Genomic DNA, 230686 nt, shown 5'->3' on the forward strand with positions numbered 1-230686 from the left:
AGTGCTTGTACGACATAATAAAATCCGCTCTCGTAATTACCTGAAAATGTTATTTAGAAATTAAAGAGCGCCATTCAAGGCGCTCTCGGATAAAAAATAATATTGAAAAAGAATACCACATTATATTTTATGCATGTTCTTAATAAATGTGTAGTTTTTAACAAAATCCTTATTTGAAAACAAGAAGCCCTAGATTTAGGGCTTCTTGTTTTGGTATTCTCACATGGTTTTTCAAAAAGAATAGAACATATTGAAGATAACATGTGAATGTTTCATAAATGTATCAAAAAAGTGAACAAAATCGTTATTTTAATTAGTTCAGCCCCTTGAAGGGCGCTCCAAGGGGCGAAGATTCGAGAACTTGTAAACTCTTGTTTAATTACATGAAAACTCCCTAAGGAGAATCTATGATATTTTAACACTAAACTAACTATTTTGACAAATATATATTGATAAAAGAAACCCCGATTGTCCGCGGGGCTTCTAAGGGGAAGTGCCAAGTAATGACGTACTCGACTAATTAACCATATCATGAATTTTTTGGTAAAAATACTAGTAAATCCGTCCAATTGTATGATCGTTAATTTGAACAAAAACTCTATTTTGTAGAGCTTTAATTCCATGGGAAAAGAGCACTTTGTAAAAGTGCTCTTCTGACCAAAATCCATTTTGTAAAAGAGAGGAATAATATCATATGAATTTATTTTTAAATGTGTTTAAAATCGTATAAAAACTTCATTTTGCACAACAAAGCAGCCAGCTTAATTAGCTAACTGCTTGTTGTACAAAAGAAGATTAGGCCCTACAAGTAAATGATATGTAACTTTAAGTTACAACTATATTATAAGCAGAATTAAACATGTTATGCGGTAGTAAAAATAAGCTTAATCAAACTTTCATTTTGTATTAAGTTGGAATATAAAAAGAGCACTTAGTAAAGTGCTCTCGTGACGAGTCTCATTTTATAACGACTATTTTATAAAGAAAGGAACTCAGGATATTATATGTGCGCCAGTCAATTGAGTACCTTGTACAAATAAAGAGCAGCTAGCAAAAGCTAACTGCTTATATAAGGAAATCGGAGAAAGATAACCATGTGTCTACAGTATTGACGGAATATTGGTTTTTATTCGTGAAGAACTACGATTAACTTAATGCATAGCCCACAATCAAAGTTAGTGTTAAAAACACTGATAATAACATTGTTAGTAGAACTGTTACTATGCTTCTAAGCATTGATATCCAATTATCTACTTTAGAGAATCCTTTAATACCAGCAAAAAAAGTTCCTATTGAAAAAATGAGTACGAAAAATAAAGGGTGAAAATAAACGGCGTTTATAAAAGATGCATTTATTTCAGGTGTACATACTTCAAGATATAAAAGAAAACAAGCAATACAAACGAATGAAAAAATAAAGGACCATAGATTTATATTATGTTTCATAGGTTGCTCCTTTGTTATCGGAATATTTCTATTAAATTTTAATGGGAAATATAAGAAAAAGATAGTGTTTATAAGTTAGAATGAATTTTTTAACAAAATAATCCTTTTAAAGTAAAACAAACAGAATATAGTCCGGCTAGAAAACTAGAGGGCACCAATTCATTAAAGCAGCAATTAAAGCTGTTTTAGGAATAGGTGTTCTTTTTATTTTGAAAAGAGGGATGGAGAAATATGAGGGCACTAAAAGAACAATTACGCGAGTGGAAAAAGCAATCCAAGCAAGGAAAGAAGAAAAATAAGAAAAAACAAAAAGAGAAATTAAGTACTCGTGAAATTGGTGATTTAATGGGAATACATAGACCTTGTTATGAACGAAGACACGGAGCATTAAGACAAAAATAATTTAAAAATAAAAAGGAGTGGTCTTACATGACTAAACAATTATTTTTCTTACCAAAAATCGATAGAGTAGCAACGCAGAAAAAATTAGAAGGTGCTCTCGAAAATGTACGTTTATATAGACAGTTTGGAATGATGCGTGAAGAAATGAAAGTTACTCCTTCTTATGAAATTAGATATCACGGATCTACAAATGATGTAGGAAAGCCATTAGAAGATGTAGAGATGGCTAATATTCAACAAAGTAAAAGAGAAGAATGGATTAAGCAAACATCATTTCGTATTGACCAGTTTCTTAGTCGTTTGGGTAATGGGCGTGCAGGAAGGGAGCAAAGAGACATCATCATTAAGCGTTATCTAGAAGATGAAGATGTATGTGATTATATGGTATATAACGAAATCGGCATGAGTGAGCGTACTTATCGACGTGTTAAGGCTAGAGTATTTTATAAACTTGCTTTTGCTCTTAGATTAGAAGTTTATGAGACTGAAGAAACTGGAGGTAATGAATAATGAATTTTGTTCAGCCAATACGTGATCCAGAACAAATACAGTAGCTTAAAGAGTATTTTAAGGAAAAGAGCTTACGCAATTACATCCTCTTCATTATGAAAATCAATACAGGCCTGAGAATCTCGGACATTTTGAAATTGAAGGTAGGAGATGTTAAAGGTAGTCATATATCTATGAGAGAAATGAAAACTGGGAAACAGAAACGAATACAAATTACTGCAGCACTGAAAAGAGAGCTTAAATGGTTTATCGAAGAAAGGGAAGATAATGAGTATTTATTGCAAAGTAGACAAGGTAGGAATCGTCCAATTGGTCGTAGTATGGCATATAAGATATTAAGCGGAGCAGTGGCAGAGTTTGGATTAGATGAAATAGGAACACATACATTGAGAAAAACATACGGGTCTCACATGTACATGCAAACGAAAAACATAGCCCATTGCTCATGGAGATATTTAATCACTCGTCAGAGAAGTTCACGTTACGTTATATAGGTGTAAATCAAGATGCAATGGATAAGGCAATGACTAGGTTTAAAATTTAATCATTGCTTTTTCTTTTGGGATAGTTTAAAACCTTAGCCTGATTGCGATGGGATTGCCACATCAAAAAAATTCGCATGTTATGTTAAGACACATTTTAGGCGGAAAATCAGTAGTTCTCTGAAGAACTACCATTATCAATCCTGTTTTATTGGATAATCTTGAGAAAATATTTATCTGGATAAAAAATTAACATTTTTTCAATTTCCTGTAATTATAATTAAAGGTATTCTGTTAGTGTTATACAAATGTATCTTTCAATCTATTCCATGTATGAATCTAGTCTGGCTATCAACAGAATATTTCACACACAATTGAAAAAGGGGGAATGTTTATGCAAAGAATTTTAAAGTTCCTGTTCATGTTCGTTTTTTCTTTGATTTGTGTTTTGTATGTTCAAACGAACGCTTTTGCCGCACCAGCATACGAGGGAGTTGTCAAAATGAAGCAGCCGTCAGGCGAAACTTTTGAAGGCACGTTACATGGAGATGAATGGTTCCACTGGGTAAGTACAAAGGATGGCGACATACTTTTACAAGATCAGAAGGGATATTGGAATTACGCTGAGCTTACATCAGATGAACTGATATCAACGGGTACAAAATATAAAATCGATAAGAAGCCTTCAATGGCGTTAAATGAGGACAATTTGAATAAATGGATAAAAAAATACAACCCTCAAGCAAAGAAAAAACAGGTGCACATGAATAAATTACAAAAAGAATCACCAAAAAATATTGATGGAACTGTCACTCCAGTTGTAGGAACCAAAAAATTACTTGTTTTGTTAATTGGGTTTACAGATGTTGATATTGCATATAACGATAACGACTGGAGTAACAAATTCTTTTCTACAAATCAAAAGTCAGTTAAGAATTACTATAATGAAGTAAGTAACGGAAAAGTACAGATAACTCCAGCTCCTGAAACATATGGTACTCAAAATGATGGAGTGGTTAAAGTGAAATTAGATTACGCTCATCCGAGTACATCGGGAAAAAGTATGGGTACGGTTATAACAGATGCACTGGCTAAAGCTGATTCTCAAGTGAATTTTGCTAGTCTTGATACTAATAATGATCAAGTCATTGACTCTAAAGATGGCTTCTACATTGTAAGTTTTCTTGCTGGTAATGAACAGGCTGCTCCTGGTGCTCCACTTCCTTATATTTGGGCACATCAGTCGTATGCTCCAAATACAAATCACGATGGTGTTACGGTATCAGGCATGTATACGGCGCAGGGTGAAAAACAATATGGTCATATGGCAACAATTGGTATCCCTGCTCATGAGTTAGGTCATTCCTTTGGCCTGCCAGATCTATATGGTGATAATAATCGTGTGGGTAGCCTAAGTATAATGGGTAATGGATCTTGGAATAGTCTACAAGGAGAAGATTATGGAGCTACACCGGGTCATATGGATGCTTGGTCAAAAGTAAAATTAGGATTTGTAACACCAAATGTAGTAAATACCACTAATAACTTTACTCTAAATGCTATCCCAAATAATTATAATGTGTTAAAGATTCCTTTAAAGGATAATACGTATTTTTTAGTTGAGAATCGCGCAAAGGTTGGGTATGATGCGAGCTTACCAACAAATTCTGGTGGTATTGCAGTTTGGCATATTGATGAATCCATGAATAATAATTCCAGTGATCCTCATCCTTTCATTGATATAGAACAATCAATCAGTGAATACCAAGACCCGTTCTATTACACGAATCAAAATCATGCTGCTACCTTTGGTCCAGACACTAATCCGAATAGTAATACCTACACGGGAGAAAAATCAGGAGTAACGATTACAACGACAAGTACAAGTAATTCTGCTATGAATGTAGCAGTCACAACAAAAGAAGCTAGTTTAATTCCGCAAACAAACTGGACACTAAAATATATAGATAGTTATAATTGGTACAATTTAGGTACGTATGCCTTTGATGGAAACAAAGACACATTTTGGCATACAAACTGGAGCCCCGTAGCTCCAATGCCGCACGAGATTCGAATTGATTTAGGTGCAACTTATAACCTCTCCAAATTCAGCTACTTGCCAAGGCAAGACGGCCAAATAAATGGAACGATTAAGGACTATGAGTTTTACGTCAGTAGTGATGGAGTAAACTGGGGAACAGCGGTATCCATAGGTGCTTTTGCAAACAATATTAACTTGAAAGAGGTCAGCTTTGTAAACAAGACAGGTCGTTATATTAAACTACGTGCATTAAGCGAGGTAAACAACAATCCATGGACAAGTGCCGCTGAAATTAATGTATTTGGGGTGGTTCAATAATATATTTGTGAGGTTATCTAATTAAATTATTGATACGCTAGTTCAAAGGGTTATCATCTGCTGAGAGTTCCCTCGGCATTTGATAACCTTTTGTTCTATACTAGCCAATATGCAAACGAAAAACATGGATTGATAAAATTCATATTCTTAGCTTGGTAGCAATGTGGTGGTATTCCTTACAGTTACTCATAAATTTTGTACTATGTAACTCAAAAAAGAAAGTGTTATAAATTCAATGATACCAAGGGATTCAGCAAAGGGTTCAGTTACACACAATATAAGATATGGGTAAGTCATAGAGAACTTGAAATAATATATTAATTACTTAGTGAAAATAGTATGGATTAAGAAGATAATGATTTCAAATCGTCAAAGTAGAGAAAAAGATACGAATGATTAAATTTAAATGTGGGTTATAAAATTATTAATATAAATATAACGATTTTAAAAATGGTCAATGACATTTTCCTCAAAAATGGAAAAGTTGATATAAAAGCACATAACCGTTTACAGCCCAATACATATAGTGTCAGTGTAGTGATAAGCAAGTACAACATGACTGCAATGAAAAATTATTTTTCTGTTAGCTTGTTTTCATTACGAGTTAAATTAATAGAACTTCTGTTAGTTATTATGAAACGCATCTTTGTTATAGGATCGGGGGGGAATATCTTGGCTGCAGAAAAAGGATATAGAAGTGGTTGTGGTTATGGCGGAGGATTTGCATTACTAGTCGTATTGTTTATCTTGCTTATTATCGTTGGCGCTGCTTGTTTTTGCTAGTTTATGAACTTCATTTTTTTCTAGAGAGGAGGAGTGTATCTTGGCTGCAGAAAAAGGATATGGAAGTGGTTGTGGTAGTTATGGCGGAGGATTTGCATTACTAATCGTATTGTTTATCTTGCTTATTATCGTTGGTGCAAGCTGGTGCGGATATGGTGGTTTTTAAGTAACAACCTTCTTATATCACCAAGAATAAATAAAGGGTTGCTTCACGTAGTGTGAAGTAATCCTTCATTAATATAGTTTAATATATGTTTAGAATATATAATGTGTTCGTTATGAAAGGAGAAAAAAATGGGATCTAGCCCATATTTTAATAAAAATGTTTCGTATCAAACTTCATCTATTCCAATAACCGAAGTAACTCAGAAGAAAAGTCGAATAATAGCGGCCGAAGCTGTTACACTTTCCAAAACGAATAATGAAACAACCAATGAAGCAATCAATGGAACGACTGATGAAACATTAAAAAAACAGAAAAATAATTCATCTGATTATTCGCCATTCCAAATTAATATTCCATATTTTAATATAAAAATAACTTCGACAGAGATATTAGGTGTTGCTAAATCCGTATTTATGCAAGCTCTTATTCAAAAGGTTCAAGATCCGGTATTTTTAATGAATCTTTTGAATAGTGAAGGTGGAAAGAAACTACTTAATTTAGCAGGTGATTTTTTTAAAGATACTGCTACGAAATCAGAAAATGATAAAGATGAAAACTAACATCAGCCTTTATTGATATACATCTCTTTGATAGCTCTAATTTCATAAATACTACAATCACAAAAGATAGGGATTAAAAATAATCCCTTCTTTTGTGAGCATAATTGCATTTTTCATTGTAATTATATGTAAATCAGATAATAAAAAGTGAAAGGGTTATGGCCGTTTTTTGGCAGGAAATGTGCCGGTCGTTTTGGAGTTAACGTGATATATTTGTATTGTGAGAAGTGGCGGAAAACACAACTCATAATATACCTTTATAATCTATAAAATCAATTAATGGATAATATAAGCCGTATGATGGCTACTTCCGCAAGCCAATTAGGAGGATTAAAGACCGTCATGAGTGGTGTATATGGAAGTATGTCAAACAGTAGACAAGCCATGACAAATAGTGTATCAAATCAAGTCATTAATAATTCTTTCGGATCATCTGGCGGTGGAGTTATTCCAATGCTTGGTGGAGATTTATTGAAGTACCCGTAAATTTAGAAGGAAGAGACGTGGCACGCGGTACTTATCGGCTATACAACCGAGTATCAAGAAAGAGAAGAAAAGAGAAACTCAGCCTTTTAGGTTTGGGTTTCTTTTATTTTATAAAAAAACGGAGTGTCAAAATGAGCTCTTTTACATTCAACAATCAACGAAAAGAATATATCCAACTAGAAAGAGGATGGAGCCCGCCAACATGGGAACCTCTAAAACGTAAATTCTTAAACACGCCTGGATATCCAGGCGCAAGATTATTAGGAATGGAAACAGATCCTCGTCGACTTTCTGTCCCTGTGGGAATTATCGTTCCAGATGGAACAGATTTAGAAACGTTAAAAGAAGAAATAGCGACATGGTTAATTACTGAACAAGCAACCGAGCTAACTTTTGATACAAAACTAGATAGAACATATATAGCTGTTATTGATGAAGATTTTAATGTTGATAATTTTATGAGTTTAGGAAAAGGCACCTTAAAATTCATTTGTCCAATGCCTTATAAACTAGGCCCAAGGAGAAAAATAGATTTCAAATTACAAGGAAGTAGATTAATTACAAATATATCGAATAATGAGAGTAAATATTCTGATCCTACGTTCATAGTTAAGGTAGAAACTCCCTCTACTTTTATTGATATTTCACGAAAAAAGGAAGAAGAAATTCAACATTTTCGTATGGGATACCCTGTTTCTGTGGAAGAACGAACAGTCGAGAAAGAACAGCTTGTTATGCACGATGAAATGAAAACAATGGTTGGTTGGAATCAAAATGGTCCAAACACTAACGAAGGTGAAAACACAGGAACTCTAAAGTCAGATAGTGAGCGCTTTGTTATAGATAACTTTGGTGCAGGTAGTACATGGCATGGCGGAGTGGCTAGGAAAAGTTTAAAAGAACCGCTACAGGATTTTACTGTTGAAGTAAACGAAGAAACAGGTGAGTATCTAACTTTTGAAAAGATTAACGGTGGGAAGTTATACGTCGCTGATGCAGATGCCTTACAACGTTGGACAGAAGATGGTTCACACAAATATGACATCTATAGTCCACAAACAGAAGATCAAAATATGTCAGCCGAAAGATTAAAACAACTAACGGAAGCGGAACTAAAGAAACGTATTAATAGCACTGTACAGTATGAAGTAACTCCAATTGCATTAGAAAAGATATTTGGTTTATCTCATGAAAAAGTAAATAAGGGCGATATTGTCCATTTCAAAGATACAAAATTTACGCCACCTTTGTTTTTAGAAGCACGTCTTATCGCAGCGGATGAATGTGATACAAATGCGGCAAATGATAAATATTATTTTGTTGATTTTAAAGAAGTAGAAGATACGAGAAGTCTGTTAGATCACATGTATGCCCAAGTTATGGGCAGTCTAGCTGGAAAAGCAAATAAAGGCTTGTTAGATAAGTTGGAAGAACTTGTGAAAGAGACAAATGAACAAGTTGATGTTGTGAAAAAGGAATCAGAAGCAGCAAAAAAGTTAGCAGAAAAAGTACAAGAAAACCTTAAAAATTATCAAACAAAAATTATTGAAAGCGCAAAACCACCGACAATCGGTTTAGAAAATGGAAAAACCTTATGGTTAGATATTTCAAACGGCAAGCCTGGCATCCTCAAATTATGGAAGAATGGCAATTGGGAGTCGGTTGTTCCTGATATGGACAAAGTAAAGGAAGATACCTTAGAGCAAGTCAACAAAGATATTGAAACCACAAAAACAGAGTTGAATAAAAAAGTTCAAGAAGCACAAAATCAAGCAACAGGACAATTTAATGAAGTGAATGAAAGATGTTGAAGATTACGTTGGTGGAATTGGTAACCAAACGGTTTTACGCAATGTCTTGTAGAAGAACGACACGAAATATTGGCAATTAACTTCAAACGCAGTAAGAGATACACAAGTCACTTATAAGAGGTGCAATTCACTTAGTGTTATTACTACAGGTAATATGACTTATTCTTTATCCTGTTTCTTTCTTAGTTGTACCTAGCGCGTTTTTATAATTCTTTATTTAATTCCTAATTTAAAGAACAAACTATCCAAAATAACATGATTTATATGACTATGTATACTCTTTTTGAAAAATATTGTAATTAATTAACATTTGAAACTATAACACAAATTATTTAAATAATATATCTAAATTTATCGTCATCACAATGGTGCTTGTCTTTAAATTTTCAGCAATCATTATTCCAGGAAATCTTTTATGCCTCCCTTCAATTAGGGTCAGTATTATTCTATGTTTTAGTAAAAAAACTGCTTGTTTATTAACCTATTATTATACTTTTATATGATAGAGAGCTTTCTACTAGATATAGAATTCATAAAAACTATGCTAATTTTTAAGGGAGAGTGGATAGAACTACTGATTATGAAATTAATCAACACACATTTATCAAAGAAAATATTCTAATTTAAAATAATTTCTTATTTTGGAGTATACTGTCTTGAATGTATATTTCAAAATTGAATAGGTAAAAGATTTTATGTAACAACAAATAAAACTTCAGTATATGTAAAGCGATTTTTTACGAATATATAGCTTGATAAAAATAAAAATCATCATTTGGTAACCATGTTCATATCGTGATATCCAAAATTAAATTCAAGATAACTCATGTAATAAAGACTTCATAATTTTACCGAATCTGCGAGATACGTTGAAAACAGAATTTGTATTCCTCTAAAAATATTAATTTTCAGAATTTTCAATAAAAATGATTAGATTATACTAACTTAATGATAATGATTAAAAAGGCTACTATAGAACCCAAACATTAGTAGAAGAAAGACATATACAAGTATTATGAGTTTGAAAATTTCATAAACTCTAAAATCTTATAAAAAGAGGAGCATAAAACATGAGCGAACAATGTCCAATTAATGTACCATGTCAGGTAGCGGGACAAACCCAAACACCATTAAGTGATGAGACTGCAACACCAATTGTTACTCCAGGAGCACCTATTGTAAAGATTCCAGTTGTATTAGCTGAAAGAACGCTTCAAATTGTTGTAGAGTCTGATATTTCATTAGAGCCTCCAGCAGTCGAAATTAAACGCATCTTAAAAAACGTATTTTTAACACAATGTAAGTTAGTGCCTGTAGCATTCGTACCAGTACCAGGTACACCTTACCGACGAGTTACAAGAGCGAAATTATTTGTACAAGGCTATATTCGTAAAAATATTGAATATGCAAATGACGAGTGTAATGGAGTTCTATATGATCGTATTGCAAATGTTCCATTTTCTGGTTTTGCAGATCTGACAGAAGGTGATTTTCTATCATTAGCTTTAGTAGCTTCTTCTTCGGACACTACTTCTCATTTTATAAATCCTAAAAACGGTGATTTACCACGTCTAGACAAATATTTCTTTGAAAATGCAGTTTTTTATAACGAACAACCATATTGTGAATTAGTAAGCGCTCAATTTTTTGAATTAGACTTTTCACCTTGTCCTACAAACCTAAACGAACCATTTGATACGCTTCGTGAAAAAATTGTACTAGATCTTACTTTAAAAGTTTTACAAGTACAACAAGTACAAGTAGCACTATAAAAATAAAAAGAAATTGTCTTTGTTAAAAAGACAATTTCTTTTTTATTTTTATACAACATATATAATGATGAAATGGTCACATACAAAAAACAAATTTTTTGAATTTCATCAGACGGGGGGATGGTGATGAAAAATCCATGGATTGGTAAGGGGATATGGGATGAAATTTACAAGTATAAAAAACTGAATATACAAGATAATTTACACGAAAAAAGAGGGGGAAAAGAAGAAATACCACCTGAATTAAAGGGAGAATATGTAGCATCAAAATTAGAGAAAGAAGGTAAAGCGTCTGGATCACAAATAGGGCCTTTAATACGCTCACTGGTGGTCAAAACTCCATTTTCTATTTTTTCAGAAGTAACTAGTTTTAAAATATTTCCAAAAATAAATGTTAAAAATCAAGAAGCATTTGTATTTAGGAATGAAAAAGGTGTAGAAGGGCGTGAATTAGATTGTAAGTTATTAACTACAGTGCAACAATATTATTCGGATAGTTATTGTAAATTAGTTTCTTTAAATCTTCATGAGAAGAGAATTCATTTTGAATTATATAACCAAAAAAATAAAGGGAATAAAGAAGAGAATAAGGTAGAGGCATCTTCATGGATTCCTATTCACAGTATAATATTAGAGAGTGAAAATGGGGAAGACGTAAATAATTTTATTACAGCGAAACTACCAATAGAAATAGGAAGATATAAAGGTGAAATTAGTTTGCGAGAAAAGGTTGTATTTAAAGAAAAAGTGATTGGAATAAAAGAGGTTGAACAGGAGATTATTTTGACAAAAACCGAATTTTTAATACCAAAGGTAAAAAAGAATGAGCAAAATACACTTACAGTTGAAAAAGGGAGCTTATTGGTAGAAGGGTATATATATCAATGTATTGAATACATATCAGAACAAAGTAAACTTCATGATAATGAGCATCAGTTAATACAAAATATTGTATTGGAGTTAATCATTCAAGTAATACAAGAACAAGAAGTACAAGTGCGAATTAAATAAAAATAATTATATTCCCTCGATTAGCTGATTATTTTTATTCGTAGTGTATCGATGGGTATTCTTTTGTAAATCATTCAGTGCTGCAAACTATTTGTTAAATGGTTTATCCTTGATAAATACAATTTTACATTGTTACTAAATTGTATGAATCTCCTCTGGTTTAAGTTTTAAAAAAGTGCTAACAAGTTTGCAAACGATCTTGCTAACACTTATACAGAATAGACATAAATTATCGCTGATATGTCGTTTTTAAAAATAGTCTTAATCAGTTAAATCACACTTATACGAAATGCTCATAAAAACCGTCTTAGTATCAAGAATATAACATGTTAGGTCAAACAAACCTTGATATAACAATGTTTGTTTAACTTGAATTTGTAAAACATTTACATTTTATAAATGCAAGTTATCCAAATCAACGTAATTATAAACATAAACATGATTAACACCAATCGGTTTACGTGACATTCGTATATTTTAAGTCTTTGATAAATAATACAATTTAAATTTTGCAGATCAGTAGAATGAGGAAATATGCTTAGAGTATTAGCGAAACCCAATCCTAATCAATTCTTTATCATTTATTTCAATTACGAATCTATATTCTTTGTCTAATATCCAGTAATAAAAACTGACTGCATCAACGTCAACTAGTGATTGGAATACTTTATCAAGATTTGTACTTACTACAGGGATTTCATAGTTATCCCATATTATAAAAATCTGTTCGTCAAAATCTAGTTGGTTTGCTCTAATAAGGGAAATTAGTTGTTCTTTGTTCGAAGCTATGAATTGGTTATCTATCTGTTCCCAATCTATTCTTCCCGAGACAGTTATAGGAAATGAATTCATTAAAATAATAGCAATCTGCTGGCTTTTTTCTTGGGAGAAAATGAGAGTTTCGTTTCCTAGGGATTCAAGGCATTCACTAAACAAAGGGTTTGTGTCATTGTTGTTTTTGGTTTTCAGTGCTCTTAACTTTTGTCGCAATTTCCATTGTCTTGACGATCTATCATCCATTTTTAACATTCCTTATACAATTATTTAAGAATGAGTATAGCATATAAGGGAAGTCTTTATGAAAAGGAACTTTTTAAATATAAATTAAATAAAAGCGTTATTTGAAAAAAAGCCTTTTAAGGAAAGATAAGAGGCCATCAAAAAATATAACAACATGAAAATTTTATATTATGTATATACAATTTAAAGAGTTAGTGGAAATAATAAAATGTATAAAATTCTTATAAAAAAGCCCTAGGATTAGGGGATCTAGGGCTTCCTCTGTTGGTATATCTCACACGACATTATAAAAAGAAAAGAACTTAATGAAGGTAACACATGAATGTTTCGTAAATGTATCAAAAAAGTGAACAAAAGCGTTATTTTATTAGAAAAGTATGATTGTATGAAATAACATGTATGAAAGAAGAGGCGTTAGCAAAAATATCCCTTAACGAAATCGGCTTTATTTTTCAGCAAAGTAACCTTCTTAAGTGACTCATGTTGTATAGGTAGCAGAGAAAACAGAAAGAGTTCTTTTTATGGAGGACGGAGAAGTTGTTAGTGAAATACAACTAGGCAAGTTTAGGAATGATGATTTAAAAGCGCGAGAAGAGAAATTGTTAAAATGGTTAGCTGTACTCGGATTTTAAAGACAAAAACTCCTATTGAATATAGGAGTTTTTTCTTTGTTTGAAAGTTCGAAAAGATATATAATAATTTTCTGACTATTAATTTATGGAGGGGTATTAATGAAAACTGAAATGTTACACACACAAAAAGATATTTTAAAAATGCTTGATTCATTATTAAGACCTGCTGAACCATTTTGGAATGAGTTTTATGAGAATAGAGAAAAGGATGTTCCGTTTTTTGAAAATGTTCCAGATGAGAATCTAGTTTCTTATATACAAAAAGAGAGAGTTTTAAAAGGGAAAGTATTAGAACTTGGATGTGGTCCGGGTAGAAATGCAATTTATCTAGCGAATGAAGGATTTGATGTAACAGCAGTGGATTTATCTGTAGAAGGCATTAACTGGGCAAAAGAAAGGGCATTGGCAAAAGGGGTAGAAATTCATTTTATTTGTGATTCAATTTTTAATTTAGAGGTTCAAAACGAATTTGATTTTGTATATGATTCGGGCTGTTTGCATCACATTCCACCGCATAGAAGAATAAATTATGTGGATTTAATTAAAAACTCATTAAAATCGGGTGGTTATTTCGGATTAACATGTTTTGCAGCAGGCGATTTAGATGAGCGAAATGGATCAGAAATAACAGATTGGGACGTATATAGAGAATGGAGTCTACAAGGTGGTCTTGCATACTCGGAAGAAAAGTTAAGAGAGATATTTAAAGAATTAGAGGTAATTGAGATTAGAAGGATGAAACAAATGAAACAACCGAATGAAATGTTTGGAGAATCATTTCTTTGGACAGCATTATTTAAGAAGAAATAATAAAGTAGATAATTGACAAACTCATCGTTTTTATAGACAATATATTCATAGGAATATACGTTCGGTTTTTGAGTGACGTATGTTTTACATAAATACATAACAAGGGGCTGTCTCCATATGAGTAACGCAAATCAAAAAATTACTACGTTTTTAATGTTTGAGGGCAAAGCTGAGGAAGCAATGAATTTTTATACGTCGCTATTTGATCAATCAGAAATTGTAAGTATTTCTCGCTATGATGAAAATGGACCTGGTAAAGAGGGAACTGTAATTCATGCAACTTTTACGCTAAATGGCCAAGAGTTTATGTGTATTGATAGTTATGTAAATCATAATTTTACATTCACTCCAGCTATGTCTCTTTATGTAACTTGTGAGACAGAAGAAGAAATTGATACGGTCTTTCATAAACTAGCGCAGGATGGAGCAATTCTTATGCCTTTAGGTTCTTATCCGTTTAGTAAAAAGTTTGGCTGGTTAAATGATAAGTATGGTGTATCTTGGCAGTTAACTCTTGCTGAATAAAAAAGAAAAAGCGTAGCTTATTTTTGTTTGTAAAAGATGTTCATCTTGTATGGAATGAAGTTTCTAGGGTTTTAAAGAATAAAGGTATTCTTATTGCTGGATTTACAAATCCGTTACTATGGATTTTTGATGATAACCAAGAGCAAAAAGGTATTCTTGATGTTAAACATTCAATTCCTTCATCAACATTGGATTATTTACCAGAGGATGAAGTTCAAGATTACATCGATTCAAATCAAACAATAGAATATGCGCATACTTTAGAAGACCAAATCCAAGGCCAAATTGAAGCTGGTTTTGCTATAACAGGTTTTTATGAGGATGATTTTGGTGGAACAAGGATATTAGATAAGCATATTAAAACATTTATTGCGACAAAAGCTATAAAGTTAAAGATGGATTAAGAATTTTTGCTTGTCGCACGGGGCGTTAGTCGAAGAACGCTCTTAAAATAGAAAAGGATGGTGCTTTCCATCCTTTTCCTTATGTATTTTGAGTGTCGAAACTATTCTCAAAACAAGTTTTACACTACCAATTGTATAATTAGGTTATGCTTTTATATTAAGAATTTTGCTGACCAAATCTTTTTCCAAGTTTAGCTAACAATTCAGGTTGATCGCTTTGGCTCATTATAACTTCAATAAAGATAAGTTGATTCTTATTAAAAGTTATATTTGTTAAGACTGCTGCTAATTCTGCTTCATTTTCTACTTTAAATGTTAGACTTTTTTCTTCTGCCCCAAATACCATTGATAGTTTATTATAATCCCACATTTGTATATCATTATAAAGTTGGTTTTGGCCGTGAATGGCACGTTCAACAGTGTATCCGTTGTTATTGATTAAAAATATAATTGGTTTTAAATTTTGACGTAATATAGTTGATAACTCTTGGGCAGTTACTTGGAAAGAACCATCACCAATAATTAAAATGTTGCGCCGTGATAAATTGGCGAGCTGTGTACCAAGTAGAGCGGGCAGTGTATATCCGATAGATCCCCATAACGGTTGTCCTACATATGCAGTGTTATTAGGTAGAGGGATAGCAGAACTACCAAAGAAAGGTGTTCCTTGCTCTACAATTAAGACGTCGTTTTCTTGTAAGAAATGGTACATTTGCTGCCAAAAACGTTTTTGTGTGACCATTTGTGCTTTTGGAATGAACTCTTCAGTAAAAGGTGAGGATTCTAAAATAAATGGCTTAACGTCAAGGGTATCTTTATTACGATGCTCAATTGAATCACTTAAATGTTGTAAAACATCCTGCATTACAACTGGACCGTATTTTTTATCTATAATTTTCACAGTGTAGGGATGGATTTCTATAACTTGTTCTTTTGTAAAACCTTGTGTGAAGCCGCCTGTAATAGTATCAGTTAACTTCACACCAATACTAATAATACAATCAGATTCATCAATTCTTTTTCGCAAGTACGGAGAACTTACATCACCAGTATAAATCCCTATAAATTGAGGGTGTTTTTCTGGGAATATTCCTTTTCCCATACTTAACGTCGCGATGGGAAACCCAGTTTTTTCTACGAATTGATGTAAATTTTCTTTAGCGTGAAATCGATCTACTTCAAAATCAGCTAAAATAACAGGTTTTTTGGCACTATTTATTTTTGAAATGGCATGTAGAAGCATTTTATTTAATGCTTCTTTATTACTTAAAATAGGTTTATTTATAATAGGTTCTGTCGGTTTATTAATTGGTTTATTATACACATCAATTGGCAAATTAATATGAACAGGGCGTTTTTCATTCCAACATGCACGTAATACACGGTCAATTTCCTCAGCTGCATGCTCAGGTGTTACATTTGTTTGTGCCACAGTGATTTCTCGATACATATTGGAAAAGTGATCGAACTTTCCATCGCCTAACGTATGATGGACGATTGCTCCATTTTCCATTACTTTTGTTGGTGGCGTACCCGTGATTTTTATAACTGGCACGTTTTCTGCATATGAGCCAGCAATACCGTTAATGGCGCTTAATTCTCCGACACCGAAAGTAGTAATAAGAGCAGCGATTCCTTTTATGCGAGCGTACCCATCTGCTGCATATGCAGCATTTAATTCGTTACAATTGCCAATCCACTTTAAATTTTCATGTGCTACCACATCATCTAAAAAGGCAAGATTATAATCACCAGGAACCCCAAATATATGTTCAATTCCTAATTCATGTAGTCTATCCAATAAATATGTACTTACAGTATATTGTTTTTTCAAATGAATCATCTCCTAATTGTGCAATGAATGTTTCAATAGACTAAATAAGTTCTAATGCGTTGATTAAAATATTCATTACTAGATTGTGGTATAATTTACATACAGGGGGAAAGTAGATGACACAACATAAAGAAGAACAGATGAATGAGGCATTAGCATTATTTTATTTTGCATATAAAACATTTACTGAAAAGCCAGATGAAATTATAAAAGAATATGGCATTCAACGAGTACATCATCGAATTTTATTTTTTATCGCACGTTTTCCAGGGATAAGTGTAAATGAGTTATTATCACTATTAGAAATAAGTAAACAAGCTCTCCACGGACCGCTACGTCAACTTGTGGAAAAGGGCTTAATTGAGAGTAATGAAGCTATGCATGATCGACGTGTGAAACAGTTGTCTTTAACAGAAAAAGGTACAGATTTAGAGAAAAAACTGAGTGATGTACAAAGACAACAAATGGGTGCTATTTTTTCAAAATTTGGTGAATCATGTGAGGACAATTGGCACCAAGTTATGAATGAAATGGCAAATAGCCGATCAGGTTTTGATGCTTGGATATCCAAACGTGAAATACCAGTCGATCAAAAATAATGAAAAAACTTCTGTTTTTATCGTTTGAAAAAGAACAAATTTTATCCATACATTTGGCAACTATGATTTGGTCATAGAGTGAATGGATAAAAAGATACATTACTAGATACTTTATACGTGTACGCAATGGAACAATAAAATTCACATTTCCGAAAGGGGAATTATAATGATAAAACTTGTACTTATTCGTCACGGACAAAGCTTATGGAATCTTGAAAATCGCTTTACGGGATGGACAGATGTTGATCTATCAGAGAATGGATTAAGTGAAGCGAGAGAAGCAGGAGCAATATTAAAGAAAAACGGATATACTTTTGATGTGGCTTATACATCAGTATTAAAACGCGCAATTCGGACGTTATGGATTGTACTTCATGAGATGGATCTTACTTGGGTTCCAATACATAAATCTTGGAAGCTAAATGAAAGACATTATGGTGCATTGCAAGGGCTGAATAAAGATGAAACTGCACAAAAATATGGTGAGGAGCAAGTTCATATTTGGAGAAGAAGTGTTGATGTAAGACCACCGGCTCTTACTGAAGACGATCCTCGATATGAAGCGACCGATCCAAGATATAAAACACTCAAAAAAGGTGAATTTCCATTAACTGAATGTTTAGAGGATACGGAGAAGAGAGTACTTGCTTATTGGCATTCAGAAATTGCGCCGACATTAAAAAGTGGTAATAAAGTAATTATTTCATCACACGGTAACACAATTCGCTCGCTAGTAAAATATTTAGACAACCTTTCAAGTGATGGTGTAGTTTCATTAAATATTCCCACTAGCATTCCGCTTGTTTATGAATTAGACGAAAACTTACGTCCGATTCGTCATTATTATTTAAGTATGGATGGAGAAGTACCTGAAGGGGAAATTCCGAAACATATTTCTTTTTAATACGAAAATTTGAAATGAATGCTTGTCTACATATACAATATAGACTCATGGTAAAGTGAAATTTTAATCAGTAGGGGTCTTATTTCCCACAAATAACAGGATAAAAGACGTGGTACTTTCTAATATATATGCGATGTAGCTAATTTTAGAAGCTTGTCCACGTCTTTTGTCATAAAGAGAGCAGCTTGCGCATGTAATGATATCGTGAGTAGTTTTTGAATGGAGGGTGATGTGATTAATGATCTCTAACATTCGAATTGGCTTATTTGTTTTAGCGATTGTCTTTGTAGTCCTTGTTTTCTTTTATTGGAAAAATGAGGAGTTGTACGAGGAGAAAAAGCAACGTATTAGAAAGACTTGGTATGGTTTGTTTATCATATCTGTCACCGTGTATTTCATGATAAAAGGAATTGATTTAACCCTCTGGAAAAATCTTTTAATGTTTACTGCAATGGTTATTTTTGTTGATATTGCGTTCATTTTAACGCCTAATATTTCAGAAATATGGGGTGCGAAATTTAGCGATATTGGCAAGACAGTTCAATCAATAAAACGATCATTAATTGCATCTAAAGCGAGAGGGGAAATATACACGACAATTATTCAAAATGTTAATCCAGCAGTATTCGGTACGATGGAATGGCATACGGAAGAGGAATATACAAAGAGCTTAAATGCATTTTTAGATTCATATGGGGAAAAGATTGGCGCGAAAATTGTTGTTTTTGAAGCCGCGAAAGAGTTAAATACAAACTTTCGTGGTATTCGCTCGCAATTTAGTATTATCGTTCCGTTAGAACATATCGAGCAATTGAATGAGCAGAAAGCGGTGCAAGTAGAAAATGTCGGGATTATACCAGCAAAAATAGTAAGTGACGTTTTCATTGTTATTGATGGAAAGAAAAATAACCTGCAAGATCGGGATTTTGAAAATGTATATAATTTAACAATACATCATAGTTATTTTAGTAAATAAGGACAGAATCTTTTTCTGTCCTTTTCTTCTATACATAAATTAAAAACAAAATCCGACAAAGTTGAATAAAATTGGACAATCATTCCTACACTAGCATGTAGAGGTGATTGTAGTGGTAAAAGATTATGACAATGATTTTTTTAAAGAAGGTAACGAAGATACAACAGATTTCTCTTTAATAAAAGGGGATACGTTGCAGCAAGTAGAAGAATTAGAAGAAGAATTAAAAAGAAAATCATAAGTGTACACTCTTTCTACATTTGCTATATAATATAAATAAAAGGTTGTATCTTTTTGAAAAGGGGGAGAAGAGATGGCTGAAGTCAATGTGCAAAAGTCTTCGTTTTTTAAAGAAAAAAAAGAAGAATCCAATACAGATTTCTCTCTTGTGAAAGGTGCATTAACGGAGAATATAAATCGGTTAGAGAAACTAATGAATAATAGTAGTTCAAAATATATACAGGTGAAAAGAACAAAAGAAAATGCATAGAGCATTTTCTTTTGTTTTTTTATTTAATAGTAAACTTATCTTTTACTTTTTCAGGTAAATCTGCTTTCTGAATCTCTTCATAGGACTTTACTTCAATTGATGATATTTCATTTTTGCTATTATCATCTTGATCTACATAAAGGCGTAAAAACGCGTATTTATTTAATTTATGGTCGTTTTCTTTTTTTGTACTTCTAAATGTAATTTGTTTTTTGACACCATCTTCATCATATGCGGGCAGCGTATAGTTTCGTAAGTTTCTACCATCTACTTTTTCGATAGTTCCTTCGCCTTTTATCTGCATGTAATATACATCTTTACCAATTCTATTTAGTGACGCTCTCTCACAGCCAATAGTAAAACTAAAAAATAATAAACATAGTGTAATAATTGCTAAAAACTTTTTCATTTTCTTTATCTCCTTTAATGTGTTTCTTTAAAAAGTATACGATTATTATTAAATGAGAAAAATCGATATAGATTACAACGCCCTTACAATATTGTAAGATTGTTGTACATAAAATGAACAATAAAAGTTAAAACAAAGGTAAAATAATGAATCATGGTATAATGATATGAGACTTACATATTATTTTGTCATTTGGAGAGGAGCTTGAAAAATGTATTCTACCTTAGAACAATTAACAAAGCACCCTGTATTTTATCATTTTGCAGAAATTTCAAAGATTCCTAGAGGATCAGGTAATGAAAAGGAAATTAGTGATTATTTAGTGGGCTTTGCAAAAGAGCGTAACTTAGAAGTCATTCAAGATGAAGCATTAAATGTCATTATTAAAAAAGAAGCAACAACTGGTTATGAAAATGTACCAGCTATTATTATTCAAGGTCATATGGATATGGTTTGCGAAAAAAATCAAGCAACAGTACATGATTTTGAAAAAGATCCAATTGAATTACGAATCATTGGGGACATGTTATATGCAAATCAAACAACTTTAGGTGCTGATAATGGTATTGCAGTTGCGTATGCATTAGCTTTATTAGATTCGAAAGAAATTCCGCATCCAGCACTTGAAGTCGTTATCACTACTGAAGAAGAAACGACAATGGGCGGGGCTTTTGCTATTGATCCAAATCATTTTGAAGGAAAGATATTTATAAATATTGATTCTGAAGAAGATCATAAATTACTTGTAAGTAGTGCAGGTGGTGCGAAAGCTGTTGAAACAATTCCCGTAATTTGGGATGAAACGCCAGCGAATATGGATGCATACCGTCTATATGTTGGTGGCCTAAAAGGCGGACATTCTGGTATGGAAATTGATAAACAACGCGGTAATGCGAACAAAGTATTAGGACGAGTATTACGTGATTTATCGGCACATACGGAGTTTAACATAAGTGAAGTTCACGGCGGATTAAAAACGAATGCAATTCCGCGTGAAAGTGTAGCTACACTTTTAATTCGTACAGAAGATGTAGGACAAGTAGAAGAAAAACTAGAATCATGGACACGTGTATTACAAGAAGAAATGCGTGCTGTTGATCCAGATGTTCATGTTACACTGACAAAATTGGATGAAACAGTTGAAAAAGTATTTGCTCAAGAGACACAAAAGCAGCTTATTTCATCATTATTCTTAATTCCAAATGGCATTCAAAGTATGAGCATGGATATTAAAGGTCTTGTAGAAAGCTCAACAAATTTAGGCGTTATTGAAACGTTGCAAGATGAAATTAAATTACGTAACGAAGTGCGAAGTTCTGTAAGTAGTTTAAAACAACATGTTGCAGAAGAAATCAAATATATTGCTGAATTAGTTGGTGCTACATTTGAAATAGAGTCAGAGTATCCAGAATGGCCATACAATCCAAACTCACAAATTCGTAATTTATTTGAAAAAGTGCATCAAGAAAAATACAATAAAGAAATTGAAATCTTCGCTGTGCATGCGGGGATTGAGTGTAGCGCATTCGTTCAAAAAATGCCTGAATTAGATGCAATTTCATTCGGACCAGACATTTTTAACGTCCACACCCCAGATGAACATATCAGTATCTCTTCTGTAGTGAATAACTGGGGATTCTTCATTGATGTAATGAAGGGTACAAAAGAATTAGCTAAGTAATAACGACGAAATAAAAAGGAGCCTATAAAAATTTATAGGCTCCTTTTTTGTATTGGAATTTATCCCGCTATTTGCCGAGCAGCCCGATTGGTTTAACTAACAATCAGTGGGGGATGAATAAAACCACTACTGATCAAAGTTTCACTTTATGAGAAGTCATTTTTCGTTAGTATGTAATATTAAGCTTGAACAATTAATAAGGATGAATTGTTGATGTTTTTTAGTACTGATGAAGGGGTGGAGAAATGAAGGGAAGAAAGCATTTTATTGTTTGTATGTTTTTATTGTTCTTCACATTTAGTTTTATTGGTGTTCAGAAAATAATAGCAGAGGAAGTTGAATTTACAGGAACAACAGCTCCATTGAATGTTAATGTTAGAGAGGCAAAAAGTTTGAATGCAAATATTGTAGATGTGATTCCCGGAAATACAACAGTATCTTTTAAAGGATGGGAGTATGGTGAAGCGGTTAAAGATTACTGGACAGGAAATTTAGATAATCGTTGGTTTTATTATTTTAAAGATGGAAAAAAAGTATATGTAACGTCAGCGTATATTAATGGAAATCCTCCAAATACATCAATAGATCGTAAATTATCTGTACCTAACATATTACAAGAAAGATCAAATTGGTGTTGGGCAGGCACTTCGGTTTCAGTTTTAAATTATTTTGGGAAAACTCCTTCACAAGATCAGTACGTTAGGTATGTTAAGGGTGGATCATATAATAATCCTGCAACTTCACGTGAAATACAATATGGATTATCAGGATATGGTGTTAGCTCAGCTATAAGTTCTGGAGCAAAATCATATGATTGGTTCAAAAGTCAAATTAATAGTAATCAGCCGATGATTGCACTCATTATGTGGCAAAATGGAGCTAACATCGGACACTTTCTAGTACTTGATGGATTTTATAAAGGGACAAATGGAACAGATTATATAACGTACATGGACCCTTGGTATGGTGATCATTATAATCATAATTTCAGTACGTTCCATAACAATAATAATTTTTGGTGGAGTGAAACTGTTTATAATATCCATGCAAACTAATAATATTAAAAGCGGGGGTTCATAAATGGGAAAACTACTTAAGCTTGTGATACCGTGCATGTGCTTAATGACCGTTATTATTTTCGCTAGTAAAATTAGTTATGCATCAAAAAATAAAAGTGAATCAGTACAATCGATCGCATTAAAAGATTATCAATATAGTAAGGGAAGTTCTTCTGAAAATTTAAGTTTTGAAAAAATAACAACATCTCCATTTTCGTTACCAATCTATACAACAATTCCAGCACAGCAAATTTTAAATAGCTCTGAATTTAAGAATTTACTATTACCAACAAATGAAAAGCTGTGGTTTATTATGAAGGGTGAGCAGCCAGAAGGACTAATTGTTGCGAATGATATTGAACCGATTCGAACGGGCGGAGAAAATAGAAGTAAAGATTTATATGGATTATATACAGCAATAAAGAATAATACAAATGAAACAAAAGATATTAGTTATTTCGAATTTGAAGGGCAAGGAATATTGGTAGTAAATCAAAATAATGATCAAGAAATATACCTTAGTAAAGGTGCCGCTGCCATATTAAAACTTCCTACTGGTCAAAAAGTATTGAGCAGTGAAGTATTACAGAAAATGAAAGAGAGAATTGTAACTGGTTTTGAATAGTGGTAATGTCTGATTCTTTTTTGTGTTTATACAGGGTTGAATAGGGAACAGGATCAATGGTAGCATTAGGGCATCTTTACTGTTTGAAACCTAATAGTGTATATAAAAAGGTTAGAGAAGTTAATTCTCTAACCTTTTTATATTAATGTATGAAATTTAAAAACTGATGGAGTAAACCAAATAATAAAAATTTGTCTGCTCTTCTATTTTTATTTGCAATTTAAACTCGTTATATTCCGCTATCTATTGTACAACCTTTTTACATAGCTGAATTTTTTTATTTGAAAATAAGGGTGCATCTATAAAACCATAATGATAGACTAAAATACCTAATTCCACTCTAGAATTAATATGCCATTTTTCTTTAATATGATTAATTATCGTTGAAATTCTTCGAGGGGTAACATATATTTTTTTGGAAATTTCTGCATCTGTATATCCTTTTGCTACATAAATAGCTACTTCTAACTCTCTTTCGGTCAACATTCTTTTCATAAAATACGCTCCTTCGAAATTATTTATATAAAAATCAAAAGAAACTATTAAAAGAAATAAAGGTGAAAAATCATATTTATTTTAATCAGGCTATTTGCGGATAGTAAGATTCCCACCTCAAAATTTAGATGTGGCAAAGAAGTCTAACTCCCTGTAAAAGCCTGCCTGGAGTGGACTAATAATCAGTGGGGGGATAAAACTCCCATTAATTATTAGTGAACCATTTTTTAATAATTTCTCGTATTGTAATACAAGTTTGTAAAAGAAACTATAAATCCATATAATTAGTAATTGTAACTATATTAATTTTACATTACATTAAAAGTTGGGAAATATTCTTATACTCATAAAGTGTTACATTTGAGGGAGGAAAGATGGAATTCTACAATCTTGGTATTATTATTAAAGAACTTAGAAAGAAAAAAAACATGTCACAATCTGAATTATGTCATGGAATATGTTCACAAAGTCAAATTAGTAAGATAGAAAAAGGTATTATTTATCCATCTAGCATATTGTTGTATCAATTATCTGAAAGACTTGGTATTGATCCAAATTATATATTCGCACTAACCAAAAATAAAAAAATAAAATATATTGAAAATGTAAAATGTGTAATGAGAGATTGTGTGAAACAAAAACAATATAATGAGCTTTACGAAATAGTAAAAAAAGAGAAAGATGAGAATAATTTTCAATCAAAAGAAGATAAACAATTTCTATTATGGCATGAAGCGATTGCTATATATTATGTAAATGGAGCAACAAGTAATGCCTTTGACATTTTAAATAGAGCACTAAAACAAACCTTAAGTAGTAGTAACTTTTTATCAGAAAAAGAAATAAGCATAATGAATTCAATTGCTATAATACATGCAGAAAATGAAGAGTATGAGAAAAGTATAAATATATTAAAACAAAGTTTAATTAATTTTAATAAGATAGAATTTCCTAGAGAAAAAGAAATCAAATTAAGACTCATTCATACGTTAACAAAATGTTTACACCTTGCAAATCAATATGAAGAAGCAATAAAGTATAGTGAAATAGGTATAAAATTAGCGATAAATATGAATACTTTATACTTATTAGGTGAATTATTTTTTGAAAAAGGTGCAATTTTATTGAAAGTTCAGCACTCTAATGAAGTTGGTTTAACAGACATAAAAAAAGCATTATTTATATTTGAACTAACTGAAAGAAAACAATATATAAAAATGATCAAGGAAAAATATATTAAAAATCAAGAATAAACAAGAAAGAATTCTAACATAAACTATTCCTAATTGTTATTTTTTTCTAAAAAAAGTACTGTAATACGAACTATTCCTAATTGTTGTTTATTGCTAAAATAAATACCGTAATATTAGATAAATATAAAGGGTGGCATTTTATGAAATCAAGAGGAATTACTCGTAAAGCAGATAGCATGGGGCGTATTGTTATTCCAATGGAAATAAGACGGAGTTTAGGAATTGTAGAAAAAGATTCTCTTGAAATGTTTATAGAAGAGGACCAGATTATTTTACGAAAATATCAATCTCCAAGAGCTTGTGCACTTACAGGGGATATTTCAGACAGCAATATTTCGTTAGCGAATGGGAAGATTATTGTAAGTCCAAACGGGATGGAACTGTTAATAAAGAAGTTACAGCAATATCTTTTAAAATAAAGTGAAACTTTAATCAGGGGGAGTTTTGTTCATCCCCACTGATTATCAGCCCTCACCAATCTTGCTTTTATGGGCAGCCCGAACCCCCACCTAACTTCTTTGCTTCCGCTGTATTTTAAGGTAGGGGTCTTACTGCCCGGCAAATAGCGGGGTAAAAGGTAAGTAAGAACTTTAAAATAGAATATACTTGAAAAAAATTCCTCTATCAATTTAGGGGTTTTTTTATTGTTATCAATAAAATTGAGGGGCCGTAGTTCGTTCAATGGAATACGAATTACTTCATAAATAGTCTGACTATTTTTTATAAAAAAACTATTCATTTACATTTTTTGGTTTCGTGTTATATTTTTAATGTTAACATAGTTGTATTGAAAATTCTGATTTCGAAATTAGGAAAACTTTAGAAAATGAAAGAGATTTTTAAATTAAATTTACCAATTCAATAGAGGTTCGTCGGGGAAATGTACCTAAGAAGAAATCTCTTATAATCCACGTTTTTTATTTGTAAATCGGTAGTTCTAATAGCTCTGACGAAAAGCGAAGGAGCAAAAAAGAAATGGATAGTTTGTTTAATAGAAGATAGGGTATAAAAAATAAAACAACGGAGGTTTTATAATGAATAAAGGAATACTGCAGATTACAGAAATTGAAGAAATTAGCATTCCTAATGTATTGAAGGATAAAATGAAGAATCTGATAGAAAATGAATTGAAAACTCATAATCCTTATACTTGTGATCAAGAAATAGCAGCATATTTTTCAAAAGAGTGGCTTAATTGTTTGATTGACTATTCAAAGAAAAATCCGAATTCAGATATGAAAAACCTACTACATATAATAAAAATAGCGAATTGTGGCGGAAACGTACCACCTACTCTTATTAAAAATACTCCATGTGATCCTATGGAAACACTATTACCTGGGGAAAATCGCAGAGGTTTTAATTATGGCGAAGACGAACACGATAGAATGAAAAAATATTTTTATGCAGAATGGGTCACATGGCTTTTTGCCACACTTTTTAATTATGATGCTTTAATTCACCCATCCGAACATGCAGGGAAAAATAGATTTCATCTTATTTCACCTTTAAACAACGATGAAGTTTTGCGAAATGTCGGTGCAAGCACCGGTGGCGGGAACTTTTATCAACATAACGATGCCACAGTGTATACAGATATGAAAGACCAATCAGATATTGAAGCAAGATTGAAAACATTCAATACGAATTTAGAAATTGTATCAAATAGACTTAATAAATCCGTGGAACGAATAGTGTCTGAAATTACTTGTGGAAAATTTACTAGAGTTGATGCTCTTTTATTAAAAGGAGTGTTAAATTTAAAAACTCAAACTCATATTGGAACGCCAAAATTACTGCAAAAGCATCTTGAAGAAAATCACTTCAGTAAAGATGACATATTGGCGGTAAGTAAAATGCCTATTGCTCATATCGCAGGAATGGCTGATGGTGAAATATCGGGATTTGTAGGAGAAATAAACCAAATTATATTTTTAGATGATAATGGTGATATTATTGCAACTTGTTTGAATGGAGCGGAAAATAGATTAATTTATGTGGGAGAAAGTGAAGAAGAAAAATTGAAATTTGACATGTTTTTAGAACTCTTACGAACAACGCCTACTTATAAGGTTCCACTTACATCTGAAGATTTATTACTTATACCAAATTCATACTATGGTAAACAAACAAATGTAACTCATGGTAGGGAAAGGTTATCTGAGGAAGAATATAAAATCCCGATTGGAAACAATAAATATGGAAGAAGAATTGTTTGCAGACAATACGTTTCCAGTCGATTACGTGATCAAAAAGAAAGTTACTTTACAGATTTAATTAACTAGTTTAAAGAGAGGAGGGACGATGGGGAGGTTTGGGTTATAATAGCTCAAGCCTTCCCATATTCTTTGTATGGATTTTACTATTGAATTACTTATACTACTATTTTTAGTAGCTGTATTAGCAGGATGGATAGATACGATTGCTGGGGGCGGTGGTATGATAACTATCCCGATAATGTTATTAGTAGGTATGTCTCCTTCTGTAGCGATAGCAACTAATAAACTACAAGGGAGTAGCGGAACTCTCATGGCAACAGTGTTTTTTATTAAGAAGAAAGAAATTAATCTTAAAGAAATGCGTTTGTCCATCTTAATGACCTTTTTGGGATCCGTTTTCGGTGGATGGCTTGTTTTACAGATACGAGCAGAATATTTAATCATGATATTACCTTTTTTACTTATTATTATTGGTCTTTATTTTCTATTATCTCCAAATATAGCAAACGAAGATCGACCGAGAAAAATAAGTATGTTGTTGTTTGTGTTAACAGTGGCTCCATTCCTTGGATTTTATGATGGTTTCTTCGGCCCAGGAACAGGTAGTTTAATTGCTTTAGCGTTCATTCTTTTATGTGGATATAGTGCTACGAGAGCAACTGCAAATGCTAAAATCTTGAATTTTACAAGTAATTTCGCTGCTTTGTTATATTTTATTATTTTTGGCCAAATCGATTGGACAATTGGGTTGATTATGATGCTTGGTCAAATTATAGGATCGTATATTGGAGCGAAGATGGTGCTTACAAAAGGGACGTCATTAATACGACCAATAGTGGTTATTGTTTGCTTTGTCATGGCAATTAAAATTTTTTTACAAAATATAAACTAAATGTAATCAATATATTATTTGGATCAAAGTTAGAGTGTTTTCATGTTCTTATTGCAGTATTACGCTGTTTAAGATGTGTTCAAAATTACACAATTTGACTAGTGTAATGTATTGCGTTATGCTTTTTTTAGTATAAAAGAAAGGCTTGAAGATAATGATTCGTCGTTTGAGAAAGCTAAAAAATGTAGCTGTCGTAGTAAGCTTCTAAGTAAATAGCAAAATATATAATACTTAGAAGCGAGGAATAAAGTTATGAAGTATCCATTATTTAATCATTGGTCAGAAACAAAGTATATAAAAGATATAGTAACAAATCCACTCATTGAAGTGGGAGAGTACTCCTATTATTCAGGCTATTATAGTCATCAAAATTTTGAAGATGGCTGTGTAAGGTATTTGTGGGGGGATGCTAAGTCTCAAGCACTTTTCAATCCAATTGAACAGATGGGATGGCATCTTGATAAACTCATTATTGGGAATTATGTTTGCATTGCAAGTGGAGTAGTCATTTTAATGGGTGGTAACCATAATCATCACTCAGAATGGATTACAGTATATCCATTCGCTGAGCAAATTGAACAATCATATGAACCTAAGGGTGATACAGTCATAAAAAGTGATGCTTGGATTGGAATGAATGCTATAATAATGCCTGGCGTTACTATTGGTGAAGGGGCAATTGTTGCTGCAGGATCTGTCGTAAGTAAAGATGTTCCGCCGTATACAATAGTTGGTGGAAATCCTGCTAAGGAAATAAAGAAACGATTCACTGATACAGAAATAAACATGTTAATGGAAATGCGTTGGTTTGATTGGGATAGGAAATTGATTGAGAAGGCAATTCCGCTGTTATCTAGTCCATCCATCGAACCATTATTTGCTTTTTATAAAAATGAAGTGAAAAATAAATAAATCAGTTAGAAAAACTACATCCAGTATAGGGTGTAGTTTTTTGATTACAAAAAACTAATAGTTTAGACTAAATAAAATTCATCTCTAATATAGGTCTAGCAAATAGCTGAATTGAATAATTAAAATCATTGATAGCTAATAAAGCATTAACGGGCAGTAAGACTCCCACTGATTAAAGTTTCACTTTATTTTTTGTAAATATGGAACAAATGTAGCATCTAGATTGTCTATTAATTGTAATCCTAAAAAATATGAAAGTGCGAATCATTTTGAAAAATATAAGGGGATTAAAAATAGGGATATGTGTGGGAGTACAAAGTATCAGGGCACCTAAAAGTGTCGGATGAGATGGTCTATATGAAAGCGATCCTAACGTCTAATATGTATATATAATTTGAGAACACTGTCTATTTTTTTGAGATTATGTTAGAATAACGCTTTTTTTGAGTACAAAGGTATTGGAGGTAACAGAAGTGAAAGGTATGTTTTGCAAGAGATTTATTGCAATAGTAACAGTGCTTACACTATTTTTTAGCATGTTCGTTACATTTGGAAGAGCAGCAGCGGAAACAGTTTCTGCTATAGACGTTGAAGCGGGATCAGCAATTTTAATAGAAGCAAATTCCGGAAAAATTTTATATGAAAAAAATGCAGATGAATCATTGGCAATTGCTAGTATGACAAAAATGATGAGCGAATACTTAGTTCATGAAGCGGTGGATAAAGGAAAACTTAAATGGGATCAAAAAGTTAAAATCTCTGAATATGCACATAAGATTTCGCAAGATCGTTCATTATCAAACGTTCCATTAGAAAATGGTGGCTCTTATACGGTAAAAGAGTTATATGAGGCAATGGCAATTTACTCTGCAAATGGTGCAACAATTGCTTTAGTTGAACAGATTGCTGGTAAAGAAGTCAATTTTGTAAAAATGATGAACGATAAGTCGAAAGAGTTTGGAATGAAAGATTATAAATTTGTAAACTCTACAGGCTTAACAAATCAAGATTTAAAAGGATATCACCCAGAAGGGACAACTCTAGACGAGAAAAATAAAATGTCTGCAAGGGATTGTGCAATTTTAGCGCAACGTCTTATTCAAGATTTCCCCAAAATATTAAATACAGCAAAAATTCCTAAAAAAACATTCCAAGAGGGTGGTAAATATCCAATTGATATGGCGAACTTTAACTGGATGTTAAAAGGTTTAATTAAGCAATATGAAGGTGTAGATGGTTTGAAAACAGGAACGACTCCAGAAGCGGGAGATTGTTTCACTGGTACAGTAGAAAGAAATGGTATGCGCCTAATTTCTGTAGTGATAAAAGCAAAATCTCATACGGCACGTTTTGATGAAACAAAGAAATTATACGATTATGGATTTGCGAATTTTGAAGTGAAGAATTTCTATGGAAAAGATTCAGTAATAAAAGGATATGAAACAGTTCGAGTGGCAAATGCAAAAGACAAAGATGTAGTAGTTCAAACGAAGCAAGCTGTTTCACTTCCAATGTCGAAGGGCAATAAAGACATTTATAAAAAAGAATTTAAAGTATTGAATAAAGAACAAGAAGCGCCTATTAAAAAAGGTGTAACAATTAGTAAAATGATTATCTCGCCTAAAGATAATACAGATCCTGGGTTCTTATCAGGTAAATCATTACAAATAGACCTTGTAACAAAATCTGATGTGGAACAAGCAAAGTGGTTTACACGTTTTATACGTAAAACAGGATCTTTTTTTAGTGGCATGTGGGATCGTTCGATTGATATAGTAAAAAGCTAATTTTATAGGATACAACTAAATATTAGTTTGAAACAAAAGATTTCAAAGTACTATAGATTCTTATGTGGATAGCTTGGAATGTCAGGGTGTAATTTTTCCTTCTTACTTTGTGCATTGTAATGACACTACTTTTTTCTATAGTTTCATATCATTTAATCGAAAAGAAATGTATCAACTGGGCAAAACAAAGAACAATAAATTTTTTGAAAAAAGTATAATTCCTAGATAGATTTTATTTCTTTAGTAAATATATGAATATGACCGATTCCTAAGTATACTTAGGAATCGGTCAATTTTAGATTCTAAATGTAAATATAGTAAAGTGGAATATAATTGAAATCGAAAACCACTTAGAAATAACAATTACGGTGTGAGCTATTGTATAGTATAGATATGGTTAACAATAAAGGGGGAATACATATGTGGAAGCGATTTGTAGCAATTGGCGATAGTTTTACAGAGGGGATAGGGGATGAAGTTGAGGGGATTGCATTAAAAAGCTGGGTAGATCATTTTGTTCAACTGTGTGAAAATGATATAGAATATGCCAATTTTGCAAAGCGTGGGTTAGTAACTAAAGAAATTCAATCGCAGCAATTGGAAAAGGCGCTAACTTTTAATCCAGATTTGGTTAGTCTCATTGCAGGGGCAAACGATGTTTTAAAAGGACGTTGGAATCATGATGCATATAAGAACGATATGGAATTTATGATAGATACATTAAGTAAAGCAGGGGCTGATATTATTATAGCAAACCTTCCAGATTTTACAGTTAGGCTTCCTTTTGCTTCTGAAAAAAAACAAGTAATAAAAGAACAATTATTAGAGGCAAATGAAGTTATACATTCACTGAGCAGAGAGTATAAGCTTCATCATGTTGATTTTTGGAATCATCATTTAGTTAATGACAATACGCTTTGGTCTAAGGATTTAATTCATCCAAACTCAAAAGGATATGTAAAAGTTGCTGAATTAATTTTTAGTAGTTTGCCTGTACAGAAGACAAAATAATAGTTTGCAATGTAACGAATATGATATTAATTGTATGAAGCTATGTTTTTTAGTAAATAGAAAGAACTAAACATTTAGCAAACAAAGCGTTTCTACGATATATTTCTACAGTAGTGCACAAATACAGAATCACAAAGAAAGATCACTTATGGAAATAGGTGGTCTTTAAATGTTTTTATAACTAAATTAGTATATACTGTATTACTAACAGTTTCGTACTACATAAAAATTAAGTTCTCTTATAGAAAAACTGATTTTATATTATCTTAAAATATAATAAAACGTTCAAATCATATTTTGGGTATGTATCTTAATTGTGAATGATGTGTAATTTTTTTTGAAGTATAAATATCCAATAAATAAAATAGGTAGTAGCTGCAGAAGTATTAATACTATATTATTCAATTCTTGTTATGAGTACATTAGTGATTGGTAATATTATATTTTTATTATCAACTTTAGTTATTGGAATTAATTTGCATAGAAAATATGTAGGATTAGAAAAAATATACTTTATTGTATATTTTTTTTGTTTAGTTGGATTTACGGTCTCTTTAAACTATTATGTTAATAAAATTAAAAAACTTAATTCTTAATACCCTTATGGTTAAAGCTATCTATAAAATGAAAATATAACTAAATAATAGTTTGTTATGATTTGTGGATTTGGTTTTTTATCCGAATTTTCTGATTCAAATATTTCAACTTTATGAATATAGTAGGTGAAATATTTGTGTGATAGTATTTGAGATAGAAAAAAGCCAACTTTAAAAAGGATGTGAATTGAATGTGTAAACGACTGTAAAGGGTTATATTAAGGCAACGTTTAGCTGTTATTAGTGTAAGGTAAAGATATATTTTGTAACAGTTGATATAAAAATGAAGGAATAGGTACGCTTTCGTTTGTCTGACTATTTTAAATATACGAAAAATAAGACTGATTTGAGTTTTGACGAAGTTAAATTCTAGGTGAGGTGTCAATACTGATTAATTAGGTTTAATAAAGAGGTACCTTATACGCAAAAGCGTTTATATTAGTAACCTAAGGAGCTTGCTTTTATGAAAACTACTGATTCAAAAGGCCTATTAGGAAATAGGGTTTATTTACAAGTTTTCTCTGCCTATTCATTGCTTATGCTTGGTGTTTTTATTGATATGTTAGCGATTATGACTATAGTTGGGTTTGAATGGGAAGTAGATCCTACTATGATTGGATTGATTCCTGTTGCATATGCACTTCCTGGAATTATTTTTGGCTCATGGGCAGGTGTTATTGCGGATCGTTTTAGAAAAATTCCAATTATGATGTTCTGTAATCTAATGGTTGGTCTAATAACAATTGCTCTTTTATTTGTACAAGATATCCACTGGCTCTTAGTGGCATTAATGATTCGTTCTATTTTTATTGTTTTCTATTATCCTGCACAGCAAACACTAACAAGACAGATTGTATCCCCGGACTTGCTTACTAAAGCAGTAAGTATCAACGGAATAGTAGAGCAGGGTACAAAGATAGTAGGCCCACTTATAGGGGGCATGTTGCTGAGCTGGTTTCAACCAGAGTTCTGCCTCATTATAAGAGCTATAAGTTGTTTATTAGCTACCTTAGTTCTCATACCCACAATAAAATTTAAAGAAACTATATCGAAAGAATTTGTTGAAAAGCAAAAACAAAGTACTTGGACCGCTTGGGTACAAGGGTGGGGTTATGTGTTATCTAATCGGATAATATTATCAACCATGATTTTCGTTACAATAGCCATGGCAGTATTACAATTAGTAGACTCACAATTCCCAACTTTATTTAAGAGCTTATTCCCACATGATAAAAGTAAAATGGGATATATCATTTCTATTATTGGTCTTGGCGGAATACTTGGTGCATTACTAACTCAGAAATTAAAACAATTTCAATATGGCTGGGTAGTATGTGGAGGTATGGTTTTAATGGGAATTGGTTTTGGGGGGATTGGTTTGATAACGCCCGGTACGGTCTTCGTTTTAGCTTATTTAATTAGTTTTATCGCTGGTATCGGAAGTGGGCTGATGCTTGTATCTAATCAAGTCATTTTACAAATAGAATCCGATCAAGATCAAGTAGGAAGAGTATTTGGTATACAAAGCAGTTTAACAAACGCAGTTCTAATTATTTCTCCTGCTATGAGTGGTCCATTAGTGCATTTGTTTGGAGTAACTCAACTCTATGTTTATGGAGGGATTGGGCTTGTTATTATTGGAGTAATTGGAGTTTCACTGCAGAAATATTTATGGGCTAAACATAAACACGAACCTATAAGAGCAAATAATTTTTGAAGGGAAGATTTTTATGACCAATGAGGAATGCTATCCATTAAGCCATCCGCAGCGAAGAATATGGTATACAGAAGTCGTTCATTCTGATAAAGGAATATGTAATTTAAGATTTTTATTTAAACTTCATCGAAAAATGAATTATTCAAAATTAAACCAAGTTGTGAATCGCGTTATCAGTGAAAATGACGGTCTGTGCATTAGGTTAAAAGAAAATGGGCATCAGGAACCGAAACAATATTTTACTAAACATGAAGAACAAGAATTTGAGTTTTTTGATTTCAGTAATGTGGAGAATACAAATTTGCTTGAGGAATGGATTGAGCAGAAAACAAAAGAAACGTTTACATTATTTAATTCAAATTTATACTATTTCGCTTTAATAAAATTAAACGATAATGAATGTGCAGTCTTTGGAAATGTTCATCATATTATTATGGATGGTTTATCAATTCAAATATTTACTGAGCAGATTGCAAAATATTATTATGACATGCATAACGAGAATGAGGAAGGCGAAATTAAAAATTCATATGTTCAATTTCTGACCAACGAACAAACATACTTGAATAGTAGTCGCTTTCAAAAAGATCAAAAATTTTGGTTAGAGGAATTTAAAACACTGCCATCTGTGACTGGATTGAAGCCTTATAATACGTACCAAGTTAGTACAAAAGCATCACGTGAGACGTTTATATTAACGGAACATTTGAAGAGAAAGATAGAAAAATTTTCTGAAGATTACAAAAATAGTTTATATACTCTTTTTGTTGCTGCTTTTTCGTTGTCCATGTATCGGTGGACCTCATCGCTTGATATTGGTTTAGGAATGGCTTACGGCAACCGTATGACTAAAATGGAACGAAAATTGATTGGAATGATGGTGAGTACAGTTCCTTTAAGAATGGATATTGATCCAGAAGAAGAAGTACTTTCATTTATTAGTAGAGTGTCCAGAAAACAAAGTAAATCATTAAGACACCAGAAATATCCATTTGATTTGTTATTAAAGCAGATTAATAAAGAGAATAACAGTAATGTGAGGCTTTTCGGAACTACGATTGATTATAGGGATCGTGATGAAAGTGGTGACTCACTATGGATTCCAAACCGTGAAGAAGTACAAGATTTTGCAGTTCATATTGAAAATCTAATTGATATAGACTCTTTACATGTACATATTGATTATCGTGAGGAGCTATTTTCTAAGGAAGAGATAGAACGATTCTTTAACGTTATGCTAGTGATACTGGAAAATATTTTTGAAAACCCAAAGCAGAAGGTGGCTGAAATAGAAATCATTTCTGAGGAAGATAAAAGAAAAAGTTTAGTTGAGTTCAACAATCCTAAACTGGATGTCCCACCTCAAGTAACTATTCATGAAATGTTCGAACGGCAAGCGATGATTTATCCAAATGCTATTGCAGTTACGTATGAAAAAGAAAAAATTACTTATAAGGAGCTTAATGAACGTGCAAACGAGTTAGCTCATTATCTGCAGAAAAAGGGAGTAGGACCTGATACTTTAGTTGGACTGTGCGTTGAACGTTCCCTCGAAATGATTATAGGTATTTTAGGAATTTTGAAGGCTGGTGGGGCTTATGTTCCACTTGATCCAACATATCCAGAGCAGCGACTTCAATATATTTTAGAAGATGCTAGCATTCAGTTATTCGTAACGCAAGAAAGTTTAAAAGAATTGAACTGGTTACCAGAAAATGTTGAGTCGATTTGCCTGGATCGTGATCAAGATGAGATTGGGAAAGAAAGTAAGACTTTGCCGGTTTCTAGTGTCGGTCCCAAAAATCTGGCATATGTAATCTATACTTCGGGATCAACGGGAAATCCAAAAGGCGTTATGATAGAGCATCACAATGTTATACGGTTATTTAAATCGACGGATTGTTTGTATCAGTTTAATGAAAAAGATACTTGGACGCTTTTTCATTCGTATGCATTTGATTTCTCAGTATGGGAAATTTGGGGAGCGTTATTATATGGTGGGAAATTAGTTGTTGTTCCGTACTGGATTAGTCGATCACCTAAGGATTTTTATCAAGTATTGGTGGAGGAAGAAGTCACAGTTCTAAATCAGACACCTTCCGCATTCCGCCAATTAATACGAGTGTGTGAACAAGAAGATAAGAATAAAAATTTGCAGCTGCGTTACGTGATATTTGGCGGAGAAGCGTTAGAACCTATTGGCTTGTTACCGTGGTTTCAAAGGTATGGGGAGAAAAAACCACAGTTAATTAATATGTATGGAATTACAGAAACTACAGTTCATGTTACATATTATCCAATTACTCAAGATGATGTGCAGCATGCTTCAAGAAGTAATATTGGAAAGCGGATTCCCGATTTAGAAGTGTATATACTAGACGCTTATCAACAACCTGTTCCTATAGGTGTTGATGGTGAACTTTATATTGGTGGAGCAGGATTGGCACGTGGATATTTAAATAGACCTGAATTAACAGCAGAGCGTTTTATATCTCATCCATTTAGTAGTAATCCGAAAGAAAGATTATACCGGACAGGAGACTTAGCTAGGTATTTGCCAGATGGGAATCTAGATTATCGTGGAAGAATTGATCATCAGGTTAAAATACGTGGTTTCAGAATTGAGATTGGGGAAATTGAGTCTACTTTAAATACATATGCATCTGTAACAGAGGCAGTTGTAATTGTAAGAGAAGATCAGCCGGGCGATAAAAGATTAGTAGCATATGTTGTAGGAGATGGAAATGTAGATGCGTGGAGAGAGTATCTTAAAGCGAAACTACCAAGTTATATGGTTCCTTCGGGATTTGTGGCGATGGAAGCTATTCCACTTACAGCTAACGGTAAAGTTGATCGTGAGGCCTTACCTATGCCAGAGGAAAAGCAGATTAATAGTGAATGGGTTGGCCCTCGGAATAGTAACGAACAGATACTGACTGCCATTTGGAAGCGAGTATTAGGTGTTAAAAAGGTGGGAATCTATGATAATTTCTTTGAAATTGGTGGCGACTCGATTCTCAGTATTCAAATCATATCTCAAGCAAGTCAAGTGGGGTTAAAACTTACTCCAAAGCAAATGTTTGAATGCCCAACTATCGCTGAGCTGGCACAAGTGGCTATAGAAACGCAGGGAGTACAAGCGGAGCAGGGAATTGTGATAGGTGATGTGCCTCTTACTCCAATTCAGTGCTGGTTCTTCGAGCAAGAACATCCACATACAGAGCATTGGAATCAATCAATGCTTTTAAGAGTAAAAGAAAGATTGAATGTGAAATTACTAGAGGGAGCGATATTAAATTTACTGAAACATCATGATGCTTTACGTTTCCGGTACGAACAGTTACCAAACGGAACGTGGAGGCAGAGAAATGAAGGGACTGATGAGCTGTCAGTACTCCATGTTGTAAAACGTAATCAAGTTAATGAAAAAGAGTGGAATAAAATAATACAAGAAGAGATGAACATTAATCAAGCTAGTTTCAATTTAGTTACTGGTCCGTTAATGAGAGTAGTGTACTTTGAAGATAACTTGACTGGAAATGATCGAATATTCTGGGTGATTCATCATTTAGTAGTAGATGGAGTGTCATGGAGGATTCTATTGGAAGATTTACAGGTGGTATATAACCAGATGAAACAAGGTCAAGAAGTTCGCTTACCTGCGAAAAGTACATCTTTTAAAGAGTGGTCTGAACGACTCCAGACATACAGTGATTCGGGTATTTCAAAAGAAGTACAAAATTATTGGAATGAACAAGTAGAAAAAGAAACGATGAAAATTCCAATGGACTATCCAATACAAGAAACAACAGAAGAATCGATTGATCAAGTGACGAGGACTCTAGGAATAGAAGAAACACAAACATTGTTATACGAAGTTCTAGTCACTCATAAGACAAGGATTGATGAGGTACTATTAACGGCATTAGGACAAGCTATCGTTGATTGTATAAATCAGCAAACCGTTTCTATTCATCTAGAAGGACACGGAAGAGAAGAGATGATTGAAGGTATTGATTTATCAAGGACAGTGGGCTGGTTCACGAGTATTTATCCCGTTCATCTCAATTTTCAAGGAACTCAGACACCTATTGAAGGGTTAAAGGCTGTCAAAGAACAATTACGTCGAATTCCAAATCGCGGAGTTGACTATGGTATTTTACGTTACTTGAATAAAGGATTACTTCCGTTTTATCAGCAAAAGCCTTCAATAAGCTTTAACTATTTGGGCCAATTTGATCAGGTGTTTTCAAGGGACTCTTTGTTTATGCAAGAGACAGGATTTACATTTTTAGATCATGCTCCAGATTCCAAACCGTCTCATCTAATTGATGTTATCGGAATGGTGAAAGATGAAAAGTTACATTTTATTTGGATGTATAGTAGGGAACAGTTTTCTAAATTGAAAATTCAAGTGATAGCAGATGGTATGTTAAGGCATCTCCGTCAACTTATAAATAAACCAACAACAGAGTCTGCTTTTACGGTATCAGATTTTGCTGATGCAGAGGATCTTACGGAAGAAAGCTTAAGCAAAGTATTACTTAAATTAACAAAGAAGAGGGTGTAAAAATGGGAGACGTTATTGACATATATGGTTTATCACCTTTGCAAAAAGGAATACTGTTTCATACTTTATACGATCAAGATGATGAACATTCTTTTTCCTATATTGTACAAGTAGGTTTCTTGCTCGGGGGGCAATTGGATGTTGCCACTTTTGAAAAAGCTTGGGAATATGTTATTCAACGACATGAGGTTCTGCGCTCAGTATTTGTTTGGGAAGAAGTAGAAAAACCTCTACAAGCAGTTTACGAACGTCTTCCTTTTACTATTCATCAAGAGGATTGGAGTACCTATTCGCATGAGGAGAAGGAGAAGAAATTACAACAGTTTTTGACTGCAGATCGTAGGAAAGGATTTTTATTGGATGAAGCACCATTGATGAGAGTCACTGCGATTAAAGAAGCAAAAGAGGAAACGAGAATTATCTGGACACATCATCATATTTTGCTAGATGGATGGAGTGTGTCATTGGTCTTTAGTGAAGTGATGGAAGTTTATCTCAAGATGATAAAGGGAGAATTGTTGAATCTTCCTAAATCTCTTCCTTATAAAAAATATATTCAATGGATAAATAAACAAGATCAAAGTCAAGCAGAGGAATTTTGGAAAGAAGAATTAAAAGGGTTCTATGCACCTACTCCATTAGCAATGGAAAGAAAGGATCAAGGACAAGAGAAGGGTTATGGAGAGTTTGCTTATCAAGTATCTGAGGAACTTACTGAGAGTTTACAAAAGTGGGTACGAAATAGTCGATTAACGTTGAATACGTTAGTACAAGGTGCATGGGCTTATTTGCTGAGTAGGTATAGCGGTGACAGTGACGTCGTATTTGGCGTAACTAGTGCTGGACGTCCTACTGATTTAATAGGAGCAGAGAATATGGTGGGGCTATTTATTAACACATTACCTACCAGAATTCGATTAACGGATAATGCATCAGTAGTAGATTGGCTTCGTAAAATACAAATGAAAGAAATGGAACGAAGACAGTATGAGTATAATTCGTTGATAGATATTCAAGGCTGGAGTGAGGTTCCGCGAAATTGCTCCTTATTTCATACCTTGTATGTGTTTGAAAATTATCCAATTCAAGGTGAGAGAAATGATGATTTAAGATTACTAGATGTTAAAAGCACGGAACAAACAAATTATCCTTTAACACTCATTGTAATGCCCGGTAAGAAAATTACTTTAAAGTTGATGTATGATCGAAGCTATTTTAATGAAGAAACAATAAATCTGATTCAGAATCACTTATTGCAAATATTAATTCAGATGACGAAGAGCCTAGACTCAAAACTATTTGAAATTACCCATTTAACAGAAGAAGAACAGATACAGTTACTAGAGGAATGGAATCATACTCAAGTTAATTATTCGGCTGAAGGCATGATTCATACGATGTTTGAGGAGCAAGTTAAAAAAACACCGGAAGCAATCGCGGCTAGTTACGAAAATGAACAAATTACCTATAAAGGGTTGGAGAAGCGTGCAAATCAGCTAGCTCATTATTTACAAAAGCATGGTGTAGGCCCAGAGTCTCTAGTTGGGGTATATATGGAACGTTCATTACAAATGATGATAGCGTTATTAGGTATTCTAAAATCAGGAGCAGCGTATGTTCCACTTGACCCTACTTATCCAGAGAGTCGACTTCGATATATATTAGAGGATGCTGGAATCGAAGTACTAGTGACGGAAGAGAATTCTAAAAATTTGTTTGTATCTGAAAATATAGAAACGATTTGTATGAATAAAGATTACACTGCAATTGAAAAAGAAGAAACAACCCCATGTATAAGTGGTGTAACAGGAGAAAATTTAGCGTATGTTATGTATACTTCAGGATCTACAGGGAATCCAAAGGGAGTAATGATTGAGCATCATTCAGTAATTAATTATCTAGAATGGATGCAACATAAATATCCGCTTTCTGAAAAGGATGTGGTCTTGCAGAAAACGCCATTCTCATTTGATGTCTCTGTTTGGGAATTGTTTTGGGGCATTCACGTTGGTGCAAGTGTATCTTTCCTACCTTCAGGTGGAGAAAAAGATCCTTCTATTATAGCTGAAGTGATTAAACAACATCAGGTTACTATAGTTCAATTTGTACCTTCGATGTTATCTGTTTTCTTAGATTACTTCAATCATATTGAATTGAACATGAATTGTTCGTCCGTACGCCATGTATTTTCTGGTGGAGAAGAACTAAGTTCAGGGTTAGTTAGACGTTTTCAACAGAAATGGGATTATAGTGGACAAGTGAAATTAACCAACTTTTATGGGCCAACTGAAGCCACTATTTATGTGAATGCATTTGATATTCAGCCTAATCAAGAATTTGTTTCTATTGGGCAACCAATACAGAACACGCAATTATATGTATTAGACCAAAATCAACGCTTGCAATCAATAGGAATTGAGGGTGAGTTATATATTGGTGGTGCTGGTTTGGCACGTGGATACTTAAATCGTCCGAATCTTACTGCTGAAAAATTCGTTTCGCATCCATATCGATTTGGGGAACGACTATATCGAACAGGAGATTCAGTAAGATATCTAACTGATGGAAATTTAGAATTTATAGGTAGAATGGACCACCAAGTCAAAATGCGTGGTTTTAGGATTGAATTAGGAGAAATTGAAGCGACTTTAGAAAAATGTTCGTTTATTAAAGAGGCTGTCGTATTAGTTAGAGAAGATCGTCCAGGTGATCAACGATTGGTTGCATATGTAATAAGCGATGGAAATACCCAAGAGTGGAGAGAGTATTTACAAAAACAATTACCGACTCATATGATTCCAGCGCACTTTATAGAGTTAGAACACTTCCCGCTTACTCCAAATGGGAAAATTGACCGAAAGGCCTTGCCAGCACCTGATGAGCAAGTTATTGAAGATTTAAATGTGCTACCCCGGACGCCATCGGAAGAGCTTATTGCCTCGGTTTGGGGTCAAGTGTTAGGGATAGAAAATATTAGTATTCAGGATTCCTTCTTTGAACGTGGTGGGCACTCACTACTTGCTACTCAAATCGTCTCTAGATTGCAAGAACTGTTCCAAATTAAAATTCCATTACGTGAACTTTTCAAGCACGATACAGTGGAAGCATTGGCGAAACGAGTGGATCAGTTACGAAAAGAAGATAAAAAACGAGAGGTTGCTCCTCTTGTACCTATGAAACGAGAAGAAATTATCCCACTTTCCTATGCGCAGAAACGTCTATGGTTTATTGATCAATTAATGCCAAATAGTGCTATGTACAATATTCATGCAGCGTGTCGCTTAACAGGTAAATGGTCAATTGAAGCATTGGAGGTCGGATGGAATCAATTGTTGGAGCGTCATGAATCATTAAGGACGACAATTCTAGAACAAGAGGGTGAACCTTTTCAACAGGTTCAATCTCATGTGTTCAGACATATTCCTCAAACGAATCTAACAGATCTTTCTTTGGAAGATAGGGAAAAAGAAATGCAACGCCTTATTCAAAACGAGGCGGAGGAACCATTTCATTTTGGACAAGATCCTCTGATTCGAACACGAATATTGAAAGTGGACAGGGAAGAATGGGTTCTCATTTGTACGATGCATCATATTATTTCAGATGGATGGTCAATGGGAATCTTACTTGAAGAATGGATGGCTTTTTATGAAGGAGCACTAACCGGAAAACCAGTGGAATTGAAGGAGTTATCTATCCAATATGCAGATTTTGTCATGTGGCAGAAGGAATGGCAAAAAGAGGAGAATTTGAATCAGCATCTTCAATATTGGAAGGAAGAATTATCTGGGGAACTACCGGTTTTACAATTACCGATGGATCGTCCTCGACCTGCAGTTCAAACCCATCGTGGTGCAAGTCAGTCCTTAATAGTGGCGAATTCCCTACAGGAAAAGCTCAAAGATTTAAGTCTGCAAGAAGGATGCACTTTATTTATGACATTGATGGCAGCGTATCAAAGCTTCCTTTCTCGTTATACAGGACAGGACGACATTATAGTTGGAAGCCCAATCGCTAATCGAAATGTGAAAGAGATTGAGGGATTAATTGGATTCTTTGCAAATACGTTGGTTTATCGAGCTGATTTCAGTGAAAATCCGACGTTCCAAGAACTTTTGTCGCAGGTAAGAAAAAAAGCGCTAAAAGCATACGAGTATCAGGACATCCCATTTGAGAAAGTGGTAGAATCCGTAAAACCTGAACGGAATACAAGTCATTCACCAATATTCCAAACTATGTTTACTTTACAGAATACGAAACAAGAGTTTCTTCAGCTATCTGAAAGACAAATGGAACTCATGGAAAGCCATGCTTCTGTTGCCAAATTTGATTTGAGTTTATTTGCTTCTGAGACGGAAGAAGGATTATCACTAACCTTTGAATATAATACTGATTTGTTTAATGATACAACCATTGAGCGTATGGCAAGTCATTTTAAACATTGGTTAAATCAAATTGTCTCTCATCCAAAATGTGTACTATCAGAACTGAATATGTTATCGAAAGTAGAATATAAGCAACTACTAGAGGAATGGAATAAATCGCGTGTTATAGATATGGAAGAAAGTACGATTCATACAATGTTTGAAGAACAGGTGAAAAAAACACCAGAAGCAATTGCAGTAGTGTGCGAAGATGAAGAACTAACATATCGAGAGTTGGACGAACGCTCGAATCAGTTGGCACATTATTTACAGAAAAATGGTGTAGGTTGCGAATCATTGGTTGGGATTTGTGTTACACGTTCATCTGAGATGATTGTAGGCCTCTTAGGAATTATGAAGGCAGGAGGAGCATATGTCCCAATTGATCCAGCGTATCCGGAAAGTCGACTGCAATACATTTTAGAGGATACTCAAATAAAGGTACTGGTGACACAGGAAAAGTTACAACAAAAAATGGTTATACCTAAATTCGTTGACGTGATTTGTATTGATCGTAATCGAGCGGAAATAGAACAAGAAGTAACTACGGTATGTATGAGTGAAGTGACGGGCGATAACTTAGCCTATATTATCTATACTTCAGGTTCCACTGGAAATCCAAAGGGAGTAATGATTGAGCACAGGAATACAGTAACAATGATTCATTGGGCGCATCGTACGTATTCCCGAAAGGAATTAGCGGGAGTGTTAGCTTCAACTTCGCTATCTTTTGATTTATCCGTTTTTGAATTATTTGTTCCCTTAACGATGGGTGGTAAGGTGATTGTCACTGAAAATGCTCTACATCTAGAGAAGTTGTCTACCAAAGGTGTAACTTTGGTTAATACTGTGCCATCGGTAGCGAAGGAACTGGTTCGAGTAAAAACAATCCCTTCTTCGGTAAAGGTGATGAATTTGGCTGGAGAACCATTGCCATATTCGCTTGTTCAAGATTTATACGAGAGAAGTACAATCGAAAAGGTGTACAACCTATATGGACCGTCCGAAGATACTACGTATTCCACGTATATGGAATTAGAAAAGGGTGTCATGTATAGGGTACCACCAATTGGTAAACCAATATTCAATACAGAAGTATATGTACTAAGTGCCGAACAAAAAATGGTTCCAATTGGTGTAGTTGGTGAGCTATACATTGGTGGATCAGGGTTAGCACGTGGATATTTAAACCGCCCTGACTTAACGCAAAATCTTTTTATATCGCATCCGTTTAAAGAAGGAGAGCGAGTATACCGGACTGGAGATCTAGTAAGGTATTTACCAGATGGAAATTTGGAGTATGTTGGACGAATTGATCATCAAGTAAAAATTCGTGGGTTCCGGATTGAACTAGGAGAAATTGAAGCGGCATTACAAAGGCATATATTAGTTAACGAAGCTATTGTAATGGTGCGGGAAGATTATCCTGGCGATCCACGTTTGATCGCCTATGTTGTAGGAGACGGGGATGCTCAAAAGTGGCGTGATTATCTCAAGGATCAACTACCAAATTATATGATTCCATCCTATTTTGTTGGATTAAATGCATTTCCACTCACTCCTAATGGGAAAATTGATAGGAAGGCTTTACCAGCACCAGAGAAGCAGGAGATAGCGAGTTGTTATATTGCTCCTCGTACGTCTACGGAAAAAACAATTGTTTCGATATGGCATGAAGTTTTAGGTATGGAAAACATCGGAATTCAGGATTCGTTTTTTGAAATTGGTGGACATTCATTACTTGCTACGCAAGCTGTTTCCAATCTTAAAGAGGCTTTTGGAATCGAGATACCATTGCATGATTTATTTATGTTTCATACGGTGCAGCAATTGGCAGAACAGATTGATCAATTGCTCGATAACAAAAATCAAGAAATGCAGAATGATAGTAAGGAGAATGTAAGTCTTCAAGACTATGTTCAAAAAGAAGCAGAAGTGAGTAATGATGAAGAATTATTGGAACTACTTAAGCAATTAGAGGAGCTATCAGAGGAAGAAGCACAAGGGATATTCGAGAGTAATTTGATTGAGGAAGGGGTAAAAAAATGAGAAGTGATTTACTTGCAAAGCTGAGTTCACTTTCTCCTGAGAAGAGAGCATGGCTTCAGAAGCAAATGCAAAAAAAGGAGAATAAAGAAGCACTCCCGTTGTCTTATGCACAACAACGTTTGTGGTTTATGGACAGATTTAACCCAAACAGTTCTTTATATAATATTCCAACAGTATGGCATCTAAAAGGAAATTGGATACCTGAAGCATTAGAGAAGGGATTCAATCGACTCATTGAACGTCATGAATCATTACGAACTGTTTTTAAAGAAATAGGAGAACAGCCTGTGCAACAAATTGTCGAATTCCTTCCTAGCGCATTACCTGTAAGGGATTACTCTCAACTTCCTCTAGAAGTAAAAGAAAAAGAGGTAGATAGTTTAATTGCGAGAGAAGCGCAAGAACCATTTGATTTAATGAATGGTCCTTTAATTCGTAATCAGCTTGTTCAATTAGAGAAGGATGAATGGTTATTACTGTGTACGATGCATCATATTATTTCTGATGCTTGGTCCATTGGTATATTCATGAATGAATGCCTTGCTTTCTATGAAGAAGAAACAGGCGGAAATCCTGCTAAATTAAGTTCATTATCTATTCAATATGCAGACTTTGCGAAGTGGCAAAAGGAGTGGTTGCAAGGTGATGTGCTAAATCGTCAGCTTACGTATTGGCAGGAAGAATTGTCTGGTGAGCTTCCTATCTTACAACTGCCAGTGGATCGACCTCGACCGGTTAAGCAGACTTACTCTGGGGCTGCGCATCACGTGATTTTTCCTTATAAATTGCTCAGTCAATTGAAGGATATAAGTCGACAAGAAGGATCCACTTTATTTATGACTTTAATGGCCGCATACCAGAGCTTTCTCGCTCGTTATACGGGACAAAAAGATATTCTAGTTGGTAGCCCGATTGCAAATCGGAACCATAAGGGAGTAGAAGGATTAATTGGTTTCTTTGTTAATACATTGGTTTATCGATCAGATTTGAGTGGCACCCCTACTTTTCGGGAGATTTTGAACCAAACAAAGAAAAAGGCGTTAAAAGCTTACGAATATCAAGATATACCATTTGAAAAAATGGTAGAAGCTGTGCAACCTGAACGAAGCATGAGTCATTCCCCTATATTTCAGACCATGTTTACGCTACAGAATATAAAACAAGAACGACTAGATTTGCCTGATAGAAGTATTGAAATGGTAGAAAGTAATATGTCTATTGCTAAATTTGATTTGAGCTTAACTGCCTATGAAGTGGAAGAAGGTCTATTCGTCTCATTTGAATACAACACGGATTTATTTGATAGTAGTACCATTGCACGTATGGCAGGACATTTTGAGAACTGGCTAAATGAAATCACGTATCATCCAGATGAATCATATACAAAGCTGTCAATGTTATCGGATACTGAGCAAAAACAACTCTTAGAAGAATGGAATGATACGGACGTAGTTTATGGTCATGATTGTATGATTCATGAGCTATTTGAGCAACAAGTTGCACGGACACCTGATGCAGTGGCGGTAGTTTATGAGGGTGGAAAGCTAACGTATCAAGAACTAAATGAAAAATCGAATCAATTGGCACATTTTCTACAAAAACGAGGTATCGGACCTGAATCATTGGTTGGTATATGTATTGAACGTTCTCCTGATATGATTATCGGTCTCTTTGGGATTTTGAAGGCAGGTGGGGCTTATGTCCCACTGGACCCAAGTTATCCTGAAAACCGCCTGAGATATATTTTGGAGAATTCACAAATTCAAGTGCTGTTAACAAAAGAGGCACTACAGGACTGGTTACCTAAAGATATTCAAGCAATTTGTTTAGATCGGGATCAAGTGATGATTTCTAAAGAGAGTAATTTAGCTCCGGTAAGTGGAGTAACAGCAAATAACTTAGCCTATATTATATACACTTCGGGTTCGACGGGAAATCCAAAGGGGGTAATGATTGAACATCATTCCGTTATCAACCGCCTACAGTGGATGCAGAAAAAATACCCATTGTCCGGGGAGGATACAATCCTACAAAAGACACCGTTTTCATTTGATGTTTCTGTATGGGAATTATTTTGGTGGTCATTTGTAGGAGCACGTGTTTGTTTACTTCCACCAGGAGGAGAGAAAGATCCTGCGGTGATTGAAGAGTATATTGAACGATATCGCGTGTCCACCATGCACTTTGTTCCGTCGATGTTATCTACTTTCTTAGATTATATGGAACTATATAATTCGAAAAGGGATGTATCGTCTTTAATTCAAGTTTTTACTAGTGGAGAAGCGTTAAACACTGAGCAGGTTCGCCGGTTTAAGGGGATCTTTTACAATGTTCAGCAAACAAAGTTAATTAACTTGTATGGTCCTACTGAAGCAACTGTGGATGTGACTTATTACGATTGTGATTTAGAAAAAGAACCAATGCTTATTCCGATTGGTCGTCCGATTGATAATACAGAGTTGTATGTGTTAGATCAATATCAACAAGTCGTCCCGATTGGTGTGGCAGGGGAACTTTACCTTGGAGGAGTAGGATTAGCACGTGGCTACTTCAATCGACCGGATTTAACTACTGAACGTTTTATTCCGCATCCCTTTAAGGATGGGGAACGATTATATCGAACGGGTGACTTGGTGAGATATATGAATGATCGTAACTTAGAATATATTGGAAGAATAGATAACCAAGTTAAAATTAGAGGATTCCGAATTGAATTGGGAGAAATTGAAGCAGCTTTACATGATCACTCATCTGTAAAAGAGGCAGTCGTGTTGGTGAAGGAAGATCGACCAGGAGATAAGCAGTTAATAGCTTATGTAGTGGGTGAAGGCGATACTGGGGAGTGGCGTGAATATCTCAAGAAGCAACTGCCACATTATATGGTTCCGGCATACTTTTTCAAAATTGAAGGTATGCCACTCACTCCAAATGGTAAGGTGAATCGGAAAGCCTTACTGGAATTAGAAGAACAGTTCATAAGTGAAGATATTACTTCATCACGAACACCAGTGGAGGAGCTTATCGTTTCCGTTTGGAGCCAAGTGTTAGGAATAAAAAATATTAATGTTCAGGATTCCTTTTTTGAAATCGGTGGTCATTCACTACTAGCTACTCAAGTAGTTTCACGTTTACAGGGAATTTTTCAAATTGAATTACCAGTACGTGAACTATTTGAATATACAACGGTGGAGTCACTGGCAAAGCGATTAGATCAGTTACGTAAAGGAGATAAAAAACGAGAGATTCCGCCGCTGATACCAATGAAACGAGGAGAAGCTATCCCACTATCTTATGCCCAACAACGCTTATGGTTCATTGATCAATTTACACCTAATAGTGCCCTTTACAATATACCAATGGTATGCCGCCTTACAGGGAATTGGCTACTTGAAGCATTGGAAACGGGATGGAATCAACTAATAGAACGTCATGAATCACTGCGGACGGTCTTTCATGAAGTGAACGGTCAACCCGTACAGCAAATTGAACCGTATGCTTTTCAATCAATTCCGAAAACGGATTTAACTATGCTTTCTTCTGAAGATCAAGAAGAAGAAGTTAAACGTTTAATTCAACAAGAAACAGAAGTGCCATTTGATTTAACAGAGGGTCCATTAATCAGGGCAAGTATTTTGCACGTGGGAGAGGAAGAATGGATACTCCTTTGTACTCTACATCATATCATTTCAGATGGATGGTCAATGGGAATCCTACTTGAAGAATGGATGGCATTTTATGAGAAAGCAACGGATGGAAAGGTAGCGGAACTTGAACCATTGCCGGTTCAATATGCCGACTTTGCTCAGTGGCAAAAAGGATGGCTAAAGGAGGATGTGCTTGATCAACAACTCCAATATTGGAGGGAAGAATTGTCTGGGGAGCTTCCTGTACTCCAACTTCCTATGGATCGCCCGCGTCCCGCGATACAAACTCATCACGGGTCGATATACACTCTGGTTCTGCCAAGCACGCTACATGATAAATTGAATGAACTTAGTCGAAAAGAAGGGGCTACACTCTTCATGACGCTTTTAGCTGCATATCAAAGTTTTCTATCTCGTTATACGGGACAAGAAGATATTCTGGTCGGAAGCCCAATTGCGAATCGGAATTATAGAGAAATTGAAGGACTAATTGGTTTCTTCGTTAACACGCTGGTTTATCGAGCTAATTTGAGTGGTAGACCGACATTTCAAGATGTACTGTATCAGGTTCGTCAAAAGGCATTGAAGGCGTATGAATATCAAGATATTCCATTTGAAAAAATTGTAGAAGTTGTGCAACCGGAGCGAAGTACAAGTCATTCGCCAATCTTCCAGACTATGTTCATTTTGCAAAATATGAAACAAGAGTTTCCGGTGTTATCTAGTAGAAGTATTGAAATGATAGAAAGCCATAGTCCAATTGCAAAGTTTGATTTAAGTGTAATGGCAGCTGAGACGGAAGAGGGGTTACTTTTTACTTTTGAGTATAATAAGGATTTATTCAATGCTACTACTATTGAACGGATGGCAGGACACTTTGAGAAATGGCTACATGAAGTTTCTCATCGTCCACAAAATCCGTTGCATGACCTGAGTATGCTATCAGAACCGGAGCGTACTTTGTTATTAGAAACATGGAATGACACTGTAATGGAAATGTCTCATCAGGGTCTTGTTTGCGACAGATTTGAGGAGCAAGTAGCAAGGCGTCCTGATGCGATTGCGGTAGTTGACCAAACAAAACAGTGGACTTATGGTGAACTGGATACACAAGCAAATCAGTTGGCAAATGTTTTACAACGAAAGGGAGTAGCCCCAGAGTCAGTGGTAGGAGTTTATCTTCCGAGGTCAGCTGAGCTGATGGCAAGTTTACTGGGCATTTTAAAAGCTGGTGGAGCTTATGTCGTTTTAGATCCGTTGTATCCAAAATCAAGGTTAGAATACATCATTGAAGATGCAGGAATTCAATTTGTAGTGACGGCGGAAGGACAAGAAGGACATTTCGCACACGTCGAAATGGTGAGGTTAGAAGAATTAACGGTGGAAAGCGTAATCGCACCTACACGTCAAATAAATCCAGAGAACTTAGCCTATATTGTCTATACCTCTGGTTCTACAGGAAAACCGAAGGGTGTCATGGTTGAATATCGCTCATTAATGAATATGGTTTCTTGGCATCAGGAAGTTTATCATATTTCAGCAGAGGATCGTGCGACTCAGATTGCAGGGGTTGCTTTTGATTCGGCTGTCCAGGAGATTTGGCCGTATCTAACTGCTGGCGCAGCACTCTACTTGTCAACAGAGGAACTGAGAATTAATCCAGAAGCACTAAGGGACTGGCTCATTGATTCACGAATAACAGCTAGCTTTGCACCTACGCCTATTCTGGAAAGGCTCTTGAAATTATCTTGGCCAGATAAAACGGATCTTCGTTTTATCATTACTGGTGGGGATCAATTAACGCAGTATCCATCTAACGATATTCCTTTTGCGGTAATTAATCAGTATGGGCCATCGGAAAATACCGTTGTTACCACAGATTGTTATGTACCTGTAGGAGTGACAACAGGTACGCCATCGATTGGTCGACCGATTGCGAATACAGAAGTTTATGTGTTAGATTCTCATCTTCAGCTAGTACCAATTGGTGTAATTGGAGATCTCTATATTGGAGGGAAGAATCTTGCACGTGGATATGCTAATCGTCCGGATCTTACAAAGGAAAAATTTATTCCACATCCTTTCAAGTCAGGAGAACGTCTCTATTATACAGGAGACAAAGCAAGTTATCTTTCTGATGGTAATCTCCAGTTCCATGGCCGTATAGATGACCAAGTGAAAATTCGTGGTTTCCGGATTGAATTGGGAGAAATAGAAGCTGTTTTGCAGGCACATTCTTCTGTGAAAGAAGCAGTTGTATTGGTACGAGAGGATAATCAAGGTGACAAGAGATTAGTAGCTTATGTAGTTGGTGAAGGAAGTGTACATGAATGGCGAGAACATCTACAAACACATTTACCAAATTACATGGTTCCAACAAACTTTATTGAGATGGAAGTTTTACCACTTACACCGAATGGAAAACTTGATTTGAAGGCATTGCCTATACTTAGTGAACAATCCGCCGAAAATACTGTATACCCACGAACTCCGCTGGAAGAACTTATCGCTTCAGTGTGGAGGCAAGTGCTAGGAATAAAAGAAATTGGTGTTCAGGATTCTTTCTTTGAGCTTGGTGGTCACTCTCTACTTGCTACACAAGTGGTCTCACGTTTACAGGAAGTCTTTCAAATCAAATTGCCAGTACGTGAACTGTTCGAATATTCAACGGTCGAGGCATTATCAAAACGAATAGATCAGTTACGTAAGGGGAGCGAAAAACGAGAAATTCCACCATTGGTGCCGATGGAACGCGGAAATAATATTCCACTATCTTATGCCCAACAGCGCTTATGGTTTATTGATCAATTTGCACCTAATAGTGCACTTTATAATATGCCAATGGCATGCCGCCTTACAGGGAATTGGTTACCTGAGGGATTGGAGTTGGGATGGAATCAGTTAATAGAGCGTCATGAATCTTTGCGGACGGTATTTCATGAAGAAGAAGGTCATCCTGTGCAGCAGATTCAACCTTATATTTTCCGTCCTCTTCCGCAAATGGACCTAACTAAGCTTTCATTAGAGGAGAGAGAAAGAAAGTTGGAGCAATGGATTCAAACTGAAGTCGAATCTCCATTTGATTTAGAACAAGGGCCATTGTTCCGTGGGAAACTCATAAGAATTTCAGAAGAAGAATGGGTTCTTCTGTGTAATATGCATCATATTATCTCAGATGGATGGTCGATGGAAATCTTACTTCAAGAATGGATGGCATTTTATGAGAATGCGATTGGTGAAAAACAAGCAGAGCTGGAACCACTACCAGTTCAATATGCAGATTTTGCTCAGTGGCAAAGAGAATGGTTGAAAGATGAAGTACTAAATCAACAGCTTGCATATTGGAAGGAAGAATTATCTGGTGAGTTACCAGTCTTAATGTTGCCAATGGATCGTCCGCGTCCGCCAGTGCAAACCCACCATGGATTAACTCATAATGTGCTGTTGTCACGCTCATTACTGGATAAATTAAACGAACTAAGTCGTCAAGAAGGGGCAACGCTTTTCATGACCTTATTGGCATCGTATCAAAGTTTCCTTGCTCGTTATACGGGACAAATGGATATTATTGTTGGCAGCCCAATTGCAAATCGAAATTATCGAGAAATTGAAGGGCTGATTGGTTTCTTTGTCAATACATTGGTTTATCGAGCTGATTTAAGTAATGCACCGGCATTTCAAGAGTTGTTGTCTCAAGTGAGGATAAAAGCATTGAAGGCGTATGAGTATCAAGATGTTCCGTTTGAGAAAATTGTAGAGGTTATCCAACCTGAACGAAATACAAGCCATTCTCCGATTTTCCAAACCATGTTTACTTTGCAAAATACGGGACAGAAGCTACCAGAACTACATGGAAGAAATATAGAAGTAATAGAAAGTAATGCTCCTATCGCTAAGTTTGATTTAAGTTTAACTGCTGCAGAAGTGGAAGAGGGTTTATTACTTACTTTTGTTTATAGAACTGATTTATTTGACAGCTTAACTATTGAATCCATGGCTGAACATTTTGGGAACTGGTTGAATGTAATCGTGGAGAATCCTGATAAATCATTAGCTAAGTTGCCTATATTGTCAGGATTACAGCAAAAACAGTTGGAGGAGTGGAATAATGATGCTGTAGCATATCCACAGGAAAGTACGATTCATCAGCTGTTTAAAGAGCAAGTAAATCGTACACCTGATGCGGTAGCAGTGGTAGATGAAAAACAGAAGTTAACGTATCGAGAGCTGAATGAAAAAGCTAATCAATTGGCCCACTATCTTCAGCAATGCGGAATTGGGAATGAATCATTGGTTGGACTTTGCTTTGAGCGTTCAGTTGAGATGATTGTTAGTATTATGGGGATTTGGAAGGCTGGAGCAGCCTATGTTCCATTAGACCCATCATATCCAGAGAGTCGTCTACGATATATTTTGGAGGACACTGGAATTCAAGTATTAGTTACGAACGAGTCATTGGAAGACTGGATACCTAAAGAAATCAAGATAGTTTGTCTAGATAGGGATCAAGCAATGATTTCACAAGAAAGCATTCTTTCACCAAAATGTGAAGTAACAGGAGAAAACTTAGCGTATGTTATCTATACTTCAGGATCAACGGGGAATCCAAAGGGTGTCTTAATACAGCATCATTCTGTACTAAACTTGTCGCATGGTTTACAAAAAGAGGTTTTCGAACATGAGATACCATCTAACATGCATGTCGGTTTAAATGCGTCAATTGCCTTTGATGCATCTATCCAGCAATTACAAATGCTGCTTTATGGTTCAAGTTTGTATATTATTCCGAATGAAGTACGAAGTGATCCAGAGCAGTTTGTAGCTTATATTAGGGAGAACAAGTTAGAAATCTTTGATATAACACCTTCATTGCTTCAATTACTTATAGATGCCGGATTGTTAGAAACGTGCGATGGCGTTCATGCTCCAAGTAAGGTACTGGTTGGTGGTGAAGCAATTATGCCGTCATTATGGGAACAGCTAGTAGAGACTGATAAAATACAGTTTTATAATGTATATGGTCCTACAGAATGTACGGTTGATGCAACATGCTATCATATCAAAAAAGATAGTAAGAGAGTAACAATTGGACGTCCATTGCCTAACGTCCAAACTTATGTATTAGATAGTAATAGGTTGCTAGTTCCAGTTGGTGTGATGGGGGAACTTTATATCGGAGGAGTAGGTCTAGCAAAGGGGTACTTGAATCGTCCAGAGTTAACATCCGAACGATTTATTTCTCATCCATTCAAAGAAGGCGAGAGGTTATATAGAACAGGCGATCTTGTGAGATATCTTCCTGATGGTAATATAGACTACTTAGGAAGAATGGATAATCAAGTGAAGATTAGAGGATTTCGAATCGAACTTGGGGAGATTGAGTCGACTTTACAAGAGCATGACTTGGTAAAAGAGGTAGTTGTAATAGTTAGGGAAAATCAGTCGGGAGATAAGAGGTTAGTAGCTTATGTAGTGGGCGAAGGTAGTGTAGAAGAATGGCGAGAGTATCTTAAAACAAAACTGCCAATCCATATGATACCTTCCTACTTTGTCGAAATGAAAGAATTACCGCTAACCATAAATGGAAAGGTTGATCGGAAATCGTTACCTATACCAGATTATCAAGGAATACAAGAAGGCTACGCAGCCCCAAGAAATGAACGTGAACATAAGCTTTCTATCATTTGGGAACGTGTGCTAGGTTCAAAACGTATTGGTATTTATGATAACTTTTTTGAAATTGGTGGAGATTCAATTCTTAGCATTCAGATTGTCTCTCGCGCAAAGCAAGCTGGTTTACAGTTGACACCAAAACAACTATTTGAACACCAAACGATTGCTGAGTTAGCGCAAGTAGTCAAAGAAGAACAAGGTGTACAAGCTGAACAAGGAATTATAACTGGAGAGACGATACTTACACCTATTCAGCAAAGGTTTTTTGCACAAAATCATCCTAATCCACATCATTGGAATCAATCCATGTTCTTTAGAACGAAAGAAAAATTGGACATAGGATCACTGGAAAAGGCAGCGCGTAACCTTCTACTTCATCATGATGCCCTGCGTTTAAGATATGAACGTTTACCTAATGGGACTTGGGAACAGTGGAATGAAGGAATTGAAGAACAATTGATGCTGACTGTCATTTCATTAGACGAAGTGCCGGAAGCGGATTGGCATGAAGTTATTCAAAAAGAGATTAATGTTGCACAAGAAAGATTGAATTTACATGATGGTCCTTTAATGAGAATGGTGTATTTTGATGAAGGTGAGGAGAATGGCCGATTATTTTGGACAATTCATCACTTAGCCGTGGATGGTGTTTCTTGGCGGATTTTATTGGAAGATTTGCAAACAGCATATACGCAAGCGGTCCAAGGGCAAAAAATTCAATTACCTATGAAGAGTACATCTTTTAAAGAATGGTCGGAGAAATTACAACATTACGCTCAAACTGGAATATCAAAAGAAGTGCTACATTACTGGGAGGAGCAGGCTGAACAAGACGTAGTTAAATTGCCGGTAGATGGTACTATAAGTAATCCAGTAAGCGCAGTAACTGAGGAAATTACTGTGGTGTTAAATGAGAATGAGACCCGTATGTTATTGCAAGAGACTTTAAGCATTCACCGTGTCCAAATCAATGAAGTATTATTAGCAGCATTAGTACAAGCTACGGCAGCATGTACGGGGCAGCCGATATTGAGCGTAGATTTAGAGGGACATGGTCGAGAAGAGATTATTGAAGATGTTGATTTATCGAGAACTGTGGGATGGTTTACAAGTATTTACCCAGTTCATTTAAATATTACTAGTGCTAATACCCCAATTGCAGCATTAAAAGCAGTTAAAGAACAAGTTCGCAAAATTCCTAATAAGGGTGTTGATTATGGGGTGTTGCGTTACATGAACACAACAATGTGTGAGCCATTAAGCTCCCAATATACACCGTCTATTAGTTTTAACTATCTTGGACAATTTGACCAAATGTTTTCTAGCGATGCAATGTTTATTCCGGAGAACGAATTTAAGCGTTTAGATCATGCTGCCGGTTCCAAGCGATCGCATGTAATTGATGTAATTGGGGTTGTAACGGATGGAAAACTTCAGTTCACTTGGGTATACAATGTTGGACAATTTGCCAAATCAACGATTCAAAGTATTGCACAGAATATGCTATATCAACTGAGTACATTGATTCAATTTTCAGATAGAGAATCTGCACTGACCATTTCGGATTTTGCAATGGCTAATCTTAGCCAAGAAGGTTTGACAAATGTACTAAACAAAATGCATCGCGGAAAGAACAATCAGATTACTGATTTATATCCACTATCACCTTTGCAAGAAGGTATGATTTTCCACACATTGCATGACCAAGGGGATGAACATGTTGCACCGTATATAGTGCAATTGAGTTTTATGATTCGAGGAAAAATGAATATTTCTACATTTGAGCAGGCGTGGAAATCTGTAATTCAGCGGCATGAAATTTTTCGTACAGCATTTGTATGGGACGAAATTGAAGAACCTGTACAAGTGGTGTATGAAAATATCCCATTTAAAGTGAACAAAGAAGACTGGCGTACAATGACAAGTGAAGAGATAGAGGAAAAAAGAAAAGTCTTTTTGGCATTAGATCGAAAACAAGCCTTCCAATTTGATGAAGCACCATTGATGCGGGTAACAGTCATTCAAGAAGGTGAGGAAGAATATCGGATTGTTTGGACCCATCACCATATTTTACTGGATGGATGGAGTTTACCATTAGTATTTAATGAATTACTTACAGTCTATCAGAAGAGAATGAATGGAGAAGCTGTGAAGTTACCTAAGTCCTCACCATATAAGAAATATATCCAATGGCTAAGAGAGCAAGATAAGGAGCAGGCGGAACAATTTTGGAGAGAGAAGCTAAAAGGTTTTACTGCGCCAACTTTGCTGGGCTTAGAAAGTAAAGAGGAAGAAAAAGGTTACACAGAGAAGGTTACGTATTTATCAGAAGAGCAGACTCAAGCGTTACAAGGATGGGCGAAACGCAATAAACTTACTTTGAGTACAGTAATTCAAGGTGCATGGGCATATCTCATGAGCCGATATAGTGGAGAAAATGACATTGTTTTTGGTGTAACAAGCTCAGGGCGTTCTACGGAGATTATTGATGTTGAAAACATCGTAGGTCCTTTCATTACAACGTCACCGACGCGAATTCAATTGATGGATGATATAAAATTAATAGATTGGTTGCAGAAGATACAAGAGGAAGAGATAGAAAGAAGACAATATGAGTATGCTTCTTTGACAGAGATTCAGGGGTGGAGTGAAGTTCCTAGAGGAATACCGCTGTTCAATAGTTTATATGTGTTTGAAAATTATCCAGTGAAAGAGGAGTCTTCAGAAAATCTGGAAATTGGTGAATTGGAAGGGGTAGAACAAACCCACTACCCATTAGGGTTAGCTGTAGTTCCAGGAATCCAGTTATCGTTAAAGTTAATGTATGACCGTAGTAAGTTTAATAGAGTAACCATTGAACGAATGCTGGGTCATTTACACCAAGTGTTAATGCAAATGCTCAAAAACATTGATCAAAATCTATCGGAGCTAGTATATATTACGGAAGCTGAACAAAGAAAGCTATTGGAAGAATGGAATAATAATACTATATCCTATCCACGTGAGAATGCAATCCATCAACTATTCGAAGAGCAAGTACATCGTACGCCTGACGCGTTGGCAGTGGTAGATGAAAAACAGCAACTAACATATCGAGAGCTGAATGAAAGAGCTAATCAATTAGCTCATCATTTACAGAAATGTGGAATTGGGACAGAGTCATTAGTTGGCCTTTGCTTTGAGCGTTCAGTTGAGATGGTTGTTGGTCTCATGGGAATTTGGAAGGCTGGAGCAGCCTATGTTCCATTAGATCCATCGAATCCGGAAAGCCGCCTGCAATATATTTTAGAAGACACGGGAATTAGAGTGTTAGTTACAAATGAGGTATTACTAGGATGGATACCTAAAGACATCAAGACAGTTTGCCTAGATAGGGACCAAGCAATGCTTTCTCAAGAAAGCAAACTTTCACCAATATGTGAGGTAACAGGGGAAAACTTAGCGTATGTTATCTATACTTCTGGTTCGACAGGGAATCCAAAGGGGGCTTTAGTACAGCACCATTCTGTAATAAACCTATCCTATGGTTTACAAAAAGAAGTTTTCTCACATGAGATACCTAGTAATATGCGCGTCGGTTTGAATGCGTCAATTGCCTTTGATGTATCTATTCAGCAATTACAAATGCTGCTGTATGGTTCAAGTTTATATATTATCCCAAGTGAAGTTCGCACTAATCCGGAACGATTTGTGTCTTATATTAGGGAGAATAAATTGGAAATGTTTGATATGACACCTTCATTACTTCAATTACTTATAGATGGAGGATTACTAGAAACAAGTGCTGATGTTCATGTGCCAAGCAAGATATTGGTCGGTGGTGAAGCAATCATGCCGTCATTATGGAAACAGCTAGTAGAGACTGAAAAAATTGATTTTTATAACGTATACGGTCCTACAGAATGTACGGTTGATGCAACGTGTTATCATATCGAAACAGATAGTAAGAGAGTTACAATTGGACGTCCGTTGCCGAACGTTCAAACTTATGTATTAGATAAAAATTTGTTACCTGTTCCAGTTGGTGTAACAGGTGAGCTATATATTGGTGGTGCAGGTATAGCGCGAGGATACTTGAATCGTCCAGAATTAACAACAGAGCGATTCATCCGTCATCCATTTAATGAAGAAGAGCGTTTATATCGTACGGGAGATTTGGTTCGTTATTTACCTGATGGTAATTTAGATTACTTGAGAAGAATTGATAATCAAGTGAAAATTAGGGGCTTTCGTATTGAACTTGAAGAGATTGAAGCGAGTATAGAGAGGCATCCATTGGTAAAAGAAGCAGTAGTTTTGGTGACAGAGGATAAGCTAGGAGAGCAGAGATTGGTTGCTTATGTAGTTGGAGATGGAAGTATGCATGACTGGCGTGAATATCTCAAGACACAAGTACCGAATTATATGGTTCCCGCACACTTTATAAAGGTAGACAAGATTCCTCTTACACCGAATGGAAAAGTTGATCGAAAGGCATTGAACAGTTTAACAATTCAAAGAGAAAATAATTTGTCTACACCAATCATTCCAAGGGATGAAATTGAATATCAGTTGATTAAAATCTGGCAGGATGTGTTACAGATAGAAGATGTCTATGTAAATGATGATTTCTTTAATAGAGGGGGACATTCTCTCCTTGTAATTAAATTGATTTCAAAAATTAAGGAGAAGTTTGGAAAAGAGATTAAGGTGTCTACATTGATTAAGAATCCAACATTGGAAGGAATCGCATGCCTTATTCGTGATAAGCATGATATGACAAAATCTGTATCAGCGCTGGTTCCACTACAAGAATCAGAGAAAAGACCTTTCTTCTGTGTTCATCCGTTTATGGGGAATGTATTCTGTTACATTCAACTAGCAAGATTACTTAAGAACCATTGTTCATTTTATGGTTTACAGAATCCTCTTATAGAAAAGGGAGAAATTGATGAATTGACCTTGCCGGAAGTAATTCAACTTTACATTGAAGAAATCAAACGTGTTCAGCCAGAAGGTCCATATCGTCTTGGAGGATGGTCTTTAGGCGGTGCGATTGCTTATGAAATCGCAACTGTACTAAAGAATCAAGGTGAGGAAGTTGAGTTGTTGATACTAATGGATACTAAAGTACCTTCAGAGCAGGACTATAAAACAACGGAGGATATGCTCTCATATATATATGAGCATTTCATTTCTAGAGATTTTACTGAGCGGGGGGAAGGCCTCTTCCATGAACAAGATATGCTTGTAGAGCGATTACTTATGGAAGGAGTACTCCCGCCTGATGCAGATCTTATGAATTTGAAGCAAGTTATCAATGCTCATAGGAAATGCCTGAACATAATGGCAGATCATGATTTAATACCATACTCTGGAGAAGTTCTCTATTTTAGTGCTGAGGAAGGAAAAGAGTTGTTTACAGATTGGGGACCTTTATTAAAAGGAAGAGTAAATAAGTATTCTGTCCCTGGATCACATGAGGAAATAGTAGACTTCCCCGCAGTTGAAAAGATAGCTAAGTACCTATTAAATGAATTTGAAGAGATAAAAGAAACATCCCTTTCATTAACTGAAAAGTAGAGAGTGCAAAAGATGCAACGCTATGAACGAAAAGGGCAGCCCAATAACTGCAAATAAAGTGTAGGCAATAATGAATATATCAAGAGTATTACTTTTTAAGAGGATAATGTAAAAAGTAATTGGTAGAGACATAGAAATCTTTGTAATAGAAGCGAATGCCTGATGATATTACTGAGGAAAGGTGCATATTTTCATTGATATGTAAATGTGCACCTTTTCTATTGTATTTGCAATTTAATAAAGTTAATTTGAATTTATGTAACGCACATATATGAAGCCATCTTTTAAAAAAGGAAGTGATTTATCATACACATTCAAGCTGTGAAAATACCAAAGAATATTGAAAGTCATTTGTTTAAGCAACTTAGTAACTTGGTTTCAAATGAGAAGAAAGAACGAATAAAGCGTTTATTAAACTCATGCGACGTTAATAGGACCCTGATAGGGGATTTACTAATCCGATCTCTAATCTGCCAAAAGTATAAAATTAATAATGAAGAAATTAGATTTAAATATAATGAGTATGGAAAACCTTTTGTTGAAAATTTTTCTGACTTTCATTTTAATCTGTCACATTCAGGAGAATGGGTGGTTTGTACTACTGCTAATTTTAATGTGGGTATTGATATAGAAAAGATTTCAGAGATAGAGGCTCTTAAATTAGCAAAAGAATTTTTTTCAGCGGATGAATTTTATGATATATCTAATATGAATTCTGATGAACAAATTAATTGTTTTTTTGATTTATGGACATTAAAAGAAAGCTATATAAAAACGATTGGAAAAGGGCTTTATACCCCATTAAATTCATTCTCTATAAAAAAAGAATCACGAACTTTAATTTCATACAAGAATATACCTAAAAACTTTTACTTTAAACAATATAACATTGATCCAAATTATAAGTTATCTGCTTGTGCAACAAGGGATGAATTTCCGCAAGAGATAATAATTAAAGACATTTATGCAATTTTCCAAAATATATACAAATTTGAAAGTAAGGAGAAAATCAATGCAGAAGACTAAACTTTTTTGCTTTCCACATGCTGGGGGATCTGCTTTTAGTTACGCAAAATGGAAAAATCACTTTAATCCATATATTGAGGTAGTCCCGGTAGAGTTAGCTGGTAGAGGATATAGAATTGAAGAAAACTTGTACCAAAGTATGGAAGAGGCAGTAAATGATGTCTACAATAAAATAGTTATGCAGATAGATGATTCGCCCTACATTCTATTCGGGCATAGCATGGGAAGTTTGATCGCCTATGAAGTAGCCAGAAAAATAAAAGATTCTAAAAACGTATCGCCTGAATTTCTTGTTTTGTCCGGTAGAAATCATCCAAATAGTAAAATAAAAAATATCCGACATAATCTTTCTAATGAGCAATTTAAAAGAGAAGTTATTGCAATGGGAGGTACACCATCTGGGGTACTGCAATCAGAAGAATTAATGGAGATCTTTCTCCCTATTCTAAGAGCAGATTTTAAAATCGTTGAGACGTATATTCATGACAAAAATACACAACCATGTGATATTGATTTTCTTATATTTAATGGGGAAAATGATGAATTTACTACATATGATCAAGTAATAAAATGGGAACGATACACAAGTAAAACGTGTACTTTTCATTCTTTTGAAGGTAATCATTTCTTTCTAAATGAAAATATTGAAGAAATAGCAAATAGTATTAAAAGAAAGTTAGATTCTAAAAGATTATCAAATAGTTTTTAGAGTTTTATAAGTATGCTCATAGCTAAAAATATTAAAGGGTTTGAAGTATACACTTCTTGTGCAGATATGCATGGCAAAAAGACAATCGAGTACATTCGGTGGTCTTTTTCTATTTTTATGGAGTTTGTGGCGAAATACTAGACTTGCTAGATTGTGGATCTAGTAGCCGTTGAATGTGCGGGTTCAAGTCCTGTCATTCCGACCACGAGGGGGTATAATTTAAGGGTAAAACAGGGGCCTCCAGAACCTCTGATGTGGGTTCAATTCCCGCCATCCACTTATACTTGTTCATTAAAAGGTTTCACAAACAATATGTAATACGTTATGGGTGCTTACATAAATTTATTGATTTTCAGTTAAAAAGTATTGTGCGATTATACACGTTATGTTACAGTGATATTACTAAGTTGTTACAATATATCATAAATGTTTCGGTATTATTTCTTGTTATTTCCGTAATGTTACAAAAAACTATAAATATTGTTATGTGTATAGGAGTGTGTGTAGTAAAAAGTCTGAGTTGAAAGTACGTGCACACTTTAAATTTCCTTTTTGTCTGAATGAAGAAGACTACCAACTAATTAAGGGCTTTAAAGTAACCACTTTAAATAAAATGTGCTTCCTTTCCCACACACAATTGAGTACATATTTAAAGTACAGTCTAATTGCTACACAGACTCTTGTACATATAAACATTAAGGTGAAATAGAGATAAGAATTCATTACATAAAAAGCATTACCAAGCTAAACGTACAAAATATCATCTGTGCATTTTGATGAAATGTTAAAATGCCTAGATGATATTTTTTTGAAGAATTCTTGGATATGTTTATGAATAACAATTCCTAATACTTAATGATTCTCTACTACTAAAACATCCGATAATTTATGTAATTAGATTTATAGGGTGTATGTACATTCACTTATATAGGGAAAATGAGGTTTTTCATATGAAGTATAGTTATAAAGTGTTTATATTTATTTGGACAATTATTTTATTGTTTTTTCTACTTTATTTTGGTTACAGTGAAATTTCCGAAAACGAGCAAATGCCAGTCATAACAATCAAACAATAAAAATAAGAAATACTACAAAAGCAAAACATAATAAAAATAGATACCCGAAAATGTTTAAGAACAGGAACAATTACATGCATAAACAACCTTACGATTTCCATGCATACCCCACGTCATTTGGGCAATAGGGGAAAAGTATTATTATTTGGCGTGCGCAATCTTCCATCACTAGTAGAAACGGAAAGTTCCGTATACCTGCTGAAGGAGGAAGATGTCTACCTGCCAGGGGGCGGATCTATTCAGCATCTAGAAATATTGAAATTAAAAGTGTAGAAAACAAATAGTGAAAAGGGAACATATCTTGTCATTCCTTTTTTATTCTTGTAGATAAGTCTGGGGAGAAAACGGGGATTTCTGCACGTAACATAGATCTCATCGGTATACTAATTGTGTTTTACGTATAGCTGGGAGTTGGTGTGATGGTATTTGCAATGGATGTGAGATTCCGTCATTCTTTTCATGAAATTGAATCATTAGACATTCCAAATATATTGTTTCCGAGTCAGTGCAGGAAATTGTATCAAGTGATTGGAATCGGCATTCAAGAAGAATTCCGCAATCCCTATGTCATTATAAAAGAGCAGCATGGTTCCGTTACATTCCGATTACCAGAAGAATTATCAACATGGGTGCAGAACAAATTATTACTTGTTAAAGGGGGCCAGTTTGTTTCCATACTGCATTTCAGTTAGCCATGCGAAGTTTTGTGCCATTTTTTGATCTCGAATATAAAAAGAATAGTCTGTCAGGTTAGGTGAGGAGATGCCACCTCTGACTTTCACATCATACGTAGGATGTGGTGTAACTTGAATCAATTCAGATTTATGATTCTGAATAAACATTCTAACCTTTTCAAACTTGTTAATTACGGGCTGTATCTCCACTTTAAACCGATCATAGGGATATGTTTTATTTTTATTGTAATACCTATCCAGTTCAATCAACTCTGACACTGCTGTATCAAATTCACTCTTTACTTCAGGATTTACTTTTTGCAACCATTCTTTTGCATAAGAGCGGAATGAAGATTTATAAAACAAATTCATATCAAAACCAGCTAATGTGAGTGGCTTTCCTTTTTCTTTTTGTTCTTTCATATAGGTAAATAATTGTTCAAGTTCCTCAGTTTTCCATACAGAGTATAAGGATTGTTTCATCGCTTCTGTAGCGGTTGAGTTATCAAAATTTTGCTGAACAGCTGCTGCTTCCCAAAGCCCTGTTTCAAATGCAATCACATCATATTCCAGGTGTAACAGCTTGAGAAGTGCTGGAAGACGGGATCCCTAAGAAAGCAAAAAAACTAGGTGTGAAATAATCAATTATTTGTGATGGTGGATTCTCCTAGGTGGAGGGTTCGCCGTTTTTTATTATATGTTATGTTGTGGTTTTTATATAAAGCATATTGAAAAGATGGATTAAATCTTCTGGAATGATGTCTCCATAATTAATAACTTGTACAATAACCTTTCAATTATCACTAAATCCATTCATATCAACAAGTTGTCCCATATATCCCTTTGTAGCAATATCTTTTAAAGTACGCTAAAAAATACCCTTTATTTTATCTTTATCTTATCTTTACCTTATCTTTAAATTTTTATATTAAACTTAAAACCTTAAAGTATTGATGTTTGAGTCTAAAAAGGGCGGGAGATAGATGTTCATTACATAGTTTGTAAATAACCAATTACCTTTGAAAAATTAAATTTTTTATACGAGGAGGAATATATGAAGGATACAAGTAAAAAACAAATTATAAAAGTGTTCCTTATTAGTATTTTAGGCTTAGTAATAATACTTGGAATGCTATATTTTAATCATAAAACCAATATTCAACAAAATAAAGCGCAAGCCACCGAAAAACGTGTATTGCAATATGAGTCTACCTTAAAAAAAGAATTAGAAAAATATAATTTAGGAGAGAAAACACCAATTTTATTAGGAATTATGTATCAAGAGAGTAGAGGTGAGGGAAACGATCCTATGCAGTCATCTGAATCACTTGGATTAAAGCCAAATGAAATTCAAGAGACAAGCTTGAGCATTGAACAAGGGGTAAAACACTTTGCTAAAATGTACAAATATGGAACGGACAAGGATGTTAGCATGGATACAATTATTCAAAGCTATAATATGGGGCCAGGTTATATTGATTTTGTTGCTAGTCAAGAAGTTAAACAACACTCGGAGGATTCAGCCAAAAAGTTTTCTAAGATGAAAGTTGATCAAAATCCAGCGATGTATACTTGTGGTGGAAATAAAAATAATTTTAGGTATCCATATTGTTATGGTGATTTCACATATGCCACAAAGGTAAATGAAAAAACAAAACTTATTGAAGAACTTCTTCGAAATGTACATAGCTCTTCTGAATAAGTTGCAGAATAAAATATAATGATACCGTCAGTTAATAATAATAGCTAAGAAAAAACTACTTCCTTTCTTAATTCACATAATTTTCAAAAATAAATCCTGTGGATGTTAATATTTGTTATATAATATATTTGTCAAAGCATTACCCCTAAAGTTTCTACAGTCAATCTGTAAGATAGTTTGTTTGGCTCGTATATTCACCTTAAAACAAAAAGAACTTGTAGAGAGTCCTACAAGTTCTTTTTGTTTTAAGGGTTAAATGTGGATTTAAAATATAGTTGCAATTTTTTGAGGGGGAAAAGTAAATGTTTATAAAAACAGAAAGATTATTAATACGGAAATTTGAGTTCAAAGATTGGCAAGCTGTTCATGATTATACATCAGATATCAATGTTATGAAATACATACCTGAAGGGGTTTTTACTGAAGAAAATACAAGAAACTTTGTGAATGAAAACATTGGTGAAAACGCTAAGAACTTTCCTGTAGTATTAATTCATAAAGATATTCTGATTGGTCATATAGTTTTTCATAAATATTTTGGTGAGCATACATATGAGATTGGTTGGGTGTTCAATCCTAAATATTTCAATAAAGGATATGCTTCTGAAGCAGCACAAGCTACATTGGAATATGGCTTTAAGGAAATGAAATTACATAGGATTATAGCTACATGTCAGCCACAAAATACCCCATCATATCGAGTAATGGAGAAGATTGGAATGAGAAGAGAAGGCTATTTCAGGAAGTGTATACCACATGGGAATGAATGGTGGGATGAATATTATTACGCTATTTTAGAAGAAGAGTAGTGCCTTGGAACGCATCATTTAAATTGACACTCCTATTCCTAAATAGGTAAGTTGACTATCTTTATTGGAGATTCTTGCTACTAAAGGCGAAGTTTATTTCCGATATCGCTGACGTGCAAAACTTTGTATAATCTGATCTTATCTCTAAATCACAACTGTTACCCCATCACCATCAAGTTAAAGTTTCATTTTATTTTGCTAACTTGAGGGTGATGTGACGTAACCTTAATTATTTAAAAATTTTAAAAAGGCCCCTTAGCCATGTTAAAGGGACCTTGATCACGCAAATGATCTGTAAGCCAATTCATTTTTGATATACAGATCATTTGTATGATAATTTTTATAAATAATTGCTAAATAGTGAATTTACATAAATGCTTTTAGAAGTTCTTGAATTAATGGGATTGCTCCACCTATAAATTTTAAAACTGCCATTGCGATTTCCATATTATTCTCTCCTCTTTTTCGTATTAAAATGTAATAAATCTTTATAACTTTATTATAGTAAGCGCTTACAATAATAACAATACATTTCCGTATGCAATATTGCATATTTATACATTAGATCTCTATTATTCATTTTTTAATGGTACTATAGCGAGGTGAGAGTCTTTAAGGGTTCTCCTTAATAGGAGGAAATATGGAAAGAGTGCAAGCGATTTACAGTAATCAAAAATTTAAGAGTTGGGTTAAACAGGTATTAGCTGTAGGAGGAGTAATAGGGTGCTGTTATTTGGTGTTATATGTTTTCTGTTTCTTAGTTATCATGTAAATAGTATACAACTAAACTAGTAGAGTCTTGCCTAGAGAGGTAAGGCTCTTTTATTGTAGTACCTGGAGATGAGCAAACTACATACAATATCTCTCAGGTTTTTCAGATCACTTTGTAGGATTCCTTGTTTAGAACACTAATTCATATCATTGAAAACAGAATTCTATGGATAAAAATATGTTTTTACTAGATACATACTAAAAAGATAAGCATAAATTATATTAGATTTTGGCAAAATCTTTTTGAATTGGAAAAGGATTTAAATCTTACTTATAGACTTGATTCCTTTTTATATACTATAATCCTTATATTGATACGTAAATATAATACATTAATAATAAATTAAAAGCAAGAATTTTAGTAGCGGTACGTTCACACATCCATCAACTTAAGATTTTCAAACAAAAAATTCTTTTTTTAATTGATTAATAGTAAACGAGAAAGATTGGAAAATTAACAACTAAAGAGATTTCTTCAGGTAAAATCTATCAAAAGGTCCTTTACAAAATTTATACATAAGTCAATTATAAAGTCATGTAAATATTATGTATTTTTGTAAAAGAAATTCATTGACACTTGTGTATATAAGTAACTATACTCGTTACATCAAATTGAATGCGTGATAATACGATTTTATTATTATTACAAACATGTAAATATAAAAATAGAAAATCTCAATTTGATAAATACAATGGTAGAGGTGTTTATTTTAATGAAGCACAAATTAATTGCAACAGGTATCCTTGCAGGAGCTATATTATCCTATTCTTCTAATATTTTAGCAGATACTCATAAATTCCCTGATGTTCCTACATGGGCTGATAAATCCGTTAACTATTTAGTTGATAAACAGGTATTAAATGGTTATCCAGATGGAACTTTTGGTTCAAATGACTCCTTAGACAGAGCTTCGGCTACAAAAATTATGACAAAAGTTTTAGGTATAAAAATTGAGCCTAATGCAAAACCATCTTTTACAGATTCACAAAACCACTGGGCTACTCCTTATATTGCTGCTGCTGAAAAAGCTGGTATTGTTAAAGGTGAAGGTAATGGAATCTTTAATCCATCCGGAAAAGTAACTCGTGCTGCTATGGCTACCATGCTAGTAAATGCATATAAACTACAAAGCACAGCAAATCATAACGAGCAGGTTAGATTTGAAGATTTAAAAGGGCATTGGGGAGAAAAACATGCCAATATTTTAATAGATTTAAAAATTTCTAATGGTACCGAGAACGGTTGGCAACCAAATAGATTTATAACACGTGCTGAAGCTGCTCAACTTACTGCAAAAACAGATATGTTACAACAAAATTTAAACGATGAAAAAGAGGTTATTACTGCTACCTCATATGAAGATTTAAATTTAACAGTGGCTTCGAAAATTACAGCTCAAGAGATTGATAGTTTTATTGCAAAATATCATTCAGATAGTCCCTTAGTTGGACATGGACAAGATTTTATCAATGCGCAAAATCAATATGGCGTGAGTGCTCATTATTTAGCGGCGCATGCGATTTTAGAATCTGGATACGGAAAATCAGAAATTGCATATCAAAAACATAATTTATTCGGTCTACGTGCATATGATGGAGACCCGTTTAAATATGCGAAATATTTACCAAGCTACGGCGATAGTATTGCTTATAACGCTAATTATGTACGAGAAAGATATTTAGAAGAAAGTGGTATGTATTATAACGGGTCAACATTAACTGGCATGAACGTGAAATATGCATCAGATAAAGGCTGGGCTAAGAAAATTGCGGGTATTATGGAACGTATTAAACCGTTTCGTGTAGAAGACTATACATATGCAAAAAAATTACCAAAGAATCCTGAAACATTAGATGTCGACGCGTTATCTAATGAAATTCCATATAAAATGTATGCAGACGGTTCAAGCTCAAATGTTGTATCATCAGCTACTTACTATCAGGTACCTTATCCATTTAAATTAAAAATTAAAAGTAGACCAGATGTAGCTGTCGAGGAGAATAAAGTTGGTACAGTAACTCCTGGAACAACCATCTTTATTTATCGTGAAGATCCGAATGGATGGGTAGAATTCTCTTTTGAAGCTAATGGAGAAAAATATTGGACATTAAAAAAAAATTAAGTATGTAATTAAAAAGATCTATTTCACTAGTTTTAAAAGTATGGGATTGGACAATTGATTCTCTAGATTGGAAATACAATAAATTACCCGTTGATGTAGCAGCTGCAAAGATTATTCAAAATGTCTTAGCAGGTGCGACATCCGCATACTTTTTCGGGAAAATGTTGCGCAAAGTAGGTTCATTTTCAACACTATCTCCTGGTTCACCGTAATCTTCAATGATGTAATATTCCTTATCTTTAATGTATATATTGAATATATAAATATATTGTGTTATGATGTGAATTAGAAACTCGCGTGTTTCAAATACAACATTTTTATCTTTTTGATGACCTCTTATCTTTCCGTAAGAGGTCCTTTTTTATCCCTCCGTATTGCATAGCCGCTAAAATACTATGAAAAGATACTAGAGACTACTACAATGTGATATTCTCTAGTATTTTTTCTTTATCCATATTATCTATTGTTGGGTAATTGATGAATTATTAATTTTTGTATAATTTTCACAAAATAACTTTGAACCATTATTTATTTCAATATAAAATAATAAAGGTATATATATGAATAGGTATGTCCTTTTTATGTGATGATAATGCGAATTGAAGCGTAATACTGAAACGGTAAACGAGAAGAATCAGGGCCGAAACAGATAGTAAGGAGCAGACAATACTTATAATGAAAACGTTCATAATGGACTGTCTATGGATGGAGAAAAAATACGAAAAGATAAAAGGGGCAAATGAATATGAACAGAGCCTTTAAAGGTACCGTATTAGCAGGGATAAGTGTGGGTTTCTTGCTAGCTGGTTGTACAATAGAAACATATGTCCTAACGCAGTCCAGAATATAAGCAAGTAGATTAAGTATTCTAAGCAGATAAATGAAGACTATAGCGATGAAGAAATTGAAAGACAACTAAGAGGTATAGCATCCTGACTTTCTAAATAACATGAGTGTTTCTATAGAATGAATCCTTAGGAGGGCTATTGTGGAACCTTTAATCAATGCTATTTTATACTTTGTATTTTTATTTGGAGCACTGTTTCTTATACTGGGTACTGCATTGGTTTTATTAATCGTGGCTGCATTACCAGTAATCTGGAAGAAAAATCTATCATTCCTAATGATTAGCTTAGGTATAAATATACTTGTCATTCCATTGTCTTTTTTTATTGGCGGGATGGCAACAGATTCCCCTGGTAGTACGATGCACGATTTTTGGGAAGTATTTTTGTTTATTCAGATATTTCCGTTTCCCCTAGTACTGCTATCTTTAGTTTGGTGGCTTGTGCGTCGAAAAAAAGAAAAAGTTCATGTGTAGCGTTTTTAATGCAAATAAGCTGTCCGTTTGGGCAGCTTATTATATTTATTACTAAGCGTGATTATTTCCAAAATGAATGCAATACCACTATACAGTTAAATTGAAGGTGAACCATATTGAAATCTTATCAAACTTTAGCCCACTTGTATGCATTAGGACTAGGCTGCGGACTTTGGAATAGAGAGGAGGTTATTTCATGGTGCGATAGGTTGATTGAAGCAAATGATCACCCGCCATATGAAATTATGGAGATATCTTTAATGTCTAAAGCAAAGCTGATATATATAGAATCGGCTTTACTGTCATATAGCCGCATAGTTGATGAAAACCCCTCGGTAAACATCCTTCTTTCAGTCTTAAATGAAAAGTTAGTAGCTCAGAAATGGAATATTAAACAAGCTATTACTTGCTCTACTCGATTACTAGTAAATAGAGGCCTGTATTGGGAAGAAGAATATTTTGATTTATACAGCCTTAATGATAGCTATGACTTAGCACAGGAAGGTATCCATTTTAATGAAAAAGATGTGATTTCTGCTTATATCGATACATTAGGTGTTTTTCGCGTCCATTTTAACGAGTTTGAAGATCTCTATTTACAAGTCATGAAACAGAAGTGGCAAGGGTAGAAGGCAGGAAAAAGAATCATTGAATCGTAAGAGTTACTTCCTGTATTTATCACCAAATTTATCTAGCCAAGACAAATCTGTCTTCGTGTTGATGAATTTTTGTCTCTTAATAACTTAATGCTATCGTTTTTATTTTTTCCGACAGCAAGCTAAGTTAGCATGTTTAATGCATAATGAGACGCCTGTAAATGAGCATTACTATTTAAATTTTTACCAGAGAGTAATTTAGTTAATTAGTAGAAAAAGGAAGGGGCCTATTTGGCTCCTTCCTTTTTCTCATACATACATAACGCTTGTTGACAACTTATGAAATAATAGCATTCATCGCTATTAAAATATAACATTAAAAGCAATTAATTAGATATGTAATTTTGCATATATTGTACTATTTCATGAATAGGAACAAAACTATTTATCTCTTTCTGTATGGAGACAAATAGATTTAGGTTTACTTAAGTTAAGAAGATCTGATCATTGATTACTGGTTAAACCATATTTCTACGTATTTGAAAAAAATTATATTTGATGACGGATCTATTGTCTTTAAGACGGGAGATAAAGTAACAGAAGAAAAAATTAAGAGATTATATTGGGCAGCCAAGGAAGTAAAAGCACAATATCACCGTGTAATTGGAAATGATAAAGCACTAGAACCGGGTAATGCTGATGATGTACTAACAATAGTAATTTATAATAATCCAGATGAATATCAATTAAATAGACAATTATATGGATATGAAACAAACAACGGTGGAATTTATATTGAAGAGAAGGGGACTTTCTTTACATATGAGCGTACGCCAAAGCAGAGTATTTATAGTTTAGAAGAGTTGTTCCGTCATGAATTCACTCACTATTTACAAGGAAGATATGAGGTTCCTGGTTTATTTGGAAGCGGAGAAATGTATCAAAATGAACGATTAACTTGGTTCCAAGAAGGGAATGCAGAATTTTTTGCAGGATCTACACGTACAAATAATGTTGTTCCGCGTAAAAGTATGATAAGTGGCTTATCATCTGATCCAGCAAGCCGTTATACAGTAAAGCAAACTTTGTTCTCAAAATATGGATCATGGGACTTTTATAAGTATTCCTTTGCACTACAGTCTTATTTGTATAATCATCAATTTGAAACATTTGATAAGCTTCAAGATTTAATTCGTGCAAATGATGTGAAAAAGTATGACTCGTATCGTGAATCATTGAGCAACAATACACAATTGAATGCAGAATATCAAGCGTATATGCAGCAGTTGATTGATAATCAAGATAAATATAATATACCGCAAGTAACAAATGATTATTTAATTCAACACGCACCGAAGCCGTTAGCTGAAGTGAAAAATGAAATTGTGGATGTAGCAAATATAAAAGATGCACAAATTACAAAATATGAGTCGCAATTCTTTAATACATTTATTGTGGAAGGCAAGTACACAGGTGGTACATCAAAAGGTGAGTCTGAAGATTGGAAAGCGATGAGTAAACAAGTAAACCAAACTTTAGAGCAGTTATCCCAAAAAGGGTGGAGCGGCTATAAAACAGTTACAGCTTATTTTGTAAACTATCGTGTAAATGCAGCTAACCAGTTTGAATATGATATTGTTTTTCATGGTGTTGCGACAGAGGAAAAAGAAAAAACGACTACTATAGTAAATATGAATGGACCATACAGCGGGATAGTAAATGAAGAGATTCAATTTCATAGCGATGGTACAAAAAGTGAAAATGGAAAAGTTATTTCTTACCTATGGAACTTTGGAGATGGTACAACAAGTACAGAAGCTAATCCTACCCATGTATATGGAGAAAAAGGAACTTATACTGTGGAACTAACAGTAAAAGATAGTAGAGGTAAAGAAAGTAAAGAACAAACAAAAATTACTGTAAAACAAGATCCGCAAATAGGTGAATCCCTTGAAGAGGAGAAGGTACTCCCGTTTAATAAACTTGTAAAAGGAAATCTGATTACTCCTGATCAAACAGATGTTTATACGTTTAATGTTACAGATCCAAAAGAAGTAGAGATTTCTGTGGTAAATGAACAAAATATTGGGATGACATGGGTACTTTATCATGAATCAGATATGCAAAATTATGTAGCTTGTGGTGAAGATGAAGGAAATACTATAAAGGGGAAATTCGTAGCGAAACCAGGGAAATATTATCTGAATGTGTATAAATTTGATGATAAAAATGGTGAATATTCACTATTAGTAAAATAAATTTATTTCCAATATGTATATAATCATTGTTTTTTTAGAAGGGGTCTGTCACGATAGACTCCTTCTGTTTTTTTATTCATACGGTCTTGGAATCTATGAAACTAAGCTTCCAAGCAGTGTCCCAATATGGGAACATACAGGTGACATTCCAGGATTCATTACTTTTACTGAAGGTACACTTGGCGGTAAACATACGTTGGCTGTCAGTTTAAACAGTATGTGTAGTGCTAACAGTCCAAATCCTTTTAAAAATATTTTCATTGCTGAATCTAGCAGGTAGACAAAGAAAAGAGCGTGTTTTGAAAAAAATAACCAAAACACGTTCTTAATATTTTCAGTTGATTATTTTTTATAAAAAGTTTAATCATTTCTACTTATATTGCTCAACTATTTGACCCATTACTTTAAGTTTAAAAGTCATTGTGGAAAATTTAAGTGCTTATAGGGAATACTCAGCTAACTGTTCACCCCAAGATGATAATTCGGTTTCAATAAATCCTGCTTTTTTATATACAAATTTTGCAGTAAGGTTTTCAGGATTATATCCAATCATGATTAACGGAATATTGGTGTAATTATTTCGTCTTATCTCATCAATAATTAGATATATAGCTTGTTTGCCTATACCTTTCCCTTGAAATTCTTCATCAATCATAAGTCTATAAATCCAATAATTTTTATCATCAGGGTCTATCCCAAACATAGTAAATCCTATCATTTTCTCATCAAAATAAATACCTTTTGCATAGAAGTTATCTAGAAATTGAACTTCTGCAATAGAATAAAGGTTGGATGCAATAAATGTTTGTTGTTCTTTTTTAACAGAAAGTCTAATTGCTTCTTTCCAATTACTTTTGTCAATAGCCTTTAAATAAATTTTCTTCAATCTGATACTCTCCTTCCAATGTTGAGGAGGAACCACGTAGTTTATGGGTTAGTGATACGTTATCCACTTGTTTTTTCGCTCAATGAAATAGAAATATTTTCTCATTGACAACGTCTCCTTAAAGGTACAATTCAAAACACATTAATATAATTATATTCTTCCTACTATAAATTATTTTCCTGTTAAAAAAATTCTATTTCTCTACCTAATTTAGCTAAGGTATATGATACCAAATATCGGAAGAATCTCTTTGCAAACAATTTTATTTCACCTTGAATAATGAAAGATTGGTCAGATTTATATTATGGTGAAAACTTCAAACGATTGACTCAAGTGAAAGCTAAATACGATCCAGAAGATATTTTCAATTTCCCATAAAGTATTCCACCTGTTTATAAAAAATAGAATTCCTTGCCTGTTTTAAATTTTGCAATTTATAAAGAATAATAGATAAAAAAGATTGCACGGATAATGAATAAACATGAATCAATTAAAAAAGGAGCACATCACATCGACTTCAAGCTAAGATTTTACACTATCCATAAAGTAAAAAATACGTTATTCCTTTCTCTAATTATGCAGAAGGAATAACGTATTTTTTCATTTTAAGAGGAATTTTATTTTCTTAGCTTGATAGAGATATGTTGTTACTCCATTGGTAAAATAAAGAATTTAATTAGCTTACTAAAAAATTGATTTTAAGTAAGAGGTATATATACAGAATACCACCAGCATTTCTCTCATTTTCCACTTTAATATATGGACTTCAGTATTTGACGCAAATAATTTCTTCTAATAATAAGGTAGTAAATTATTTGTACACTAATAAAGCTCGTGAAGATGAAAATAGAATTTCCTGCAATAGGTAAGTCTATGTGCCTGCTCTGTGCTAAAAACCTTATTCCCAAGAAAGCCACGCTACTGTGAAGAACAGAAATCACAATAGGTATAAAAAATAATATACTAATTTGTTGGGTTACAATTTTTTTTATCTCTCTTTTAGTTAACCCTAATTTAGAAAGCATTTGAAATTGGCTTTTATCTCGATCTAAATCTGTAAATAAACGGAAGTAAAGAAAACTAATTGTAAACACGAAAAATACAACTCCTACTAGTACACTAAGAATAGATAGTATCGCATTCACTTGTTTACCTTCTAACCATTTTAATACCGGGGAATCAAATATAAATGGTGGGCGTCCGTTTCTATAATCATTTGGAATTATCTCTGTAAGTTTTTTAGCCACATCTGCTGTTTCATACATGTTTTTAATTAAGAAACGATAGTCTATATACTGATCGACCTTTGCTTCTTCTAACGGTGTATTTAGAATTGTTTCGTACATTGAATCCGAAACAACGACAGAAAAATTATTAGATGGGCTGATAATATTATCCATTAATATTTTATTACCAGAAAAATTATAATTCATATTACCGTGTTCCAGTGTAAGGGATGAAGACATTTTCTTTAATTCCTCTTGAGAAGCTGCTCTCAAATATATTTTTGATGGTAGGATTAGACTGTCTGTTTCCTTATTTAACGTTTCTGCTGGGTATCCTAGTGTTTTGGCAGTTGCGTTGTAATCAGTCAGTTTCATAATTGGTGTTGCGTGACTTGTTGTATTAAAACCAGTAGAAGTTACTAATTTATATGAGAATCCATCATTATGTAATTGTTTCTCTATTTGAGCAATATGAAATGCCTCCTCCTTGTTGTGTTTATATGATTTATATTCAAATGCATAAGGACTGTTAACTTCCGCTAATGCGCCATTTCCAATAGAAAGGCAAGCACCAATAGAGGTAAAGGCAACTGCGGAAAGTATACTTACTAGAAAGAGTGTTCGTGCGTTATCTGTCATTCGATATGTTAACTCTGAAATCATTAACATATTGGTTTTTTTAAAGAAAGTGTATTGACGATTTTTCAATATTGTAATGACATAAAAGCTGAGCTGAGTAAATAAAAAGTATGTTCCTAATACAGTTAAGAAAACACATAGTAATAGAACATATATCTCAATTCCTTTTTTTAATGCTATATCCAAATAAAACGCTGAGGCATATCCAATGCAAATACAAAGAATTGAGAAGAAAGCTAGCCATTTAGATGACTTTGGTTCCGCTTTTGGTTTTTCTTCAGATTTCATGAGTTCAATTAGCTGTGATACCTTCATTACTCGTACAGTGAAAAAAGAGACAAGTATAAATAAAATAAAAAACATAAGAGATGTCACTAAAATTGCATTAGTAGGAAAATGAAATGGAAGCCCACCTTTTAACAGGAAAAGGGAACCACTTATCAGTAAGATTAATTTTCCAAAAACTAATCCAAGTCCAATCCCAACAATAATTGCAGAACATCCAATTAACATATTTTCCATGAAAATTAGCTTTTTTAATTGTGCATTAGACATGCCATGGAGTAATAAAATCCCAAATTCCTTTTTCCTTGTTTTTAAAAACATAGTAATAGAATAGAGAATGAAAAAGAAGGAGAAAAATATAATTAGATATTGAGCAATTTTAAATCCTTTTGTACTTAAAGAACTCATGGTCTCACTGGTCGATACAAGATTTCCAGTGAAATTAGGATGAAATGCAAGCAATTCAAAAGTAAATAGAATCATCACGGCAAATGTACTACTCAAAAAATGTCCAAGGTATAATCGTTTATTACGAGTGACATTATTATATACAAGTTGACGAAAATTCATGTTACTTACCTCCTAGTAAAGATAGTACATCTGTAATATCTTTGTGAAATTTTGAACGATTGTCATCGCAATAAATTTCATTATAAAAAGATCCATCTGTAATGAAGATTACTCGATCACAGTAACTCGCAGCTACGGGATCATGTGTCACTAGCATCATAGTTACTTGTTGATCTTGATTTAATTTCTTTAGGAGTTCCATCACATCATTTGCCGCTTTTGAATCTAAATTTCCTGTTGGTTCATCTGCTAATATTAATTGAGGAGAATGAATAAGGGCACGAGCAATGGCGGTTCGTTGAGCTTGTCCTCCTGAAATTTCATAGGTTCTTTTATTTAAAATCTGTTCAATCCCTAGTTTTTTGGAAATGACTTCTACTTTGTTGTTCATTTCATTCAAACTTACATTATCTAATGTAAGTGGTAAAACAATATTCTCTTTTACAGTTAGAGTATTCATAAGGTTAAAGGATTGAAAGACAAAGCCTAGTTCACGGCGTCTAAATAATGCTAAATCATTAGAAGATAAACAATGGGGATTTTTTTCGTTAATAAATACTTCTCCTGATGTTGGTGCATCAATAGTAGAAATCATATTCAGTAAAGTTGATTTGCCACTGCCTGATGCTCCCATAATTCCTACAAATTCTCCTTTTTGTATTGTCAAATCAATATTGGAAAGAGCTTTATAAGATACTTTTCCTGTATTATAAATTTTACTTAAGTTACGGACTGTTAATATACTCATAGTTGTTATCTCCTATTCTTTTATTGGCTATATATAATTTAATCTAAAGCATTATAGTCCTCATATTGAATTGTCTTACATTTACCTTACAAGCATGTAAGAATTCTATCTTTTAAGAAAATTATTTTAGAGGAGGTTAAAGATTTAACTCAACATATTTACAGTGTATAACGCCTATTAAATTAAAGGAAGGAACCTATTAAATTTCCTAATAGGCTCCTTTTTTTAAGGCGAAAATTTCAAATATAGAGTTATACTTCAAATCGTTTGCGTTTTCATACAAATTTTATAAAGTTAAAAATTTCTTGTTTTATTTTAGCTTTATATTGATAAGATACTAGCATCCAATTTTTTTATGATTCAATCCAGGATAAAATATCTACTACCGTTTGATAGGCAGTGCATAATGACCAAAAGATAAATCCAGCAAGGCACTTGATTCTTGACGCAGTAACAGATCTTTCGGACGGAACATAAAGGACCCATCAGCATTGATGGAAGTATCAGGGTCTAGAATTCCTTGGGAGGCAAGTGCCTGAATCGATTGGACTGCCCAGTCGTCTGCGGCATCAAGTAATTTAACTTTAATAGCTTTATCAGGTTGAATCGGTTTCAAGTCTTGAATTTGCTTAACGTTTTGAATCATGGTTGCTGCGACCTGTCGGGTAATCGGAGTAGCACGAATATACTCTGGAATTCCATTCATCATTTTTTCCCTTGCCTCCTTGGATTCGTCTGGAAAACCATTCCATCCGTGAGCAAGTAACAGCGTATCCGCAAATTCTCCTTGTGTCATGGTGTCCATCGGATTAAATAGATTATCTGTTTTAGCACCCATAATGTTTAGAGCATGAAGGTTATCAATGTGACTTCTATATTTACTCTTTGCTGGCACGTCATCAAACGGTGATTTGTTGTTAATTTTCTGAGCATCTGCTACAAAATCAAGGCTTTTAGGAGAGGTGTAGTGAAAATATGTGATTTCTCCTGCTGAATTCTTTTTGAAAGCGACTTTATTGCCTTCTGAATCCTCAAATAACAATGGATGAATCATTTTGAGAACTTGTTTTCCCGTTGTTCCACCCTCCATGATCAAATTCCCATTTTCATAAGTAAAATGAGTGCGAATGGCAGCGAAACGCGTATTCTGGAATAAACCCAAGTATTTATGAGCCTCTTTTTCCTCTAACGGGAGATAACTTGTTTTTACTTCATTCTTCTTAGCGGGGAAATAGTGATCCATGAGAGCTTCATATATGTCTATACTCATCATTGAATCATTATTGTAAGACATGAAGAATGCTGTTTTTTGTTCAGGCACTAAAATCAGCAGTGATTGATGCCCAGGCATACTTCCACCTTTCATTACAACATGTTGACCGTTAGCAAATTTATTAAAAGGCGTTTCAAATCCAATTGTCGCAACAGGGACTGTCTTATCATCAAAAACTTGATAGGCATGCATCATATCTATGCCTTTTTTACTTACAATTTCTTTGTCTTTAAACGTTCCTTTCTGTAGTTGCATAATCATGTATTTTGACATGTCTTCCGCAGTAGATAAAATGCCTCCTTGTGGTGTATCCCTTAAACCGCTCCCACTTGTTGGAATCGGATCACCTGTGGGACCATAATGTGTAGCCATTCTTTTGAGAAGGTCAGGCGTAAAACTCATACTCGTAGATTCCATATCTAATGGTTTGAAAATATTTTTTTCCATATATTTCGAGAAAGGGGTGTTAGTAGCATTTTCTACTGCAAACCCTGCGAGCGCAAATGAGACGTTGTCATACGTATAAGCTTCCCCTGGTGGCCGTATCACCGTTGGCATATGCTTAGAGAAAAATTCTTTCATGGGTATACTATTATGAACGTATTCGGGTCCAGTTATATTTGTGAGATCCGGAAAATCTACCCCGCTAGTATAAGTAAGCATATCAAACAGGGTGAGAGGTTTCCCTGTTTGATTAGGAATTTGTAATCCACCAAGGTATTTTTGTACATCTTGATCTAGTTTAAGCTTTCCTTTATCGACTTGCTGCATCACAGCCAAAGCAGTAAAGGTTTTTGAGACTGAAGCGATTTGAAAGACCGTGTCCTTAGTGACAGGGATTTTCTTTTCTTTATTGGCATATCCATATCCTTTATTGACAACGACCTTTCCATCATGAACGACGACAAAACTAGAACCGTTCACATTATACTTCTTCATTTTTTCTTCAAATAACGGGTCTGCAAAAGATTCTATTTCTTTTTTATTAGTAGGTCCTTCCATCATTTGAATATTAGTTGAGGATGTTAATGGTTTTGATTTTTCAGCTTCTAATAATTGTTGGGAACACGCAGAAATCATGGTTGAAGAAGAAAGAAGAACTGCAACGATCCCCAGTTTGTTAATTGCTTGTTTCATTTTTGTAAGCTCCTTTAATTGATTTGTTTTTTTGTTAGCGAAACGAGTTAGCACCCGTTAGCGTATGAACAGAGTGTAGCAAGAGGCCAGTCATAGTAGGTAGTGAGTTTTTGTCATATTTATAAAGGAGAACAAAATTGAGTGGATAAGGCTGTATTAATAGTTATGTCATAAAAGTCATGACATTTTGACACTACCGTGTGTGACAGAAAAACATTTAGAATCAAGGAGCAGTTTTTAACGCATTAACAATAAATGGGGAGGGGAGATCTACATTGTGTATGTTAAAAAATATAATGAGGCGTGAAAGGGGAAATAGGGATGATTTATTTATGAAAAACAAACCAGTAATAAGAGTGGTTCTTCTAGGGTTAACATACATGCGGAAAAAGAGGGATTTATCGTTTGTTAGAATACAATTGCATTTATGAAAAAATAATTAGCAAGATAATTACAAATGTAATATTGAACTTTTAATAGAGGTGATAGCTGTGTGCTTAGTATGAAACAGCTAATAACCATCTACACAATATGAATAGAGGAGAGGGAGAATCTTATGAAAACAAGTAGGCAAATTACGAGTGCAAGTCTGACCCTTTTAATGGCTGGAAGTTCTTTGTTATATACAACACCAAGCTCAATTGTAAAAGCAGAGCCCAATCAAAATGTATCTAATTCGTTACAAACAAATACTCAAAGAGATCGTACTTCCGTCAAGAAAGCAATGCGGGATACACTACAACTTGGATACCCAGGGATACTCGCCAAAATTTCAAAGGATAGAAAAACGTGGAGTTATGCTGCTGGGGTAGCGGATCTGAGAACCAAAAAAACAATGAAAGCAGATTATCGCTTTCGTATTGGCAGTGTTACGAAGACATTCATTGCAACAGTGCTACTTCAATTGGCTGGAGAGAACCGCTTGAATTTAGATGACTCCATCGAAAAATGGTTGCCTGGCGTCATTCAAGGAAACGGATATGATGGTAACCAGATTACGATTCGGCAGTTATTGAATCATACAAGTGGGATTGCTGAATACTTAAAGTCAAAAGACTATGATATTATGGATACAAAAAAATTGTATACGGCTGAAGAATTAGTAAAGATGGGAATTTCTATTCCACCAGACTTTGCTCCAGGTAAGGGCTGGTCTTATTCAAACACAGGATACGTAATACTAGGTATGCTTATTGAAAAAGTAACTGGAAACAGCTATGCGGAAGAGGTTGAAAATCGGATTGTTGAACCGCTCGAATTGTCGAATACATTCCTACCTGGTAATTCAACTGTTATTCCAGGTACCAATCATGCCCGTGGATATTTCCAACTAGACGAAGCAAGTGAGCCAAAAGACGTTACATATTCTTACCCAGGTAACTCGGATGGAGATATGATTTCTACTGCTGACGACTTGAACAAATTTTTCTCTTACTTACTTAGTGGCAAATTACTGAAGAAACAGCAACTAAAACAAATGCTTACTACAGTTCCTACAGGAATAGTAGGAATGGATGGTTATGGTCTTGGAATCTATGAAAATAAACTTCCAAACGGTGTCTCGATTTGGGGACACACAGGTGGATCTCCAGGTTTTTCTACCCTTGCTGGAGGCACAATTGGAGGCAAGCATACATTAGCCGTCAATTTGAACAGCATTAAAGTTAATAGTCCTGATCCTTTTAAAAATATTTTACTTGCTGAATTTAGCAAGTAGACAAAAAGGAAAAATAGATAAATTTTGTCATAGTTTTTATAGTTGAAAATATCCTTTTCTGGTTCAAAAAACACCTTAATTTTAAAGTTTTTTAAAATTAAGGCAGTAAATGCTGTTAAGCTAATAAAACAAAATCCTCTGTAACATGAAAAACGTTATTCTTTCTCTAGAATCATAGGAAAGGATAACGTTTTTTTACATTTGGGGTAAAGCAGGTTCCTAATTTGATGGACATATGGCAGTACCCTATGCCTATCAAGTTAATAGAACTGAGTTTTCTTAAAATAAAAACCACCGAATTATAGAAGTGGTTTTGAGCGTAAGGAATTTGTAAGAAAGGAGTAAGAAAAAAGAGATTTTCATTGTGTATGATCAAAATGTAGAGAAGAACGAGAGGGGAAATAGATACTATATATTTATATAAAAACAAATTCATTAACAAAACTCTATGGAAGAAAAGAAGAAATTACAGAGGTTAACATACATCTGAAAAAGAGGGATTAATCATTTATTAGGTCAGAAAGTTGTTTGTAGAAATAATTGATGCATAGATGATTGCAAATTCAGTGTTGACTTTTATCATTGGGAGAGTTGATAGCTGTGTGGTTAGCATATGACATAGCTATTAACCATCAATACAATTTAAATAGAAGAGAGGAATTCTTTATGAAAACACGCAGTAAAATTACATGTGCAAGTCTAGCACTTTTAATAGCTGGAAGTTCCCTGTTATACATAACACCAACATCAATTGTAAAAGCAGAACCTACGCAAAATGTATCTAGTTCGTTACAAACAAGTACGCAAAACGATCGTACTTCTGTTAAGAAAGCAATGCGAGATGAACTGCAACTTGGATACCCGGGAATACTCGCTAAAATTTCTAAGGGGGGTAAAACTTGGAGTTATAGTGCTGGGGTAGCGGATCTGAAAACTAAGAAACCAATGAAAGCAGATTTTCGCTTTCGCATTGGCAGTGTGACGAAAACGTTCATTGCAACAGTTCTACTTCAATTATCTGGAGAGAACCGTTTGAATCTAGACGACTCCATTGAAAAATGGTTGCCTGGTGTTATTCAAGGAAACGGATATGATGGTAACCAGATTACGATCCGGCAAATATTGAATCATACAAGTGGTATTGCTGACTATGTAAATTCAAAAGACTTTGATATTATGGATACAAAAAAATCGTATACGGCTGAAGAATTCGTAAAGATGGGGATTTCACTTCCCCCGGACTTTGCCCCAGGAAAGGGTTGGTCTTATTCAAACACAGGATACGTATTACTGGGGATCCTTATTGAAAAAGTAACCGGCAACAGTTATGCCGAAGAGGTTGAAAACCGAATTATTGAACCGCTTGATTTGTCAAATACATTCCTACCTGGCAATTCAAGCGTGATTCCAGGCACCAAGCATGCCCGTGGCTATTTCCAACTAGACGGAGCAAGTGAGCTAAAAGACGTTACTTATATTAACCCAGGTAGCTCGGATGGAGATATGATTTCTACTGCTGACGATTTAAACAAATTCTTCTCTTGCTTACTAGGTGGTAAATTACTGAAGGAACAGCAACTAAAACAAATGCTTACTACAGTTCCTACAGATAGAGAAGGAACCGGATATGGTCTTGGAATCTATGAAACTAAGCTTCCAAACGGTGTCTCGATATGGGGACACCAGGGTAAAGTTCTAGGCTTTACCACTTTTGCTGGTGGCACACTTGGAGGTAAGCATACATTGGCCGTCAATTTGAACAGTCTTAAAGCTGATAGGCCTGATCCATTTAAAAGTATTTTACTTGCTGAATTTAGCAAGTAGGTAAAAAGGAAAACCAGATAAAAAGTGAGTTTTAGGAATTAGAATAAATGTATCTTAACAGTAATAGGGGGGGAATAGTTTAAACTGGGATCCTTAGAGCATGTCAAAAAACTAATAAGTAAGTATTTCAGGAGGGTTTTATGAAAAAGAAAATGATTATTGCAATTGTTGCTTCTGCTATAACAATGTCTCATTTTGTAGGAAATACTTATGCAGATTCGAAAACAGAGGTTTCTGTTACAGCTCCCTACAATACAAATCAAATAGTGAAATGGTTAGAAGCACATGCAAAGCCTTTAAAAACAACTAATCCAACTGCATCTCTTAATGATTTGAAACCACTTAAGGATATGGTAGGTTCAGCCTCAATTGTAGGTTTAGGTGAAGCTACGCATGGGGCTCATGAAGTTTTTACGATGAAACACCGCATTGTTAAGTATTTAGTATCTGAAAAGGGCTTTACCAATCTAGTTTTAGAAGAGGGATGGGACAGGGCCTTGGAACTTGATCGATATGTTCTTACTGGCAAGGGAAACCCAAGCCAACATTTATCACCTACATTTAAGACGAAAGAAATGCTAGATTTACTTGATTGGATTCGGCAATATAATGCTAATCCAAAACATAAATCGAAAGTACGTGTCATCGGGATGGACATTCAATCAGTAAACGAAAATGTTTATAATAATATAATAGAATATATTAAAGCGAATAATTCAAAACTGTTGCCTAGAGTAGAAGAGAAGATAAAAGGGCTTATTCCTGTAACAAAGGATATGAATACTTTTGAAAGCCTTACGAAAGAAGAAAAAGAAAAGTATGTTTTAGATGCTAAACAAATTAGTGCTTTATTAGAGGAAAATAAAAGCTATTTAAATGGAAAATCTAAAGAGTTTGCATGGATAAAGCAAAATGCTCGTATTATTGAACAGTTTACTACAATGTTAGCGACACCTCCTGATAAACCAGCGGATTTTTATTTGAAACATGATATTGCAATGTATGAAAATGCGAAGTGGACTGAAGAACATTTAGGAAAAACCATTGTATGGGGACATAATGGACACGTTTCGAAAACAAATATGCTTCCTTTTATATATCCTAAAGTAGCTGGGCAACATTTAGCAGAATATTATGGAAAACGGTACGTATCTATTGGAACGTCAGTTTATGAAGGACAATACAATGTGAAGAATAGCAATGGTGAATTTGGCCCCTATGGAACATTAAAATCGGATGATCCAAACAGTTATAACTACATCTTTGGACAAGTTAAAAAAGATCAATTTTTTATTGATTTACGTAAGGCAAACGGCGTGACAAAAACTTGGTTAAACGAACAACATCCAATTTTCGCTGGAATAACTACCGAAGGGCCTGATATACCAAAAACTGTTAATATATCATTAGGTAAAGCGTTTGATATACTTGTTCAAATTCAAAAAGTGAGTCCATCTCAACTACATCAATAAATTTGTAATAATGTGGCTCAACGAAGTGTAGTATTTATGATAGTGTTAAGTGTCAATAGAGTTGTTTAGAAATGTCAGTTAGGTTATTTCATTAAAGGATTATTAGATGGAATAAATGTTTTTAAATTAGAGACGATGTGGGATAGAAGCACAGTATCATTAAGTTAACAAAATAAAATTATCCCTAAGTAGATAAAATGAGGAACTAAGGAATTTATCCCACATTAACGGACAATAAGAGCTCAACCTCAAAATGTAGCGAAAACAAAGAAGTTAGGTTGGGTGGGTTGCCCGTAAAAAACTGATTGGTGAGGGCTGATTAAAGTTTACTTTATACGTGTGATGGACTAAATCAAGAAATTGATTAGGGTACGTCGTTTCTTTTAGGAATCCTTATTATAAGGATTCCTTTTTTGTACCAAAAAATTTTCAAAGAAAAAAGATAAGATCGGGAACACAATCTTATCTTTAACATAAAGAATTAGCGTATGAACAGAGTATAACAAGCGGCGAGTCATAGTCGATAGTGAACTTCTGTCATGTTTATAAAGAACAACAAAAATTGAGTAAATAAGGCTGTATTGATAGTTATGTCATACAAACCGTGACATTTTGACACTAAAGTATGTGACAGAAAAATACTTAGGATTAAAAAAGTAGTTTTTAACACATTAGCAATGAATGAGGAGGAGAGATATTAATGACGAAAGCATTAGCTCAAAAAACTTTGCAAGATTTTTATTTCTTATTATTTACCTTTGTATCCGGCTTTTTTTACTTTTGTTTCTATCTAGTCAGCATTACATTTGCATTAGTAATGACGATTATCTTTTTGGGTATTCCCTTGTTGGCGTGGGTGCTGCAAACAACTCACACGTTTGTTCAGTATGAGCGCATTCAAACGAAGATTTATACAGATATATCAATAGATTTATTCGAACCAAGAAAAAAAGAGGAAGGAGATAAATGGATTAAAGCGATAGATACAATCCTCAATAATAGCAACTGGAGGGCTATTTTTTGGCTCATGCAGAAATTTTTTGTCGGAATAATGAGTCTTATATGTGCTGTTTTACTGTATGTAATGCCACTAGTATGTATCGTTACCCCCTTACTTTTTCAATATTTTAATATATACTTATTGGGCATTGCAGTGAATTCATTGGAGGTGGCAATTTTTGTCATGATTGTTGGTTTCATTCTCATCTGGATACATAATCTTATTGGAAACGACTTAGTTCGAATTATTGGAATGTACACGCGTTTCATGTTTAAAGCTATAAAGGAGTGATAATTTGTTTAAGACTTTAAAACTATGGTTTTGGTATGATTGGGCCTTGCTTTGTATACGCTTTATTGTTTGGCTATCATTAATATCAACGACTATCCACCAACAAGATCATTTAACAGTACCACTTTGGATCATAATCCTTTGGGAAGTCGTTTCATTTTCAGTACCTTGGATTTGTTTAATGTTCAGTTATCGCTATTATTTATTTACTGAAATAATATTATTTGGCGGAGTTTGTTTCTATTTAACTTTATTATTTCCGTTAGCGTATCTTGCTTTTTTAATGCCAACTTTTATGATTGCGGCAAATAGCGTTCATAAATCTTACCGCTGGTCGGGTCCTATTACAATTATTTTGTTCCCGTTGCTTATTGCGATATTTTCCAAAGTAACAGATTTATGGGTAATCATCCTACAACTCAGTTTAGCTTTTGCTATGGGCTCTTTCTTTCGTTTACTGGCTATTAATTACCGTCAAAGTGAAATTATTCGGAACCAGAAACATGTATTGGAACAGTACGTATCCCAAGTTGAGCGGATTACATTACTGGAGGAACGTGATAGGCTCTCAAAAGACTTACACGATACGATGGGACATTCCTATACTTCAATTATTATGGGGATGGAAACATTGCGTATGGAATTAAAGTCTAAAGAAGGAGAGCAGCAGCTAGATTCATTATTACAATTGGCCCGTAACAGTATGGAAGAAGTAAGACTGTATTTACACCAATTAGATTTATCACAAGAGTCGCTTCCCTTAGCTACCACACTACAACAATTGACAGAGGAATTTAAGAAACATGCAAAAGTAAATGTACGTACTCGAATAATAGGGGAAGAGTATATAGTCTCCAAACAATCAAAAATGACACTATATCGGAGCTTGCAGGAATCACTAACAAATGCTGTTCGCCATGGGCATTCCACAGAAATCATTGTGTCACTTCATTTTGAACCACAACAGATAAGATTGGATGTACAGGATAATGGCTGTGGGGTAGAAGAGTGGAAGGATGGCTTTGGATTAACTGCAATGAAAGAGCGTGTAAGTCAGTCACAAGGAAGAGTCATTGTTTATTCCAAAAAAGGGGAAGGGACATTAATTTCATGTGTTTTACCGAAACAAGTACAACTTTCTAATAAACAAATTCGTCTGTGTATTGTCGATGATCATTCTTTTATCCGAGAAAGTCTTCATACAATTTTGAGTGGGCTGGAGGATTTACAAGTAGTGGGAATGGCTGAAGATGGAGAACAGGCTTTGGAATTGTGCGGGAGACTAAAACCAGATGTAGTATTAATGGATTTAGAGATGCCAAATCTGGATGGGATTCATGCAACTAAAATGATTAAGAAAAAATGGCCGGACATTCGTGTACTCATTCTGTCAACCTTCCAGAATACAGAAAGGGCCAAAGAAATCATACGAAATGGTGCGGATGGATATGTACTGAAATCCATAGATTCGCGTGAACTAGCTGAATCAATTCGTCTAGTCTATCGAGGAGGCACGATGATTACTCATGACTTGTTCCATAGGATGTGGGAAGAAAATGAAGAAACAGGATTATTTGAATCACGATCAGCTGGAATAGAGTATGGATTGACGAAACGAGAATTAGAGATTTTGAAACTATTATCACAAGGAAGCCGTTATAAAACAATAGCTTCGACACTTTACTTGTCAAACGGAACAGTAAGAAATTACGCCTCCAATCTCTATGAGAAGCTAGGAGTTAAAAATCGAGAAGAAGCAGTACAAAAGGCAAAAGATATAGGATTACTTTCATGACTCTCCCACTTGAACTAGTTAGCTGAAGTTAATGGGGAACTTACAGATGATGCAGGACATCACTACCCAATCCCACATTTGAAACTACAATGAAAAATAAAGATTTGGAACGCCTCTGCTTTTTTGTGAAAAAAGTTGTTTAAAAAGGTTATTTGAATTCTCATATCGAAAAAGTAAAACACTATAGACGAAGACTATAAAATTTGTAGACTATAACTAAATTTGAAACAAGGTTTAAGGTAGATGAATGTCTTATTGAAACCTATCTTTACAAAGGACTGGTAAATAGTTTTCATATTTGTTAGTACATCGGTTCTAAATCTAAAAATAAAATAGGTATTTGGGTCAATAACATCTTTGATTTAAATGTTATTGACCCAATTTAGAAAATATCTATTAAGTTGCCATGAGTAATTTTAGAATTGAAAGAGGGAATTTCGTAAATTCGGGGATAATAGTACTCACTAAATTAAAGCTCTCTATAAAGAGAAGAATTTAGAAACTAAAGAAATCAGTGTGAAGGTGCTTGATTGTAGTCAAATATAAAATATGTTGTTTTGAGTTGAAGTAAGATGTGTAATTGAAAAAGATAACAGGATAATATATTTCTAATTATTTAAAGGGAAGGGGATGTGATTGAGGTGAATAATACATATAATGAAAAGACGCATACATTGATTAAACAATTATTAAAAAAGTTTTCACCAAAAGTTCCTGGCTTTGTATATATGGCCAGTTTTGATAGCGGAGTAACGTATAAAGGTGCAGTTGGCTTAGCTTCTATAGAGGAAAATCTACCGATAACCACAAAGAGCGTTTTTAATATCGCCTCAGTTTCTAAACAATTTACAGCGTTTTCTATATTACTCTTAGAACAAGAGGGAAGATTGAGTTTAGATGATTCAATTGTAAAGTTTGTCCCTTCTATAGGAACATATGCTGAACCAGTAACATTGAGGCATCTAATTCATCATACTGGCGGACTAGTTGATTATATGGAATTGGCTCAAGCAGAAAATATTAAATTTACTGATATATTAACTGTGGAACAATCGCTAAAACACCTTAATGGTCATCAAATTGCAAGGTTCCCTGTTGGCACAAAATTTGAGTATAGCAATACAGGATATTTTTTATTGTCATTGGTGGTAGAGAAGGTAAGCGGGAAGTCTTTACGTCAGTTTGCAAAAGAACGTATTTTTGATTCTTTAAATATGAAAGACACAACAATTGTAGATTGCTACCCAACTACTATATCAATTGCTAGGGGGTATTCAAAGAATGAACAAGGAGCATATATGGTCTATGAAAGCCCTTGGGAACATACAGGTGATGGGGCAGTTCATGCAACAGTCGAAGACCTGGTAAAGTGGGGAGAAAATTTAACTACGGGTACCGTTGGCGGAAAAGAACTTGTTAAAAGAATGAGCGAAATAGGTCCGGAAATTTCTCCAACTGGGGAAACAATTATTGACAATGAAGATTATGCTTTTGGGCTAAGGCTTGCAGAAGGTTTTAACTGTCGATACTTGGAACATTCAGGTAGCTGGGCAGGTTATCGTTCATACTTCATGCGGTTTCCAAAAGAATATTTGACTGTTGTAGTACTAAGTAACTATGATGGATTTGACTCTAAAAAATATGCTAATGAAATAGCGGGAATTATTTTAGAAAAGTAAAAAATAGGGTGTAGAAGAGTATCTGGATTTGGTTAACCACAAGTTGTTTTAGGTGTAATTGATTTTGGGAACGGAAGGCAGGCATATATTTATGCCTGCTTTTTTGTATTAAAATGAACATAGATATTAATTTTTTTGTAAATATGGAACAATGTCATTACTTACAATGTCTATTAAGCGTTGAAACATTTTTTATGTAATAAATTAAGAAAGGAATAATGATTTTTAATTAAGGGAGAAGATTGAATTGAAAAAATTATGGATGCTGTTTTTCATTTGTTTCGCAGTTATGTTGGTAGGATGTAATAAAAACGAACCGCCAAAACAAGCATTTGAAGAATATATTAATTTATGGAATGATAAAAAGTTTGCAAATATGTATGATCATTTATCAGATCGTGCCAAAAAATCGATTTCTAAAAAAGAATTCACAGAAAAATATCAAAAAATCTATGAGGGGATTGGAGCTAATAATTTAAAAGTTAAAATGAAAGGAGAGAATACGAAAGATAAAGAGCTTTTTCTTTTTGAAGTTAAGATGGATACGGATGTAGGACCAGTTTCATTCATCCATGAAGCAAAACTTGTGAAAGATAAAGAGTCTTGGAAAATAGATTGGACGCCAGACTTCATCTTCCCAGGTATGAAAAAAGATTACAAAGTACGTATGCAAATAGAGCAAGGAAAACGCGGAGAAATATATGATCGAAATGGAAAAGGGCTTGCAACGAATGGTAAAGCAACTGAGGTTGGAATTATTCCAGAGAAACTAGGCGAAACAGCAGCGCAAACGAAAGAAATAGTAGCACAATTACTTGATATGTCTACAGAAGAGGTCGAACAAAAACTCACAGCAAAATGGATAAAACCAGACTCCTTTGTACCAATTGGTATTTTAAAAGAGGGAACCAGACAGAATGATTATATTGAATTAGAAGGAGTTTCATCTCGCCCAGTAAATATTCGTACGTATCCATTAGGTGAAGCAGCGGCACACTTAACTGGATATATAGGAAATGTGAATGCGGAGGAGTTAAAATCACTTCAAAAACAAGGTTATCAAGCAGATGATTTAGTAGGTAAGACTGGTTTAGAGAAAGTGTTAGAAAATAAATTGCGTGGTGAAAAGGGTGGACGCGTATTTATAGAAGATGAGAAGGGGAAAGAGATTAAAAACGTAGCAAAAAAAGAAGCAAAAGAAGGAGAAAATGTTACGTTAACAATTGATGCTGCAATTCAAGAAAAAATCTTTAATGAGATGAAAACTGAAGCAGGGTCTAGTGCAGCGGTCAATCCTAAAACAGGTGAAACAATCGCACTTGTAAGTAGCCCTGCTTATAATCCAAATATAATAGTTAGAGGAGCATCGAAAGCCCAACGAGAAGCATGGAGTAACGACTCGAAACTACCAATGACGAATCGCTTTACACAAGCAATTGTACCAGGTTCCGTATTTAAAACGATCACAGGTGCAATTGGTTTGGAAACAAACACAATAAATCCGAAGGAAGAATTTAAAATTCAAGGATTGAAGTGGACAAAAGATTCATCTTGGGGAAATTACTATGTAACGCGTGTGAAGGATGCAAGTCCAATTGATTTTGATAAGGCAATGAAGTACTCTGATAATATTTATTTTGCTCAACAAGCTTTGAAAATAGGAAAAAATCAGTATGTAAATGAACTGAAGAAATACGGTTTTCATGAAAAATTACCAATCGAATACGAATTTCCTATTTCAATCATTGCAAGAGATGGGATAAGAAACGATATCCAACTAGCAGACACAGGCTATGGACAAGGACAAGTATTAATGACACCACTTCATTTAGCATTAACATATGCACCGATTGTGAATGAAGGGAATATTCCGCCGCCACATCTTTTAAAAGAAGCAAAAGTAGCGGGGAATTGGAAAGAAAATGTGGTTTCTAAAAAGAATCAAGACATATTAAAGAGTGCATTAATCAAAGTCATTAATGACCCTGATGGCGCAGGGAGAATTGCAAAGGTTGATGGTGTAACGCTTGCTGGTAAAACTGGTACAGCAGAACTGAAAGAGTCGAAAGAAGCAGAAGGAAAAGAACTGGGATGGTTCGCAGCTTTCGATGCAAATGCGCCAGACATGATTGTTACCATGATGATTGAAGATGTAAAAGGAAGAGGAGGAAGTAATGTTCCAGGTGAAAAAGTAAAACATGTATTTCAGAAATAACACTTAATTATAAGGTGAATTTTTTCACTACATTTATTATATGTTTACTTAACTCAAAGGTATAAATTGGGGGGAATATAGAGCAATTAAATTTCAAAAAAGCATTCTTTCTAATCGAGAATGCTTTTTTGCTGCGACTCTAGAAAATTGATGCCTTACCTTTATTTTCATTTCTGAAAAGTTGGCATTGCTAATGGTAAATAGAAGAGTATAGCAAGTTGAAATGGACAAGTGGAGTGTTACGTTAAATTCAAAAAACAGATTTTCATGAGTAGAATTTTATCATTGTATGCTTTACTTGTTTTTTAGTAGTATTATTCTGCTTGAAAAAAGATAAACAATGGAACAAATGAAACTTGTATCTTGTCTATATATTGAAACCATAATAAAAGTGAGGGCAGTTTTTATGTTTATTCAAATAAGTTTGAGGTGTGGAAATGGAACAGACGTTTATTGAAAAGTGTAATCATGATGAGCTGGACTATGTTATAAAAGACTATTGGCAAGATGTATGGAATTATTCATTTATTATTACGAAAGATCCACACTTATCAGATGATATCACGCAAGATGTATTTATAAAGGTGTTTAAAAATTGGAATTCATTTCGAAAGGAGTCATCTATTAAAACGTGGATTTTAAAAATCACAAGAAATACGGCAATAAACTATTTGAAATCCTCCTATTTTAAAAGGATATCTTTAATAGGATTTTTTAGTGACGATAAGCAATCCCTGTCAGCAGAACAAGAATTTTTTAACCAAGAAGAGATGAATGAGGTGTGGAAGGTTGTATTAAAACTACCTAAAAAGCACCGTGAAATAATTATATTGGACGCAAAATATGAATTATCATATGAAGAAATGGCTGAAACATTAGGAGTATCCATTGGAACTGTAAAATCGAGATTAAGTAGAGCGAGAAGTAAGGTTTCAAAATTAATAGGGGAGGGTAGTAGTGATGAACAATAAACAAAATCCTGACTGGTATAGAAAAATAAAAAAAGGCCCAATGGAGAATCGTAAAGATGAAGAAGAATTTATTTCTAAAATAAAGCAGTCTATATACGAAAATAATGAAGTGGATTTTGTAAAACATAAAAGACCATTTCGTAAAAAAGCATTACCTATTGTAGTTGTTTTAGTTTGTACAATGTTATTTTTCATTGTTCAACAACCTTGGCTTGATGATAATAAATCACCAGTACAAAGTAGTACTCAAATTAAGCCTAAAACAAAAGATGAGTCTGCTCAAGATCCATCATTAAAACAATTTATGAATGAACTATATCAAAGTACGAACTCAAAAAATGAAAATGACCTGTACAAAGCGTTAAATGATGAAGTTCTATTTAAAGGGAAGAGTTATAAGAAGGATGAACTGAAGTTTGATGAAGATATTTTTCATGAGTTGCAAGTCGCCCTTACAATGGGGGGAGAGTTTGGAAATGATACAAAGCAAGTATATAAAGTACCAAGTGGATTGACGGAAAGTAACCAACCAAAGCAAGCACATTTTATATATGCAACTGTTACTGGAAATAAAACAAAAATTTTAGCAGAACCAAAGCGAGAATCACAAGTTTTATATGAAGTATCTAATGAAATGGTAAAAGCTTGGATTCCAGAAAAAGTGCAGAATGATGGATATATAAAAATATCGACAATTAACGGTAATACTGGATATGTACAGAAAGAGTACATTTTAACTGATATTAAATATTCATTTATGTTCGAAAAGAATAATGAAGGTATATGGAAAATAATAAATATAGATTCTATATGGTAAAAGAGGAAGGTTCACTTTAATGAACCTTCCTCTTTGTTTTTATTCTCTTTTTGAAGAGTATTCCAGTACTCTAAAATTTCTGATGTAACGAGAGCGGCAATGTTTTTTTCGGAATTACTGCCAGGAATAACGACAGAAATAGCAATTTGTGGATCTTCAGTAGGAGCATATGCAATGAAAAGAGAATGATTTATCATTCTTTCTTGCTCATTTGGAAAACCTGTAATACCTGTTTTACCTGCGACGTCAAAGGGCAACTTTTTAATTTCCTCTATATTTTGACTCATTCCACCTTGCACGACACGCCAAAAGTTCATCGGGTAACGATTTGAACTTTCTAAAATGGTTTTAAACTTTTTGGTTTCCTTACCATCTTGACCAATAATCGCACTTACGATTTGAGGTTTATATTTATCACCTTTACTTGCCAATGTTGCTGCATATTGAGCGAGTTGAAGAGGAGTATGCACTTCATTTCCTCCCCAAGAGGCATTTAATAAAGCAGAAATCCCATTTTCAAATTTATTAGATGGATGGAATTCATATTGTCCGTCTTCTTCAAAGGGCAAATCAATCCCGGTTTTAGAACGTAGGCCGAATTGCATTAAATAATCTGTCCATATATGTGCCACTTTTTCTATATTTCCATTATTTTGGTTGAATAAGGGCAGAGCTACTTTTGCTGTCATAAATGTGTTAGATGAATTAATGATAGCCTGCCTCGGTGTAATCTCACCTGTTGGTGTTCCAGGTGCATTCGTAATGTTATTTTGATTATCATACTGAAAAGTACCTTTATCTAAATAAGTATCTTCGGGTTGAAAAAGTTTTTCGTTTAATCCAATTAAAATAGTAAGTGGTTTTATAGTAGAAGCCATATTTACATAAGATTCACCATACTTTAATTTTTGAATCGCTTTATTTTGCGAAAGAGATTTAATATTTTCTTTTCTAGAAGATACATGTGTATTTAATATATTTGGATCAAAAACTGTCGAGTTGACCATAGTTAAAATCGCGCCAGTTTTTGCATCGCTCACTACAGCATAACCAGCTTTAGCATCAGGTGTTTTCTTAATTTGCGATCTTAATGCTTCTTCTGCCTTTTGCTGCAACTCAGAGTCTAAAGCTAGCCGTACATCTTTTCCTTTTTGTACTTTTTGAATGTTCCATAAGAACTTTTTATTATTCAATTTAAAAATAAGAGTTTTACCTGGTTTTCCTTTTAAATCATTTTCATATTGCAGCTCAATCCCGCTTTTTCCAACAGCCATATGCTTTGAATTAAGGTCATTTTCTACATACCCAATTACTTGTGAACCAATTTCGTGTTTAGGATAATATCGAATCCATTCATCTTTAATTATTACATTATTGGGTTTGTTTTTGTTTATGAATGCAAGTTCATTCTCAGTTATATCAGAGTATAACGGTATATCATTCATAGTCTGCTTTTTACAAGATTGTTGTAATTGAGATTTTATGTTCTCTGTAGAAATATCATGTTGAAACTCGCTTGAAAATTGATTAAAAAAAGCTAATGTGCTTGATGTATCTTGTTTCGATAGCTTTTCATCATTAGAAGTGCAATATAGAGACTTAACTTTCTTATTTGTAGCTAGTATTGCACCATTTTGATCAAAAATCTTTCCTCTTTCAGCTGAAGAAGTTGCGATAGTAATTGAAATGAAGTTGATTTTTAATAAAATTAGTAAAATCAAACCTACAATAGAAAGAACCGCAAATAATCTCCATCTTTTTGTATGTAACATATAACCCTCCCTTATGTAGCCTACTTCATCTTATATTTAATTATTTTTTTTGTAAATGTGGAACAACTGTATTGTTTAGGTTGTCTATTAAGTATTACAGCATGAAGAAAGGAATAATTAGCATGAAAAATTACTAGCACGTCTATATGTAAGTTTAATAAGAGTCATTATACAGTTTAGCACTTCTAATGCAAGTGGCAAAAAATAGAGAGTAAACAAGAAGGGAGAGTTATTAATTCCATAGTTAAACGAAAAGGAATGGATGCTTACAAGGATTAAGCAAAAAAATGAGGCGATATTTATAACCGATTATCGGTATCTAATATATAAGGAATGCTTTTAGTATTTGTAGCAATTCCTGAAAGGATTAAATGGAGGATTTATGAAAGAACAAAAAGGCAAGAAGCAGAAGACATATATATCTATTCGATTAAATATAATGTTCCTTTGTATATTTGTACTATTCTCAGCTATTATTATGCAGCTAGGAAAGGTACAAATCGTTGAGGGAGAGGCTTATAAGAACCAAGTGGAAAGTAGTCAAAATGCAATAACTAGTATTCCAGTTCCACGTGGACAAATTTTAGATCGAGAAGGGAAAACAGTTGTTAATAATAAATCTCTTCGCACAATTACGTATACAAGGGTGAAGGGAATTACGAGTGAAGATATTTTAAAAACAGCAAAAGACTTGGCGAAAGTACTTGAAATGCCTGAACAAGATATAAATAAATTAACAGATATCGATAAAAAAGATTTTTGGATGCAGTTGAATTTGAAACGTGCGGAGACAAAGATTACTAAGAAAGATATAGAAAAGTTTAAAGAAAAGGGTATAGAGGGAAAAGAGTTAGATAAAAAAATAGAAGACTTAAGACGAGGTCGTGTTACAGAGGTAGAATTAGCAGAATTAACAGCACAAGATTTAAAGGTGTTAGCTATTAAAAGTAAAATGAGTTCAGGTTATCAACTAACACCACAAATTATTAAAAAAGATGTAACAGATGAAGAGTATGCGCGGATAAGTGAAAACCTTGCGAATTTTCCAGGAGTAGATGCAACTGTTGATTGGGAACGTAATTATGTAAATGGTAATTTATTTCGTTCTGTATTAGGAAATATTACGAGTAGTGAAGAAGGATTACCGAAAGAAAATTTAGATTCTTATTTAGTACGTGGATATAACCGTAATGATCGTGTTGGAAAAAGTTATATTGAACAACGATATGAAGATGTATTACACGGCACAAAAGAAGAAGTGAAAAATATTACTGATAAATCAGGAAACATTGTTAGCACAGAAATAATCTCTAAAGGAAAAAGTGGTAATAGTTTAACATTAACGATTGATATGGAATTACAAAAGAAAGTGGAAGAAAGTATAGAGAAAAACTTGAGAGCTTTTAAGAGTTCAGAGCCACTGCTCGATCGAGCTTTTGTTGTCATGACGAATCCAAATAACGGACAAATTTTATCAATGGCAGGCAAAAAGATTGTAGAAAAAGAAGGAAGAATAGAGGTTGAGGATTTGGCATTAGGTAACATGACAACTTCGTATGAGCTAGGGTCAGCTGTAAAAGGTGCTACTTTATTAACTGGATATGAGACAGGGGCAATACATCCAGGAGATCAATTTTATGACGCGCCGATGAAATTTAAAGGTACACAAGCTAAGAAATCGTGGAATGTATCCGGATTTGGTAATATTAATGATTTACGGGCTTTACAAGTATCTTCGAATGTATACATGTTCCAAACAGCTTTAAAAATTGCGGGAGTTAATTACGTACCAAATGGCTCATTGGATATTAAACAAGGAGCATTTGATACGATGCGCTATTATTTCAAGCAATTTGGTTTAGGTGTCCCAACAGGTATTGATTTACCGAATGAAATAATTGGACAAACGAGAAAAGTAGATAGTCAACCTGGTTTTTTACTAGATTTTTCTATCGGTCAGTATGATACGTATACGCCGTTGCAATTAGCGCAATATATTTCAACGATTGCGAATGGTGGTTATAGAATGCAACCTCAAATTGTACAAGAAATACGAGAACAATCAATAAAAGAAGAGGTTGGCAAAGTTATACGTTCCATAGAGCCTGTCGTATTAAATCGAATTGATATGAAGAAAGAACATATTGATCGGATAAAAGAAGGGTTTAGATGGGTATTCCAAGAAGGTGATGGAACTGGCGTGAAATATTTCAAAAACGCGCCATATAAACCAGCAGGAAAGACAGGAACAGCCCAAACTGTATATGGTGGAGATGACCCGATTGGTAGAAATGCAAAAGGAGAACGTATGGAATGCTACAACTTAACGTTAGTTGGATATGCTCCATATGATAATCCAGAAGTAGCATTTTCCGTAGTAGTTCCATGGCTTCATGATGATAAAAATGGAATTAATTCTATAATTGGAAAGGAAGTATTAGATGTATACTTTGATTTAAAACAGCAACGTATACATGGTGAAGCTACTAGTACAGGTAGTTCTAAGCAAAATTAAGATACTTTTCTCAGGGAAGAGAACCTGTTTGTATAAAGCCATTTATAAGAAAAAATGAAATGTGAAATAAGAGATAGCGGCGATCATAGCTACTATCTCTTATTTTGTTAATAACTCTCATACTAGCTATAAAATTTTTTTCAGTTTATGGAACAAATTTGGTTCGGTGATTGTCTATTATGTGTACGTATAAAAAGGTACTAAAAATTTGGAAGGAATGATGATTTTGAAAAATAAGAGGATGCTAAAAATAGGAATATGCGTTGGTATATTAGGTTTAAGTATTACAAGCCTAGAAGCTTTTACAGGAGGGGCACTGCAAGTTGAAGCGAAAGAAAAGACTGGACAAGTGAAACATAAAAATCAGGCGACGCATAAAGAGTTCTCTCAACTTGAGAAAAAATTTGATGCTCGATTAGGTGTATATGCGATTGATACTGGTACAAATCAAACAATCTCTTATCGATCTAACGAAAGATTTGCCTTCGCATCAACCTACAAGGCTTTAGCAGCAGGAGTATTACTACAGCAAAACTCAATTGATTCATTAAATGAAGTAATCACATATACGAAAGAAGACTTAGTGGATTATTCACCTGTTACAGAGAAACATGTAGATACTGGAATGAAACTAGGAGAAATTGCTGAGGCAGCTGTTCGTTCAAGTGATAATACTGCAGGGAACATTTTATTTAATAAAATAGGAGGACCTAAAGGATATGAAAAAGCGCTTAGGCATATGGGGGATCGGATTACTATGTCTGATCGCTTTGAAACAGAATTAAACGAAGCTATTCCAGGAGACATTCGTGACACTAGTACAGCGAAAGCTATTGCTACGAATCTTAAAGCTTTTACGGTCGGAAATGCACTTCCTGCTGAAAAACGTAAAATTCTTACAGAGTGGATGAAAGGAAATGCTACAGGAGACAAACTTATTCGTGCAGGCGTACCAACTGACTGGGTAGTTGGAGATAAATCAGGTGCTGGCAGTTACGGGACAAGAAATGATATTGCTATCGTTTGGCCTCCAAATAGAGCACCAATTATCATCGCAATTTTATCTAGTAAAGATGAGAAAGAGGCAACTTATGATAATCAACTCATTGCAGAGGCAACTAAAGTTATAGTTAAGGCTCTTAGGTAATAGTATTTTAGTTTTCGCATTTTTAACATGAAAGTATTAAAAGTATAAAGTTAGAAAACGACTCTTTTCGTGTGATAAGAGTCGTTTTTGTATTCTTATTATTAAAAAGGTAAAAGTAAAAATATAACGAATATATATGACATATCTCATATGAAATTTCATGTACTGTATTATTTTATTAATTTAAATAAATTTCAAGAAAGTATAATATAATTCAGTTAGCATATAGAAGTGTTTGATGAGAATGTAAAGGAGAAAATATGAAAAAGAAGATTAATAGAATTGTAATGATTATTTGTATATTAGTAGGTTTTACAATCTTTTTATATTTACAGAACAATTTAATAAGTATAACTGAGATTAAAATAACCTCTAGTAAAATACCATCCTCTTTTAAAGGGTATAAAATTCTACAAATTTCAGACTTACACAATAAAAAATTTGGCGATAATCAAGATGTGTTAATTCAAAAAATGAAAAGTATAGACCCAGATATTATTGCAATTACGGGTGATTTAATTGACAGTAAATCATACGATGCAGAAGTTAGTATGCAATTAATACGAGAAATGGTAAAGAAGTATCCTGTATATTTTGTGACAGGAAACCATGAACAATGGTCTGGAAAGTATAACAGTTTAGAAAAAGAGTTGAAGAAATATGGTGTCAATGTTTTAAGGAATGAACATGTAGGCATTCGAAAGGGTGAGCAAGAGATAAACTTGCTAGGTATTGATGATCCAGAGTTTGGTACTGGAAACCGTGATGAAGGAAATATTATAATAGATGAAATTAAAAAAGCAAAAATTGAAATGCAGCCAGATAGATATAATGTATTATTATCCCACAGGCCTGAATTTATAAAGGAATATACGAATGAGCGGTTGGATTTGGTTTTATCGGGACATGCTCATGGAGGGCAAGTTAGATTGCCATTTATCGGAGGATTAGTTGCGCCAAATCAAGGTGTTTTACCTAAATATACAGCGGGTTTATATGTAGAACAAAATACATCAATGGTAGTGAGTAGAGGATTAGGAAATAGTATCATTCCGCAAAGGATTTTGAATAGGCCAGAAATTGTAGTCGTGCAGCTAAATTAAGCTGTACGATTTTTTTTATACAAAAATGAGTAAAGGGGCTTTCTGTATTTTGCAGGAGTAAACATTACAATTTTGTTAAAAATTTTCTACGTTACATAAAGTAACAAAATTTGACCCTCAGTGTTTGTTATAGTGTAAATAATCAAAAAACTTAAAATTTGTCGAGTGAAAATTGTGATAAGTAATTCATATAAAAAACTTAAAGGGGTGTACACATGCATAAAGAATATGAAATTGAAGAATACACGGCGATTGAGGAACAAATCCATTATTATTGTAAATGTTTATTAGTAAGTCATCCTGATCAAATAATAAAGTATTTAGAAAAAAGGTTAGAAAAATATGCAGAAACATTACAATATGCACATTTATATCCTGACACAGTTATTTTACCGTTACAGCAATTAGTTATCGAATATTCTTTAGACGTTGCTAGAATTCGGAAGTATATGAATTTAAAAACGTAAAGTGAAATTTATAGTTTAAATGAAACAGAGTCGACTTTAGGAAATGAAATTCTAATGTCGACTCTGTTTCATTGTTTAATATCGGTGATTGAACATACATACTAATCAACGAAGTTTGACATATAATTAAGCAAGAGTAAAATAAAAGTGAGTACTCACTCATTTTTATTGGAAAAGGAGGATGAAACGTGCAACAACCTTCAATTATTTTACAGACTGTATCAAAAAGTTTTGGAAAAAAAGAAGTGTTACACAATCTTTCATTGCAAGTTGAAAAAGCAGAGATTTTTGGTTTTGTTGGACCTTCTGGATCGGGGAAAACAACGCTCATTAAAATGATTGCAGGTATTAATGAGGCAACGAAAGGTGAAGTGCTTGTTAATAATACTAATATGCCTAATTTAAATGAGATGAAACGAATTGGTTATATGGCCCAGGCGGATGCATTATACGAAGAATTATCAGCATATGAAAATGCAGATTTTATAGCAACGATGTATGGACTAAAGGGAAAACGTAAAAAGACAAGAATTGCAGAGGTTTTTGAACTTGTACAATTGTCACAGTATATGAAAAAGCAAGTACAACAATTTTCAGGTGGAATGAAAAAACGCTTATCATTAGCAATAGCGCTCCTTCACGAACCAGAAATATTAATTTTAGATGAGCCTACAGTGGGGATAGATCCGCTTCTTAGAAAAACGATTTGGGAAAAATTTTATGATCTTAAAAAGAAAGGCACAACGATTATTGTAACGACGCACATTATGGATGAAGCTGAATTTTGTGAGCGTCTAGGGTTAATTAGAGAAGGGAAACTAGTTGCGGTTGGAACAACTGAAGAATTGAAAAAACGCGTGTCATCTGGACGGATTGAAGATGTCTTTTTGCTAGAAGAGGTGGTGCCATCATGAGAGTTACTGGTGTAATCATACGTATTATTCGTCAATTTTTTCGAGATAAGCGTTCGTTAGCAATGATGTTTGGAGCACCGATGTTATTACTTTGGCTTTTGTCACTAGTGTTTACACAGAAAGACTATATACCGCAAATTGCTGTTGTTGATATGCCCGCTCAAATAGTAAAAGTGATGAAAAATCAAGAAGCGTCAATTTATGAATACAGTAAAGAAAAGGCGATTTTTGAGTTGGAAAAACAAAAGGTAGATGCAGTATTTCGAATAGAGAATGGAAAAATGAAACTTCTGTTGGAAGGTAGTGATTCGTCAAAAAATCGTGCTGTACTTCAAGTATTGCAAAAAAGCACAGAGAAGAATGATGTATCGATTATGAAACCTGAAGTAAATTATTTACATGGCTCTAAAGACTTTACGATGTTTGATGGGCTTGGTCCTGTATTAATTGGTTTCTTTACATTTTTCTTTGTATTTATATTATCAGGTGTATCTTTCGTAAGAGAACGTTTAAGTGGTACGCTAGAAAGGTTATTATCCACCCCAGTAAGAAGATGGGAAATAGTCGCAGGTTATATTATTGGTTTTGGAATCTTTGCCTTTATACAATCCATTATTATCGTAAGTTTTTCCGTTTATATTTTAGATTTATACGTAGCTGGCTCCATATGGCTAACGTTACTTATTACATGTATGCTCTCTTTGACTGCACTAACATTAGGTACGTTTTTATCGGCATACGCAAATAATGAGTTTCAAATGATTCAATTTATACCGCTTGTTATTGTGCCACAAATCTTCTTTTCTGGATTGTTTCCAATGGAATCTATGAATAAGTGGCTACAAATGTTAGGGAAAGTATTTCCACTCACATACGGCGCTGACGCAATGAGACAAGTGATGATTCGGAATCAAGGGTTTACAGAGGTTGTATTAGATCTTACTGTATTATTACTTTTTTCACTATTATTTGCAGTAGGAAATGTATTTGCTTTAAAGAAACATCGCAAAATATAATAATGAAAAAAAGGAGCTTTATAAATGCAGAAGGATTGGCTGGAGGAATTAATAGCTGCAACTAATACGGATAAACGAAATGAACGTCAAATGCGAATATTAGAGGCGGCTGTTGATATGTTTGGAGAAAAAGGATACGCTTCAACTTCAACAAGTGAAATTGCAAAGCGTGCTGGTGTAGCGGAAGGAACCATCTTCCGCTACTATAAAACAAAAAAAGATTTATTACTAGCGGTCGTAATGCCAACTTTAACTAAGTTCGCTGCACCATTTTTCGTACAAACCTTTGCAAAAGAAATATTTAAATCGGATTATGAATCATACGAAGGACTTTTAAGGGTTGTAATTCATAATAGGTTTAAATTTGCTCAAAAACACTTTCCTATGATAAAAATATTAATTCAAGAGGTGCCATTCCAACCAGAACTGAAAAATGAAATACAGCAATTAGTAGAAACAGAACTGTTTTCACATTTCAAAAAGTTGATTGTGAAATTTCAAGAAGAAGGGGAAATTATTGAGATACCACCATCTTCCGTACTACGTCTTACTTTATCAGCTGTATTAGGTTTATTATTAACACGATTTTTATTATTGCCTGAAGAAAAATGGAATGATGAAGCGGAAATTGAAAATACGATTCAATTTATATTGTATGGATTAACTCCACGATTTTAATCGTTGAAGTGTGAATTACATACATTACTTTTAAGTAAAAATAAATCGCCTTTAAAAAGGCGATTTATTTTCATTATATATTTTTGATAAATAAGTACTTGTTTACTAAAAACATTCTAAATCAGCGTGTTTCTTTGTCTCTTCTTCTAAGACCTAATAATCCTGCTAGTCCTAATAAACCAAGCCAAGCCCAATTATTATTTTTATCACGATTATCATTTAAATCATTTGTTGTATTTACATTTCGAGTTCTTACATCATTATTAACTCTGTCTAAGTTATTGTCATTTACTCGAGTTGAAATATCAGTGTTATTAACTCTATTCATATTATTTCCATCGTATTCAGCTTGCGTAGATGTACCTAAAAACATAATAGATAGTGCTAAAACACTTAAGATAGATGATAATTTCTTTTTCATAACAATCCCTCCTTTCTTAATCATTAATTTCTCCGAAGCATGTGTGTATTATTCATTTCACAATATCTAAACCCTCATTAATAGGGCGCACATTTATAGAAAATAGAGTTGAATGATTGTTAATATATCATTGGATATATATTTCTCATAAAAATAACTGAATCAAACTTTGCTTAAAATGTTAATCTTAGTACAATTTATATTATACGGGCTAGCAATAAGGAGGTAATAAGATGCGACAATTTGCAAAACCTACAATCGTCGTAAGTAAGTGTTTAGAATTTGATGCTTGTCGTTATAATGGAGAGATGATTCCAGATGTAACAATACGAAATTTGCAGCCATTTGTTACATTTATACCTGTTTGTCCAGAAGTGGAGATTGGATTGGGGACTCCTCGTGAAACGATACGAATTGTAGAAGAAAATGGTGAGAATAGACTTATGCAACCGTCGACACGAGAAGATGTAACTGAAAAAATGGAGCAGTTTTCAAATGACTTTTTACAAACGATACCAGATGTGGATGGTTTTATTTTAAAGAATCGTTCACCAAGTTGTGGTACGCGTGATGTGAAAATTTATTCTGGTTTTGAAAAAGCGCCAGCAAAGGGAAAAGGAGCTGGCTTATTCGGCGGAGCAGTAGTAAAAAATTTTTCGCATCTTCCTATTGAAGAGGAAGGTAGATTGTCGAATTTTATTATTAGAGAGCATTTCTTTACAAGGTTATTTACAATCGCATATTACAAAATGATTAAACACAATAAAAATATGAAAGAACTTGTATCGTTTCAGTCGGACAATAAATATTTATTTATGGCATATAATCAGGTGAAACAAAAGGAATTAGGTCGTATAATTGCAAATCAAAAAAATGAAAAGATTGAAGTGGTATTTGAAAACTATGAGAAGACTTTATATGAATTATTTATGCGTGCGCCCCGTTATACATCGAATGTAAATGTATGCGAGCACATTTTTGGATATTTTAAAACAAAGTTAAAAAAACAAGAAAAAGATCATTTTATAGAACTGTTACAAAAGTATGCAGAAAAGAAAATACCACTTAGTAGTTTACTTACAATATTAAAATCATGGGCTATTCGATTTGATGAAAAGTATTTATTAAGACAAACGTATTTCGAACCATACCCTGAAGCATTAGTAGAAATTTCTGATTCGGGAAAAGGTAGAGATTATTAAACAATAAATTACATAATTCGACACAAAATCTCCTATGTTGTTGTAGAACAATGTAGGAATTTTTTTGTGCATTAGTACAGAATCTGTTTTAAAATTAAGTTATGACAGAATTGTAGCAATTGTCTAACTAATATTCTTGTCTTTTAAGTTGTTATGTTTGTAGTAGAAACTCGCACGCTGTCGAAACTCAATATTCGATAAGGGGTGTGTAGCGGAATGGAATTTACTCTAACTCGCGAAAAACAAATGATTAAAGAAATGGTACGTGACTTTGCTGAAAAGGAAATCGCACCGAAAGCTGTATATTATGACAAAACTGCAGAGTTTCCATATGAAACATTTCAAAAAATGGGCGAACTAGGATTATTAGGCATCCCATTCCCAGAAGAATATGGAGGTTCAGGTGGCGATACGGTATCGTATGCGTTAGCAGTTGAAGAAATTGGTCGCGCTTGTGGTGGCACCGGTTTAAGCTATGCTGCAACAATTTCATTAGGTGCTTCTCCAATTTATTATTTCGGTACAGAAGAACAAAAACAAAAGTATTTAGTTCCGATGGCGTCAGGTAAAACATTAGGTGCCTTCGGATTAACGGAGCCGAATGCTGGATCAGATGCAGGTGGTACTCAAACGAAAGCGGTATTAGATGGTGATGAGTATGTAATCAGTGGTGAGAAGTGTTGGATTACAAACGCAGAGTATGCAAATACAATTATTGTAACCGCTGTCAACGGTATTGAAGAGAATGGTAGAAAACGTATTTCTGCATTTATCGTGCCTACTACGAGTGAAGGATTAACGATTTCAAGTCCTTACGATAAGATGGGTGTTCGCGCTTCTAATACTTGTGAAATCGTACTTGATGGCGTTCGTGTACCGAAAGAAAATATTCTTGGTGATGTAAATAAAGGTTTTAAACAATTTTTATATACACTTGATGGAGGGCGTATTTCAATCGCAGCATTGGCAGTTGGTATTGCGCAATCAGCCTTTGAACGTGCATTACAATATGCGAAAGAACGTCAACAATTTGGAAAGTCAATCTCTAATTTCCAAGCGATTCAATTTAAATTAGCTGATATGGCGACTGAAGTAGAGCTAGCACGCAATTTAGTACATAAAGCAGCTTGGTTAAAAGATAACGATAAACCTTTCGGCAAAGAAGCGGCAATGGCAAAACTATTTGCATCGGAAGCAGCAAGCCGTATTGCGAATCAAGCAGTACAGATTCATGGTGGATATGGTTATATGCGTGAATATGAAGTTGAACGACATATTCGTGATGCGAAACTATTAGAAATTGGTGAAGGAACTTCTGAAATTCAACGTCTCGTAATTGCTAGACATTTAGGATGTAGATAAAAGGGAGGAATCACTATGTTTCAAAAAATATTAATTGCGAATCGCGGGGAAATCGCTGTTCGTATTATGAAAACTTGTCAAAAACTTGGCATTCGCACTGTTGCTATTTATTCTGAAGCAGATGAAAATGCCCTTCATGTGAAAATGGCAAATGAAGCTTACTTAGTAGGTGGACCGCGTGTTCAAGAAAGCTATTTAAACCTTGAAAAAATTATTGAAATAGCTAAGAAGACAAATGCAGAAGCCATTCATCCGGGTTATGGTTTATTATCAGAGAATCCGTCTTTTCCGGTTCGCTGCAAAGAAGAAGGAATCGTATTTATCGGTCCTTCAGAAGAAATCATTACGAAGATGGGAAGTAAAATTGAATCACGTATCGCAATGCAAGCAGCAGATGTCCCAGTAGTCCCAGGTATTACTACAAATATTGAAACTGCTGAAGAAGCAATTGAAATTGCAAAACAAATTGGTTATCCATTAATGCTTAAGGCATCCGCAGGCGGCGGAGGCATTGGTATGCAGTTGATGGAAACTGAGCAAACGCTCACCAAAGCGTTTGAAAGTAATAAAACAAGAGCGCAAAACTTCTTCGGTAACGGGGAAATGTATTTAGAGCGATATATAGCAGATGCGCATCATATTGAAATTCAGCTTTTAGCAGATACACATGGTAACACAGTGTATTTATGGGAGCGTGAATGTTCGGTACAGCGCCGAAATCAAAAAGTAATCGAAGAAGCACCTTCACCATTTTTAGATGAAGGTACACGAAAGGCGATGGGAGAAGTTGCTGTACAAGCTGCCAAAGCACTTGGCTATACAAATGCAGGTACAGTTGAGTTTCTTGTAGATAATCAGAAAAATTTCTATTTCTTAGAAATGAATACGAGATTACAAGTAGAGCATCCAGTGACAGAAGAAATTACGGGATTAGACCTTGTAGAACAGCAACTCCTTATCGCAAGTGGAGAGAAACTATCATTTACTCAGGATGATGTAAAACGTAGTGGTCATGCCATTGAAGCTCGTATTTATGCAGAGGATCCGAAAACATTCTTCCCGTCACCTGGGAAAATTACAGATTTAACATTACCGTCAAATGTACGAATTGATCACTTCTTAGAAAATCATGTAACGATTACACCTTTCTATGATCCAATGATTGCGAAAGTCATTGCACATGGCGAGACTCGTGAAGAAGCAATTTCAAAATTACATGATGCTCTAGAAGAATTAAAAGTAGAAGGTATTAAAACGAACACGCCAATGCTAATGCAAGTTTTGGAAGACGAAGTGTTCAAAGCGGGTATTTATACAACGGGTTTTGTAACGAAACAACTCGTTAAAAAATAAGATCTAACAATATTAAGGGGGAAAAAATGATGACGAAAGTATACGCATCGATGGCAGGAAACGTTTGGAAGATTGTTGTAGGAGTAGGAGATACAGTAGAGGAAGAGCAGGATGTCGTCATTTTAGAATCTATGAAAATGGAAATTCCAATCATTTCAGAAGAAGCCGGCACAGTTATGAAAATTAATGTGCAAGAAGGCGATTTTGTAAATGAAGGAGATGTATTATTAGAAATTGAATAGGGAGATATAGGGGGAAGCGAATTGAAACTACCTAATTTTGCTGTCATTAAAGAAGTAGGACCACGTGATGGTTTACAAAATGAAAAAAAGATTGTTGGCACAAAAGATAAAGTAAAATGGATTCAACTACTTACAGAAGCAGGATTGTCGTATGTTGAAGTTTCCTCATTCGTTCACCCAAAATGGGTCCCAGCATTAGCGGATGCAAATGATGTGTTTTCTGAGCTGAAAAGGGATCCAAATGTTACATATGCTGCGCTTGTTCCGAACCAAAATGGTTTGGAACGAGCTTTTTTGCAAAATGTAGATGAGGTGAATGTTTTTTTATCAGCAAGTGAATCTCATAATAAAAGTAATATTAATAAATCGATTAAAGAAGCGTTAGTTGTAATCGAAGATATAACAAAACAGGCATTATTCGAAGGGAAAAAGGTAAGAGGCTATGTTTCTACTGTATTTGGATGTCCTTATGAAGGCGATATAAGTGTCACAGCAGTTGACGAATTATGTAATCAACTATTTTCATACGGCATTTATGAAGTTTCTCTTGGGGATACAATCGGTGTAGCGAATCCATTACAAGTAGAACAAGTATTAGAACATCTATTAAAGAAGTATGATGCTTCGCAGTTTGCCATGCATTTTCATAATACGTATGGAATGGCTCTAGCAAATGTAGTTAAATCATTAGAATACGGTATTACAACATTTGATAGTTCTTGTGGTGGACTCGGGGGCTGTCCTTATGCACCAGGAGCATCAGGTAATGTTGCTACTGATGACCTAGTACATATGCTCCATAAATTAGGAGTTCAAACGAATATAGACGAAGAAAAGTTATTGCGAGCTAGTCAATTTATTCAAAGTAAGCTAAATATCCAATTACCGAGTCATGTGTATAGAGCGCTTCAACATAAAACGATAAGTAGGTGAGAAGATGCTACAATTACAAAACATTTCAGTTGATTATGTAACACCTCACGTTGTAAAGATTTCGTTATATCGTGAAAGACAAGCAAACTCATTATCTTTAGCGTTATTAGAAGAGTTACAAAACATATTAACTCAAATAAGTGAAGAGTCCAATACGCGTGTAGTTATTCTAACAGGTGCTGGTGAAAAAGCATTTTGTGCTGGTGCTGATTTAAAAGAACGTGCTGGTATGAATGAGGAACAAGTTCGCCATGCTGTTAGTATGATTCGCACGACTATGGAGATGGTTGAACAATTACCACAGCCAGTTATTGCTGCTATAAATGGAATCGCACTTGGTGGTGGTACGGAATTAAGTTTAGCTTGTGATTTTAGAATTGCTGCTGAATCTGCAAGTCTTGGTCTTACTGAAACGACACTTGCAATTATACCAGGAGCGGGTGGTACACAGCGCTTACCGAGATTAATTGGTGTTGGTAGAGCGAAAGAATTAATTTATACAGGTAGACGTATTTCAGCGCAAGAAGCAAAAGAATATGGTTTAGTAGAATTTGTTGTACCAGCTAATTTACTTGAAGAGAAAGCGATTGAAATAGCAGAGAAAATTGCTAGTAATGGACCTATTGCTGTTCGATTAGCAAAAGAGGCAATTTCAAATGGTATTCAAGTTGATTTACATACCGGATTACAAATGGAAAAACAAGCGTATGAAGGTGTAATCCATACGAAAGATAGATTAGAAGGATTACAAGCATTCAAGGAAAAACGCACACCAACGTATAAGGGGGAGTAAATATGTTAGATCAAAAACAACAATCTAATTCATTTGAAGAACGAGTTGAAACGATTAAACAAGGCGGCGCACCAAAGTATCATGAACAAAATAAAGCAAAAGGAAAATTATTTGTTCGAGATCGTTTAGCGCTTCTATTTGATAATGGCGAATATGTAGAAGATGCATTATTTGCTAACTGTGAACAAACAGGCTTACCTGCGGACGGCGTTGTAACGGCAACGGGTAAAATACATGGTCGTACTGCATGTGTAATGGCCAATGATTCTACTGTAAAAGCTGGATCATGGGGATCACGCACAGTTGAAAAGATTTTACGTATTCAAGAAACAGCTGAAAAACTACGTGTTCCGTTATTTTATTTAGTCGACTCTGCTGGAGCGCGCATTACAGATCAAGTAGAAATGTTCCCAGGGCGCCGTGGTGCAGGAAGAATCTTCTATAATCAAGTGAAATTATCAGGTAAAGTTCCTCAAGTATGCTTATTATTTGGACCTTCTGCAGCTGGTGGTGCCTATATTCCAGCCTTTTGCGACGTTGTAATGATGGTAGAAGGAAATGCATCTATGTATTTAGGATCTCCTCGTATGGCTGAGATGGTTATCGGTGAGAAGGTAACTTTAGAAGAGATGGGCGGAGCTCGTATGCATTGCTCTGTATCAGGATGCGGAGATGTTTTATGCAAGACAGAAGAAGATGCGATTACACAAGCAAGACAATACATTTCATATTTTCCAAATAACTACTTAGAAAAGACTCCATTGGTTACACCTCAAGAACCGAAACAATTCGATAAAACGTTAGAACAAATCATTCCAGAAAATCAAAATGCTCCTTTCAATATGAAAGATCTCATTAATAGAGTTATTGATGAAGGTTCATTCTATGAAGTAAAAAAATTATTTGCTCAAGAGCTAATTACAGGCTTAGCACGTATTGATGGTAAGCCTGTTGGTATTATTGCAAATCAGCCGCGTATGAAGGGCGGCGTATTATTCCATGATTCAGCTGATAAAGCTGCTAAGTTTATTAATTTATGTGATGCATATCATATTCCATTATTATTCCTTGCGGATGTACCAGGATTTATGATTGGAACAAAAGTAGAGCGTGCTGGTATTATTCGCCATGGTGCAAAAATGATTTCTGCAATGAGTGAAGCAACTGTACCGAAGATTTCTATCGTTGTTCGTAAAGCATATGGTGCTGGTTTATATGCGATGGCAGGTCCAGCATTTGAACCAGATTGTTGCCTGGCATTACCGACAGCCTCTATTGCGGTAATGGGTCCAGAAGCTGCGGTTAATGCTGTATATGCAAATAAAATTGCAGCTTTACCAGAAGAAGAGCGTGCTAGCTTCATTGCTGAAAAACGTGAAGAGTATAAGAAAGATATTGATATTTATCATTTAGCATCAGAGATGGTGATTGATGGTATTGTTCATCCAAACAATTTACGTGAAGAATTAAAAGGACGTTTCGAAATGTATATGAGTAAATATCAAGTATTCACGGATCGTAAACATCCTGTATATCCAGTTTAAAAGCCCTATTTAGGGCTTTCTTGCTCAAAAAGTTAAGGAGGGGAAAACATTGAAACAAGCAGTTTGGTTTCCAACAGAAGAGTACAAGGAAAAAACACGTTTATATGGTTGGATGAAATCATTGGGATATGAAGATTATGAAACTTTTTATAATAAATCTATCGAGGAAACAGTTTGGTTTTGGGGAGAGGCAGAAAAGGCAATAGGCTATCAATGGATGAAACCTTATACAGACGTGTTAGATTTAGAAAATGGTACACCGTTTGCACAGTGGTATAATGGCGGAACATGTAACGTTGTAGAATCAGCTTTATCCCGCTGGCTTGCGGATGAAGAGACGAGAATACAGCCAGCACTTCAGTACGAAGGGGAAAATGGAACTTCAAAATCATTTACATATGAAGAGCTTGACAACTGGGTAAGTCGTGTTGCAAATGGTTTGAAACACGCGGGTATTGAGAAAGGTGACCGTGTAACAATTTATATGCCGATGATTCCAGAAACAGTTGTTGCGATGCTAGCTGTAATGAAAATCGGAGCAATTATTTCACCAATATTCTCAGGCTTTGCGTCTGATGCAGTCATGACACGTGTGCAAGCGGCAGGTTCAAAAATGATTATTACCGCAGATGGATTTTCACGCCGAGGTAAAATTGTTTCTTTAAAAGATGAAGTAGATAAAGCTTGTGAACATTGCCCAACTGTTGAAAAAGTTGTTATCGTTCGTCATGCAGGAAATGATTTTACACCACATAACTATGATTTTTCGTGGAGTACGCTAGAAAAAGAAAAACCATTCATACATGCCGAGGAAATGCAAAGTGATGATCCATTAATGCTCATTTATACATCAGGAACGACTGGTAAGCCGAAAGGAACAGTACACACGCATGCAGGATTTCCTTTGAAAGCAGCTTTTGATGCAGGATTTGGAATGAATATTAAACAAGGTGATCGTGTATTATGGGTAACTGATATGGGCTGGATGATGGGGCCGTTTCTATTATTCGGTTCACTCATTAATGGAGCAACGATGGTTATGTACGAAGGTGTTCCAGACTTCCCAGAAGCAGACCGGTTATGGGAGACAGTTGATAAATATGAGATTACTCATCTAGGTATTTCGCCAACGTTAATCCGAGCATTGATGGCAAAAGGTGATGAGTATGTCAATAAACATTCTTTAAAGAGTTTGGAAGTATTCGCATCAACAGGAGAACCTTGGAATCCTGATCCATGGATGTGGCTGTTTGAAACAGTTGGAAAAGGAAATGTCCCAATCTGTAACTACTCAGGTGGAACTGAAATCTCTGGTGGGATTTTCGGTAATGTTCTTATTAAGCCAATAGCACCGATTAGTTTTAACGCATCTTTACCAGGAATGGCAGCTGTCGTACTGGATGATCAAGGTAAACCAATTCGAGATGAAGTCGGAGAATTATGCTTAGAGAAACCTTGGGTAGGTATGACGAAAAGCTTCTGGGAAGATGATGAACGTTACGTAAACACATATTGGTCGCGTTTTGAAAATAAATGGGTCCACGGTGACTGGGTCATTTACGATGGTGAACAATATATCATCACAGGGCGTTCAGACGATACGTTAAATATTGCAGGTAAACGTATTGGACCTGCTGAATATGAATCTATTCTTGTGAAACATAACGATGTAATCGAAGCTGCTGCAATTGGTGTACCTGACGAAGTAAAAGGTGAAGTTTGTCATTGTTTTGTAGTGTTAAGAGATCATGTAACATTCACAGGAGAATTAAAGAAAGAATTAATGAGTTTAGTAAACTCTCATATTGGAAAAGCGTTGTGTCCTAAAGACATCCACGTTGTAGAAGATTTACCGAAAACACGTAATTCTAAAGTAATGCGCCGTGTTATTAAAGCAGCTTACTTAGGAAAACAATTAGGTGATTTATCATCGCTTGTAAATCCTGAAGTTGTTCCGTTTATTCAGGGGTTACAGTCTAGTAAATTATAAAGTTAGAAAGGATCTCTATATAAATAGAGATCCTTTTTTTATGTTTATAAAAAGAAAAGAAGTGAATTTGATGAAGAAGAAAAATTTTACTATTAGTGTTAAGTATGTTTTTTAGTTTTAATCAAAATACGATATTATGGAATGTCTATTCAATGTAGAAATACTAATTTACAACAACAAGGTGATGACAAAGCGTGACTGCTTATATGTCTGTTTAAACCTTTACGTGTTAATATATAAAAAGCTGACTATAAGTGAACTGCACCCCAATTGTTAGACACAGTCTAACAATTGGAGGTGCAGTTTTTTGTATGACAAAATTTACGAAGGATTTAAAGTTAACGCTCGTTCAAGGATTTAATCCGAAAATAATTTCTCAAGCAGAATATGCAAAACAGATGCATATTACAAAGGCACAATTTCAATACTGGTTACGCTTATACGAACTCCATGGAGAAGAAGGTTTACACGAGGTCTATACAAATTACACCGCAGAGTTTAAACTAGACGTACTAAATTTTATGGCTCAATCGGGTATATCGTTAATGGATACAGCGGCTATATTCATGGTTCCTTCTTTTACAACGGTTTATCAATGGAAGAAGCAATTTGAAGTAGGTGGCTTAGATGCCCTTGAACCAAAGAAAAAGGGGCGTCCATCCATGAAAAATAAAAACACAAAACATGATACTAAAAAGATTCCGGCAGAAGGTTCAGTTGAAGCGTTACAAGCTGAATTAGAACGCTTACGTATGGAAAATGCGTATTTAAAAAAGTTGAATGCCTTAGTTCAAAACAAGGAAAAATCACCAAACAAGACAAGGCACAAGTAGTCTATGAATTAAGGCATGAGTTTCAAGTGAAAGAATTAGTAAAGTTAGCGGATATCCCTCGAAGCACCTATTATTTTTATGTAAAACAAATGGATAGAATCGATCCAGATGCCGATTTAAAAGTAGAAATTAAAGCGATTTATGATGAACACGAAGGTCGTTATGGATATCGTCGTATTCGTAATGAGTTAGCCAATCGTAATCAAATAGTGAATCATAAAAAAGTGCAACGAATTATGAAAGAGTTAGGTTTAAAATGTCTTGTACGTATGAAAAAATATAAATCTTATAAAGGAACAGTTGGTAAAATTGCACCTCATATTTTAGAGCGTAAATTTACGGCAGATACGCCAAATGAAAAATGGGTAACCGATATTACAGAATTTAAATTATTCGGTGAGAAACTTTATTTATCACCTGTATTAGACTTGTATAATGGTGAAATCATTACCTATACAATTGGCTCTAGACCGACGTATTCACTTGTTTCAGAAATGTTAGAGACAGCATTAGAAGGTTTACCTGAAAATCACCAACTAATGATGCATTCAGATCAAGGGTGGCATTATCAAATGAAACAGTACCGTCACGCATTACAAAAAAGAGGTATCGTACAAAGTATGTCTCGTAAAGGCAACTGTTATGACAACGCAGTAATGGAGAATTTCTTTGGAATCATGAAGTCTGAGTTTCTCTACATAAAAGAGTTTGAAAGTGTAGAGCACTTCAAAATAGAATTAGAAAAATATATAGATTATTACAATACAAAACGGATAAAGGCAAAATTAAAAATGAGCCCGGTGCAATACCGGACTCATTTTTATCAAGCTGCCTAATGAAATAACCGTGTCTAACTTTTAGGGGTCACTTCAAAGCAGTCAGCTTTTTATATATTACATTCTAGTATTTGCCGGGCAGTAATGCCCCCATCTAAAAATTCAGCAAAAGCAAGGAAGTAGGTGAGGGATCAACTTTCCGGAAAAGCCCGATTGGTTCCAAAAGACATATTCTTTCCTTTACGTTGACATTAAAAATATTACTAATTTTTTCTTTTACAATGGCAACAAATAAAGAAACATTTACAACGACACTTATTTCGTTTAGAACTCCAATTATCATCACGATGACACTTTTCTTTAGATTTCCACCAATCATCATTACAATGTTTTTCCTGAGAACTCCAATCGTCATCACAATGACACTTTTCTTTAGATTTCCACCAATCATCATTACAATGCTTTTTCTGAGAACTCCAATCATCATCACAATGATGCTTTTCTTTAGATTTCCACCAATCATCACAGCAATGCTTTTTCTGAGAACTCCAGCAATCATTTTTCCAGGACATTTATTTCTACCTCCTTTCAATAGTGTTCATATTATTCTATGTTTTAATAAAAAAATGGCTTGTTTATTAACCTACTATTTTATCTTTATATGATAGAGTGTCTTCTACTCGATATAGAATTCATACAAACTATGCTAATTTTTAAGAGAAAGTGGAGAGAACTACTACTAGTTATGGTATTTTTCAATAAACACTTGTTGAAGAAAATGTTCTGATTACAAATAATATCTTATTTTCGAGTACGCTTTTTAAATGTATATTTCACAATGAAAAATGGGAAATCCACAAATAAAGTCTATGTATATGTGAGTTAATGGGAAAATCTAGTGTGTTTTTAAGGGGCGTCTTATTTTAAAAAAAAGGTTTGTTTTAGAAAGTGGTGTCTAAACATTAAATGGAGTAGGACTAAATTCACGGCCGCTCATTAAAAAGCTTTTAATTAGGAGAAGTCTGTTTTTATAATGAATAATGAAAAGAAAGTTTGGTACAATTGTTTGTTTTTTTCTTTTTATGTGTTTGCCTCGTACCCTTTTAAGCTAGTGGACATACTTTACTAATAGAAAGGATTAGGGGGTGAGGTATTGGGTTCTCGATTTAATAATTGTAAAAAGAAGTGTACATGTAAACAAGATGATTGTTGGGAAGTATTCGAAGAGTGTAAAAAAGAACAGCATGAGAAATGTGATAATTCTTGTGTACAAGGAATTAGAGATGAACTTAAGAAATTAATTAATCGAACAGTTCAAATTAATACAGAGGGACGTACTTATGTAGGTACTGTTTCGTCTGTCAGTTGTGATGTAGTTAGGCTTGCGGCTATTCCTGGATCGGTTGGAGTAATTATTTCCATTTGTAAAATTGAAGCAATTTTCCCACCTGTTACAACGATTACTGCTGACTTTGATTTTAATGGTATTGATGTAGCAAACAAAGCATAATTAAGCTGCTTTTTTGTAAAGCCATTCACATGAATGGCTTTATTTTAATTTCATATAAAAGGAGAATATATTCTTTATATAGAAATAAGTTTGAGGTTATAAAGCATGATGTACGAAAGGAGCAAGGAAGTGATTAAACTAGAAAGTTTTAAGAAATCTGATTTTAAACAATTAATAAATTGGATTAATTCCGAAGAATTTCTAATACAATGGTCAGGAAATGCATTCACATTCCCTTTAGACGAACAGCAATTAGAGAAGTATATAGAAAGTGCAAATACACTCGCTTTCAAAGTGGTAGATGAAGAGACTTCAGACGTTATTGGTCATATTTCGCTTGGGCAAATAGATAATATTAATAAGTCCGCTAGAATTGGAAAAGTATTAGTTGGTAATACGAAGATGAGAGGACGTTCTATAGGAAAACATATGATGAAAGCAGTACTTCATATTGCTTTTGACGAATTAAAACTACATAGAGTAACTCTTGGTGTGTATGATTTTAATACATCGGCCATTTCATGTTACGAAAAAATAGGGTTTGTAAAAGAAGGCTTATTAAGAGAGTCAAAAAGAGTAGGAGAAACGTATTGGAATTTATGGGAAATGAGTATGTTAGAATATGAATGGAAGAAGTAGCAACAATAGTAATTTATAATTATATTATGTTAACAAAGGGGCTTGGTGGGTATAGTGGATAATAAAACAAAAATAATTTCAATTGCAGCTGTTTCGGGGGGAGGTAAAACTACAATTACAGAAAGATTAAAGCATAAGTTTAAAAACTCAAAAGCTCTATATTTTGATAGTTATACATTTGATAACTCTCCTGCTGATATTTGTAAATGGATTGATGATGGGGCGAATTACGACGAGTGGGTATTAACACCATTAATTCATGATATTGAGCAACTTATACAAAATAATACCTTAGACTATATTATTGTAGATTATCCTTTTGCATACTTAAATAGTGAGATGCGAAAATTCATTGATGTAACTATATTTATTGATACGCCTTTAGATATTGCGATGGCTAGAAGGATTTTGCGAGATTTTAAGGAAGGTACAATAGATGAAATACATAATGATTTGGAACATTACATGACATATGCGAGAAAAGCTTATTTAGAGGCAATTCATACTGTTAAGCCGAATTCAGATATCATATTGGATGGTTCTTTATCTGTAAGTGAAATAATTAATCACGCTGTAGAGGAACTTGGCCGAAGAGAAGTGATTGTCAATGGTTAAATGTATAGAGGAATATATACAAGTTGCTGATTTTAAAATGTATACGAAAATATTCCAAGGAAAGAAGAAGCAGCCTGTTATTATATTGGAATCAGGCTATGGTGATTATTCGAAGGCATGGAATCAAACTGCTGAAGAACTGACGGAATATGGTACGGTACTTACATACGATCGGGCTGGATTAGGCAAAAGCGGGAAGAGTTCCAAGAAACGTATTAGTTCTGAAATGGTAAAAGATTTGAGAACATGCTTAAATCTTTTACAACTGAAGCCACCTTATATTTTTGTAGGACATTCTTTTGGTGGTATAAATGCACGTTTATTTACTGATTTTTATCCTGAAGATATGTTGGGAATAGTTTTGGTTGATTCGACACCAGAAAATTATAAAGAAGCATTTTTGCCAATCATGTCTCCAGAATTTCAAGAAGCTTACTATAAACAATTTGTACATGAAAGTTCTTATGAAGAGTTTATGTTTAGTCTGGGTGAAGCAGATAAATATTGTCAGTCGACGAGAGATATTCCACTCGTCGTGTTAGCTGCTGGTAAAAAAGCTTTTTATTCGCAAGATGCACAAATAAAATGGTTACAATTGCAAGAAGAATTATTAAGATTATCAAACAAAAATAAACTAATAATTGCAGAACAAAGTGGTCATTATATTCAAAAAGATGAACCACATTATATAACAGATGCTGTTAGGTGGATAATTGAAGTAAGGGAGAGAGAAATGTGTACACTTTATTTCAATATAATTGGCAAGTAAGAGATGATTGGTTTAAGTGGTGTGAACAACTTTGAGAGGAAGATTTACTTTGCAAACTGGGGGTATGTTAGAAACATGATTTCAAGTATAGTTGGATTAGTGCTCTTCAAGGAGAAGAAGATAGCGAACCGCAATTTAAAGATTATCAATCGATTCAAAAAGTGAAAGCGTTATCTGATTTATATAAACGAGAACTTGAAGTTTTTTTTGCAGTCATGATCATCTAGCCTAGAATGCTGTATAAAAAGTTAATCATTGGTGCTTTGATTATATAACGTCTGCGAAATAAATAGTGTGAAGGACAGCTATTCTAACAAGTATTTTATGTAACGTTCGTATATTTAAATTTTTTTGTAATTAATCGAATTCTAATTTTTTAGAAACGGATAATGAGGTATGGGTGGTGCTCTTTTTATTGAATAAAATGAGTTTATTTTTCGGAATTTCCTTACAATATAAAAATTAAAATTTTATTTGTTGTTAAGAAAATATATGAGGAAAATAAAAAAAGAGGGCTAATGCCCTCTTTTTCTTTTAATTTGGTAATTAATCACAGATTGGTATCCCAAGCACTCTTAGAGCTAATGCTACTTGAAGGGAAATCTCTAATCTAGCAATTTCAATACCAGCTACTGAAAGAACTAAAAAAGGTTGTCCGTTTACAAATACAACGCAACTATCCATAGTTAAGCCTCCTTTCTAGTAATCTACTATAGTATATGAGTAGAACTTTAAAGTGTAATAGTTCAATTGTTGGATTTGATAGAATTAATAGATTAACCCATTTAAACTAAACAAACGAACACAACGAAAGGAAACAGAGATGGATGTATGCCTCAAAAAACATAGGTTTTAAGACATGTAATGGGATATGAAATTTATCATATTGGTCAGCTATCTATATGGGCGAGAGAGTTAAACTTGCAACCAGTTTCAGCAAATTTGCTTGGAAGAGGATGATAGAATTAAAAACCGACTTGCATCTCAAGCGCAAGTCGGTTTTATATATATAAGAAGATTTCTTAATTGAAATCCTCGGATTTTTTCTGACGTATATGTAAAAACATTAAGGTGGTAATGATTAAAAAAATCATTATAGTTTGTATAATTAAATTTTTAAACTGAAGCAATATTGTCCAAGATGTAAGGGCGTCTTTAAAAGCTTGGAGTGCAGAGTACGAGGAAGGATCAAAACCATACTGGAGCAACTTTTTTGTTTCAATAAATGAAATGTTTTCTTCATCTGCATCTAATATTACTGAAATTAGTCTAGTATCTCCAAGTTTTGCTGTACTGACAAAACTATAATTACCGTTAGTTGAAAAACTAGTTTGTAAGCCATCAACACCTTGAAGTTTAATGTTTTCATTAAGGGAATATATCATTTTATTCGTATTGAAAACCTGGGAATCTTTGAAGGTAAATTGGTAAGAGGTTAGTTTCGTAATATTCAATACATCTGGAAAATCTTTTACTAATCGTGCTGCTAGTTTAGCTGCGTCTATCGCTGTTGTAGTTGATTGTTTATTTGTATTATTATTAATTCCAGTAGAGTTTAGAAATGGAGATGGTTGTAATAACTTTAGTTCTTTTGCTTTTTTATTCATTAATACTGTAAAGTTATCTTCATTTCCAGCAATGTGTTCTGCTAGAGCGAGTGCAGAACGATTATTCCCTGCCAGTAGCAATGCATGAAGTAAATCACGAACCGTTGTTTTATCATTCGATGTTACTTGTATAGGGCTTGTTTCTACTCGGAAAACTTCGTTACTTATTTGTACTAAGTCATCTAACTGTATTTTTCTATCATTTAGTTGCTCCAATACGATATATTCTGTCATTAATTTAGATAAAGCAGCTGATTGTACTGGAGTTTCTTCATTTTTTTTATAAACAATTTCACCTGAATTAGCATTTATTAAAATAGCTGATTTAGCTTGAATAATCGGACCATTTACATAAAGATAAAAATATAAAACGATAAGTGCAGTAATAAAAAAAGATAATAATAAAATAGCGAATTTCTTTAAGAATTGCATAAGCGATCCTCCTATTATGACATCAATAATAGTATTGTAAAAAGGAATGCTTAATTAGGAAGAAAGAAAAGGTAAAGAATTTCTAAAGAATTATAAAGGATTATTAAATTTAGGGTAATTATGGAAAAAGTTCAATTTCTTATATGGTAAGAAATTGAACTTTTTATTTGTAATATTAACATTTGTATGGGAGTAGATTTACAGTGAATGTTGTTTTTTCGTCATCACTATATACTTCAATTGTTCCTTTATGCAATTCGACTATACTTTTTGCAATTGCTAATCCAAGTCCAGATCCACCAGTGTTTGTAGAGCGAGATTTCTCAACGCGATAAAAACGTTCAAAAATATGAGGTAAATCCGTACTAGGAATAGGTTGTCCGTAATTTGTTATATCAATTGTAATCATATTATTGCTTTCATAAGCAGTAAGGTCAATATAGCGACCTTCGCTTCCATAAGCGATAGCGTTTATAATAAGATTTTCAAACACACGCACTAATTTGTCACCATCAGCTAATACCATGAGCTTTTGAGACGGGAAAGAAGGCCGACATTCTATATTAGCTTCTTGAAATTGTATACGGAATTGAACAGTTAATTGTCCAAGTAACTCTACAATATCAATAGGAACAGAATACAAGCTTAATTCTTTATTTTGAACACGTGTATATTCGAACAAGTCATTCATTAATGCATTAAGACGAGTTACCTTATCGTAAATGACTTGAATATAGTATCGCAATTCCACTTCATCTCTATAATTATCATGATGGATTAAATTTACGTATCCAACTATAGAGGTAAGGGGAGTGCGTAAGTCATGTGATACATTTGTAATAAGTTCACTTTTTGCTTGTTCAGCTTGTCTTTCTTCATCAATGGAGACTTTTAATTGTTCAACAATTTCATTGACCCCGATTGCTAATTCTTCTAGATAATTATGATTTACAATAGAAACTTTATGATTGAAGTTTCCATTTGCAATATAACGAATTTCTTCTATCATTTTTTTTATACAAGTTTCATAATAAAGTTTTTTCTCGTGACGATAAAAAATGTAAAGATAGGATGAAAAAATAGAAAATAAAAACAAATAAGATACAATCATCATCCATAAAGACTCTTTAATCCCTTTATACTTTTCATAACCAAAAATTCGAATGAATTCTTTACCGAGTTCGGTTAGAGTAAGTGAACTTTCAATTACACTCGTAACGAGGCGATAAATAATTAATTCAGTAATAGGAGTGAGTGTGATAGCTAATAAAAGCCAAAAAATAAGTTTCCATTTAGGAATATCTTTTAATATATCAAATGCTTCATTTCTCAATTTTATAGCCAACTCCCCAAACAGTATGAATAAATTTTTCTCCATTTATTACTGTTTCAAGTTTATCTCGTAAGTTGCTAATATGGACCATTACCGTCTTATTTGAACCATAACCATCTTCATTCCAAACGCGTTCGAAAATTTCTTCTGAACTAAATACTCTTCCTGTATTACTCGCAAGTAAATATAAAATATCGAATTCAATAGAGGTTAGTTTAATGTACTCTCCATTTACTTTAACTGTATGATTATGTTTGTGTATTTCAACAGAGCGAATACGAATAATACCATCTTCATTCTTTTGCGAAGTAGCATTTTGGAAAGAGGATCTTCGTAATAAAGCTTTCACTCTAGCTACTAATTCTAATGGATTGAATGGTTTGATCATATAATCATCGGCACCTGTCATAAGGCCTAATATTTTATCCATATCTTCTGCTTTTGCACTAAGCATTAGAATTGGTACAGTATTATTTTCACGCACTTCCTGACAAACTTCTAATCCGTTTCGTTTTGGCATCATAATATCCAAAATCATAAGGTCAACTTCATATGTAGAAACCTTTTGCAATGCTTCATCGCCATCATAAGCTTTATAAATGTTATAGCCTTCATTTCGCAAATAAACAGCAAGTAATTCAACAATTTCTTTATCATCATCAATAATTAATATGTTTTTATTCATTGTGTAGTTCCTTTCCTTACAAATCATCAACATTACTATAATATCAAACATTTATGTACTTGTAGCGATGATTCTGTATAAAATTTCATGTAACGTATTAAAAAGGAGTAAAAAGATTAATATCGAATATAAAATAACAAAGATATTTAGATTCTACATTATAATGAAAGGTAGTTATAAGGAGGATTTTCTATGTTATGTAATGATAAATATTCATTTACTCCAACTGGAAAAATAGAAAATGATATTAAAGCTTTTCTACTAAAATATAATAAAGAGTTTACATATAAACATTCAATTCGTGTGGCAAATGAGGCAAAAAAGATTGCAGAAAAGTTTCACGTAGATAAAGAAAAAGCAGCAATTGCAGGATATTTACATGATATTAGTGGCATTTTTCCAAACGAGGAGCGGATTGCAGTTGCTGAAGAATTTGGTGTAGAAATAGTGGAAGCGGAAAGAAAGTTTCCTATGATTATTCATCAAAAATTATCGAGGGTAATCGCAAAAGAAATATTTAAAGTCGAAGATGAAGAGATTTTAAATGCAATTTGTTGCCATACAACGTTGCGTAAACATGCAACGAAGATGGATTTAGTATTATTTGTTGCAGATAAAATAGAATGGGATCAAAAAGGGACACCACCATATTTAATAGAAATAAAAAAAGGATTGGGAAAATCTTTGGAAAAAGCAGCTTTTGTATATATTTCATATTTGTGGGAAAGGAAAGATACATTGAAAGTTATACACCCGTGGCTAGAAGAAGCATATTGGGATTTAAAAAGAATTGTACAGTAGAAAGGACAAGGAAATGCAATTAAAAGAATATATGAATCAAACATTTCCAGAAGTTACATTAGGACCCTACTTATTATCTCAGTGGGAAAATCATTTGCATTTTGATTTCGGAAAAGATAAATATCAAATTGTAGAAGGAACCAACGATTTAAATATGGAATACTTTTCTCAACTATATACATATAATAAATTCTTATTTGAAGACATATTTTCAAAAGAAGATGTAGTGTTTGTAGTGACAAATGTTTATAGATTTAAAAAGGAAAACATAAAAACTCCACAGAAAATAAATGTATACAATAAATATATTAAGAAAAGAGATTTAAGATTTCATATAAGACAAGAAACATTACCGTTTCTATTTGAAGATGAAGAAGCAGAGTTATATTGTACATATCAATTTTCTTTAAAATGTCTCGTAGAAGATATTAAGTATGAATCGCTTATACAAGCTGCTAATCATGAGGATTTTTCTGATTTGTATCCTCGATTTGGACGAAAAAAAGAAATTTTTTATCCAGATGTATTTCTCATTAATGCAACGAAAGATATTGTCATGTTTATGTATGATGATAGAGGATGTGAAGTAATTGCGAAGAATAAAGAAATAATACGAGATTTATATAAGAAATACAAAGAATGGATTCCAGATTATGAACGAGAAAGTATAGATAACATATTTAAATGACAATAGGGGAAGTGAAGCGTGTAATGAAACGTATTGCAATTGTATCTGCATGGGAACCAGAACTGACGTATTTGCATCAACATTATCCGAGTGAACGTGTTGAAAAAAGGGCAGCTTGGGAATTTCATTTTCATACTATTAATGAGCTGGAAATTATATCAGTTGTTACTGGTGTCGGTAAAGTAAGCTGCGCTAGTTGTGTACAATTGTTAATTAGTGAGTTTCAGCCAGATGAGTTGTTTATGACAGGAATATGCGGAAGTTTATCAAACAAGGTGAAAAACGGTCATATTGTAGTCGCACTAAACGCAATACAACATGATGTTACTGCTGCTGGTTCAGGGGAAGATGTTTTTAATTTATATAACGGTAGAACAGCACCTATTGAAACAACAAAATCACTTGTAAGAAGAATAAAAAAAATACGATCGTATGATCCGATACATTTCGGTACATTTTTATCAGGAGATCAACGTATTCGTAGTTCGGAAATGAGATATTTACTCCATACCGTATATGGAGCATTGGCAGTTGATCAAGAAGTAGCAGCTTTCGCCTATGTATGCCAAATAAATAAAAAACCATTTCTCTGTTTAAAAGCTGCTTCAGATCAAGCAAATGATAAAACGAAAGAAGAACAAAAAATCTTTAAAATGCTAGCATGTGAAAGAGCATGTGAGCATTTAATTGCTTTTTTACGTGTTTATGAGGTTAATGTAGTAAATAATAGATAGTTTGTTATAAAACAAATCAATAGTGAGTTATATGTAGGGAAATGTCCGCTTATTTCAAATTAAGAGCTGAAATTTATAATAGATGGAATATATTATATGGGTACACGTTGAGTTTAATATAAGCAGTTGGAGGGCAATTTTATATGATTCAATATAAAAGGTGTAGTGAAGTAAATATTGATTTAGTATATGAAGCTTTTAAAGATGGATTTTCAGATTACATTATTAAGATGGAGGTTTCAAAAGAGGATTTTATACAACGTTTTTTGGGACCAGAAGGTAATTTGCTAGAACATTCTTTTCTTGCTTTAGAAGAAGGCAAACCTGTTGGCGTAATACTAGGTGGTATAAAGGATTATGAAAGTATAAAGACTATGCGCTGTGGAACATTAGCGGTTCATCCTAATTACCGCGGTATTGGTGTAAGTCAAAAATTATTTGAACTGCATAAAGAAGAGGCGATTCAACATGGATGTAAGCAACTTTTTCTCGAAGTCATTGTAGGAAATGACCGAGCGATTCATTTTTATAATAAGTTGGGCTATGAAAAAGTGTACGATCTTTCTTATTATAATTTAAATGATTTGACTAAAATAATGAATAAAGATTGTAAGGATAGTGAAGTAAAACAATTAGAATTTCCAACTTTTAAAGATGAAATTCAGAAATGGTTAAACTTCCATATAAATTGGCAAAATGATATTGATTATATCAAAAAAACAAATAATGTATTTTATGGTGCATATGTCGATAATGACTTAAAAGGCTCTCTATGTGTAAATAAACAAGGTAAAATTAGTTTTATTTTCGTAGACAAAGATTATAGAAATATTGGTGTTGGGATGAAATTATTACAAGTAGCAAGAGAAGAATTAAATTTATCAAGTTTATCAATTGGGTTTCCTAACAATAATTTACTGGAAGGTTTTCTTAAGAAATGTGGATTTGAAAAGAATTCTTTAGCGCAATATGAAATGTATTTATTACTCTAAGAGCGGAAAGATTTATTCTTTTCGCTTTTTATTTTGCTGTTATGTTGGTAAATGCTCCGCAACTATAATTTATAATGAGAGGGATTTTGTTTATCCTTAAGTTATTTTTTAAATTGTCAATTTCATGCTAATAATTTTCTTTGTATAATATTCTAATTTTATGTAGAATAGATACGATGGGAGGGGATGAAATGAATAATGGATTAAAGTTTAAGATTTTTGAATTGCATTGTCTCGTTCAAAAGACTTATTCTGATATTAAAATAGCGTGTGATATTGCTATTTATCAAGAAAACACTTCTAAATATTTAATTTCATTAGGATTTTTAAATAAATCATATATGACTTATATAGAAGCAAAAAGATTCTATCGCGAAAATGAAGAGCTTGTAAGTGTAGAATTTGATAATTTCTTTGATATGTATGAAAAATTAGAAAACGAATTAAAACAAGTTATTTCAACTGAAGATAAAAATCCTTCATTGTTACATAGCAGACTTGATCAGTTTCAGCAGAAAGTTGAAAATATAAATGACCTAATAAAAGTATTGCAAAATGCTCGTTAATGAATGCTTTTTTCTGTTCGTATAGAAATTATGTATTAAAAACATTTTAGGGATATTACATATTGAAGAGGTGGCTTTTGTAGATTACAAAAGTCATCTTTTTATGTTAGGAATAGATTGTATACATTTTAGCAGTTTCATATAAATAATAGAAATTTATACGAGGTAAATATCATGGGAAATAAAAAAGAAATAGCTATAGTTGCATTAACAACAGGATTCGTTTTAACAAGTGTAACACCATATGGAGTAGGTCATGCAGAGGAACCTGGTCAAATGCAAGTTGAAATTCAAGAGGATTCGTTCCGTACAGGTGATCTGACACAACCATCAAAAAAGGCACCAGAGAATGTAGTGAAAGATGCACTTAAGGAAAATACGGAGCATGCTTTGTCTCCAAAACAAGTTAGTGCAGAAACAGGAGTAGATTACAAGGTTCTTCAAAAACGTGGTTCTTATGATGGAACTACACTTGTGCGCATGCAACAAATATATGAAGGAAAAGAAGTATATGGCCACCAGTTGACTGCTCACGTAGATAAAAAAGGTATTATTAAAAGCATTTCAGGAGCTAGCGCACAAAATTTAACACAAGAAGATTTAAAGAAACCTATTAATTTATCAAAAGAAGAAGCAAAACAATATATTTATAAAAAGTACGGAAACGATACTAAATTTATTTCTGAGCCAGAAGTTAAGGCAGTTATTTTTGTTGATGAAAATCATGGGCAGGCTAGCAATGCATATCAAGTTACATTTGCTGCTACAACACCAAATTATGTATCTGGAACTTATTTAGTGAATGCTCATAATGGTGAAATGTTAAAAGATATGGTACAAGAATCAAGTTTGAAAATAAGTGAAGAGTATGTTGAATCCGTTAAGGAAAATAAAACTAGCAATTTTACATCATTAACTGGAACAGGAAAAGATGATTTAGGCGTAACTCGTACATTTGGTATTTCTACACAGACCAGTGGGAATTATGCGCTTGCTGATTACACAAGAGGACAAGGAATTGAGACATATGATGTAAATTATAGAGATATTACAAATGAAGAAAGTTATTATCCTGGTATACTAGCAACTAGTGTTTCAACAACATTTAATGATCCAAAGGCGGTAAGCGCTCATTTCTTAGCAACAAAGGTATACGATTTTTATAAAGAAAAATATAAGCGTAATAGTTTTGATAATAAAGGAAAAAAAGTAGTTTCAGTTGTACATGCATGGGATTCTGGAGGGACAAATGATCCTGAAAATTGGGAGAATGCATTTAGTACTAATATTAATAACATTAGTATGCTTTTATATGGAGATCCCATGGTAAAAGCGTTCGATATAGCCGGTCATGAATTTACACATGCAGTTACATCAAGTGAATCTAACCTTGAATTTTCAGGAGAATCTGGGGCAATTAACGAGGCATTATCGGATATTATGGGAACGGCTATAGAGAAATACATAAATAATGGGGAATTTAACTGGACAATAGGAGAACAAACTGGATCGACTTTTCGTAATATGAAAAATCCAACTGCAATTAATTTTTCAGAAGGACTACCGTATCCGGATGATTATAGTAAATATAATGATTTAAATGGAGAGGATTATGGAGGCGTTCATTTTAACTCAAGTATTATTAATAAAGTTGCGTATTTAATGGCACAAGGTGGTACTCATAACGGTGTAAATGTAAATGGTATTGGTGAAGATAGAATGTTTGATATTTTCTATTATGCAAATACTGATGAATTAAATATGACTTCTAATTTCTCTGAATTGAAATTGGCATGCCTTAAAGTGGCAACTAATAAATATGGAGCGAACTCAATTGAAGTTCAAGCAGTCCAAAATGCTTTTGATGCGGCAAAAATTACAGGAACGGTGAAAGAGAACGAAAAAACAGCAGAAAACCAAGCTCCAGAGTTAACTGTACCGTTTACGATTACACTACGTGTAGGTGATACGTTTGATCCAATGAGAAATGTAAAAGCTGTTGATAAAGAAGATGGTGATTTAACAAATAAAGTAAAGCATAAAGGCGATGTAGATACTTCAAAACCAGGTACATACATTGTGGAATACTTGGTCGTTGATTCCCAAGGGAGAAATACAACGGCTAGACAGACTGTAATTGTAGAGGGAAATGGAGAAACATCAGATTTAGAACCTAAATTAACAGTGCCTGTTGGAGCGACAATTCATGTAGGAGATTCATTTGTTCCAATGGCAGAAGTATTAGCTATCGATAAAGAAGACGGCGATCTCACTTCTAAAATCAAAGTTGATGGTGAAGTAGATACAACTAAAGCCGGTACTTACGTATTAACGTACACGGTTACAGATTCTAAAGGTCATGAAGTAACGGCGAAGCAAACTGTAACGGTCAAAGTTAGAGAAGAAGTTAAAAATGATAAACCAATACTAAAAGTACCTGCTACAACTTCAATTACTGAGGGTGATCAATTTGATCCATTGGTAGGGGTATCAGCTACGGATAAAGAGGACGGTGACCTTATTTCTAAAGTAGCGTATGAAGGAACTATAGATACAACTAAAGCTGGTACTTATGAAATAATATATAGTGTTAGAGATTCCGTGGGTAATGAGGTAAATGCAATACAAAAAGTATTAGTGAAAGATAAAGAAACTAGCAAAGCTAATGGCCTTGCTAATAAGGAAAATAAGAGTAATATCTCAAACAACAGTAATAGCGATAAAAAAGAATATACATATAAGGAGCTACCAAAGACGGGTGTAAGTACAACTAACAGTGCAGCAATCGGCATATTGATGATTATTACAGGCACAGTACTCACTTTTGTTCGCAAATTTAGAAAGATACAAAAATAATAGTAGGGATCATTCGTTTGAAGAAAAGAGTTCATTATTCAAAAGAAATAAAGTAGAAAGTAAGTAAAACAAAATATGGATTTTTTACTTAATAAGATTTTAGTAGTTAAGCGGTGCATTTGGCTTCTATAAAAATTTGTAGTTGGATCATGTTCTGTCTACAAAACTACATTACATAAAAAAACACGTTACTATTCTCATTAAAATATAAGAATAGTAACGTGTTTTTTGGTTTGGAAAAAGCATAAATCCTATAGTTCATGAATCTGGGAGTGCTTCTAATCTGCCATTGATGAGTTACTGAAAACATTTTGTTTTAATGGAAGTTTCACTCTAAATGACAACATGAGATTTCCGATATTTACCAGGTGTTTCATTGGTGAATTTTTTAAAAATTTTAGTGAAATAACTTTGATCGCTAAAATTAAGCGAAGCGCATATGTCTGATAAAGGATAGGTGGTGAAAGTTAATAATTTCTTTGCTTCTTCGATTCGTTCACGTTGAATGTACTCAATTAATGAAATACCGACTTCTTTTTTAAATAATATAGATAAATAATCTGAATTCACATTTGCAAATTTAGCAACTTGTTTAACAGATATTGGATTGTAAATATTTTTAAAAATGTAGTTTTTGCAAATAGCAATAGTCTGTGAATGTTGCTGTGTTTTTTGTGCCTTTACACGGTCTGCAAAGGTACAAAAAGCATTTTTTAATAAATCCCAAACAGATTCTTTGTCTTTTAAATCTTCTGTTCTTTGAATATGTAAATCATAAATTTTGTAAGCAATCCCAGATGGAAGTCCCCCTTTTATCGCATATCTAGTAGCGAGCGTGATGGATGAAATACAAATGTTTTTATGACGTCTTAATTGATGGAATGAAGATAAAGATGAAAGAGTCTCTTGTTGGAATTCGTAATAATATTTGAGTACGGTTTCTTTATCCCCGTGTTCTATAGAACTAAGTAGTTGCTGCTCTATATATAAATTATGATAAATGGATTCGTCTTTTTGCATTGAAATATATACATCTTCGTTTAAGATGCTGCTATGACTTATATGAAGTGAGTCACTGTTATTTGAAAAGGTGCTTACATCTGAATTTTTTTTATAGAGAATGTTATAGAACAATATCGCTATATTTACAAAGAAATTTTGATCTTTGACTGACAATGAAAAATAATGGTCTCTTGTTCTTTTATAATTTGGAATAAAATTAAGGTTACTATCCGCTTTACTTGTAGAAGAATTCACATGTGTCAAGGGCCCAATAATAACAGTACCGTTCACCATATAATCGCTCTTTATGTGAATTAAAATAAAGTGCCCTAGATATTCGTGAGTTCTGAAGATGGGGGAATTATATGTATCATTTCTCTGAAAAAGCATATGTAACTCTTCTATTTTTGATGTATATAACGAATGTGAATCATTTTTTGATTTAAATTCTAAAAGAATATTTTTGTTACAATCTAAAAAACAAACTGGAATTTCGAAAGATTGAAAAAACATATTGCAAATGTACTCTATCTCAACTAGACTGAGTTTTTTAGTCATATTCTTCCTCCTTACAGTTATGCGTAATAGTTAAATAAACATATATTCCTTTTTCATAAGTAGATACGGAAAACCTTTATCAATAAAAAATATAAATAAAAGTTATAAACTTCTAAGAATAATACCATAATTTAACATGAATAGCACATATTATTTGAATATACAGGTAATAGTTTTGGACAGTAACGTAAAATATGAATCGTCACACTTATTTGTTGGTTATTACTTATATGTATTAAAAAATGATTAAGATTGGATTTTAAATCGGGATAGGAAGTGAGAAATGAATAGATTGACAGTAAGTGAATAGTCGAAATTAGCGGTGAAAGCTATTATGTAACAAATGTAATGATTCTTGAAATAGGGATATACGTGTAATTTAGGGGAGAAAATTACATATATCATGTGGAGAGACAACGTAATAATAGAAGATAAGAAAAGTGAATAAGTGATTGTAAACAATGGATTGTTGGACGACTATGTTTTATGTTATTCGTTTAAATCTGATACTTGGCACACTATTGCTTTTAAGAAGGTAATAGTAATAAAGAAATTTTTAAAATGATAGAAGTAGTAAAGGGGATAAGAGAAATGAAAAAAATATTTAGTGTGCTTTTAGTGTTATTCTTAACATTTTCTACATGGTCTAGTGTATTAGTAAAGGCAGATTCACCATCTAAAGGTACTTTAACGATTCATAAGTATGAACAAGAAAAAGATGGAGCGCAGGGACTAGAAGGTGACGGTTCTGCAAATCAAGAGGTGCCAAAGGATGTGAAACCATTAAAAGGTGTAACGTTTGAAGTAAAAAGGGTTGCTTCTTTTGAAAAAATTTCAAACGATGGGAAAATCGTAAAAGAAGACGTGAAACCTGTAATGGGAGCCACTCCAAATCAAGTAGTAACAGATGATAACGGACAAGCTGTATTAAAAGATCTTCCGCTAGGACGTTATGAGGTGAAAGAAGTGGCAGGACCTCCACATGTTAATCTAAATCCCAATACGTATACAGTGGATATTCCATTAACAAATAAAGAGGGTAAGGTGCTAAACTATGATGTTCACATGTATCCCAAAAATGAGATTAAACGTGGTGCAGTGGATTTAATAAAAACTGGTGTAAATGAAAAAGCATTAGCAGGTGCAGTATTCTCTTTATTTAAAAAAGACGGTACAGAAGTGAAAAAAGAGTTAGTAACAGATGCTAATGGTCATATTCGCGTGCAAGGATTGGTGTATGGAGAATACTATTTCCAAGAAACAAAAGCTCCGAAAGGCTATGTAATAGATCCAACTAAACGTGAGTTTTTTGTTAAGAACTCCGGAACAATTAATGAAGATGGAACTATTACTTCTGGTACAGTAGTTAAATTAGAAGTGAAAAACTATGAAGAACCAACAATTGATAAAAAGATTAACGGAAAATTGGAAGCGTTACCAATCAATCCGTTAACTAATTATAATTATGATATTAAAACATTAATTCCAGAAGACATTAAGGAATATAAAAAATATGTGGTAACAGATACTTTGGATAATCGTTTAGTGATTCAAGGAAAGCCAATCGTGAAAATTGATGGAGCAGAAGTAAATGCAAGCATTGTAGAGGTAGCTATAGAAGGTCAAAAAGTAACAGCTACAGTAAAAGATTTCACAAAATTAGATGGTAAAAAAGAATTTCATTTGCAAATTAAATCTCAAGTAAAAGAAGGAGTACCATCTGGTTCGGAAATTTTCAATACAGCAAAAATACATTTTTCAAATAAAAATGATGTAATTGGAGAAAAGGAATCTAAACCCGTAGTTGTTATTCCGACAACTGGAATAATTGAGTTAACAAAAATTGATGGTGCTAATAAGAATAAATTAAAAGGTGCAGAGTTTGTACTTAAAGATAATAATGGAAAAATAGTTGTCGTAGCAGGAAAAGAAGTAACAGGTGTATCAGATGAAAATGGTGTTATTAAATGGTCTAACATTCCATATGGAGACTATCAAATTTTTGAAACGAAAGCACCAACATATACAAAAGAAGATGGTACAAAAGCATCTTATCAATTATTAAAAGACCCCATTGATGTAAAGATTAGTGAAAATAATCAAACAGTTAAATTGACGATTGAAAATAATAAAAGTGGATGGATTCTTCCGGTAACGGGTGGTATAGGAACGACTCTTTTTACTGTAATAGGCCTTACTTTAATGCTTACAGCGGCATTTGTTTTCTTTAGAAAAAAGTTTGCTAGAAATTAAGATTTTAGGAACATGTAACCATATGAAAAGGGGAGAAGCAAAATGCTTTCCTCTTTTCGATATTTAAGCGTATACAGAGGTGGAAATATGAAACGAAATCTTGTTTTGGGAGGTATTTTCTTATTTGGATTAGGTATTTTTTTATATCCTACTATTAGTAATTGGTTGGCGACCCGTGCACATTATTCTGAGATTAGCTCTTACGATAAGAAGATTAAAGCATTACAAAAGAAAGAAGTCGAACGTAGGGAAAAAGAAGCAGCCGAATATAATAAACAAGTTCAAACTTCTGCGAAAACATTTACAGATCCATTTTCTGAAAAAAAAAGTAATCATCAAGCGTATGCTGATGCGTTAAATTTAGGAGATGTAATGGGGTATATTGAAATATCGAAAATTAATATAAAACTGCCAATCTATCAAGGGACCTCTGAGGAAGTATTAAGTCGCGGGATAGGTCATTTAGATTTTTCTTCGCTCCCGGTAGGTGGAGAAAATACGCACACTATTTTAACAGGGCATCGTGGTTTACCATCAGCAAAATTATTTACAGATTTAGATAAGTTGAGTGAAGGAGATCTTTTTTATATTCATTCTTTAGACAAAGTTCTTGCTTATAAAGTAGATCAAATTAAAGTAGTGTTACCACACGAAATGGAAGATCTACAAATTGTAGAAAATAAAGATTATACAACTTTAATTACGTGTACGCCTTATGGAGTAAACACCAATAGATTGCTAGTTCGAGGTGAGCGTGTGGAGTTAAACGAGAAAGAAAAACAAAAAGTGAGTACAGAGATATTTATGTTTAATAAGTGGACTGTAATAGTTCCACTCCTATTGTTATGTGTGTTTATAGTCGTAATTTATAAGAAAAGGTTTACTCGATAGAATGTATGTATTTATCCTGCATTAATGGGAAGTGGGACCGTAAATTCAGAGATAAGTAAAGAAGGTATATAGGGGATTGAAGTAAATCATCATTAATAAAAATTTCATTTTATTCGACTATAGAAAAAATACGGTAAAGGTGGGAACAAAGGAATTGAGGCTACGATTAAAGCTGGTAAGTATTCATTTTATTGTTTTGTTAATGTTAAGTGTAAGTTTTGTCATATATGTACCAAAAGAAGTATATGGATCCACGACAAACTTAGAAGGTCTAGGTGATATATCGCGCTATAATGCTGTTGTCTTTGGTAACCATAAAGCAATAGGTGGCGACATTGAAGGAGCAATTGCAGTTCAAGGTGATATGGATGCATCGGGGTATACAATTGTAGGTGCTGCAGCGGGAACATCTAATATAGTAGGTGAAAAATGGGTTGATGAGGGATATCCGTCCTTGTTATTGTCTGGAAAATTTAAGAAATCAAGAGAAGAATCTTTTATCATTCAAAACGGAATAGTCGTAATGACAAAAGAGAGTGATCCAGATCGCATCATACAATCCTCTTATGATCGTATCGTTTATAAAGAAAAACTAGAAATTGACGCGAAATTTAATGAATTTCGCAATATAGTGAACCAAGTCAGTAAAAATGCAGGTCAATATAAAACAAATACCCCAATTCCAAATATGAGTCATGGAATCGGAAAAGATATAAACAATCCTAATATTTATGTTTCATCAGAATTGACAGGGAAAATTAATTTAGATATAAGAGATGTATTTTTACCGAGTGCTAAGGACAAAGATTTTATTGTTATGTATTCGGATGCAACAGAGGTTACATTTAAAAATGGGTCTATTCTATATGACACGAACAATATTGGAAGGGCTACAGATATAGTTCCTACATCACAACCATATTCTCCTAATTCCCCGTTTACTGAGCTATATGGGAAAGTGATTTGGGTTTTTCCAAATGCGAAAAAAATTATAACAGAGGGATATGGTGTCGTTGGTAGTGTGTTTGCCCCCAATGCTGTATTAGAAACAAAAGGCGGTTCGATTAATGGACAAGCATTTGTCGGTGCGGTACAACAAACTGGTGGATTTGAATTTCACAATTTCAAATTTAACTGGCAACATTGGAACAAGCCTAGTACAGGAAAAATAAAAATAAAAAAGGTTGATAGTAATAATGTTAATAAAAAATTGATCGGAGCAAAGTTTCATATAGAAGATTCAAATAAAAAAGTAGTTGGAGAACTAGTAACAAATGAAGAAGGAGAAGCGATATCAAAAGACTTACCAAAAGGAAACTATACCCTTGTAGAAATAGAAGCGCCAAAAGACTATGAATTATTAAAAGATAAAATAGCTGTAAAAGTAGAAAAAGATGCAGTAGTAGAAATTAAAATAGGAAATAAGAAATTGCCAGATCCAATGGGAAAAATGAAGTTAGTGAAAGTAGACATAAGTGATAAAAATAAAAAGCTAGCAGGGGCAAAGTTTCATATAGAAGATTCAAAAGGAAAAATAGTTGGAGAACTAGTAACAAATGAAGAAGGAGAAGTAATATCAAAAGACTTACCAATAGGAAACTATACCTTAGTGGAAGTAGAAGCACCTAAAGGTTACGAATTATTAAAAGAAAAAATAACTGTAAAAATAGAAAAAGATGCAGTAGTAGAAATTAAAATAGGAAATAAGAAATTGCCAGATCCAATGGGGAAAATGAAGCTTGTGAAAGTAGACATAAGTGATAAAAATAAAAAACTAGCAGGGGCAAAGTTTCATATAGAAGATTCAAAAGGAAAAATAGTTGGAGAACTAGTAACAAATGAAGAAGGAGAAGTAGTATCAAAAGACTTACCAATAGGAAATTATACCTTAGTGGAAGTAGAAGCACCTAAAGGTTACGAATTATTAAAAGAAAAAATAACTGTAAAAGTAGAAAAAGATGCAGTAGTAGAAATTAAAATAGGAAATAAGAAATTACCAGATCCGACTGGACAATTTGAAATTGAGAAAGTTGATGATAAGGATATCAATTTAAAACTACAAGGCGCTATATTTCAAGTCTTAGATAAAGAGGGTAAAGAAGTGGCTAGATTAACAACGGATGAAAAAGGAAAGGTGATTTCCAGTCAATTAGTACTTGGAAAATATACGATAAAAGAAATAAAAGCGCCAAACGGATATATGTTACTTAGGGATCCAATAGAAATAGAAATTACAGAAGCAGTAAAGACACAAAAAATAACAGTGAAAAATGCGAAGAATAATTGGGTAATTCCTAATACTGGTGGGAGCGGAACAACAATTTTTTACGTAATTGGTATTATGCTAATGTTTGGTGTGCTATATTTCTGTAAGAAAAATCGTATATTATGAACTAATTTTATAGAGTTAGACAGATTGTTACGTTAGAGAGTTTTTAGGACATGAGTTCGGTATTGTACTGGACTCATGGTACTAAATTTGTTAAAGGAGGAAGGATAATAGTAAACATAGAATATATTAATGAATTAAAATGTTTAAGAGGTGAACATGGTGGCAATAAAACAAGACGAAATTAAAGTAGTTGTCGGAGCTGGAGTGTTTAATAATAATCCAGGTTGGATTCAAACGCAAGAAGATGAACTTAACTTACTAGATAAAGCTACGTGGGAAGAAAGATTTGAATACAACTCTATTTCAGCTATTTTAGCTGAGCATGTATGGGAACACCTTACTTTTGAAGAAGGTGTAAGAGCAGCTGAAATTTGTTATGAATTTTTAAAACCATCTGGTCATATTCGGTGCGGAGTCCCTGATGCATTCTTTCAGGATGAGGCATATCAAAATATAGTTCAAATAGGGGGCCCCGGTCCGAAAGATCATCCAGCAGCAAGTCATAAAATCGTTCATAATTATATAACATTAACGAAAATGTTTGAAACTGCTGGATTCGAGGTAGTTTTACTTGAATATTGTGATGAAAATGGTACTCTTTTACTTCTTAAAGAGTACATTCATGAATTAACAGATCATACACCGAGAGATGTAGCTGGTTGGCATATTTGTTTAAATCTTTTTTCTTTCGTTTTAGAAGGAGAAGAGAAAGAATTTTCTAAAGATGAATGGCAACAGTGGTTTGAAATATACAAGGATAAGATTCATGAAGTGAGAGGATAATTGCATAATAGGTAATATTCATTATGTAATTATTATATTGTAAAAATGCTTTTGTGAATAAATAAGAATAGAGGTTAATATGAAAGTAAATCAATTAATTGCTAATAACATAAATAAATTAGATGCAACTATACCGTTTAATAAATCGTTTGGAATTGCTGGTTTATCTGGATCGGGTAAAACAACTTTTTGCCAAACAATTGGTGAAGAATCAAAAAAACGATTAGTTTCTTTATTACCAAAGGCTGAATATCAATATTTATTTCCTAACATTATGGAAACAAATTTTAGTGCCATTAAGATGGAAGAAATGCCTTTAGTACTTTTTCTAGGAAAATCATCGATTTCGTCTAATCCGCGTTCAACGATTGGTACTCATACTGGTGTTTTTACAGAGGTTCGGGAAAAACTTGCTGAAGTATTTAATCTTTCTCCAGAGGTCTTTTCATTTAATAATCAATTAGGCTGGTGTACTGGTTGTAAAGGCCGTGGTACTACAAAAAATGTTGAGTGTAAAAAATGTAAGGGAAAACGTTATAGTGAAGAAATTGAACAACATGAAATTGATTTGTTGGCCAAGCCACATTCAATTTCAAATATTAATGATTTAAGTGTTGAATCTATTCTTTCACTAGCAAAAGAGTTAAATATTAGTGAAGAAAAACAGCATATACTGCAAAATATTATTAATATGAACATTGGTTATTTAACATTAAATCGAATTATGGGTACGTTATCAGGTGGAGAGTTAACACGACTTTATTTGGCCGAATTCATGGCAGTAAGTGAAAATGCTGTAATTATTATTGATGAGATTTCAGTTGGACTTGATCATGAAACTTTATTACAAATTTTAGAAGAGATTAAACGATTAGGGTGTAAAAATCAAATTTGGCTTATTGATCATTCAGATACAGTACTAGATACATCTGATGAGCAATTATTCTTTGGACCTGGTAGCGGAAAATATGGCGGGAAAATTGTGAAAGAATCACCAAGACCAAAGTCAATACTGTGGGATCGAAATAAAGAAATACCAACAGAATATTATACATTCTATGATTTATATTGCCGTAATATCCAAATGGAGGAGTTTCAAATTCCTAAAAACAGGCTTGTAACGGTTACAGGAGAATCAGGATGTGGGAAATCTACACTTGTCAATGAATGTCTAGCTACAGATTTCTTGAAAAGATATCCAAAAGATAAATTAGTTATGGTGGGACAAGACCGAAATCAATCAATTACAAGTCGATCAACTGTAGCAACTTTCCTAGATATTAAAAAGAAACTAACAAAGTATAGTGAAGACATTGATGATATTTTTGAGCGCTCGATTGAGGATATTATTGATGAACTTCCAAATGAAGATATCGCTTATAAACGTTTGAGCCTACTAATTAAATTAGGACTTGGCTATTTAACATTAGAGAGAAAAACACAAACATTATCGACAGGTGAGTTTCAATGTGTTCATTTAGTTTCGGAATTATTTGCAAACACTAGAAATCCACATACATTATTCATTTTTGATGAGCCTTCAAAAGGTTTATCACAAAATATTTTAAATCAATTTATCGATAGTATTAGAGGTATTCTGCAAGATGAATCAGTTTCTATCATTATGATTGAGCATAATCGTTACATGTTAGAAAGCTCTGATTATATAGTTGATTTTGGAAAAAGGCAGAATGAATCTGTAGAGCATTTGGATGTTGTTAATCATGAGGATTACTATCGTCAAAAAAGTAATGTGAATAGCACAAAGAAAATAAATATCTCTTCAATGCTTAAGCAGAAAAAAGGAGTTCACTATTTAGAAGAAAATCATATTAACTATTTTAAAAATGCCGAAAATGTTTATAAGGGCGGTATTTTAAAAAGTTTATCATCAATGGCTAGGTTAATTTATGGTGAATATGAATCTGATACAATCGCACCTGTTATTGCTATTGATCTTGAAAGACATTTATATAGTCAATATAGTTTCTTATATGAGATTGGTGGATTAATTAATCATATTGTAGCTACTCATCCAATTAATAAAGATACGAGAAGTTTTGATTTCTATTCACAGGACAATCATTGTCCATCTTGTTCTGGACGTCTTCAAATTGAAGTTTTTGATAAAGATATTGCCATTCAAGATAAAAGTGTTCCATTTTGGGATGGGCTATTCGATCCAGAAATCATGAAGGTATTAAAATTTTATCAGCATGAAAAAATAGAATTTCTATTCGAAGAAATAAAAAATGAGATTGGTCACGATTTGTCAAAGAGCTATAATGATATGTCAGAAGAAGAAAAGCATACGTTTTGGTACGGATATTTTGAAAAATCATTTTATGATAAAAAAGGAAAGACACGCAGAACATGGGTAGGATTTAATACAATTATTGGTGGATATATTGTTATTTCAAAAGCACCTATTAAAGAAGAAATTAAGAGTTCAAAAAAAATGATGAAATGTCCAATTTGTGAGGGGACGGTTTTAAATCATCATAAGCCACTTAAATTTGGTAACGTAGATATTCGTGAAATAATCAATCAGCCTATTAATAAAGTATTGAAAACAGTTGGTGATTTACCGGCACTTGTTAAATTGAAGTCTATTGTTGGTGGCGATATGGTATTGACAGAAGATGTTTCTTTATTGCCAAGAAAAGCACAAGTTGCACTGAAGATGTTTGAATTAGAACAAGCAAGCTTTTCAAACTATGAAATGGTGTTACAAAATGTCTTACCATTCTGGGGCGAAATAAAAGGAAATATCGAATCCATTAGTATTAATAATCAAGTAACTGTTTGTGATTTCCCTAATGTTTATGAAACGAGAGAAACCATTATAGATAAGTATTTCACAAATGGTAAATATAAAAAACTTACGTATGTATACGAAGCGTTTGGATACAAAAAATTAGTTACCCAAATTAATAAAATTAAAAAGAGTAATCCATGTCCATTTTGTAAAGGTAAGAAAGTGATAACCGAAGATAATCTACATGATGGTGTCTTTAAACTAACAATTCCATGTGTAACTTGTAATGCAAGTGGTATTAATGACGAAGGGTTAAAAGAAGTTGTTGAGGGCGTGGATGTACAAACGTGGTTAACTGGAAAAGTAAGTGATGTTGTGAATGAAAGCTTATTAACAGAAGCTGTTGGACAAATACCAATTTTTAATCGCATACGTGAGTTGGATAAACGAGATATGATGGCGGTTTATGAATGTCTTGAGAAAAATAACTAGTGATGGATTGTCAATTGCAGTAGTCATAAAAATAGGAATATAGGTTTTTAATTATATAAATATAACATGTTAAATTGTTATTTAAATCGTTAAAAATAGTTGACCCTCACACAATGTCATTGTTTAAGATAAAGTTGAGCTTCAAAGTAGATGTAACTTATAGGAGGAAATCATGTTTAAAATAGGGGATTTTTCAAAACTATCTTCCATTAGTATACGAATGTTGAGACACTACGATAAAGTGGAATTACTACAACCAGTAAAAGTCGATGAGCAGAGTGGATATCGATTTTATTCAGCAGACCAATTAAAAAAAGTAAATCAAATTCAAACGTTAAAAGCTATGGGGTTTAATATTGCTACCATCAAAGAAATAATAGAATGCGATAATATAGATAGCATAAAAGAGCAATTTTTAAATCGTAGTGCTCAAATTAAAGAAGACATGAATAACCTCCAAAAACAATTACGTCTCCTCGAAGACTCAATGAAAATGATGAGAGAGGATGTTGTTGAGATGAATTATCATGTTTCAATAAAAGAAATTCCAGAAAGAACTGTAGCTAGTGTTAGAAAGATTATTCCATCGTATAATTGCGAAGGTGATTTATGGAGTGTATTAATGCAAGAAATTCAAATGAAAAATATTAGTATTGCCCAACCGAGTTATAGTATTGCGGTTTTCCATGATCGTGAATACAAAGAAAATGATGTAGATATAGAAATACAGCTAAGTATTCTAGGTAAGCACGAAAATACAAAAGACGTTACATTTAAAAATATGGAATCGACTAATGTAGCTTCTATAACAGTTAATGGAAGTTATGAACAGATGACAGCTGTAAATGAGGCTGCGGCAAAATGGATTGAGACAGAGGGTTACAAATTAGCAGGCCCGATGTTTAATATTTATCATGTGAGCCCAGCGATGGAAGCGGATCCTAATAAGTGGGTTACAGAAGTTTGTTATCCAATAAACAAATAAGTAATAAAAAAGGCATGTTTTATGCCTTTTTTATTTTATGAATATCTCAAAATATATAATTTTTCCTCTTTACAGTTTTCGTATCGGACTACATAAGGCAATAAATACTTCAATTATTTTAGTAAAAGCAGCTAAAGCAAATATAAATACAGGATTGTAGGCTGAAATAATTCCACCTACTAATGCCCCCAATGGCATAGATAATCGTGTAAGTACACGAGAAAAACCTAAAACACGTCCTTGCAAATTGGATGGAACAGTTTCCTGCCGAATTGATGTAACAATCGTATTCCATGTGATATTACATGTCATCGCGATTCCGAAAGCAATTCCGGGAGCGAGCCAATATGTACTCCACAAAGCAAATGTTAATCCAAGCGCTCCCAAAAATAGGAGTAAAGGAATAAGTATACCACGTCGAAATTTCTTTTCTAAAGGAACGGCAATTAAGCTTCCTAAAAGCCCACCTATTCCTATTAAAGTATAATTATAACCACTTTGTGCGGAGGTAAGATTTAATGTCGATAATAAATAATACATAAGTACACCTAAAACAGCACTTGCTCCAAAGTTACCTACCATAGCTTGAAGTGACAAAGCTATATTTAACCGATCATTTATGAGCCATTTAAATCCATCAAACAAATCATTTAGTACATTTTGCAATGTCTTTTTATCAGTATTCTTTTTATTTAAGTTTTTCATAGAAGGTAATATAATCACAGCAATTAATGTAGCAATGAATGAAAGAACATTAATCCAAAGTACTTGAAAGCCGCCAATAAAAGATATGAAAAGCCCAGCTATGATTGGACCAAACAAACTAGCCAATTGATTAACCATTTGATATAAAGAATTAGCCTTCGTTAATGATGCACCTGCGATGTGTGGAATGACTGTAACTGTTGTTACATCAAAAAGCATGGACATAACTGCTAAGATAAAAGTAATTACGTATAAATGCCAGACTTCTAATAGATGTAATGCATGTAAAATTGGTACGAGACTTACTAAAATAATATTGGTAATATCCGCCATCCAAAGTAACTTTTTTCGATCATATCGATCAACTAGTACACCAACTAAAGGGCCAAATAAAACGATTGGCAATACGTTAACAGCAAATAAAGAACTCATAATTACAGCTGAACCAGTTAATTGATAGGCAATCCAAGGCAGTGCAAAAGTATATAGTGAATCCCCGATTCGTGAAATGAGTAAACCAAAAATAAAAATCTTGTATTCTTTTGAAAAAGTTGTCTTGACAGTTAATCTTCGTTCTTGTACAAATTTCACAATTGTATGACCTCCCTTTTTTATAGAGGAATTTGAAAATAATCCGTCCAATATGTATTAAATATAGAATTCTGTAAGAAGTTGTTGAATCCTACTTTATAATATTGATTTTATATAAAATTGTAGGGAATAGAAATTAGGGCGGTTTTTATGCGAGGAGGCGGAATGATTCGAGAACAAAAGGGGTTGCTGGATAAAGAGTTAATCTTATGACCTTTTCCGCAATTATTGTTGTTAGCAGAACTTTTGAAAGAAGATCCTACATTAATATATCCCTTTTTTAGTTAATACTAGCCTCCTTAATACTAGTTAATACAAGGAGGCATTAAATTTTTAATAATTAATGGTATGTGTATCCTCCATCAGGAAACAATACATTACCCGTAGTAAAACTATTTTGCATTAAATATAGGACAGTATGTGCAATTTCATCATTATATCCAGCTCGTTGTACAAGTGAAAGAGATTTATAAGCTTTGTAAGCAACTAGTCTATTTTCGTTTTGTTCATTTTCTCTTTGTATTGTTCCAGGAGAAACCACATTAACTCTAATAGGAGCTAATTCCACAGCTAAAGCCTTCCCTAAACTTTCAATAGCACCATTGCAAGCTCCATAGGCAGGTGCGCCTTTAAGTGGTCTTTGACTAAATGCACCAGACATTAACACAATCGATCCAGAGTTTGAAAGAAAAGGAATTGCATATTTTACGGCATAATATTGAGGCCAAAACTTTCCGATGAAGCTACTTTCAGCAATTTCCTCTGTAGAGGTAATTGGTCCAAGTGTGTAAGAGGCTCCCGGTGTGAATAAATGATCAAAGTTCCCAACTGTCTTGGAAAAATTTTGTAATTGCTCTTTATTTTGATTATCCAATACGTAAGTTTGGAGACGATTGCTATTTATTAATTTTTTAGCAATCTTTAATTTTTCTTTCGAACGCCCTGCAATAATAACATGTGCTCCTTGTTCAATTGCTTGTTTTGCCGTTGCGAATCCAATACCAGAACTCCCACCAATGATAACAATACGATTATCTTTTAATGTAGTAATAGACATATTTTAGCCACTCCTTTAATAAAAAACTTTAGAATATAACTGTGCTATGCTTTTATTATTCGCTAAAAGGGAGCAAGTGAAAAGTACGCACTTTATATGTACATAGTCGCAAATTTCGTACTAATCGCTATACATGCGGATAAGTAATAGGAAAAATTTCTAAATATGGTTTATCCCGCATTCACGGGCAGTAAAACTCTCACCTCAAAGTTAGGAAAATGCAAGGAAGTTAGGTAAGAGATCAATTGCCCGTAAAAGCTCGATTGGTTCAACTAATAATCAGTGTGGGATGAACAAAACCCCCACTGATTAAAGTTTCACTTTATGATATCTGAGGAGAGGTGAGAAAAATGGATTTACAAGAACCGAAGTTAAAAGGGGTAATAGCAACATTACAAATAATCGGTGGGAAATGGAAGTCACTCATTTTGTTTATTTTGCTAACAGATGGAATGAAACATTTTGGTGAATTAAAGCGATTGATACCAGATATATCTCAAGGGACGTTAGCGAAGCAATTACGTGAATTAGAGCAAGATCAACTAATAAAACGCGAAATTTATCAAGAAATACCACCTAAAGTAGAATATTGCTTAACTGAACATGGAAAAACAGTCAGTACTGTTTTGGATAGTATGTGTAGTTGGGGAAGAGGGCATTTAGAATATATAGATAAAGATAAACCATAAAAATGTTATGTAAACTTATTGTAGTGTGAAGGGAAATATTGTTTTAATAATTTGTATTTTATAATATATAATTAAGGAGTGTCGTAGGTTATTATACATATTTAATTTATTTTTACAAAGGGGAAGTAATAAGATGAACGAATTAGAGTATAAAAGCTTCTATGATAAAGTAGGAAGATTAAATGGATGGGATTTTAGCAAAATAAAATGTGAAACTGTAGGAGATACATGGGACTTTTATAGTGAGGTAAAAGAAAGGTGTAAACCATCACATATTTTACTTGATGTTGGTACAGGCGGAGGAGAAAATGTACTTAACATAGCATCATCAGTTAAATTGTTGATTGGAATTGATAATTCTAACGGCATGATTGCAACGGCACATTCTAACTTGAAAAAATCAGGTGTACAAAATGTTGAGTTTCTTCAAATGGGTTCTGAAGCTTTAACATTTCCACATGCACATTTTGATATTGCTTCAAGTTGTCATGCCCCGTTTCTGGCATCTGAGTTAGCGAAAGTAATGAAAAAGGGTGCCTTTTTCTTAACACAACAAGTAAGTGAGAATGATAAATTAAACCTGAAAGAAGCATTTGGTAGAGGACAATGCTTAGGTGAACGGGATGGTACTTTAAAAGAAAATTATATGAATGAGCTTATTAGTGCAGGATTTGATCTCGTGCAAGTACGTGAATATGATGTTACTGATTATTACAGTAGGTCTGAAGATCTCATTTTCTTATTAAAACATACCCCTATTATTCCTAGATTCGGAGAACAGGAAGAGGATTTTACTATTTTACAAAAGTTCATTGATACGTATAGTTCTGAAAAAGGGATTCGTACGAATTCAAAAAGATTTATGATTATTGCTGTTAAATTATAATGTATTTTAGTGTAAAAGCTGCTTTTCATTTAAAGAAAAGCAGCTTTTTGTGTGGAAAAGAATACAGGAAATACTTGAAAATAATAGAAATAAATAAAGTGTAAATTAAAAAATCAAAATATGGAGGATAAATGTTTTGAAACGTTACTATATTAGCAATGAAAAAATAAATGTACATATTACTGAATGGGGGAATAATGACAAGCCCGTTATCTTTTGTTTACATGGATTAGGTAGTACGAGTTTAAGTTTTATAGAAATTGCTGAGGAATTAAAAGAAGAGTATAGATTTATCTCCGTTGATGCACCTGGACATGGTAAAACACCGCCATTTGAAAGAACAGAAGATTATGAGATGCACAATTTAGCAAATTGGTTAAATGAAATAATAAATGAATTGAGAATCAAATACTTCTATTTTCTATCACATTCATGGGGAAGTTTTGTAGCGTTATTTTATTTGTTAAATCATCCAGAAAAAGTACAAGGAAGTATTCTTATTGATGGTGGATATCAAACAAAAAGGCTTCGAGAAGAAACGTTGGAAGAAGAAATTGCTTATTATGAAAAGGACTTTGATAAATATGTTTTTAATAATTGGGACGAATTTTTCAAAAGTGAAAAAGAAGCTTATACTAGATGGTCTTCATTGTTAGAAGTTGCTGTAAAGGATCTAGGGATCGAAATGGATAATAAAGTATGGTGGCATGCCAGGGGGAATACAGCTAGTAATATAATAAGAGGTATGCATAAAGATGAAACAATAGATATATATGAGAAGCTACCGGCTAATATTGTATTACTTCGAGCTACAGTCCCACAAGTTTGGGCGGATTATAGAGATAAGACAGTAAATGTTTTTAAAGAGAAAACGGACAGTATAGTAAAAGTAATTCCTGATACTACCCACATGTTGCACTGGGATAAACCAGAAATTGTTATAGCGGAAATAAAAAATAATTGGAGCTAACATATTCATACTAAAGTTGTAGTTTCTATATGAAAAATCCATCCTTCCGTTTGATTTTATCTATTTATAAGTGTAATACAATACGAATAGATAATAAGAAATGAGGGGGAATGTAAAGTGATTACACATATATCAGATATAAAACTACAGACGGTTTCCATAGAAGGGGTAAAACAAGTTTATAAGGACATATTATCTTTTCCAATAAAAAAAGAAACAGCATCCTTCATTCAATTTGAAGTAACACCTTATACAACAATTAGTTTTCAAGAAGTGTATGAACCAATCGCACCTGCACATTTTGCTTTTGAAATCCCATATTCAAAATTTCATGAAACAGCAATATGGCTTGAGGAGTCTGGATTACTCATTGTGAAATGGAAAGATGGTCATATAATTGATGAAGAGGATGAGCGATTCAATTTATACTTTAAAGACGGAGATGGAAATCTACTCGAAATTATCGCGCATAGTTATGTTAAAGAAGATGTATTAGTACCGCAGTCACCTTTAAACATTTTATATGTAAGGGAAATTGGTCTTCCTGTTAAAAGTGTACCTATTTTTAGGGAATGGTTAAAATCAAATCTAAATATGAAAACGATGGAAGACGGGGATATTTTTAACTTTGTAGTTGGTGGCACTGCTTATGTCGTCGCAACTTGGTGGCAGCGACCTTGGATTCCAATCGCGATGAAAGCTCTATCACCGAAAGTACACGTTTCTTTCGGAACACCAGACGTCGCATTTTTACAGCGAATCCAAAATAACTTTAAGAAAAATAGTGTATCATTTGAATGTAAACGTAATGAAGTATCATTTATTGAGCAAGGATATACATTTTCAATTGTGCATACATCAGAGTTTCATTCTGATATTCCTAAACAATTAAACTTACCGCTTTCTATTTAAGGATGAAAAGCGGTAAGTTTTTTGTATATTCGTGAAGAAGGTTTTAGCTAGGGTTACAGTGAATTTAAAGAGAAGTACAAGGTGTTATTTTAATTTATGTTAAGGGGAGAAATGAAGTGGTTTTAGGTAATCCAATTGCAAAAGGGAATACTGCAGAAATTTATTTAACTGATGATAAGGTTGTAAAATTATTTAAAGATTACCTCCCAGATACAGAGTCTATGAATGAAGCAAAAAAACAAAAATATGCGTATTCATGCGGGCTGCCAGTTCCAAACATATTTGAAGTAATAAAGATACAAAATAGACAGGCAATTATTATGGAACATGTAAAAGGGGACAACATTGGTGATCTTCTGCTTAATAATTTAAATGAGGCAGAGCGTTATATCGGCCTTTGTGTTAATGAGCAAAAAAAAATCCATGCTATACATGTGAATACAGATGAAATGGAGTTAATGAGGGGAAGGTTAGAGCGTCAAATTAAATCTGTGCATAAATTGGATGAACGCAAAAAGAAGGGTATATTACAAAAATTAGATTTTATTACATTTGATTTTAGGCTATGTCATGGAGATTTTCATCCATTTAATTTGATTTTGAGTAAGGAAGAGAAAGTGAAAGTTATAGATTGGGTAGATGCTAGTTCAGGGGATATTCGCGCAGATGTATTTCGAACATATTTGTTGTACTCACAATCTTCGGTAGAATTAGCTGAGATGTATTTACATATATATTGCAGTCGTACCGGCTTATCAAGAGATGAAGTTTTTCAATGGGCTCCTATAATTATTGCAGCTAGATTTTCTGAAAAAGTATCACCGCAAAATGAAGTGTATTTGAAAAGATTATTGAATCAGTATTTATAAGTCATAAAAAAGACTGTCAGCTAATTAATAAATGCTGTTGTTTAACCAAATTTTCCTTGCAGTTAAACAACAGCATTCTTAAATATTGATATAGGTATTCTTATTTTCGATCTTCATCCTATAAAGGTTCATAATCCGTACTTGTTCCTCCGTTAATTCTTCTTTATCCCAATACATATGCATTAAGCTATATTCAAAAATCTCCTTTAATTTAATAAATAACGGAAACTTGTCTTTCATCTCTTTTGGTAGCTCATTTTCCTTTTGGTAGCCTTCAAATAGTGCTTTTGTAATAGAATACTCATAGTCAACGATATTCCCATTTCTAGCAAATGAATATTCTATCGCACTATAAATAGGAACGGCTAAATCGAATATGTAAAAATGTTTTTGGAATGAATCCAAGAGAATATCAACTTAACAAACTGCCTATTCAATCATTTGTTAAACTAAATTTAAATAAAGAAGGGGCGTTTAAAATGAATATTTCTAGAAAAATAGAGTTTGAACAGTTACGAGATAGGAAGAGTGAGCTATTTGATAAAGAGGTACTTAACATATTAAATGGTCAAGTTATGTATGAAGAATTTAAAAACGAAAAGCTAATGGGTGATTCTGATTATGCACCATTTAATGAGGCAATGTGTGTGAACCCTGCTACTACACAAGTTTTTGATGAGGATTTTATTAAAACAAGAGCGGAAGGACATAACAGTTCCGTAGAAAGTTATACAAAAAAGGTTATAGATCCGTTAGAAAAACTTTTTACGAAAAATTATAAATGTATTGTTTTATGGTTTGGTGAAGATATGTTTTGTCAAATGAACCTACTTACCATACTTTCTCACCTTGAACAGTCTGTTTATGAAGGGAAGGTATACTTAAATAGCTTTAGAGAGGATGAATTTAAAGTAAATCAAATTGAACTTGAATTGGGGAAGTATTCTTCTATATACAATGAAGTATTAGTAAACCATAAAAAGACCTCCCATAAGGTACCACCTGTAATGTATCAGGCTATAGACTTATTTTTAGAAATGTTAACAGAAGATAATGCAGTAATGAAATTCATTTCTAAAAATAAAGATTTATCAACTCAAGAATTATTAACGAAGTTGTTTCATCTTTTTCCTACAATCGGATATGGAGATACTCAGTACATAGAACTGATTAATAAAATAAAGAAGAAAGCTACACCAAAAATATAGGTGCAGCTTTCTTCTTATAATTGCTCAAGTAATTCTAATTCTTTTTCTACAAATAGCATTAGTTCTTTAATTGTTTCACCAGAAAAATCAAAACGAATACCGGCTGCATCATACACTTCTTTTATAGATTGCGAGCTTCCTAGTGATAATGCCTTTTTATAATTTTCTAGCGCTTGCTTAGGATCCTCTTTATATTGTTTATACATTTGTAATGCACCAAGTTGGGCGATCGCATATTCAATATAATAAAATGGTACTTCAAAAATATGGAGTGCAGGTAACCAACTCGTTGCTATCCAGTTTTCGTAGCCATCAATATGTATGACGCTAGACTGATAATGTTTTTGAAGTTGTAAGTATTTTTCATTTCTTTCTTTAGAAGTATGACTTGGATTTTCATACAGCCAGTGTTGAAATTGATCGACAATAAGCATAATAGGTAAATATGAAATAACATCTTTAAAGAAGTTAATTTTTGCTTGTTTTAAATCTTTTTTGTCTGTATAGAAGGTATCCCAATAATTAAGCGAGAATAACTCCATTGTCATACTGGCTAGCTCAGCTGTTTCAGCTGGAATTTCTATATACTGTCGTAATTTTAATGGTTTTATGAGTTCGTTATGAATACTATGACCCATTTCATGTATAAAAGTGACAATATCATCTTGTGTATAATTTAAGTTCATAAAAATATAAGATAATTGTGAAGCTGGTAAGTACTCACAAAAGCCACCAGCTGCTTTTCCTTTGCGGCTTGTTAAATCAAGACAATTGTGTTTATACATTCGGTTTAAAAGTGCTGAAAATTCAACATCTAGTTTATTAAAGATATGAGTGCTCTTTTCAATTAAATCATTTTCATTTGCAATAGGTTTAAGTACTTTTTGATCTGGAGTTACAGCTGATACATCCCACGGGCGAAGTGTATCCAATTGCAGTTTATCTTTTTTCTCTAGCAATATTTTATCTTTAAGAGGCACAACATACTTACGTATGGATTCAGCTAGTTCATAGCAATCTATCGCTGAATAATCAAAACGCTCGTATTTTTTGAACATATAATCGCGATAATTCTCTAGTTGAATATTTTTTGCTTTTTGATGGCGAATTTCAATTAATTGATTTAATATGTTTTGGAGTTCTTTTTCAACAGATAAAAATTGTTCAGAAATAATGGTTTTTGCCTTTTTACGGGTGTCACGATTCGAATCTTGTAAATAGGATTGTAATTCTGTTATCGTTTTTTCTTCTCCGTCCCAAATTCCACTTAATCCTCCAGTGATTTCAAAGTACTCTGTGACTAATTTGTCTTCCTTTATTTCTAATTCGATATTTTCCTCACAAAATAACTTTTGAGCATTTTTTATTTTTGTATCTAATAAACCATATACATTAGAATCTAATTCCATTCGAAAAGGTGACTCTAAATATTTATTATCCAATAAATTTTGGTATCGCTTTAAAAGTGGCTTTACAAATTGTTGATCATGTTCAAAAGTATCCTTTATTTCTTCATCATCCGTATTACATTGAAAGGCGATGTAATGTGATCTTAATTGTTCTTCGATGTCCCAAATTACTTTTGACTGCTCTTTTAACCAATTTTCAAGGTCTAGTTTTGAAGAAATCATTTTATTTAATAAAGTCGAAAGAGTTTTTTCCAATTGTAGTACATTACTAATATCAATCGTATTTACACGTTGCATTATATATCCCTCACTTTTTATTTATTCATAGAGATATTCTATTTATTAATTGTAATTCCCTTGTTAAGTGGGGTAAATGTGAAATAATGTTAAATTTAATAATTAAAGAAGGTATTTATATGTCAAAGTAAAAAGTTTATCGTAAATGAAAATATATGGAGGGGTGCTGCATGAGAAAGGGAAAGAAGTTACTTGTATTTTTATTTCCACTTGCTTTATTATGTGCCTGTGAGAATGACATTGAAGATGCTAAAAGTGAAGATTCTATAGTGATGGATATTGCCACAGCAGTGGTAAAGGAGGAATCTTTTTTTAGTGCTGCTATAAGAGATGAAAAAGAAAGAATATTAGATTTAGAGATTGCTGATAGCGAAGATAGTAACGAAATAAAAAATGATATTAATAAAAGATTGGTGATACAAGGTGTAACGTCTTATAAAATCAATATAACTCAAAGGAATAGAGAAGTTGTAAAGGCAGAGAGTAGATGGAATCAAGTTTTTGGACATATATTTGATGACGTATTCAGAAAAAATGGATATGAAGGGTTTGGTATTCAGCAAATAAATTATAAAAAGAATCAACCTGTTACCATTGATATAAAAACTAAGATTAGCGATGATGAAGTAGGGGCGAGAGAACTTGGACAGAAAATAGAAAAAGAAGTTGAAGGGGTACTTAAAACAGAAGCAGTAAAGAAATGGATTGAAAATGATTCATATGCTATTGGGATTTACGATATAGATGATCGGAAAATTAACTAATTGAGGAATGAATGCTATATGAATGAAAAATCGATATAATTAAATATAGAATTACTGGAGGAGGTGTAATATGTATAAGTATTTACATATTTTAAACGACATAGAAAATATGATTCAAAATGGAGAAATAAGAGAAGGAAAGAAATTACCGTCTATACGGTCACTCGTTACGCAATATGAATGTAATAAGGCAACAGTTATACGTGCTCTTCATGAATTAGAAAAGCGTCACATTATATATTCTGTCCCTCAAAGTGGATACTACGTTGTTAAAAAATCAGAGAGTACTATAGAAAATAACGAGATAATTGATTTTGCCTCCTCAGCACCAGATCCAGATGTTTTTCCGTATTTAGATTTTCAACATTGTATTAATAAGGCTATTGATACGTATAAAAATGATTTGTTTGTATATGGAACGCCGAAAGGCTTACCATCTTTAATACCAGTTATTCAAAAACAACTAGCAAATTATCAAGTCTTTACAAAAGAAGAAAATATTTTTATAACATCCGGTGTTCAGCAGGCACTTGCTATATTAACTTCTATACCATTTCCGAATGGAAATGAAACTGTATTAATTGAACAGCCAACATATCATCTATATATTGATTATCTAGAAATAAATAAAGTTCCTGTAATCGGTATTAAACGTACGAATGAAGGTATCGATTTGAATGAATTGGAGCAAATATTTCAAACTGGAAAAATAAAATTCTTTTATACGATACCGAGATATCATCATCCGCTTGGAACTTCTTATTCTAAAGATGAGAAAGAAAAAATCGCACTATTGGCTAAGAAATACAATGTATTTATAGCGGAAGATGATTATTTAGCAGATTTAGAAACTGATTCAAAAGCAGATCCGTTATATAGCTTGGATAATTGTAGTCATGTCATATATTTGAAAAGTTATTCGAAGATTATTTTTCCTGGTTTACGGGTTGGAGTTGCAGTCATCCCACCATCCATTGCAAATGCGTTCTATACATACAAAAAGATACTAGATATTGATAGTCCGATGATTTCTCAAGCGGCTTTAGAAATTTATATAAAGAGCGGTATGTTTGAACGTCATAAAAGTAAAATTAATTCTTCCTACTATAATAGATCAATAAAACTAGCAGAAACATTAGAAAAAGTGCAAAATGAAGATCCATCATTATTTACATATAATAGACAAAACACATTTGGAATACACACCTGTTTAGAAATGCAGAAAAACACAGTTACAGAAACACTTATACAAAAATTAGGTGACATGCAAATAAGTGTCGATACTATTGATAAGAATTATATGAGGAATTTCCCTAAAGAAAAACTATTAAAATTAAATGTTTCGAATGTAAAAGAAGATAAGATTGAAGAAGGTATTCGTAAAGTAATTGGGGAAATCAAGCAATTAAGACAGTTTAATTTTCAGTTTAGAAAAGAATAATTTGAATTAGGAGGTTTGTTTGGTTTTGAGGCGAAAAATCATTCTCTTGTTTGTATGTAGCGCTATAGTAGTTGGTGTAATGGTTGTGGCTAAATATAAAAAAAGAGAATCAATGCATAGCAGTTGCAAAGTATTCAAGAGGTATTATCGTAGATCAAAATAACGAACCTATAACTAATGTGAAAATTTATGAAGATTCAATTGAAAGTAAGATGCGTAGTATTTCAAATGCACAAGGTGAATTTGAAATACCACATGGAGTTTGTGGTGAAATTGCATTAAAATTAGTTACTCAGAATGGGGAAGTCTATACGAGAAAATATGATAAGAATCATGTGTAAGAAGAAAACTAAAGGTGAATAAAATGAAACCATTACAGAGAAAAGTAGCAGTTGTGGACGGAGCAACTATATATGTAACTGAATAACTATATGTTTTTTAAGAGCGCTCTTAGAAAAGAGTGCTCTTTTTCATTAATGTAAATATTTACTTAGCATCTTTTTAAAATGATTTTTATCATAATTTACATATTGCGTAGCTGTATTTCGTATTGGATCTCCGGCATAAAATCTTTCATACAATTCGTGTCTAGATCCTAATGGACTTCCAATGATATCCCAGGCTAACTTAAATAATTTTGTGCGTTGTTCGGCATCTATATTCGTTCCTTTAAAGTGCTTTTTCAATAAATTAGCTATCGGACTTTGGAAGTCATTCGAGCTCGAAGGAAGTTGAATGAACCCACCTGCTCCAATTAATTGTAAAATTTCTATTGCACGGGGATAATATTTGGAACCAAGATTCCTTGCAGTTTCGATATATTTAAAATTCGGCAAATAAGTTTTTGTTTCATTTGTAGTACCTTCAACTTCTGCAGCAATTAAAAGTGCGCGAATTGTTTCGATTTGCATAATTAATTCCCCAAGCTTCTCTTGAACATGCAAATAAGTAGTAGCACCGATCGCTTCAGCAATTTCACAAGCAATTGCAGTTATAAATTCTAGCTTTACTACTAATCGTACAATTGCTTGGTGATAAGCTAAACTACTAGAAGCTACATCTGACTTTATTGCCCATAACGCTTCAGGGTTGTTATATAGTAAGACTCGTTCCCATGGTACAAATACATTATCAAAGATTAATAGTGCATCCATTTCATCGTACTGTGAGCTAAGAGGGGAATCAACTGTAATTGAATGTGTATTCGCAAATGGTTCTCTACAAACCATATGTAATCCAGGGGAATTGGCTGCCACGATGAGAAAGTGAGCTAAATCTTTTTGAGTATCAGTCAGTTTTGCTAATGGATAGATTAATAAATCATTTGAATAAGGAGAAGCAGTACCAATCATTTTAGCACCACTTAAATAAATTCCATCAGAAGTTTTTTTCGTAACTCTTAGTAATCCTAAGTCGTTTGTATTCAACATTGATTCTGTAGATCGATTTATTTGTGGATCACGTTGAACTACGCTTAAGAATAAGTGATTATCTCTTGCTTCTTCATAATAAGATGTAATTTTATCTGGAAACTGTGCATCGAATTTTTTATAAAAATATTTTGATACGTACCAGCCAGTAAGTCTCGATCTTGCGTAATCAGATAGTCTACTCATTACACCGTCTGTAGTATAACTCCACGTTTCAAAAGCGGTTCTCCTCATTAATAATTCGTTATAGGAATTCGGAACTAAAAAGGCTGTATGGACAAATTCTTTCGTTTTTGGACTAACATATCCAACAGAATCTCTTCGTATTGGATCATCAAACAATGTAAATAAATTAGAAATGGTACTTAATGTTCCTGCAAAATGTTTGTCTGTAGTTACATCTACTTTTTGTCCATAGAGCCAAACGTTACGACCATCTTGTAAGCTCTTTATATAGTAATCTTTCAAATTTTGCATATTTCCTCCTTCTAAAGACTATTCATATATTTGGACATCTTTTAATGGTGGGGAATATACGTGGAAAGTTATTACTGCTGAATCTGTAGCATTATACATTTTATGCACAGTATCTTTTTTTACTGTGAAAATATTTCCCTCTGTAAACTCTTCAATCCGCTCGCTATTATTTTCGTACGTTATATTTTGTAACGTACCATTGACTATTAGTATACATCCTACAGATATTCCATGATCGTGCACAAAGGTCTTTGCTTTGCTGGGGAAATTTAATACTAAAATCTCTACGAATTCAGACTGATAGATAACGTTCCTTCCGTATTCAAGATTAACTGGTGAAGTAATAAAAGGAGCTATTTTATGAAGTGAAATATTTAATGATTGAATAGTGTGTATTAAATTGAACGTATCGTAGTTACATAGGTTATTAAATGCCTTTCTTATGTTATGAATCAATTGCATGTACAACTTCCTCCTAAGCATTTGCAGTGAAAGAAAGTAATCTCCTATTATATCGTGTGTAGTCGATTACATAACATTGTATTGAATAAATTCAAAAAGGTGACTGGTTTTAATTGGGTAATATTTGCTCTGGACTACATGGTAATTAATTCCTTTTTTATGGTATGCTTGAACTATAGCCCGCTTTCTATTGGAAAGGTGATGAAATAAATGGCAGTTCTTTTAGTGGATAATCTATATCAAATGTCTATTGTTTTACTGATCTTATGTTCATTTTGTTTTTATAGATATTTAAAGAAAATAAAAAGGGAAAGAAAGCTTACAGGTTTTGAAATTACGATGTATATCGTGACGCAACTTGCGTATTTCATTTGGGCGGCAACGACTTTTCTTAAAATGTTATCAGAATAGTAATCTTGAAGTATTAGACGCTGAACAGAAAGGTACAGGAGCATTAAAGGTATAAACGTGGGCAAGGGTAATTTATCATCTATTAGGTAAATAAATTTAGTCGAAATTTAGATGGATAACAATATTACTTATAACATCTTTATAAAAAGAGAGGATATAAATGGAACAATATAAGTTAATTGTAAAAGGGCCTAAACAACTTGAGTGGGAAACAAATGAAATTAAGGACATACAGGACGATGAAATTATCGTTAAAACAATCGCAGGATCGATAAGCATTGGGGCCGAGTTACCACAGTATAATGGATCCGATGTTACAGATCCGCATCCTTTTTATCCAAGAAAAACTGGATATGAAAGTTATGGTGAAGTGATTGAAGTTGGTAATCAAGTAACACATGTAAACGTAGGTGATAAAGTAGTTTCTTTTTATGGACATGAAACGATAGGGATAGTTAAGGCGCATAAAGTAATTCGAGTGCCTAGTTCTATACAACCTAAAATTGCTTTATTATCTATTCTTTCATGTGATGCCGCTAAAGGAGTATTGAAACTAAACCCGCGACAGGATGAAAAAGTACTTATAATTGGAATGGGAGTTATTGGTTTACTCGCTTGTTATTTCTTAAAATACTATGTAGGCATTGAGCATGTGGATGTTGTTGAGCCTAATAAAAATAGAAGAGATTTTGCAAAGAAGTTTGGTACGAAAAACATATATGATTCAGAAGAGAAAATAATAGAAACATATAATTATGGTTTCGAATGTTCTGCTACAAATAGTGGGTTCCATACTTTGCAAAAAGCTCTTAAAACTAATGGTAAAATATGTATACTGTCTGATGGTAATATAGAAGAACTAACATTAACTGCTAACTTTTATCAGAAAGAATTACAAATTATTGGATCAAGTGACGGATACGATTATCAAAAACATGCAGATTGGTTTTTTGAAGAAATAGGAAAAACACCATTTATAGAGGAGATCTTTCAACATGAAATACATTATACTTCACTCATACAATGTTTTGATGAATTGAGTTTAGGGATAATTAAACCATTAAAAGTATATGTTTCATATGAATAACGAAAAAATGAGCAAATATTTGTCACATACCTTACAAATGTTTCGTCACATTTATGATTATTAAATGAGGAGGAACATATATGAAAATATTTGTAGCAGGTGCAACTGGTGTAATAGGACGTTCTTTATTGCCAATGTTAATAAAAAATGGGCATACGGTGTTTGCGATGATTCGTAATACTTCGCAAGTAGAAGCAATGAAAAGGATGGGTGCCATACCAGTAATAGCTGATGTATTTAATAGAGAGGCTGTATTTTCTGTATTAGAAGAAACAAATCCCGATGTAGTTATTCATCAATTAACGTCATTGTCATCATGGAATTTTGAGGATAATGCAAAAATTAGAACAAAAGGCACTCGTAACCTTATCGATGCCGCTAAAAATGTAGGGGTACAGAAAATAATCGCTCAAAGTATTTCATGGGCGTATGAACCAGGGGATACATTTGCGACTGAAAAAGACTCACTACATATTACTGCTTCTATGCCTCGGCAAGTCACTGTTAATGGCATATTGAAATTAGAAAAAGCTGTTACTGAGTTACCTGAATCGGTTATACTTCGTTACGGCACATTATACGGACCAGGAACATGGTATGCGGAAAACGGATTAATAGCAAATCAAGTTCGTAATAATGAAATTATCGCATCAGACGGGATAAGCTCGTTTATACATGTTGAAGATGCTGCAAGAGCTACTATGCTATCCCTTAATTGGCCTTCAGGAATCGTAAATATTGTAGATAATTATCCAGCAACTAGTAAAGAATGGTTACCAATATATGCAGCAGCGATAGGGGCACATAAGCCTAAAGTTCAAGATGGGAAAAATAGTTGGGAAAGAGGAGCTTCCAATAATAAGGCACGTAAAGAGTATGGATGGACACCTTTATTTCCATCATGGTCTGAAGGATTTAACAACTTAATAGGTAAGTAAAACATACCTTTAATGGGAATGATAGTAAAATACACCATTAAAGGATTGGGTTATTATGAATATAATTTGGGAAAGTATTATATTAACTTTTACTGGAATAATTGTTTTGAAAATGACAGGTAGTACATCTGTGAGCCAAATGACAAGAGCTGAAATCATTATAGTTGTATCAATTGGCCGTATTATTGTAGAACCTGTATTAAGTAGAAAAGTAGTCCCATCTATATTCGCGGCTATCATATTTGCAAGCATATTACTTATCATTCATTTCTTTGAATTGAAATCAAGGAAGGTGGAACAATTTTTAAATGGAAGTAGCATTATAATTGTTGAAAACGGAGAGATTGTAAAAGAGAATTTGATGCAGGCAAAAATGTCGGAACAACAACTTTATATGCAATTAAGAGAAAAAGGGATTCATGACGTAAAGAGTTTACAGCAAGTTACAGCGGAACCGAATGGTCGTATTGGTTATCAATTAATAAAAGAAGCACAACCAATAACTTTAGAAATGTTAGAAAAAGTATTAGATCGGTACAATATAAAAAGATAATTTCTCGTGAGAAAAAGCCAATACTATAACGGAAGTATTGGCTTTTTTATTTTTCTACAAACGTAAGGATTAATAAAATAGGGTGGATTTTAAACCAATCATTATAATAGATATAGGCTTATAATTGTGCTATATTCAATGGACTTATAGTGAATGTGGTAAAAAACTAATTTGGCATAGGTAGACGCAGCGTTAAAATTTATAAGTTTTTAATGTGATACTAAAAATGGATTGAAAATAAGGAGATAGATACATAATGGAATTTTGGGAATCAAGTTTTATCGAAAAACAAACGATGTGGGGATTTGAACCTACAGAATCTGCAATTTTGACAAAAGATTTTTTTCTTGAAAAGAACGTTAAGAATATATTAGTTCCGGGTATTGGATATGGAAGAAATGCAAAGGTTTTTATCGATAATGGTATAAATGTAACAGGTATTGAAATTTCGAAAACAGCGATCGATTTAGCAAGAGAAAACGGACTAGAAGATGTTAGTATGTATCACGGTTCAGTAAACGAAATGCCTTTTGATAATAAACTGTATGATGGGATATTTAGTCATGCACTTCTTCATTTGTTGAATGAACAGGAAAGAGAGAAATTTATTGAAGATTGTTATAATCAGTTAAAACCAGGCGGATATATGGTTTTTACAACTGTTTCTAAAAAAGCTCCCATGTACGGAAAAGGAAAACAATTGGATAAAGATTATTATGAGATAATGGAAGGTGTAAAAATGTTCTTTTATGATTCTGAATCTATAAAAAAAGATTTTAATCAATATAGATTAGTACAAGTTTCGGAAATTGATGAACCAAATAAGAACATGGCAAATAAACCTTCAATCAATTTCTTAATGATAAAATGTAAGAAAGAACGATAACTAAAAGTTATTAAGAATGATTAAAGATGTTTATATATTGATTATGCACAAATAAAAAGGACAAGCATATAATATAAATACCTTTTAACTTTAAGTAACCTTAACTTTCGTTAATAGGGTATCTCAAAATCCCCAAAAGAGCACTTGCGGAAACAAGTGCTCTTTTATTTTTTGTTTCATAAATATTTATAGTTGCAAATTTCGTGCAATAAAAATAAATCTGAGAGAAATAATCATATCTTTATTATACGATTATTTCTGAACTACAAACGATATAGCATTTGTTTTTAATTGAATGTGTCTTTCATTTCGAACAATATCATAAGCTAATTCTTTTATTTCAACTTTTAGTTCTTTCCATTCTTTATAAATGCTTTTTAAAGTACTTATCATTTCTTCGGTTGAAAGATTAATTTCAATTAAAGCTTCTAATTCTTCATTCGTTATTGAATCAATTTCTTGTATGTTAGAGTTAATAATTAAACAATTAATACCGTCGTTTTTTGTACCTCTTTTCATAGAGTGGAGTACATTTTTAAAATCTTCTTCTGATCTGACATGTTCTAAACTTGATACTGCAACGATATAATCATAAGCGTTAGAGTCAATATGATAGTTTTCAATTGCTGCTTCTTCTGTTTTTATAACCTCGAATACATCATGTTCTTTGCTATAAATTTGTAGCTTTGTTAAAGCGGAATTAAGTAAATCAACACATGTAACGGTGCCGCTAGTATTTTTTATTTTTTTTGCAATTGGAATGCTATTTCTCCCAACGCCAGAGCCAAGGTCAAGTACTTGCAAGTTGTTTTGTCCGTCAAAGTGGTTCATCAAGTCCATAACCGTTTTAACTGGTTTGAAAAGCCAAGAGCCAGCTTCAAACAGTTTATATTGTTCATAGCAAAGGTCGTGATATTTCTTTTCTTCTTGTCTTATGTAATCGATACGGTTCACATTGTTTCAGCTCCAATATTTTTATTGCAAAATGAATAGGTGGGACAGCCTTTAACATTTGTTTGAATTCGAAAAATACCACCAGCATGTGGATACTCTTTTAATTCGTTATCACTCATTCTTGTTCTGGCTGTTGTAACATATAAATCTGTTAAATTAGGCCCACCAAATGTACATGATGTTACATATAACGCGGGAATTGGAATGCTTAATATTTGTTCTCCAGTAGAGGGATTCCATCTAGTTATTTTTGAACCTCCCCAATGTGCAATCCATAAACAACCTTCTTCGTCAATTGTCATACCATCAGGTAGACCATCATTTTCAGAGAAATTGATTACATCACTTGGATTATGAATGTCTCCAGTACGTATATTATATTGATAGCGAACTACTTTTTTAGTAGGTGTATCTATAAAGTAAAAGTATGTATGATCAGGTGACCAAGCAATTCCATTTGATGTATTTACATGTGAAACTTTTTTCTCTACACTTAAATTATGATGTAAACAATACAAGGAACCTGCAGCATTCATACCGTATGTATCTGTAGAACCTGCCCAGAAACGACCAGCTGGATCACATTTTCCATCATTGAAACGATTTTCTATTAAATGTGGTTCAGGGTCAAAAATATGTGTCAGTTTTTCTGTATTTACATTAATAGAATAAAAGCCGTTTTCCATAGCTAAGAGTAGTACATCCTCTAAATATGGAACAACACAGCCAATTTGTTGATTGAGAACAATTACTCGGTTCGTATTAGCGGTAGGATTATATATGCATAATTTTCTCTCCATAATATCAACCCAATATAAAAGTTGCTTTTTTCCATTCCAACATGGTCCTTCAGCTAAACTTGCTTTAGCATCTAAAACTAATTCTATATTACTGAACAAGATGTTCACCTCGCGTTATAAGATATTAATATAATTCGATAAGAATAGAGGTAAACCTTTTAGTCAAAGGATATTAAAATTTATACTGTAGAAAAATGACCTTCTCAAGTGATTAAAAAAGTGTATAAACAAGGAGAGGAAAATGCATATGATGTTTTATGAGATTGTTTGCTTTTCTTGTAAGAATATATTTCGTGTTTACGAAGGCAGTGAAAAATATAAGCGATTTAAAGAGAAACCAAAAGGGGCATATTGTTGTGATGAGTGTAGCCACAAAATTCAATTAGAAGCGATAAAGAATTTTTTTAGATAATTTTACGATTTCGATTCGGAAAAGTTTGACAATAAAAGTGTTATAAATTATCATATTAAAAAACTAATATTTAAGGCATAGAAGAGAAGAGTAGTTAAGAAAGAATACGTACAGAGAGCTCTGGTAGCTGAGAAAGAGCGGTATACATCTTAATGAAAAAAGACTTGGAGCTGCGCAAGGAACTAATTTATTTAGGGATGGTGCGACGGGTTCTCCCGTTATAGAGATAGGGTATAAGCATATTTTGCCGTACCTGAAGAGGTTAATATGGTGACATATTAACAAACTGAGGTGGTACCGCGAAGCTAACAACTCTCGTCCTCAAGATGAATAATCTTGGGGGTGGGAGTTTTTTTGTTGCATAAAACTGGAAATGAGAAACAAAAAATAATTGAGGTGAGTAATATATGCATTGGGCGTATGAAGTAGCACATGAATTAATTAGGAAACATCCAAATAAAGAAATGTTTGTTTGTGCATCTGGAATTAGTCCGTCAGGTTCTGTTCATATTGGGAACTTTCGTGAAATCGTAACGACTTATTTCGTAGTAAGAGCACTTCAAGATTTAGGGAAAAAGACTCGTTTTATATTTTCGTGGGATGATTATGATAGGTTTAGAAAAGTTCCAAAAAATATTGATCCATCTTTTGCAAAGTATATTGGTATGCCATACTGTGATATTCCAGATCCGTATGGATGTCATAACTCGTATGCGGAGCATTTTGAAAAAGAGTTTGAAAAATCGCTTCAAGCATTTGGAATTGAAGTAGAATTTATTTATCAACATGATGAATATAGAAGCGGAAGGTATAACGAAAATATATTAGAGGCCTTGTATAAACGAAAAGAAATATATGATATTTTAATGGGTTTTAAAACTAGAGAGTGTAGTGAAGAAGAGCGAGAGAGCTTTTATCCAGCTACATTATATTGTGAGAGATGCGGAAAAGATACAACAACTATTACACATTTTGATGAAGTATTAAAAACAGTCCGGTATGAATGTGAATGCGGAAATGAAAAAGAGTTATCCGTATTAAATACAAATAAAATGAAACTAAACTGGAAAATCGATTGGCCGATGAGATGGATGATAGAGGATGTTATTTTTGAACCGGGCGGTAGAGATCATTCATCAGAAACGGGTAGTTATAATGTATCAAAAGAAATTGCAAGGAAAATATTCAATCGAGAAGCGCCTCATTACGTTGCTTACGATTTTATTGGTATTAAAGGGAATCATGAAAAAATGTCTAGTTCTTCAGGGAATAGTATTACACCAAGCAATTTATTGAAAGTGTATATACCAGAAGTAATTCTCTTTATGTTTGCAAAATACAAACCAGGCGCTGCTTTTTATATTGGGTTGGATGAAGATGTGATTCGTAATTATACAGAGTATGAGCGATTGAAAGATAGTTATGAAAATAAAACGCTCAAAAATGAAGATTTATTTGATGCAATTAAAATCTCTAGAGTTGATAGTGAGATTAAAGAATATCCGAAATTTAATCAAGTAGCAGGAACGTTACCATTATTAAATTTTGATTCAACTATTTTACAGGGGATATTAAAGAAAATAGATAGGAGCTATGCATTAGATGAAATGAGAGCGATAAGTAATCGCGCAGAGTATTGGATAAGAAACTTTCAATCTGAAAAATTAATCGCGGTAAATGAGGAGAAAAATGCAGAGTTTTACTACACATTAGATGAAAGGCAGAAAGAATGGCTAGTAGAAGTTTGTAAAATACTTCGTTCTAATAAAGATTACTCTAACTTAATGGAGCAATTATATACGATTTGTCATCATGAAAATAAAAAAATAATGAAAGAAAATCAAAAACAATTATTCACTATTATATATAAGCTCATTATGAATCAATCAAATGGTCCTCGTATACCATTATTAATACATGTAGTAGGCATAGAAAATTTCATCACACTATTAGATTTCTAAAACACAGTTAAAAGCAACGCAAGTACCAAAATTTCTAAGTACTTGCGTTGCAAATTTTACTATCGTGAATACATTTTCGGACATTCATCACCACTTGGTTCATAAAAACAATGGCTTTTAAACTGTCCTACAAATGGCTGATTATACCATTCAGGCGGACAAGCTCCAACTGGACGGAAATACCAAAGAGCCCATCGTGCAGGCCAGCGCCATTGACCTTGTAAAACTTTTCGTGCGATTTCTTTTTCTGATTCACGAGCACGTTGATAAAAATATCCATATTGTACTGCTTCAAATCCGCCGGGGCTTTGATATACAGCGTCTCGTACGGTACGGAGTTGTTTAAAATCTAAGCAATCACAAAATACACGGTTTACTACAACGCATCCAACTAACTCCTCACCTTGGCGACCTTCGCCTTCAGCTTCAGCACGAATTAATCGAGCTAGTAAATCAACATCACTTTCGTTGTATGGAATAAGGGGCATAGTGATACCACCTTTCTGTTATAGTAAAGAGTGTATGTTATAAAACAATCTGCGTGCTTTTTTACATAAAAATAACATTTAATTTTAAGAGGAGCTTGTATAAAAAAAGCTAATTAGTAATAGTAGATAAATATAAAAGGGAGAGGTATTATGTATCGAATTCATAAAGACCATATTATTTACGCGATGTCATCAGAGAATAAACCATGTATGGTGTAGTTTTGAAATAAAGTTGCGATGCTGTATCTCTTTAATCAAAGAATTGTAAATATATGATCAAACTTTTTTATAAAACATAAACCTGCTGGATAAGAAACCATTTGGATTAAACTTTTTTCAAAATGGTTTCTTTTTATTCAACATAGAATACGGTTTAACACAATATTTTTAATCAAACTTTATTTTAAAGCCACACATTGCTTTTTCTTATGGTGAATTTGTTTCTTAGTTATTTCCTGCATTTTATATCATTCACCAATCATGTAATGTTAAGGGAGATGACAAAAGAAAGGAAGGATGTACAAATGAGTATAGTAAAAAACGGAACATTGCAAGTAATTGGAGCAAGCATCTATTATGAGGTGCGTGGCTCGGGTCCAATTCTTCTTTTGATTCATGGTGGGGGTGGTGATGCCGACAAGTTCCATAATATTGCCGACCATCTTGCTAAATGGTATACCGTTGTTACTTACGATCGTCGTGGTCATTCCCGTAGCAATCTCGTCAATAAAACTGAGGATTACCATGTGCAAACACATAGTGAAGACGCTCACCGGCTGCTAGCCAATTTGACCAATGAACCGGCTTATATATTCGGAAGTAGTTCTGGTGCTGTCATCGGACTTGATTTGTGTATACGCCATCCTGGGCAGGTACAGTTACTAATCCCACACGAACCGGTTTTATTACAACTTTTACCTGAAAATGAGTTGAAGCAGGCTATAAATTTCATGGAAGACCTTAAAGGGAATCATAAAAGTGAGGTCATGAAGTTATTGTCAAATATCGATGATAGCAATTCCGGACTATCGAAGGATATGCTAACAAAGCGACTACTCGGCAATTCGTTTTATTTCACTGAGTATGAAATCCCGGGAATTCTCAGCTATACTTTAAACATCGATGCATTAAAGCGCTCATTAAAACCTGCATCGATACAGGTACGTCCAGCCGGTGGAAGTATTTCACGAGAATTTTTTCCTTACCATTGCGCATTCAACTTGGCAGAACACCTCGGAACAGAATTCGCAGAGTTTCCAGGAAACCATGTGGGCTATAACACAGTGCATCATAAAGAGTTTGCTGAGAGGTTACACGAAATTCTTGAGAATTAATCCGGAAACGTATCAATCGGTAGTGTATGAGCACACCAAAGAGTTATAAGACACTTCGTAATTTAGGGTTTTGTCTTTATGTCTAAATTATAATACGATGCATGTTGTTCAAGAAAAGGGCGCGTTTGTTGAAGAATAAAGATAGAAAATGACCAAACTTTTTATAGTATAGAAACTTAAATTTGTTAGATAAGAATTCATTTTGATCAATCTTTTTTCAAAATGAATTCTTCTTGTTTACCATAAATTACGAGTCTGTGAGGTATGTTTAATCAAAGTTTATTTCAAAGCAACATACGGAAGTAGAAATTGGGAGTCGTCTTATATTTGGAACATATGATTGCTTTGAGAATCAAATTGACTCTGAAGATGTTGCGTTTCAAGAATTTGATTGAAACCGAATTAATCCGACGACTGGACCTGTATATATCAGTGGTGCAGAACCTGGTGACATATTAGCTGTAACGATTGAAAAGATAAAAATTGCAGAGCAAGGTGTTTTAACTACAGGGGTGAACCTTGGCGTAATGGGTGAAGATCTACATGAAAATACAATAAAAATCGTCTTAATACATAATGAACATGTTTTGTTTTCAAATGAACTACAAATTCTGATTAATCAAATAATTGGTGTAATTGGTACTGCACCGAAAGAAGAGAGCATTTCATGTGCCACACATCAGCTGCCGGTGATTTAAAAGTTTGTCAAGTTGTGGATCCACTTAAAACGGCACGAATGGAACTAAGTATGGATTATGTGGAGAAGCTAGGTTTTAATTGCAGTAACTTTCATATTAAGTAAGAATAATAGAAGAAGGATACTTTTGTATAAAAGCATCCTTTTTTTAATTTACGGATTTTGTGAAAAGAGGTAGTATTTATTTTATATAAGTATATTTGAGATTGTGGATTAAAAAGGAGTTCAATAATGGTCAAAATTATGATTGTAGAAGACGATATGAAAATTGCAGAACTATTATCAACATATGTTGCGAAATATGGTTATCAAGGAGTTATTGTATCGGACTTTCAAAATGTATTAGACATTTTTTTAGATGAACAACCAGAGTTAGTTTTATTAGATATTAATTTACCGAGTTTTGATGGTTACTTTTGGTGTCGTCAAATTCGTAGTGTTTCTACATGTCCGATACTATTCATTTCGGCTCGTGAAGGTACGATGGATCAAGTTATGGCGTTAGAAAACGGTGGCGATGATTTTATTCCGAAGCCTTTTCATTATGAAGTTGTAGTGGCGAAAATTCGTAGTCATTTAAGACGTGCATATGGAGATTATGCACCGAAACTAGAAGAGCGAATGATTGAGCAACAAGGCCTTTGTTTATATCCTGAAAGACTTGTATTGAAACTTAGAAACGAAGAGATTGATATAACGAGAAACGAAGCTATTTTATTAGAGACATTAATGAAAAATTATCCGCGTGTTGTGAGTAGGGAAGTGTTGTTAAATAAATTATGGGATAGCGAATCTTATGTTGATGATAATACATTAAGTGTAAATACAACACGTGTGCGTAAAAAGTTACAAACGTTACATATAGAAGGTGCGATTGAAACGATTCGTAGTGTTGGATATAGATTGCATATTACTTGGGATACTGGTATAGAAAAATGATAAGGTTGTTTATACGTGATCATATACCACTTATTTGCTTTACTATAATTCAACTACTAGCTATATTTCTCGTATATTGGTTTGATGGGCATAATCATATTACAACGGCGTTATATGCAATGTTTCTAGGTGTTTTCTTTATGGGAAGTTATTTAGTGTTTCGTTATTTTACACATCGTTCTTTTTATGAGCGCTTAGCAAACCCGATGCAATCTTTGGATGAATCTGTTCAAAAATCTGATTTTGCAGCTGTATCGGCTGCTCTTCAAGAACTACTTGAGGTGCAATATCGACATTATCAAAATCAGCTGCAAATGCAAGAGAGAAAAAATAATGACCATTTAACCTTTATGAATCAGTGGATTCATCAAATGAAAACACCTTTATCTGTAATAGAATTAATTACACAGGATGAAGTAGATTCACGTTTTGAAAGTATAAATGAGGAAACTGATCGATTAAAAAAGGGATTAGAAATGGCTCTGTATGTCGCACGTTTAGAAGCATTTACACAAGATTTTTATGTAGAAAGAGTACAACTATATAAAATAGTGAATGATTCGGTACATGAGCATAAACGGTTCTTTATCCGGAATTTTGTATATCCAGAGCTTGAAATTGATAAGGACATTACAGTAGAAAGTGATGCGAAATGGTTACAATTTTTAATTGGACAAATACTATCGAATGCGATTAAATATTCATCTGGTAGTAGAGAGAAGATTAAAGTGAAAGCTTGTAAGGAAGGTAATAATGTTATACTTGAAATTGCTGATAATGGTGTAGGAATACCGAAGCAAGATTTACCAAGAGTGTTTAAACCTTTCTTTACAGGAGAAAATGGTAGAGATTTTAAAGAATCAACTGGAATGGGGCTATATCTCGTACATGAAATTACGAAGCAATTAGGACATAGTGTAGAAATCCATTCAGAAGTTGGTAAAGGTACCGTTGTACGTATTAAATTTTAAATGTGTAAAAATGACTCAGGCTAAAGAACTTTTGAAATAAGTTTTTTAGCCTTACTTTATATGGATTAAATAAAATGATATAAAAGACTGGTATGATCCTAATAAAAGGTCGTGTAAGTATGTGTAATGACACAATAATAAATAAGGCTGTTAAATGAGAGGTTTTTAATAATTTATTAATATTTAAATAGTTTTTTGTAAGAAAAAAGCTCGCCCTTTGATAGAGCTAGCTTCATGAATTTTAATTAAGTAAACAAACTTAATAATTTATATCCAATTAATCCTAAAATAGTGATAGGAACCATCATTAAGAAAGAAGAAATTCGATTAGCATTAGAGCGTTCTAATACAAGAATCAAGATAATCCCGACTATGACTTCGGTATATCCAACAGGTAACATGTGACTATAGTCTTCAAAATTTAAAAGAATATGAAGTCCATCCGTTACAAAAACGCCACTAATAAGCGCGCTTCCGAATTTATGAAGTGGATCCGTAGTATCTTTCCATAGAAAACCTGCAACTCCAAAGATAGTTCCTCCTATACATGCACATACAATCCATACGGATATAAAATAAATAGAGTGAGCTACATTTTTAATAACTATTGCATAACCATAGTAGCCTAATACCATACCGAGTAGTGCAAGGATACCAGAAAGTATAGCTGTACGCTTAGAATAACTAAAGCTAGCCACAAAAAAGGATGGAACTAACCAAACGCTTCCTAGATTAGCTAATGAATTCCAATGTCCAGGAAGTATACCTTGCCCCAATTTAGTTAGTATACCAACAATTATCCCTACTATAATCGGGACGAGAAAAATCCTTAAAAACATATTTAACTTTGTGATTTTTAATGTCCTGTCCATAAATTCAATCCTTACATTAATATTTTCTGTAAAAATATAATAGCTTATTATAAGGGAATAATCAATAAAAATTTATCGAAAAACAATAAGTGATTATTGGATAATGAATAACATTTTGTTTTTATACAAAATTTATCCCGCTTTAATGGGCAGTAAGACCCCCACCTCAAAATTCAGCGAAAGCAAAGAAATTAGGTGGGGGTCGGGCTGCCCATTAAAGTCCGATTGGTTCAACTAATAATCAGTGGGGATGAAGAAAACCCCCACTGATTAAAGTTTCACTTTATATAATAGAGAGTGCTTAGAAGTTTACTACTGGGGAAATCTAAAGGACGTATTACAATCAATGTAACTTGTGCTTATTCAACATGAAGTTAAGGAATGATAAATAAACCTAAAAGAAAGCAATCTTTTTAACAGCACATATAATTGCATTTACTCATACAGTACTAGTATGGTACAATATGGTTATTAACGACGGAAAGGAATGATGGGTGGACGATGATTAACTAATCTTATTTTTAAATGTTGAAATTCAATAAATTTCAATTTCTAAAAAATAGGATTAGTCTGCCCAATTTCCATACAACGGTATTGCTATTTATATTGCGCAATAGCTTATTTGGGTATAAATAATGTAATGACTAATCCTGCCAAATTTATTTGGGAGGATTTTTTATTCTCCCTTAATGAAAGGGATCGGTATTTATGAAAGAACTATTAAAATTAAATGATGTTTATGTTGAAATAAAAGAAAATATGTTGTTAGAGAAAATGAATGTGACAGTAAAACAAGGGGATGTTATCGGATTAATCGGTAAAAATGGTGCTGGTAAATCAACGTTACTTCAATTAATAAATGGGAAGATTGAACCTTCAAAAGGTACTGTTGAATGGATGCAAATGAATATGACAACAGCATATGTTGAGCAAGAAATAGAATCTTTTATTAGTAATGATGTAATTGCAAAAGAAGCAGAACTTCTTGCAAAATGGGGCGTGCCAACGAACGATTTTCATACTTTAAGTGGTGGTGAAAAGCTGAAAATTCGATTAGCAAAAGGATTTGCTGAAAATCCTAATGTCTTAATATTAGACGAACCGACAAATCATTTAGATGAGATCAGTACGGGATTTCTCATTAAACAAATAAAAAACATGAAAGGTACAGTTATCGTTGTATCGCATGATCGATATTTTTTAGATGTTGTCGCAACAAAAATATGGTCAATTGAGGACAAAAAATTAATTGAGCATAGTGGTAATTATACGAGCTACATGAAAGCACGTGAGCAAAAAAGAAAGTCGCAGCAGCGTGAATATGAAAAGCAGCAAAAAAAGATAGAACAAGTAGAAACACATATAAAAGAATTGAGTTCATGGTCACAAAAGGCACACGCACAGTCTACAAAACAAGAAGGTGTGAAAGAATTCTATCGTGTAAAAGCGAAGCGAATGGATGCACAAGTGAAGTCAAAACGAAAACGACTTGAAAAAGAGCTGGAGAAAGCGAAAGTAGAACGTGTGAAAGAAGAGTATTCAGTTGAGTTTTCTATTCAAGCGAACAAAAAAGTAGGAAAACGTTTTTTAGAAGTGAAGCAATTAAAAAAAGACTTTCATGGGAAAGTATTATTTGAAAACGTTAATTTTACAATTCAGCACGGTGAGAAAGTTGCGATTGTTGGACCAAACGGTAGTGGGAAAACAACATTACTGAAGATGATTATGGGAACGGAAACTGCTGAAGGAGAAATATGGATTTCACCATCTGCGAACATCGGCTATTTAACACAAGAAGTTTTTGATTTACCGCTTGATAAAACACCAGAAAATTTATTTTTTAAAGAGACGTTTGAAGAAAGAGGAAAAGTCCAAAATTTAATGAAACATTTAGGGTTCCAAGCTTCTCAATGGAAAGAGCCGATTGAGCATATGAGTATGGGAGAAAGAGTAAAATGTAAGCTAATGGCTTATATTTTAGATGAAAAAGATGTACTCATTTTAGACGAACCGACGAATCACTTGGATCTACCTTCACGTGAACAACTTGAAAATACATTAGCTGAGTATAACGGAACATTAGTAATTGTATCTCACGATCGATATTTTTTGGAGAAAACAACTAACACAAAACTCGTGTTTTCAAACAATACGATACAAAAGCAGCTAGAAGAACCTACGAAAACAAGAGATGATATTGAAGAGCTACGTTTAACGTTAGAAACAGAGAGACAAGAAGTACTAGGGAAATTAAGCTTTTTAACTTCTAACGACAAAGAATATAAAGCACTGGATGAACGGTTTATGGAACTTACGAAGCAGATTAAGGCACTATAATGTATTTGTAAACGTGATTAAGGGGGATGGTTACATTCCCATCAAGCTAATCAAGTAAATTACTAGATACGAAATGCTTCTTGTTTCAAAACTAGTAAGTGATAAAAAAGTAGGCATGCTAAAGAAGCCTATTAAAAAGTGATTTTTCGCTAGGCAGCTTGTCTATGCTTCACCGTCGTGTTATACACAATCCCTAGAATATCAAAGACGTTCATATTCTTATGTCTATGATATTTACGACCGTTCTTTTTGAGCAGTTGATAAAGGCGATGCAGAATTTTTAAAAGTTCTTCTGTGCCAACGGCTATCGCTTGAAACAGTAAAGGAAAGTAATCTTTAATCATATAAATCGCTTTGTATTCACTCAGTTCCTGCTTTTTCTTTTCAAGCAGAAACTGTCGCATTTGAAACATTGTAGAAGAACAAAGGAGAATACCTATGAGTTGCCCATATAAATGACACTCTAGGTGTTCTCTTTTTATATTTTTACATTCATCAATTTCAAAGAATGACTTCCGCGTTTTAAACAAAATTTCAATCTGCCAACGAAGTGAATATAATGAATGCACGTAGTTCGTCGGTACTTCTTCTAGCGACGTGTTCGTGATATATACATTCATGCTCATTAAACGTTTACTTTTATCCTTCATGACAATGCCTTTCTTCTTTTCACGTATTGCTTGGTTTTTCAGACGTATTTGCGTTTGATCATCGGTTAAACGATGGATAATAACACGTGCTGGAAGTTTCTGATTTTGACCAATGTATGCCTCGGGGATTTCCATCGTTTCACCAGGGATTAGACCAGACAGCATTTGTGTCATATCAAGCTGGATGTATTCCGTTTGCTTTTTTAACGTACCATTGTTGTAATATTGGCTTACGTTAAGCTTGTGAAAAAAACATATTCATGTATAATACAATTGATGTATGATACATTAGTTGTAGGAGGGTGACCTATTTGAAAAGAGAAGATGCCTTAAAACTAAGAACAGATATTAAGAAAATGATTATAATAACTGGGGTTTTTGAATCTCAAAATTTGCCCAATGGGCTATTTGAAAAACCTTTACCAACTTCTCAAATGATGGCGTTAGAGGAACTAGAGGTGGAAAAATTAACTGTTTGGCAACTATCCAATAAACTTAGATTAGAGACTTCAACTGTAAGTAGATTGGTAGATAAGTTAGTAAAAAAGGGGCTTATTTATCGTGAAGTAAATGAAAAAAATAGAAGAGAACTTTTTCTGCACCTCACAGAAAAAGGTCACATAACTGTTAATTGCTTAAGAGAGCAATCCATTACATTTTATCAAAGTATTCTCAATAATTTATCAGAATCAGAACAAAAAATAGTTGTGGATGGTTTTGAATTATTTATTGATTCTATTTCTAAGTCTTTTGATTAGAGTGAGGTAAATCATAACATTTGGAGGGTAAAATGAGTTTGGATTTTGAACGTCCTATTATTGAATTAAAAGAGAAATTTGATGAATTAAAGAAAATTATGAAAGAAAATAATGTAGATTTATCGCCAGAAATTCATGTATTAGAAAAACGTTTAAATAAAATGCAAGATAAAATTCATTCTAATATTACACCTTTTCAACGAGTTCAAATTGCAAGGCTACGTAACCGGCCCACGACATTGGACTATATACCTTTATTGTTTACAAACTTTCTCGAACTTCATGGTGATCGATTATATGGTGATGATAAAGCAATGATAGGTGGTATTGCAAAATTTAAAGGGATGCCCGTTACGGTTATTGGTCATCAAAGAGGTAGAAATACAAAGGAAAATATAGAAAGAAATTTTGGAATGGCACATCCAGAAGGTTATAGAAAAGCGCTAAGACTTATGAAACAAGCTGATAAATTTAATCGCCCTATTATTACATTTATTGATACAATAGGCGCCTATCCAGGGAAAGGGTCTGAAGAACGTGGAATTTCTGAAGCGATAGCTCGAAATCTATTTGAAATGGCTACACTTAAAGTGCCAATTGTTTGTATTGTAATTGGAGAGGCATCAAGTGGTGGAGCTCTTGGCATTAGTGTCGGTAACCATATCCATATGTTAGAGTATTCATGGTACTCGGTAATTTCGCCAGAAGGAGCAGCATCTATCCTATGGAAGGACGCTAAGTATGCTCCAGAAGCTGCTGAACATATGAAAATTTCAGCAAAAGATTTAAAACATTTAGGAATTATTGATGAAATCATTCCTGAAATTAAAGGTGGAGCACAAAATGATATAAAATCACAGGCAAAAGTGATTGAATCTGTAATCGAATCATCTCTGAAAAAATTGATACTATTATCCTCGGAAGAGCTTATACAACAGCGGTATGAAAAGTATAGACAAATAGAGAATTATAAATGAAAATATTTAAAGTCCGTATTACATTTCGGAGGATTCTCGCGAAAAAATTCTAAATATTTCGTAATCAGCTTCTTAAACTGGGATATGCTGATACTATTACTCTACAAAAGGTGTGTGATCGGTATGGAAAAGGAAAATTTGTTCAAATGGATGCATTATCACATACCCATCAACTTAAGAAATTGATTGTTCCCGAAAACGAAAAAATGAGCTCAATTCTCATAAATAACTGTAAAAAGGTGAAAATTTCGGTATGGGGGTATCTCAAAAGCTTAGGTTGATGGCAATGGGGGATGGTCATGGAAATAGAAAATTCCGCTAAGTTATTTAGGCTAGATTGTGGTGAAATTTACTTACAAGAGTTTTCCACTAAAGATGCAGAGAGTATTTATAACATATCCAATCAACCGGAAATAGAAAAGTTTTTACCGGACTGGAAATCGACGAAAGAACAAAGGGTTAATTGGGTTGTAAATTATGAAATACCAGAAAATAAAGCGTTTCTTCATGCAGTGAGAACTACGACTAACATAGATGATCACATATTAAGACTAGGAATATTTAAGAAAACCACAAATGAATTTATTGGATGGTGCTGCACAGGTATGAAAGAAGAACTCCCTTCACCAAACAGAGAGATAATGTATGCTATCTCAAATGAACATCAAAATCATGGCTATGCTACAAAAGCGACTAAAGGTTTAATTGACTTTTTGTTTAAAGAAACAAATTTAAATGTCCTTAACGCAATTGCTTTAATTAACAATGTAGCATCAAATAAAGTTATTGAAAAATGTGGGTTTATTTATAAGAGCCAACAGAGGATAGAAAATCAAATATATAATCATTATATATTGAGAAGATCTGAGTGGATAAAAATATAACGTTGGGTAGTAAAAGACCGATAAAGCAATCGGTCTTTTCTCATTTATATAATAAAGGTTTCATATACTTTGTATTTCCTGCTACTATACAATTATTATAAGATAGTTATGCGTTAATTTCAGTTTAAAAAAAGTTTTATTATCAGTTTTTTTAGAAATCTTACAAGCGTGTAAGATAAATGAAAGACGAATCAATATGAGCTGTAAGACAATTCATTTACACTCTGTTATGAGACGTGCAAATGAAGGGAGAATATACATGGAAATTTTACATGCAAAAAGTATTAGTAAAGTATATAAAGGGAAAGTACCTTATAAAGCATTAGTTGATATTGATTTATCAATTCAAGAAGGTGAATTTGTAGGGATTATGGGGCCATCTGGTAGTGGAAAAACAACGTTATTAAATATGGTATCTACTATTGATTCTCCATCATCGGGAGAAATTTTAATAAATGGCACAAATCCTTTCCAATTATCATCAGAAGATTTAGCGTTATTCCGCAGAAAACAATTAGGATTTGTTTTTCAATCATTTAATCTTCTTAGCACACTTACTGTAAAAGAAAACATCGTATTGCCGATGACTTTAGATGGTGTTTCCGTGCAAGAAATGAACAAGCGATTGGAAGAGATTGCAGAGAAGTTAAATATTACAGATATCTTGAATAAAAGAACATTTGAAATATCAGGGGGACAAGCTCAAAGAACAGCAATCGCTCGTGCGATCGTTCATAAGCCGCAATTATTACTTGCAGATGAACCAACAGGGAACTTGGACTCTAAATCTTCAAATGATGTAATGGAGATGCTTGATACTCTAAATAAAGAAGAAAAAGCAACGATGATGTTAGTTACACATGATCCGTATGCAGCGAGCTTTTGCAGCCGAGTAATCTTTATTAAAGATGGTCAACTATATAACGAAATTTATTGTGGTGAAAGTAGGCAAACTTTTTATCAAAAGATTATGGATGTCCTTTCTTTGTTAGGAGGAAAAAGGCATGACTTTTCGTCAGTTCGCATTTAATAATATTTTTCGCAATAAGCGTACATATGCTGCTCATTTTTTAAGTAGTGCATTTTCTATTATGATTTTCTTTACGTATGCTCTTTTATTATTTCATCCTGATTTACAAGGTGAGTTGAAATCGACAAGTGCAACAATAAGTGCATTTGGTACATTGGGATTTTCAGTTTCGCAAGGATTGATTTTTGTATTTTCATTTTTCTTCATTTTATATTCAGTTAGTTCGTTTTTAAAAACGCGTAAGAAAGAATTTGGCGTTTTAATGATGCAAGGTATGTCAATGAGACAGCTTAAAAAGTTATTGTTAATTGAAAATATGTTAATTGGTTTTGGTTCAATATGTATAGGTATTCTTATTGGACTCATATTTTCTAAACTAGTTTTATTAATAAGCGCAAGTGTATTAATGATTAGTAACGGCTTGCCTTTTTATATACCAGTACAGGCTGTATTATTAACAATCATTACATTTCTGTTCTTATTTTTAATTGTTTCGCTAGTAACATTTAAAATGATAAAAGTTACAGAGCTTGTGGAACTGATTCAAGCAGGAGAAAAGCCAAAACCTGAACCAAAATCGTCAATTTTATTATCAATTTTTTCTTTATTTAGTATAGGGTATGGCTATATTTTAGTATTTCGCTTTATCCCAAATCATAGTTTTATTGTGCTAGGAATAGGAGTATTCCTGGTGATTATTGGAACGTACTTTTTATATACACAGTGTAGCGTTTATATATTGCATCTTGCTAAAAGGAGAGAAACTTTCTTTTTAAAGAGAACAAATATACTAACATTTTCAGAATTAATTTATCGTATGAAAGATAATGCAACAATGTTTTTTATAGTATCTATTATATCAGCAGTTGCTTTTACAGCAATTGGCACGACAGCTGCTCTTGGAAATAAAGATTTAGTAAGGATGACGAATCCGTATACATTACTATACATGGCTCCTGAAAACAACAAAATAGCGGATAAACATCTCTCTATTATAAAAAACCATCTGGCTGATGCTAATATTCCGTATCGAATGGCTTCATCTTCATATATATATACAGAAAGTAATGTATATGTAATGAAATTAAGTGAATATAACGAACTTGCGAGAGCGCTAGGGTATCAACAAGAAACGATTGAAAAAGAAGATGAAATGTTATTAATTCCTGGAATGGTATCACAAAAACAAGAATTTAAAAATGGTGATTATAAGAAGAATATTGAAGTCATTCAAGGCGATTGGACAAAGACATTTCATGTGAAAAAAACTGTCGATAATTTAGTTTTGCCACATGATACGAAAGGGATATATATTGCTATTCAAGATCATGTATATGATGGAATTCCACTTAATAGTGGTCCAGATAATGAAGATATTATTCAATATCGTACTTACGGATTTGTTGTAGATGATTGGATAAAAACGAAAGAGGTTTCAAACCAATTAAATAATATATTTGATCAAGAACCTAGAGATATACATTTTGAATTTAGAGCACTAACAATAGAGTTGTTAAGTGCAAAACAAACGAATGGGTTATTACTTATGGCTAGTGTTTTAGTCGGAATCGTTTTCTTCACATTTGCTGCTAGTTTTATTTATTTCCGATTATATACTGATTTGAATCGTGATCAACAGCAGTATAAAATGATTTCGAAAATGGGGTTAAGTAAACGGGAGCTAAAGAAAGTTGTAACGAGACAGTTATTATTAATGTTTTTCTTACCAATTGTCGTTGCAGTAATACATACTGTAGTCGCTTATATGGCATTACAACAATTAGTCGATTTTTCTATTCTAAATAGCTCTATCGTCATTTTAATTTCATTTATATGTATACAAGTTTTATATTTCTTTATAACTCGTTGGCGTTATTTACAAAAGCTTCATAAGACAATGGAACAATAGAGAAAATCAGCAAGTAAGATTGCAGAAAAGCATGTAAAAAAACAATTTGAAGTTATGGAAGGAACTGTGATGAAAAAACAATTATCTATTTTCATATTAAGTATATTATTGTTATTAAGTGTAAGTGCATGCTCTAAAAACGAAAACAGATTTCCAGCTAACGGTGTGTTAATCATTGGAGATGAGAATCATACTGGAGCAATTATGAATCGTTATAAGGAAAACACGAAAGAACAGGAAGCTTTTGCAGTGAAAACAGGTAGATTTGACCAAAAAAGGGTTCTGATAATAAATGAATCTACTGCACAAGCGATGATGAATGCAAAGCTTTTTCGTAAACGTGATCAAGCATCCCTTTCTAAAACGTTAGATACGTTGCCGAATTTTCCAAAAGAAAGTTCCCTATTATTTATAAATGAAGAAGAAAAGAATATAAAAAGTATTGAAATAGAAGGAAACAAGATACCTGTTACATATGGTAGTGATGCTTGGCTTGGCAATAAACGTGACTATGGAGCACTATGGTATATCGTTGTGGCGAAAAATAGTGTGTATAAAGAAATAAAAGCAAATGAAACGAATATGCAACTTCTACACTTGAAAAAGTCATTAGGTGATGAAAACCCTAAAATATCGACAGATAATACGTTGATTAATGAAAAAGTAAAAGTAAGAAAGTTAATTGAAGGTTATAGAGATGAGGTATCAATTCAGTTTGTAACGATTGGAGAAAAATCTTAAAAAAGAGCTCGAGGTTGATGGATACTTTATCAACCTCGAGCTCTTTTTAATACCGTTTAAATAACTTACATTACTTCATTTAATCGAGTCTCACTCGTTTCTTCAATCGCATTTGAATTTTGAACTGAATTATTTTGTGCTTCTTTTTCTTTACGAGCCTTTTGTAGCATTTCAAGTATAATCCATAAAGGAACACCTTTATCTTTTAGCATCTTCCATAAATCTAATTCATTAAATTTATGCTCAGGTTGTTTCATTTCTTTTTCAGATAAACGAATATCAAATTTGATGGAATCATTTGATTTTTTATCTTCAAGTTTAGTAGAAGAGATAGTATTATGCTCAAGATGAGATGGAGTTATTTTAGTAGGTTGAGATAATGTATGAATATTGAATCCGATTTGCATGCCTTTTCCTCCTTTTCAAGCAATGAGATTAGTTTTCTTATGGTTTTTAAATCTTTTTAACATGAGGAAACTATATCTAATTATAAATCTAAATAAATAGATTTACAAGTTATATTGTAAAAAGTAAATATTTGCTTGAATTAATATTTATCAACAGTTGTATATGTTTTCTATATATACAATGTATATAAAATAATTTACATTATGTTTAAGTTGTTAAATTATTCTGTTAATTTTTTCAGGAAGAAAAATGTAAACGTTTTATTAGGGGGGAGAAAGTATGGGGAAGTTATTTTTAAAAATATGTTTTTTTGCATTAGTGACCGTATGTTCATTCGCAGCGAAAATATCATACGCTGAAGAGAGGCAACAAAATAATTATCCTATCATATTGGTGAATGGATTTGCTGGATGGGGTAGAGAAGAAATGCTTGGCGTAAAATATTGGGGTGGTGTTCATGATATACAGGAAGATTTGAAACGAAATGGTTATACGGTACATACCGCAGCTGTTGGACCTGTTTCTAGTAACTGGGATCGTGCATGTGAATTGTATGCACAAATTAGCGGTGGGACAGTAGACTATGGTGCAGTCCATGCTGAGAAACATGGACATAATCGTTTTGGCAGAACTTATAGTGGTTTTGCGCCGAATTGGAGTGAAACAAATAAAGTTCATTTAGTTGGACATAGCATGGGTGGACAAACGATTAGAACATTAGTACAGCTATTAAAAGAAGGTAGTTTTGAAGAAAAGAATTATGTGAAAAATCACCCAGACACCAAAATATCACCACTATTTGAAGGCGGAAAATCATACGTTCATAGTGTTACAACATTAGCAACCCCTCACAACGGTACAACACTTGCGGATGGTAGTCTTCTACTGCCGTTTGTTAAAGATTTACTCATTACAGCTGCAAGCTTTGGAGGAAACAATAATTTATCATTATATGATTTTAAATTGGATCAATGGGGTATAAAGAAGAATGCTGGAGAGTCCTTTTTCCAATATAGTAATCGTATTCTAAATAGTTCACTTTGGAAAAATACAAAAGATATAAGTCAATGGGATTTAAGTACAGATGGTGCAAAGGAGTTAAATAATTGGGTAAAGACGCAACCAGATGTGTATTATTTATCCTATAGTGGACATGCATCACAAGCAGCACCTATAACAGGTTTACATTTGCCTCATATAACGATGAATAAAGTGTTAATGGGAAATGCATTTTTCTTAGGTTCTTATGCGAGATATGAAGAAAACCGTCCGCTAGTTGATACTTCTTGGTGGCAAAATGATGGTGTAGTAAATACAAATTCTATGATTGCACCATCTTCTAATGTTACTGTAAATAATAATGAGTCATTACAGATTGGAAAATGGAATCATATCGAAACAAAAGCGAATTGGGACCATCTCGACATGATAGGGTTAAGTGTTTCAGACTCGTTAGGTTTTTCTAGCATTCAAGAGTTTTATAGAACAATTGCTGAAAAGCTATCACGTTTACCGAAATAGGTAATAATAAAGCGCTCTCGATGGAATTCGAGAGCGCTTTATATTATATTGAAAGAGGGATTTGGTAGAAAAATATGGGGGGATATTATGAAAATTCAAGTTGTATTATCAGGATACGGAACAGTAGGCAGAGAGTTTATAAAATTATTAAATGAAAAATATTCATATATATATGAAACATATGGGATTCAATTAGTTGTAAGCGACGTATTAGGGAGAAATATTGCAATACATAATGAAGACGGCTTATCACTTCATCATTTATTAATGTATGGTGGCGGTACCGCTGCAATTGAAAAATATTTAGAGTATCATCCGAAGGAACGTGCAACAACTAGCATAAGTGGTACTGTATTGGTAGAATCAACAGTTACAAATCTTAAAGATGGAAATCCAGGGAAACAATATATGAAACAAGCGATTGAAAAACAGATGGATATAGTGGCAATTTCTAAAGGTGCGCTCGTTACAAATTGGAGAGAAATAAATGAAGCAGCAAAAGGCGCAAATATACGAATTCGATATAGCGGTGCAACAGCCGCTGCACTACCGACACTAGATATCGGACAATTTAGTTTAGCCGGTTGCAGTATTGAAAAAATAGAAGGAATATTAAATGGAACAACTAATTATATTCTTACGAAAATGTATGAGGAAGATATGACATTTGAAGAAGCACTGAAAGAAGCACAAAATAAAGGAATTGCTGAGACAAACCCTATATTAGATATAAGTGGTTCAGATAGTGCGTGTAAATTGTTACTTTTGACAAACAGCTTAATGGAAACAGAGAAAACACTTACTGATATACATATAAAAGGAATCGAGCACGTTACAAAACAGCAAATTCGAAATGCTAAGGAACAACATAAAATTATTAAATTAATAGCATCAACATATAAGGATGAGGGAGGCAATGTGAATTTAAATGTTGAACCGTGCCAAATAGAAAAAGATCATCCGTTAGCAAAAGTAAATGGAACCGAAAAAGGAATTACGTTCTTTACAGATACGATGGGACAAGTTACTACAATTGGTGGGGCTTCTAATCCAAGAGGCGCTGCAGCTGCAGCTTTAAAAGATGTAATAAACTTATATCGAAAAGATTTGTAAGACCGTACCGCCCTTTATAAAAAATACATATGCCGTGGACCTTTTGAGAATGAAATAAATATGCAAAAATGATTGCAGGGGGTAAGAAATTGTTTAAGGATTTTAAAGTTGTTAAAGAACGTCCCGTTTATATTCAATTGAAAGATTATTTGAAGAAAATGATTATGAAAGGGCATTTGCTCGGGGATCAAAAAATCCCATCAACAAGGGAACTAAGTGAATTACTAAGTGTGAGTAGAAACACTGTACTCGCTGCTTATGCAGATTTAGAGCAAGAAGGACTCATTTATGCAGTTAAAGGAAAAGGGAACTTTGTTGCCAAGGTGGATATATCTAACACTTCGTCTGTTGAAATAGATTGGAAAAATAAACTTAATACAGTGACCGCATTAGCGGACGAATTAGATTTAATGAAACATGGTGTTCGTTGGGAAAAGGGAATGATTGTTTTTAATAGTATAGCCCCGGATGAGAAGCTATTTGATGTTGAAAATTTCAAAAGAGCTTTTCTTACTCGTATGTCCATTGAAGGGGACATCGTATTGAACTACGGATATGCAAAGGGATATAGACCGTTAATGAATTATTTACTTCATTACATGGAAATGAAAGGTGTAGACATTTCGAATAAAGATATTCTAATTACAAATGGATTTACAGAAGGATTGGATATTGTACTCTCTTCTTTATCAAAAAAATCCGGTCGTGTCATTTGTGAGAATCCAACTCACCATGCTGCACTTAAGCTTTTCCGTTTACATGGACTTGAAGTTCATGGGATTGATATGCATGAGGATGGTATTGATACGAATGAAGTTGAAAAAAGTTTGCGTGAAAAAGATTTTGATTTTGCTTATTTAATTCCTTCTTATCATAATCCAACCGGTATTGTTACGAGTTCAGAGAAAAGAACGGAATTGATGAGGTTATTCTCAAAATACAACGTTCCTATTATAGAGGACGGATTTAATGAAGAATTACGTTATTCAGGTTCACATTTAGCTCCATTATTAACTTTTGCGGGAGCTGGCAATAATGTGATTTATATTAGTAGCTTTTCAAAGGTGCTTTTCCCTGGTTTACGTGTAGGCTGGATTATTGCAGATAAAGAGCTGATTCATTATTTAGAAAGCGTAAAAAGAGCAAGAACGATTCACACATCTACGCTAGATCAAGCTGTTCTGTTTCAATATTTACATGAGGGATATTTTGAAAAATATTTAAAAAAGGCAAGATCTGTTTATAAGAAAAAATATGAGTTAGCTGTCGGGGCATGTAACCAGTACATTCCTTTTAAAAGAATGACTGGAGATGGTGGACTTCATTTATTTATAGAGCTAGAAGAGCATATGAATGCCCGCACACTTTTACAAAAGTGTTATGAGAAAGGCGTTACGTTTTCACCTGGAGATGTTTTTTACTCTGATGGAGAAGGAGCAAACACTTTCCGATTAGGGTTTTCGCGCTTGAAAGAAGAAGAAATAGTTCGTGGAATTAAAATAATTGGTGATACATTAAAAAATGAAATTTGGAGTTGAGAAAATGAAAATCGGTGTTATTATGGGCGGGGTATCGTCTGAAAAACAAGTTTCAATTATGACGGGGAATGAAATGATTGCTCATTTAGATAAAAATAAGTATGAAATAGTTCCAATTACATTAAACGAAAAAATGGATTTAATTGAAAAAGCGAAAGACATTGACTTTGCATTGCTCGCATTACACGGAAAATACGGAGAAGATGGGACAGTTCAAGGAACACTGGAGAGTTTAGGGATTCCTTATAGCGGAAGTAATATGTTATCTAGCAGTATATGTATGGATAAAAATATTTCGAAAAAGATTTTACGTTATGAAGGTGTAGAAACACCAGATTGGATTGAACTTACAAAAATGGAGGATCTAAATCTTGATGAGTTAGATAAGTTAGGATTTCCATTAGTGGTAAAACCAAACTCTGGCGGATCGAGTGTCGGGGTGAAAATCGTTTACAATAAAAATGAATTGATCTCAATGCTAGAAACTGTATTCGAATGGGATTCTGAAGTAGTAATTGAGAAGTATATAAAAGGTGATGAAATTACATGTTCTATTCTGGATGGAAAACAGTTACCTATAGTTTCAATTCGACATGCAGCCGAGTTCTTTGATTACAATGCAAAATATGATGATACTAGTACCGTTGAGGAAGTTATCGAACTTCCAGCAGAAATTAAGGAACGTGTAAATAAAGCTTCACTGACTTGTTATAAAGCATTAAAATGTAGTGTTTATGCAAGAGTTGATATGATGGTGAAGGACGGAATTCCATATGTAATGGAAATTAATACATTACCAGGGATGACACAATCAAGCCTATTGCCCAAAAGTGCAGAAGCAGCGGGAATTAGTTATAGCAAACTATTAGATATGATTATTGAAACATCATTAAAAGTTAGAAAAGAAGAAGGGTTTTAAGGAGATTATATAACGAATTTTTTTGACAGTTTCACGAAGTATGCTATGATGAATACATTATAAAAACAAAATATTTATCCACTAGGGGGGCCTTTTATAGGCTGAGATCAAATGTGATTTTGAGACTCTTAGTACCTGATCTGGTTAATGCCAGCGTAGGGAAGTGGGAAAGACGTTGCTATTTAATGAGTAAATAAATACTGTCAATTTCACTTTCTTTACGCCTGTAAAGAAAGTTTTTTTATTTTACAGCTTTAATAATTGTGGATAAATACTTATATTTTATACATTATTGGAGGGATTTAAATGACTTTTTCACAATCATTACGTAAAGAAGTAGATTCAATTTGGGAAGCGAGTTTTAACCATCCTTTTGTAAAAAAACTTGGTGAAGGAACATTAGATTTAGCTAGTTTTCGCTATTATGTGCTTCAAGATTCATATTATTTGAGTCATTTTGCTAGAGTACAAACTTTAGGAGCTGCAAAAGCTCTTGAATTAGAGACGACAGCTCGTATGGCACATCATGCTCAAAATACATATGAGGCCGAGTTATCTTTACATGAGAATTTTGCTAAAAAACTAGGGATAACGAAAGAAGAAAAAGATAATTTTATTCCTGCGCCAACTGCATATGCGTATACTTCACATATGTATCGTGCTGCGTATGAAGGGCATTTAGGAGATACCATTGCAGCAATTTTACCTTGCTATTGGTTGTATTATGAAATTGGCGAACGCTTAAAAGAGTGCCAGCCGGAAGAGCCAATTTATAACGAATGGATTTCTGCTTATGGATCTGATTGGTTCCGTACGCTAGTTGAAGAACAAATTACACGTTTAGATACTATCGCTGAAAAAGTAACAGAGGCAGACCGCAAACGTATGAAACAGCATTTTATTATTAGCAGTCAATATGAATATTCATTTTGGGAAATGGCTTATACATTAGAAAAGTGGCCAGTGGATACAGACGTAAAAGACGTAATTGGATAAAGAATAGAAGTAATGTTATAGATAGGTCTGGATCATACCTATCTATATATTTTTTCTTGTCAAATTTGCGTAAAGTTATTAGTGCTACGGATATGGCGAAATAGAATATCGATAATTTAGCTCATTTACTTGTCTACGCATTAACTGGATAAACTTCTGTCACATTTATTTTACAATTAAAGAACGTAAATGTTGGTGGTATGAAGTTAAATAAGAAAAGAAACCCGAGCTATTAGCTGTAACGGAGTTGTTTTTTCTTCGCAGGAATTCCTAAATTATCATGGAGTGTTGTTAATACGATATGCAAATATGCATATCGTATTTTTTTGAGTTCTTTATGTGTTAAAATTAGATATAAAGATATAGAAATATAAAGAAGCAAAAGCAGGAATATCCAATGAATTTTGAGAGGTGTTATATGTTTACAAATAAGAAATTAATTCGATTTGGTTTATCGTTGTTTGTATTTTTAGGGATAATTAATTTTACAATCAGCTATTTCCAAACATATCTTGAAACAGCAGCAGATATTAAATGGGTAATTCCAGAAATTTGGAAAACTATTTTGCTAGATGTTCCTCAAGGTATACTTGTTCTTTTAGGCGCAATTGCTTTATATGATTTCACAAAAGAGGCATCACAAAAAGACGCATCAATCTAAGTGTGTCTTTTTTCAATTAGCAATTTCATAGAGAGTTTTGCTGGAGAAATAGAATGAAAAGCCCTAATTAGGGCTTTTTTTGTTGGAATTTCATATCCGTCATAGAAACCGGTCACTTGGAGGTGTTATAGCGAAAGCCATTTACAGTACAGAAAAATCTAAGCAGCAGACGGAAATATATAGGACATGGCATCATAATTATTGAGAAATTAATTGAACTTAGTAAGTATGAAGATATGACGCTAGAATTCATATTTTTAAATTTTTATTTATCCCGCTATTTGCCGGGCAGTAAGCCCCCCACCTCAAAATTCAGCGGAAGCAAAGAAGTTAGGTAGGGGATGAACAAAACCCCACTGATTAAAGTTTCACTTTATAAAAATGAGCCCATAGTAAAAATAGGTATATGAACAAGGTGCATCATCTAGTGATAAGTCATACTTTGTTGGTGTACGTATTGAACTTAGTTTATAGCGCTATTTCTACTTAGATGTAACGAACAGGAATATAGGGAAGTATCGATGAGGTTGTATTTTATAAACGGAGGTTATGAAAATGAATCAGTTTCAACAAGAACTACAAGCGTTAAGCCTTAATGATTACCGGTCTGGAAATATTGTCTATTGGGACCAGCAAAACCAATATCCATATTACTATATTGAAGATGCTGCTCGTCGCTGTGGCGGTTGTGGTCGTTGTGGCGGTTGTGGTGGAGGTCGTTGTGGCGGCTTCCGTTGTGGTGGCTTCCGTTGTATTGGTTGCTTCGGTTGTATTGGTTGCGGAGGCTGTGGCGGTTGTGGCGGCTGTGGAGGCTGTGGTGGTTGCTCTAACTGTTTTGATGGTTTTACTGATACTACTGGTACTATTGTAACGTATGAATATTGATAACATCTATCTTGCTAGTTGCGGGCAGTAACATCCCCAAAAAAATTCAGCGAGAGCAAAGAGAAGTTAGGTGGCGGACTGCCCATAAAAGCCCGATTGGTGAGAGCTGATTAAAGTTTCACTTTATCAATAAAAAAACATTAGTTATATGTACGTGCCGACAAAGAATATAGCCATTATTAATGGATATATTCAATCATTCAAGTGAAAGAGTAACAATAAGATATATAGATGTAATTAACAGGTGATGGATAAAGCAATGACTAGATTTAAAATCTAATCATTGCTTTTTTCTTATGGTTTTATCATCAAATATCTGTCTAGTTTAGGCATTGCTTCCTTCTAGCTAATGATTTTATTACAACCGTGTAAGGTTAATGTAATGTTAATCGATAGTAAATGAAGTTGCTTAAGTGTATTTTAAATAAGATTAAAAAGTACTGTTTATCTACAAAATAATAGGGTAAATACTATGTAATTAGGAAGTGTATGAATATGGTTGAACTAAAATCTATTTTCCATTCGTATAAACTAAAGAGAAAAATAGCTAAAGATTTATACGGAAAAAGAGATGAATTGACACTGTTATTAAATGAATTTAATAAAATGAAATGTACAGTAACATCTGAAAAGAAGAAAAACAATATATTATCTCGTTTGCAACTAATTTATCAAAATATGAAATCGGATAAGCAGTACTCTCTAGCAGTTGCTTTTGATAGTAAATTATTGGAGCGATTAGAAAAAGAACCTCTACATACTATTGAGGATGGTGTAACATGTTTACATCTAATGTTAGATGTGAATTATGAGAAAATAAAACAATATGGTTCGAGTACAAGTAGGTCATTTGTTCCATTATCGCAGTCTTCTATTTGTCTTGCTGATTGTATTTGTTTAACAGGAGTTGTAGTAGGTTTACTAGGAGCAATTTCATTTGGGGGATTACTGTTATCTATATGTTCAATTACATAAAGGTTGATATTTGTAAAAAGGGCACCGAATTAAGGTGTTCTTTTTTGGTTTTTTTGTAAAGATATTGTAAATGATAAGTACAATGCATTAAGTGTAATGTATAATTCGAATGTATCAAAATTAAAATATAGTAGAGGTGTTATACATGATAATTACTTTGAATTTTTAAAAGAGTTGGTTTGATAATAATTTATATAGATAAACAGTTTTTACGTTTCTTTTAAATACTTGGTTTAAATGGATTAGATTAAGTAACTATTGTTCTAGCTTTTTGATAATCAAGACAACTGAAGAAAGGAAGGAATCATTTTATGAAAAAATTAAGGCTGCTAACATTTGAAAATATAGTAGAACCCCTTTTAAATGAAAAGGTATCATTTATATACTTTCCTATTGAATGGCTGGACATGGTAGAGATACATTATAAGACATTTTTATTAACGAGTAAGTTGAAACGTTTGAATGAAAGATTGTATGATATGTTTTCGGATATATTGTTTATTCAGCATAACCCATACGTATTAAATGAAAATACACCATGGATTGTATCGAAAGAACCTATTAGACAAGAGCAGCTCGATTATATTTTTCAAAGTTGGTATGAGATTATTCATGATTGGAAACCAAATAGATTAGTAGAACCACCAAAATATGAATGGCAATCCGATTTGATTTCTAATTTGCCAGTACTACATGATAATGAAACGTATTCTAAGTGGGTGCCCGCTTTAATCTCACATATTTTTTGTGAGCGTCCTATATATTTAAAAAATACAAATGAAGAAGAAATCTATTTTTCCCCTCTTAGATCACAAAATATTTGTGAGGCGATGTCAGGGCCGATAAAAGATGAAAAAACACAAGATTTTTTCTCCTATGTATATCGATTCGAATGCATAACCCGCGGTGGTGAGAACGCTCCATTATTAAATATTTCAATAGGGATTCGGAGATTTTATCAAGAATATAATCACCCAGATATTCCTTTACTTTTAAGACGGAAACGAGGCATGATATTGATTTCTACCTCAGAGTTTGCGTCAAATAATAAAAAAATACGGTTTGTAAAACTAAAAATACAACAAGCTACAACCGGCATGAAATGGATTAAGATATTTAGAAATTTAAAAGATGATTTTCAAATAGGGGGAGAGGTGGATTTAGACCATATTCTCCAATATCCGAAAGATTATATTGTAGGAGAAAATAAAAGGGTGTTATTTCCATACAATGAGAGAATTTATAAAGTTCAAGGTACTAAAATAGAACCGGGTATAACAGTAAAGGAAAGAGAGTATTTATTTAAAGAATTTCAGCGTAAATTCTCTTATTTCACAATACTTCCAGAATGTAAAAAGGTAGCTACAAATAACAAAAATGAATTATTTCCTTTATTTGCCCCAAAAGGATTAGAGACATTAACATTAGAAGTTTGGTCTGAAGATATAGTGCTGGAAATAGAACAAACATTACTTGAGAGTCAAATTGTTTTGACTAAAGTTGGTGAAAATTCTTATGTATTGAATACAGATTTTCCAGTGTTATTAAAGATTGTGAGATACAATATTGAAAAGGTGTTACAAAATCCATATAAAATGCAATATTGCCAAAAATATAAAACAAATCTTGTAGATGATGTTACGAAAGCTGTCTATGCTACCGCGGGCGAGCGCAGTGATGCGACATTAGCATTAATCGCATTGAAAAATTGTGATGGACGAGAAAAAATTGATCCAAAACAAATCATTAGAGAGGGATTTGCACGAGCAAACCGTATTTCAACATTTATTAATTTATTTATAGGCCAAAGTGTATCTCGTAAAACAATTGTAAATAGTGTTTTTAGTTTATTAGAGCAAAAAGGATTTTTGAAGCGTAGTTGGAATAAGATAAATTTACCTTGTATATATGTTAATTTATCAATTGAACGAATATCGAAATTTGATTTCTTACCTATTCTTTCAAAAATAAAAGGAAAAGAAATTTTATATAAATTATATGGGAATACAGAATGGCAAACGATTGATTACGTATTATTAAATATAAATAAACATAATGCATTTTTACCACAACCATCAAAGAGAAATGATATGGGAGCTTTTTTTAAACAATATGTTTCCGAAACATTAATGGAAATTGTACAATATGCAAAAGAACAAAATGAACAAGTTTATTTCATTGTAGATGCAAATTTGAGAAGGTATTGGATAAAAGAGTTACAAAATAAAGAAATTAATACAGATATTTTACCTGATATTGTTCCAGAGGTGTTAAAGGTTCCAAATTTAAATATTATTAGAATAAATACAGGTTTTGATGTACCAAGTTACGGTGTAATAGAATCTGATGATGCTCTAGATAGCATTGGCTTATATACAGATCAAAAAGGGATGTATTATAGCACTGGTGAATATTCACTTAATTGTAGTGGGATTTTTCAGCGATATATACTTGAAATTTTACCATTGGGTGTAAAACCTGTAGAAAGGGATTATATCGCTAAAATGATACATTACATGTGCTGTAATTCTAGTATGCTTTCGAAAAAGAATGTACACATTACATATTCCATGCATATGGAAAAAGTAATAAAGAGTTATATTACTGACATAGATGCAAGAGAGTTTAAAGAATTTGATGATGAATTGGATGTAGATGTAGTAAAAGTAGAAAAGAAAGATTCAATTATTCTACTTTAAATACTAGTAAACAAATCCTGCTCGTTATATCGATCAGGATTTGTCATTTTTTTATGTAAATAAGGATATCCTTTGTCAAGTATCTTTTCGTTTACATATTTACTTTATGTGCAGACAGGATTAATATGTTTTTAGAAATACAAAAACTATTTCATATGGAAAAACGATTTTTATTAATTGAAAAAATTTGAAAGGAATGGGGAATTGTGAAGAAATTAGATGTGCTCTTAATGCTATTGAGCGGCCTCTTTCCAATTGCAGGACTTACAAAGCAAATCCCTCTAGAACAATCTATATATATTGGAGGGCTTTTATTTTTTACTAGTTTCGGTAGTTATTTTGCTAAAAAGATGTATTCACGTATATGCAGTTGGATAGCGTATGCGCCATTTATAACACTACTGTTAGTTATTTGGCATCAAGATATTGCAACAAGCTCAATCATAGCAAATGCGAAAATTGCTGCATGTGTCGCGTTAATTCCATGTTTATTCCGTTTTCGTACATATGGACTTACTTTGGGCTTATTCTCATTATGGGCCGCTTTACTATGGGATATAAAAGAAGTACAGTCGTTAGTCATACTTGAACGCATAACGAGTTTAATGACAAGCCATTATGTATATATATTACTATTAATTGGAGGACTTGTATTAGGAGGATTACTTGCGATGTTCATTCACCGCAAAGAGAAAGATAATCAAGAAAATATAAATCTACTTGGACCAAAAAAGAAACGCAAAAGATTATCAATTAAGATTCGACTTCCAAGATTGCCGAAATTAAAGATGAAACTATTTAAGTTTGGTGGGAAAGAATCTAAAAGTAAAATGCCAGAAAAGATCCATGAGTATAAGTACGAAGAACCAGTTGCAACATATGAAATGACAGAGCAAATAGATCCATACAAAGAAAATGCAGTTCAAGGTCAAACAAGGATGGAACGCCGAAGAAATAGGTATAATGCATAATGAGGTTTAATAACCCCGTAATGACTTATCTTAATATTGATAAATCATTACGGTTTTTTTATGTAATGAAATGAAGGTTGCTAATGTGGGGGGAACAGCATATTTTATAGGTGGGAACCAAAATGAAATAAGGGGAGGATAAAATGCTTATCATTACATATATATCTGCTTGTATATTATTCTTAGTTAGTTTTTTACATGTATATTGGGCTTTCGGAGGTAATTGGGGGACAAATAGTGTTATTCCAACTAAAGCAGGGGAAAAGGCGTTTACACCTCGTGCCGGAATGACATTGGTCATTGCATTATTATTAAGTATGGCAGCAATAATTTTGTTGCAACAAGCAAAAATTGTTCATTTTGCAGTTCCTAATGTTATTATTCAAGTCGGTTCCTGGATTTGTATGATCATCTTTTCTATTAGAGTAATTGGTGAGTTCAATTATTTTGGTATCTTTAAACGACAAAAAGATACGCACTTTGCTAGAATGGATACCGGTTTATATATTCCACTTTGTGTATTGTTATCTTTATCTTTCTTATTAGCAATAATTTTGTGAGTAAATAATAGTAGTTTCTTTTCTCAAAATATATATAAACGTGAGAAATCTAAGAGTAAATAAAAAGGATGTAAGCGCCTTCTTGTCGAAATGTAAATTATTATGAAAGGCGGTGACACTATGAAGTATGTAAAAGTTAGTATGAATGGTGGAAGTGAACATAAATTCTCAATGACTTTAGATCGGTTTGAAGAACTTATTACTACAGAGAATGGGATATTAGAAAATAAATTAGTATGTATTGAAAATGTAATGATTAATCCTACTAATATATCTTCTGTAGTTGAAAAAATTGGTGTACCGGCTAAGTTTATGGAAGCTTAAAATCGTTAGATAAAAAACATCCATTGAGGATGTTTTTTTAATTTATAATTATGAAATTGTGCAATGAAATTTTGAGTAGATTTTTTAGCAATGACTATGCATATATTAAGTACCTGAACATGGTGCTTAATACATGCACGAAATAATAAGTACAAGCATATATTATGTAGTAGGACAAGATCTTCGTGTCCTACTTAATACTCAGAAAAAACCTCTAATCACATAAGAGCAGCCAATTGCAGGGTGCTCTTATTTTTTATGAAAATCTACTATGAGCCTTATTTTATAGTAGGATGCAATAATAAAGGGCTATTTTGAAATAGTGTTTTTTAGCCTTTAATTTTAAATTTATCTTTAACGTTAATAAATATTAAAAATAATATGATAGCAGAAATTAAGTTAGATAAGTAGAAATTTTGATGAAACAGTAGTTCAAAGATGACATCGAAAGTAACGAATAAGGCAATAGCAGGTAGTATGCAAATAAATATAAATCTCCAATTTTTTAAGTAATGTTTATAATTTGTAAGTACTTTATCCATAAATATAGCTCCTATATTTTTGTTTTTATATAATTATACATTTAGATACAAGGATTTTCAAAGTAAAAATATTTAGCAATTCAAAAATATAAGGAGAGCTTTTGTTGAAAATCCAGATTGCTGTAGTAATCTGGATTTGACTTTAAAGAACTATACTAAAATGATACACTATAATCTACGTTATTTTTGAAATGAATAGAGGGATTTGTGTGATAGATAAAATTAAAAATGCTGTAGAGGATATGTACGAAGATGAGGCTAAAGATTTACTTCAAAGTATTCTCATACAGTTAAACTTATTAGAAGAAAACTATAGTGAAGATACAATTAAAAATTTGATGGATATTCCGAAACAATTAACAAGTAATCCTACTTATAAAAGGAATGTAAAAGAAAGTACGCACGTACATATTGCTTTTGATGATTCAACGGCTGGTTGCTTAAAATATATGTTAAGTCAAGAAGAATTATTTGAAGAGAGTGTTGTTGCTTTTTCGGAATTTTTTTCAATTGGACCGATATATAGGTTGCATACGAATGAGGGGCAACTAGCAAGACAGGAGTGGTTAATAAATAACTTAACTGCTTATGATAGTTATTTTGAAGAAGAATATTTATCAAGATTTATAGCAACTATAGAAGAACTACATACTATTCCTGTTGAAACACCTATTACAATTTGGAAGGCTGATAATGCACATGAACATGTAGGCCTAAGTTTTGTAATAGCACAATTAAAGGATAAGAAAAACATTCGAGTTATTAATACGTCTGAAGCAAGTAGAGAAATATTAAAACAAGAGTATGATATTCGTGGAACGGGAGAATTACCACCTGAAAGTTTAGCTCTATTCCAAAAAAGTTTTATAAAGTTACCTTATTTAACTGAAGAGAAGCGAATGAAGTTTGAACATGAGTGGGATAGATTATCGGAAAGCATAGAATGTTTAAGAGTGTGGAAAGAAAATGAAGTGCATTTTGTACAAGAAGATTATTTTGATCAATTTATAATTGAATGCGCGAAAAGTGTGGGTGCTGATCGAGAGTTCCTCAAAGCTCCTAGAGTAATTGGTGAAGCACTTGGTCTTGTTGAACAATTGGTTGGAGATACATTCTTAGAATATCGCTTGAAACAATTAATTAAACAAGAAGTATTTGAATTTGAAGGTTCGTTAGATGAAATGCGTTTTTATAGTGTGAAGTTAAGGAAATAATAAACACATTCTATTTTTGAAAGGCTCGTATTTTTAATAATACGAGCTTTTTAAGTTGAATTTGGGCTATACATAAGCTTCCTAGAGAGGGCATATCACATATGAATGATAAAGGTAATGAATGAAAAGAAGGTGATTTGTTAATATGTATAACCAACAAAATTATCCATATGATCAAGCGATGTATTATAATCCACAAAACTACGGGTATGAACCTACAAATGAAGTGAGAGATATTGAACAAGAAGATTACAGACCAGATGATGCGGAGGATGCTCCAACGTCACCACCACCGTCACAAGCGCCATCGTTACCGTCTACATTTGCTTCTCCAGCACAACCAGGCAATATGAAATCATGGATGTGTAACTGTTTAGGAAGATGGGGCTATTTACGTTTACATCGTCCTGGACCTTTTGGAAGGGATTTATGGTTCTTTCCGGCTGAAGTGAGAAGAAACGGAGTATCAGGTTACACTTGGCAAGGTGGTCGTCGTCGTAAAGTAAGTTATCGCTATCAACAAATTAGTAATTTTATGTGCTTCGCATAAAGAGAGGTGGGAGAGTAAAACGATTGTACTCTCTCACTTTTTTATTTTTCAATATACGAAGTAAGATTTTGATTAAAAATTTACAATTTTCACGTTTTTATTAGAGTATAATGCATATGTTGGTTGGTTTTCAAAAACAAATGAGAGTGAGGGAATACAATGTCCATGAAAAACAAAGTTGGGTTAAGCATAGAGGATGGCATTAATTTAGCTTCAGCTCAGTTTAAAGAAGATGCGTATGAAATTTATAAAGAATCGCGAAAAAAACAACCTATATTATTTGTAAACCAAGTTGAAATCGGTAAAGAATGGCTCATTACTAGATATGAAGATGCTCTGCCACTTTTAAAAGATAATCGTTTAAAAAAAGATTGGACAAATGTGTTTTCTCAAGATATAAAGAACATGTATCTTTCCGTTGATAATAGTGACCACTTAACAACACATATGCTAAATTCAGATCCACCTAACCACAGTCGTTTACGATCTTTAGTTCAAAAAGCTTTTACACCGAAGATGATTGCACAATTAGACGGAAGAATTCAGAGAATAGCAGATGATTTGATAAGTGATATAGAGCGAAAAGGTATATTAAATCTTGTGGATGATTATTCATTTCCATTACCAATTATTGTAATAAGCGAGATGCTCGGTATTCCAAAAGAAGATCAAGCGAAATTTAGGATTTGGTCTCATGCTGTTATTGCATCACCAGAAACACCTGAAGAAATAAAAGAGACTGAAAAACAACTATCTGAATTTATTACATATCTTCAATATTTAGTTGATATTAAAAGAAAAGAGCCAAAAGAAGACTTGGTGAGTGCTTTAATACTTGCAGAGAGTGAAGGGCATAAACTTAGCGCTCGGGAACTATATTCAATGATAATGCTATTAATTGTCGCAGGACATGAGACGACAGTGAATTTAATTACAAATACGGTATTAGCACTTCTTGAAAATCCAAATCAATTACAGTTATTAAAAGATAATCCAAAACTAATTGATTCGGCTATTGAGGAAGGATTGCGTTATTATTCTCCAGTTGAGGTTACAACTGCAAGATGGGCAGCGGAACCTTTTCAAATTCACCATCAAACAATACAGAAAGGAGATATGGTTATTATTGCATTGGCTTCAGCGAACCGTGATGAAACAGTGTTTGAAAATCCAGAAATATTTGATATTACACGGGAGAACAACCGTCACATTGCCTTTGGTCATGGTAGTCATTTCTGCTTAGGAGCTCCACTTGCGAGGTTAGAAGCAAAGATTGCTATTACTACTTTGTTTAATCGAATGCCTGAACTACAAATAAAAGGGAATCGTGAAGAAATTAAATGGCAAGGTAACTATTTAATGCGTTCTTTAGAGGAATTGCCTTTAACTTTCTAGAATAGTTAAAAGGAGACATGCATACATCGAAAATGATTTACATAGAGTATGTATGTGTTATTTAAATTTGAAACGGAAGGGTGAAGACATCCCAATGATCAACTAATTCTATTTGTAAGAGATCTTCGTTAAAAAACGAAATATTCTTCTGAATAGGGTTAGTCTGTACATTTATAGAAAAGGGATGTATTTCGCTCTGCGAATATATTGTCTTTTTATATGATTTGTGCTGCCTCCTGTTCAGAACATGAAATAGGAGGCTTTTTTATGTCGACAAATGTAGTAACGAAACAAAACAATGGGGTATCACAAGTATTAAAAAATCGGTTTGTTCAAGGGATTTTAGCATCAGCATTATTTTTACAAATAGGAATATGGGTTCGAAACTTTGCGGTATTACTATATGTAATGGAAATGACAAAAGGTGATGCTTTTGCTATTTCTATGATTTCAGTTGCTGAATTCGCTCCAATTTTTATTTTTTCATTTATTGGCGGTACCTTTGCTGATAGGTGGAAGCCAAAGAAGACAATGATATGGTGTGAAACGTTAAGTTCCATTTCAGTATTCGCTGTATTAATTACGCTTATGTTTGGAACGTGGAAAATTGTGTTTTTTGTGACACTCATCTCTGCAATCCTTTCACAGTTTTCACAACCATCTGGAATGAAGTTGTTTAAACACCATTTATCAACGGAACAAATTCAATTAGCGATGTCTATATATCAAACGATATTTGCAATATTTATGGTATTAGGACCAATTCTAGGGACATTTATCTTTCATAGTTTTGGAATTTATATTTCAATCATCATAACAGGTATCTCGTTTTTACTTGCGGCAGTTGTATTGTTATTTCTTCCGAAAGATCTTGAAAACGACGTAGAAAAGAAAGATATTACTCTGCTGCAGGAGATGAAGGATGGTATTAAGTATGTCAAAAAGAAAAAAGCATTAACTTTGCTAGGGCTTTGCTTTATGGCTGCAGGACTAGGTATAGGATTAATTCAACCATTAGGTATATTTATTGTGACTGAGCAGCTAGGATTATCAAAAGAGAGTTTACAGTGGCTACTAACAGTAAATGGTGCGGGAATGATTGTTGGCGGAGCATTAGCAATGGTATTTGCGAAAAACGTTGCTCCGCAAAAGATGTTAATTATCGGTATGCTTGGTCAAGCAATTGGTATTGGCATTATAGGATATTCTACAAATTTATGGGTGACACTTACAGCTCAGCTTTTTAGTGGCTTAGCTCTTCCTTGTATCCAAATTGGTATTAATACGCTTATTATTCAAAATAGCGATACCGATTTTATAGGTCGTGTAAATGGTATTTTAAGTCCGCTATTTACCGGTTCAATGGTAGTAACGATGAGTATAGCTGGCTCATTAAAAGAGATGTTTTCATTAAGTATGATGTATGAAGGGACGGCTTTACTTTTTATAATTGGATTATTGTTTATTTTACCTATATACAATTTAAAGCCAGTAATAGCGGTAGAAAGTGAAATAAGTGGTAAAGGAAGTGCTGTACAAAATGAATCCTAATCCAAATATTAAATACCCTATTGAAGGAAATCAAAACGTTCAATTTATAAAAAATACAATAACAAAACCTAATATACTTGTTGGTGACTATTCTTATTATGATGCGAAAGATGGAGAAACATTTGAAAATCGAGTATTACATCATTATGAATTTCTTGGGGATCGCCTTACTATTGGAAAGTTTTGTTGTATTGCATCTGGAGTTAACTTTATTATGAACGGAGCGAATCATCGGATGGATGGATTTTCGGCATATCCATTTAATATCTTTGGAAATGGGTGGGAGAAGTATACACCTAGTTTGTCTGATTTACCTTACAAAGGCGATACAGTTATAGGAAATGACGTTTGGATTGGTATGGACACAACTATTATGCCCGGAATAAAAATAGGAGATGGTGCAATCATTGCAGCTAAATCTGTTGTGACTAGAGACGTCGCACCATATACAATTGTTGGTGGAAATCCAGCAAATAAAATAAAAGAGAGATTTTCAAATGAAATAATAGAAGAATTATTACAAATTCAATGGTGGCATTTTGACATTGAAAAAATAACTGAAAATATAGATGTGATTGTACGAGGAGATATTGAACCATTAAGAAAGCTAAAAAGGGAATAAAAAATGCATGACAAAGAGTATCATACCTCCGAATTTTGTTAATGATAATAGAACAAGGAGGTGTGATACTATGGCACAAGACGTTTTATGTGAAGTAAATAACTGTAAATTTTGGGCGAACGGTAATAAATGTAGTGCAGAGGCAATTTACGTAGTAAGTCATAAAGGTAAACATGCATCTACAACGGAAGAAACAGATTGCAAAACTTTCGATCCAGAAGTATAAATGTTTGAAGGGTAGCCAAATCGTGGTTGCCCTTTTATTAATTATAGTATTGATAATAAATATCATTTTCATTCATTGTTTTTAACTTTTCTTGTTATTTTTTCATATTTTTTTCATAAGTGATGTAATCCAACTCAATTCATGTTCAATTCGTGATTTACTAAATTCAATGACTTCAGTAATAAAAGATGAGGTAACATCTAGAGACTGAATAGCAGTAAGCTGATTATATAGTACGTTTTGACGTACAGTCAAAATCTCTTTTCTATCCTCATAGTCAAGTTTTTCAAATAGCGCAATACGAACAAGAAATTCTGTATTGTTTGTCGCAAGTTTTTCGGGAAACTCTCGTAACATTTCAGAAAAAATTTCTTCTCCTGTTTCTGTTATATCGTACATATTTCGGTTTGGTTTTCCGACTTGTTTATGTATTTTTTTCGTTATAGCACCCATATTTTCAAAGCGCCGAAGGGCAGGATAAAGCATGTTGTGATTTAATTCGAAATTTTCACCTAAACGATTTTGAACATTTTTTTTAATTTCATATCCATGTTTTGGTCCTGTCGTTAATTCTGCTAGTAGTAAAATGTCAACGTACATAAAAATCCCCCTTATATATTTCTCAAGTTCTCTAATGAAAAATCCCCTTTGGTATATGTTAAAATAACATATGATAGTTTATACAACTTTGGACTGCCGACCTATCACTTTTATTGTAAAAGAAAAGGGAGGAAAGAACTATGGCTTCACCTGAAAATGTTATTTTAGTTCATGAAATTTCAAAGCTGAAAACAAAAGAAGAATTATGGAATCCATATGAATGGTATCGTTTGATGAGGGATAATCACCCAGTTCATTATGATGAAGAGCAGGATGTATGGAATGTTTTTTTATATGATGATGTAAATCGTGTTTTATCAGATTATCGCTTATTTTCAAGTAGAAGGGAGCGCAGACAATTCTCAATCCCTCCTTTAGAAACTAGAATAAATATAAACTCTACAGATCCACCAGAACATCGCAATGTACGTTCCATTGTTTCTAAGGCATTTACTCCAAGAAGTTTAGAACAGTGGAAACCTCGAATACAGGCTATCGCAGATGAACTTGTACAACATATCGAAAAATGTAGTGAAGTTAATATCGTTGAACAGTTTGCTGCACCTTTACCTGTTACCGTTATTTCCGATTTATTAGGAGTCCCAACAACAGATCGTAAAAAAATGAAAGAATGGTCTGATATTTTATTTATGCCGTATAGTAAAGAAAAGTTTAATGATCTGGATGCCGAGAAAGGGATAGCATTACATGAATTCAAAGCATACCTTCTACCGATTGTTCAGGAAAAGAGATATCATTTAACCGATGATATCATTTCTGATTTAATTCGAGCTGAATATGAAGACGAAAGATTAACCGATGAAGAAATTGTAACCTTTTCATTAGGTTTACTAGCGGCTGGGAATGAAACCACTACAAATTTAATTATTAATAGCTTTTATTGCTTTTTAGTAGATTCACCTGGAATTTATGAAGAGTTAAGAAAAGAACCTAACTTAATTTTAAAAGCGATTGAGGAAGTATTACGCTATCGCTTTCCTGTTACATTGGCCCGGAGGATTACAGAGGATACAAATATATTTGGTCCTTTCATGAAAAAGAATCAGATGATTGTTGCGTGGGTTAGTGCAGCGAATTTAGATGAGAAAAAATTTTCACAAGCCTCTCAATTTAATGTACATCGAACAGGAAATGAAAAGCATTTAACCTTTGGGAAAGGTCCTCACTTTTGCTTAGGAGCACCACTTGCACGTTTAGAAGCTGAGATTGCATTAACTACCTTTATAAATGCTTTTGAAAAAATAGAGCTATCTCCATCTTTCTGTTTAGAAAAATGTATATTGGAAAATGAACAAACATTAAAATACTTACCTATTCGATTGAAAGCCAAATAAAAATCTTAACAAGGTGCATACATTTGCATCTTGTTTTTTTGTTTCTCAATTGTGAGTTTTCGGCAATTACCTTAATATGGAATTGTATAAAACGTAGAGGAGGATTCTTATGTTGACTTGTAATGGAAGTAAATCATTTCAAAAGTTTATTAAAGGTGTTACAAATCTTATGGAAAACGGTTTATTTGAAGAAGAAATAGTGTGTGGCATTGAAAAGTTACTAGAAGAACTTTTAGAAAAGAAAACATGGCTTCCGTTAGATAAACAGAAGGCCAATTTGACTCAATATGCACGACATTTATTGTATGAAGATCCGCTCAAACGTTTTGAAGTACTAGCTCTCGTATGGAAAGATGGACAATCTACACCTTTACATGACCATGACGGCACATGGGGAGTAGAAGGCGTTTTTTCAGGAAGGATTATGGTGAAGAACTTTATACAAACGAAACAACTTGGAAATTCACTTGTTTATTTAACACATACAGGAAATCTTTATTTGGGAGAAGGAGAAACAGATAAAGTAATTCCACCAGCGGATTGTCATATTCTTGAAATTAGCAAAAATGAAAGCGTTATTACGATTCATGTCTATGGAAAACGGCTAGAAAAGTTTAAAGTATATATCCCAACTGAAGAAAAAAATGTGTACATGTGTGAGACAAAATACATTAGTTATAATTCATAGTTTAAAATCCAAAGCTTTTTTAAAAAGAAAAGCTTTGGATTTTATTTTTAATTATTTCTTGACCTGAAACGCTTTTCATAAATTATAAATAAGAAGTACCTCACGAGGATTGTATGAAAACGATACCTAATAATTAATTAGAACTCGTGTATTTATAGAAAGTGGTGAAGAAATAATGAAATTAATCGCAATTGATTTAGATGGAACTCTTCTTTCGGGGAATAAAATGATAAGTAAAGAAAATGCAGAAGCAATTCGAACATGTCAAGAAGCTGGCCATGTTGTAGCAATTTGTACAGGACGTTCTATTGTTGACATTGAGCGATTATTGTTAGAAGTTAATTTAGAGTGTCCAATCATTGCGGAAAATGGGGCTCTTATATATAAAGATAAAAAAATGATGAAGAGATATCCAATTCAAAATATGCAGGCACTTGAAATTGTAGAATATCTTGAAGAGAATGGTTTATATTATCAGCTTTATACTGATAAAGGTGTGTATGTACCGGATTATGGAGTAGAGAGTGTACGTAATGAAATTGAGTATGTGAAGAATTCAAAAGAAAATTTCGACTTGAAAGAGTTAGAAACAATCGCAGCATTATATCTTGAGCATACAGCGTTTCATAGTGCGGAAAGTTGTAAACCAATTGTAGAAACAGATATACATGTGCATAAACTATTACCATTTTCTTATGATATTGAGAAATTAAAAAAACTAAAAGAAACATTTCTTCATAATACAGATTTAGCAATTACATCTTCATATTGGCACAATTTAGAGATTAATCATCGAGATGCTCAAAAAGGGAATGGATTATATACTTTAGCAGAACATCTTAATATTCCGGTTGAAAATACTGTAGCGATAGGTGATGGACTAAACGATGTTTCTATGATGGAAAAAGCGAACATATCAATTGCAATGGGGAATGCAGTAGAAGAAATAAAAGCAATGTGTAAATACGAAACGTTATCAAATGAAGAACATGGTGTGGCACATGCTTTATATAAATATGTAATGTAAATAAAAAAGAAAAAAGAATCCATTTGGATTCTTTTTTCTTTTTTATTAGGGGTAAGGTATTCTATGAGATTCATAGAAGCCTTATTACATTTTATTATATAGAATATATTGGAATAAATGTTTATATTTTTCATAAAAATTGTGAATATTTTATGAACTTTATACTTATTGCATGTTTATATCGCTATTAGTAACGTGTATGACTCTCGAGTAAAAATTCAGTGAATGTAAGAAGGAATTCAAGTTATCTAGATAATAAGTGAGGAATCAACGAAATATATACTAATTAAAGGTATATTCAGTATATATATTCTTTTCTTGTTTTAATTGAAAAATAAAATTTGTTCGAATAATTATTCTACAGCTATATACCTACACTAGCTTTCTTCGTATAATGGAGAAGTATGAATTTTAGATTTGTATTAATTTTACATATTGAGGTGAAAAAGGAATGAATTCGCGGCTAATGGAACTTATTGATGTGAGTACAATAGAAACCATGGCAGAACAATTTTATAAATTAACTAACATATCACATCAACTTCTTGATGCTGAAAAAGAGTGTGTTTTTTCATTCGGAATGAATGAGATAAAAAAGAGTAAACTTCCAAAGATTGAAATCCCCATTTTCTTATACAATCAACATTTAGGATCTTTTGTTGTATGGTCCAAAAAAAGTGAAATTTTCAGTTGTCAAAAATACTTTGAAATGCTCTCAAGTTTAATTTTAGATGGTGCAATAAAAGTATTTCAAAGTAAAAATACAACGTTGCTTTCTCGGAAAGAAGAGGAACTACATACGATTTTACAAAACATGCCTGTTATGGTCGATGCGCTTGATTATAATGGAGATTTTGTTTTGTGGAATCGAGAATGCGAAATTGTAACAGGTTATACCGCTGAAGAAATAATTGGAAATCCCAATGCACTGCAATTATTGTATCCTGATCATAATTATCGCCATCAAATACAAAAGAAATTTTTAACTTGTGGAAAAAATTTCAGAGATTGGGAAATGCACTTAACATGTAAAAATGGTGAAATCAAAACAATAATGTGGTCGAATATATCAGAACAGTTTCCTGTAACAGGATATAGTTATTGGGCTGTTGGTGTAGATATTACACATTTAAAAGCGATAGAAGAGCAGTTAAAACAACAAACATCTGAACTGGAATTAATTTTTAAAGCTTTACCAGATTTATGTTTCTTAACAGAAGATGATGGCACAATTATAGATTACAAGGCAGGATCTCCTACAAAGTTTTACGTACCCGCAGAAACTTTTATGGGAAAAAAGTTTTATGAAGTATTACCAACGTCAGTAGCACAGCAGTTTCAGGAAGCCATTAATCAAGTGAAGGAAAAAGGAACGAATGTAATTGTAGAATATCCACTCACACTTAATGGAAGTATTGATTTCTTTGAGGCTAGGTGCTTACCATTATTACATGATAAAATTATGATTATTGTACGCGACATTACAGAGCGAAAAAAGACAGAAGAATTGCTAAATAAATCAGATACGCTTGCAGCAATTGGTCAATTAGCAGCTGGCGTGGCTCATGAAGTAAGAAATCCTTTAACTGTAATTAAAGGTTTTATACAGTTATTCCAAATTAATAAAGAAGATCAAGAAAGATATTTTGATCTTATGCTTTCTGAAATTGAAAGGATAGAAGCAATCCTGCAAGAATTTCTATCAATCGCTAAAACAGATGAGATAAATACAGAAAAGAAAAATATTTATCGAATTTTTAAAAATGTCGTATCGTTAATGAATACAAAAGCAATTATGAAAAATATTCAAGTTGAACTATTTACGGATGACAAAGATATAATTATTGAATGCTCAGAAAATCAATTGAAACAAGTATTTATTAATATTTTGCAAAATTCAATCGAAGCTATGCCAAATGGTGGGGAAATTTCAATTCACATAAAAGAAATAAATGATGATGGTGTCATCATTCATGTAATAGATGAAGGAATAGGAATACCTGAAGAAAGAATTAAGAGATTAGGTGAACCTTTTTATAGTACGAAAGAAAAAGGGACTGGTATTGGATTAATGTTAAGTTATAAAATTATTGAAAGTCATCGAGGGACAATTAGTATCATGAGCGAGGTTGGTGTCGGGACAACAGTAACTATTTACTTACCGAAAGTACTAAGTAAACAATCTCTTTCTAATTGTGACGACAAATGTATAGCAATACGCACTAGTAGTAATTCTTAAATCAATTAATACCCAATAACAAAGCGATTAGTGAAAACTAAGCTTTTTGTTATTGGGTATTTTTTATATTTAATTTAGTAAACTTTACCTTTTCTTTACCTTTGTTTTAATTTCTATTAAGTTTTAAACATTATATTAATATTTGTACAAAGCAATGTATAGAAATTGTACATTACTTTTAATATAGAAATGTGATTATTATTTGAAATATTGTAAGGAGGAGATTATGACAAGGTGAAAAAGCAAGAGAAGAAAAGAGGTAGAGTAGTACCTCTCCGGTTAAATATTTTATTCCTTTGTGTATTTTTATTATTTTCTGGCATTATTATTCAGTTAGGGAAAGTGCAAATTTTTGATGGAGAAACATATAAAAATGAAGTAGAGAAGAGAGAAAATGCAACCGTGGGCCTTTCTGTACCACGTGGGAAAATATTTGATCGTGAAGGAAATCCAGTAGTTGATAATAAGTCTTTACGTACGATTACATATACAAAGGTGAAAGGTGTAAAACAAGAAGAAATATTAAAATCAGCAAGACAACTTGCAGATATTATTGAAATGCCACAAGAAGATATAGATAAGTTAACTGAGACTGATAAGAAAGACTTTTGGATGCAATTAAATCCAGAACTTGCTCAAGACTTAGTATCAAAAACAGAAATAGATAAGTTCCGAGATAAGGATATTACCGGAAAAGAGCTAGACAAAAAAATAGAAGATTTAAAAAGGAAACGCGTTACAGATAAAAATCTTCAAGAACTAACGGCTAAAGATATAGAAGTGTTAGCTATTAAAAGTAAAATGACCTCAGGTTTTCAAATGGCACCTCAAATTATTAAAAAGGACGTTAGTGAACAGGAATATGCGGTGATTAGTGAAAATTTAGCGAACCTTCCAGGAGTAGACGCATCAGTTGATTGGGAGAGAATCTATGTAAATGATGGATTATTCCGTTCTGTCCTTGGTAACGTTTCAAATGCTGATGAAGGATTGCCACGTGAACGATTAGATTATTATTTAGTGCGTGATTATAGCCGAAATGATAGGGTCGGCAAAAGTTATATCGAACAGCAATACGAAGATGTACTTCATGGTACAAAAAAAGAAGTAAGAAGCATTGCTGATAAACAAGGAAATACTATTAGAACGGAAACGGTTTCGGAAGGGAAAAGCGGTAAAAATTTAACTTTAACAATAGATATGGAATTGCAAAAAAAAGTAGAGGAGAGCATAGAAAAAATATTAAAACAATATAAAGGATCAGAATCAATGTTAGACCGTGCTTTCGTAGTAATGATGAATCCGAAAAATGGCCAAGTATTATCGATGGCTGGGAAAAGGCTTGTAGAAAAAGACGGGAAAATGGAAGTTGAAGATTATGCTTTAGGCACGCTGACAAGTTCATATGAGCTTGGATCAACGGTTAAAGGTGCGACAGTGTTAACAGGGTTTGAAACAAATGCAATAACTCCTGGAACACATTTTTATGATGCACCTATGAAATTTAAAGGAACTAAGGAAAAGAAGTCTTGGAAAAATTTTGGTGATATAGACGATCTAAGAGCGTTACAAGTTTCTTCAAACGTTTATATGTTTAATATAGCATTAAAAATTGCTGGCGTGGGTTATGTGAAAAATAGTTCACTAGATATTAAACAAGAATATTTTGATAAAATGAGGTATTATTTCAGGCAATTTGGACTAGGCGTACAAACTGGTATTGATTTACCAAATGAAACCGCAGGGCAAATTGGAAGAAAAGATAATCAGCCTGGTTTCTTATTAGATTATTCTATTGGACAATATGATACGTATACACCACTTCAGCTTGCACAATATATTTCGACTATCGCAAATGGAGGGTATCGAATGAAACCACAAATTGTTCAAGAGATTAGAGAACAAACCGTTCAAAAAGATGAGGTTGGTAAAGTAGTACAATCAATAGAACCCGTTGTTTTAAATAGAATCGATATGAAACAAGAATATATTAATCAAGTAAAAGAAGGATTTAGAAAAGTATTTCAAGAGGGAGATGGAACGGGAGTAAGAGCATTCCAAAAAGCACCATATAAACCAGCTGGTAAAACAGGGACCGCACAAACTGTATATGGTGGAGAAAATGAAATTGGGCGAAATGCGAAAGGTGATCGTAGAGAATGTTATAACTTAACATTGGCTGGATATGCGCCATATGATGATCCAGAAGTAGCATTTTCTGTTGTAGTACCATGGGTTGAAAATGATAAATCGGGCATTAACTCCGATATTGGAAAAGAAGTTTTAGATGCTTATTTTGATTTGAAAAATAAGAGATTAACTGGTGAAGCGCCAAAAACAGATGCCTCTAAAGAGAATTAAAATGTACGAAACGTCTCTAGCATTCCTGTAAACTAGAGGCGTTTTTATCTGGGAATAGATTAGAAATGGGGTATATATGAAGCTGTTTATTCTAAAATATTGGAGGAACATATGTAGCTACATATTCATTATAATAGGGGTTATTTTTATTAATAAGTCCTTTTTATTTTGTATGGTAGAAGGAATTTCGATGCAACCTACTTTGAATGAAAAAGATTATATACTTGTTAATAAGGTAAACGTCTGTTTATCGTCTTTTCATCATGGAGATGTTGTCATTATAAAAAAAGAAGACGCGCCTACTTACTATGTGAAACGAATTATTGGATTATCGGGGGATAACATACAACTAAAAGAGGATGAGGTATTTATTAACGGTAAAAAGCGTGATGAGTCGTATATACATTTAGATATGTCACAAGTATCCAATCGTTTTTCAAATTTTAGAGAAATAAAAGTTCCTACGCATAAATTATTTGTGTTAGGTGATAATCGTAATCATAGTAAAGATAGTAGGAATACACTTGGACTTATTGATGAATCAAATATAATAGGTAAAGTAGAAATGGTATTTTATCCATTTGATCATATAAAATGGATAAAATAATTCTATTAACGATTCACATTTTATAAAATAAATCATATATTGATAGCATAGGACAAGCAGAAACGCTTGTTCTAACCTCACAGAACACTCCTTATCACGGTTAGGCATCTACATAGGTAGATGCTTTTTTTATGTTGATGACTGAAAATTATTTATCAATATAATGTAGCAAGCATATTAGGACTATTAGGGGAAGATTACTTGTACAAATAACAGTATGCTTAATTAAAACAGTGAAATGTAAGGAGTGAGGAATAAGTGCTAAATATTTTAGTAGTTAATTTTCCAGCAGAGGGGCATGTAAACCCTACATTAAATTTAGTAAAAGCCTTTACTGAACGAGGCGATAACGTACATTATATTACAACGGCAAACTTTAAGGATAGAATTGAAGATTTAGGAGCTACTGTACATACTCATCCGGATCTATTAAAAGAGATTTCTATTGATGCTGAAACCTCATCTGGGTTAAATGCTTTCTTTCATGTGCATGTTCAAACTTCTTTATATATATTAGAAATTACGAAACAATTATATGAAAGTATAAATTTTGATTTCGTAATTTATGATATATTTGGCGCAGGAGAGTTAGTAAAGGAATATTTACAAGTTCCAGGTGTAGTGTCCTCACCTATATTTTTAATTCCGCCAGAATTTTTGAAGACATTACCTTTTCATCCAAATGCAGATATGCCATTTCAACCAGAGGAAATCTCTGAAAAATTACTAAATCAGATGGAACATAAATTTGGAGTAAAACCAAAGAATAATCTTCAATTTATGAATAATAAGGGTGATGTTTGTCTCGTATACACAAGTCGTTATTTCCAACCTAATAGCGAATCGTTCGGGGAAAATAACATTTTTATTGGACCGAGTATTTCAAAGCGTAAAACAAATATAAAGTTTCTACTGGAATCACTTAAAGAAAAGAAAGTTATTTATATTTCAATGGGAACACTGCTTGAAGGACTCGAACCATTCTTTAATACTTGTATTGATACTTTTTCAGATTTTGATGGGATAGTTGTAATGGCAATTGGTGATAGAAATGATATTTCTAAAATTAAGGAAGCACCAGATAATTTTATAATTGCTCCATACGTACCTCAATCAGAAATATTAAATGAAGCAGATGTTTTTATTACACATGGTGGTATGAATAGTGTACACGATGCCATTCATTATAATGTCCCATTTGTAATAATACCGCATGATAAAGATCAGCCAATGATAGCGCAAAGATTAACTGAGCTTGAAGCGGCACATAGACTATTGAAAGAACATGTTAATGTACACACTTTAAAAGAGGCCGTAACAGATGTACTTTCAAATGAAAAGTATAAATATGGTATAAGAAAACTTAATGATAGCTTTTTAGAATGTGGTGGTTCAAAAGAAGCGATTGCAGTTATTGAATCTCTTTTAAATAAAGTAAAACTTTAATTGGTGGGGCTTTACTGCCTGCAAATAGCGGGATAAATAGTCGTAACTGTATACAAGCATAGAGGTTCTCACCTTTATGCTTGTGTATTCTTATCCAGCAAATTGTACAGCAGTATTTGCATGTAAAAAAGCAGTATCAAAAACGGGAACAGTAAGATCATTTTGGGAGATGAGTAAAGGTATTTCAGTGCAGCCTAATAATATACCTTCAGCACCGTTTTGAATTAATAATTTTGTAATTTGTAATAACCTTTTTTTAGATGTTTCTGAAATGATCCCTCTACTTAATTCATCTAATATGACATGGTGGATAAAAGTTCTTTCCTCGTCATTTGGGATAATTGTCTCAATGTTATATTTCGCTAATCGTGATTTATAGAAATCTTGCTCCATCGTTTGTTTTGTTCCTAATAGTCCGATACGTTTTATATTCTGTTCTACCATTTCTTTAGCACTTACATCACCAATGTGAAGAAGCGGGATAGATATTGCTTGTTCTACCTCCTCGGCAAATAGATGTACAGTATTTGAACACATTAATAAACATTCAGCCCCAGATTTTTCAACTTTCTTTGCAACTGTAACTAGTTCATTTTTCACTTCTTCATATTGATGGTTTTGTAATAAAGTAGTTACTTCACCAAAGTCCATACTATATAAAATTAGCTTCGCATTTTGATCGTATTGAGAGAGTGTAAGTGTATTAATATGTTTATAGTATAATGATGTAGATTCCCAACTTAATCCTCCAATCAAACCAATAACTTTCATAATGCAGTCCTCCCGAAACGATTTTGAATTCATTATTTCATAATTCCGATAAGAATACAATGATTTAAATGTGCTATTTAATAAAAAATAAAAATAGTAAGAAAAGTGTTGAAATTTACATTCTTTAGTGCCATAATACGAATTACAAATTAATACTTATCCAGAGAGGTGGAGGGAACGGCCCTAAGAAACCTCAGCAACCCCTATGCAATTTTATAGGAAGGTGCTAATTCCGCAGAGGACACGATGTGTTTTTTGAAAGATAAGAGGATTCTTGAAAGTGAAAGAAAGTGACCTCTTATGTAAGAGGTCATTTTTTTGTTGTATAGAAAGGGAGTGTCGATGCATAATTCATTTTTAAATTAAATATAGAGTAATAAAAGTTGACTAATATGAGAGGGGAATTGTCATGAATAAATTATCAACAAAGTTAGTAGTAGCAATCGGTATTGGAGCAGCATTATACGGGATATTAGGACTTTGGGGATTTTCTATTGCACCGAATACATTTATTAAACCAGCATTAGCTATATTAACTGTTTTTGGAGCATTATTTGGTCCAGTGGCAGGACTGTTAATCGGACTTATCGGTCATACCGTAACAGATACGATTGCTGGATGGGGTATTTGGTGGGGATGGGTTATTAGTTCAGGAATTATTGGTTTTTCAATGGGGCTTATTCAAAAAAGAGTTGGTTTTAGTGTGAAAAACGGGTCGTTTAACAAGGGGGATATTTCTTATTTAGCAATTACTGGGCTAGTTGGTATTGTCATTGCTATTATATTTGCTGGGGCATTCGATATTATTGTGATGGGAGAACCATTTGACAAAATTGTTATACAAGTATTAGGAGCAACAATTTCCGATGTCATCGTTTTCTTAGTACTTGGATTGCCACTTACAATTGGTTTGGCGAAATCCAATAAGAAACATACACATTTAAAAATTGAAAAGTAGGGATGTTAACATGCAACCAATTATTTCGTTTGAACAATTCACCTTTCAATATGGGCATGCTGCGCAGCCTACTTTAAGTGATATTACCTTTCATATATACCCTGGGGAAAAAGTGCTAATTGCTGGACGAAGTGGTTCAGGAAAGTCGACATTAGCTCATTGTATAAATGGGCTAATCCCATTTTCTTACGAAGGGAATAGCACAGGTAACGTTTTAATTGCCGGTAAAGACCCAAGGGAAGGAAGTATTTTTGAACAAAGTAAACAGGTAGGAACAATTTTACAAGATCAAGATGCTCAATTTATTGGTCTGACAGTAGAAGAAGATGTAGCTTTTTATTTAGAAAATGAATGTGTAAAGCAAGATAACATGAAAAAGATTGTTTCGGACTCATTAAGAAAGGTGAAGATGCATACGTTTCATAAACAAAGTCCACATGAATTATCAGGAGGTCAAAAGCAAACAGTTTCTCTTGCTGGTTTATTAACAACAAATGCGGATATATTATTGTTCGATGAACCATTAGCGAACTTAGATCCACTAAGCGCCATACATACGATAGAACTTATGAAAGATATACATGAGCAGTATAATAAAACGATTGTTATTATCGAACATAGGATAGAAGAAATTTTAAAACTGGATTTAGACAAAGTTATATTAATTGATGAAGGTAAAGTCATTGCGATGGGAACACCAAAAGAAATCTTAGCGTCAAATATATTACCACGTATTGGCTTAAGAGAGCCTATTTACATCGAAGCATTAAAGAGATTACATTTTGATCGTAATAATGACGTAATATATCCAATGGAAAACCTTCAAAAAGAAAAGGTAAGCAACGTTATAAAAGAGTGGATGGAGAAACAAGTCATATTAGAAAGGAATGCTAAAAACAAGGAATTACTTAAAGTGGAGAATTTATCATTTTCATACCCTAATAAACAAAAAGTATTAGAAAATGTAAACCTTTTAATATATGAAGGAGAAATTGTGGCACTGTTAGGACATAATGGAGCAGGGAAATCAACATTAGCTCATAGTCTTATAGGTATAAACAAAATGAAAAATGGGAAAATTGCGTTAAAAGGTGAAGATATTAGTTCTTGGTCTATTCGTAAACGTGGGGAAATCATATCTTACGTGATGCAAAATCCAAATCATATGATTACACAGCCTACTGTTTTTGAAGAAGTTTCATTTACATTAACATTACATAATTTTTCTAAGGAAGAAATTAAGAATAAAGTAGAAGGGATTTTAAAAATTTGTGGCTTATATCCATTTCGTAATTGGCCAATTCAAGCACTAAGCTATGGGCAAAAAAAGAGACTAACAATCGCATCTGTATTAACAACAAATCCTAAGCTTATCATATTAGATGAACCGACAGCAGGACAAGATTATTATCATTATAAACAATTTATGTCGTTTATTAAAAACCTAGCTAAAAAGGGAATTTCATTTGTTGTTATCACTCACGATATGAATCTCGCGCTAGAATATACAGACCGTGCAGTAGTTCTACATGAAGGGAAAATTATTGCGGATAATACAGTGTTTGATGTATTAGGCAATCAAGAAACGTTACAAAGAGCCAACTTAAGAGAGAGTTCTTTAACCAAGTTTATTAAATTTAGTGGGATTGCATGTCCAGAAAAATTTATGGAGCTTTATTTAGACAGTAATAGGAGGGAGGAAGGTGCATAGTACATATTTTCATCGTATGGATGGGGTAGTGAAATTGTTTTTATTTATTTTTTGTATGACGCTTACTTTTTTGTTTTTTGATTTTCGGGTGTTGCTAATATTATTTATTATTGGGTGTATCGGACTCAGCATTGCTAAAATTCCATTTCGTAAAATTTTAATTGTTTTTAGTGTCATATTTACATTTAGTTTATTAAACTCTGTCATGATTTTATTTATTACACCAACTCATGGATCTGAATTAACTGAATCATATACCGCGTTTTTACATGTTGGATATGCAACGATTACATATGAAACATTATTTTATGCAGCTACACTTTCATTAAAGTATTTTACGTTATTACCATTTACACTTCTTTTTATTTACACGACAGATCCAAGCGAATTTGTAAGTAGCTTAAGTAAACTTGGTATTCATTATAAGATTACATATGCAATAAATATTGCACTACGTTATATTCCTGACATCCAGTCTGAGTATAAAATTATTAAACACGCGCAAGAAGCGAGAGGAGTGGCTTTTGAAAAAGGAGAAGCAAGTTTATGGGTTCGTATGAAGAACCGTGTTTTAATTTTCTGGCCACTAATCATTCATTCTCTAGAAAGAATAGATACGGTTTCAAATGCAATGGATTTAAGAGGATTTGGAAAGAAGGATAAACGTACATGGTTTTATACAAGTAAGGCGAAACGTGAAGATTTCATCGCTTTATTTGCCGGTATTTTCATATTTATTGTTGCGGTATATTTAAAATTAAACGTATTTCAAAACTTTTGGTATCCATTTTAAAGCACTCTTTAAACGAGTGCTTTTACTTATTTTTATGTAGACATGCTCAAAAAAGGGATATATACATAATGTATAATACGAACCAGTTTAAAATGATCAACTACCTATTAGTTTTCAAACCAAAAGGAGGAGAAAATATGAGTTACGGTGGTTCTTGTGGTTTTGGTGGAGGTTTCGCTTTACTAGTTGTGTTATTCATTCTATTAATAATTGTAGGATGCAGCTGCTGGGGCGGAGGATACTAATTTTTAATTAGTCTTCACAAATGTAAACTAAAAAAACATTGAAGATACTTATGTATCGAAACAAATAAAAAAGGAGCAACTATGCTCCTTTTTTATTTGTTTAAATGCGTATTCTCACTATATTTCGGGAACGTAATCGTTAAAGTCGTTCCTTTACTAACGATACTCCGGATCTTTAAACTTCCATGCATCGTCTCAATAATCTTAACAGCAACCATTGTACCTAAACCGGTTCCTTTTGTTTTTGTACTAAAATACGGTTCACCGAATCGATGTATTTGCTCCTGTGACATTCCAACTCCGCTATCTTCAATTCGTATTTCAACTTTACTATTATTGATAGATGAGGAAATATTTAAGGTACCACCATTAGGCATTGCTTCAATACTGTTTTTTATTAAGTTTAAAAAACATTGTTGAAAGTGCTGTTTATTACCAACAATGGTTGCCTCAGAAAAATCCTGTGTAATATGTATCGTATTCATATTACACAATGGCAATATCATATTAATAACTCGATTTAACTCTTGTTTTACTGAAATTTGATCTAATTTTTCTGGAGCAGGTTTGGCAAACGTTAAGTAATCATCGATAATTTCTTGGGCACGATTTAACTCTTCAAGTATATGTTTAATATATTCGTCTCTTGATTCAGGAGTTAAATTTGGTGTTTTTAAAAGCTGTGTAAATCCTTTTACAACCGTTAAGGGATTCCTTACTTCGTGCGATATACTTGCAGCGAGTTGGCTAACAATCTCCATTTTTTCCATTTTAATTAATTTTGAGCGCATTAATACAGCATCCTTTATAACTTCATTTATATAAACAATAAATAACATTAAAGTAGTCGGTAATACCATGAAATAAATAATATACAAATTATTCACTTCAAAATCTGATAAAGTTAATACAATTAAAGTTGTAAATATTGCTAGGAAAAAGGTTAAAAACATGGAAAAAGCTACTTTAAGTTTTCTATTATATGTATTAAATTTTGAAGATGCGAGTGCTGTAACGATGAACATTATTCCGTAAACAACGACTGTTAGCATATTAAATCCATAAAATATAAATCTTGTAATTAATAAAATTGTAAATAATATGATACCGACAGGGAATCCACCATAAAGCGTAGCTATTATGACCGGAATTTGTCTTAAATCATGAATACAACTTTCATCCATATAGATAGGGTATCGCATACATAAAATAAGCGGAATACTAGAACAAAGGGTAATCAGTAGTATTTTATATTTCTTTAAATAGTGCCGGCTATCATATATGAAATAAAAAACAAATATACTACATAAAATGTATAGAAGATTATTTAACACGTTTTGATTAATATAAACAAAGTCCATAATATTTGCCTCGTTATTCTGAATTTACTTAACATATGTATTATACATGATAACATATGTTAAAGTGAATAAACCTTGTTAATACAAGATTTGTTTGGCTTTTTGATATAAAATGCAAACATTCTGCAAACGTTAGCTATCCAAAGATATTTTCACCAAAATTTTTTACGCCTTCTTCCTGCATGCTCGGTAAAACATGAGAATAAATCTTAAGAGTTAATGAAATGTCTGTATAACCTAATCTCTCACTGATAATTTTAGGATTAACTCCTTGTTTCAATAGTATAGTTGCGTGTGTATGTCTTAAATTATGAGTTTTAATTTTTTTCACTGCTGCATTTTTTATTTCCTTATAAACCTTTTCCCTGAAAGCATTTCTGTATAACCCCCCACCCGATTTATTACAATTAATTAAATCCTAATCTTGATAAGCAGAACCCATTCATAATAAGAAACGTTTGGATGAGATTCTAAATAAATATAAAAATACTAAAGGGGAGTAAGGTATGAAAAAACAGGTGTTGCAAGAAAAGTGGACGAGCTAGGTCGTGTAGTAATTCCAGTAAGGGTTTACATTGATTTAGAAGAAGCTAACTTTATTTGAGATGAAAGAGATGTAATTCGTTTTCGTGAAATGTGGAGTCAATGTATGAGCTTGCTAAATATGGAATAAGCGTTAAGGACGTATCAAACGAAGGTTGCGCTCCTCGTAATAGAATAGGCTGATAAGTATTTAATTGGAAATCGTCCGATAGATTAGGGATTTGTTAAATAAGAAGGAGACATCAAAATGAAAGCAATAGAAAACGGTGTGTTTGGAGTAACAAAATTAATCAATAAATCAAAAGGAGGACCAGCTGTAATGAATATCAATCAGATTAGTGAATTAGATCAATATCAAGAAGCCGCATTACGTACATGGAATACAAATAACGATTTTGGTCGACGTGTTTTAAATGCAGCATTAGGGCTTACGGGAAAAGCTGGAGCTGGTTAGGTAGCTGATGTTGTAAAAAAGCTATTTTTCATGGTCATAGATTTGATCGAGCTCAGTGTCCAGGAGAAGTAGGAAATACGCATAAAATCGCTTTAGAGCTAGGAGGGGACATCCTGTACTACATTTTAATCATGTCTCACGAAACGGGATATACCTTGGGGTATATTTCCAAAAAGAACATACCTAAATTAGCAACAAGATGCCCAGACGGATTTAGTTGAGAAGCTAGTCAAAATCTTGTAGATGTGAAGTGAAAATCGTAATAAAAAAGAGCCATGAGTGGAAAGGCTCATAACTCCTTGTATGAGGGTAATGATATTATAGTTAAATATTATCATGAAATCCCAAAAAATTCAATGTTAGTCAATTAATTGGTATGAAATTGGATTTTATTAAAAAGAAGGAATGAAGGAAGATGTAAAAGATTTTGAAAGAGCCATAAAAAAAGAATTCAGTAAAACTCTGAATTCTTCTACACATATTTTTATTTGTTAATCCATTTAGAAATAATAGGATAATGAAAGTCTTTTTCTTGTAGCACATATAAAATTCCTTTTATAGGTCCAAAAATTAACAAGAGAAACAGTATTAGATATAAAGGAGCTACCCCGAAAATAAACAAAGCGTTATTTGAAGCCAAGTCTAAATTAGACCAAAATAGCATTAAGATTCTTATTATAAAAAGATTCCAAATTACTGTAATTATCCAAATGAATAGTTGGTAAAAAACAGCTTCAAGGATATTTTTTCGAATGTTTTGTGATTTACATACAAAATAGAAAACCAAAGGTATATAAAAAATTGTGACACTAAAGAAAATAAGAATAAAAAAAGATAATGATGTAAGAAAATGCATAATTAATTTTATGTTCTTTTCTTGAGTTAGGATCATTAAGGTCCTCCTATATTTATGAGATTTGTTGTGCCTATTAAAATATGTACTGTTGGTAATTATAACATGAAAATGAATTGTAATAGAAAAATGCATTAAAAAGAACAAGTAATAAATTAAACAAAAGCTTTATTTTGTTATAGATAAATAGGTGACTCAGCTATTGTGCTAGCCGAGTCACCTATGACTATCGAACCAAATAATGTTCTTTTTCTCTATGTAGTTATGTGGAGTTCTTAGAGGCTAGCACAATAGACAGTTAAGGGACAAATAAAATCATTTTAGAGAGTTTTACATTTTATTATGTTAATGCTACAACAGCAAGAGTTAAGCCTAATGTATTTAATGGACTAGAATATGGGCCTACATTAACAGTAAGTGTACTTGGTAAACCTGGAGGTGTAGTGAAAATGGCGGGTGCTGATACAGAAGTAAATCCTGCAGTATATCCTAGAGAAGTACCTGAGCCAATGATTGGATTATTATTCAGATACATAGTGATACCTGCCGAATTACCTCCTGGTTGAATAATAACTTGCACTTCATAGATTACCAAATAGGTTCTTCCACCTTCAAGTAAAACAGTTGTTGGTGGTGTGAATAAGATTGCCGTTCCATTAGAATTTACCACGGTATCTAGTGGAATTGCAGAATTTACAGAAACTATTGTTGGGGTAGTTTGAACAACATTTAAACTGTTAGCCGTGGGAGATGGACAAGAACAAGGTTTGTGAATGTTAGAGTTGTTATCATTTTGATAATTCACAAATAATCAAGCTCCTTTACGTAAGTTAATTTTTTATCCTATATAAAATGTACCTTTTTTGTATCTAAGTTATTTTTAATTAGTTTTTAAAGATAAGTCGAATATTATTGGTCAGTCAACTCTTAAAAGTATTTGATACTCTGGGATTTAAAAGTGCATCTGATAAATATATATGAATGTTTTTTAAGGACATTACTGTAAGTTAGGAAACATAATAAGATAGTTATTTGGGCATAAAAAAGAGCACAATATATGTGCTCTTGGATAAGAAAGGTAGATTTCTATGAGTGGATGCCTCCATACAATAACATATGCTTGTCCAGTTAAAAGGTGAATAGATAAAAGAACCCGTTTGTTATAAACGGATTCTTTCCACAAGGTTTGCAAGAAATTCAAGGTAACTAGACCGGAGCACTTATTGAATTTCTTGTGATAATACTGTATGCAAATGAATTAATAAGGTTAAAGAAATTTAAACAAAATCCTCATTTAACAACAAATAAAAAAGAGCGCTAATCAAGAGCACTCTTTATACCTCATTATAACGAAAGTGACGAACTCATATAATACAGAAAGGTAGTATTAAAGTATGTAAAAGTATGAAATTGGTGAATGGGTTCAAACAAACTCTTTATTTAAATGAAGAAGCCCTAGAGTTAGGGCCCTAAGGCGTCTTGTGTTGGTATATCTCACACGATTTTATAAAAAGAATAGAATGTACTGAAGATAACACATGAATGTTTCATAAATGTATCAAAAAAGTGAACAAAATCGTTATTTTAATTAGTTCAGCCCCTTGAAGGGCGCTCCAAGGGACTAAGATTCGAGAACTTGTAAACTCTTGTTTAATTACATGAAAACTCCCTAAGGAGAATCTATGATATTTTAACACTCAACAAACTATTTTGACAAATATATATTGATAAAAGAACCCCCGATTGTCGACGGGGCTTCTAAGGGTAAGTGCCAAGTAATGATGTACTCGACTAATTAACCATATCATGAATTTTCCCGGTAAAAATACTGGTAAATTTGCCTAATTTTATGGTCGTTAATTTGAACAAAAACACTATTTTAATAAGAGTTGGTTCTCACTCAAAAGCAAGGGTTGCATAGGGAGTTCCAAAATGTTCTTTTTAGATGTATTAATGGTTAGGGAAACATAAATCTGGGAATAAAACTTGATATTCTGAGATTAATCGAAGGTCAACAGTTGTACTTGCAAAGAATTTATATTTTGTTTCTAATTCAGCTAGTGTAACTAGGTGATGCGTACCTAATCCCTTCTGTATGCTATGTTTAGAAAGGGTTGGACCAATTTGTAATTTTCGATTTTTCATAGCTATGTTCCATGGACTGTAAAAGAATTTTAAAACGAAAGCAGGGCACATGTAAACGATAAAGGAATGATTTGACCAATGCCTTCCGGCTATATAGTTACCATGCGAATAATTGTGGATTAGTCTACCTCCGTAGTAAGGGGCAGGTGGAGTAGGGTGGAGTATTCTCCCATGATAACGCTGTTTGACAAGGGGAATTCCGTATCTCGGATTGGAATAACCATGAGTAGGGTCATCTACCATCAGAATAGTCCTAATAGCATACATGTTTTTCCTTAAAGTGACAAGAGATGAGAAAAAGGCTTCCTTATCAAAACAGCAAAGAAATTCAGTGGTATTTAAAACCATTTTCCACCCCTTAATTTCTTTTTCTATTTCCATTATCTCTTTATCAACTAATATAGCATCAAACTCTAATACTTTTGAATCTCGGATTTCCCAATGAGGCGCAAATAATTTACATATTTCTACTGAGCGATCAGTAGATCCTCGATTAATAAGAATACCGTGATCAAATAGTTTTGTATGGTGCATTAGCCACCATGGGAGTAGATACTCTTCATTGTAGAAATGGGAAATTAAAGTTGTCTTAATAAAAACCCCTCCTTATAAACATGGATAAAATAATTCTTGCTCTAGTATAATGCTTATCCTAGTAAATACATATGTTTTGAGTATATTTGAGCAAAATGTTTATTTACAAATAAAAAGAGCGCTTTGGGAGGAAGGTGCTTTATAACCAAATCTTTTTTTGAAAAAAGGGTTCATATCATATTGTATGTATGTTTCTTAGATAGGTGTGGTTTTATACAAAAATCTGTATTTCATAACAAGAAAAAAAGAGCACATGTTTATATGTGCTCTGAGATAATCTTTTTAATATCTATTCAAGTGTTTCATTAGCATAAGTTGTATCAAATTTATCAATCAGTTTAAATAATGTCTCTAAAAGAATTGTAGATAAAATCGCAAAGATTAACACGGCATGTGGTGTTAATTGCACTGCTGTGAAATTAAGTTTTACTAGCCAAAAATATCCGACATACATTGTCAGGAAGGTACTAACAATTGAAATTGTAAACCCTAAGAAACCTAATTCTTTTAGCTTTTCTTCAGATAGTTTGAATACGCGTAATACGAAAGAGAAGGTGATCCCAACTATGAAAAATCCAATACATAATGTCAATAATGACATTATGTATTGGATTTTTCATTAGGCATTAATTGTTTCATTCCAATAATAATAACTGAAGAGACCAAGATAGGTATTAATAGTGGTGATAACAATAGGGAATTTGCCAATAGTCTATTGATTTTGTTTGTTTCATTGTTGTTTTGATTATTCACAAAGCCTCCAAAAATAAATTTCAAATAAATATCCTAGTGGATTTTAATACAAAAGTATTAGTAAATTCAAATTCAAAAAAAGGTGAATTTAAATAAAAAAGCTATTTTAATAGGGAGCAAGTTTAAAAGGCCCTGATTGACACAGGACCTTTTAAAAGGGAATAACATTTGACATGTTAAAAATTATGACTGAAAGTTACTTTCATATTACCATTATTGGGATTTTAATTCCAATAATGGTTGTTGAGAAATAAAAATCTTCTTTTGCACAACAAAGCAGCCAGCTCTAATTAGCTAACTACTTGTTGTACAAAAGAAATTAGGCCCTACAAGTTTGGATATGTAACTTTAAGTTACAGTTATAGTATGCACAAAACTCAACATGTTATGTGGGTGCAACTTAATAATAATTTCATTTTGTAGAAATAAGGAAATTAAAAAAGAGCACCATGCATCAGTGCACTTTCAGATAGGAGGTAACTCTTATGAGCGTAACGAGTAGGTATGAAGTATGTGGCTTGAAAAAGAAATAAGAACAAAATTTTATTATTTGCTCAATACAAAAGAGCAGTTAACAAGCGCTAACTGCTCATCCCTCAGAGAAAGGGAAAGAACATTACAGAGGTCACTGCGAATTCAAGCTGTATCAGCTCATTTATAGTATGGGACATAATTTGAAACTTTATTCGGGTAAACTAAAAAAAGGCAGCTGCAAGAGCTAACTGCCCTAGTGAATAAGAATAACGAAATGGTCATTCGTACTCAACCTTGGTGTAGTTATATTGTTAACACTTTTTAGAAATTTATTCAATAAAAGAGCAGTTAGCCCAGCCTAACTGCTCCATACAGAGGTAAAAAATCTAGATGCATAGATATTATATGCCAAATTATTTATTTTATTCGAGACGGATTAAAGAATTTGTCCTTATTAGGGAAATATAGTTAAAGAATTTCTTTAAGAAATAGAAGCAGTAACTAAATAAAAGAGTAGCTAATAAAAACTAGTTGCTAAGCCCTCGGGTATTAAGGGAAATCAGAAACTGTATTTACATTATTAATGGAATAGTGGGTTTTATTCAGGGGGGGCAGAAATAGTATATGTACAAACTGTAGACTGAATTAAATAAAAAATAACAGAGTTGCAGCGTAGCAAGATAAAACTGAAATGATAGAAAACCTGGTTTTAAGTTTTAGGCGTTCTTTTTCATCTTCCGTGGCAAACAAAATATATTTTCGTATTCCAAATACGAATAGTCAATTGCCAAAGGTTAATCCGAACATGCCAACAAAGAAATGAAGATTAGGGAATGAAGTAGAGATAGTAGCGGATAAAAGTACAGTTTTAATAGATAAATAAGAAAATGTTGTTAAAAGAGAACAATACATGATAGCGATAATCGATTTTTTCATAATATTTTCTTTTACAAAAAATAGTTGATTTATGTAAAAGAAAATATTATATCATGAAGCACGTTTATTGTATGTAATGGAGACAACTGAACAAAATAATCCTTTTGAAGTTAAATAGGTACCATTCACATTCAATCAGTTTTTTGAATGTAATAAGGTATTAAATTAATGAAAACACCCAAAAATGGAGAGTAAAAGTGTTTCGTAAGAAGGAGTGAGAGGATTGAATAATTTAAAGAAGAAGAAATTAAAAAAAGCAATTTCTCGTCGCACAAAGGCTATACAAAAATATGAGAAAGAAAGATTAGATAAAGCATGGATGAATCTTTTCATACAGTCAATTATCCCAAAATAAATACAGTCAGGCTAGAAAATTAAAGGAAACTAATTCATTAAAGCAGCAAGTAAGGCTGTTTTAGGAATAGGTGGTCTTTTTATTTTGAAAAGGGAGATGGAGAAATGAAGGCGTTAAAGGATCAATTACGTGAATGGAAAAAGAAATCTAAGTAAGGAAAGAAGAAAAAACGAAAAGAGAAATTTAGCACTTGTGAAATTGAGGATTTAATGGGGATGCATAGACCTTGTTATGAACTAAGACGTGGAGCATTAAGACAAAAGTAATTAAAACATAAAAAGGAGTGGTCTTACATGACTAAACAATTATCTTTCTTACCAAAAATTGATAGAACAGCGACACAAGAAGAATTAGAAGGTGTGTTGGAAAGCATACGTATACATAGGAAACTTGGGATGATGCGTAAGGAAATGAAAGTCACTCCTTCTTATGAAATACGTGAGCACGGTCCTACACATGCAGTTGGAAAACCATTAGAAGATGTTGCTATAGCAAATATTCAACAGAGCAAACGAGAAGAGTGGCTTGAAAGAATGTCGTATTGATCAGTTTCTAAATCGATTAGGGAACGGACGTGCAGGAAGCATTCAAAGAGATATTATTTAGAAACGTTATTTAGAAGAAGAGGACGTATGTGATCATATGGTTTATAACGAAATAGGGATGTCAAAGCATACGGTTTCCTCTTTTCATTGCTACCGGTAATGAGACGTTATGTTAATTGGGTTTGAATATTGTATACAGGCTAAAAACAGAGAAAACTACCTGTCGTGTAGGTTGTTTTTTCTGTTTTTTTGATGATAGTTGTTAACTGATGTCTCACATTTCAAAAAACAACTTTTTTGTTTGCTTGTCCACACCATTTCACCTCTTTATGAATTATATAGTATTAAAGGAGGTGAAAAGAATGAATGAAGATATTATTTCAATTGGGGCAAATTGTATAGTGAGAATTAGAAACAGATTCTTTCTTCTAGTAGAAATTGAAGTGGAAGTTGGAAATGTAGCCATAGAGGAATTTGTTTTTATTCGAATATCTGAGCAAGAAGCTAGAACATTGTTAGCAGGGGGTATTCAACGTTGTACTATTTCTAATTGTATTCCTAGGTCTCATGATGATTTAGAAGTAGAATTCATTTGTGTTTTAATCGTGGGTGGGGAAGCATTTGCGGTTTTTGATGTAGAAGACGATGTTGATGAAGCTGTACTTGTTCCAATTTCATTAAGAGAAGCCGAGCGTTTAATCTGTAGAGGAGCAAGACGATGTACAGTTATCAATAGATAAGAGTAAACCTTTTGGGAGCTAAAGAGGTTTCATTTTGTGTGGCTTCTTTTAAGAATAATTATGTAAATATAAATATCCTCCAGAGTACTTAACTGGAGGATATTTTTGTAGACTTCTAGATGTATTAACTACCAATAATCGATAATTATGTAAATAAGCTGTCCATATGGGCAGGTTATTTTATTTTTCCGCATAGCGTAGGTTATTTTGCAAAATGCTGGTGGTATCCCTATACAGTTACTCATAATTTTCGTACTGTGTAACATGAGTGATGGACTCTTTTTTTACTGTCTACCTATAGGGGATAATACCATAGGGCCTCTTTTTTACTGTGTTCATGGAAAAAAATTAAAAGCGTTTGATAAATAGCTGCAATAGTACATGTGGTTTCTAAAACACTAGCTAACCATCTTGGAGCATGTGCTTTTAACATTAAGACATAAACTAATCCAAAAGTAACCAAGCAGAGGTTTCTCTCCTTGTAATAGATTAAGCCGACCAGGATTTAATTAAAAATCGTCCGATAGGATTAGGGATTTGCTAAATAGGAAGAGGAAAAATCATTTTACAATTTAATCCTTGCTTTACAACTTGAAATTGGAGAGCTTGCAAATGAAACAAGTTGCTTTAAGCATTGGAGTAATAAAGGTCCTAGTGAAAAAGAAGTCATTTTAATGGAATATGTAGATGGATTCCATTTTATAGCTTCATTAGGGAACCGCATTGGATTCAATCATAATGAATATAACCTGAAATTATTAGAACATAATGCAAACATTTATACCGCAAGTACGTTAGTCAATTAATTTAACAATGTATATGTACCTGTGTCGGAATTTCGTGCAACTCAAGATACTGAGCTTTATGAAGAATAGTTGTACTCGTTCTTAGGTTTAGGTAAGAAATTAGAATAGTAAATGTAGATGTTAAACAAGGTGAAATGGACAAGTGAGGAATTTAGCAATGAAATTTTATAAAAGCGTTATTTTAAAATTAAAGAGTATCTTGGAAGAAAGGCGCTTGATGACCAAGGAGTGTAGTGAAAATGATACTCAATGAAAATAATGAGATGATCAAGAGTATTGTATGTATATTTCTAATGTATGTGAAGTCTTTATATACATTCAAAAAGAGCACGCATATAAGCGTGCTCTTGGACAAGAAAGGTAGATTTCTATGAGTGGATGACTCCATACAATAATATATGCTTGTCCAGTTAAAAGGTGAAATGTTTTAATAAAATAGTTATTTGATAGAATTTTGATAAAAAGCGATGATCATTAACTCACTCCTTAATTCATGACAATCGCTTATGTATTGAAAAGTTATTCAGCTATTTGAAATATAGTTTCATTAGGTCTGGAGAATCCATATAGTTTCCTTGCGAACTTTAAAATACCTTCTTCGCTCTCTGTTAAAGTTTCAACATCGTTTTCAAAATAACGTCCTATTAGTTCTAATTCAGACAATTTTTTCTTTTCTTTATTAATTGTAATTTGTTTTTCTTGAATCATATCTTCTTGTTTGTAAATGCAGATTTGAATGGAAATAACCATAGGTAGCATAAAAGCAAGTGTTAATAACAGACGACGTCTTAGCTTTTTATTCGTTTGTTGATTCTTATTAGGGTTCATTTGTTTTTTTGAGATTGATTGTTGTGGTGTTAAATTTGGGACACTCCCCATTTTAAAGCCTCCATTACTTATGTATAGAATTTAAATTGTTTAAAAGTATTATATATGCTAAATAGATAATTTTGAATCTATTTGGATAAAGGGGGGGATTAAATATAAATAAAAACGTTATTTGAATAGAGAAGTCCTAGATTTAGGGGGGCTAGGGCTTCAAATCTGAGCATATCTCACACGGCATTATAAAGAGAAAAGAACGTACTGAAGATAACATATGAATGTTTCATAAATGTAACAAAAAAGCGAACAAATTCTTTATTTCAAAACTAAAGAGCGCTTTTTAAAGCGCCCTATGACTAAGATGTATATTGAAAAAAAGGTTCACATCATATTTTATGTATGTTTTTTATGATGGTGCAATTTTGAAACAAAATCGTTATTTGAATTATCAATGCGAGTTTTACATTATTAAAGGAGGGAGAAGGGTGGGATAGAAGTATAATTCTACTTTTCCCTAAGAATAAATAGATTTGATTAAGGTTGAGTTATATTCGTTGTGACGCAACTTGCTTCGGAATTATTATTAAATACAAGTGTACCTTCACCAGTAAATGGCACTCTAATAACTAGATTCTTACTATCATAATCAAATTCTGTTGATAGTGAACATGATCCGCACTCAACGGAGGAGGATACAAGTTTACCGTTAGAAATATTATAAATAAGAGTTAAACAAAGTGGCTGAGTTAACCCTGTGATAATGCAAGACATTCTATTTACACCTCCTATCTTCTTACTTATTAATAGCGTATGCAAATAGTACAAGCTTTGGCACAGTAGAAGCAGATAGGGAATGATGTAAAGATAGAAACTTTTAATAAAAGCGCTATTTTAATCAAAAGGGAGAATGAACATTGATCGTAAAGGAGTACGTCGTTTATAAAAGTTAGAGAAATGGTGTGATTAAGTACGGACATTGAATACGGAATGTTTGTATTAAAAAAGAGCAGACTTTAACCTACACATAAAAGTGCTGAAATTGTTCTAAAGGAAGGAATATCTGAAATATAAATATAATTGAGAGGAGTGAAATAATAATGGAAACTAGTTCTTTTTTAGGGCTGTTCTGGGGATGGATGACGGTTATCGTATCGGGAATACTTTTCGTCCGTCCATCGGTGCTACGTGACTTGAAAAGATTAGTGGTTGAAAACAGAGGGTTTGGTATTATATATGGTTTTCTATCGATTTTCCTAGGATTAGGTACTGTAATTCTACATAATGTATGGGGATTCAACTGGCAGGGATTCCTAACGGTTATTGCATGGCTTGCATTATTAAAGGGAATTTACATAATTGCATATCCTGAACTCTCCAAGAAAACAGACTTTGAAGTAAGGATACTATCTACACGTATAGTACTCGCTATTATTGGTGCTTTGGCTTTATGGATGCTTATAGTAATCTACATAAAATAATCTTTTTTTATAAATAAAAGAGCCTGATGTGAGAGAATAGGCCTTTTCAAAAATTGCAATAGAAGGAAAAAGAAATATTTATATTGTCATCACCCTGTACCATCCATTTTGTTTAAAATATGGGGAGTTAAACTCACACATTAGTACACAATTGGAAGTATAATCAGTATGTAAAGAAAGAATGTGTGAATTATTTAAACAAAAAAGTGCTAACAAGTTTGCAAACGAACTTGCTAACACTTATACAAAATAGACATAAATTATCGCTGATATGTCTTCCTCAATAATAGCCATAATCAATTAGAACACACTAGTACGAAACACTCATAAAACTATTTTTAATATACATGACAATAGTATAAACTCTATATTTCTTTTAATAATTTAGGGTTATATCTTTACTGCTTTAGCTTCTTTTAACCACGCTTCGTAGAATTCTGTAACTGATGCATACCGTTCTGCGCGACCTTTATTTACAGCACGATACGCTACCTCATATAATTCCTTACTTGCTTCCCATTTTATAAAAGAACGATCTTTTTCGCCGCCTAAAAGTGAGAAAGCCATTGCTCCCATATTAAATACATTTGTTCTTTCATCAATTGTTGCGTTTAGTTCAAATTCCTCTGGTGACATAAAACGGGAGGAACCCCATAGCCGGCCCATTCTATTTATGTAAGGTTTCTTACTGTATAAATCTATATCACAAATTTTTGTCTCGTTTGTATTAAAATTATATAAAATACTACCGTCATAAAAATCTATTGCTACATAGTTTTTCTTTTCTACATAAGTATGGAAAGAAAAAATGGAATGTAAGGAATGAATTCGTTCTATAGCAGATAAATGTCTAAATTTATAAAATGGAGAGTTTGGATTTTTATATTTTTCAGGAGGTGGGAAACTCCAATGCGAATGAAGACATTCACCATCAAACCAATCGAAAATTAATACATATCCAGATTGAACTGGAAAATGATCAATTAGTCTTATGAGCGATTCATGCTTTAAATCTTCATAGATAGTAACTGAATTTTTTAGCCTTTTAATAGCATCACCCGTTGTTCCTTCATATGTAATTGTTTGTGCTCCTGCGTATTTGATAAATTTCTTATGCCCATCTTTTTCTACACCAAAACTTATATTCCCTGAATCTTGCTGGTCAAAAACTGCAAATACGGTCCCTAATTTAATAAGCCAATCAAAATTATGATATTCTTTTAATTGGAATGTTACGTTATTTAACTGAATTTCGACTGAATTATCTTTCATAGATTACCTCACATTTAATATAATTAAGTTGTACATTCCACTATTCGACATATTTTATGGAAATCCTATGCTAATAATATAAAATTTTATAAATATAATGATAAATACTTATAAAGAGGTGAATACAATGGATCAACAAATTGTTATTAAAGCATATCAAAAAGACTGGGGTGAAGAGTATATAAAAGAAAAAGAGAAATTTTGTTCCTTGTTAGGACAAGAAATAATTGCTGTTGAACATATAGGGAGCACAGCAGTAGAAGGATTAGGAGCTAAACCTCTTATTGATATGATGATTGGCGTAACAGGATTGCAAATAGCTGAAAAGTGGATTGAAGTTCTATCGGAAATTGGATATGAGTATGTTCCAAAAGATGCAACGAATTGGCGTTTTTTTAGAAAGGGAAAATGGAGAGCGGGTACTCATCATTTGCATATTTATATTTATAATAGTGATGAGTGGAGAAACAATATTTTATTTCGTGACTTTCTAATAAGCCATGAATGGGCACGTAAAGAATATAGAGAATTAAAAGAGAGGCTTGCTATTACATATGCTTTTGATCGTGTTTCATATACAAAGGCAAAAGCGCCGTTTATTCGAAAAATATTAGAATTGGCTAGAATTCAATAAATTTATAGATTCTTATCTAACTAGTTTTGAAACCTCTTCCTATACTTTTTATAGGGAGAGGATTTTTTTCATAACAAAATATATAATTTCTAATTATTGGAGGCAAACTATTTTATTTATTTTGATATTTCTAGTACATTGGAAATATTAAGGGGGAATTAAGCAATGAAAGCTATTGTACATCAATATGAAAAAGGATTAGAGGGGTTAGAATATAAATTTTCACCTGAGATAAGTCCTAATGCAGGTGAAGTGAAAATAAAGTTAAAAGCTGCAGGGTTGAATCATAGGGATTTATTTATTATAAACAATAGAAAAGAAATGGATCTACCATTAGTAATAGGTTCAGATGGCTCAGGAATTGTTACAGAAATAGGAGAAGGAGTTTCAAATATTACACTACATACAGAAGTTATTATTAATCCTAGTATTGGATGGGAACATGCTACTGAAGTACCGGAGTTACCGGAAGTACTAGGTGGGCCGAAAGATGGAACGTTTGCTGAATATGTAATTGTACCAGCTGAAAATGTAGTAGAAAAGCCGTCATATCTTACTTGGGAAGAATCAGGTGTTTTATCTTTATCTGCATTAACTGCATATAGAGCGCTTTTTACAAAAGGGAGATTGAAGTGCGGTGAACACGTTTTAATTCCGGGAATAGGCGGTGGTGTTGCTACATTTGCCATGTTATTCGCGAAAGCAATCGGCGCAAAAGTGAGTGTTACTTCAAGGGTAGAGAATAAAAGGGAACTTGCTGAAAAATATGGTGCAGATATTTCTTTTAATAGTACCGGAAATTGGGAAGAGAGCTTACAAGGTGAAAAAGTAGATTTAATAATAGATAGTATAGGCCCGGCAACTTTCTTGAAATATTTTGATGTATTAAAACCAAATGGAAGAATCGTGAATTTTGGTGCAAGCTCAGGAGATAAAATTGAATTACCATTACGCGCATTATTTTATAATCAAATTGATATTATGGGAACATCCATGGGTAGCCGTGAGGAATTTAATGAGATGATAAAGTTTATTGAAAAATATCAAATTAAACCAATTATTGATAAGGTTTACTCGTTAGAAGAAGCAATTCGAGCACTAAGCCGTATGGAACATGGGGAACAATTCGGAAATATTGTACTTCAAATGAATTAAAAAATATGATTTTGCAATTAGTATATTTAAATGAATATGTTATGTATTTCAAACATGAAAAAAATACGAACCGCCTTATTATAAAGGCTTACCGGCTTTATACATAAATAGCGTATAAAATTTGTTTAATAATTGTCACATGAGTAATAGTAAAATGAGAATTAGATGAAAAAAGTTTAAGCCTATTTTCATAATGGTATTGTATACTGTGTAAATCAAGAACACTTGTATGTAAGGAGAGAGTTTAATGAATTACACAGTATTTCAGTGGTTTAATAATTTTGCTGATTCATCCAAACTATTAGATACGTTAATGATTGCTATTACAAATAGCGCTGCATACGTAGCCGTTCTATTTATGTTTATCTTATGGTTTAATAATGGAAAGAAAGAAAAGGCAATTAGAAAACAATATACAGTTTTATATACGACGCTTTCGGTTATTATTGCATTATTAGTAAATGTTCTTATACACGCGGTATATTACCATCCGCGTCCGTTCGTATCACATGATGTACATCAATTAGTACCACATGCAGCAGATTCATCATTCGTTAGTGATCATTCTGTACTTGTATTTTCAATCGCCTTCGTATTTATTCTTAGAGGAGAAAAACTGAAATATATCGCGCTATTATGGGCAGTACTAGTCGGTATATCACGTATGTACGTAGGTGTTCATTATCCTTTAGATATACTTGGTGCAGCATTCTTAACACTTATTACGAGTGCTTTAGTAATGCAAAGTACACGTATGTTTGAACCAATAGCGAAACTTGTATTCAAAATGTATGCATTAGTAGCGAGACGAATTCCTTTCTTAGCGAAATATAAACATATCGCATAATTTTCCTATAAAAAGTTCCCCTTTGGACATCCAGAGGGGAATTTTTTTATAGGAAATACGAAAAGAGTTTAGAGTGCTCTGTAATCAAGTTGTACTAATTAATATTCTGAAATTTCACGCACCGTATTTTAAATATATAAAATAATAACACAAAATAACAACAGTTAGTTTTGCATTGTTTTAAAGGAATTAAAAAGAAAACTTCGAAACATATAGTATCGTAAACAAAAACTACAAATTTTAAAACGGATCTTCGTACGAATCCATTCCAAAAGAGAGGAGATAAGTATGCAAAAACTCCAAACGAATAAAGGCGCTCGATATATGATGATTGCTTTTATTGTTTTGTTTCTTATTATGATTTTGCGTATATTCTATATTCAGGCAGTAGGAGTCGTGCATAATGTGAATGTAAAGGATCTCGCGAATGAACAACATAATAAAAAAGGTGTTTTAGAAGCGAATCGTGGCACTATCTATGATCAAACCGGAAAGGTGTTAGTACAAGATTCTACAACGTATCGAGTTGTTGTGAATTTAAAAGGAAAAGATAAAGTGAAAAATAAAGATGAAACCGCACAACAATTAGCCGATGCGCTTGAAATTGATAAAGAAGAAGTATTAAAAAACTTTCATGAAGGGCGTACGCAAGTTGAAATTGGGAAAATTGGTCGGAACTTATCTAGGGAAAAGAAGGAAAAAATTAATGATTTAAAAATACCAGGTGTATCTTTTATGTCGGAAAAAGCAAGAGTGTATCCGAATGAAGACTTTGCATCCTATATACTTGGTTTTGCTAGACCAGATGATAAAGGGAATACGGAAGGGAAGTTTGGGCTTGAAAAGAGTTTGGATAAATATTTGCACTCTACAAACGGAAATATAGAATATGTGGGTACACGAAGGGGAATTCCGCTTACAAATGATATAGGTAAAGTAGAACCAGCTAAAAATGGGAATAACGTATATTTAACGCTTGATAAACAAATTAATAGTTTTTTAGAAGAAGCGATGAACAAAGCGCAAGAACATTATGATCCTTCTATGTTAATTGGCATTATTGCTGATCCAAAAACAGGAAAGGTTTTAGCGATGTCTAGTAAACCTAGTTACAATCC

The 230686-nt window shown here is 33.1% G+C and carries 179 protein-coding genes, 23 pseudogenes, 2 riboswitches and 1 other annotated feature (1 of these 205 only partly in view); of the genes and pseudogenes, 158 read left to right on the forward strand and 44 right to left on the reverse strand.

What is annotated here, in order from left to right:
- Positions 1-1146: 1146 nt before the first annotated feature.
- A complete protein-coding gene (locus tag C3Y97_RS28080; protein ID WP_000682208.1) occupies positions 1147-1446 on the reverse strand; it encodes a hypothetical protein in 300 nt (99 codons plus the stop codon).
- Between the two features lie 231 nt (positions 1447-1677).
- Between C3Y97_RS28080 and C3Y97_RS27830 the strand changes: the two genes are divergently transcribed.
- From C3Y97_RS27830 to C3Y97_RS11875, 11 genes and pseudogenes are all read left to right on the forward strand, one after another.
- Complete coding sequence (locus C3Y97_RS27830) at positions 1678-1848, forward strand: hypothetical protein (protein ID WP_001202055.1); 171 nt, start codon at positions 1678-1680, stop codon at positions 1846-1848.
- Positions 1849-1875: 27 nt separating this feature from the next.
- Positions 1876-2358, forward strand: a complete 483-nt coding sequence (locus C3Y97_RS11825; RefSeq protein WP_121868772.1) for an ArpU family phage packaging/lysis transcriptional regulator — start codon at positions 1876-1878, stop codon at positions 2356-2358.
- Positions 2358-2902 (forward strand): annotated as a pseudogene (locus C3Y97_RS11830) (site-specific integrase). The gene C3Y97_RS11825 and the pseudogene C3Y97_RS11830 overlap by 1 nt, the downstream one beginning before the upstream one ends.
- A 332-nt stretch (positions 2903-3234) precedes the next feature.
- Positions 3235-5199: a M6 family metalloprotease domain-containing protein gene (locus C3Y97_RS11835; RefSeq protein WP_001188937.1), complete on the forward strand. Its 1965-nt coding sequence runs from the start codon at positions 3235-3237 to the stop codon at positions 5197-5199.
- A gap of 672 nt (positions 5200-5871) precedes the next feature.
- Positions 5872-5982 (forward strand): YjcZ family sporulation protein, encoded by a 111-nt coding sequence (locus C3Y97_RS11840; RefSeq protein WP_000718602.1) that lies wholly within the window; start codon positions 5872-5874, stop codon positions 5980-5982.
- A 40-nt stretch (positions 5983-6022) separates the two neighbouring features.
- Positions 6023-6148 (forward strand): YjcZ family sporulation protein, encoded by a 126-nt coding sequence (locus C3Y97_RS11845; protein WP_000718601.1) that lies wholly within the window; start codon positions 6023-6025, stop codon positions 6146-6148.
- A 128-nt stretch (positions 6149-6276) separates the two neighbouring features.
- Positions 6277-6708, forward strand: a complete 432-nt coding sequence (locus C3Y97_RS11850; protein WP_000535863.1) for a hypothetical protein — start codon at positions 6277-6279, stop codon at positions 6706-6708.
- 270 nt (positions 6709-6978) lie between these two features.
- Positions 6979-7284, forward strand: a pseudogene (locus C3Y97_RS11855) (phage tail tape measure protein); the annotation flags it as partial.
- Positions 7285-7325: 41 nt separating this feature from the next.
- Positions 7326-9005 carry a distal tail protein Dit gene (locus C3Y97_RS11860; RefSeq protein WP_002025803.1) on the forward strand — a complete coding sequence of 560 codons (1680 nt, stop codon included), beginning with the start codon at positions 7326-7328 and terminating at the stop codon, positions 9003-9005.
- A gap of 1070 nt (positions 9006-10075) precedes the next feature.
- Positions 10076-10777 (forward strand): CsxC family protein, encoded by a 702-nt coding sequence (locus C3Y97_RS11865; protein WP_001294982.1) that lies wholly within the window; start codon positions 10076-10078, stop codon positions 10775-10777.
- A 126-nt stretch (positions 10778-10903) separates the two neighbouring features.
- Positions 10904-11788 carry a BC_2427 family protein gene (locus C3Y97_RS11875; protein WP_000795504.1) on the forward strand — a complete coding sequence of 295 codons (885 nt, stop codon included), beginning with the start codon at positions 10904-10906 and terminating at the stop codon, positions 11786-11788.
- Between the two features lie 546 nt (positions 11789-12334).
- Here the strand turns inward: C3Y97_RS11875 and C3Y97_RS11880 are convergent.
- Entirely contained in the window at positions 12335-12808 is a 474-nt protein-coding gene (locus C3Y97_RS11880; protein WP_000342724.1) for a CDI toxin immunity protein, read from the reverse strand.
- Between the two features lie 491 nt (positions 12809-13299).
- Between C3Y97_RS11880 and C3Y97_RS28460 the strand changes: the two are divergent.
- The 4 genes and pseudogenes from C3Y97_RS28460 to C3Y97_RS11900 all read left to right on the forward strand — a co-directional run.
- A pseudogene (locus C3Y97_RS28460) lies at positions 13300-13440 on the forward strand (ABC transporter ATP-binding protein); the annotation flags it as partial.
- 99 nt (positions 13441-13539) lie between these two features.
- Complete coding sequence (locus C3Y97_RS11890; protein WP_000846113.1) at positions 13540-14250, forward strand: class I SAM-dependent methyltransferase; 711 nt, start codon at positions 13540-13542, stop codon at positions 14248-14250.
- A gap of 117 nt (positions 14251-14367) precedes the next feature.
- A complete protein-coding gene (locus C3Y97_RS11895) occupies positions 14368-14775 on the forward strand; it encodes a VOC family protein (RefSeq protein WP_000063587.1) in 408 nt (135 codons plus the stop codon).
- A 23-nt stretch (positions 14776-14798) separates the two neighbouring features.
- A pseudogene (locus tag C3Y97_RS11900) lies at positions 14799-15179 on the forward strand (SAM-dependent methyltransferase); the annotation flags it as partial.
- Between the two features lie 157 nt (positions 15180-15336).
- Here the strand turns inward: C3Y97_RS11900 and C3Y97_RS11905 are convergent.
- On the reverse strand, positions 15337-17022 hold the full coding sequence (locus tag C3Y97_RS11905; RefSeq protein ID WP_063225602.1) for an alpha-keto acid decarboxylase family protein: 1686 nt from the start codon (positions 17020-17022) through the stop codon (positions 15337-15339).
- 107 nt (positions 17023-17129) lie between these two features.
- Here C3Y97_RS11905 and C3Y97_RS11910 point away from each other — a divergent pair, with 107 nt between their 5' ends.
- The 5 genes from C3Y97_RS11910 to spoIISB all read left to right on the forward strand — a co-directional run bounded on the left by C3Y97_RS11910 (position 17130) and on the right by spoIISB (position 19982).
- Complete coding sequence (locus C3Y97_RS11910) at positions 17130-17612, forward strand: MarR family winged helix-turn-helix transcriptional regulator (RefSeq protein WP_000191888.1); 483 nt, start codon at positions 17130-17132, stop codon at positions 17610-17612.
- Positions 17613-17778: 166 nt separating this feature from the next.
- On the forward strand, positions 17779-18516 hold the full coding sequence (gene gpmA / locus C3Y97_RS11915) for a 2,3-diphosphoglycerate-dependent phosphoglycerate mutase (protein WP_000594152.1): 738 nt from the start codon (positions 17779-17781) through the stop codon (positions 18514-18516).
- Between the two features lie 238 nt (positions 18517-18754).
- On the forward strand, positions 18755-19492 hold the full coding sequence (locus tag C3Y97_RS11920) for a type II toxin-antitoxin system SpoIISA family toxin (protein WP_000624977.1): 738 nt from the start codon (positions 18755-18757) through the stop codon (positions 19490-19492).
- 112 nt (positions 19493-19604) lie between these two features.
- Positions 19605-19733 carry a hypothetical protein gene (locus C3Y97_RS11925; protein WP_000237819.1) on the forward strand — a complete coding sequence of 43 codons (129 nt, stop codon included), beginning with the start codon at positions 19605-19607 and terminating at the stop codon, positions 19731-19733.
- A gap of 72 nt (positions 19734-19805) precedes the next feature.
- Positions 19806-19982, forward strand: a complete 177-nt coding sequence (gene spoIISB, locus C3Y97_RS11930; protein ID WP_000852629.1) for a stage II sporulation protein SB — start codon at positions 19806-19808, stop codon at positions 19980-19982.
- 19 nt (positions 19983-20001) lie between these two features.
- On the opposite strand, the gene C3Y97_RS11935 is transcribed toward spoIISB, so the two are convergent.
- The gene (locus tag C3Y97_RS11935) at positions 20002-20391 is read right to left on the reverse strand and encodes a YxeA family protein (RefSeq protein WP_000713863.1); all 390 of its coding nucleotides are present in this window, start codon (positions 20389-20391) and stop codon (positions 20002-20004) included.
- A gap of 211 nt (positions 20392-20602) precedes the next feature.
- Here C3Y97_RS11935 and pepD point away from each other — a divergent pair, with 211 nt between their 5' ends.
- The 3 genes from pepD (at position 20603) to C3Y97_RS11950 (ending at position 23755) form a co-directional block, all read left to right on the forward strand.
- The gene (pepD, locus tag C3Y97_RS11940) at positions 20603-22072 is read left to right on the forward strand and encodes a beta-Ala-His dipeptidase (RefSeq protein WP_000287556.1); all 1470 of its coding nucleotides are present in this window, start codon (positions 20603-20605) and stop codon (positions 22070-22072) included.
- Between the two features lie 245 nt (positions 22073-22317).
- Positions 22318-23127, forward strand: a complete 810-nt coding sequence (locus tag C3Y97_RS11945; RefSeq protein ID WP_000678370.1) for a C39 family peptidase — start codon at positions 22318-22320, stop codon at positions 23125-23127.
- A 25-nt stretch (positions 23128-23152) separates the two neighbouring features.
- On the forward strand, positions 23153-23755 hold the full coding sequence (locus tag C3Y97_RS11950) for a hypothetical protein (RefSeq protein WP_000517279.1): 603 nt from the start codon (positions 23153-23155) through the stop codon (positions 23753-23755).
- A 243-nt stretch (positions 23756-23998) separates the two neighbouring features.
- On the opposite strand, the gene C3Y97_RS11955 is transcribed toward C3Y97_RS11950, so the two are convergent.
- On the reverse strand, positions 23999-24250 hold the full coding sequence (locus C3Y97_RS11955) for a response regulator transcription factor (RefSeq protein WP_000827560.1): 252 nt from the start codon (positions 24248-24250) through the stop codon (positions 23999-24001).
- Positions 24251-24624: 374 nt separating this feature from the next.
- Between C3Y97_RS11955 and C3Y97_RS11960 the strand changes: the two genes are divergently transcribed.
- The 15 genes and pseudogenes from C3Y97_RS11960 to C3Y97_RS12035 all read left to right on the forward strand — a co-directional run bounded on the left by C3Y97_RS11960 (position 24625) and on the right by C3Y97_RS12035 (position 64062).
- Positions 24625-25503, forward strand: a complete 879-nt coding sequence (locus C3Y97_RS11960; RefSeq protein ID WP_000397979.1) for a helix-turn-helix domain-containing protein — start codon at positions 24625-24627, stop codon at positions 25501-25503.
- 140 nt (positions 25504-25643) lie between these two features.
- Positions 25644-25922: an AbrB/MazE/SpoVT family DNA-binding domain-containing protein gene (locus C3Y97_RS11965; protein WP_000842216.1), complete on the forward strand. Its 279-nt coding sequence runs from the start codon at positions 25644-25646 to the stop codon at positions 25920-25922.
- 615 nt (positions 25923-26537) lie between these two features.
- Positions 26538-27788 carry a hypothetical protein gene (locus tag C3Y97_RS11975; protein ID WP_001032358.1) on the forward strand — a complete coding sequence of 417 codons (1251 nt, stop codon included), beginning with the start codon at positions 26538-26540 and terminating at the stop codon, positions 27786-27788.
- Positions 27789-27855: 67 nt separating this feature from the next.
- Positions 27856-28614 carry a TSUP family transporter gene (locus tag C3Y97_RS11980; protein WP_121868692.1) on the forward strand — a complete coding sequence of 253 codons (759 nt, stop codon included), beginning with the start codon at positions 27856-27858 and terminating at the stop codon, positions 28612-28614.
- A 252-nt stretch (positions 28615-28866) separates the two neighbouring features.
- A complete protein-coding gene (locus C3Y97_RS11985; protein ID WP_000876934.1) occupies positions 28867-29526 on the forward strand; it encodes a CatB-related O-acetyltransferase in 660 nt (219 codons plus the stop codon).
- A gap of 473 nt (positions 29527-29999) precedes the next feature.
- On the forward strand, positions 30000-31313 hold the full coding sequence (locus C3Y97_RS11990; protein ID WP_000677648.1) for a D-alanyl-D-alanine carboxypeptidase family protein: 1314 nt from the start codon (positions 30000-30002) through the stop codon (positions 31311-31313).
- Positions 31314-31405: 92 nt separating this feature from the next.
- A pseudogene (locus C3Y97_RS11995) lies at positions 31406-31531 on the forward strand (acyltransferase family protein); the annotation flags it as partial.
- Between the two features lie 202 nt (positions 31532-31733).
- Positions 31734-32324, forward strand: a complete 591-nt coding sequence (locus tag C3Y97_RS12000) for an SGNH/GDSL hydrolase family protein (RefSeq protein ID WP_000265880.1) — start codon at positions 31734-31736, stop codon at positions 32322-32324.
- 1059 nt (positions 32325-33383) lie between these two features.
- Positions 33384-34637, forward strand: coding sequence for an MFS transporter (locus C3Y97_RS12005; protein ID WP_000858613.1), 1254 nt, complete (start codon positions 33384-33386; stop codon positions 34635-34637).
- Positions 34638-34650: 13 nt separating this feature from the next.
- Positions 34651-39207, forward strand: a complete 4557-nt coding sequence (locus C3Y97_RS12010; protein ID WP_121868691.1) for a non-ribosomal peptide synthetase — start codon at positions 34651-34653, stop codon at positions 39205-39207.
- 2 nt (positions 39208-39209) lie between these two features.
- Entirely contained in the window at positions 39210-45680 is a 6471-nt protein-coding gene (locus C3Y97_RS12015; protein WP_000503028.1) for a non-ribosomal peptide synthetase, read from the forward strand.
- Positions 45677-60559, forward strand: coding sequence for a non-ribosomal peptide synthetase (locus C3Y97_RS12020; RefSeq protein ID WP_136363395.1), 14883 nt, complete (start codon positions 45677-45679; stop codon positions 60557-60559). Before C3Y97_RS12015 ends, C3Y97_RS12020 begins: the two co-directional genes overlap by 4 nt.
- 321 nt (positions 60560-60880) lie before the next feature.
- Positions 60881-61585, forward strand: coding sequence for a 4'-phosphopantetheinyl transferase family protein (locus tag C3Y97_RS12025; protein WP_000701202.1), 705 nt, complete (start codon positions 60881-60883; stop codon positions 61583-61585).
- Entirely contained in the window at positions 61572-62294 is a 723-nt protein-coding gene (locus C3Y97_RS12030; RefSeq protein ID WP_001172944.1) for a thioesterase II family protein, read from the forward strand. The genes C3Y97_RS12025 and C3Y97_RS12030 overlap by 14 nt, the downstream gene beginning before the upstream one ends.
- A gap of 1495 nt (positions 62295-63789) precedes the next feature.
- Complete coding sequence (locus C3Y97_RS12035; RefSeq protein ID WP_002164541.1) at positions 63790-64062, forward strand: hypothetical protein; 273 nt, start codon at positions 63790-63792, stop codon at positions 64060-64062.
- On the opposite strand, the gene C3Y97_RS12040 is transcribed toward C3Y97_RS12035, so the two are convergent.
- Complete coding sequence (locus tag C3Y97_RS12040; protein WP_136363397.1) at positions 64015-64605, reverse strand: erythromycin esterase family protein; 591 nt, start codon at positions 64603-64605, stop codon at positions 64015-64017. The two genes, C3Y97_RS12035 and C3Y97_RS12040, sit on opposite strands and share 48 nt — an antisense overlap.
- Positions 64606-65098: 493 nt before the next feature.
- On the opposite strand from C3Y97_RS12040, the gene C3Y97_RS12045 reads away from it, so the two are divergent.
- Together C3Y97_RS12045 and C3Y97_RS12050 are read left to right on the forward strand one after the other, a co-directional pair.
- Positions 65099-65746 carry a lysozyme family protein gene (locus C3Y97_RS12045; RefSeq protein WP_136363399.1) on the forward strand — a complete coding sequence of 216 codons (648 nt, stop codon included), beginning with the start codon at positions 65099-65101 and terminating at the stop codon, positions 65744-65746.
- Positions 65747-66048: 302 nt separating this feature from the next.
- The gene (locus C3Y97_RS12050; RefSeq protein WP_136363400.1) at positions 66049-66555 is read left to right on the forward strand and encodes a GNAT family N-acetyltransferase; all 507 of its coding nucleotides are present in this window, start codon (positions 66049-66051) and stop codon (positions 66553-66555) included.
- A 366-nt stretch (positions 66556-66921) separates the two neighbouring features.
- Here C3Y97_RS12050 and C3Y97_RS12055 read toward each other — a convergent pair whose 3' ends face one another.
- Complete coding sequence (locus C3Y97_RS12055) at positions 66922-67107, reverse strand: hypothetical protein (protein WP_001987408.1); 186 nt, start codon at positions 67105-67107, stop codon at positions 66922-66924.
- Between the two features lie 932 nt (positions 67108-68039).
- Between C3Y97_RS12055 and C3Y97_RS12060 the strand changes: the two genes are divergently transcribed.
- Positions 68040-69449 carry an S-layer homology domain-containing protein gene (locus C3Y97_RS12060; RefSeq protein WP_136363402.1) on the forward strand — a complete coding sequence of 470 codons (1410 nt, stop codon included), beginning with the start codon at positions 68040-68042 and terminating at the stop codon, positions 69447-69449.
- A gap of 32 nt (positions 69450-69481) precedes the next feature.
- A pseudogene (locus tag C3Y97_RS12065) lies at positions 69482-69595 on the forward strand (polysaccharide deacetylase); the annotation flags it as partial.
- Here C3Y97_RS12065 and C3Y97_RS28095 read toward each other — a convergent pair.
- Positions 69583-69690 (reverse strand): annotated as a pseudogene (locus tag C3Y97_RS28095) (peptidase M56); the annotation flags it as partial. The pseudogenes C3Y97_RS12065 and C3Y97_RS28095 sit on opposite strands and share 13 nt — an antisense overlap.
- Positions 69691-70437: 747 nt before the next feature.
- On the opposite strand from C3Y97_RS28095, the gene C3Y97_RS12075 reads away from it, so the two are divergent.
- From C3Y97_RS12075 to C3Y97_RS28100, 4 genes and pseudogenes are all read left to right on the forward strand, one after another.
- Positions 70438-70770 carry a hypothetical protein gene (locus C3Y97_RS12075; RefSeq protein ID WP_000433525.1) on the forward strand — a complete coding sequence of 111 codons (333 nt, stop codon included), beginning with the start codon at positions 70438-70440 and terminating at the stop codon, positions 70768-70770.
- A gap of 116 nt (positions 70771-70886) precedes the next feature.
- Positions 70887-71399, forward strand: coding sequence for a hypothetical protein (locus C3Y97_RS12080; RefSeq protein WP_000844534.1), 513 nt, complete (start codon positions 70887-70889; stop codon positions 71397-71399).
- A 509-nt stretch (positions 71400-71908) separates the two neighbouring features.
- Positions 71909-73624 (forward strand): annotated as a pseudogene (gene colA / locus C3Y97_RS12090) (collagenase ColA); the annotation flags it as partial.
- Between the two features lie 79 nt (positions 73625-73703).
- Positions 73704-73904 (forward strand): annotated as a pseudogene (locus tag C3Y97_RS28100) (peptide hydrolase); the annotation flags it as partial.
- Between the two features lie 159 nt (positions 73905-74063).
- On the opposite strand, the gene C3Y97_RS12100 reads toward C3Y97_RS28100, so the two are convergent.
- Positions 74064-74510, reverse strand: coding sequence for a GNAT family N-acetyltransferase (locus C3Y97_RS12100; protein ID WP_000725627.1), 447 nt, complete (start codon positions 74508-74510; stop codon positions 74064-74066).
- A 279-nt stretch (positions 74511-74789) separates the two neighbouring features.
- Here C3Y97_RS12100 and C3Y97_RS12105 point away from each other — a divergent pair.
- Positions 74790-74888: pseudogene (locus C3Y97_RS12105) on the forward strand (BBE domain-containing protein); the annotation flags it as partial.
- Between the two features lie 374 nt (positions 74889-75262).
- Here the strand turns inward: C3Y97_RS12105 and C3Y97_RS12110 are convergent.
- From C3Y97_RS12110 to C3Y97_RS12120, 3 genes are all read right to left on the reverse strand, one after another.
- Entirely contained in the window at positions 75263-77230 is a 1968-nt protein-coding gene (locus tag C3Y97_RS12110) for an ABC transporter permease (RefSeq protein WP_136363404.1), read from the reverse strand.
- Position 77231: 1 nt separating this feature from the next.
- Entirely contained in the window at positions 77232-77978 is a 747-nt protein-coding gene (locus C3Y97_RS12115) for an ABC transporter ATP-binding protein (protein WP_100655372.1), read from the reverse strand.
- Positions 77979-78360: 382 nt separating this feature from the next.
- On the reverse strand, positions 78361-80388 hold the full coding sequence (locus C3Y97_RS12120) for a serine hydrolase domain-containing protein (protein ID WP_136363406.1): 2028 nt from the start codon (positions 80386-80388) through the stop codon (positions 78361-78363).
- A 556-nt stretch (positions 80389-80944) separates the two neighbouring features.
- Here C3Y97_RS12120 and C3Y97_RS12125 point away from each other — a divergent pair.
- The 9 genes from C3Y97_RS12125 (at position 80945) to C3Y97_RS12170 (ending at position 94169) form a co-directional block, all read left to right on the forward strand.
- Positions 80945-82105 (forward strand): serine hydrolase domain-containing protein, encoded by a 1161-nt coding sequence (locus C3Y97_RS12125; RefSeq protein WP_100655370.1) that lies wholly within the window; start codon positions 80945-80947, stop codon positions 82103-82105.
- Positions 82106-82771: 666 nt separating this feature from the next.
- Positions 82772-83929, forward strand: coding sequence for a serine hydrolase domain-containing protein (locus C3Y97_RS12135; RefSeq protein ID WP_127063953.1), 1158 nt, complete (start codon positions 82772-82774; stop codon positions 83927-83929).
- Positions 83930-84069: 140 nt separating this feature from the next.
- On the forward strand, positions 84070-85401 hold the full coding sequence (locus C3Y97_RS12140) for an erythromycin esterase family protein (protein WP_119683399.1): 1332 nt from the start codon (positions 84070-84072) through the stop codon (positions 85399-85401).
- 700 nt (positions 85402-86101) lie between these two features.
- Complete coding sequence (locus C3Y97_RS12145; RefSeq protein ID WP_100655316.1) at positions 86102-86692, forward strand: sensor domain-containing protein; 591 nt, start codon at positions 86102-86104, stop codon at positions 86690-86692.
- Between the two features lie 4 nt (positions 86693-86696).
- The gene (locus C3Y97_RS12150) at positions 86697-88487 is read left to right on the forward strand and encodes a helix-turn-helix transcriptional regulator (RefSeq protein ID WP_136363408.1); all 1791 of its coding nucleotides are present in this window, start codon (positions 86697-86699) and stop codon (positions 88485-88487) included.
- Between the two features lie 641 nt (positions 88488-89128).
- Positions 89129-90166 (forward strand): serine hydrolase domain-containing protein, encoded by a 1038-nt coding sequence (locus tag C3Y97_RS12155; RefSeq protein WP_059303783.1) that lies wholly within the window; start codon positions 89129-89131, stop codon positions 90164-90166.
- A gap of 247 nt (positions 90167-90413) precedes the next feature.
- A complete protein-coding gene (locus C3Y97_RS12160; protein ID WP_100655314.1) occupies positions 90414-92381 on the forward strand; it encodes a penicillin-binding transpeptidase domain-containing protein in 1968 nt (655 codons plus the stop codon).
- 437 nt (positions 92382-92818) lie between these two features.
- Positions 92819-93352 (forward strand): RNA polymerase sigma factor, encoded by a 534-nt coding sequence (locus C3Y97_RS12165; protein WP_000438330.1) that lies wholly within the window; start codon positions 92819-92821, stop codon positions 93350-93352.
- Positions 93342-94169, forward strand: coding sequence for an SH3 domain-containing protein (locus C3Y97_RS12170; protein ID WP_001060762.1), 828 nt, complete (start codon positions 93342-93344; stop codon positions 94167-94169). The genes C3Y97_RS12165 and C3Y97_RS12170 overlap by 11 nt, the downstream gene beginning before the upstream one ends.
- 11 nt (positions 94170-94180) lie before the next feature.
- On the opposite strand, the gene C3Y97_RS12175 is transcribed toward C3Y97_RS12170, so the two are convergent.
- Entirely contained in the window at positions 94181-95941 is a 1761-nt protein-coding gene (locus C3Y97_RS12175; protein ID WP_000903357.1) for a peptidoglycan D,D-transpeptidase FtsI family protein, read from the reverse strand.
- A gap of 382 nt (positions 95942-96323) precedes the next feature.
- On the opposite strand from C3Y97_RS12175, the gene C3Y97_RS12180 reads away from it, so the two are divergent.
- The 7 genes from C3Y97_RS12180 (at position 96324) to C3Y97_RS12210 (ending at position 103781) form a co-directional block, all read left to right on the forward strand.
- Positions 96324-98456, forward strand: coding sequence for a peptidoglycan D,D-transpeptidase FtsI family protein (locus tag C3Y97_RS12180; RefSeq protein ID WP_000662985.1), 2133 nt, complete (start codon positions 96324-96326; stop codon positions 98454-98456).
- Positions 98457-98676: 220 nt separating this feature from the next.
- Positions 98677-99603: a class A beta-lactamase Bla1 gene (gene bla / locus C3Y97_RS12185; RefSeq protein WP_002164538.1), complete on the forward strand. Its 927-nt coding sequence runs from the start codon at positions 98677-98679 to the stop codon at positions 99601-99603.
- A 260-nt stretch (positions 99604-99863) separates the two neighbouring features.
- Entirely contained in the window at positions 99864-100706 is an 843-nt protein-coding gene (locus C3Y97_RS12190) for a metallophosphoesterase (protein WP_000727181.1), read from the forward strand.
- 215 nt (positions 100707-100921) lie between these two features.
- Complete coding sequence (locus C3Y97_RS12195; RefSeq protein WP_000548621.1) at positions 100922-101173, forward strand: hypothetical protein; 252 nt, start codon at positions 100922-100924, stop codon at positions 101171-101173.
- A 188-nt stretch (positions 101174-101361) separates the two neighbouring features.
- Positions 101362-102087 (forward strand): ABC transporter ATP-binding protein, encoded by a 726-nt coding sequence (locus tag C3Y97_RS12200; RefSeq protein ID WP_001187059.1) that lies wholly within the window; start codon positions 101362-101364, stop codon positions 102085-102087.
- Positions 102084-103103, forward strand: coding sequence for an ABC transporter permease (locus C3Y97_RS12205; protein ID WP_001266722.1), 1020 nt, complete (start codon positions 102084-102086; stop codon positions 103101-103103). The genes C3Y97_RS12200 and C3Y97_RS12205 overlap by 4 nt, the downstream gene beginning before the upstream one ends.
- Positions 103104-103127: 24 nt before the next feature.
- Entirely contained in the window at positions 103128-103781 is a 654-nt protein-coding gene (locus C3Y97_RS12210; protein WP_001168184.1) for a TetR/AcrR family transcriptional regulator, read from the forward strand.
- A gap of 121 nt (positions 103782-103902) precedes the next feature.
- Here the strand turns inward: C3Y97_RS12210 and C3Y97_RS12215 are convergent, their stop codons facing one another.
- Complete coding sequence (locus C3Y97_RS12215; protein WP_000728157.1) at positions 103903-104202, reverse strand: WGxxGxxG family protein; 300 nt, start codon at positions 104200-104202, stop codon at positions 103903-103905.
- Between the two features lie 233 nt (positions 104203-104435).
- On the opposite strand from C3Y97_RS12215, the gene C3Y97_RS12220 reads away from it, so the two are divergent.
- From C3Y97_RS12220 to C3Y97_RS12260, 9 genes are all read left to right on the forward strand, one after another.
- Positions 104436-105404: a YbgA family protein gene (locus C3Y97_RS12220; RefSeq protein ID WP_001248632.1), complete on the forward strand. Its 969-nt coding sequence runs from the start codon at positions 104436-104438 to the stop codon at positions 105402-105404.
- A 216-nt stretch (positions 105405-105620) separates the two neighbouring features.
- Positions 105621-106766 carry an acyl-CoA dehydrogenase gene (locus tag C3Y97_RS12225; RefSeq protein WP_000397279.1) on the forward strand — a complete coding sequence of 382 codons (1146 nt, stop codon included), beginning with the start codon at positions 105621-105623 and terminating at the stop codon, positions 106764-106766.
- Positions 106767-106781: 15 nt separating this feature from the next.
- Positions 106782-108119 carry an acetyl-CoA carboxylase biotin carboxylase subunit gene (locus C3Y97_RS12230; protein ID WP_000486750.1) on the forward strand — a complete coding sequence of 446 codons (1338 nt, stop codon included), beginning with the start codon at positions 106782-106784 and terminating at the stop codon, positions 108117-108119.
- A gap of 26 nt (positions 108120-108145) precedes the next feature.
- Positions 108146-108361: an acetyl-CoA carboxylase biotin carboxyl carrier protein subunit gene (locus tag C3Y97_RS12235; RefSeq protein WP_001987345.1), complete on the forward strand. Its 216-nt coding sequence runs from the start codon at positions 108146-108148 to the stop codon at positions 108359-108361.
- Between the two features lie 21 nt (positions 108362-108382).
- Positions 108383-109294, forward strand: a complete 912-nt coding sequence (gene mvaB, locus C3Y97_RS12240; protein WP_000775436.1) for a hydroxymethylglutaryl-CoA lyase — start codon at positions 108383-108385, stop codon at positions 109292-109294.
- 4 nt (positions 109295-109298) lie between these two features.
- Positions 109299-110087 (forward strand): enoyl-CoA hydratase, encoded by a 789-nt coding sequence (locus C3Y97_RS12245; RefSeq protein ID WP_000939818.1) that lies wholly within the window; start codon positions 109299-109301, stop codon positions 110085-110087.
- A gap of 2 nt (positions 110088-110089) precedes the next feature.
- Positions 110090-111631, forward strand: a complete 1542-nt coding sequence (locus tag C3Y97_RS12250) for an acyl-CoA carboxylase subunit beta (RefSeq protein WP_000886744.1) — start codon at positions 110090-110092, stop codon at positions 111629-111631.
- A gap of 49 nt (positions 111632-111680) precedes the next feature.
- Entirely contained in the window at positions 111681-113621 is a 1941-nt protein-coding gene (locus C3Y97_RS12255; RefSeq protein WP_136363410.1) for an AMP-binding protein, read from the forward strand.
- A 311-nt stretch (positions 113622-113932) separates the two neighbouring features.
- Positions 113933-115290, forward strand: a protein-coding gene (locus C3Y97_RS12260) for an IS3-like element ISBce18 family transposase (protein ID WP_127063940.1) whose coding sequence is annotated in 2 segments (ribosomal slippage) — positions 113933-114389 and positions 114389-115290 — 1359 coding nt in all. Because the reading frame shifts where the segments join, the coding sequence is not laid out codon by codon here.
- 94 nt (positions 115291-115384) lie between these two features.
- On the opposite strand, the gene C3Y97_RS12265 is transcribed toward C3Y97_RS12260, so the two are convergent.
- On the reverse strand, positions 115385-115822 hold the full coding sequence (locus C3Y97_RS12265) for a hypothetical protein (RefSeq protein ID WP_176396432.1): 438 nt from the start codon (positions 115820-115822) through the stop codon (positions 115385-115387).
- Between the two features lie 561 nt (positions 115823-116383).
- Here C3Y97_RS12265 and C3Y97_RS12270 point away from each other — a divergent pair.
- The 5 genes and pseudogenes from C3Y97_RS12270 to C3Y97_RS28105 form a co-directional block, all read left to right on the forward strand.
- On the forward strand, positions 116384-116740 hold the full coding sequence (locus tag C3Y97_RS12270) for a hypothetical protein (RefSeq protein WP_000535576.1): 357 nt from the start codon (positions 116384-116386) through the stop codon (positions 116738-116740).
- A gap of 105 nt (positions 116741-116845) precedes the next feature.
- Entirely contained in the window at positions 116846-117379 is a 534-nt protein-coding gene (locus tag C3Y97_RS12275; RefSeq protein ID WP_000990082.1) for a GNAT family N-acetyltransferase, read from the forward strand.
- 45 nt (positions 117380-117424) lie between these two features.
- Positions 117425-117994 (forward strand): nucleoside/nucleotide kinase family protein, encoded by a 570-nt coding sequence (locus tag C3Y97_RS12280; RefSeq protein WP_000513268.1) that lies wholly within the window; start codon positions 117425-117427, stop codon positions 117992-117994.
- The gene (locus C3Y97_RS12285; RefSeq protein ID WP_000237651.1) at positions 117987-118763 is read left to right on the forward strand and encodes an alpha/beta fold hydrolase; all 777 of its coding nucleotides are present in this window, start codon (positions 117987-117989) and stop codon (positions 118761-118763) included. Before C3Y97_RS12280 ends, C3Y97_RS12285 begins: the two co-directional genes overlap by 8 nt.
- Positions 118730-119006, forward strand: a pseudogene (locus C3Y97_RS28105) (DinB family protein); the annotation flags it as partial. The gene C3Y97_RS12285 and the pseudogene C3Y97_RS28105, both read left to right, overlap by 34 nt.
- 303 nt (positions 119007-119309) lie before the next feature.
- Here the strand turns inward: C3Y97_RS28105 and C3Y97_RS12295 are convergent.
- Positions 119310-119447 carry a DUF3956 domain-containing protein gene (locus tag C3Y97_RS12295; RefSeq protein WP_000376554.1) on the reverse strand — a complete coding sequence of 46 codons (138 nt, stop codon included), beginning with the start codon at positions 119445-119447 and terminating at the stop codon, positions 119310-119312.
- 165 nt (positions 119448-119612) lie between these two features.
- On the opposite strand from C3Y97_RS12295, the pseudogene C3Y97_RS12300 reads away from it, so the two are divergent.
- Positions 119613-119723 (forward strand): annotated as a pseudogene (locus C3Y97_RS12300) (DinB family protein); the annotation flags it as partial.
- Between the two features lie 62 nt (positions 119724-119785).
- Here the strand turns inward: C3Y97_RS12300 and C3Y97_RS12305 are convergent.
- From C3Y97_RS12305 to C3Y97_RS12315, 3 genes are all read right to left on the reverse strand, one after another.
- Positions 119786-120802 carry a D-alanyl-D-alanine carboxypeptidase family protein gene (locus C3Y97_RS12305; RefSeq protein ID WP_001160054.1) on the reverse strand — a complete coding sequence of 339 codons (1017 nt, stop codon included), beginning with the start codon at positions 120800-120802 and terminating at the stop codon, positions 119786-119788.
- A gap of 175 nt (positions 120803-120977) precedes the next feature.
- The gene (locus tag C3Y97_RS12310) at positions 120978-122135 is read right to left on the reverse strand and encodes a sensor histidine kinase (protein ID WP_001243308.1); all 1158 of its coding nucleotides are present in this window, start codon (positions 122133-122135) and stop codon (positions 120978-120980) included.
- A complete protein-coding gene (locus C3Y97_RS12315) occupies positions 122125-122820 on the reverse strand; it encodes a response regulator transcription factor (protein WP_001038807.1) in 696 nt (231 codons plus the stop codon). Before C3Y97_RS12315 ends, C3Y97_RS12310 begins: the two co-directional genes overlap by 11 nt.
- 192 nt (positions 122821-123012) lie before the next feature.
- On the opposite strand from C3Y97_RS12315, the gene yqeK reads away from it, so the two are divergent.
- The 6 genes from yqeK to C3Y97_RS12345 all read left to right on the forward strand — a co-directional run bounded on the left by yqeK (position 123013) and on the right by C3Y97_RS12345 (position 129457).
- Positions 123013-123621, forward strand: coding sequence for a bis(5'-nucleosyl)-tetraphosphatase (symmetrical) YqeK (yqeK, locus tag C3Y97_RS12320; protein WP_000882449.1), 609 nt, complete (start codon positions 123013-123015; stop codon positions 123619-123621).
- 13 nt (positions 123622-123634) lie between these two features.
- A complete protein-coding gene (locus C3Y97_RS12325; RefSeq protein WP_001176117.1) occupies positions 123635-124309 on the forward strand; it encodes a DUF3885 domain-containing protein in 675 nt (224 codons plus the stop codon).
- Positions 124306-125043 (forward strand): 5'-methylthioadenosine/S-adenosylhomocysteine nucleosidase, encoded by a 738-nt coding sequence (gene mtnN / locus C3Y97_RS12330; RefSeq protein ID WP_001987381.1) that lies wholly within the window; start codon positions 124306-124308, stop codon positions 125041-125043. The genes C3Y97_RS12325 and mtnN overlap by 4 nt, the downstream gene beginning before the upstream one ends.
- Before the next feature lie 143 nt (positions 125044-125186).
- Entirely contained in the window at positions 125187-126035 is an 849-nt protein-coding gene (locus C3Y97_RS12335; protein WP_000617060.1) for a GNAT family N-acetyltransferase, read from the forward strand.
- A gap of 191 nt (positions 126036-126226) precedes the next feature.
- Positions 126227-126601, forward strand: coding sequence for a hypothetical protein (locus C3Y97_RS12340; RefSeq protein WP_001059024.1), 375 nt, complete (start codon positions 126227-126229; stop codon positions 126599-126601).
- Between the two features lie 174 nt (positions 126602-126775).
- Complete coding sequence (locus C3Y97_RS12345) at positions 126776-129457, forward strand: M4 family metallopeptidase (RefSeq protein ID WP_086404157.1); 2682 nt, start codon at positions 126776-126778, stop codon at positions 129455-129457.
- A 333-nt stretch (positions 129458-129790) separates the two neighbouring features.
- Here the strand turns inward: C3Y97_RS12345 and C3Y97_RS12350 are convergent, their stop codons facing one another.
- Positions 129791-131017 (reverse strand): helix-turn-helix domain-containing protein, encoded by a 1227-nt coding sequence (locus tag C3Y97_RS12350; protein ID WP_000162828.1) that lies wholly within the window; start codon positions 131015-131017, stop codon positions 129791-129793.
- A gap of 591 nt (positions 131018-131608) precedes the next feature.
- On the opposite strand from C3Y97_RS12350, the gene C3Y97_RS12355 reads away from it, so the two are divergent.
- The 6 genes and pseudogenes from C3Y97_RS12355 (at position 131609) to C3Y97_RS12380 (ending at position 141571) form a co-directional block, all read left to right on the forward strand.
- Positions 131609-133270, forward strand: coding sequence for a SpaA isopeptide-forming pilin-related protein (locus C3Y97_RS12355; RefSeq protein WP_075677047.1), 1662 nt, complete (start codon positions 131609-131611; stop codon positions 133268-133270).
- 87 nt (positions 133271-133357) lie between these two features.
- Entirely contained in the window at positions 133358-134161 is an 804-nt protein-coding gene (locus tag C3Y97_RS12360; protein ID WP_168732378.1) for a class C sortase, read from the forward strand.
- Between the two features lie 154 nt (positions 134162-134315).
- Entirely contained in the window at positions 134316-136553 is a 2238-nt protein-coding gene (locus C3Y97_RS12365) for an MSCRAMM family protein (RefSeq protein WP_075677050.1), read from the forward strand.
- Between the two features lie 156 nt (positions 136554-136709).
- Positions 136710-137147: pseudogene (locus C3Y97_RS12370) on the forward strand (class I SAM-dependent methyltransferase); the annotation flags it as partial.
- Between the two features lie 268 nt (positions 137148-137415).
- Positions 137416-140586: an ATP-binding cassette domain-containing protein gene (locus tag C3Y97_RS12375; protein WP_121868534.1), complete on the forward strand. Its 3171-nt coding sequence runs from the start codon at positions 137416-137418 to the stop codon at positions 140584-140586.
- A 172-nt stretch (positions 140587-140758) separates the two neighbouring features.
- Positions 140759-141571: a MerR family transcriptional regulator gene (locus C3Y97_RS12380; protein ID WP_000472617.1), complete on the forward strand. Its 813-nt coding sequence runs from the start codon at positions 140759-140761 to the stop codon at positions 141569-141571.
- 69 nt (positions 141572-141640) lie between these two features.
- Here C3Y97_RS12380 and C3Y97_RS12385 read toward each other — a convergent pair whose 3' ends face one another.
- Positions 141641-142867, reverse strand: a complete 1227-nt coding sequence (locus tag C3Y97_RS12385; RefSeq protein WP_136363412.1) for an MFS transporter — start codon at positions 142865-142867, stop codon at positions 141641-141643.
- Positions 142868-143207: 340 nt separating this feature from the next.
- Complete coding sequence (locus C3Y97_RS12390) at positions 143208-143924, reverse strand: SDR family oxidoreductase (RefSeq protein ID WP_136363414.1); 717 nt, start codon at positions 143922-143924, stop codon at positions 143208-143210.
- A gap of 350 nt (positions 143925-144274) precedes the next feature.
- On the opposite strand from C3Y97_RS12390, the gene C3Y97_RS12395 reads away from it, so the two are divergent.
- The 5 genes from C3Y97_RS12395 to C3Y97_RS12415 all read left to right on the forward strand — a co-directional run bounded on the left by C3Y97_RS12395 (position 144275) and on the right by C3Y97_RS12415 (position 148250).
- Positions 144275-144613 carry a winged helix-turn-helix transcriptional regulator gene (locus tag C3Y97_RS12395; protein ID WP_136363416.1) on the forward strand — a complete coding sequence of 113 codons (339 nt, stop codon included), beginning with the start codon at positions 144275-144277 and terminating at the stop codon, positions 144611-144613.
- Between the two features lie 133 nt (positions 144614-144746).
- Positions 144747-145499, forward strand: a complete 753-nt coding sequence (locus tag C3Y97_RS12400; RefSeq protein ID WP_136363418.1) for a class I SAM-dependent methyltransferase — start codon at positions 144747-144749, stop codon at positions 145497-145499.
- A gap of 136 nt (positions 145500-145635) precedes the next feature.
- Positions 145636-146469: an alpha/beta fold hydrolase gene (locus C3Y97_RS12405; RefSeq protein ID WP_000833447.1), complete on the forward strand. Its 834-nt coding sequence runs from the start codon at positions 145636-145638 to the stop codon at positions 146467-146469.
- 117 nt (positions 146470-146586) lie between these two features.
- Entirely contained in the window at positions 146587-147381 is a 795-nt protein-coding gene (locus tag C3Y97_RS12410; protein ID WP_000627921.1) for a VOC family protein, read from the forward strand.
- Positions 147382-147497: 116 nt separating this feature from the next.
- On the forward strand, positions 147498-148250 hold the full coding sequence (locus C3Y97_RS12415) for an aminoglycoside phosphotransferase family protein (RefSeq protein ID WP_000242835.1): 753 nt from the start codon (positions 147498-147500) through the stop codon (positions 148248-148250).
- A gap of 78 nt (positions 148251-148328) precedes the next feature.
- Here C3Y97_RS12415 and C3Y97_RS12420 read toward each other — a convergent pair whose 3' ends face one another.
- Positions 148329-148655: a hypothetical protein gene (locus C3Y97_RS12420; protein WP_002204781.1), complete on the reverse strand. Its 327-nt coding sequence runs from the start codon at positions 148653-148655 to the stop codon at positions 148329-148331.
- Here C3Y97_RS12420 and C3Y97_RS12425 point away from each other — a divergent pair.
- On the forward strand, positions 148646-149458 hold the full coding sequence (locus C3Y97_RS12425) for an AraC family transcriptional regulator (protein WP_100655169.1): 813 nt from the start codon (positions 148646-148648) through the stop codon (positions 149456-149458). The genes C3Y97_RS12420 and C3Y97_RS12425 overlap by 10 nt on opposite strands.
- 14 nt (positions 149459-149472) lie before the next feature.
- Here the strand turns inward: C3Y97_RS12425 and C3Y97_RS12430 are convergent, their stop codons facing one another.
- Positions 149473-151164 carry a M3 family oligoendopeptidase gene (locus tag C3Y97_RS12430; RefSeq protein WP_136363420.1) on the reverse strand — a complete coding sequence of 564 codons (1692 nt, stop codon included), beginning with the start codon at positions 151162-151164 and terminating at the stop codon, positions 149473-149475.
- A 170-nt stretch (positions 151165-151334) separates the two neighbouring features.
- Between C3Y97_RS12430 and C3Y97_RS12435 the strand changes: the two genes are divergently transcribed.
- The 3 genes and pseudogenes from C3Y97_RS12435 (at position 151335) to C3Y97_RS12445 (ending at position 153710) form a co-directional block, all read left to right on the forward strand.
- A complete protein-coding gene (locus tag C3Y97_RS12435; RefSeq protein WP_001225384.1) occupies positions 151335-151928 on the forward strand; it encodes a DUF4030 domain-containing protein in 594 nt (197 codons plus the stop codon).
- A gap of 70 nt (positions 151929-151998) precedes the next feature.
- Entirely contained in the window at positions 151999-153369 is a 1371-nt protein-coding gene (locus C3Y97_RS12440) for an aminotransferase-like domain-containing protein (RefSeq protein WP_000280121.1), read from the forward strand.
- Positions 153370-153394: 25 nt separating this feature from the next.
- Positions 153395-153710: pseudogene (locus C3Y97_RS12445) on the forward strand (hypothetical protein).
- Positions 153711-153842: 132 nt separating this feature from the next.
- On the opposite strand, the gene C3Y97_RS12450 reads toward C3Y97_RS12445, so the two are convergent.
- Together C3Y97_RS12450 and C3Y97_RS12455 are read right to left on the reverse strand one after the other, a co-directional pair.
- The gene (locus C3Y97_RS12450) at positions 153843-155276 is read right to left on the reverse strand and encodes a 4-hydroxyphenylacetate 3-hydroxylase family protein (protein WP_001180387.1); all 1434 of its coding nucleotides are present in this window, start codon (positions 155274-155276) and stop codon (positions 153843-153845) included.
- Positions 155277-155294: 18 nt separating this feature from the next.
- A complete protein-coding gene (locus C3Y97_RS12455; RefSeq protein ID WP_001176009.1) occupies positions 155295-155738 on the reverse strand; it encodes a cysteine dioxygenase in 444 nt (147 codons plus the stop codon).
- Positions 155739-155948: 210 nt separating this feature from the next.
- Here C3Y97_RS12455 and C3Y97_RS12460 point away from each other — a divergent pair, with 210 nt between their 5' ends.
- The 5 genes from C3Y97_RS12460 (at position 155949) to C3Y97_RS12480 (ending at position 159613) form a co-directional block, all read left to right on the forward strand.
- Entirely contained in the window at positions 155949-156149 is a 201-nt protein-coding gene (locus C3Y97_RS12460; RefSeq protein ID WP_000279689.1) for a hypothetical protein, read from the forward strand.
- A gap of 160 nt (positions 156150-156309) precedes the next feature.
- Positions 156310-157236: a zinc-dependent alcohol dehydrogenase gene (locus C3Y97_RS12465; RefSeq protein WP_000438850.1), complete on the forward strand. Its 927-nt coding sequence runs from the start codon at positions 156310-156312 to the stop codon at positions 157234-157236.
- 80 nt (positions 157237-157316) lie between these two features.
- Positions 157317-158174: an NAD-dependent epimerase/dehydratase family protein gene (locus C3Y97_RS12470; RefSeq protein ID WP_000689436.1), complete on the forward strand. Its 858-nt coding sequence runs from the start codon at positions 157317-157319 to the stop codon at positions 158172-158174.
- Between the two features lie 55 nt (positions 158175-158229).
- A complete protein-coding gene (locus tag C3Y97_RS12475; protein WP_001021703.1) occupies positions 158230-158727 on the forward strand; it encodes a DUF421 domain-containing protein in 498 nt (165 codons plus the stop codon).
- A 256-nt stretch (positions 158728-158983) separates the two neighbouring features.
- Complete coding sequence (locus tag C3Y97_RS12480) at positions 158984-159613, forward strand: class I SAM-dependent methyltransferase (RefSeq protein ID WP_000397612.1); 630 nt, start codon at positions 158984-158986, stop codon at positions 159611-159613.
- 252 nt (positions 159614-159865) lie between these two features.
- On the opposite strand, the gene C3Y97_RS12485 is transcribed toward C3Y97_RS12480, so the two are convergent.
- Complete coding sequence (locus C3Y97_RS12485) at positions 159866-160567, reverse strand: class I SAM-dependent methyltransferase (RefSeq protein WP_001079453.1); 702 nt, start codon at positions 160565-160567, stop codon at positions 159866-159868.
- Positions 160564-161466 carry an SMP-30/gluconolactonase/LRE family protein gene (locus C3Y97_RS12490; RefSeq protein ID WP_000492433.1) on the reverse strand — a complete coding sequence of 301 codons (903 nt, stop codon included), beginning with the start codon at positions 161464-161466 and terminating at the stop codon, positions 160564-160566. The genes C3Y97_RS12485 and C3Y97_RS12490 overlap by 4 nt, the downstream gene beginning before the upstream one ends.
- Positions 161467-161608: 142 nt before the next feature.
- Between C3Y97_RS12490 and C3Y97_RS12495 the strand changes: the two genes are divergently transcribed.
- Together C3Y97_RS12495 and lysS are read left to right on the forward strand one after the other, a co-directional pair.
- Entirely contained in the window at positions 161609-161779 is a 171-nt protein-coding gene (locus tag C3Y97_RS12495) for a DUF2197 domain-containing protein (protein ID WP_000551042.1), read from the forward strand.
- Positions 161780-161848: 69 nt separating this feature from the next.
- Positions 161849-162105 (forward strand) — a binding site (T-box leader).
- Between the two features lie 81 nt (positions 162106-162186).
- A complete protein-coding gene (lysS, locus tag C3Y97_RS12500; protein ID WP_127063973.1) occupies positions 162187-163740 on the forward strand; it encodes a lysine--tRNA ligase in 1554 nt (517 codons plus the stop codon).
- A gap of 59 nt (positions 163741-163799) precedes the next feature.
- On the opposite strand, the gene C3Y97_RS12505 is transcribed toward lysS, so the two are convergent.
- Positions 163800-164228 carry a cell wall hydrolase gene (locus C3Y97_RS12505; protein WP_001128402.1) on the reverse strand — a complete coding sequence of 143 codons (429 nt, stop codon included), beginning with the start codon at positions 164226-164228 and terminating at the stop codon, positions 163800-163802.
- Positions 164229-164752: 524 nt separating this feature from the next.
- Between C3Y97_RS12505 and C3Y97_RS12510 the strand changes: the two genes are divergently transcribed.
- The 4 genes and pseudogenes from C3Y97_RS12510 to C3Y97_RS12525 all read left to right on the forward strand — a co-directional run bounded on the left by C3Y97_RS12510 (position 164753) and on the right by C3Y97_RS12525 (position 168169).
- The gene (locus C3Y97_RS12510; RefSeq protein WP_000029414.1) at positions 164753-165562 is read left to right on the forward strand and encodes an alpha/beta fold hydrolase; all 810 of its coding nucleotides are present in this window, start codon (positions 164753-164755) and stop codon (positions 165560-165562) included.
- 281 nt (positions 165563-165843) lie between these two features.
- Positions 165844-166364, forward strand: a pseudogene (locus C3Y97_RS12515) (acetamidase/formamidase family protein).
- 126 nt (positions 166365-166490) lie between these two features.
- Positions 166491-167198 carry a response regulator transcription factor gene (locus C3Y97_RS12520; RefSeq protein WP_000239008.1) on the forward strand — a complete coding sequence of 236 codons (708 nt, stop codon included), beginning with the start codon at positions 166491-166493 and terminating at the stop codon, positions 167196-167198.
- Positions 167195-168169, forward strand: coding sequence for a sensor histidine kinase (locus C3Y97_RS12525; protein ID WP_002164532.1), 975 nt, complete (start codon positions 167195-167197; stop codon positions 168167-168169). The genes C3Y97_RS12520 and C3Y97_RS12525 overlap by 4 nt, the downstream gene beginning before the upstream one ends.
- 245 nt (positions 168170-168414) lie before the next feature.
- Here C3Y97_RS12525 and C3Y97_RS12530 read toward each other — a convergent pair whose 3' ends face one another.
- Positions 168415-169041, reverse strand: coding sequence for a DUF6518 family protein (locus tag C3Y97_RS12530; RefSeq protein ID WP_000376271.1), 627 nt, complete (start codon positions 169039-169041; stop codon positions 168415-168417).
- 708 nt (positions 169042-169749) lie between these two features.
- Between C3Y97_RS12530 and abc-f the strand changes: the two genes are divergently transcribed.
- The gene (abc-f, locus tag C3Y97_RS12535; protein WP_000661372.1) at positions 169750-171378 is read left to right on the forward strand and encodes a ribosomal protection-like ABC-F family protein; all 1629 of its coding nucleotides are present in this window, start codon (positions 169750-169752) and stop codon (positions 171376-171378) included.
- A 149-nt stretch (positions 171379-171527) separates the two neighbouring features.
- On the opposite strand, the pseudogene C3Y97_RS12540 reads toward abc-f, so the two are convergent.
- Positions 171528-172256, reverse strand: a pseudogene (locus C3Y97_RS12540) (IS4 family transposase); the annotation flags it as partial.
- An 83-nt stretch (positions 172257-172339) separates the two neighbouring features.
- Between C3Y97_RS12540 and C3Y97_RS12545 the strand changes: the two are divergent.
- From C3Y97_RS12545 to C3Y97_RS12570, 6 genes are all read left to right on the forward strand, one after another.
- Entirely contained in the window at positions 172340-172786 is a 447-nt protein-coding gene (locus tag C3Y97_RS12545) for a MarR family winged helix-turn-helix transcriptional regulator (RefSeq protein ID WP_000817658.1), read from the forward strand.
- A 32-nt stretch (positions 172787-172818) separates the two neighbouring features.
- Positions 172819-173763, forward strand: a complete 945-nt coding sequence (locus C3Y97_RS12550; RefSeq protein WP_000050722.1) for an acetyl-CoA carboxylase carboxyltransferase subunit alpha — start codon at positions 172819-172821, stop codon at positions 173761-173763.
- A 299-nt stretch (positions 173764-174062) separates the two neighbouring features.
- A complete protein-coding gene (locus tag C3Y97_RS12555) occupies positions 174063-174647 on the forward strand; it encodes a GNAT family N-acetyltransferase (RefSeq protein ID WP_000402112.1) in 585 nt (194 codons plus the stop codon).
- 259 nt (positions 174648-174906) lie between these two features.
- Positions 174907-175677 carry an ABC transporter ATP-binding protein gene (locus tag C3Y97_RS12560; protein WP_000404283.1) on the forward strand — a complete coding sequence of 257 codons (771 nt, stop codon included), beginning with the start codon at positions 174907-174909 and terminating at the stop codon, positions 175675-175677.
- Positions 175652-177586: an ABC transporter permease gene (locus C3Y97_RS12565; RefSeq protein WP_000144159.1), complete on the forward strand. Its 1935-nt coding sequence runs from the start codon at positions 175652-175654 to the stop codon at positions 177584-177586. The genes C3Y97_RS12560 and C3Y97_RS12565 overlap by 26 nt, the downstream gene beginning before the upstream one ends.
- Before the next feature lie 69 nt (positions 177587-177655).
- Positions 177656-178327 carry a lipoprotein BA_5634 family protein gene (locus tag C3Y97_RS12570; protein ID WP_000744467.1) on the forward strand — a complete coding sequence of 224 codons (672 nt, stop codon included), beginning with the start codon at positions 177656-177658 and terminating at the stop codon, positions 178325-178327.
- A 65-nt stretch (positions 178328-178392) separates the two neighbouring features.
- Here C3Y97_RS12570 and C3Y97_RS12575 read toward each other — a convergent pair whose 3' ends face one another.
- On the reverse strand, positions 178393-178734 hold the full coding sequence (locus C3Y97_RS12575) for a DUF3914 domain-containing protein (protein ID WP_001165456.1): 342 nt from the start codon (positions 178732-178734) through the stop codon (positions 178393-178395).
- Between the two features lie 280 nt (positions 178735-179014).
- Between C3Y97_RS12575 and C3Y97_RS12580 the strand changes: the two genes are divergently transcribed.
- From C3Y97_RS12580 to C3Y97_RS12640, 13 genes and pseudogenes are all read left to right on the forward strand, one after another.
- Entirely contained in the window at positions 179015-180256 is a 1242-nt protein-coding gene (locus tag C3Y97_RS12580; protein WP_000517070.1) for an esterase/lipase family protein, read from the forward strand.
- A gap of 87 nt (positions 180257-180343) precedes the next feature.
- The gene (locus C3Y97_RS12585; protein ID WP_136363422.1) at positions 180344-181369 is read left to right on the forward strand and encodes a homoserine dehydrogenase; all 1026 of its coding nucleotides are present in this window, start codon (positions 180344-180346) and stop codon (positions 181367-181369) included.
- An 89-nt stretch (positions 181370-181458) separates the two neighbouring features.
- Positions 181459-182907, forward strand: coding sequence for a MocR-like pyridoxine biosynthesis transcription factor PdxR (gene pdxR / locus C3Y97_RS12590; RefSeq protein ID WP_000471644.1), 1449 nt, complete (start codon positions 181459-181461; stop codon positions 182905-182907).
- 4 nt (positions 182908-182911) lie between these two features.
- Complete coding sequence (locus C3Y97_RS12595; protein ID WP_002164531.1) at positions 182912-183826, forward strand: D-alanine--D-alanine ligase; 915 nt, start codon at positions 182912-182914, stop codon at positions 183824-183826.
- A gap of 73 nt (positions 183827-183899) precedes the next feature.
- A riboswitch (TPP riboswitch) is annotated at positions 183900-184005 on the forward strand.
- 127 nt (positions 184006-184132) lie between these two features.
- Positions 184133-184822 carry a thiaminase II gene (gene tenA, locus C3Y97_RS12600; RefSeq protein WP_000144518.1) on the forward strand — a complete coding sequence of 230 codons (690 nt, stop codon included), beginning with the start codon at positions 184133-184135 and terminating at the stop codon, positions 184820-184822.
- A 397-nt stretch (positions 184823-185219) separates the two neighbouring features.
- Positions 185220-185483 carry a DUF3937 domain-containing protein gene (locus C3Y97_RS12610; RefSeq protein WP_002082716.1) on the forward strand — a complete coding sequence of 88 codons (264 nt, stop codon included), beginning with the start codon at positions 185220-185222 and terminating at the stop codon, positions 185481-185483.
- 555 nt (positions 185484-186038) lie between these two features.
- Positions 186039-186368 carry a heterocycloanthracin/sonorensin family bacteriocin gene (locus tag C3Y97_RS12615; RefSeq protein ID WP_136363424.1) on the forward strand — a complete coding sequence of 110 codons (330 nt, stop codon included), beginning with the start codon at positions 186039-186041 and terminating at the stop codon, positions 186366-186368.
- A gap of 145 nt (positions 186369-186513) precedes the next feature.
- Positions 186514-186648 (forward strand): annotated as a pseudogene (locus C3Y97_RS28465) (site-specific integrase); the annotation flags it as partial.
- A gap of 209 nt (positions 186649-186857) precedes the next feature.
- Positions 186858-187343 carry a homoserine dehydrogenase gene (locus C3Y97_RS12620; RefSeq protein ID WP_127063977.1) on the forward strand — a complete coding sequence of 162 codons (486 nt, stop codon included), beginning with the start codon at positions 186858-186860 and terminating at the stop codon, positions 187341-187343.
- Positions 187344-187654: 311 nt separating this feature from the next.
- On the forward strand, positions 187655-190042 hold the full coding sequence (locus C3Y97_RS12625; protein ID WP_127063978.1) for an RNaseH domain-containing protein: 2388 nt from the start codon (positions 187655-187657) through the stop codon (positions 190040-190042).
- A 206-nt stretch (positions 190043-190248) separates the two neighbouring features.
- Entirely contained in the window at positions 190249-191013 is a 765-nt protein-coding gene (locus tag C3Y97_RS12630; protein WP_000732180.1) for a DUF3959 family protein, read from the forward strand.
- Positions 191014-191156: 143 nt separating this feature from the next.
- Positions 191157-191573, forward strand: a complete 417-nt coding sequence (locus C3Y97_RS12635; RefSeq protein ID WP_127063979.1) for a DUF3995 domain-containing protein — start codon at positions 191157-191159, stop codon at positions 191571-191573.
- Positions 191574-191693: 120 nt separating this feature from the next.
- Complete coding sequence (locus tag C3Y97_RS12640; RefSeq protein ID WP_000878369.1) at positions 191694-191897, forward strand: hypothetical protein; 204 nt, start codon at positions 191694-191696, stop codon at positions 191895-191897.
- A 329-nt stretch (positions 191898-192226) separates the two neighbouring features.
- Here C3Y97_RS12640 and C3Y97_RS12645 read toward each other — a convergent pair whose 3' ends face one another.
- Complete coding sequence (locus tag C3Y97_RS12645) at positions 192227-192439, reverse strand: hypothetical protein (RefSeq protein ID WP_000362067.1); 213 nt, start codon at positions 192437-192439, stop codon at positions 192227-192229.
- A gap of 209 nt (positions 192440-192648) precedes the next feature.
- On the opposite strand from C3Y97_RS12645, the gene C3Y97_RS12650 reads away from it, so the two are divergent.
- The 6 genes from C3Y97_RS12650 to C3Y97_RS12680 all read left to right on the forward strand — a co-directional run bounded on the left by C3Y97_RS12650 (position 192649) and on the right by C3Y97_RS12680 (position 197997).
- Positions 192649-193653 (forward strand): DUF1835 domain-containing protein, encoded by a 1005-nt coding sequence (locus tag C3Y97_RS12650; RefSeq protein WP_000565687.1) that lies wholly within the window; start codon positions 192649-192651, stop codon positions 193651-193653.
- Positions 193654-193798: 145 nt separating this feature from the next.
- Positions 193799-194203: a hypothetical protein gene (locus C3Y97_RS12655; protein ID WP_136363426.1), complete on the forward strand. Its 405-nt coding sequence runs from the start codon at positions 193799-193801 to the stop codon at positions 194201-194203.
- A 159-nt stretch (positions 194204-194362) separates the two neighbouring features.
- On the forward strand, positions 194363-195598 hold the full coding sequence (locus C3Y97_RS12660) for a cytochrome P450 family protein (RefSeq protein WP_086404447.1): 1236 nt from the start codon (positions 194363-194365) through the stop codon (positions 195596-195598).
- 267 nt (positions 195599-195865) lie between these two features.
- Positions 195866-197149: an MFS transporter gene (locus tag C3Y97_RS12670; RefSeq protein WP_098212939.1), complete on the forward strand. Its 1284-nt coding sequence runs from the start codon at positions 195866-195868 to the stop codon at positions 197147-197149.
- Positions 197139-197771, forward strand: a complete 633-nt coding sequence (locus C3Y97_RS12675; RefSeq protein WP_001069204.1) for a Vat family streptogramin A O-acetyltransferase — start codon at positions 197139-197141, stop codon at positions 197769-197771. Before C3Y97_RS12670 ends, C3Y97_RS12675 begins: the two co-directional genes overlap by 11 nt.
- A gap of 70 nt (positions 197772-197841) precedes the next feature.
- Complete coding sequence (locus C3Y97_RS12680) at positions 197842-197997, forward strand: DUF1540 domain-containing protein (protein ID WP_000046095.1); 156 nt, start codon at positions 197842-197844, stop codon at positions 197995-197997.
- A 102-nt stretch (positions 197998-198099) separates the two neighbouring features.
- On the opposite strand, the gene C3Y97_RS12685 is transcribed toward C3Y97_RS12680, so the two are convergent.
- Entirely contained in the window at positions 198100-198597 is a 498-nt protein-coding gene (locus C3Y97_RS12685) for a PadR family transcriptional regulator (RefSeq protein WP_000289127.1), read from the reverse strand.
- 140 nt (positions 198598-198737) lie between these two features.
- Here C3Y97_RS12685 and C3Y97_RS12690 point away from each other — a divergent pair, with 140 nt between their 5' ends.
- From C3Y97_RS12690 to C3Y97_RS12720, 7 genes are all read left to right on the forward strand, one after another.
- Positions 198738-199952: a cytochrome P450 gene (locus C3Y97_RS12690; protein WP_078421450.1), complete on the forward strand. Its 1215-nt coding sequence runs from the start codon at positions 198738-198740 to the stop codon at positions 199950-199952.
- Positions 199953-200061: 109 nt separating this feature from the next.
- A complete protein-coding gene (locus tag C3Y97_RS12695) occupies positions 200062-200640 on the forward strand; it encodes a cysteine dioxygenase family protein (RefSeq protein ID WP_000954442.1) in 579 nt (192 codons plus the stop codon).
- A 175-nt stretch (positions 200641-200815) separates the two neighbouring features.
- Positions 200816-201667, forward strand: coding sequence for a Cof-type HAD-IIB family hydrolase (locus C3Y97_RS12700; protein ID WP_000766393.1), 852 nt, complete (start codon positions 200816-200818; stop codon positions 201665-201667).
- A 451-nt stretch (positions 201668-202118) separates the two neighbouring features.
- Positions 202119-203906: an ATP-binding protein gene (locus C3Y97_RS12705; RefSeq protein WP_001088555.1), complete on the forward strand. Its 1788-nt coding sequence runs from the start codon at positions 202119-202121 to the stop codon at positions 203904-203906.
- Positions 203907-204140: 234 nt separating this feature from the next.
- Entirely contained in the window at positions 204141-206267 is a 2127-nt protein-coding gene (locus C3Y97_RS12710) for a peptidoglycan D,D-transpeptidase FtsI family protein (protein WP_136363427.1), read from the forward strand.
- A 76-nt stretch (positions 206268-206343) separates the two neighbouring features.
- The gene (gene lepB, locus C3Y97_RS12715) at positions 206344-206874 is read left to right on the forward strand and encodes a signal peptidase I (protein ID WP_033666239.1); all 531 of its coding nucleotides are present in this window, start codon (positions 206344-206346) and stop codon (positions 206872-206874) included.
- Positions 206875-207132: 258 nt separating this feature from the next.
- Positions 207133-208320 carry a macrolide family glycosyltransferase gene (locus C3Y97_RS12720; protein WP_060852098.1) on the forward strand — a complete coding sequence of 396 codons (1188 nt, stop codon included), beginning with the start codon at positions 207133-207135 and terminating at the stop codon, positions 208318-208320.
- A 90-nt stretch (positions 208321-208410) separates the two neighbouring features.
- On the opposite strand, the gene C3Y97_RS12725 is transcribed toward C3Y97_RS12720, so the two are convergent.
- The gene (locus C3Y97_RS12725; RefSeq protein ID WP_136363428.1) at positions 208411-209091 is read right to left on the reverse strand and encodes an aspartate/glutamate racemase family protein; all 681 of its coding nucleotides are present in this window, start codon (positions 209089-209091) and stop codon (positions 208411-208413) included.
- Positions 209092-209244: 153 nt separating this feature from the next.
- A riboswitch (SAM riboswitch) is annotated at positions 209245-209360 on the forward strand.
- A 140-nt stretch (positions 209361-209500) separates the two neighbouring features.
- On the opposite strand from C3Y97_RS12725, the gene C3Y97_RS12730 reads away from it, so the two are divergent.
- The 4 genes from C3Y97_RS12730 (at position 209501) to C3Y97_RS12745 (ending at position 212798) form a co-directional block, all read left to right on the forward strand.
- Complete coding sequence (locus C3Y97_RS12730) at positions 209501-210049, forward strand: ECF-type riboflavin transporter substrate-binding protein (protein ID WP_001038210.1); 549 nt, start codon at positions 209501-209503, stop codon at positions 210047-210049.
- Between the two features lie 10 nt (positions 210050-210059).
- Positions 210060-211760, forward strand: a complete 1701-nt coding sequence (locus C3Y97_RS12735; protein WP_136363429.1) for an ABC transporter ATP-binding protein — start codon at positions 210060-210062, stop codon at positions 211758-211760.
- The gene (locus C3Y97_RS12740) at positions 211753-212553 is read left to right on the forward strand and encodes an energy-coupling factor transporter transmembrane component T family protein (RefSeq protein ID WP_000556372.1); all 801 of its coding nucleotides are present in this window, start codon (positions 211753-211755) and stop codon (positions 212551-212553) included. The genes C3Y97_RS12735 and C3Y97_RS12740 overlap by 8 nt, the downstream gene beginning before the upstream one ends.
- A gap of 137 nt (positions 212554-212690) precedes the next feature.
- Positions 212691-212798, forward strand: a complete 108-nt coding sequence (locus C3Y97_RS12745; protein ID WP_000120182.1) for a YjcZ family sporulation protein — start codon at positions 212691-212693, stop codon at positions 212796-212798.
- Positions 212799-212890: 92 nt separating this feature from the next.
- Here C3Y97_RS12745 and C3Y97_RS12750 read toward each other — a convergent pair whose 3' ends face one another.
- Together C3Y97_RS12750 and C3Y97_RS12755 are read right to left on the reverse strand one after the other, a co-directional pair.
- Positions 212891-214159 (reverse strand): sensor histidine kinase, encoded by a 1269-nt coding sequence (locus C3Y97_RS12750; RefSeq protein ID WP_121868618.1) that lies wholly within the window; start codon positions 214157-214159, stop codon positions 212891-212893.
- 136 nt (positions 214160-214295) lie between these two features.
- A pseudogene (locus tag C3Y97_RS12755) lies at positions 214296-214577 on the reverse strand (tyrosine-type recombinase/integrase); the annotation flags it as partial.
- Between the two features lie 114 nt (positions 214578-214691).
- On the opposite strand from C3Y97_RS12755, the pseudogene C3Y97_RS28110 reads away from it, so the two are divergent.
- Positions 214692-214880: pseudogene (locus C3Y97_RS28110) on the forward strand (hypothetical protein).
- A 69-nt stretch (positions 214881-214949) separates the two neighbouring features.
- Positions 214950-215377: pseudogene (locus tag C3Y97_RS12765) on the forward strand (nucleoside triphosphate pyrophosphohydrolase family protein).
- Between the two features lie 263 nt (positions 215378-215640).
- Here the strand turns inward: C3Y97_RS12765 and C3Y97_RS12770 are convergent.
- The 4 genes and pseudogenes from C3Y97_RS12770 to C3Y97_RS12785 all read right to left on the reverse strand — a co-directional run bounded on the left by C3Y97_RS12770 (position 215641) and on the right by C3Y97_RS12785 (position 219501).
- Positions 215641-216048, reverse strand: coding sequence for a magnetosome magnetite crystal formation protein family (locus C3Y97_RS12770; RefSeq protein WP_061457278.1), 408 nt, complete (start codon positions 216046-216048; stop codon positions 215641-215643).
- A 301-nt stretch (positions 216049-216349) separates the two neighbouring features.
- Positions 216350-216814, reverse strand: a complete 465-nt coding sequence (locus C3Y97_RS12775) for a hypothetical protein (protein WP_017673491.1) — start codon at positions 216812-216814, stop codon at positions 216350-216352.
- Positions 216815-217959: 1145 nt separating this feature from the next.
- A complete protein-coding gene (locus C3Y97_RS12780; protein WP_240691057.1) occupies positions 217960-218688 on the reverse strand; it encodes a glycosyltransferase family 2 protein in 729 nt (242 codons plus the stop codon).
- A 349-nt stretch (positions 218689-219037) separates the two neighbouring features.
- Positions 219038-219501 (reverse strand): annotated as a pseudogene (locus C3Y97_RS12785) (epimerase).
- A 1633-nt stretch (positions 219502-221134) separates the two neighbouring features.
- Here C3Y97_RS12785 and C3Y97_RS12795 point away from each other — a divergent pair.
- The 4 genes and pseudogenes from C3Y97_RS12795 to C3Y97_RS12810 all read left to right on the forward strand — a co-directional run.
- On the forward strand, positions 221135-221266 hold the full coding sequence (locus tag C3Y97_RS12795) for a DUF3983 domain-containing protein (RefSeq protein ID WP_121868621.1): 132 nt from the start codon (positions 221135-221137) through the stop codon (positions 221264-221266).
- A 293-nt stretch (positions 221267-221559) separates the two neighbouring features.
- Positions 221560-221944 (forward strand): annotated as a pseudogene (locus C3Y97_RS12800) (ArpU family phage packaging/lysis transcriptional regulator); the annotation flags it as partial.
- Positions 221945-222173: 229 nt separating this feature from the next.
- Positions 222174-222551 (forward strand): hypothetical protein, encoded by a 378-nt coding sequence (locus C3Y97_RS12805; RefSeq protein WP_001001284.1) that lies wholly within the window; start codon positions 222174-222176, stop codon positions 222549-222551.
- Between the two features lie 548 nt (positions 222552-223099).
- Positions 223100-223423 (forward strand): annotated as a pseudogene (locus tag C3Y97_RS12810) (dUTP diphosphatase); the annotation flags it as partial.
- 453 nt (positions 223424-223876) lie between these two features.
- Here the strand turns inward: C3Y97_RS12810 and C3Y97_RS12815 are convergent.
- Positions 223877-224236 carry an FtsB family cell division protein gene (locus C3Y97_RS12815; RefSeq protein ID WP_088344389.1) on the reverse strand — a complete coding sequence of 120 codons (360 nt, stop codon included), beginning with the start codon at positions 224234-224236 and terminating at the stop codon, positions 223877-223879.
- A 480-nt stretch (positions 224237-224716) separates the two neighbouring features.
- A complete protein-coding gene (locus tag C3Y97_RS12820; protein ID WP_113305000.1) occupies positions 224717-224953 on the reverse strand; it encodes a hypothetical protein in 237 nt (78 codons plus the stop codon).
- Between the two features lie 326 nt (positions 224954-225279).
- On the opposite strand from C3Y97_RS12820, the gene C3Y97_RS12825 reads away from it, so the two are divergent.
- Positions 225280-225660, forward strand: coding sequence for a hypothetical protein (locus C3Y97_RS12825; protein WP_121868622.1), 381 nt, complete (start codon positions 225280-225282; stop codon positions 225658-225660).
- A 390-nt stretch (positions 225661-226050) separates the two neighbouring features.
- Here C3Y97_RS12825 and C3Y97_RS12830 read toward each other — a convergent pair whose 3' ends face one another.
- On the reverse strand, positions 226051-226932 hold the full coding sequence (locus tag C3Y97_RS12830) for a protein kinase domain-containing protein (RefSeq protein WP_136363430.1): 882 nt from the start codon (positions 226930-226932) through the stop codon (positions 226051-226053).
- A 127-nt stretch (positions 226933-227059) separates the two neighbouring features.
- Between C3Y97_RS12830 and C3Y97_RS12835 the strand changes: the two genes are divergently transcribed.
- The 4 genes from C3Y97_RS12835 to C3Y97_RS12850 all read left to right on the forward strand — a co-directional run.
- On the forward strand, positions 227060-227566 hold the full coding sequence (locus C3Y97_RS12835) for a GrpB family protein (RefSeq protein ID WP_136363431.1): 507 nt from the start codon (positions 227060-227062) through the stop codon (positions 227564-227566).
- Positions 227567-227731: 165 nt separating this feature from the next.
- On the forward strand, positions 227732-228721 hold the full coding sequence (locus C3Y97_RS12840) for a zinc-binding dehydrogenase (protein WP_000644512.1): 990 nt from the start codon (positions 227732-227734) through the stop codon (positions 228719-228721).
- 247 nt (positions 228722-228968) lie between these two features.
- A complete protein-coding gene (locus tag C3Y97_RS12845; protein WP_121868625.1) occupies positions 228969-229568 on the forward strand; it encodes an undecaprenyl-diphosphatase in 600 nt (199 codons plus the stop codon).
- A gap of 288 nt (positions 229569-229856) precedes the next feature.
- Positions 229857-230686 carry the start of a penicillin-binding protein gene (locus tag C3Y97_RS12850; protein ID WP_001170943.1) on the forward strand. 1309 nt of this gene lie beyond the right edge of the window, so the window shows 830 of its 2139 coding nt (coding positions 1-830); the start codon lies at positions 229857-229859; its stop codon lies beyond the right edge, outside the window.

Origin of the sequence: Bacillus sp. DU-106, assembly GCF_004799705.1 — a bacterium.
Taxonomy (GTDB): Bacteria; Bacillota; Bacilli; order Bacillales; family Bacillaceae_G; genus Bacillus_A; species Bacillus_A cereus.

Coding starts and splice junctions, on each gene's coding strand:
- C3Y97_RS28080 (WP_000682208.1), bottom strand. CDS start 1,446: ATGAAACATAATATAAATCTATGGTCCTTTATTTTTTCATTCGTTTGT.
- C3Y97_RS27830 (WP_001202055.1), top strand. CDS start 1,678: ATGAGGGCACTAAAAGAACAATTACGCGAGTGGAAAAAGCAATCCAAG.
- C3Y97_RS11825 (WP_121868772.1), top strand. CDS start 1,876: ATGACTAAACAATTATTTTTCTTACCAAAAATCGATAGAGTAGCAACG.
- C3Y97_RS11835 (WP_001188937.1), top strand. CDS start 3,235: ATGCAAAGAATTTTAAAGTTCCTGTTCATGTTCGTTTTTTCTTTGATT.
- C3Y97_RS11850 (WP_000535863.1), top strand. CDS start 6,277: ATGGGATCTAGCCCATATTTTAATAAAAATGTTTCGTATCAAACTTCA.
- C3Y97_RS11860 (WP_002025803.1), top strand. CDS start 7,326: ATGAGCTCTTTTACATTCAACAATCAACGAAAAGAATATATCCAACTA.
- C3Y97_RS11865 (WP_001294982.1), top strand. CDS start 10,076: ATGAGCGAACAATGTCCAATTAATGTACCATGTCAGGTAGCGGGACAA.
- C3Y97_RS11875 (WP_000795504.1), top strand. CDS start 10,904: ATGAAAAATCCATGGATTGGTAAGGGGATATGGGATGAAATTTACAAG.
- C3Y97_RS11880 (WP_000342724.1), bottom strand. CDS start 12,808: ATGGATGATAGATCGTCAAGACAATGGAAATTGCGACAAAAGTTAAGA.
- C3Y97_RS11890 (WP_000846113.1), top strand. CDS start 13,540: ATGAAAACTGAAATGTTACACACACAAAAAGATATTTTAAAAATGCTT.
- C3Y97_RS11895 (WP_000063587.1), top strand. CDS start 14,368: ATGAGTAACGCAAATCAAAAAATTACTACGTTTTTAATGTTTGAGGGC.
- C3Y97_RS11905 (WP_063225602.1), bottom strand. CDS start 17,022: ATGATTCATTTGAAAAAACAATATACTGTAAGTACATATTTATTGGAT.
- C3Y97_RS11910 (WP_000191888.1), top strand. CDS start 17,130: ATGACACAACATAAAGAAGAACAGATGAATGAGGCATTAGCATTATTT.
- gpmA (WP_000594152.1), top strand. CDS start 17,779: ATGATAAAACTTGTACTTATTCGTCACGGACAAAGCTTATGGAATCTT.
- C3Y97_RS11920 (WP_000624977.1), top strand. CDS start 18,755: ATGATCTCTAACATTCGAATTGGCTTATTTGTTTTAGCGATTGTCTTT.
- spoIISB (WP_000852629.1), top strand. CDS start 19,806: ATGGCTGAAGTCAATGTGCAAAAGTCTTCGTTTTTTAAAGAAAAAAAA.
- C3Y97_RS11935 (WP_000713863.1), bottom strand. CDS start 20,391: ATGAAAAAGTTTTTAGCAATTATTACACTATGTTTATTATTTTTTAGT.
- pepD (WP_000287556.1), top strand. CDS start 20,603: ATGTATTCTACCTTAGAACAATTAACAAAGCACCCTGTATTTTATCAT.
- C3Y97_RS11945 (WP_000678370.1), top strand. CDS start 22,318: ATGAAGGGAAGAAAGCATTTTATTGTTTGTATGTTTTTATTGTTCTTC.
- C3Y97_RS11950 (WP_000517279.1), top strand. CDS start 23,153: ATGGGAAAACTACTTAAGCTTGTGATACCGTGCATGTGCTTAATGACC.
- C3Y97_RS11955 (WP_000827560.1), bottom strand. CDS start 24,250: ATGAAAAGAATGTTGACCGAAAGAGAGTTAGAAGTAGCTATTTATGTA.
- C3Y97_RS11960 (WP_000397979.1), top strand. CDS start 24,625: ATGGAATTCTACAATCTTGGTATTATTATTAAAGAACTTAGAAAGAAA.
- C3Y97_RS11965 (WP_000842216.1), top strand. CDS start 25,644: ATGAAATCAAGAGGAATTACTCGTAAAGCAGATAGCATGGGGCGTATT.
- C3Y97_RS11975 (WP_001032358.1), top strand. CDS start 26,538: ATGAATAAAGGAATACTGCAGATTACAGAAATTGAAGAAATTAGCATT.
- C3Y97_RS11980 (WP_121868692.1), top strand. CDS start 27,856: ATGGATTTTACTATTGAATTACTTATACTACTATTTTTAGTAGCTGTA.
- C3Y97_RS11985 (WP_000876934.1), top strand. CDS start 28,867: ATGAAGTATCCATTATTTAATCATTGGTCAGAAACAAAGTATATAAAA.
- C3Y97_RS12000 (WP_000265880.1), top strand. CDS start 31,734: ATGTGGAAGCGATTTGTAGCAATTGGCGATAGTTTTACAGAGGGGATA.
- C3Y97_RS12005 (WP_000858613.1), top strand. CDS start 33,384: ATGAAAACTACTGATTCAAAAGGCCTATTAGGAAATAGGGTTTATTTA.
- C3Y97_RS12010 (WP_121868691.1), top strand. CDS start 34,651: ATGACCAATGAGGAATGCTATCCATTAAGCCATCCGCAGCGAAGAATA.
- C3Y97_RS12015 (WP_000503028.1), top strand. CDS start 39,210: ATGGGAGACGTTATTGACATATATGGTTTATCACCTTTGCAAAAAGGA.
- C3Y97_RS12020 (WP_136363395.1), top strand. CDS start 45,677: ATGAGAAGTGATTTACTTGCAAAGCTGAGTTCACTTTCTCCTGAGAAG.
- C3Y97_RS12030 (WP_001172944.1), top strand. CDS start 61,572: ATGCAGAAGACTAAACTTTTTTGCTTTCCACATGCTGGGGGATCTGCT.
- C3Y97_RS12035 (WP_002164541.1), top strand. CDS start 63,790: ATGGTATTTGCAATGGATGTGAGATTCCGTCATTCTTTTCATGAAATT.
- C3Y97_RS12045 (WP_136363399.1), top strand. CDS start 65,099: ATGAAGGATACAAGTAAAAAACAAATTATAAAAGTGTTCCTTATTAGT.
- C3Y97_RS12050 (WP_136363400.1), top strand. CDS start 66,049: ATGTTTATAAAAACAGAAAGATTATTAATACGGAAATTTGAGTTCAAA.
- C3Y97_RS12055 (WP_001987408.1), bottom strand. CDS start 67,107: ATGCAATATTGCATACGGAAATGTATTGTTATTATTGTAAGCGCTTAC.
- C3Y97_RS12060 (WP_136363402.1), top strand. CDS start 68,040: ATGAAGCACAAATTAATTGCAACAGGTATCCTTGCAGGAGCTATATTA.
- C3Y97_RS12110 (WP_136363404.1), bottom strand. CDS start 77,230: ATGAATTTTCGTCAACTTGTATATAATAATGTCACTCGTAATAAACGA.
- C3Y97_RS12115 (WP_100655372.1), bottom strand. CDS start 77,978: ATGAGTATATTAACAGTCCGTAACTTAAGTAAAATTTATAATACAGGA.
- C3Y97_RS12120 (WP_136363406.1), bottom strand. CDS start 80,388: ATGAAACAAGCAATTAACAAACTGGGGATCGTTGCAGTTCTTCTTTCT.
- C3Y97_RS12125 (WP_100655370.1), top strand. CDS start 80,945: ATGAAAACAAGTAGGCAAATTACGAGTGCAAGTCTGACCCTTTTAATG.
- C3Y97_RS12135 (WP_127063953.1), top strand. CDS start 82,772: ATGAAAACACGCAGTAAAATTACATGTGCAAGTCTAGCACTTTTAATA.
- C3Y97_RS12140 (WP_119683399.1), top strand. CDS start 84,070: ATGAAAAAGAAAATGATTATTGCAATTGTTGCTTCTGCTATAACAATG.
- C3Y97_RS12145 (WP_100655316.1), top strand. CDS start 86,102: ATGACGAAAGCATTAGCTCAAAAAACTTTGCAAGATTTTTATTTCTTA.
- C3Y97_RS12165 (WP_000438330.1), top strand. CDS start 92,819: ATGGAACAGACGTTTATTGAAAAGTGTAATCATGATGAGCTGGACTAT.
- C3Y97_RS12170 (WP_001060762.1), top strand. CDS start 93,342: ATGAACAATAAACAAAATCCTGACTGGTATAGAAAAATAAAAAAAGGC.
- C3Y97_RS12175 (WP_000903357.1), bottom strand. CDS start 95,941: ATGTTACATACAAAAAGATGGAGATTATTTGCGGTTCTTTCTATTGTA.
- C3Y97_RS12180 (WP_000662985.1), top strand. CDS start 96,324: ATGAAAGAACAAAAAGGCAAGAAGCAGAAGACATATATATCTATTCGA.
- bla (WP_002164538.1), top strand. CDS start 98,677: ATGATTTTGAAAAATAAGAGGATGCTAAAAATAGGAATATGCGTTGGT.
- C3Y97_RS12190 (WP_000727181.1), top strand. CDS start 99,864: ATGAAAAAGAAGATTAATAGAATTGTAATGATTATTTGTATATTAGTA.
- C3Y97_RS12195 (WP_000548621.1), top strand. CDS start 100,922: ATGCATAAAGAATATGAAATTGAAGAATACACGGCGATTGAGGAACAA.
- C3Y97_RS12205 (WP_001266722.1), top strand. CDS start 102,084: ATGAGAGTTACTGGTGTAATCATACGTATTATTCGTCAATTTTTTCGA.
- C3Y97_RS12210 (WP_001168184.1), top strand. CDS start 103,128: ATGCAGAAGGATTGGCTGGAGGAATTAATAGCTGCAACTAATACGGAT.
- C3Y97_RS12215 (WP_000728157.1), bottom strand. CDS start 104,202: ATGAAAAAGAAATTATCATCTATCTTAAGTGTTTTAGCACTATCTATT.
- C3Y97_RS12220 (WP_001248632.1), top strand. CDS start 104,436: ATGCGACAATTTGCAAAACCTACAATCGTCGTAAGTAAGTGTTTAGAA.
- C3Y97_RS12225 (WP_000397279.1), top strand. CDS start 105,621: ATGGAATTTACTCTAACTCGCGAAAAACAAATGATTAAAGAAATGGTA.
- C3Y97_RS12230 (WP_000486750.1), top strand. CDS start 106,782: ATGTTTCAAAAAATATTAATTGCGAATCGCGGGGAAATCGCTGTTCGT.
- C3Y97_RS12235 (WP_001987345.1), top strand. CDS start 108,146: ATGATGACGAAAGTATACGCATCGATGGCAGGAAACGTTTGGAAGATT.
- C3Y97_RS12245 (WP_000939818.1), top strand. CDS start 109,299: ATGCTACAATTACAAAACATTTCAGTTGATTATGTAACACCTCACGTT.
- C3Y97_RS12250 (WP_000886744.1), top strand. CDS start 110,090: ATGTTAGATCAAAAACAACAATCTAATTCATTTGAAGAACGAGTTGAA.
- C3Y97_RS12275 (WP_000990082.1), top strand. CDS start 116,846: ATGATGTACGAAAGGAGCAAGGAAGTGATTAAACTAGAAAGTTTTAAG.
- C3Y97_RS12285 (WP_000237651.1), top strand. CDS start 117,987: ATGGTTAAATGTATAGAGGAATATATACAAGTTGCTGATTTTAAAATG.
- C3Y97_RS12295 (WP_000376554.1), bottom strand. CDS start 119,447: ATGGATAGTTGCGTTGTATTTGTAAACGGACAACCTTTTTTAGTTCTT.
- C3Y97_RS12305 (WP_001160054.1), bottom strand. CDS start 120,802: ATGCAATTCTTAAAGAAATTCGCTATTTTATTATTATCTTTTTTTATT.
- C3Y97_RS12315 (WP_001038807.1), bottom strand. CDS start 122,820: ATGAATAAAAACATATTAATTATTGATGATGATAAAGAAATTGTTGAA.
- yqeK (WP_000882449.1), top strand. CDS start 123,013: ATGTTATGTAATGATAAATATTCATTTACTCCAACTGGAAAAATAGAA.
- C3Y97_RS12325 (WP_001176117.1), top strand. CDS start 123,635: ATGCAATTAAAAGAATATATGAATCAAACATTTCCAGAAGTTACATTA.
- mtnN (WP_001987381.1), top strand. CDS start 124,306: ATGACAATAGGGGAAGTGAAGCGTGTAATGAAACGTATTGCAATTGTA.
- C3Y97_RS12335 (WP_000617060.1), top strand. CDS start 125,187: ATGATTCAATATAAAAGGTGTAGTGAAGTAAATATTGATTTAGTATAT.
- C3Y97_RS12340 (WP_001059024.1), top strand. CDS start 126,227: ATGAATAATGGATTAAAGTTTAAGATTTTTGAATTGCATTGTCTCGTT.
- C3Y97_RS12345 (WP_086404157.1), top strand. CDS start 126,776: ATGGGAAATAAAAAAGAAATAGCTATAGTTGCATTAACAACAGGATTC.
- C3Y97_RS12350 (WP_000162828.1), bottom strand. CDS start 131,017: ATGACTAAAAAACTCAGTCTAGTTGAGATAGAGTACATTTGCAATATG.
- C3Y97_RS12355 (WP_075677047.1), top strand. CDS start 131,609: ATGAAAAAAATATTTAGTGTGCTTTTAGTGTTATTCTTAACATTTTCT.
- C3Y97_RS12360 (WP_168732378.1), top strand. CDS start 133,358: ATGAAACGAAATCTTGTTTTGGGAGGTATTTTCTTATTTGGATTAGGT.
- C3Y97_RS12375 (WP_121868534.1), top strand. CDS start 137,416: ATGAAAGTAAATCAATTAATTGCTAATAACATAAATAAATTAGATGCA.
- C3Y97_RS12380 (WP_000472617.1), top strand. CDS start 140,759: ATGTTTAAAATAGGGGATTTTTCAAAACTATCTTCCATTAGTATACGA.
- C3Y97_RS12390 (WP_136363414.1), bottom strand. CDS start 143,924: ATGTCTATTACTACATTAAAAGATAATCGTATTGTTATCATTGGTGGG.
- C3Y97_RS12395 (WP_136363416.1), top strand. CDS start 144,275: ATGGATTTACAAGAACCGAAGTTAAAAGGGGTAATAGCAACATTACAA.
- C3Y97_RS12400 (WP_136363418.1), top strand. CDS start 144,747: ATGAACGAATTAGAGTATAAAAGCTTCTATGATAAAGTAGGAAGATTA.
- C3Y97_RS12425 (WP_100655169.1), top strand. CDS start 148,646: ATGAATCCAAGAGAATATCAACTTAACAAACTGCCTATTCAATCATTT.
- C3Y97_RS12430 (WP_136363420.1), bottom strand. CDS start 151,164: ATGCAACGTGTAAATACGATTGATATTAGTAATGTACTACAATTGGAA.
- C3Y97_RS12435 (WP_001225384.1), top strand. CDS start 151,335: ATGAGAAAGGGAAAGAAGTTACTTGTATTTTTATTTCCACTTGCTTTA.
- C3Y97_RS12440 (WP_000280121.1), top strand. CDS start 151,999: ATGTATAAGTATTTACATATTTTAAACGACATAGAAAATATGATTCAA.
- C3Y97_RS12450 (WP_001180387.1), bottom strand. CDS start 155,276: ATGCAAAATTTGAAAGATTACTATATAAAGAGCTTACAAGATGGTCGT.
- C3Y97_RS12455 (WP_001176009.1), bottom strand. CDS start 155,738: ATGCAATTGATTCATAACATAAGAAAGGCATTTAATAACCTATGTAAC.
- C3Y97_RS12460 (WP_000279689.1), top strand. CDS start 155,949: ATGGCAGTTCTTTTAGTGGATAATCTATATCAAATGTCTATTGTTTTA.
- C3Y97_RS12465 (WP_000438850.1), top strand. CDS start 156,310: ATGGAACAATATAAGTTAATTGTAAAAGGGCCTAAACAACTTGAGTGG.
- C3Y97_RS12470 (WP_000689436.1), top strand. CDS start 157,317: ATGAAAATATTTGTAGCAGGTGCAACTGGTGTAATAGGACGTTCTTTA.
- C3Y97_RS12475 (WP_001021703.1), top strand. CDS start 158,230: ATGAATATAATTTGGGAAAGTATTATATTAACTTTTACTGGAATAATT.
- C3Y97_RS12480 (WP_000397612.1), top strand. CDS start 158,984: ATGGAATTTTGGGAATCAAGTTTTATCGAAAAACAAACGATGTGGGGA.
- C3Y97_RS12495 (WP_000551042.1), top strand. CDS start 161,609: ATGCATATGATGTTTTATGAGATTGTTTGCTTTTCTTGTAAGAATATA.
- lysS (WP_127063973.1), top strand. CDS start 162,187: ATGCATTGGGCGTATGAAGTAGCACATGAATTAATTAGGAAACATCCA.
- C3Y97_RS12505 (WP_001128402.1), bottom strand. CDS start 164,228: ATGCCCCTTATTCCATACAACGAAAGTGATGTTGATTTACTAGCTCGA.
- C3Y97_RS12510 (WP_000029414.1), top strand. CDS start 164,753: ATGAGTATAGTAAAAAACGGAACATTGCAAGTAATTGGAGCAAGCATC.
- C3Y97_RS12520 (WP_000239008.1), top strand. CDS start 166,491: ATGGTCAAAATTATGATTGTAGAAGACGATATGAAAATTGCAGAACTA.
- C3Y97_RS12525 (WP_002164532.1), top strand. CDS start 167,195: ATGATAAGGTTGTTTATACGTGATCATATACCACTTATTTGCTTTACT.
- C3Y97_RS12530 (WP_000376271.1), bottom strand. CDS start 169,041: ATGGACAGGACATTAAAAATCACAAAGTTAAATATGTTTTTAAGGATT.
- abc-f (WP_000661372.1), top strand. CDS start 169,750: ATGAAAGAACTATTAAAATTAAATGATGTTTATGTTGAAATAAAAGAA.
- C3Y97_RS12550 (WP_000050722.1), top strand. CDS start 172,819: ATGAGTTTGGATTTTGAACGTCCTATTATTGAATTAAAAGAGAAATTT.
- C3Y97_RS12555 (WP_000402112.1), top strand. CDS start 174,063: ATGGAAATAGAAAATTCCGCTAAGTTATTTAGGCTAGATTGTGGTGAA.
- C3Y97_RS12560 (WP_000404283.1), top strand. CDS start 174,907: ATGGAAATTTTACATGCAAAAAGTATTAGTAAAGTATATAAAGGGAAA.
- C3Y97_RS12565 (WP_000144159.1), top strand. CDS start 175,652: ATGACTTTTCGTCAGTTCGCATTTAATAATATTTTTCGCAATAAGCGT.
- C3Y97_RS12570 (WP_000744467.1), top strand. CDS start 177,656: ATGAAAAAACAATTATCTATTTTCATATTAAGTATATTATTGTTATTA.
- C3Y97_RS12575 (WP_001165456.1), bottom strand. CDS start 178,734: ATGCAAATCGGATTCAATATTCATACATTATCTCAACCTACTAAAATA.
- C3Y97_RS12580 (WP_000517070.1), top strand. CDS start 179,015: ATGGGGAAGTTATTTTTAAAAATATGTTTTTTTGCATTAGTGACCGTA.
- C3Y97_RS12585 (WP_136363422.1), top strand. CDS start 180,344: ATGAAAATTCAAGTTGTATTATCAGGATACGGAACAGTAGGCAGAGAG.
- C3Y97_RS12595 (WP_002164531.1), top strand. CDS start 182,912: ATGAAAATCGGTGTTATTATGGGCGGGGTATCGTCTGAAAAACAAGTT.
- tenA (WP_000144518.1), top strand. CDS start 184,133: ATGACTTTTTCACAATCATTACGTAAAGAAGTAGATTCAATTTGGGAA.
- C3Y97_RS12610 (WP_002082716.1), top strand. CDS start 185,220: ATGAATTTTGAGAGGTGTTATATGTTTACAAATAAGAAATTAATTCGA.
- C3Y97_RS12615 (WP_136363424.1), top strand. CDS start 186,039: ATGAATCAGTTTCAACAAGAACTACAAGCGTTAAGCCTTAATGATTAC.
- C3Y97_RS12620 (WP_127063977.1), top strand. CDS start 186,858: ATGAATATGGTTGAACTAAAATCTATTTTCCATTCGTATAAACTAAAG.
- C3Y97_RS12625 (WP_127063978.1), top strand. CDS start 187,655: ATGAAAAAATTAAGGCTGCTAACATTTGAAAATATAGTAGAACCCCTT.
- C3Y97_RS12635 (WP_127063979.1), top strand. CDS start 191,157: ATGCTTATCATTACATATATATCTGCTTGTATATTATTCTTAGTTAGT.
- C3Y97_RS12640 (WP_000878369.1), top strand. CDS start 191,694: ATGAAGTATGTAAAAGTTAGTATGAATGGTGGAAGTGAACATAAATTC.
- C3Y97_RS12645 (WP_000362067.1), bottom strand. CDS start 192,439: ATGGATAAAGTACTTACAAATTATAAACATTACTTAAAAAATTGGAGA.
- C3Y97_RS12655 (WP_136363426.1), top strand. CDS start 193,799: ATGTATAACCAACAAAATTATCCATATGATCAAGCGATGTATTATAAT.
- C3Y97_RS12660 (WP_086404447.1), top strand. CDS start 194,363: ATGTCCATGAAAAACAAAGTTGGGTTAAGCATAGAGGATGGCATTAAT.
- C3Y97_RS12670 (WP_098212939.1), top strand. CDS start 195,866: ATGTCGACAAATGTAGTAACGAAACAAAACAATGGGGTATCACAAGTA.
- C3Y97_RS12675 (WP_001069204.1), top strand. CDS start 197,139: ATGAATCCTAATCCAAATATTAAATACCCTATTGAAGGAAATCAAAAC.
- C3Y97_RS12680 (WP_000046095.1), top strand. CDS start 197,842: ATGGCACAAGACGTTTTATGTGAAGTAAATAACTGTAAATTTTGGGCG.
- C3Y97_RS12685 (WP_000289127.1), bottom strand. CDS start 198,597: ATGTACGTTGACATTTTACTACTAGCAGAATTAACGACAGGACCAAAA.
- C3Y97_RS12690 (WP_078421450.1), top strand. CDS start 198,738: ATGGCTTCACCTGAAAATGTTATTTTAGTTCATGAAATTTCAAAGCTG.
- C3Y97_RS12695 (WP_000954442.1), top strand. CDS start 200,062: ATGTTGACTTGTAATGGAAGTAAATCATTTCAAAAGTTTATTAAAGGT.
- C3Y97_RS12700 (WP_000766393.1), top strand. CDS start 200,816: ATGAAATTAATCGCAATTGATTTAGATGGAACTCTTCTTTCGGGGAAT.
- C3Y97_RS12705 (WP_001088555.1), top strand. CDS start 202,119: ATGAATTCGCGGCTAATGGAACTTATTGATGTGAGTACAATAGAAACC.
- lepB (WP_033666239.1), top strand. CDS start 206,344: ATGAAGCTGTTTATTCTAAAATATTGGAGGAACATATGTAGCTACATA.
- C3Y97_RS12725 (WP_136363428.1), bottom strand. CDS start 209,091: ATGAAAGTTATTGGTTTGATTGGAGGATTAAGTTGGGAATCTACATCA.
- C3Y97_RS12730 (WP_001038210.1), top strand. CDS start 209,501: ATGAATAAATTATCAACAAAGTTAGTAGTAGCAATCGGTATTGGAGCA.
- C3Y97_RS12735 (WP_136363429.1), top strand. CDS start 210,060: ATGCAACCAATTATTTCGTTTGAACAATTCACCTTTCAATATGGGCAT.
- C3Y97_RS12745 (WP_000120182.1), top strand. CDS start 212,691: ATGAGTTACGGTGGTTCTTGTGGTTTTGGTGGAGGTTTCGCTTTACTA.
- C3Y97_RS12750 (WP_121868618.1), bottom strand. CDS start 214,159: ATGGACTTTGTTTATATTAATCAAAACGTGTTAAATAATCTTCTATAC.
- C3Y97_RS12770 (WP_061457278.1), bottom strand. CDS start 216,048: ATGATCCTAACTCAAGAAAAGAACATAAAATTAATTATGCATTTTCTT.
- C3Y97_RS12780 (WP_240691057.1), bottom strand. CDS start 218,688: ATGCACCATACAAAACTATTTGATCACGGTATTCTTATTAATCGAGGA.
- C3Y97_RS12805 (WP_001001284.1), top strand. CDS start 222,174: ATGAATGAAGATATTATTTCAATTGGGGCAAATTGTATAGTGAGAATT.
- C3Y97_RS12815 (WP_088344389.1), bottom strand. CDS start 224,236: ATGGGGAGTGTCCCAAATTTAACACCACAACAATCAATCTCAAAAAAA.
- C3Y97_RS12820 (WP_113305000.1), bottom strand. CDS start 224,953: ATGTCTTGCATTATCACAGGGTTAACTCAGCCACTTTGTTTAACTCTT.
- C3Y97_RS12825 (WP_121868622.1), top strand. CDS start 225,280: ATGGAAACTAGTTCTTTTTTAGGGCTGTTCTGGGGATGGATGACGGTT.
- C3Y97_RS12830 (WP_136363430.1), bottom strand. CDS start 226,932: ATGAAAGATAATTCAGTCGAAATTCAGTTAAATAACGTAACATTCCAA.
- C3Y97_RS12835 (WP_136363431.1), top strand. CDS start 227,060: ATGGATCAACAAATTGTTATTAAAGCATATCAAAAAGACTGGGGTGAA.
- C3Y97_RS12840 (WP_000644512.1), top strand. CDS start 227,732: ATGAAAGCTATTGTACATCAATATGAAAAAGGATTAGAGGGGTTAGAA.
- C3Y97_RS12845 (WP_121868625.1), top strand. CDS start 228,969: ATGAATTACACAGTATTTCAGTGGTTTAATAATTTTGCTGATTCATCC.